This window comes from Phycisphaerales bacterium AB-hyl4 (assembly GCA_041821185.1).
GTDB lineage: Bacteria > Planctomycetota > Phycisphaerae > Phycisphaerales > Phycisphaeraceae > Natronomicrosphaera > Natronomicrosphaera hydrolytica.
In genome coordinates, this window is the sequence record JBGUBD010000005.1 from 115344 (window position 1) to 346029 (window position 230686).

Genomic DNA, 230686 nt, shown 5'->3' on the forward strand with positions numbered 1-230686 from the left:
TGCGGCCGGTGCGGGTGTATCGTCGCTTGCCGTTGGTTGCGCCGGAGGCGGACCGGTGGTTAACGGTGGACGGTGATGTGGAGGGGCCTGCGTTGTTGACGGCGCATGAGCATGGACAAGGGACGTTGATGTTGCTCGCGGCGGCGTTGGATAGTGAATGGACGAATTTGCCTGCGAAGCCGATGTTCGTGCCGTTGCTGCATGAGAGTTTGCGTGGTGTGCTGGGTGAGGCGCGGGGGCGGATCGTGCCGAACGTGGTGTCGGGCGATCGGCCGACGCTGGGCCCGGCGTGGCGCGGGGTGGAGCAGTTGACGCGAGCGCGGGCGTTCGGGCCGACGGCGTTGCCGGCGGTTGACGGTGCGGAGCCGACGCGGTTGGCGTTGCAGGCGGATGATGAGGCGGGGTTGTTGCTGCGTCGGTCGGCGGATCGGCCGGGCGTGTATGCGGCGCCGGCGGATGCGGCGGCGTTGAAGCTGGCGGTGAATGTGGATGCGTCGGCGGGCGATACGCAGGCGGTCAGTGAAGAGCAGTTGGCGCGCTGGTTGAGCGGGTTGGGCGCGTGGCAGTTTATTGATATGGATGATCCGGGCGCGGCGCTGCGGCGGGAGGCGCGGTCGTTGAACCTGGGCTGGCCGTTGTTGTGGGTGGTGTTGGCATTGTTACTGCTTGAGACGTTGTTGGCGCGGCGGTTCAGTCATGCGTATGCGGGGCCGAGGGGGACGTTGGCGGGCGGGTTGTCGCGGGTGATGCGGGTGGTGCGCCCGGTGGACGGTGGCGGGAATGGGGCGGTGAAGGGGGAGCGGAAACAGAAGCGGGAGCGGGACACAGTGGGGGTGAAGTGATTCATATGGGGAGACCCACGGATGCCATCCGTGGGCTTTGAGGTTGGGGTTGGGGTGCGTGTGATGGGTTTGATTTTGCGGTTGATGAAATGATGCTTGCGATGTTGAACATGACGTTTGCGGAGAGTGGTCGATCGCTGATGGATCGGCTGACGGGGGTGTCGCGCGTCAGTTGGGCGGATGAGCAGGCGGTGTTGGGGTGGCAGTATCCGTTGCCGGCGTGGGTGTGGGCGGTGATCGTGTTGTCGGCGTTGGTGTTTGCGTGCTGGAGTTACAGTCGGCTGCTCGGGCCGAGGCCGGCGCGGATGGCGTTGGGGGTGGTGCGGTCGTTGTTGATTGTGCTGGTGGCGGCGTTGTTGATCGGGCCGATGCTGGTTCGGCCGGACGAGCGGGTTGAGCCGGACACGTTGCTGGTGTTGCTGGATCGCAGTGCGTCGATGCAGATTCGCGACACGCCGGACGTGAGTAATGGGTCGCAATGGTTGTGTCGTGACATGGCGATGCGGCGGGCGCTGCATCGTCAGATGGATGTGTTCGGCGAACAGGGGCTGGCGCGTGAGCGGTCGTTGACGTGGCTGGGGTTTGGTGAAGAGACGTTTGCGTTTGAGCCTGCGTTGGATGAGCCGGACGAATGGCCGGAGGCGAATCGGCCGGGCACGAATATTCGTACCGCGATCGAGCAGGCGCTGGCGGCGGCGGGCGGGCGGCCGATCAGCGGCATTGTGATTTTCTCCGACGGGCGAAGCCCGCAGGCGACGGGCGCGGAGCTGGTGCATCGGCTTCAGCAGCAGGCGGTGAGCGTGTACAGCGTGCCGCTGGGCGCGGACCCGATGCCGACGGATCTTCGACTGGGGCGGATCGATCATCCGGACCAGGCGTTTGTGGATGACATCGTGCCGGTGACGGTGCGCGTTGAAAAGTTCGGCGGCGAAGGTGAGATCGACCCGTCGCGCGTGCGCGTGCGGTTGATCGACACGGCGACCGACGAAGTGATGGACGAGCGAACGCTGGAAGAAGGCGGGCTGGATCAGCCCGTGCGATTGCGCGCGGGTTCGGACACGCCGGGGCAGGCGCGGTGGCGGGTGGAGCTGGAGCATGATTCGCCGGACGCCGCCCCACCGCTGCTGGATCGTCGTCAGCGGCAGACGTTGTTGACGGTGGAGATACTCGATCGGCCGTTGCGTGTGTTGTATGTGGAAGGCTATCCGCGTTGGGAGTATCGCTACCTCGCGGCGATGCTGGTGCGGGAAGATTCGATCGAGTCGAGCATGTTGCTGCTGTCGGCGGACCGTGGGTTTGCGCAGGAAGGCGATCGGCCGATCACGCGGTTTCCGCAGGACCGCGAGGAGATGAGCGAGTTCGATGTGATTGTGTTGGGCGATGCTCCGCCGGACTATTTTTCGAGCGATCAGATCAACTTGATTCGCGATCATGTGTCGGAAGGCGGCGCGGGTTTGTTGTGGATTGGCGGCGAGCGGTTTACGCCGGTGGCGTATGAGCGGACGGCGTTGGCGGACTTGTTGCCGATGCAGCGGCCGGGCAACGTGACCGCCCTGCCGTCGCCGACGCAGGGTTTTGTGTTGATCCCGACGTTGCAGGCGCGGGCGCTGAATGTGCTCGAGTTGTCGGGGCCTGAGCTTGTGCAGAGTCGGATGCAGATCAGCGATGCAGCGGCGGATGAGCTTGATCGGTTGCTGTCGGACTTTCCCGACTGGCCGCGCGCGTTGCCGCCGTTGCGGTGGGGTCAGGAGATCCGCCCGTTGAAGCCGACGGCCGAGCGGTTGGCGGTGGCGTATGACCCGGAGGCGCAGACGAGCGACCCGCCCCCCCTGCTCGCGCGGCTGCGGTATGGCGCGGGGCAGTCGTTGTATGTGGCGACGGATGAGGTTTGGCGATGGCGATACGGGCGCGGCGAGCTTTACTTTGAGCAGTTCTGGATTCAACTGGTTCGCATGCTCGGCCGAGAGCGCGTGCAACAGACGGACGACCGGGCGCAGTTGACCGTGTCCAGCAGGCGTGCGCAGATCGATCAGAGCGTGGTGGTGGAGTTGCACCTGGACGACCCGGCGTTGCTGGAGCGTGAGCTGGCGACGGTGTCGGCGACGGTGAACGACCTGTCGGATGACGAGCGGGCGATCGATCAGCTCGAGCTTCGGCCGACGGGCAACGATGGGGCGGGCAGCGGCCGACGGACGTATCGCGCGAGCTGGCGACCGACGCGGGCCGGGCCGATGGAGCTGCGCGTGACCGATCCGGCGCTGGATGATCTGGAACTGGCGGCGGCGGTGGAGGTGATCGCGCCGGACGACGAGATGCGTCGGCCCGAGCCGAACCACGCGCGGCTGGCGTCGTTGTCGGAGCAGACCGGCGGCGAGGTGGTGCCGCTGGATGAGCTGGAGCGATTGACGGAGCTCGTGCCCAACCGTGCCCGGCGGACGGCGGAAGACGTTCGCGACCCGCTGTGGCATTCGCCGCTGGCGCTGGGACTGATCCTGCTGCTGCTGACGACGGAGTGGATTCTGCGGAAGGCGATCCGGTTGGTTTGAATCAGTTTCTAGTTTCTAGTTTGGCGTTTCTAGTTGAGGCGCGGGACCACTCATGAAGTGGGCGGGCCGAGAGCCAACTCGAAACTCGGAACTCGAAACTTCAACCCCCGATTGGCAGTTGCAGGTGAAACGTTGCCCCCTGGCCGGGGGGGCTGGTGACGTTGATCTTGCCGCCGGCGCGGGTGAGCAGGTCGCGGCAGATGCACAGGCCCAGGCCGGTGCCCTTTTGTGAGCCGGGCGCGGGCGTGTCGGTCAGTTCGTGGGTGACGAACGGTTCGAAGAGACGTTCGCGGATGGCGTCGGGGATGCCGGGGCCGGTGTCGGCGATGTCGAGCGCAACATGATCATTGTTCACTTGACCGGTGATGCGCAGGGCGCCGCCGCGGGTCATGGCTTTGCGTGCGTTGAGAACAAGGTTCAGCAGGACCTGCTGAAGGTCAAGCGGGTTGATGGCGACGGTGACGTCGGGGATGTCGAGGGTGAGGTTGATGCCGTCGCGTTTGGGGTCGCGGCCGAGGCAGGCGAGCGATTCGTCGACGACGGTGGGCAGGTTGGCCTGGGTCTGGTTGGGTTCGTCGCGGGCGAAGCCGAGCAGTGAGGAGGAGATGTGGGCGGCGCGTTCGGCTCCGCTGAGCGCTTTTTCGAGGGCCTTGCGGTTGAGCGCGGCGTCGTCGGGGTTGGCCAGGGCGAGCTGGGCGTAGCTGATCATCGGCGTGAGGATGTTGTTGTACTCGTGGGCGATGATCGTGGCGATGGTGCCCAGCGTGGCGAGCCGATGCGATTCGGTGAGGCCGGCGCGCACTTCCTGCAGCTGGGCTTCGAGGTGATCGAAGTGCGCCAACAGGCGATCGACCTGGGCGAGTTCGTCCGGATGCGGCGGTGCGGTGGTGGTAGACATAGCGGCTCCCTGTTAAGGGATATCGGCGGTTGTGACCCCCCTACTTGATGCGGCGGTGGCCGGCTTTGGTATGAACAGAGTTCATTTCGTGGTGATGCCGCCCTGCCTCCGTTTAATCTTCTTAAATACATGACGATAAAGGGCTTGTGTTTTACGAGCGGGTTGTATCTCGACAGGCTATGCGTATGTCGCGGCGTGTACGACCGATGATCGGTGTGGGTCCTTTCACTTCCCTTTCTCCTGCCTCACTCTCCTCCGGTTTTTAGGTGGTGGTCCATGTTGAGTGCTGTATACTTACGGCCGTGCTCGCGCAGTTCAGCACGGCTTAAAAGCCGTGGCACCCGATCAAGATGTTCACAGCGAACCCTTGAGCTCTTTTCCCCGCCGCTTGGACCAGAGTAAGTCCCGGACGTTCACCGGCATCGGGTTCCACGTGGAACATCGCTGGCGATGCGTTTCGAAATGTTGAGGGGTGAGGTGCAGGGATGTGTTGCATGGGTAGGGCTCTGGTTCCGCTGTTGTACGGGATCGCCTTGCCCTTTGAGGCTTGGGGACCGAGGCGCGCGTTGAGGGGCAGGTGTGAATGATTGGCGGCCCATATCCGGTGGTTTCAGACGATGGTGACATATCTGGTCAGAGTTATTTCTCATTCAGGGAGCGGGTGAGGCGATTAAGACTAACCAAAGGCTCGCGTGATACCGCCATGGCAGCTCTGTTCCACGTGGAACGTGTGGTTGGCGGTGCGGCGGGTAGGCGGTACACTGGCGCGGATACGGTGGTGTGGTGGTTCCCTTTTTGCTGTGAGAGGTTTCGTTTATGGCTACGAAGAAGCGTCCGTCGCGGTTGGGTCGCGGTTTGAGTTCGTTGATGGCCCAGCCGGTCGCGGTGAAGGAAGAGGCGAAAGGGACGGATACGGCCAGGGCGACCGCCCCACCGTCGTCGCCTGAGAAATCAACCCAAGCCAGTAAGACCACGTCCAGCAAGGCTGCGGTCGACGAGCCAACCGCGCCGGCGACGGCGGCGGATGGCCTGCATCGGCTGCCGATCAAGTCGATTCGGCCGAACCCGCATCAGCCTCGGCAGACGTTCGACGAAGGCGCATTGCAGCGACTGGCGGACTCGATCGCCCGCGAGGGCATCATGCAGCCGATCGTGGTTCGGCCGACTGAGAGCGAGAAGGGGGGCCAGCCTGCCTATGAACTGGTGGCAGGCGAACGACGCTGGCGGGCGGCCCAGCTTGCGAAGCTCGATGTCGTGCCGGCCATCGTCCGCGAACTCGACAACCGGCAGCTCGCGGAATGGGCGCTGATCGAAAACCTCCAGCGGGAAGATCTCAACCCGATCGAGCGTGCCCAGGCGTTTCAACGCCTGATCGACCAGTTCAGCCTTCGCCATGATGATGTGGCCCAGCGGGTGGGTGTGGAGCGGTCGACTGTATCTAACTCTTTGAGATTACTAAACTTAGATGATTATGTGCAGAAGCTGCTGCTCGCTCAGACCCTCTCGATGGGCCAGGCGCGGGCCATTGCCGGCTTATCGGACACTACGGCGCAGCGGCAGGTGGCTGAGCGTGCGGTGCGGCAGGGATTGTCGGTGCGGCAGGTGGAGCAGCTGGTGCGGAAGCTGGCGGAGACGGAAGCGGACGGTGGCGACACGGACCCGGGCGAGGCGTCGGCGGGCCAACGGCGGGTGCGGTCGGCGTACCTGGCGGACCTCGAACAGCAGTTGGCAGAGCAGCTGGAGACGCGCGTCCGCATTCGGCCCGGGCGGAAGAAGGGCAGCGGCACGCTGAGCGTCGAGTTCTACTCGCTTGAGCAGTTCGACGGCCTGATGGAACGGTTGGGTGTGCAGACGGAGTAGCGGTGGCGCGGCTGAGGCGTCACGACCGGGGGGCGGTTCGTCGTTACCATGGCGACATGTTTGGTAGCCATCTATCGATCGCAGGCGGTATGCATCATGCCCTGATCGAGGCGCAGCGCCTCGAGATGACGTGCGTGCAGGTTTTCACGAAAAATCAGCGGCAGTGGCGCGTGCCGCCCTTGCGTGATGAGCAGGTGTCGGCCTGGCGGGAGCACATGGCCAGTACGGGCATCACCAACGTCGTCAGCCATGACAGCTACCTGATCAACCTTGCGAGCCCGAAGCCGGAAGCGCGCGACAAGTCGATCGCGCTGTATCGCGACGAGATGCAGCGCTGCGATGCGCTCGCGATTCCGCATCTGGTGATGCACCCCGGTGCACATCTTGGCGAGGGCGAGTCGGCTGGGCTTCAGCGCGTGATCGATGCGTTTGATCAATTGCACGATGAGCTGCCCGACGCGTCGGTGATCACCTGCCTGGAGATCACCGCGGGGCAGGGCACGACGTTGGGCCATCGCCTGGAACACCTGCGGACGATCATTGACGGCGTGCAGGCGGGCGAGCGCCTGGGTGTCTGCCTCGATACCGCCCACCTCCTCGCGGCGGGGTATGACCTGACCACCACACGCGGCGCCAAGGCCGTGTTGCGCGAGGTGGATGACGTCGTCGGCCTCGATCGCGTACATGTGCTGCACTTGAACGACTCGAAGACGCCGCTGGGTAGCCGAGTGGATCGACATGAGCACATCGGGCACGGCCACATCGGGATCGACGGGTTCAAGGTGTTCGTCAACGAGCCGACGTTTCGCGACGTGCCCAAGATTCTGGAAACGGCTAAGGAAGATTCGCCCGACGGTCGGCCTTGGGATGTGGTGAATATGGAAACCTTGCTCGGCCTGGTGAGCAAGCGGCGGGCCCCTGCGCGAGCGAGGAGCCAGGGCCGACTCGCCTGATTGGGTCGTTCGATTTTTTACGCCAAGACGCCAAGACGCCAAGGCGCCAAGGACAGCAAATCGTCTTGCCACGAAGACACGAAGAGAACACGAAGAAAGGCAGAGTATTTTTTTTGGCAAGGCAGGGAAGCGTGCATCTGTTCCGAAACACCCGCCCCTCCCAGTCATCCCCCTTCCTTCTGATTCTTGCTCCCCCCTTCGTGCCTCCTTCATCCCCTTCGTGCCTTCGTGGCTTGCCTTTCTTTCTGGCGTCTTGGCGTCTTGGCGTAATAAGTGATTAGATGCGTTGGCTCTTAGCAAGAAGCAAAAAAGCTTGACCCGGGAGGGGGGGCGCTGGACAATAAGCGGTGCAGACGGTGACGCGTTTATTGTCAGAAAGGAGAGTTGCCCCGGCAAGCATAAGGCCCACATCTTTTGAGCCGCCGAGCGATGGCGACGGTATTTGATATTTCCTGTAATTCTTCGCTAATTTTTTTCTATATCCAATCTGCATCGCTCGACGGTTTTTTTATGCGCTGCGGGCGCGGCGCGGGTTCGCCCATCACATCACTGCGTTTCACGCAACGCATCGCGCGGGGCAATCGCATCTGCCCTGCGCGGGGCCCGCTTCGGTCAGCTTTGCGCGGAGTTGTTACAATTCGGCGACTATGGCTTCAGATGCGAAAAATAACGGTAATCCGGTCGAAAAAGTCACCATCATCGGCTCGGGTCCGGCCGGCTGGACCGCGGCGATTTACGCGGCGCGGGCCAACCTCGATCCGATCGTCTACGAGGGCAAGCCCAAGCAGGACCCGGACCTGATCCTGCCCGGCGGTCAGCTGATGCTGACGACCGAGGTGGAGAACTACCCCGGCTTTCCGGAGGGCATTCGCGGGCCGGAGATGATGGACGCGTTCAAGAAGCAGGCCCAGCGGTTCGACACGCGGATCGTGACGGAAGACATTGAGCGCTGCGACTTCGACAAACGGCCGTTCGAGCTGCACACCGCGGCCGGCGACGTGGTGCGCAGTCACACGGTGATCATCGCGACGGGCGCGACCGCCAACTGGCTGGGCCTGGAGAGCGAAGGTCGGCTCGCGCGATCGGGCGGCGGGGTGAGCGCGTGTGCGGTGTGCGACGGCGCGCTGCCGATCTTCCGCGATCAGCCGTTGGCGGTGATCGGCGGCGGGGACACGGCGATGGAAGAGGCCAGCTACCTGACCAAGTTCGCGAGCAAGGTGTACATCATCCACCGGCGAGCCGAGCTGCGGGCGAGCAAGGTGATGCAGAATCGCGTGCTCGACAATCCCAAAGCCGAGATGGTCTGGGATACGGTGGTGACGCATGTCAAAGGCGACGAACGCGTGACGGGCCTGGAGATGAAAAATCTCAAGACCGGCAAAGAGTCGACTCTGGATGTGAAAGGGCTGTTCCTCGCGATCGGCCACACGCCGGCGACGCAGTTTCTCGAGGGCTCGGGCATCGAGCTGGACGACCAGGGCTACGTCAAACTGAAGGACGGCTTCCGCTCGACGACAAACATCGATGGCGTGTTCGCGGCGGGCGACGTGGCGGACGCGACGTATCGGCAGGCGGTTACCGCGGCGGGCATGGGCTGCAAGGCCGCGATCGACGCGGAGCGCTGGTTGGCGGACAATGAGATCGAGTAACGCGAAGCGCCCTTTTGGCGCTCATTGTTTAGCCCACGCGCCCACGCGTGGGCGCGTGGGCTAAACGTAAACGTTCCGATCGTATTGGGTGTGCATAACTAAAAAGGCCGACCGCATGGCGTGCGGTCGGCCTTTTCTTTTTCAGCAAGCGATCAACATGATCATCTTGCGATCAGCTTGTTCAATGCTTGATTGTTGCCAAGCGTGTTGATCACGAATCAGTCGGTCCACTGTTGTTCCGGACCTGAGTAGGTCAGCCAGCCGCCGTTGTCCGCGGCGGTGCCGTCAACCGTGCCGACCGCGTTGGCGAACATATGCCAGGTATCCAGAGCGCCGCTGCCGTAGCGGGCGCGCTGGCGGTGGTCGGTTTCGAAGGCGACGCTGTTGTCGTTGCTCGCCATGCCGCCGCGCCAGTCGTTGCTGCCGGCGCGGGTGTGGACGCTGTAGATGCTCGTCGCCGAATGAGCCATGGCGCGGTCGCCCATAACGATGGCTTCGGTGTTGAGGGTTTCGCTCCATTCACGAACGCGTTGGCCGGGCCGCTTGACGCCGTCGGCGTTGCCGATCTGAAGCATGGCGTAGGAGTAGACGTCGGTGACGGCGCTGATGTTGGTCGGCTGGGTCACGACCTGGCTATTGCCTTGCCATTCCACCTTGTTGGTGTCGGCGGGGCTGATGATGTACTCGGGGGTGAAGAAGTTGCCGTTGAGCAGCACGGCGTACCGGCGGGCGGGATGTGAGCCGCGGAGCGCGCCGGCGCGGAAGGCGCCCGTGTCCGCGCCGTTGCCGGTGTCGCCAGCGATGTTCCCATCGCCGTCGAGGCCGGGGAAGTTGCTGCGGTTGCTCTGGGCGAACATGACCATGGCCTGGTGGATACCGCGGATCTGCGTGTTGCTCTGCATACGGCGGGCCGTGGCTCGGGCAGCGCCGAGTGCGGGCAGCAGGATACCGATGAGCAGGGCAATGATCGAAATAACTACGAGCAGTTCGATCAGGGTGAAGCCTTTACGGTTCGATTGCATGTTTCGATACTCCTGAAAAAATGATGCGAATAATGATGCCACGAGACACGAGTGGGATGGTGCAGGTCAACCAGTGGTCGGCTGCGCCTCGCAGTCTCGGCCGCGATCGCCCGGCAGACACCTGCCTGGCGCGATCGGCAGACGGTGCTCGGCACGATAAGCGAGGACGCACCCGCTTGGAGCCGACATACACACATCACACAAAGCACAACACGTGCTTAGCGAACGCAAATCAGATTGTCGTACTGGGGGGATCCACAACCGGCCGCGGGTTACGTACTGCGGGCGGGTTGGTTGGCGAGAGGGCGGCGGCGTTGCGACAGGCGGGTTCGGATAACCGAACGGGATGATACCTGTTGGATTTCGTTAATCAGGAAACAGCCTGACGCAGTGTGCCACAAACTCATGCCCACTCGACCGACGTTTGCCTCCAACGCCCGCGGGGAATGCGGGCGATGCGGATCACTGCTGATAGAAGTTCAGCAGACCCACGCATCTTAATATCGCCCTGACAGGTGTGTCAATAGGAATTTTTGTCGGAATTTTGCGCGGCAGGCCGGGGCGCTGCGCGGCTGGTGTCGGCCCGGCCCCGGCGGATCAGGGTTGGCGGATGGGGGCGGTCTGCTGGTCCTCGGCGGAGTGGAGGGCGGCGTCGAAGATGGCGTGGCTGATGGCGGCCTCTTCGGGTCGCACGCAGCCGGCGAAGCGGGTGGGGGTTTCGCCGGTGACCATTTCGTGGAGGTAGGCGGCCCACATCTGTTGCATCGCGTCGGTGAAGCCGAACTCGAAGATGCCGCCCGTGATGGTCGGGTAGGCCGTGTCGAAACCGGTCTGCACGTGTTGCCACGTTTGTTCGCCGCCGGTGTATTGCAGACGTTCGAGTTGTCTGGGGTTGCGGGTGTTGAAGCGGACGCAGCCTTGCGTGCCGAGCACTTCAACGTACCAACTGTTTTTCTCGCCCGGCGCGATGCGATGCGTGCGCAGTGTCCAGGGGAAGCGGTCGCGGGTGTCGGGCTGCTCGGCTTCGATGAGCAGGGTGGCGTTGTCCCAGGTTTCGCAAGGCACTTTCTTTGACGAGCCCTTGGCTTCGTAACGCTCGGTGACGAGGTTGTTGAGCACGGCTCGCACGTTCAGCGGCCGCCAACCTGCGCGCAATGGGACGTGACAGGCGTGCATGCCGAGATCGCCCATGACGCCATACGCGCCGTTGGTGGCGATCTGTCGTTTCCAGTTGATCGGCTTGTTCACGTCGAGGTCGGACGAATGCAGGAAGCCGGTCTGCACTTCGATGATGCGTCCGAGTTCGCCGCGGTCGGTCATGCCGCCGATCTGCTGCACTGCCGGGAAGAAGGGGAACTGCGACACGCAGCGGACGAAGACGTCGGGGTGTTGCGCGATGACGGCGTTGATGGCTTCGTTGGCCTTGCGGTCAATGCCGAAAGGCTTTTCGCCCATCAGGTGTTTGCCCGCTTTGATCGCGTCGATGTAGGCCTGTTCGTGCATGTCGTGCGGCAGGGCGATGTACACCGCGTCGACATCTTTGTTGGCCAGCAGCTCTTTGTAGTCATGCGTGACCTGTTTGATGGTGGGGAAATTTTCGGTGAACCAGGCGAACGGCTTGTCGGAGCGGTTGCAGATGGCAACCAGCTCCGGCCGAGCCGGTGCATCGATCAGGTGACACCAGCGCGCTGCGGCGCTGGCGAACTCTTTGCCCATCAAACCACAACCAATGATGCCGAATCGGATCGTTTTCATATCGCGTCTTTTTTGTCAGTCTAAATTGTTGGCGGCGCGGGCACCGCGTTGTCTTGCGTCGGGGAAGGCAGCGCGGGCCGTGAAGCCCGCGCTGCGAAGTGGAACTTTGGATCGGGGGTTGATCAGGCGTAACCGAGTTCGCGGGCGGTTTCGCCGATGGCTTCGTCGATCATGTCCAGGCCCTTGAGCAGCATCTTTTCGCTCATCACGATCGGCGGGCTCATGCGAAGAATGTGGCCGGCGGGAATCCAGGCGAGGCCTTGCGCGAACGCCTTCTGATAGACGAGCGTGCCTGCTTCGTCGAGCGGTTCCTTGGTGTCGCGATCTTTGACGAGTTCGATGCCCATGAGGCAGCCCTTGGCGCGCACGTCGCCGACGATTTTGTGCTCCTGCTTCATCTGTCGCATTCGCTTGAGCGCGACCTCGCCGAGGTGCAGCGCCCAGTCGTTGAGCTTTTCATCTTCGATGACTTGCGTGGACGCGAGGGCCGCGGCGCAGGCCATCGGGTTGCCGCCGTAGCTTGACGAGGCGCTGATGGACTCGAAGCTTTCCTTATACGGTTCGCGGACGGCGACGCAGGTCACGGGGAAGCCGTTGCCGAAGCCTTTGCCGATGGTCACGATGTCGGGGACGACGTCCCAGTGTTCCATGCAGAGCCATTTGCCGGTACGGCCCCAGCTGGCGAGCACTTCGTCGATCATCATGAGCAGGCCGCGGTCGTCGCAGAACTTTCGCAGCTTGGGGAAGAAGTCGTCTGGCGGCATGACCGAGCCGCCCCAGCCCTGGATGGGTTCGAGGCAGAAGCCGGCGACGTCGCCGACGGTGGCTTTGTCGAGGTACTGGTCGTAGAACTTGAGGTATTGATCGGTGTCGATGGTTCCGTCGTCTTTGGTCCAGATGGGTCGGTATTCGTCGGGACGGGGGACCATGTGGCTGCCCGGTGCGCGGACTCGGCCGTAGACCTGGCTGCGGATGTGTCCGAGGCTGACGCCGCCATAGGTCTTGCCGTGGTAGTCGTAGTAGCAGGAGACCATTTCGTTCTTGCCGCTGGCGGCGCGCATGACGCGGAGGCCGGCTTCGACGGCGGTCGTGCCGGAGTCGTAGAACTGGAAGCCGTTGAGGTCGCCGGGCAACACCTCGGCGAGCTTTTCGCAAAGCTCTGCCTTGATGGGGGTGGTGAAGTCGTGGGCGTTCATCAGCGTACTGGCATGCTTGGCGATGGCTTCGCTGATTTTCGGATGGCAGTGGCCCAGCGTGGTGACGTAGATGCCGCTGGAGAAGTCGATGTATTCGTTGCCGTCGACGTCGCGGAGGACACAGCCGTTGCCTGACTCGAAGGAGACGGGGAAGAGCTTGACTTGGCCGGAGAGCCCTTTGAAGTACTTGGTGCAGCGGTCGTGCCACTGCTTGCTCTTGGGGCCGGGGGGCGCGGTGACGACGTTGGGCAGTTTGCTCAGGTCGGCGTCGGCCCAGTTGAGTGTGGAGAACTCGGTTGCGGTCATGGTGGGTATCCTTTGCTTCGTTACTTTGTGGACTGAGTGTTTACTGAAGTTTCGTTTGGCTTGTTGTTGATTGAGGTCAGGGTTGGTGTGTCGGCGGTTGCAGGACGCGTACGCCGGCGTTGGTGAGGTTGTCACGTTGTTGGGTGTTGAGGTTGTTGTCGGTGATGAGGCCGGCCCAGTCGCGCAGGTGTGCGAAGCGCATGAGTTCCTGTCGGCCGACCTTGGTGTGGTCGGCGACGCTGTAGGCGGTTGCGGCGGCGGTGGCCATGCGTGCGAGCATGCCGCCGACGTCGGGCGAGACGTTGTAGACGTAGCCGGCGTCGTCGATGGCGTCGGCGCCGATGAAGGCGATGTCGGCGCGGAGGGTTTCGAGGTTTTGCAGGGTGATTGAGCCGACCATGTCGGGCGAGTCGTGTCGGAGCTGGCCGCCGAGGAGGATGGTGGTGATGTGTTCAGCGGCGAAGAGCTCGGAGGCGATGGGGAGGGAGGTGGTGATGACGGTGAACTGGCCGAGCGTTTTGAGTCGGCGTGCGATGGCGAGGGTGGTGGTGCTGGAGTCGAGGAGGACGGACTGGCCGGGCTGGATGAGGCCGACGGCGACGTCGGCGATGGCTTCCTTGGCCTGTGTCTGCTGCTGGGCGCGTTCGAGGAAGCGGAATTCGAAGGAGATCCGGGCAGCGGGGGCGGCTCCGCCGTGGGTGCGGAGGACGCGGCCGTCGTTGGCGAGGTCTTGCAGGTCGCGGCGGATGGTCATGCCGCTGACGGCGAAGGCCTCGGCGAGCTGCTCGACCGTCTGCTCGCCGGCGACCTCGAGCTTTTCGAGGATGCGGCTGCGGCGGAGGTCGGGGGAAAGGGTTGTCGCCACATGTTCATTCATGTTATTATATGTTTACTTTGAACATTGGCGGTTGTCAAGGGGATTCCGGGGTTCGCGGGGTGGGCAGGGCGGTTGTGGTGGGATGGCCGAAAGCGCGGGCCAAGGCCCGCGGCTAAATTGTGAAGCCTTGTTGTTGCAGTGATGGGGTGTTTGGGGGGGTGGTTTGGGGTGGTCTGGGATTGACCTTGAAATGGAAGGGATGTGACAGTGTCTACTGTACTGACGTTTGATCTGGGTACGACGCTGTTCAAGGCGTGTTTGTTTGATGATGCGGGTGAGATGCTGGCGCTGGCACGGGTGCCGACGCCGACGGACACACCGCGGCCGGGGTGGGCGCAGATTGAGCCGACGCGGTTTGAGGCGGTGTTGGCGGAGCTGTCGGCGACGCTGCGGGAGCAGGATGCGTCGGCGTTTTCGCGGCTGCGGGGGATTTCGTTTTCGACGCAGACGAACAGTGTGTTGTTGTTGGATGAGGCGGATCGGCCGGTGTCGCCGATTGTGTTGTGGTCGGATCGGCGGGCGAGTGAGTTGGCGGAGGCGGTGGGGGTGTTGGCGGATCAGCCGGGGTATGCAGAGGAGACGGGCGTGACGGGGGTGAGCCCCAACTTTGCGGTGGCGAAGCTGATGTGGTTGCAGCGGCATGAGCCGGAGGCGTGGGGGCGGGCGCGGAAGTGGCGGTTGATCGGCGATCAGTTGGCGTGGTGGCTGACGGGGCGGCATGTGACGGAGGCGGGGGCGGCGGGGTTGACGGGGCTGCTGGATGTGCACCAGTTGCGCTGGCGGGCGGGGGCGCTGGAGGCGGCGGGGTTGTCGGAGCTTGAGCCGCCGACGCCGATGTATGCGGGGGCGGATCTGGGTGTGGTGGATGCGCAGCGGGCTGCGGCGCTGGGGCTGCCGAGCGATTGTCGGGTGATGCTGGGTTGTCTGGATCAGTATGCAGGGGCGTTGGGTGCGGGCAATGTGGGGGTAGGGGGGTTGAGCGAAACGACGGGGACGGTGCTGGCGACGGTGAGCCTGGCGGAGTCGTTTGACGCGTCGCCGGGGGCTGGCGTGGTCCAGGGGCCGGCGTGGCGGGCGGGGTTGTGGTGGCGGATGTGCTTCGGGTCGGCGTCGGCGAACCTGTTTGAGGCGATGCGCAACGCGGAGGCGGACGACCCGACGTTTACGATGCTTGAGGCCGAGGCGGCGGCGGTGCCGGCGGGGGCGGATGGGCTTCGGCTTGATGTGGAGGAGTCGGCCCGGACGGGGACGCCGACGTTTGAGGGACTGGCGGCGCGGCATACGCGCGGGCATCGGGTGCGGGCGCTGTTTGAGGGGGTGGCGCGGGCGTTGTCGGGTCAGGTGGCGGCGCTGGAGGGCGGGCGTCGGCCGTTGTCGGTGCACTCGGTGGGCGGGGCGTCGCGGAGCCGGCTGTGGTTGCAGATCAAGGCGGATGCGCTGGGCGTGCCCATCATTACGATCGACACGCCTGAGCCGACGAGCCTGGGGGCGGCGGCGCTGGCGCTCGCGGGGCTGTCGGACGACTCGCTGGCGACGGTGGCACGGCGGGTGACGCATGTTCGCGAAGTGATCGAGCCGACTGCGCGGGCGGGGCGGTGATCGCAAGGTGGCATGACGTTACTGCCCCTGGTGAGGGGGATTCGTTTACGCTGACGGTCTCACATGGAGTCACGTGGGCTTTGGCGGCCTCGAGCCAGAGGGGAATGCGGATGCACGGTGCTTCGTGTTGATGGCGGGCTGACAAGCATGGCCATGGATAAGGGATTCGTCTGATGAGCAAGTCGAATGTGATCCGTCGCATCATCGTTCATGAAGTGAAGGTGCCTGCCAAGGAGGGTGCGGTCAATCATCCCAGTGTGGATCATCCGCTGCACAAGATCACCGTCGCCGGCCAGGCGGCGTGGTCGGTGCAGTTCGATGCGCTGAGCAAGGTTATGCTTGAGTTGGAGCTGGATAGCGGCATCGTCGGCCTGGGCGAATGCTATCGCGATCATGCCCCGGCGACAATCGACAACATCGCCCGCTCGCTGATCGGGCAGGACATCCTGACGCTGAATCGGCAGCAGTTGCCCATCGGCCACTGCCGGGAGTATGACGGCTTTGAGTGTGCGATCACCGATGCCTACGCGAAACTGCACGACCTGCGCGTGGCTGACCTGCTCGGCGGACCGGTGCGGGATCGCGTGAAGGTGGGTGCGTGGACGGGGCATCGCACGGTCGACGAGATGGGGCCGATGGCGCAGCGGTTCGCCAAGCAGGGCTTTGACAACTGGAAGCTCAAGTGCGGGCTGGACGATGACGTGGTGGGCTGGTGCGAGCGGGTGGCCGAGGCGTCGCCGGGCATGACGGTGACGCTGGACCCCAACGAGCGGTGGGAGCGAGCGGACGAAGCGCGGTCACGCATCGCCAGGCTCGCCGAGGTGGGCAACGTGCTTTGTCTGGAAGACCCGATTCCGCGCTGGATGCTGGCGGAGTATGCGGAGCTTCGAAAGTTGAGCCCGATCCGCATCGTGCTGCATGTGTCGCTGCCTTACATCGTGCATGGCCAGCGGGTGTCGGACGCCGTCCTCGCGCTGCAGCATCGCGCGGTGGATGGGTTCAACTTCAACGGCGGGCTGGCGGGCTTTGCGCAACTCGACCGCATCGCGGCGGCGGCGAACCTGCCCTGCTGGCATGGTTCGGAGGTGGACCTGGGCATCCTCGAAGCGATGTACGTGCACCAGGCCGCGGCGGCGGTGAGTTGCACCTGGCCCAGCGATATCTTCGGCCGTATGGTGCGGGAGCATGATTTACTCAAGCAGCCGCTGCGGATCGAGCCGCCGCACGTATATTTGCCCGAGGGGCCGGGGCTGGGCGTGGCGCTGGATGAAGACGCCGTCAAAGCGCATGCTTTGGATCGAAAGGTTTACGAATGAGCTCGCTGTTTCAGGCCAACCCGTTTCCGCAAGCCGACGTTGACCGCCACGCCATCTCGGAGATGCTCGTCAAGCGGCGGTGATGCCGTGCATATCAGCGCGGCCCGAGCGTTTCGGGCATCGACCAACTGGCGAACTCGCTGACGAAGGCAACCACATCCGCGGACACCGCTTCGAGCACCGATGCGCCTTTCGCTTCGCTGGCGGCAGTGGGCTGGCCCAGGCTGCCGGTGGCGGTCATACGGCTGAAGCGGCGGAAGAGGGTGACGCGCTTCTCACCTTTCAGCCAGGGGCTGTCGAGGATTGTCGGCGCATCGCTGGCCAGGTCCTGCTTCACCAGGTCCGGTCGCAGATGAAGCATGAGGCTTGTCTCATACTCGCAGGCATGTGTGATGCCGGGTGACTGCATGCCCAGCTTCGTCGCATCGGGCTTGCCGACGGACCACCACGACGCGAACGCGAGCAGCGCGTCGGCCGCCATCGGCTGAAGATCGGAGAGTTCGGTCAGGGCCTGCGCCACCGGCGTTTCGTTGCCGCCGTGGCCGTTGAGAAAGAACAGCCGACGGAAGCCGGCCTGCAGCACCGACGTAGCGAGGTCTTGGATGACCTGCGTGTAAAGCGTGGGCTTCAAGCTCAGCGTGCCGGCGAAGTCGAGGTGATGATGACTCGACCCCAGCCAGAGCGGCGGCAAAAAGATCGCCCGCTCACCCAGCGCCGCCTCGGCCCGCTCGGCGATGGCGGTCACCTGCACCGTGTCGGTGCATAGCGGCATGTGGTGGCCGTGCTGTTCGATCGAGCCCAGCGGAATCACCACCGGCGTCGCCTTGTCCATCGCCGCGATGCTGGGCCAGGTCTGTTCTTGCCATTTCATGGGTTCATCTCGCTTCGGTTGACTGCCCGCTTCGACCAATGGCAGCGTCTCTTGGGTATGGTGCAACTGCGGCATATCAATGCGAACCGAGTATTGCACGTCTGTGATGAACGCCCGCCGGACCGGCATCTTTCATCGGATTTCGTACTGTTGATTCTGTGTCGAACTTCCGATTCACGACAATAGCGTTAGTCGCAGGATCGTGTCGATCATCCGCTCCGCGTCATCCGACTTGGACAGGCAGGTTGCGGCACCGGCGTCGGCCATGGCGCGGGCAGCTTCTCCGCCCTCGCTCTGCATGGAAAGACCAATCACGAGGATATTCGGCCAACGGCGGTGTATTTCACGCGTGGCCTCGAACCCGTTCATGTGGGGCATGTTCACATCCATGAGCACAACGTCGGGCTGGAGTTGCTCCACCGCGGCGATCGCTTCAACGCCATCGTTGGCCTCCCCGACCACCGTGACGCGGGATGTCTGGTGAAGGATCGTGACGATGCCGTTGCGGACGAGCACGTGGTCGTCCACGACCAGCACGCGGATCACGCCCTCCGCCGGCTCCGCGCCGTCGGTGGGGGGCCGGCCTGGAGACTGCACCGCCTGAGCCGCCGGATCCTCCGTGGTCGCGGCGACGGGGACTTCGACATGAACCCGCGTCCCCTCGCCAGGCGCGGAATCAACCGACCAGTCCCCGCCCAGTGCTTCGATGCGGTCGCCTAACGCGAACACGCCGAAGTCGCTCCTGCCGGCCTGCAACGTCTTGGCATTGACGTCGAAGCCGACACCTTCGTCGCTCACTGTGACGTGCAGCCGGTCGTGATCGGGCCGAACCGTCACGGCCGCCTCATCGACCCCGGCGTGCTTGACGACGTTGAATAACATCTCGCGGATGCTTTCGAACAGCAGCGTCCTGGTTTCATTGGACAGCGCGGGCTCGGCATCGTCGGCGCTGATTTGCACCTTCAGGCTGTGTCGGTGTGACATTTGCTCGCTTAACCATTGCAGGGCCGGGGTCAGGCCCTTTTCGTACAACGCCTGCGGGACCACCTGCCGCACGAGGCTGCGCGTCGTCTCGATGGCTTCGTCAAGATGATGAAGTACCTGCTCCAGGGTCTGGGCGACCGCCTCATCCTGATTCTGACTGCGGGTCAGGCCGAGCTGCATCTTCATCCCCACGAGCAACTGCTGAAGATCGTCGTGCAGGATGGATGCCATCCGCTTGCGCTCCCGCTGCTCGGCTGTGGCCAACTCGCGAACCAGGTGCTGTAGTCGCGTGGTTTGCAGGCGGAGTTGGACCGTCCGCTCGTTTACCAGTCGCTCCAGCTCATCGCGGGAGCGCTCAAGGGCCTGCAGTTCCTGCTTGCGCTCGGTCACGTCCTCGATAGCGAGCAGAATGAGCTGAAGGTGGTCGATACGCCGTGCGTTCAGGAGCAGGGTTCGCGGGCCGAGTCCGGGGAAGTCGTGCTCCAGCTCGTAATCGTCCATCACTTCGTTCTTGGGCAGGATGTTCTCCAGCAGTTGGCGCAGCTCGGGGATGTCCCAGTGCCCCTCGTTGATCTCGTAGACCAACTGCCCTTGGAGCTCGTCCGATTCGACGGCGAACATCTGATCAAATGCGGCGTTGGTGTCCTTGACGCGCAGGTTCTTCCCGAGCACGAGCATCGGGTTGCGGACGGTGTTGATCACTTCTTCCGCCACATGCTTCGCTTTGTCGATCGCCTCCTCAATCTGTTTGCGCTCGGTGATGTCGATGAACGTGATCACCACACCCTCGATGCGATCATCGCTGGTGCGGTAGCATTGAAGCCGAGTCAGGTACCACCGGCCCTGCTCGGTAGCGAGCTCGCGCTCCACCGGCGTAAGCTGGTCGAGCACACTTTGAAAGTCCTCTTGAAGCTGATCGTAGCTCAGGTGGTGTGTCAGGTCGGTCAGCGAGCGCCCGCGATCGCTGTTGCGCATGCTGAACAGTTCGGCCATGCTGGGTGTAAATCGCCGGATGCGCATCTCCCGATCCAGGAAGACCGTGGCGATGTTCGTCGCGGTGAGCAGGTTGTGCAGGTCGCTGGTGAGGTGGTCGAGCTCTTCAACTTTCTGCCGGTTCTCCTCATTGAGTGTCGTGAGTTCCTCGTTCATGCTCTGCATCTCTTCCTTGGAGGTTTCCAGTTCCTCCATGGTCGAGCGCAGCTCTTCGTTCGTGCTCACCAGCTCCTCGTTGTAGGCCTGTAAACGCTCCTGGCTGGCGTCGTGCTCCTCGACCAGCGCCTGCATGCGTTGCTTGGTCTGGTCCAGTTCAGAGGCCAACTCCCGAGCGTTCGCGTCGGCCGGGGTGTTTGAGGCCTCGGCGGCCAGTGCGCCAGCGTTTTCCAGTTCATCAAAAATCACCAGAAAGAAGCCTGCCATCTGGGACTGATCGATTGGCTGAACACGCAGGACCACCTCACGTAATTCCGACGCGATCGACAACGTGACAGGCCGTGAACGATGACCGGCCTCCAGATCGCGCGCGGCATGCACAGCAGCGCGCAGTTCCAGCCGCAATGGTTCCGGCACGAGCCGATAGACGTTGTTGGTCGGCGGGCCGCCGGGCATCTGCATGTATCGCCCGGCCCGGGCGGAGTAGTGCACCACCTCGCCATCGGGGTTGATCAGAATGCTGGGCGGGGCGTATTGTTCGACGACCCTTTCGTGCATGGCCCCGTAGCTGGTGGCTGGCTTGGCTTGCGGTGGGGGCGCCTGCCCCGAGAGCGTGTGGCTCTGGGACGGCTGGAAGATGGACGGCGACGGTTTGTGGGCGGGGACGCTACGTCGGCGGTACAGACCGAACTTCTTGTTCTCGCAGATGAACAGATCGGTATCGATCGCCTCGGCCGTGCCCAGCAGCAGGTAGCCGTCTTCGTCCAGGGCATAGTGAAACAACGACGTCAGGTGTTTTTGAGCATCGCGTTGCAGATAGATGAGCACATTGCGGCAGCAGATAAGCTGGAGGTGGGAGAATGGCGGATCCTGCAGAATGTTGTGTGTGGCGAAAACGAGGCGCTCACGAACGTTCTTGTGGATTCGGTAGCTGCTGTTTTCCTTGTCGAAAAATCGGCTCAACCGCTCTGAGGAGACGTCGCCTTCGATCGAGTCGGGGTAGATGCCTTCCCTTGCCTTGCGCAGCGCCGGCTCGCACAGGTCGCTGGCGAACACCTGCAACTGCCTGGGCTTGACCTCTCGGCGAGCTTCTTCTTCCATCAAAAGCATCGCCAGCGAATAGGCTTCCTCGCCGGTGGCGCAGCCGACGGACCACGCCCGCACGCGGTCGGCCGGGCCCTTGTCCTTAAACAACTGGGGGATGACCTCAGCTTCCAGGCGTGCGAAGACTTCCGGATCACGGAAGAACTCGGTGACGGTGATCAGCAAATCCTCGAACAGCAGCCCCATTTCCTGTTCCTGCTCCTGCAGCAGGCGCAGGTAGTCGTCCAGGTGCTGCACGCGATGCAACTGCATGCGTCGGCGGATACGGCGGAGGATGGTCGACCGCTTGTAGTGCGCAAAGTCGTGCCCGGTGTGGGTACGAACATGGGCGAGGACATTTTGAAGCATCCTCTCGGCCTGCTCGGCGAGCAACGGATCATCGTCGGACATGGGGACCTGCGGCGACGCCTGCCCGATGTGGAGGATGTGGGCGAGAATCTCTTCGAGCGGGAGGATCAGGTCCGCCACGCCGGCGGCGATGGCGCTGCGGGGCATGGCGTCGTGTTCCGCTTCGTCAGGCGACTGGACGATGGTCAGCCCGCCGCGCTCGCGGATTCGCCGGAGCCCGGCCGTGCCGTCGGACCCCGTGCCGGTGAGCACCACGCCGACGGCCTGCTCCTGGTGCGCCTCGGCGAGCGAGCGGAAGAAGTGGTCGATGGGGGCGCGCTCCAGCCGCTTCGGTTCGAGATCGGACAGCCGCAGGTGCGTGTCGATCACGTCAATGTTGGCTCCGGGCGGAATGACGTAGACGTGGTTGGCTTCCAGCGACGTGTCGCCCGTGATCTGTTGGACGGGGATACGGCTATTGGCCTGAAGCAGCGGCGCGAGATGGCTTTCGTGATCCGCGGCGAGGTGAACCACCACCACGAAACAGGCGCCCGGCTGCTCGGGCATGGTGGCAAACAGTTGCTTAAGCGCCGTCAAGCCCCCGGCCGAGGCGCCAATACCCACCACCCGCATCGCTGGCGAAGGCTGGCTGGGGTCGACGGCCCCTTCGTCGGGCCGCCTCGAAGGCTCAGGCTCGGTACGCCGGGGACGTTCTTCCGCTGCGCTCATGCTCATAGGAACCATTCTATGAGCCAAACACATCGAACGCGTCGGGCATCTCTAAGATCACGTTCATCAGCCTGGTTGGCCCGGCTTCCTGAAACCCGCCGGAGGCAGCTCCAGCGGCGGCTGGTGACGCTTGGCGCGAATCCAGTTAGCGGCACGGAAGATCGGCCGACGACGGATCAACCAGCGCTCCAGATCGCGTTTGCGCGGAAAATCCAGCAGCATGATCGCCACAAAGATCGTCAACACCCCCTGGCCGGGCAACACCAGCATCGCCAGCCCCGCCAGCAGCAGCACCACACCCAGGCCGTTCTTGGCGACCACCAGCAGCAGGTGCAGCGCTGGCCGACGCGCCGGCCAGTCCCGCACCGGTCGGCGAGTGAAGTAGTCGGCGGGCAGGCGTGCAATCAGCAGCGGCATCGCGATCAACGTGGCGAAGAACATCGCTACGCTCACGGCGGTCAGCGACCAGAGCAGGGCCTCGTTCTCTTGCAGCCAGTTGAGCAGGGTGTGGTTCCTTCATTACCGGAGGTTGCCGCAGTGAGCCAAGACACCTGGCTCACCACACGAGCCGAAGCGTGCGTTCAGCAGAGCCGCATCCAGCGTACTGACATCGACGGCCTTCGCGCAGCGGCAAGTCACATCGAGCAAAAAAAATCTCGACGTTGAGCAGCACGACCACCGCACTTCTCGCCGGCCTGGCAGTCTTGGCGAGTATGCTGGGTCAAAAATGACGTGGCAAAAGTGCAAAACCCTCACCGACGGCTTCCACCTGAAAGACCAGCGCAGGACCGGCGAGCACATGCCCTTGGGCCAAGGCGACACCGACGTCCGCGCCATTCTTGAAGATGCTGCCACGGCTGGCTGGTCAGGTCCCTGCACACTCGAACCGCACCTCGCATACTCCAAAATGATGCTCGCCAACTATGCGGCCGGCACAATGGAGCGAACGCTGGCTGACATGTCCAAGGCGGACGCACTCCATGTTGCTGCGACCGAAGCACAGAAACTGCTCGACGAAATCGGGGTTGCAGTTCCGCAGCATTGCTGACAGGAGATCAAAGGTCAAACTCCGCTTCAAATGCTGTGCGGCTACGCGTTTCGTTGTTCGGCACGGGTGTTTGTCGCTGGGGATGGCTGCTGAACGATCCCGCTGCTACGATGGCGTTGCCGTACGCACAGCAACGGCTGGGCGCGTTCCTGTGGTCGAGTGATAGACGAGGTGATGAATGACGTGTGGGCTATCGTCGGCCGATCCGCTTCGCTCCGCGAGCTGGCTGTGGGCGGGTGGGGTAACTGAGCTGCGGAACAGTTATGCGCAGTTTCGTCGGGATTTTATACTGGACACTGTGCCGAGGCGAGCGCCTCTTCATATCACGGCGGACCAGCAGTACCGACTGTTTGTGAACGGCAAGTATGCGGGGCGCGGCCCGGCGCGAGGCTATCAGCGCTGTTGGCCTTACGATGTAATCGATATCGCGTCGCTGTTACGGATCGGTCACAACTGGCTGGCTGTTGAAGCCTACAACCCCGGGATCAGCACTTTCCAGTACCTGCATCAGGGCGTGGCGGGTTTTATCTGCGCGGCTCGTTGGGATGATCTGACGTTGGTCAGCGACGGCCAGTGGATTGGGCGCGTCGATCCGGCCCGGCGGTGGGACACGGTTCGTCTCAGCCAGCAACTGAATTACCAGGAGCACGTTGACCTGCACCGCGATGATCGACGGTGGATTACAGCGCGTTCGGCGCCGACGGATTGGACGCGGCCTGTCTCGGTGCGCCCGTTCGGTGCAATGCCATGGCACGACCTGGAGCCTCGCCGCATCCCGAATCTCGGCCACGAGCAGTTGCTCTACAACGCGGCGGTGGCAGAGAGTTGCGGCGTTTCGGGCGAAGCTTGGTCTGATTGGCGTGACATTCAAGCGGGCTGGCGTCTGGAACGACAAACAGCAAAGTGGGGCAAGGTCGCAAGCGCACGCTACGACCCACAAGATGGGGTGTTGCGCTTGCCGGGGAGCGGCGCGGGGAATTGGCATGCGGTGGTGCTCGATATGGGCCGGCCTGGGGTGGGAACGTTTGAGTTAGCCGTGGAAGCCGCTGCGGGAAGCGAGGTCGTTGATCTCTATGCGTGTGAATGGCTGGATGCTGATGGCGGGCCACATGTGCCGGGGCCAGGGACATGCTGCGAGGCAGCGATGGCTGGGCGCGTCAGGCTGAGGCGCGGAGCGAACGCGTTTGAAACATTTCAGTTGATCGGTCATCGCTTCCTGACCATGATCGTGCGCAATAGTGATAACGAACTGACATTGAGGATTCGGCTGCGTCACAGCGTGTACCCACTGCAGGAAGCCGGTGCGTTTGAAAGCAGCGATGCTGTCGTGAACGACATTTTTCGCATCTGCAAGGACACGCAGCGTGCGTGCATGCTGGATGCTTACGTCGATACGCCGTGGCGGGAACAAGCACAGTGGTGGGGGGATGCGCGAGTGCAAGCCTGGAATACGTTTCATCTCAGCGACGACGCGCGGCTTCTGGAACGGGGCATTCGGCAGATTGCCACGCAGCGTGTGCCGAACGGCCTGACGTACGGGCATGCGCCGACCATGGCGCACGGCTGTATCTTGCCGGACTTTTCGCTGATCTGGTGTCTGACGCTGTATGACCATTACTGGCAGACAGGACAGCCGAATTTATTTGCGGAACTTTGGCCGGAGGTGGAACGGGTACTGGCGTATTTCGACGATCCCGCTCACCAGGCGAATGGGTTGCTGAAGCACGACCCGCGCTACTGGTTGTTCTTGGACTGGTCGAACCTTCAAAAAGAGGGCGTGCCGACGCTGCTGAACCTGTGGTACATTTATACGTTGGCCCGGTTGGCGGAACTGGCGGAAGCCGTGGGAATGGGCGACGCACGGCAGGAACTGGACAATCGTCGTGAAGCCGTCACCGCGCTTGCCATGCATCACCTGTTCGACGAGCGAAGCGGGCTGTTCCGCGACGGTATTCTCCCGAACGGCGAACCGAGCGAGACCCATTCGATTCACAACCAGACGCTGGCGATCATGTCGGGGCTTGCAGCTGAATCGCATGCGACCATGTGGTCGCAGAGCCTGCTTCCCTATCTGCGAGGCGACGCGATCGAGGGAGCGTTGCCATCGAGTTATTGGGTGACATACATTTACCAGACAGCGAGGCAGGCGGGGGAGGACGCGGTGGTGCTGGATCATTTGATTCGTCACTGGCGGCCGATGATCCGGTTCGGTGGCTGCAGTGAATGGTTTGTGGTGGATGATACGACGCCGCAGCCGCCGACGACATACGACGGCACGTTCAGTCACGCGTGGGCGGCCCACCCGATCTATCACCTGATGGGTAGCTTGGGCGGGTTGGTGCAGACGCAGCCCGGCTGGCGTGCGGTGCGTTTTTCGCCCGCCTTCGTACAGGTCGATTGGTGTGCGATTCAGGTGCCGACGCCTCACGGGCTTATCCGCAGCGCTTGGCAATGCAACGATGACAGAATCACGGTTGAGTTAACGCTGCCGGACGGCGTTCGAGCTGACGTGGCGCTGCCGACGGTGGCCGAGGCGGGAGTGACAGGTACATGTCGCTGGAACGTGCCGGTGGGCGAACGGTGACGTCGCCAGCAGTGTGCTTGTACTTCACCGCGGTCACACAATAGACAGGTCCTTCATGGTGCGCAACGATGAACGGGTGGATTGCGAGTAGGGGCGCGGCCCCCTTATGCCGAAGGCCGCGCCTTATTTCTTGAGGAACAATTCGATCACGGGAACGCTCACATCGGGCTCGTGCTGGGGGAGGTTGAGCGTCAGGGTAGTTTGGTCGGCAGTGATCTGATTGCCATGCCATGCGTCGAGGCCGAGTTGAATCTCACTGGCGTCGTGGAGGAACTGAGCGTACTCGACCCGGCCGGCAAGGCCATCGAGGTGCAGGTGCTTGTAGGGCCAGGCGAGCAGGTGCTCGTACAATCGTTTTGTGCTGGGGTTGTACGTCAGTCGGCAGTCTTGAGCGGTGGGGATGGCCCCGCAACCTGCCCGAAGTGTGCCGGCAGCAAAACATGACCGAGCATACCGACGATCGGTGGCGCCATAGGGACGGCGGCGTGACCTTGTGTATATAACTCTCCATATCAAATACTTACGCTTAATCTAATCGACGATTTTGCGCTGAGTTTCACTGGCTCAACCCCCGCGACACTGGCCGCGAAAAAAAGCTTGCATGGCTGTAAGAATCAGGTATACTTCGGTAAACGGTAAACGGTAAATACCTCTTCGAGACCGAGCGCTCATGGCCGTAACAGTGACTGAAATTGCGAGAAAGGCTGGCGTCTCCAAAGGACTGGTCTCACGCGTGTTGCGGGACGATCAGTCATTGCGGATCACCGAATCCCGCCGCCAGCAGGTGCTTGCCGTCGCTAAAGGGTTGGGTGGTATCAAGCGAAATTCGTCCGGCCGCGTGATTGGCAAGCGACTGGCACGAAACATTGTGGTGCCCATCAACAAGACCAGCGTGATGCAGGAGTTGCTCGCCCACTGGGAAAACCAGGGCTTTAAAACCCTTAAATCCGTCCTGGGCGAACATGGCTTTCGCCTGAGCATTGACTTATATGAATCGGATTCTCCTGCGGCCCTGCAGGAGGAGTATCAGATTCTCAAGGGAACGTGCGATGGTCTGGTGTTGTTGGGCGGCATCGTCACGAAGCAGGTCGCGAACTTTGTCCTTGAGAACAAGATTCCTCACGTCAGCATTGATTCGGTCGGCCGGGTGCTTGGCGTCAACACGGTGCTCGAAGATGCGGTCGCCGGCTACTATCAGGCGGTGTCGCACTTGAGCGAACTGGGGCACACCCGCATCGGCTTCCTCGGGCGAACCGAGCAGGGTCATTACCCATCGTTTGCGGCGGCGATGGCGCATCACGGCCTGGATATCAACCCGGCCTGGCGCTGCCGAAGCCCGAGGACGTCCCAACCGATTCCCGACAAAGAAACCGGCTGGCGCGATGCCGCCCGCGAAGCGTTCGGTCAATGGCTCGACGACCACGGGCCTCAGGTTACCGCCATATGCTGCCACAACGACTACGGAGCGCTGGGCGCGTGCGATGCCATGGTCGAGCGAAATCTGGTGCCCGGCAAGGATCTCTCCATCGTAGGCTTCGGCGACTTCGAACGACCTGGTGCACCCCAAACGCAGGACTTTGAACTGACCACCATACATACGTCCCTGGCGGACCTCGGACGTTCCACCGCCGATTCGCTCATCAGTCAGATTCTCTACAAGAAAACTCAGGTCGTTCATCAGTTGATCCCCACTGAACTGATGATCCGCCATACCACGGGGGCGTGCCTGCGTCCTGATGCAAACGGTTAACTCTGGCCTGTTAGGCCGGCTCTGCTTGCTTGTTGTGTTTCATAAATCCTTATTACTCATTTCGTGCAGGAGAATTGTGATGAAAGTCAAGAATTTGATGTTGGGTTTGGGTGTTTCCAGTCTGCTTGTTTTGTCGGGCACTGCGGGAGCAGCCACGATGGTGGATGACTTCAGCAGTTACACCGACGGCAATCTCACCGGTCAAGGGGCGGCTGGCGGCGGATGGGCCGGCGCGTGGTACAAGTCCGGTTCGGCTGCGATCTCGACCACGGTCAACGCGACCGACGGCAACACCGGCGGCGGGCCGACCGGCGGAAGCACTGCCAACATCATTGAAAACACCCGTAACTTCGCCACCCCCCTGGCGGTCACCGACGGGGCCCCGACGATCTGGTTGTCCTTCGATATCCGTGTGAACTTCACCGGCGATTCACTGGGTAACTCGTCGAATACCGTCGAGCTGCTCGGAGCCGGCGCCTACGGTCGACTCAATGACCCCAGCGGCAACACCGAGTGGTCCGCCTACGTGCTGCCTTCCAGTCCGTTCTATGAATTCTCAGGCGTGGACATGCCCGACAACGTCTGGTCGACCGTGGTCGTCAAACTCACCCCGACCGGAAACGGTATCGCAGACTACAGCATGTGGGTCGATCCGAATCTGGCACTTACGGAAGACGACGTGCTCCAGGTTGCGCCCCTGCTGGACGGAACCATGAGCTTGGGCAACACGTCGATTGCCAGCCTGCAAATTCGCAGTGCGTTTTACGACAGCGGCAGTGCTGTGTCTTACGATAACCTTCGCGTCAGCACGGAATCCAGCCCGTTCATCCCCGAGCCGGCGAGCCTTATGTTGGTCGGCCTGGGTCTGCTGGGCGTGATGAGCCGTCGGTGTCGCGCGTAAACCCCTGCGAGAAGTCGGGTCAGGCCGATGCTTGTGATCGGCCCGACTTCTTTCATCATTAATTCGCCTCGTTCATTGCGCACTCACGTCTGACGTCCCTCGTTGTTCCATGAAGTGAGATTTGTAACTATGCAAACCAGTCATCCTCCTCATCGCGCGGGCTTTACCCTGATCGAACTGCTCGTGGTAATCAGCATCATTGCTCTACTGGTCGCCATTCTGTTGCCCGCACTCTCTGCAGCACGTGAATCTGCGCGGATGACCCAGTGTCGCACCAATCAGCGAAGTGTCGCGCAAGCCAACTTCATGTACGTCGGAGATTATCGAGGCTGGATGCCGCCGAATGAAACGGCCACGAACAATCCGGTTGCCGACGGTGTGCTCGACTGGCGTAACAAACTGGCGTACTACTTTGATGGCGTGGTGCGCGAGCCGGTCTCTCCGCCAGCCGAGGCGTTCAAGTGTCCGACCAAGGAATACTCGGACGCTTCAGCCGGCGTTGGCGCATACCCGGAATGGCCCGACGGTTATCGAGCTGGCACCGCAATCAATTTTTTCCTCTATCGGTTCAATAATCCCGCCCGATACGATGATGTGCTCTCGCCGTCCTCAACCTTCATGACGATGGATTCGCCGGATCATCTCATTCTGACCTTTTTCCCCACGGTACCGCCATTGGACACTTACGTCGGCTTTCACCATGGCGGCGCCGGCCAGACCCGAAGCTTTGGCGCATACACGATCAGATACGGTGGTTCCGCCATCGCCGGCTACCTCGACGGACACGCGGCGACGTTGCAAGCTGAAGACACCGGATCCACCTTCAGCGATCCATTCTGGTCCGATCCATTCGAGTAAATACACAGCGATAGCAGCTTGCAAAAAAGAAAATTTGATCGCCCATGCCTCATGGGTGGACGCTTTAACTACCACAGGATTGACATGATCAACATGATACAAAAGCAAGTGGCGGGCCTGGTCATGGTGATACTTTCGCTGAGTCTGCCGGTTTCGGCTCTCGCACAACACGCCGCAGCCGTGGCGTCCGTCCCCTTGGTCGAACGGGGGCCCACGATGGATGGCGGCACCGACGACGCGGTGTGGCGTACCATCTCGGAACAACATTCGCTGACAAACGCCGACGGTACACGGACGATCGACGCCGCCACGCGTTTTCGCGTCTGCACTGATGGTCAATGGCTCTACTTTCTTGTCGAAGCGGCACACCCCCGCCCCACAGAGCTTGACCGCACCAACCTCGGCCGCGATCGGATCACATGGGACGAAACGGTTGAAATTTTCATTGCTCCAGATCCGCAGGCACCGCGTTACTACCACTTCGCCCTCGCCCCTGGCGGGTCCAATTATGATGCGATCGAACAGGCCCCGGGCACTGACTGGGACTCGTCGTGGAAACATCATTCAACGATCACTGAAGATGGCTGGGTCGCTGCAATCGCGATTCCACTCAGGGAACTTGGGCTGGTGGAGGGCGTGAAGATCGGGGATCGTCTTGCGGTTAACGTTTGCCGCACCACCGAAGCCGCGAGCCGACACCAGAACTGGTCCCCCACTGGCGGAGTCTTCCATCAGAGGCAGGCCATGGGCGAATTCATCATCGGCTCCTATCAGGACGCGGCCATGGCAAATGCCCGTCAGTTGCGTGAGCAGATCAACACTGCCGCTGCCTCCGAGCGGATACAAAAAGACACCTCCGCCCAATCCGCATTGCGGGAACTGACCCGCACCTCCAATGAACTGCAAGCTGAAGCGGCACGCATACGCTCGGCCGAGCAATGGCGGGGGATGGAAAAACGCAGAAGCGATCTGCTGAATGAACTGCGAGCCGTGCTGTCGGGCAATAACCCCATGTTCATCTGGCAAGTCAATCCTTGGGATTTGCCGGCCATGGACGATTTGCCCGGCGCAGAAGTCGAACAAAACACCCATCTCACCGGCGAAGCCTTTCAGAAGGAACACCTGACACTGGCGTTCGGTGTGGCGAACCTGTCCAACGCGCCTGTACGGTTTCGCATCCTGCCCAGCGAATGGGCTCGGCTGGGGTCGACCGATCGCGCAGCAGCCGCGGATCATCTCACGGTTCGACGTGTGACCGAAGTGGCCATCAGCGGTGGCTCGATCCTCCGTGACGCGCTGCCTCAGCTTCGGATCGAAGATGAGGTGACGCTGCTGCCCGGAAGCCACGCGGTCATCTGGCTGACCGTGAACACCCGCGACATGACTGCGGGCGTGTGGCGGTCCAATCTGACCCTGGTGCCGTTGCTGGCTCCCGATATGCGGAAGGACGTTGCGCTACAAACGACAATCTACCCTGCAGCGTTGCCCGACGGGCCGCGTCCTTACTCAGCCAACTGGGCGTACTATGAAAATCCGCCCAGCAGCGTGAACCGCGAAGCGGCCTATCAAGACCAGCGTGAACACCATACCAACATCCACTACCTGCCCGGCTACGCCGCCTCCGGCCTCGGCAGCCTGTCATATGACGACCAGGGCAAGCCTCGCGATGATCCTGATTTTTCCATCCTTGATGAATGGATCGATCGATTCGGCGACCGCGGCCAGTTTTACATCTTCCGGATGGACTATCCACGGCTCCCTGCCGAAATGGGAGGCAAGGACAATCTGGACGACCCGCAGGCTCGCGAGAATTTTCGTTGGTGGGTCACCAAAGTGCGTGAACATTTTGAAAGCCGGGGTATGAGTGTGCGTGACTTTGCATGGTACGCTGCGGACGAGCCGGACCTCGAAGGAGCGCATCAGGTTCGCAAGTTTGGCACGCTCATGCAGTCGGCCGACCCGCAACAGCAGATCTATGTCACCGTGTATCAAGCCCAGCGCGTGGAATGGCTGGAGATCATGGCCCCTTACGTCAATGTCTGGACAATGAAGTTCAACATTTCCAAGGAGCAACGGGACTTCCTGCTCGCTCAGGATGCACGCTATTTCAGTTACAACGTCCTGCCCAACACCTCAAGCCCATACTTTTCCTACCGCCGCGAGGCGATGCTGGCGAAGGTGTACGACAGTGAAGGGATCGGATTCTGGAGTTACGAAGATACCGGCATTCCGCGTGACGGATCGACGAGCTGGATTCCCAAGAGCGCAACAAGTTATGCGGTGATCTACGAAGGGCAGGACGGCGTGGTGCCAAGTGTTCGCTGGGAAGCGTGGCGGCAGGGCATTCAGGACTTCCGTTATGTTGAATGGCTTGAAACACTGGTGGAGGCATCGTCCGACGCGACCCTTGCTTCGCAGGGACGTACACTTGCCGCGCAGACGCCGCAGCACATCCTCGACAGTCGCGACCGCACCACTGCCGACCGGAGCATGGCCGAGCTGCGCCGCATCATCACCCAACTACTTGTTGCCGACGGCAGCGTCGAACAGGAACAGGTCGATCGCCTCGTCCGCGCCTCCCCCCTCTGTCTTACTGGCAACGACACGCTGCAACTTTATGAAAACCTCGACAACGTCAGTCGCTATCGCTACAGCGTTGCCCCGTCAGACGACCCCGACCAGACGCGGCTGACCGATGGCAACATGCAGTATCCCAGCGGGTGGGTTCTTTTCAATGGAGCGCCTGAAACGTGGGCGGTAACGTTTGATCTTCAGCGGCCTTGGCAGTTGAGCCACTTGGATTTCTTGGCCGACGTAAACCCGTTTGTACCCAATGTTCGCCACTTTACGGTCTATCTCAGCGAGACGGGCCGCGAGGATGATTGGGTGAAAATCGATGAAGTCACGCTTCGGCATGAGCCTGGCACCGATGTTCTCCGTGCCGACGCCGGCCGCATGCGTAAAGACCATTTCATCGGCATGGAACTCGACGCCATGCGGGCACGCTACCTGCGGCTGGAAATGAAAACGCCGGGCTACGCGCGGCTGGGCGAAGTGCGAATTTATGGCTGGGCGGAAGAATAATCCGCTTCAGCCCGTGAGTAAATGCGTTGCGTTCCAGCTTTAACATGATGGCAACCCCGCACCATAAGAACCCGTACCACCCCATGATTCTGGCCAATGGGTCGGATGCGGTGCTGCTGAACTACACCGGCAGCATGGCGTCCGGATTGACCGGCCACGCGCATCTTGAACAGCATCAGGGAACCCTCTGCGGCTGGTACAAGCCCGCCCATGCCGGCTGCGTGACACCTCGCTATGTGCCACTACTTGTTGAGAGTGGCTACCAGATCATGCTCAACGGCGAAGTGTGTGATATCAGCGATTACGAACAGCAGTTTTTCCCCCAGCAGGCATTGCTGAAAACCCGGGCGACTGCACGCGGCGCCGTGGTGGAAATCGTCGCGTTTCTTACGCATGAGCATACGCTGGTCGAGCGTTACAAGATCATCAGCCTGCCGTCGGGCACGCGTGCTCAGTTGGCATTTTATGTTCGCAGCACTGCCGGGCACATGGGCGGATTGGTCGGCGTCCACCACACGCAACTCGAATATCATTCATCCACCCCAGACCAACTGGCTTTTGACTATCACGTCGATACGGTTCGCGGCGCAGGCGTGATGCAGGTCGATCGGCCGGCCGATGAGAACTACGACGCCTTTCCCGGCCTGCAATACAATCAGGTGAAAGTCGGTTTTACAGCCACCAAATACCTCACCCTTTTCGATACCAGCGACACCCGCAGTTACCGCAAGCAACTCAACGCTCAACGGGAATGTTGCCGGACGCTGCCCTATGCTCGCATCAAAAGGGCGCATCAAACCAACTGGCGAACCTACGCCGCCAAGAATTCATTGACTGTCCCCGATGCAACCGCGCAGTACCTCTATGACTACAGTATGTACTACCTTCGGGCGAATCAGTACGCCGCCACCGGTGCAATCTCCTGTGGTCCGCTTCCTCACCTATGGGCAGGTGGGGTGCATTGTCCATATGATGCGGCATTCGCTCAGCAAGCATTATTGCGTAATAACCGTCTTGAAGAAGGTCGGGCCCATGTCGCCTTTCATCGGCAGGGGCATGCGGCCGCAAGAAAGCTTGCACGATCCGCAGGAATCTCCGGTGCGATTTACTCCGGCTGGTCCGATTGTCGCGGCCAACATCTCGGTGTAGGGCATGGCCGCAACTGGCAGGACTATCTTTTGAAATACAAGCCGCTCATGCCGGCTTACCTCGTACTGGATGCCTATTGGCAGTGGGTGTTTGATCCGCAGGATGCCGATCATCGCCGCAACCTGCCGTACATGCGGGACATTCTTGCACTGGCAATCGAACGGTTCATCATTGAGCATGACGATCACGCCACCATGCGACCGTGCGCTCCCGGTAACGAATCAGAAATCGTTGTTGAAAACGACACGCTCAACGGCTTGGCCTACGCCCGTGCACTCGAAGGCTACGCGCAAATGTGTCAGGCGCTCGGCGACACATCCGCAGAACAACATGGTCGCCTCGCAGGCAAGCTTTTCAAGGGCATCGCGAAAAATACGGAGCAAGGCGTACTTCTGCCTTACCCGGACGCTCCCTACCTCACCGGATTGCAACTGGACTTCTACCTGCTGGGCCTGCCGGCCAAGGGAAGCCGCAAGAGTGTGCAGGCGGGACTCCGCGCGATGCGAACGTCGTGGGGGCTGGATTCGGATCAACCGTCGGAAGCCTACCGCGACTGGCCCTGGTTGAACTGCCGGGCGGGAATTGCGCTGGCTCATCTCAAGCAACCACGCCAGGCGTTCGAGTGGCTTCTACATGCCGGTAGCAAAGCTTCAAGTCTCGGCGCACTGCCAGAGAAGATCCGAATGGACGGCTACGCCATCGGCTACGGCTACGTCTCGCCACATGCGCTTTACGCTTGGATGATGTCCCACGCTTTCGCACACGACGGCCCTGACGATGAATTGGCGATCCTCTGGGGATTCGATGGCCGCTGGCGCGATATGAGCGTTGAAAACGTTCGCCTCGCGGCGGGGCTACTAATCAGTCTCAGTGTCGTCGCGGGTAAGGTCACTCGGGTCGAGATTGTGAACCGGTCCGCCCAACCCCTGCAACGCACTCTCAACCTGAACCCCGCCTACACAGGGATCAAGAACCGCGCGGTCACCATCCCGTCCCGCGACTCGATAATCGTTGAAAGTTGAAGCCTTATGTGGACACGGCGCATGAGCCTGTCAGAATACCGCACGTTTCTTCGTGACATGATGACGCTGCAATTGCGTTACGCCTGTTGCGTGATGCAACGCGAAAACATCTCACTGACCGAAGCTCTCTGCGATCATACAGAGCTTTACTCCTACTGCGACTTCTACAACCCATCTCTAGCGCCGATGGCTGATGAATGCTTTGTGCGCCTCGCCCATGAGTTGGATCAGCTTCGGCAGGAATCAGATGAAGCGACGTTCGCCGCGCATGCCTGGCGACAGATGGTCCCGCATCTTGAGCCACGTATCGAAAAGGATCTGGCAGCAGCTCAGACAGTGATCGCACAATCGTTTCATGGCTTTACCTATGAGTTGGTTCCGGAATACTTCGGGGCAGATAAACCACTGTATCTGACTCTGCACTTTCGCAATGACTTTGGTCCCGACTCGCCGTTTAATCATCGGCCGACGTTGATACGTGGGCTGATGAATCTACTGCAGGAGGTGCAGGCGAATCATCCCACGATTGATCAGGTGCAATGTGCGACGTGGATGAATCACTTGCATGCTTTCACCAGCCTCTTCCCCGCCGAGTGGACCGCACGCTCCAATGACTGCCCTTATGAACCCAATGCGGGCTGGTGGGGCCAGTTCATTGACCGCAGGGGACAGGTTCACCCACGCCGAGCGGCCATACTATTAAGTCGAGGAACGTTTCCATACACCAATCGGCATTGCCGATGTTCGCTGAACGCCTGGCGGGAGCACCTGGCGAACCTAGCGGTTTCATCGCCTGTCTCGAAGGTAAATGATGTTGAATAAACGGTGCATTGGATTGGTCGCGGTGATCACCTCCCCGCGTGCCGACGCAATGCCGGTGGCACAGCCTCGGCCTCAGACGGGCTGCCTGCCCGGCAGAGCCACCGTTCGCGACCATGGAATACAGGATGGCGATCATGACGCGTCGCTTCAACAAGGGCTGCAAACGTTGACATGGGACCTCGATGTACTGGAGGCGAACACGCCATGAGCGCCCCGATCTCACCAAACGACAAACGGACGCCGGGAACTCGGGTGCTGGTCTGCGGTGCATCGTCCGGCATCGGCAAGGCGACGGCGCACCGGTTTGCTGGGGAAGGTTGGCGCGTGTGCCTCCTCGCACGTAGACAGGCGCAACTCGAGCAACTGCGGGCGCAACTTCCGGGTGATGGGCACCTGGTGATCGCGGGGGACTACAGCGCACCGGCCACGGCAGCAGAGATCACACGCACCATCCGGCACGCGTGGGACGGGCTCGACGCGGTGGTCAACAGTGCCGGCGTCGTCGGACCGGCGCAGGCGGTGGACAGTGACATCGCTCAGTGGAGAAAGCCGTTCGACATCATGGTGAACGGCGCCACTTACCTGACGCGAGCCGTGGTGCCGTTGATGGCGGAAGGCGGACGGCTGGTGCATGTCACCTCGATCCACAGTCAACGGGCCGAGCGGCTGGCCAGCGCCTACGGCATGGCCAAGGCGGCGATTGAGCAGTATTGCCGCTCGCTGGCGCTCGAGCTGGCCGATAAGAGGATTCTCGTCAATGCGATTGCTCCCGGGTTTGTGCGTACCCCAATGAGCACGGTGGACGGAGTGAATGAACTGGAGACGGAATGGTTTCACGCTAACTACGTTCAAGGCGATCATCTGCCCCTGCGTCGTGCGGCCGAGCCGAAGGAGATCGCGGGGGTGGCTTACTTTTTGTGCGGGCCAGACGCGACATACATCACCGGCCAGGTGCTGGTGGTCGACGGGGGGTTGACGATTACGTTCTGACCACGGGGGATGAAAGATGAACCTTTATGAAGATTGAAGCGGTTGATTTATTTTACCTGGCGATGCCGACGATTCGTAACGTTGGCGATGGCAGTCAAGATGCCTTGCTGGTGCGGGTTGCAGCCGGGCCCTGGGTCGGGTGGGGGGAATGCGAGACATCGCCGCTGGTGTCGATTGCCAATTGGGTCTGCCCGATGTCGCATTCAGCGTGTCGACCTGTGCGTGACGCAGTGCTGGGCCAATCGCTTGAGACGCCGGCCGATATCGCCCGCATCAATCAGCATGTTCGCGACCTTGGTCTGGACATCGCCCAAACGGATCACACGCTTTCAGGCATCGACATTGCGCTGTGGGATTTGCTGGGCAAACAACGGGGCGAGCCAGTCTACCGTCTGCTCGGCGACAAACAGGCGTATCCCAAGACGCCTTATGCTTCGCAACTGTTCGGCGACGATGCCGGGCAGACCCTGGCCAAAGCCCGGGCAATGCGGGAGGAGGGGTATGCGGCGGTGAAGTTTGGATGGGGGCCGTTCGGCCGGGGGAGTGTGGCGGAGGATCGCGAGCACGTGGCTGCGGCGCGTGAAGGCTTGGGGCAAGAGGTTGGGTTGATGGTCGATGCGGGCACCGTGTGGGGGGAAGATGTGGCGCAGGCGGCCGCCCGGTTGGCAATGCTCGATGCGTTTGACGTCACCTGGCTGGAAGAGCCGTTCGTCAGCGGGGCGCTGGCGTCGTATCAAGCATTGGTGCAACACGGCAGCAGGGTGCGTATGGCGGCGGGAGAAGGGGCACACAATTTTCACATGGCCCGGCACCTGATCGACCACGGCGGGATCGGCTACGTTCAGATCGACACCGGCCGCATCGGCGGCATCACCCCCGCCCGTCGGGTGGCCGAGTATGCCGACGCCCGTGGCGTGACGTTTGTCAATCACACCTTCACAACGCACTTGGCGCTCTCCGCTTCGCTTCAGCCTTATGCGGGGATGCAAGCCCACACCTTTTGTGAGTATCCCGTCGAGGCCAGTGAATTGGCGCGACGGTTGACACGAACCGCCATGACTCGCGACGCCAACGGCCAACTGCACGTTCCCGACGCGCCCGGTCTCGGCATCGAACCGGACCTGGCCGTCATTAAGGCATATCTGGTTCCTGTAGAAATTCGAGTGGGAGGAGCCACCCTTTATCGCAGCAGCGAGCCATAAGCGGTCGAGCTAAAACGATCAATCAGATTGGCTTGATGCAGACGCCAACAGTGCTGGGGCATTCCCAATTGAACCTGCGTAAGCTTACTGTATCTGAGCAACGATCATGTCCAATAAGGCGACCGGTACATCCTCGACAAGGAGTCGAATGACGGCGACCCGCTGGACGAAAATGACAATCAGCGGGGCATATTGTTTGGTGTCTACGATGTGCTGGAACGGGTCGTTGGTGTCCGCTGACTCTGGCCGGGCGAATTGGGGATGGTCCTGCGATATCCTCGCATATTTCCTGGACTGATTATTTTTGGTGACCTGATGGTTATGCGTTTTCCGCATGAATGACCTGAATTCGGGTCAGAATTCGTCTGCCGGAACGGGTCAGGACATTTCAGCTTTCGAGGTTGGGCCATCTTCCGTACAGCGCCCATCCGACGGGCCAGTGAGTGACGCAGCAGGCGCGGAATTTCGCGATGGAGGCGGAGGATCAGGGCTTCGAGATTGGGCACCTGATCCATGACTGTGACACCAAGTACACGGAGCGATTCGACCGGGTGTTCGAGTCAGACGGTGTAGACGTGAGCCGGGTTGGACCGGCTCAGCCGAACATGGCCGCACCTGGCATTGGGCAATGCGCCGCCCATGAAACTGACGGCGGCCGATCAGCAAGGTGACGTGGCTTGTCGCGAACGGCTCGGCGGATTGCTGCGCCACTATCACCGGCAGGCCGCCTGAACGAAACGTCGCATTGAACGAAGACCGACCGCAGGATCGTCAGCGCCGGGTGGTGCTGAGCGCGATGCGTGCACCTGCCCCCAATGTTCACGATGCACATCCTCACCTACGTCAATTCACCATCACGTGATCTCGCTTCAGCGAATCGTTCTATCTGGCTGCCATCCCGCTAATTTCCTGAGTCAGAACTTGTGAACAGGGAGGGAAAATCGACACAATTTAGTTTTTCCATTTGACAAATTATACTTTCGTGGTAGTTTTAATGACAGACCTGAGGGACACATGACCCAACTTGCCAACATGCTTGAGAAGGAAGCGGTGACGCTCGTGCGGGTGCTCGAGCAGATTCGCCGGGAGGGCCCAATCTCGCAAGTGGAGATTGGTCAAAAGCTTGGGCTAGGTCGTGCGATCGTCAACGTTCACACGAAAAAGCTTTTGGCCGAGCGAGTCGTGGTGCCGACGGGCGAACGCGAGGCCGGCGGCATGGGCCGACCGCGTGTTCTGCTCGATCTTGCCCGTGAAGGCAAGGCGGTGTTGGGTATTGCTCTGGATTCGCCTGTTCTGAGCGGCGCGGTCATGGATTTTTCCAATCGCATTGTCGTTCGCCACGAGCGCGACGTCAGCGAGGTCAAGTCGCACGAAGAGCTGGCGGAGCATGTCGCGCAGCTCGTCCAGCAGTTGCAGGCCGACGCCAGGGCAAAGTCATTGGAACTTTACAGTGCCTGCTTCAGCGTGCCCGGGTTGTTGGAAGACGGAACAGGGCGGATTCTCAATTATGTCAACATGCCCGCCGCCAACGGGTTGGACGCCAAGCAGGTGCTCGGCCAATTGCTCGGTGTGCCGATTTACGTCGTGCCGTTGGCGTCGGCGATCTACTGGGGCGGCCTGGAGTCGGATCAGAGCGACCAGCAGATTTTCCAGGTGATCTGGGATCTGGGTGTGGGGCTGATGCCCGGCCGAGGTTACGAGGTCGGCTTCAAGGCATACGCCCGCAAGCCTGGCCAGGTCAACAACAACATACGTGACATCGGGCATGCCGTGCTCTGGCCGGGCGGTCGCCCGTGCTACTGCGGCCGGCGCGGCTGTCTGGAAGCCTACCTCGGCGGGCATGCCATCACCGATCGCTGGAACGAACGTCATCCCGAAGAGCGGATCACGTTTTCGCAACTGCTCGATCGAGCAAGCCGAAACGAGCCTGCTTACCTGAATCAGATCGCCCGCCAGGGCCGTCGGCTGGGCGAAGCGCTCGGATGGATTTTCGCCGTGCACCAACCGGGGCAGATCAAGCTCAGCGGCCAGATTCCCGACGCCGTGCCGGTGGCCCGCGATGCGTTCTGGGACGGCGTCTGCCGACGCATCGGCGAAGACCAGCCGCAGTCTACTTTCAGCTACGTCGGCGATACGCGCAGCATCGAACTGCTGGGCAGTTGTCGGCTCGCCCTGCATGTGCGGTTCAACAAGCCGCTGCTGGACATCGTCAGCGATGACGACGCCAGCGAAAGCACCGCCTCGACCATTGTTGTGGGGTGACGGCCCCCGTTTTAAGTCGTCTGACTTCTTCGCCACACCGGCATGAAGCGTTTAGAACCCTGACAGGAGGACACCTCATGTTCCGCAATGCAATTCTGACATTCGGTCTCGCAGCATCAGTCACCGCCGCGATTGCCACATCACCGACTCTGGCCGCGCCGAGCATTACCATCGACGGCCTCGCCGGCGCCGAGCACTGGACGTGGGTCGAAGCCGAGCACGCCATCGGCGGATCGGGCGGCACGGGGTTTTTCGATAGTTCGAGTTACTCCGGGTGGTTCGGAAATCCGAACTACTATGGACAAGGTGAAAGCCCGACCAACATGTTGCTGGGGATCACACTTCCCGCAGCGATGTCAAGCAACACCAACGTGTATCTGCGCGGCGCGGTCGAGCGCGCCACGAACGTTCAGATTCGCCTCGATGGCGACACAGTCACCACCGTATCCATGAACAATACGGCTGGTGGGTCTTCAGGGCAGAGCCGCAATACCATGCGATGGTTGGTGCACAATGACGGCAGTGCAACCGGCATCAATATCGGCGCCCAAGACCAGGGCCAGTACCAACTCGATGTGCGTCGCCCCAGCGGCTACGTTGCCGGTTGGCGATTCGACGGCGTGCTGATTTACGACGGCGATGCCGTGCTGAAAGTGACGGAACCGGTCGCGGGTGTCAGCGCGAACCGCCACTGGATGGGCAATCCCTCCTCGGTGAACAGCCCGGTGATTGCCAGCGAGCCGATCACACCTGACATCAACGTCACCGGCCTCGAAGCGGGCCATGAGGTGTTGTACCTGCTCAATGGCCAAGCCTACACGCCGGGGACGGAAATCGGCGTGGGCGACCACGAGCTGATGATCTTCGTGCGTGACGGCAGCAGCGTTAACAACGATCGCATCGCCATGAGTGGCGCGAACTTCACCATCGTGCCCGAGCCTGCGTCGCTGGGCCTGCTCGGCGCGGGTGCAATCCTGATTCTGGCGCGGCGTCGGCGTTTCGCATAAGTCGTCCACAATGCCGCATCGCACCGCATTCGGGCTGGTGCGTGGTCAAACACGCACCAGCCATTCCCCGGCGAACCGGGCGCCTCACTTGCAGTTAAAGGAGTCTGGCATGTCGCGTCCCATTCGTGGTTTCACCCTGATCGAGCTTCTCGTGGTAATCTCGATCATTGCGTTGCTCATCGCCATCCTGCTGCCGGCGTTGCAAAGTGCCCGCGCCACGGCGCGGAGCATCCAATGCGCGAATCACCTGCGGCAGATGCATCTTGGAGCGATGATCTACGCTGACGAAAACGATGATCACCTGATCCGCGGGGGCAGCACGGCGGGCAGCCCGTATTGGTGGTATCAGGTGTTGGCTCCCTACGTTGGAGTGTCACGCATGGATGCTGAAGGCATTCAGAACAGCGTGCTCCATTGTCCGGATAGGCCGATCAGCACTTCAACAAGCTCGGTGAATCAGGTCGCCTATGCACCGAGTACACAGGTGGTGGGAACCCGGGACCAGGCAAATCAGACCCAATGGCAATGGCGGCAGCGAGATCGCTACCTTCGCCCGAGCCATAAGGGCCTGTATGTCGATACGCAGAATGGAACCTATTTCTACAACTACAGCGAGTTCGAGAGCCGCGTCCGACTACGCCACCCGGGGGAATCGAAAAATATCGTATTCCTTGACGGCCATGTGGAAGCGGAAACGGAACTTCGATACGGCTACAGGTGGAACAGTACACCGTGACTCTGCATTGCGCGCAGCCAGTCAATAGTTCATTACGAAAGGCAACCATGAAGCTCTTTACAACGATGAGTCAGGCGATCGTATGCGCCACCCTGCTCGGCGGCGTTACAACCGGGGCATATAGCGAACAGTCTGAGTCGGCGGAAGCGACGGTGTATCACAGCGAAGTCATCGCCGACCGACTGCTCGATCGCGAATGGACCGAGGGCTGGGACCAGGGTGAGACGCGATACTCAGAAGCCGCGACGCGCGGCGGGCTGCTGCGGGTGTATCTCAGCGACTCGGTCGAATGGGACGAAGACTCGCTGCGCGTGAACGGCAGAACGCTTGCGGAATTGCGCGAGACGTTTGAAGTGCCTTGGCATCGGCGTGTCGTGCTGGATGAAACGCTCGGCGTGGCGAAGCTGGAGATTCGCTTTCACGACCTGGAAATGATCAACCGTAACGCGCTGGTCGTGGTGAACCATGAAGGCCAGCGATTCCGCCATCGCGTGAGCCCTCGCCGCCTGCCGGCGAGCCTCGGCTACGCCGCGGTGGACCGTGCTGCGGGCGAACTGGTGCTGTTCATCACGCGCCAGGAAAAGGCGGTCAGCGAACTGGAATACGTCCGCTTGAATCATCAGGCACTCACACCGGCCGACGAATCGCAGGCGATCCAATGGTATGGCAATGTGGGGCGAATTGTCGCTCCGCTCGATGACGTGCCGGGCCACGGCCGACCGCAGTTTGTCGAAGTCGGTCTGGCGGGCACGGGCGGGCGGGCGATCGCCCTGGCGGGCGACTTCCGCGTGCTCGATCGGCCGTTCTCGGTGGGCATGTACTTCGGCGACCTCGATGAACTGGCGGAACTGGGCTTCAACACTAAGCTCGACTACCACCCGCGTCTGACGGAAGATGCATTGAACGAATACTCGGATCGCGGCATGTATCTGCTCGGCCGCGTGTTTGGCAGCCGATATGCGGACACCGCCGAGCCGGAGGTGATCGCGGAACATCCCGCCATTTACGCGCTCTACGGCTTCGACGAGCCGGACGTGAAAGACTACCGCGTGGAAGATGTGCCGCTGCGGCGGCGCGTTGGCGTGACGGGGATGGAAGTGGAAGAGCAGCAGCGCCGCTTCCGTAGCGAGCAGCCGAATCACCTGACCTATGTGGTGGTCGACCACACATTCAAGCCCTTCAACTGGCATACCTACGGCCCGATCTCGGACATCATGGCGATCGACCCGTACCCGTTTGTGATGACGCAGGAAATCCGCGACGGCGACAACTTCAAGGAAGCGATCGGCGACGTGGCGCAGATCATGCGGCGGGCGTCGGAGCCGCGGCCGATGTTCGCCACGCTCGGGTTGCACTACTTCGAGGAACGCGGCGGCCGCATGCCCGATGAGCGCGAGTTGCGTTCGCAGTTGTACTGGGCGCTGGCGGAAGGCAGCAAGGGCGTCAACTATTATTCGTGGCACTTTCATCGTGGCGGCGGGCTGGGCGATTACCCGGAACTGCACCCTTACATGGCCGAGCTGAACGCGCTGTGCAATGAGCTTGGCGATCGGCTGCTCTACAGTCAGCCGTCCAACGGGGTGTATGAGGTCAGTGAAGGCGTTGATGCGCGGATTCTCGTTGGCCGGGATGGTTCGCTGCTGGTGTTCGCGATTGCTCGCGACGCGGCGGACGATCTGGAGGCGACGGAGGTGGTGGTGCGCATGCCTGCGATCGATGACGCGACCGTGGAAGTGGTGGATGGTGATGCGCAACTGAAGCATTCGCTTGACGGTGATCGGCTTCGGTTGAATGTTTCTGCCACTCGGCCGGGCGTGATTGTGCGGGTCGGGCCGTGAGGCGGGCCAAGGTACGTGATGCTGATTGACAACGAGCGACGCAGACACGTTGGAGGGATGAGTTGATGACCGCCTTTTTTCCGTTTGGTACGCAGTATCACCGTGCTCCGACGCCGTTGCCCGAGGAATGGGCGGGTGATTTGAAGCGCATTGCCGAGGCCGGCTATACGCATGTGCAGTACCGCCCGCAGTGGCGGTGGCATGAGTCGGTGCGCGGGCGATATGTGTTCGACGATCTCGATCGGCTGTTCGACCTGGCGTCGGAGAACGGCTTGCGCGTGGTGCTCAAGCCCATGCTGGAAACCGCGCCGGACTGGGTGTTTCAGGAACTCGGCGGCACGCGCATCGGCTTCCACGGCGTGCCGATCAGCCCGGTGGCGATCGGTGCGTTCTATGTGGGCGGCTGGCTGCCCTGCTTCGACAATCCGCAGGTCATGGCGGCGGCGAAAGCGTTTGTCGAGAAGCTCGTGCGACGCTATCGCGAACACCCGGCGTTGTGGTTTTACGATGCGTGGAACGAGCCGCGCAGTCGACCGCTCGGCCAGTGTCATTGCGAACATTCCCTGCGTTCGTACCAGGATTGGATGAGCGATCGGTTCGGGTCGATCGAGCAGATCAACGAGTACCTGGGCAAACGATGGACGTCGCTTCGCACGATTCGCCCGCCGGCGTCGGCTGGTGATTACGTGGAGATGTATTTCTGGCGTAAGTGGGCGGCGAGCGCGGTGGCGGAGCATGTGCAGGGGGTGGTCGAAACGATGCGTGAAGCCGACCCGGATCGAACCGTGCTTGCACACGCCGGGTTCTGCAGTGTGTTGCAGGACCCGGTGTGCGATGCCAACGACGATGTGCTTGTTGCATCCAAGGCGGACCGGTACGGCACGTCGTTCCCCGTGAACCTCTGGCCGAAGCAGCCGCTGCATCACACGCAGGCCGACCTGATCAGCGATTGGCTGCGCCGGGTCGCTCCGGACTACTGGTGTCACGAGTTCTACCCCAACGAGGCAAACTGGTGCGAGCCGCCGAACCCGCAGACGCTCGATCGGCTGGTCTGGATGGCGCTGGCGGGCGGCACGGCGGGCTTCACATTCTGGCAGTTCCGCTCGGAGCGTATCGGCAACGAAAGCAACGGCTGGGGCATGCGCGAGATCAACGGCGAGCCCACGGCCCGCAGCGAAGTGTGCGACCGCATCGCAGGCATTCTCCGCGACCATGGTGCCCTGCTTGTCGACTCGCATCGGCCGCCCGCGCCGGTCGCGCTGATGTACAGCCGCGATTCGGACGTGCTCGGCAGAGTAGAGGCGATGGCGCTTCGCGATCAGGATCCGAGCCTGGAGCGGTCTTCGGATGAGTACCGCTACAAGCAAGCATTGTTCCGCAGCCATTTTCTGTATCAGGCACTGGGTTATACGACGGACATGGTGACGCCGGGCGATGATCTGGTCGGGCGAGCGGTGGTGCATGTCTCAGCGATGGAGATGGTCGACCAGGCCACCGCTGATCGACTGATTCAATACGTCAAGGCGGGTGGAACGTTGATCATCGAGCATCCGTTTGCCTGTCGGGATGATCGCACGTGGGTGGCGCCAGAGCGGCCGACGCATGGTCTGGCCGAGCAACTGGGGTGGCGCGAGGCGGCGCGGGTGGCATTGGGGTCGAGCCGTCAGCCGGTGCGTTTCGCCAACGGCCGGACGATCGAAGCGGCGGGGCTGCGGGTGGACCTGGCGTTGACGGCCGGCGAGCCTGTTGCCGAGTGGTCGGACGGCGCTGTGGCGGCAGTGCGCCGTCGGCTGGGCGATGGCGTGGTGTACACGCTCGGCGTGAACCTTTCGCTCTCGGCAAGCGGGCAATGGGATGACGCGGCACTGGACGTGCTCAACGACCTGTTGCGTGAGGCCGGCGTTCAGCCTGAATACGAGGTCGATCGCGGTTTGCTCGTGCGACGACGGCAAGGCCCGGCCGGCGAGGTGTGGTTTGCCTTCAATGTCGGCGCCGAGCCGGCGGCGCTGACCCTGCCTGCCGAGCCTGTCGCCGTCTGGCACGAGACGGTAGCGGAGCGTTCAGGCAGGCAGGTGACGATCCCACCTGGTGCGACCTGGGTTGCGGCATTGCCGATCTGTCAAAGTCGGGACGCTGTTGATGGTCAGTTCAGGCCAGATGGCGTGGAACATGTGTCGACTGGCCCTTGATGATGGGATCGTTCTCCTCCAGCGTGGACAGGTGTTCGTTGGATGCCTGAAACACATCCAAGGTATGCCGTCATTGATCATTCAGCCAGAACACTTTCGGCGACAGCCCATGGGCCGAATGGATGGGTGGTGCACATGTGCTATTCGATGGTCAGCACCACTTTGCCGAGATTTTCATTGCGTTCAAGTATCGCGTGTGCCTGCTCCGCCTGAGTGATCGGCAAAGCTTTGTGAATGAGCAACTGAATCTGCCTGGATGAAAATGCCTGCCAGTATTGTTTTTCAAGGTCAGCCAGTATTTCCGCTTTCATCTGCGTTGTTCTGCTGCGCAGCGTACTGCCAATCAGCTTGATGCCGCGTCTGAAAAAAGAATTCATGTTGATGTCTGATGTCGATCCGCCGAGCGTGGCGATCACGATCCAACGGCATCCGGCTGCCACCGTTTCCAGGTAGCTGCCGAGGTCGGGGCCTGCAACGCAATCCATCGCAACGTTCACGGGATGACGTGCCAGCACTTCAGCAACGTTTTCCTTCCTGTGGTTAATCACGACATCAGCACCAAGACGGTTGACCAGCGCTGCCTTGTCATCCGAGCCGACGGTCGTGACGACTTTTGCACCGATCGCCTTGGCCAGTTGAATGGCCGCCACGCCCAATCCACTTGCGCCGGCTTGAATGAAAGCCGTATCACCGCTCTGCAAGCCACCTTCAATGCAAAGATTGAGATGTGATGTGGCGAACGCTTCCGGAATCGCGGCGGCCTCGACGAAAGACAGCCCCTCGGGAATGGGCAGAACCATATCTGCGGGCACTGCAACTTGCTCGGCGTATCCGCCGCCGCCAAGCAGGGCGCAGACCTTGTCGCCGACCTGCCATCGACTGTCGGCGGGGGCCTTGGATACCGTGCCCGCCACCTCCAGCCCCATCCAGTCCGGCCAGCCGGGGGGCGGGGGATAATGCCCGGCTCGCTGGAGCAGGTCAGCCCTGTTGAGCGCCGCCGCACGAACATCAATCAATATCTCGTCGTCCTTGATGACCGGGTCGGGCACTTCCACCCAACGCAGGCTGCGGTCCTCTGCGATCTTGATCACATGCATACTCGTCTACTCCAGATAATCGTCAATGCGCCATGGGATGATGCGGTACAGTTCCCGCAGATTGCCCAGCAACTGCTTGCGCAGGTTGGCCCGTTCGTGGTAGTCGTGATGTCCGAATACAAGCATGGAGCCCAGCAGCGGCGCGAGCGGTCGGACAATCTCGCCGTGCGGGCCTGTGCAGATGTATACGAAAGGAACCTTGAGCCTTTTTCGGAGTTCCACCGTGGTGCGAAGCATTTCCAAAGCGTGGTCGACAGTCGGACAGTCGGTAACGATTTTGACAATGTCCGCGCCCCGGGATTCCATTTCCGTCGCGAGCGAAACTGCCTGGGTGCAGTCAAGGTGTGTGTTAAGCGCATGTGCCGACATGAGCACCTGTGCGTCCAAGGCATGAACCTGCTTGATGATCTGCATCTGCTTGTCAATGCACTCAGGGCGCATGGATATTTCTTCGGGGTCTGCAGCCGCAAACGGCAATGTACATCCTGCCAAACTTTTCCGTGAGTCGAGGTCGAATGTGTCCGCGGGCAGGTCAATGCATTTTGCGCCCACGCGCGTCGCCTGCAGCAACATGTTCACACGCTCGTCATCCGACGGCCCGCCATCACAGCGATAGTTGATCGCCATCATCGGATACCTCGTTGCCGTGAAAATCTTCCTGAGTTCCTCCGGTTGGCGGTACGGCTGGTCGAGCAGTTGGAGGTGCAGAATAAACGCCCGCGCGCCATCTGACTCGCCGGATTTCATGTCAGCGATGGTTTCAGCTGTGGTTCGGTTACGCAGCGAGCCGACAAGCAGCGGGCGCGGCAGATCAGTGAAATGCAACGTCATGAAGCCACTCCTCGGGTGAAATCATCTCTCCCATTTGGTGTATCCCGAAGCGGCAAGGAGAACTTCCTGCACCAGTTCGTCGTGTTCGTATGAATAGGGATTTTTCATCTCACCCCGAATGATCCTGGCGAATTCAAGCAGCTGATTTTCGTAGCGATCTTGTGCAACACCGAAATCCACCATGTGCGTGCCGGCAGGATATTCCTGATTGCCTTCCAGCAGTGTCAGCCGCAGTTGAAGTGGCTGGCCGTCAAAGCGCTCCAGCGGACTCAGCTCGATCGTGCCATTTGTGCCGCAGATTTTAAGTGATCGCCGATTCAGGCCATCTACCTCCTTGCTGCACACGCGCAACGTGACCGTGGCATGCGGATATTCCAGCACGGTCAGGCAGTTGTTTTTGATGTTCTGGCTGTATCCCGGTGCGGACTTCAGAAAAGGCGTGACGTTATCTGGTCGGCCCATCATGGGGATGAGCGTATCGATCAGATGGCAACCAAGATTGAACATGATGCCGCCCGCGTAGCTGCCAAGGTAAATCTGGTAGGGCTCACCGCCATAGTTGTGACTCATGCTGGCTTGGATCTCAAAAATATCACCGAGCCAGTTGTGCTTTACCGCCTTTGTCGCAAATTGCATTGCAAGGTTGTTGCGGAACATGTATCCCATCTGCAGTGCAATATCATGCTTGCGGCAGCCATTGAGCAATTCGCGGAATGCCGCCAGATCCTCACCACCGGGCTTGTCCATATGCATCGGCAGATGGTGCTGCATGCAGCGCATGGCAGTCGGCACAAGGTCTTGGTTGGGAGTCTCAATGAACACTGCCTGAAGCCCCGGCATACTCAGCAGTTGCTTTTCCGTCACCCACGTCAGGCCTTCATACGGGCTGAGATCATCGCCGGCACGTCGGGAAGAAGAAGTCGCGCGATCATCGACAACGCCGACAATTTCAAACACATCAGACATGCGCTTGAGCGTTTGTATCTTGGCGGAAGCATGCTCGTGACAGATACCGATCTGTCCAACTCTAATTCTGTCCATGAGTGTTTACCTGGGCGTGCTCAGCCAATCCACGCGAACTGAGGATTCTGTTTTTTGACGATCTCAGATATTCGAACCACTTCCAGCGCGTCGTGACTGCTGACCGGGAACGGAACATCCTCACGAAGGGCGCGATACATGTGCCGGGCTATTTCAAGCTCCACCTGCACCCACATATTCGTGTCCGGCTCCACTTTTCGAGTCTCCTCAATCCACGGCAGATCCTGTTCAGGACTCTTCGGCTGGCCCGGCAAGGGGGTTGCGCGGGTGGCTGTCGCCGCTGGCCAGCGGAATTGCGGGTCAAGGTACCTGAGTCTGATCTCTTTCTGATCCTGCTCATAGGTCAGCGTGCCACGATCGCCATAAATGGTGCAATACGGACTCGCCATCGCCACCGAGTTGCTGATCTCCACCTCAGCAACCGTGTCATTCTCACCGATGAGTGTGATTTTGACGTGATCATCACCGTCGCCCGGCGTCAGAATGCGCCTCAAGTAACTATGCACATCCCTGACAGGTGAGCCCAGAAGCTGCAGTCCCTGATCAAGCAGGTGGGGCCCCCAGACGCTGAGTTGTCCGCCGCCACAGTCCAGCCGCATCTGCCAATCATTCCGGCGCATGAACACATGATGCTTGCAGAGTTTGATGACGTTGACATTTCCCAGTAATCCATCCGATATGATGGCCTGCGTATTTTCAAACGCAGGTTCAAAGCGGTGGTTGTGTCCAAAGTAAAGCCGATCCGGATACTGCTGGGCAAGTTTTTGCAGGAGCGCGTAATCTTCCGCGGTGACGCCAACAGGTTTCTCCAGCAGCACGGTTTTCCCGGCGGCCAAAGCTTGCTCTGCATTTCTGGCGTGATCGAGCGAAGGGGTTGCGATAATCGCCAGTTCCATTTCCGGATCTGCGAAAAATGACGCGAGATCCGTATATCCCTTGCCGCCAAGTTTCGCCGTCGTAGCGTTTACTCGCTCTGGATCGATGTCACATGCAGCAACCAGTTTGTAGTGGTCCTGATTCTGTGAGAAATGTCGGCAGTGCGACATTCCAATTCTGCCAATGCCACAGACGCCGAATTTGATTGCGCTCATGCTTTACCTCTGAATTTCTTCCAGTCAAAAACGATTCCCAAGGGCATCGTTTTGTTCTCCGCGAGTCGGGTGTAAACGTCCGTTGCATGCTCCGGCGAGACGATTTCCGAAATCAGTGGGCGCGTTTGCATCTTGCCCGCTGCAATCAGTTTGAGAAACGTGCGATGATCGTCCTGCTCAGTCCAGCGGCCCGGAGCGGACTCCGCTTTGGCTCGTGTGAAGGTGTGTGCGCCGATCAGCGAAATGCCTCGCCGATGAACGTACTTGTAAAAATCGATTGGCACATCCGACATGCGCGTACAGCCAAGAAGCGCAATCCGACCTTCCCATGCGATATATTCCAGCGCCTGCTGCAATGCGTCGGCTGAGCCCGTGACTTCAACAACCGTATTAGGCCCGTGGCCGCCCGTGGCCTGTTTGACCTTGTCAACAAACCCCGGCTCACTTGGAGAGAACGCGGCAGACGCCCCTAGTTTCAGGGCCAGTGCCCGACGGGCCGGGTCCGGGTCGGATACGACCACGGGAATCGCCCCGACAAGCGCGGCAAACTGCACTGCAAAGGCGCCCAGGATTCCCAGGCCGGCGATCATTGCCGATTCTCCCAGTTCTAACCTCAATTTGCGCACGCCCAGCAAAGGGAAACTGGCAATGTGCGCGAAGGCCGCATCCAGCAGATCGATGGCGTCATCTTCGATCTTCACAAGATCGCGAGCCTTCTTTATTGAGTGAGATCGATGCCCACCCCAGGCGACCACAACCCGGTCATCGACTTCCAGGGTTTCCACCTGCTCTCCCACCGCAATGACACGCCCCGCTGCCGAGTAACCGGGAACCCACGGGAATCCACGTTCATCGGTGGAGGTGTTTGGCAGCGCGACGAGGTTGGCGTACTCCGTGCCCGCACTAATGACAGAATAGTTGTTCTCAACCAAGACCTCGCCCGCCTTGGGCGGATGAATGTCCTGCTTCTTGAGAACCGCTTGACCTCTGGATTCAATGACGACGGCATGGCCAATCATCTACCTGCTCCTGAAACATTTGCATGCGATGCGTCAAAGTATCATAAAAAATGCTTCTAGCAACAGTTAAGCAGGAAAATGAAGATGAAAATGCGCCGCGTTTTCATGAGCCAAGGCGCTATTGTTGAAAATTTTCAAAGATGGGTTACTGTATTCCCGTGAGAATTCAAGATGTCGCAAAACTGGCTGGCGTTTCGCCGGCGACGGTGTCGCGCGTGTTCAGCCATCATCCCAATATCCGGGATGAGGTCCGCAGTCGGGTCGTGTCTGTGGCCAAAGCCCACGGCTACCAGCCGCGGCTATCCCCCAAGCAGCGCAATGTCGTGCTCATCCTCCCCAGCGATCAGATCTATCCCATTCGCAATTGCCTGGAAATGGTCATGCTGGCGTTGACCAGCGAACTGCCGCGCCGCGGCCTTCGCATCGAAGTATTGCCACACGATAACCTCGACAGGCTTGATAGCATCCAGTTCTGTGCAGCGGTCGCCATTGGCGCTGAGCCGAACGAGTTTGAAACGTGGCCAGGCCGCTTTTCCTTGCCTCTTGTGATGGTCGATCGACAAGCGCCCGCCGGATGCAGAAACGTCTATTGCGTACGCTCAGATGAAATGCAGGGGATGGACCTTGCCATCGAACATCTGCACCAACGAGGCTGTCGCAAGGTCGGCTCGATCATCTACGGCAAGCCCGGCGTCGGCAATACAGACGCCCGACGTCAGGGAATTATTCAGGCATTGGAAAAGCGAGACCTGCCTGCACACGACGCGTTGATACATCTCTCCGCCGACGACAACTATGTCGAGATCATCGGCAAACTGCTTCAGCAGGACATCGACGCATTGTTCTGCCCCGGCGGAAATGCAGGCATTGTCACCGCGTATGCGCTGTCGCTGTTCGGCAAACAGGTTCCGGAAGAAATCTCTGTGATAGCCTCGGAACACCTGCAGTTTTCACGATACGCCACGCCATCGCAGACGAGCATCATGCAGGATCACAAGGCCTTGGCGAAGACGGTTGCCAATATTATTGAATCACACCTGAATAACACCGTTTCCGACAGGGAATTTGTGTTGCCTTATCAGTTGATCGCCCGCGACAGCGTAAAGTATTGAAGCGAATCCATTTTTTTAGCCGCCGTCCCGCACGTTGCTTCTCGTCCTCCCTGCGCGTAACCCACCAAGCCGTTGACCCCGAACCGCCCACTTTGCAGCCACATCACCACTTCTCCACCGGGCACCGTTCGCTGGCCAAGCGGGTTTTGTGCCTGAGAATGTCGGGGTGGGTCCGCTTGAACTTGCGGAAGCTCTGCTGAATGCTGTCGGTAATGCTGTTGCTCGTCGCTCGGATGGAGTCCGAAAGAAGACGTTAGAGCATCGGTTATTCTGGATCAATATTGGGTCAAATTCGGGTCAGGATGTGGGACGGGGAAGTGGGTCAAATATGCGCTGCTGTAAAGCCTTTGTTTTCAAGCTTTAGAATGCACCTGGCACGATTCGAACGTGCAACCTTCGGTTCCGTAGACCGATGCGGTTGCGGGTTCGTAGCGGCCGCGCGGGAAGTTATCCACGGCTCAAGATTTTTTTCCACAAGCCAATGTGAGCGCTTGCAACCATACGTTGCCGTTGCCGCCCCAGAGCCGCATCGGTAAGGTAGGGCACCACACCTTTCGAAAGGGGGACACATTGCCAAAGTATCAAGTTCATGGCGCTCGCCGATCCAATGGCGACGAAGTTGAATACGTCGTCGAGCTGCCGAGCAGAGAAGCGGTTGAACTGGACGCCTCCAATCGCGGCCTGCTCGTCAGCAGCATCGAGCAATTGCCGGAAGTGGCCCAGGCCACGCCGGAATACAACAACATCAAGTGGGCGATGAGTGCCTTGTATGCAGCGGGGGTGATCAGTGGCCTCGCGGCGATCGCTTCCTTCGTTCAAGCCTGGGAGGCGAGCACAAGCACCGATCCAAGCCCGTTGAGTCATGTGGTGGTCAACGCCGCCATCGGCCGAGGGGTGGGCATGCTTATCGCAGCAATCCTGCTCGCGTCGTTCGGCGTGCTTCTGGGCGCGGTCCGCGACATCGCCCGCAACTCATGGAACTGATTTGTAAGCTTCTGCTGGCCGGATGCATGGTTTTGGCGCGTTTGTTCTTGGCGAGGGGGCAGCGAGTCGCTACATTGAACGTCGACGCTTGTGACGTCCGGGATTCAACTCTGCTTCCGAAAGGGGAACGCCATGTTTCGATTGTTGACCACTGCTCTGTTGTCGCTGTGCCTGCTTGCTTCGCCGGCTCTCGCCGAGGACGACGGTCCCGACATTCCCGACCTCTCGGAATTCGACCGCGACACGTTACAGACCGTCGCGGAGCAGCTCTACGTTCAGATTGCCAACTTGCAAGAGGAGCTCGCGGAGCTCCGCGAGGAGCTCGCCGCCGCTCAGGCGGGAGAAGATGGCGATGGCGGCGACGATGCCAGTTGGCGTGTGACGATCCTGGCCAACCAGCCCACCGACGTTTCCGAGTTGCGAAGGCAACTGGAAAACGAACGGGAGAAGCTTGCATCAGACAGCACGCTGGCAACGCGGCTGCGCGAGGCCGAGCGTCGCGTGGCGGACATGCAGGCGGCGAGAGAAAACTACATCGACAACCAAGGGCGGCGTCGAACCCGGGCCAAATACAGCGCCCGCGATATGCGTGATCCGCAAGCCCAGGTCCGCACCCTGCAACGGGAACAGCGAGCGGTCCAGGTGCAGATCCGCACGCTTGAGCGCGATATTGAGCAGGCTGGATCGATCCGCCGGATTTCGGCTCAGCTCGAAGATGGACGGGGCGTGACGATCATCGCCCGTGGTGCGTTTCTCGATCTTGGCACGAGTCTGCAGGTTGGCCAGGATTACATGATCACGGGCCGGGCTGCGCTGTCCGGCTCGTCGCCGAACATTCAACTGCTGTCGGCGGCACTCGCCGGCGACGAGGTCGCGACTACTGTGGCCCCTTGATAGTCGGGGTCTCTGGGTTCACAGATATTCAAACCCGCCTTCGACATCGAATTGCATCACGAAGGCGTTTCTTACCGATCCCCCAAAACCTGCTGCGATTACACATCCTGAACGGGATCGATCGTTACTGCTTGCATCTGGGATTACAGGGTCAGCAGGGAGGGTGTGACCGTCCACATCAAGGGAGATGTCATCAAAGCCCCCTTCGCCTAAATCCTGAAACCAGTATGTATGCTCATAGCCTGACCCCAAACCAAGAGGGGTCGCATCGAAATTCACATACGTAGCACTTGGCAGCCCTCGCACTTGCATTAAAAAGAATGCATGGCATCTTAATTCGTGAATCGGAGAGGATGGGTTGCTCTCCGCATCACATAAGAATGAAGCCGATGCCGCCGTCGCCACCCATTGGCTATTCCGATTGCGGCCAAGTTCCAGCCGTATTTGCTCAGAGCCGCTAAGGGAACCGATGGAGACAGGAGAAGCGCTACCCCACTCAGACTTTGCATCTGCCAGCAATGCGGAAAGGTCCGTGCTCGAACCGCCTCCTGTAACACTTTGCTCGTTCCTTAATTTCTCGCTGCTGACTGTCCAGAATGGCGCAAAGTCTGGAATCGTGTCAGGACGTATCCATTTAATTTGCTGTAAGAACACCTGCATTTCGTTGAACAGCCACGGGCCCAGGTAGTCTCCCACCTGGGCAATGCCATGCTCGGTGACAATATCCACAGCCGACCACTGATCATCAGAAACAACCCAACCACCGTCGTACTCAAATTTCGTTCTTGGCGGCAATCCGTTCCGTAGCGAAGATGTGCCATACGCTCTATCGCCTATCGCACCAGAGTCCCCCGGCCCAACCAGCTTCGGACGTTTTCGCGTAAAGCCTTCAGGGGGCAGCTCGGCTAATTCCCGCACACGCGTTAACGTCAATCGAACATCCGACTCGGACAGCTCATCTATTGGAGTTTGATCCAAAGCCATGGGGTTGGGGTAGGCGTCCCAGTCCCACCACGCGGACTCATTGACCATCAGTACACAGGCATTCTGTAGCTGAGCAATCCTTGTTGCGCTCAGACGATCCCCCTCTTCGAAAGGCGCTAAGAGGTCGGTCCGACGTAAGGCGCGACGTTCGTTGATCGCTTCGACAAACTGATTGAGGAAATCAGGCCTTGCGACGTCATATCCGTAATCTACCGGCAGATCAGTCCACCCCATCACTCGCCTCCTGGCCCTAAACGCATCCAGTCAGAATGCCAACCCGTTCCGTCGGATTGAAGCACTTGATATTGTGGGCCAGCCTCCGGCAGCGCGTCACCACCTCCGGCTACCCCCACAATCCACCATTCGGGGTCGTCGCCGTCGACCAACGTTCGTACCGCGAACACGATGTCATCCGTGTCTAAATCGCTGCTGCCCGGTTCGATTTCTTCGGCGGGGGAATAAAGGTCGTATTCATCCGTATCATTCGGATCGTCGCTCCACTCGCCATAGCCGGCGGCGGGCTTAGTATCGTTCTGCTTGCGACCCTTGTAGCGTACACGGTCACCGCCGGCATCCTCTTCGCCTGTCACCCGGAACGCCGCGAGGGGTGAGGGCGGAGCAGGGCTGAGATTGACGATCGCCCAACGTTCCTCACCCTCGTCTTCGATCCACAGCACCCGCGCCGAGCCATCTGGTTTATCAACCAGCGCCTCAACCGAAAGATCCTCAACGTCGACGTACTCCGGCGGATCATCGCCGGTCGCCACATGCACTCGGACGATCGTGACGCCGGCGACCACGGCCTGGGCGATGCCGCCGTCGACGGCCGGCTCCTGAAGCACCGCGAACCGGCCGACGTGATCCTCTTCGTCGGGGGCCAGGCCCACCATGGCGATCTGTTCGGCGAAGGCGTCGGCGAGTTCCTCCGGATCAATGATCGGGGCTTCGATACCCACGACGGCGAAGCGCGGCAGATCTTCGCCGGTCTGGTTGCGGACGAGCACTTGAGCGGGGGCGTCGGTCTGACCACCCGAGCCGCCGGCTGGGAAGTTGCGTCGATGCGCGTCGGCTGCGGCGGCGAACGCGTTATAGGCCCGTGCGGGAATGTTCAGCGGTTCGCCGCTGCGCACGCGTTTGAGTTCGTCGCCCATGATTCAGCTCGTTCCAATACCGAAGCCGGAATAGTTGGACGTTTCGTAGATCTGGTGCACGTATACGGCGATGGGTTTCCGGCCGATGCGGCCGAAGCCGTCAATCTCGGCCGGCTCGGTTCGGACGTCGATGTGTTCCCAACCCAGCGCATTGACGCCGGTGATGTCGCCGAACGATTTACCCGTCTGGTTCTTTCGCTTCGCCCAGCGGAACGCCAACTCCCAGTTGCCGTCGCCGCGCTGATTGCCCGAGACGCCGATCGCCAGCAGTGTGCCGGCGGGCTGACCGCGGAACGTCCCATTGTTGACCGTGCCCACTAGGTCCGCGAGGGTGTTCTTGTAGCTGTTGCTGATCTGCGCGTCAGTGAACGCGTGCGTTTCTGAGAACTCATAGGTGGGCACCATCATCTCCGTGCCCTGCACGCCCTGCGAGCTGGCGCCGATCAGTCCGCCGTTGTCACTGACGGACGCGCCGGCACCGTACGCGGCGACCACCGCGATGCCCTTGACGATGCGGACCTGCTGCACGGCGATCTCGAACGCGAAGCTGCTCTGGCCAGGCTGGAGCTGGCCGCCGAAGGTGCCCGTGGACGCGTGGCTGTAGCGGACGCGGCCTTCCCACCACAGATTGCCGACCTGTTTGACCCGGCTTGACGCCCTCGGCATGTTGTCATCGCCATAAGTGCCGGGCGATTCGGCCTGCAGCGCATCGAGCAGCTCGCCGTCGTCGTTCGAGCCGTACAGGTCGTAGATGAGCGTCACCGACGCCCCCTGGCCGGCGATGCGCTCGCGGGACTTGAACTTCTCTTTCACGATGATTTCGTGTTCGCTCATGCTACAATCGGTCCATGGAAATCGTCGTGGCCATCCTGCTGTTCATCGTCGTCGTCGGGGTCATCGGCGGCGGGTTCGAGATCTGCCGCGACGCGGTGTGCCCGCGTCGCCGTTGATCACGTAAAGATCGGGCCGGGCCGTTCGCGGAACAGCTCGACCAGCTCGCTCGTATGCTCGGCCGTCTCTTCGGCCGCGTCGGCCGCTCGTTTCTCCTCCCGCTTGTCATCGTCAACCTCGAACACGCCAGCGATCTGCCGAGTCAGGACGTCGGCGTCGAAGCCGCCGATCGACTCAGGACCGTCCATCGCCGCCTGGTCTTCGAACATCTGCCGGCGGAGCTCGAACTCCTCACGCACCAGGTCAAGGTTCTGCCCGGCGCGTTTCGCGTCGTCGATCGCCTGCCGCTCGCGCAGGTCCAGCAGGGATCGCTCCAGCTCGATGCCTTCCTTCGTCGACCGCAGTCGCAGTTCGTCGATCTGGCGCTGGCGCTGCCGATCGCCCTGGGCCCGCTGATCGGCGAAGCGGTTGCGGATCGCCTCCGTCTCGGCGGCGAGCGCCCGCTCCAGCTCGGCGGTTTCCATGCCGGCGGCGCGGGCTTCCTCGATCTGCCGCTGGTAGCGGGTTTCGACCAGGGCGAGCGCCCGCTGCTGCTCATCCTCGATCAACTGCAGCTCCAGGTCGTGGGCCTGCTCGGCCCAGCGCGTCTCCTGGTCGCGGCGCTGCCGGGCGTGATCGGTTCGAATGTTCTCAATCTCGAGCGACCGGGCCCGCTCCAGGTCGGTGATGTCGAGCCCCGCCTCCTCGGCCTCCTGCCGCTCGTGGTCGTAGCGTTCGTTGATCAGGGCGATCGCTCGTTCCTGCTCGTCCTCGATCTGCTGGAGCTTCAGCTGGTGCAGGCGGCGGGCGAACTGGCGTTCCTGCTCGGACGTGATGCGCCCGTCGAAGTCGTCGTCCATCCCCATCGCGCCGGCGCCGGTGATGAACGTGCCCGCCCGGGCAGCTTCGAGCTGCTGCTCGCGCTGGTCGAGCAGGCGCAGCAGGCGATGGACTTCGCTCTGGTCGCCCTCGGCCCGGGCCTCGGCGATTCGATCGTTGAGCTGGCCGATGTTGCGTTCCGCCTGGCCGATCGCCCGGTCGCGCAGTGCGTCGTTCATCCGGACGGCCGCTCGCTCCACGCCGCGAAGCTTGCGGGTGTTTTCATCGAGCTCGATGCCCAGGTCGCCGAAGTCCCGTTCCAGCTGCTTGATGACGCGCGAGGCCTGGGCCATCTGCTCGTCATCGAGCTCGACGCCGACCATGCGGCGCAGCTCTGACAAGCCACCTTCGGCCCGGGTCGTTTCGCGCCGCATCTCGGGCGTCATGTCGGCGACGTCGATTTCCGTTCTAAGCTGACGACTGGCGATCGTGATCGCCGTCAACGCCGCGGCGATCGCCAACAGGCCGGCGATGACCGGGTTGGCGGCCAGGGCCACCAGTGCCGCCTTCATCCCTTTCGTCGCGATGGTCGCAGCCTTCATGACCGTGATCATCGTGCCGACCGTGGCCGAGACCCCTCGCACGATTGCACCGAACGTCCACAGTGCGGCCCCCGTGGTGGTCACCACCGCGCCCACGGTGAAGACCGTGACGATGAGTTGCTGGTTGCGCTGCACGAAATCATTGACCGCCGTGACCGATTCCCGCACGTGGCCCACCAGCCGCATCAGCGTCGGCGCCAGCGACGCGCCGATTTCCATCGAGGTACGGCGCAGCGCGTGCGTCATCTCGTTCCAGCGATCGGTGAGGTCGGCCGCGGCCGTCGCCTCCTCCTCGCTCATGACGATGCCCAGCTCGCGAGCCTCCTGAATGTAGCGCTGAATCCCCTCGGCCCCCTGCTCGAACAGGGGAAGCATCTCGGCGAAGCCCCGGCCGAAGATCCGCTGCCCGATCGCCGCGCGTTGCGAGACGTCGTCGACGCGGCTGAGCCGGTCGGCGAAGAGCGCCATCTGTTCATCCGGCGTCATCTGTTTCAGCCGTCGCGCATCCAGGCCGAGCGCCCGCAACCCTTCCTGCGCCTCGCGCGATCCGTCTGCCGCGTCACCGATGGTGCGCGTCATCCGCAGCACGGCCCGCTCCAGCCCCTGGGCACTGCCGCCGGTCTGCTCGACGGCGAAGACCAGGCCCGTGAGCTGCTGCACGGCGATGCCGGTGCGGGCGCTCATCTTGTCCATCTCGTCGCCGGCCCGCATGAACACGCGGGTGGCGGCGAGCAGGGGTGCGGTGATCATCGCCCCGACGCGCAGCATGTTCCGGCCGATGTCCTGCACCTGGGCGCCGAACTGCCGCAGCCGTCCCTCGACAGACCGGAGCGTCTGCTGGAGCTGGCTGTCGTCGCCCCACAGCTCCACGTGGGCGCGACCGGCGCGAATGGATCCAGCCTGGGACATTCAGGACTCCACGAAACGGCGCTTCATCGGCCGCAGCGACTCGATTTCCAAGGCTTCTTCCTTGGGCGGCTTCTCGCCGGGGTCCGGGTGGAAATCGTCGGGCTTGTAGGGCTGCGACTTCTTCTTCGGATCCCGGTTGGCGTTGGCGAGCATCGCCAGGACCGCCGACGTGTGGTGCCATTGCTCGCGGCGGGTTTCGACCGCCGCCTCGAACAGCTCCGCGAGCGTCAGGCGGTCGGGGTCGACGCGGGCGATGGCGGCGAGCTTGCGGACGAGCTGCCATCGATCGAGGCGGTCTCGATCCGGCGGACCAGCGCCTCCGTCTGGATCTGGTCGATCCGCCGGCCCGCCGCCGCGTAGCCTTCGGCCACCAGGGCCTGCTGCTTCGCGATCGCCCGAACCAGATCGGCGCGGCCGGTTTTGTGGAAAAAATCAGAGAGCGTCTCCCAGAACGCCCGCCGCGCGTCGGCCACGGCATCGGGCGACAGCCCCGCGCCGAAGGCCTCGTCGCTGACGTTCTGATTGGTCGCCTGTTCCTGCACGACCAGGTAGAGGACGTCGACGAAGAGCATCACGTCCGTGTCCAGCCGCGTCATCAACGGCGGATCGCCCTCGGCCGGGTCGAGCAGGTTCAGATTCAGCACCTTGCGCACGCGCCGGGCGGTGCCGATGGTGATGTCGATCGCCCAGCGTCGCCCCTGGCTGTCTTCAAAACTTTGCATCGCGTTTCCTGGTTACGGGGTCCGGTCATCCGTGCAGACGCCGCGCCTACTTGCGAGGCGGCGTCGGGTTGTCGGCGGGCGGCTCGGCCGACCGGGTCACGGCGTTGCCCTCCATGTCGGGCACGTCGAAGCCGGTCTCGCGCAGCTGCTGGCGCCGGGCCTGGTAGATCTGCTTGAGATCCGCTGCCTGTTTGGCGCCCAGCGCTTCGTCGACGTTGGCGCGGCCGGCACGGGCGAGCAGCTTGTTGACCTTCAGGAGCGAGGCCTTTTCGCGTTCGATGAGCTTGCGCAGTTCGCGCCGGATCGAACGCGCCGCCACGACGGCGTCTTTCGTCGGCTCGTTTACGGGCTTGATCAGGTCCATGGGTTTGCCTTTCTCTGGGCAGGGGTGAATGACAGGGGGGCGAGGAAGAGCGCGGTCGCCTTATCAGGCGGCGGTCGCCTCTTCCCACTCCTCGAAGCGCGACATGGCACACGTGACGCTGTAGACGACGGTGCCCTCCAGTTCTTCCGATCGCGAGATGTCGGTGACCACCCAGTCGCCGACGGGGCCATCGCCGTCGCCAGAGGGACCATCGAGCACCTTCATGCCGATCGGCTCGGCGCTGAGGTACGCGTCGCGCAGCGTCTCGAAGAAGTCGTCGCCGGGCCGCGCTTCGAGGCTGAACTCGACGCCGGCTTCCTTGAGCGTCTGGGCGGTCGCCCGCCAGCCGCCGTTGTCGCGCGTGGTGGCGTCGGCCGTGGCGCTGCCGAGGTTGACGGTGACGTCCTTGACGTTGCCGGCTTCGGTGAGGCTGCCGACCGTCTCACCGTCCGTGTCGCCGTAGTGGAGCGTGGCCTTGCGGCCGAGCTTGAATCGAGGCATGGGAAGTCTCCTTGCATGGCCATGTGGCCGGGTTGTAAATCAGGCCGCCGCCCGAGAGGCAGCCATGCGCCAGAAATCAGGCAGACGCTGAAGGCCCTTCTGAAACGCCGGCCCCATGTAAGGGCGCGGGGCGATGGTGGAATGGCGCGTCCGCTGCGGCACGCCGCCGCTGAGCACCACGCGGCCAGGACTGAGGACACCGCTTTGCGCCGCCGCCCTTGCGGCCGCGACCGACGCCACCGCCCCCTTGCGTCGCAGATCACGCCGCCGCCACCGGCCCATGACGTAGATTTCGATTGTTCGGACCACGCCGCCATGCTCGAGCACCTCGGGCACCGTGCCCCGGATGGGGCGCATATCGCCATCGAAGAACACCTGGTTGGTCGACACGGGCCCAATCACCACGGAGCTGCGCTGCGGGTCCGCGGCGTACCAGATGCCTCGACGCAGGCTGCCTTCGTGCGAGCTGGGCGGCTGCCCGGGCTCGCTGATGCGATTGCGCTTGCGGATGCTGCGCCGGGCCGTCATGCGGACGAAGCCGCCGAACCGACCGAACACCCGATGGCGCGTGCGCTCCATCATCGCCAGCACGCGCGGGCGATCGAAGAACAGGCTCTTCGCCTGGTTGCGCGACATGCCGATGCCGATCTGCACAGTCAACTCCCGTGGGGTTGCCGGACGAGGCGGTAGGTCAGACTCAAAGCGGCGGTGAACGTGTGGCGTTCCCGCAGGTCGACGGGGTCGTAAAGCGGCTCGCTTATGGCCCCCATCCACTCAGCGTGCGGCAGGGCAGCGAGCTCCCGCCGGTTCAGGTATCCCTCGATCGCTTCGACCAGGGCGAGCAGCTCATCGATGCGTTGCGTGTTATCCGGCAGCACGCGTTGGCGAAGGCCAATATCCACCTGCACGTTCAACTCGTCGTCTTCGCGGCTGGAGCGGGCGATGTCCACGCCCCGCGCCACGACCATGACCTTGAGCTCGGTCAGCTGCGCCAGCTCGTGAATGGGCAGGTAGAGGCGCTGGGCCTGGAAGGGTTCACTGAACGAGCCGGCGTTCAACTCGGCGAGCACGGCCTCGGCGACGTCGGTGACGATCTTCATGACAGCCCTCCGACCGCTGCTTTCACCAGGACCACAACCGCGCTGCTGACCGCGGCCAGGGCGCTGCCGATGACGAGCACCACGACGCGGCGGGCGTCGCGGATCCAGTGTTCAATGAGGGCCAGCCGCGTCTTGATGCCGGGCTGGCCGTTGCCGTTAAGTGAATGCTCGATGCGTCGCATCGAGTCCTTGATCTGTCTCAGCTCGTAGCTGAGGTTGCTTTCGGGGTCGCTCATCATCACTCGACCTCCACCGTCTGCACGTGCTTCGTGTGGATCCGCAGCTGCGCCCGGGCCGCGTCCCGGTACCGCCAGGCGGTCTGGCCCGGGCCGGGTCGCATCACCTCGTAGACGCGGCGTTCGCCGCCGACCTGCTCTTCGATCTGGTCGCCTTCGCGCGGTTCGGCCGGTGCGAGGCCGGCGAGCTCCGCGGCGGGGATCAGGTAGTCGCGCGAGACGGTTTCACTATGGAAGCCGCTGGCCTCGACGACCTCGAAGCGGCTTTCGCCGATCAGGGCGTCCTCGATCGACACCGTGGTCGAGCCGCGGCGATACGTGATCACCCGGCCCGCCACCGAAGCGAGCGAGGCGTGAGCGGCGGCGATCGCGTTGTCGATCAGGTTGCCCATGAGCATGACCCGTGAAGGAAAAGCCCGGCGGACGGGGACAGGACCGTCCGCCGGGACGGCGGAGAGGTGACGTCAGGATCAGCTCGGCTCGACGACCGTGGCCTCCGTGGAGCTGATGCTCTCGACGGTGAGGATCGGGATGCCCTCGACCTCGGTCGGCCGCGGCGCCGGGGCGCCGGTGGCGTTGGTGGCCGTGCGCGATTCGCGGAGCTGACGCAGCGACCGTCGGTTCATGACGATCATCGTCGGCTGGCCCCAGCCGGGGAACCGTTCCAGGGCCTGGTAGATCAGATCGTCGGTGACCTTGTTGTCGCCGTCGTCGATGTTGGCGATGCGGGCGACGCTGCGCAGCCCGCCGACTTGCAGACCGGCCCAGCCCTCGATCGGCGTGTAGTAGCCACTGTACTTCTTGAGCGTCGTGCCCTCAGTGAGCTGCTGCACAACGGTTTCGCCGATGTCGATCTGGCCCTCACGGCCGGTGATCGCGACGACGTTGTCCATGTCCTCCGTGGCGCGGACGAGGTAGACCGAGCTCTTGTCTGCGGTGGCGCCCGCGCCGCCGACGTTGACGAACATCTGGTGGCCCCAGCCGATCTCGTCGGCCAGGCCGGTGAAGCCGTCGCCGTCGGCCTTGCCCGTGCCGTTGATCATCTGCTGCTCGGCCGCGAAGAACGCGGCGCGCAAGTGGCGAGCCGCTTCCCGGCCGACATACGCGTCGGGGCCAAGCCGATAGGCGTCGGCCAGGGCCTTGTCGACGGCGAAGCTGGCGTCGAGGATCTTCAGGTCGATCGACACGAGCTCGTCGGCGCTCTTGCCCTGTTCGCGGCCCTCGTTCACGTTGCGGAAGCCGACCACCGGGGCGCCGACTTCCTTCGTGTACTTGTGGGTCGTGCCGTTGCTGGCCTCGTCCGCCGGCAGGGCGGCGAGGAACGGGGCGCGGTTGAGCAGGTCGGTGATGTTGCGGTCGGCGAGGTTCTGATCGTTGATCTTGACCAGGTCGGCGAGCGTCAGGAATTCTGGCATGGTGGTTTCTCCAAACGGGGTCGCCGACGTGCGGCGCGGGTTCATGAAGGGGCGATGCGTCAGGCCGGTGCGTCAGACCTGTGCGAACGGTGGATCACTTGTTGCTGCGGCCGCTGATGCGGACGGCGCCGGTCAGGGCGGCGGCGGCGCTGCCCATGTGTCGGCCCATCTTCTGCCGGCGGGCGTCCTCCGGGCTGGACTCGGCCTGGAACACGACGGCTTCGTCACCGCCGCGATCGGTCTGGCCGAGGCGCTGACGCAGCTCGTCGCTGGCCTCGCGTTCCGCAGTCAGCTGCTGTTCGAGATTCTTCGCGTAGGCGGTGGACGCCTGGCCAAGCGTGAAGCCCTGCTCCTGGCACTGCTCGCGGAACTCGGCCGAGGCGTTGGGGAAGGCCTCCTTGAGCTGCGCGAGCGTGGCCGGTTCGGCCGAAGCGCCCCGGGAGGCGGCGGCTTCGGCGGCGTCGCCGCTGCCGGCAGCCTTGCCGGCGTCGGTGTTCGCGGCGTCCACGGTCGCCTCCGGGGAGGGCGCGGGGGTTGTCGCCGCGTCAGGCTTCGCAGCCGCGGGCGACGGGGCATCGGCATCAGCGTTGGGGGCGGGGGCAGGGGCGGGGCCGGGGGTCGGGGTCTGCTGTTGGGTCTCGGGCATGGCGCGGGTCTCCTGTGCGCGGTGGGAATGCCGGGCCGAGGCGCTGGGCGCTCCGCCTTCGGCAGAGAGTTGCATCAGCTCCGCGAGCGAATCGTCGAAGCTCTGGATGTTGTCGATGAGCTTCAGCTCCATCGCCTGGTCAGCGAGCCACACCTGGCCGGTCTCCACGGCGGCGAGCTGCTCGGCGGTGAGGCCGCGTCCCTCGACCACGGCGTCGCTGAAGCTGGTTTGCGTGCGGTCGACCAGGTCCTGGAAGTAAGCCCGCTGCTCGGGGGTGATCGGCGCGCCGGGCATGCCGGCGGCTTTGTACGGGCCAGTGGTGAAGGCCACCGCCTCAATGCCTTGACGTTCCGCGAGCTTCGAAACGTCGTACGTGGCCATGACCGTGCCGATGCTGCCGACGAGGGCGGTGCGGTCGTTGGCGTAGATCCGCGTCGCCTGGCTCGCGGCGTAGTACGCGGCCGAGGCGGCGAGGTCCTCGACGAAGGCGAAGACGGGCTTGCGCTCGGCGGCGAGGCGGATCTCGCGGGCCAGTTCGGGCGTGCCGGCGACGGAGCCGCCGGGCGATTCGAAGACGATCATGATGCCGCCGATTTCCGAGTCGCGGGACGCGGCCCGGATCTGGCGGCGCAGCTCCACCGTCGACGTGGCGTTGTCGAGGCTGGAGGCATGCTTCATCAGCGTGCCGCGGGCCTGCAGCACCACGACGCTCGGCCCTTCGCCCACCCCGTCGCTGCCGATGCTCTGGCGCGGCCCGCGAACAACCGCCATCGTCTGTCCCCGCCGCGCGCGGGGCTCGGCGAAGTGCCGGCCCCAGTCCATGTTCCGAGCGCGCTGGAACAGCGCCCAGAATCGCGACTCCTCCACAGCCCAGAGGCCGTAGTACTCATCCAGTCGCGCCTGCGGCGGCACATCGACGCCGCCGAGATCGACCCGGGGGGCCGGGCTGGCGCCGAGCGAATCGGTGACCGGGTGGTCGCTCATGAGTTCATTTGGCATCAGACCCCTCGCTTTCCTCATCGTTGCTGCCGACGGCGGGCGGCGGGTTGAACGCGGCGGCGCCCGGCAGCACCAGCGGCACACCGAGCTCCTTGGCGAACGCGAGCACCTTGGCGTTCGCCCGCAGGTTTTCGTAGATGTCGCCTGTGCCGCCGCCGGTCTCGCGGACGACGTGCTCGAACGTGTCGAAGCCCGCGGCGACGCTCATCGCGTGCCCGCGGGCCTCCTTGGCCGGATCCCACCAGGGGACGCCATCCGGCACCCATTGCCAGGTCACGTCGCGGCGATCCCAGCCACGCGGCAGGCGAAGGTCACCGTCCTGGATCGCCAGGCCGATGCGCCACTCGCTGATCCAGTCGAGCATCTCCTGCACGTCGCGGCGCTTGGCCTTGCAGGATTTCAAGTACTGCATCAGCCCGCCGCGGCTGCCGTAGAAGTTGGTGAAGCTCTCGTCGTAAAACGAAAACGGGATGTCCAGCGACTTCAGCGCGACGGCGATGCAGACCTGCATGAAGTGGCGGAACTGGTCCGAAGGTTGATTGCTTTCCAGGAACTTCGCATCGTCGCCGGGATCGAGGTTCAGCTGGATCGGTCCCTTGTCGAACGCCACGTCGTACTCGCTGGCCTCACCGTCCTCTTCCTCCTCCGCGTCCTTGGTCGTGATCGCCAGGGCGAACAGCTGGGAAACCTTCGCGCGAACGAGGGCATAGTCGATGCCGTCGTACGCGTCGCGGAACGTGTTCACACCAGCCGCGATCGGGCTCACACCGCGGACCTGGTCGAAGCGATCGAAGAAGGCATGCTGGTACACGTGCCGGGCCGGGAGAATCGTTCGGAACTCGAAGCCCGCGCCGTACCGGGCCCGGTTGCAGATCATGTAGGCCAACGCTTTGCCGGCCTGGTTGGTCCGCACGCCGTGCGTCCAGTCCATCGGATCCAGGTCGCGCGGCAGGTTGTGGCGGTCGAGTCGGCAGCGGTCGCCCTCGATCGCCTGCAGACGGCCGGTGGCCAGGCGATACACCAGCATGTCGCCGTCGATGCAGCGCCGACCCTCAGCCAGGCGGATCTGTCGATCGAGCCGGTGACGACCGGCCACGTCGCAGTTCTCCCGCTTCGACCATTCTTTGAGCCAGGCTTCCAGCTCGCGGTTGAAACCGTCGTCGGCCGTGGTGGCCTGGAACGTGTGACTCGCCACGTAGTCCAGGTGCTTGCGCACCATCCACGCGACGATGGCGAAGTTACGGTTGATGTCGCGGGTCGTGGCGGTGAGCCGCGATCGCTCTTTCGGCAGCAGTGTCTGATCTTCGCTGCGCAGCTTCGTACGCGGCGGCTTGCGGCGAGGCGTTTCGCGCGTGGCGTCATACCCCTCAGCCGAAGGGGCCGGGAGGTTTGTCACGCCAGCGGCTTCGCCGATGGGGGCGGTGGGTTGGACTTGCTGTTCAGCCATGCGCAGATGTCAAACCCTGCGAAGGTCGATCGTGCTGAAACGGCGGCGGCGACGCTCCTGGCGGGCCAGGCGTCGGCGCCAGTACTCGAGTTCGTCCATGGCCTGCTTGCGGTCGTAGCGGACGGTGGTGCCGTCGATGACCACCTGCCCCACACCCACACCCTGGGCGAGGAACTTTTCAAGGGTGTCAACCATGGAACGGGGACTGGCCATCACTTCCGGCCCGGGCGTCGCGTCAGTGCGCTTCGGCGTGGTGGTAGGTGCGAACGCGGACGCTGGCGCCGCAGCCGGTGCACCGCTGATCCGACCAGGTCACGCGGTCGTAGCGATCGCCGGCAGGCGTGCGGCCGACGAGGGCGCGGTCGGCGACGACGCGCAGCTCCGTCAGATCCGTCGCCTGACAGTGCGGGCAGCTCGCCGGCACCTGGGTGATGGCGGCGGACGAGGTCGGGCGTGGGGGCTGGGGGGATGCGGTTGCCTGGTTTCGCTTGCGCTTGGCCATGATGGACTCCGGGTCAGAGGTAGGAAACGCCGCGTCGTCGACGCGACTTCTTTTTCGGGGCGGGCTTGTGACCCACCGCCTCGATGCCGAGCATGCTCGCGCCGACGCAGCAGCCGACCAAGCCGTCGAGCAGGTCGTTGTCCTTGTTCGGCGGCTGCTTCCAGATCGTCAGCTGCGTGCCCTTGCTCTCAACCGGCACGGGCGATTCACTTAGCAGGTGATCGATCACCAGGCGATGCCGCTCCCGGCTGGCCTGGTAGAGCGTGATGCCGCCGACGTCGCCGCGCGGCACGCGGAGCCCATCGGCCACGGCCGTCTTCCAGCGGTTGGTGTCGTAGGTGACGAACCGCTTGGCGTGGTTTTTCGAGGGACGTTCACGCCAGTGGTGGCCGATGCGATCGCCGGGCTGTTTCTTCCAGTCGCCGATCGGCGCGTCGCCGGGGCCGAGGTACCGGCCGTGGCTGGGCGTGAGGATGCTGGCGTGGGGGCTCTGGCGGCAGAACTGGTAAATCAGCGTGGTCGCCTCGCCCCAGTTGGCGTCGACCAGGCATTTCTCGATCCGCAGCGGCTGCCCCGACTCGTTCTGCCACTCGCGCGCGAGCAGCTGCTCCGACAGGTTTTCCAGAGCGTGCAGGACCTGCGCCGGCCGACCGGCGCCGGGCTTGGCCCGGGCCAGCGTCTTCTTCGCGTCGGACTTCGTGAAGTAGGGCAGCCCCTGGTCCGGCCACGCCCCGTAGGCCATGACGTGGCCGGCGAAGCCGTCGCCGAATGCACAGACAATCCACCATAGCAGTTTGCTGCTCGGATCGATGAACGAGACAAGGCGGGTCAGCTCGTTCGGCGCGACGTCGCGCTTGACGCCGATAATCTTGGCGGCGATCGCGTCGGCGTCGAGCTTGTCCTCCGAGGCCTGCTCCAGGCTCATCGGTTGCTGCTGCTGCTCGGCCCAGAAGCTTCGCTCGTCATCGATCTTCAGGTTCATGAGGCTCTGCAGCGCGGCGACGTCGCCCTCCTTGACGTTCGCCGGCCAGACCACCTCAGCGCCGAGCTCGAGCTTTTCGCGATGCTCCAGATAGAAAGCATTTCCCGCGGCCCCGTCGTCGCCCTCGCGGTAACCCGCCGCCCGGACCTCGGCATACTCGGCCCACAGCTTGTCATCGCTGGGGAGCTTCGACAGCGCCTGCGTGCGCTGGCCGTTCCAGTGCGGATTGAGCTGGCGGTTGAGCACCTGGTCGGCCAGGTCGCCGGGCTGGATCACGGTGCACGGGAGAAATGCCGCGATGCGGCGCGTGGGCCCGGCGAGGCCGAGGATGGAGCCGTTGATGGTGCGCAGCCGCTTGGCCACCTGGCTGGGCGACTCGGCCGACTCGTCATCCTGCGGGTCGTCGACGACGGCCAGATCCGGCCGCAGCACTTGGCCATCGGGCGTCGTGTGGCGCATGCCTCGGATCGCGCCGGTGATGCCGCGCGACTCGATCACCGCGCCGCTGGCCGGCGAGCCGGCGATGGTGGGCAGGACGATGCGGCGTCCCTTCCAGCCGATGTGCGTACGCTTGCCCTGGCAGGTCTGGCCCTTGCCGCGCTGGACGATCCCTTCCAGGGCGCGGATCGGGAAGCAGACCTCGGGGAAGTCGGCCAGCAGCAGATCGTTGGTTTCCAGTTCGACCTTGATCTCTTCCAGGCGGAGGCGTGCCTCGTCGCCGGCGGCGCCGACGTAGACGGGAAAGCGGCGCAAGCCGTAGAGCACGGCGAACAGCACCGCCCACATGCACAGGCTCGTTTTGCCCCAGCCGCGCGGCATCGCCAGCGCGAACAGCCCGCCGCGCCGGACGACGGCCTCGCCCCGCTCCGCCGCCTGGTCGTGCGGATCCGCCCACGCCAGGCAGAAGACGTGCGGGGCGTAGGTCTGACAGAAGAGCTTGAAGTCACCGCCCGCGGCCTCGCGCCGCTTCGGATTCTCGATTGGTGGCAGCTCGCCGATGTCGCGGCCGGCGCGGGACTGCTCGGCCTGCCGGCCGGCCGACCGCTCGCGGTGGCGCTCGTAGCTCGAGTTCGTCGGCGGTGGCTCTGGCGGCGAATCGCTCGCCTTCTTCTTCGAGTTGGCTTTCTTACGCTTGGCCATGCATCGCTTCGTCTGCTGGCGATGCCCACTCGGCCGGCAGGCCGACGTACGTCGCGCCGTCGATCAAACGGACGTCGATGCGCTCGCTGCCATCGATCGGCGATCGGTAACGTCGGATCACCTCAACGCGTGCTGTGGTGGCATCCGGAAGTGTGAGTGTCTGGCTTCGCTGTTTCATGTGAGAGGCCCGTCACAAATCGACGCCGATCCCCACCCCCACGCAGGCGGCTGAGCCGGAGCCAGTCCAGAAATCCGACGAACATGCCGTAAGCGACAGCCAACGGCCAGACGTGGAGAGCGTGTTCCCCGCCACACCAGGCAGCTATTGCCAAGACGCACATCGTCGAACCGGCGACCCAGATGAAAGCAACCAACGGACAGACCCAGATCCATGAAGGTGCGAGGCGGAGACGCATCTCATCCTGTTGGTCCAGGCAAGCCGGCCGCCACCGGTAGCTCGCCAGCGTGAGGATGATCATGATCAAGAAGGCGATGAGCATCGGCATGGCGGATTTCCGTGGGGGGCGGCGCGAAAGAAAGTGTGTCGTGCAAACGTGCTGTTCCCTATGGGGTCGCCGGCCCCACCCCCGCCCGGTAGTACCTATTGGGATGGGATCGCCTCAGTTCACGTGGGCGTCGGTGACGTCGACGCTCAGCGCCACGCGGATCGGCGCGGGCTTGGGTTGCTTGGGCAGCTGGTTGACCAGCTCGTCCTCCAGCTGCTTCACGGCGAGCAGCAGCTCGGGGTTGGCGTCGGCCAAAGCCTTGGCGATGTCAGTGCGGCCTGCCTCGATGTGCTCCAGGGCGATCGCCCGCAGGTGCTGCACGGCCGCGGCCTGCGTCACGCCCATGCGTCGGAGCAGCTCGGCGATCACCGCCTTGCTCATGAGGTTGGCGGTGGGCCGGGCCATCTGCGATTCGCCGCGCTTGACGGTGCCGGCGATCGCGACTTGCGCGCGCACGTGGCTGACGCTTGAAGGGGGCACGGCCTCGGCCGCACACTTCGCGGCCTTGGGCTCAACGGCCTTGGCGATGGCGGTGACGATGCGGGGGTCCTGGATCACGGCGGGCTCCTGGGGTTTCACATTTAAGTGAAGGTCATTCGTCGTCGGCGTTGTCGATCGTGAAAGCAACGTCGCGTCGATCGACCACCTCGCCGCCGAACAGGCTGGCATGCACGCGGACGCTCAAGACGTGCTCGCCGTCGTCCAGATCCCGCGTGTCGAGCGTGAACTGTCGCTGACCGTCGACGTCGGGCACGCTGCCCGACCAGGTCGGCCCGCCGTCGTCGACGGGCGTGACGCTGGCCATGATCGGCCGGCTGGCGGGCACGTCGGCCCGCACGGTGACGGTCACCGCGCCGCTCACGACGTCGCCGATGGACAAGCCCTCGACCTGAAGGCCATCGGCCGGCAGCTGGGGTTCGGGGTCAGGGGCCGACGGATCCGCGTCTTCATCTTGTGGATCATCCGTTGACGGCGGCTCGTTTTGTGCCTCATCATCGGGCACTTCATGATCAGCAAGCCGCGCCGCCTCGGCCTGGTAGTCGGCGACCAGCCCGCGCGCCAGCACCAGCGCCCGGTGCACCGCCAGCGCCAACCGATGCAGCTCCACCTCGTCGTCCCCTTCGGCGTGATAGTGAGCGCTTCGCCGCTGGTCGATGTCGCGGATCACGTCCCGCAGTTCCGCCTGGGTCTGTTCGATCGGCCGGGGTCCCTCGGCCAGGCACGCGGACGCGAGCAGCAGGGCGACGGCGACGGTGAGCAGGTAACGGGGCGGCATCATGGGCGTCCTTCCTCAAGTCATCCGATCTGGCGACGCACGTGGCAGGGGGCGTCGATCACACTCGTGATCACCTGCGTGGCATCGCCGCTGATCTTCCAGTCCAGCTCCCACACGTTGCCGGTGCCGGCGTTGAGGCCGGCCGACTGCGCCTGGGTCATCTCGAACCCGGCAACGGCCTGCCCGGTTTCGGGATCGAACGTCGTGACGACGCCCTCTACACTCAAGGCTGCACCGACGCGCCCGCGCGCGGCGATGCGCAGCACCGGGACGGTGCCTTCAATCGGATCGGGCAGGCGCGGGTCGGTGATGTTGATGAGCAGCGCGTTGTCGATGGCGGCGAGATACGTCTCGCCCTGCACGAGGATCAGCGTCTGGCCATCGTCGGCGATGTGGCTGCCGGGTGAGACGGCGACGCCCGCGGCGGTGCGGATGGTCAGCAGCGCAAGCTGATCAAGCACCTGGTCACGCTGTCCGGCCGACCAGGGCGACTCGCTATCGGTGGTGGTGCCCGTCGCCTCAATCGTGCCAACAGGCGCATCATCCGCGAACACCGTGTATGCCTCGGCCCACGTCTCAAGCTCTGCGCTGATGTACTCCCCGTCTGCGGTGTGTACTAGTGGCACAACGTCGCCCTCGCCATCCAGCGGCGACGGCCGCGCCTCAACAGCAAGGTCGGGTCGCATCGCCTCATCTTGCCATCGGAGTCGGCGTGTCATTGCCCAAGCCTCCCGAGCCGATGCGGCCGAATGTCGTCTTGCAGGTCACTGTTGCGAGTCGCTGAAAGGATGTTGTAGGCCGAGTCCGCATCGACGACGTAGGGCAGCATCGGCTGCGCTGCCTGATCGCATCGCGCCTGCACATCGCCCGACGCGTCATCGACGGCGGCGGTGTTGATCCCATGCGCGGCGAGCCGGGCGCCGTGCGTAACCGCATCCGCCGCGCTGATTGTGTATGACCTGCCGGGCGGGAACACCTCATCACCTTCGACCATCGCAAACGCGCGATCCCTCGTCAGCCCTTCGTGTACCTTCGCGCGTCGGGCGTTGCCGGTCGCGGCTTGCGCGTCCCGCCAGTGATCCTTGTACCAACCCCACAGGAACCGCAAACACTCCAACTGTGCTTCGTACCGCACACGACGGTCGTAACCCTCGCTCCGATTCGTCTCGACGAGGATCGGTAAGGCGTGCTTAAGCCCCCAAGCATTGCGAGCATGGCGCGGGTTGGTGTTCGACGGCCACCAGTCCGCGTTGATCCCCAAGCTGTTCAGATGGTCGATCAGTTGCCCCGACACATCCTCGGCCAGACCCCGCAACGCTTCGTCGGCGTCTGGTATGTCGGCCCCTCTGATCTTTGCAACGTCCTCGCCGCCGCCAACGAACTCATGCAGATCGATTGCCATCAGTGGGCGCAGATCGCGCAACAACTCGCAGCTGTAGAAGATTTCAGGTTGATCGAGTTGGACCCATACACGGTTGAGATCGCGGTTGGAGTCGTCATTGCCTCGCGTGTCGTTGGCACGGCCATCGGGGTTGATCGTCGGCACAGCGATGATGTGATGAGTTCGGAGAAAATCAGCGTCTTGCGCGACCACTTCACGCAGCCAGGTAAACAGTGCTTCCCGGCCCGCAGGTTCATTTCCGTGGATACAGCCTGAAATGTAGATCGCCCGTCGCGACTCACCGAGCGTCGCCGCGGGGTTGCCGACGCGCAGTAGATTGATCGGCCGATCACCAAATGAGCGAGCCACATCCAGATCGTGCGCGATCAGTGGCGACCACGCCGCCAACTCGCCGAGGTATACATCCTCCTGCGCGAGCGGCGTCCAGTCGGGGTTGTCCGCTGGCAATGCGTCCTCAAATGGCGTCGTTGGTTCGCTCATGGCTCTCCGTGAAGGCTTTCACCGCATCGGCCGCGTCCTGCTCGTCGTCGTGGTAGCCCAAATCATGCAGGCCGTCGCAGCAGTTGCCGTACGTCGCGTGCCACATCTGTTTTCGACGCGACCAATCCACGCCGTCATGCTTGCTTTTGGGTTCGCGCATATCACTCGATCTCGTAGTAAGTCATCTGGTCGCCCTGCACGGCCTCCATGTCGGCGTTACTCAACACAGAACCGATCACAAACAACTCGCCGATCGGCCCGATGAACTGGCGGGTGATGCCGATCTCTCGACCGATATACACGTCGCTCGCGGCTGCATCGGCACTGTTGCCGCCATCGTGCCAGTTGGCGTCGGCTGCCACTTCAACGCCGTTGATCCATAGGGACGCTTCGCCAGCGATAAAGTCGATCCGCGCCGCAATCGCCACGTCTTCGCTCGTGTTGACCGCAGGACCAGTCAGAATCTGGAACGCGTCCGATCCGACCCGGCGGCCACCGACCTGCCAATCGCCGCCGTTGGTGCGCAGCGTGAAAAGCTGGTTGCCATCGCCGTCAACGCGCAGGATCGGACGACCTGCGCCGCTGGCGTCGGTAGAGCGGGCCACCGCGAAGACCGTGAAGCCTGCAAGGTCGCGTATGAGAGTCGGCGCATCCGCCTCCAGCCGCGTACTGGTCGTCGCTCCGAATCGAATCGCCTGACGACTGCCCAACTCAATTGCGGTGCCCGAATCGACCACGGCAGGCTGCTGCGCGTCAGTCGTCATCGCGGCTGTACGCCCGCCACCGCTCTGGTCATACAGTCGCCGGACCAGACCGTCATGGCTGCCGACGTGGGCAAGCAGGGCCGGTTGGTCAATACCGCCATTGTCAAAGCCGACGTCCGCCAGCGTGTTCGCGTCGCTCTCACGCACCTCCAAGACCAGCCCGTCATACGCGCCACGCAAGCGACGCGCCGATGACCACGCCGCACGAATGTCGGGTTCGGTCAGCAGGTCCAGCGCGCCTGCATCAAACGACGCGCCGACATGCTCAACCTCGATCCATACATCCACCCCATCGACAAACTCACCGGGGTTAGAGTCGCGCGGATCCACTGGCCCGCGCCAGGTGACCAGCCCGACGTTGGGGCGGGTGAACGTCCCAACGCCGTTGCGATAGCCGGGCGCCTGCGGGTCGTAGACCATGAAGCCAGCCAGGTTCGACAGCGCTACGAGTTGTTTGGCGTCGAATAAACTCATTTAATCACGTCCACCCTTCGACCTCGCATCCGGGAAACTCCAAAACGGCTCATCCCGCCAGGTCGAACTGGCGACGGCGGGCCTCGGCGAACGCGCGGATGGTGGCGAGATGGCAGCGCACGCGATGCAGGGTCAGGCCGGTGCGTTTCGCGGCGTCGCGCAGCGCCCGGCCTTCGAGGATGACGAGCCGGGCGACCTGGCGAACGTCCCGGGGCAGCAACTCCTGACCGGCGACGACGAAGCCGAACTCCGGATCGGCGATCCGGTTGAGCAGGCAGCGGACCTCGCGCTGCAGCGTGCGCGGCCGAACGTTCATCAGCCGGGCGACGTCGGTGATGCTCAGGCCGTGGCGGTAGATCTGCTCGAGCAGCACGCGCTCGCGATGCCCCATGTGCTGGGCCATCGCCAACACGTGTTCGGCGGCGGCGCGGCGTTCGAGCACGCGGCGGGCGGACGCCGCGTCGGCAAAGTCGATGGGTTTCGCGGAAGTGTCACGGTCGCGCATCAGCCCCCCTGGTTGGTTTTCGCTCGCTCGGTGTCGATCTTGCCTTCGGCGTGGATGTAGCCCGCGGCGGTGCCCAGGCTCAGCAGCAACGCCGTGGCCTGGGTGACGGCCTCGGTGATCACGTTTTCATGCTCGGGCCAGAACAGCACCGCCAGGGCGATCAGCTGCGCGGCGAGGGCGAGGATGAACTTGCGGCTGGTGAAACGGCTCATGCAAAGTTTTCCTGAAGGGCGGTCGTGTACTGGACGTTCACGCGGCCGAGGCTGAACTCCGGCGTGGGGTAAACGCTTCGAGCGACCTTCCGCGCGGCGTGCCTGCTGCTGGCCACGCGGACACGCCCGGCCGGGTCAACGTACTGACGCCCATGCACCAGCGTGCATTGGCCCGCGCGAAACAGCTGCCCGTTTGCGTCGCGCTTCAGAACGTCGACGTGGTAACGAATCGGCTGCGTCTTCAACGACATCCCCTCAAGTATGATTCAACGGGCTTGGCGCTGCCGGGCCTGCTCGGCCAGCTGGTCGACGCGGGCGTCCGACGCGTCGGCCCGGCGTTTGAGATGCTTCCACTGTTCGGGCGTGAGCTCCCCGTCCTGGGCGAGCAGCTCGACCTGACGCATGGCCAGTTCAAAAGCCCGGAGGGCGGCTTCGGCGATCGTCAGGGCTGTGATCGGGTTGATCTTCATGGGGGGCACTTCCGGAGGCGGCGTCTCGGCGTTGCAGCCACCGGCGGGCGGCGGCGATCGACTCGCGGGCGCGGGTCAGCGCTTCGTCGAACTCGTCCGGAGCGTCACTTTCGTGCGCGAGCCACGCCTGGGCCAGGGCCACGCGCGCCGCGACCAGGTAGGGGTGAATCGCCACCATGTCGGCATCCCCGAGCACGCCGCCTTCGTACAGATCACTGACGGCGTCGTTGATGCTGATCAACGCCTCGCGCTGCTGGGCCCAGCGGGTCTCGGGCGAGCCGGCACAGCCGACCCCTCCGAAGAGCATGGCCAGGCCCAGCAGCAGGATCAGCAAAAGGCCGTTGCTGCCGTGACGCAACAACAACGGCCGGGCAGTCCACGAGCAACGTGGCGCGGCGGTAATGGCTTGGTTGGCGGGAAGGTCCGATCGAGAGGGGTCATGTAACAACGCGGCGCTCCTCGGGAGGCACGCCGCGTTGCTCGTGGGCGAAATATACCACCCGAACACCCTAATAACAAGCATAACCCGATATTTAAGGCGGGTTTCTTGCTGTTTTACATCCGGTCCATTTCGGCCAGCGCCTGCTCCCAACGTTCCCGCGTCCAGCCGGGCCCGCCGGCCTGCACGATGCGAAACGCATCCGCGCCGGGGCCGCGGTCCCGGGCCAGCGCCAACGCCGCCCGCGCCAGCTTCGCATCGGCGCTGAGCGAAACCGTCGGCCGCGGCGGTGGATCGATCGGCTTGGCCGCCGGTGAGGTCCGGGCCGGTGCCCCATGCAGGTGCCGCTGGATCCGCCGCCGGGCCTCGTCCTCGTCCGCCTGGCTGATCCAGAGCCACCGCCGACGCTCCACCGTCGTGCGGAACAGCTTCGGCGGGAAGTCGCCCAGGCGAAGCGCCCGGACGGCCGCGGCGACGAACCGCAGGCGATCCGCGTCGCTGGAGCCGACCCAGCCCCGGCGAATGGCCTGCCGGTGCAATGCCAGCAGCCGGCCCGTGTCGGTCAGGTCGACGTCGCGGATGTCGCTGAGCCGCGGCTCGGCGGTCCGTCTCCCGCGGAGCGGGCGCGAAGCACCAGCGCCAGACTGGTTTTTACCAGCAAGGGGATGGGAGAGGGGATGGTGGTGTCCCACTTTGGGACTACCCCCGTCCCACTTTGAGACGGGGGTAGTCTCACTTTTCGCGCAAGGTGACGGGGGCGCCCCACTTCGGGTGTCGCCCCTGCGGGGGCGCTGCGGCGGATCTGGCGGGGCCGGCCTGCGGGCCGGGTCGCCGGGATCGTTCTGTGAACCGGGCCACAGCTGCGGCTGCGTCCCCGGCTCGATGATCTCCGGCTTGAGCGTGCCGTCTGCGGACGGCACCATGCGCTGCATCCTGCGGGCGCAGCGTCGATCGTCCAGGGCACTGCGGTGCCCCGGGATGGCGTAGATGTTGCCGAGGTTGCGATCGCCGAAGGCGCCGCCGCGCTTCAGCAGCACGACGTAGCCCAGGCGGGTCAGGCGCTCAAGGTGGCGCCAGAAGGTGGACCGGCCGACGCCAGCGGCTTCAACGAGCCGCTTGCCGCCGAACGCACCGAGCAGCGATCCGTCGGGGCCCGGGGCGTCGCACGCATCCGCGATCGCCTGCAGCGTCCCGCGGAACTGCGGACGCAGCCTGGCGAAGGCCTCGTCTTCGCGGATCCACGCCGGCAGGTGGTTATGCCAGGGGCGAGAGGAAGTTCCCGGAGTGAGGCTGGTGGTCTGCGCTGCTTCCATGCTTGCTGATCAATCGCGGGCAGTTCGAATCCAGTTCAAAAGACGCCAGCATTCGGATCGCGCACGCCGGCGGCGTCGAGTGTGCGGCGGAGGAAGAACACTTTCGTGTCGAGCTCATCGGCCCGACGTCGCATGGCGTCGACCTGGTGGGTCGACCAGCCGCCGGCCTCCGACTCAATAGCCCATCGGCGGAGGATGGCTGCTTCGGACGCCAACTCGTTTACGGCCGATCGGGCCGCGGCTTCGACCGCACGTTGCCTATTCATCAGCGCCGCTCCGGCTCGAGGTAATCGATGCCCAGGTACTCGAAGACCATCGCCTCCTCGGGCGTGGGCTCGGCGACGTGCCAGTAACCATCGATGATCGTCAGCTCGCCCCGCTCCTTGCTGTCGGGCGGGATCGGCTCGTCCGTGGCCAGCATCCGCCACATGCGACCCTCGGCGATGCGGCAGTCGTCGCGGAGCAAGCCGCCGTAACTGCGCCGTGTGACGCAGCGTCGGCCGAAGTCGGCCGGGCCGGTGCGGATCAGCAGCTGCACGCCCCACGTCGCCGGCGTGACGATGAACAGGTCGACGTTCACGCGGCGATCGCCGCTTCCGGGGTCGCGACCGGGCACGACGAAACGCTTGTATCGCGGGCCTTGTTTCTCCCCACGGAGCATTCGGCCGGCTTCGACCAGCTCGTCGAGCGACTGGTCGAGCAGCGACACGCCCGGCTGGCCGGGAAACAGGCCAGGTTGATGGATGGGGATCGCGACCAGCTCCAGGTCGCCGATCCACGCGGAGCGACGACGGATGGAGCCGGCGATCTCGATGCGGCGGCAGGCCGGGGCGAGCGTCTGGCGGATCTTCTCCGCCAGCGCGGACGCGGCGGTGTAACTGAGGCGGGATTGGCCGGGCAGGGTCTGACTCATGGCGCGGGCTCGCGAGTTAAAGGATGAGGCGCGCGGGGATGCCGGCGACGTCCACGGATGGCGGACGATGTTCCTGCAGCTCCCGCTCGAACTCGCTGGCATCGGCGTCCTTGTGCACGGCGATGCGCGTAACGTAGGCGTGTACGGCGATGCCGCTTTCCGTATGGCCTTCCCAGATGCGGGCAGGCACGCCGTTGATGTTGACGATCTTCTCCGTCGATTCGAGCTGGACTTTCATGGCGCGGGTTGCTCCTGGCTGTCGTTCGCAAACTCGGGATGCTGATCCTTCATGTGGCGATGCAGGTTTTCGAAGCTGCGGTTGCAGCACGGGCACACGCCGCTGGCCACGCGTTTCTTCACGCGGGTGAGATGACCACGCGTCGCGCGCAGGCGGTTGGTTGTGTGCTCGACCTCGCCTTCGAGGTGTTCGATCCGCCGGGTCTTCGTGTTGAGTTGGCGCTTGAGGCGATCGGCCTCGGTTTCAGTGAAGCTCAGCGAATGGCCGTTGGGGCAGTACCAGCTGCCTCCCTGCTCGCGTCGGCTCTCGAAGAAGCGGACCGGCCCGGCGTACTGGATCCCACAACTCGGGCAGCAGCGCGCCTCCATTTCAATGTTTTCCGCGATTTGCATCTGCGTCCTCTCTTTCAGGAAGCTGGGAAACGAAGCCGCCCACGATTAAGAAGGCGACGAAGAGCACGATCAGGATGGGCAGGAACAGTTCCCACCAGATGGCCATGGCGATGACCGCGCAAAGGTGATAGAAGTTCACGCGCTGATTGAACAGGCAAAGCATGATCGCAGCCATGACGCCCACCATGATGGGCCCGCCGAATAACTCGAGGTTCGTCATGGCTCGCCCGCTCCTGTTTCACGCACCGGGCGTACGTTGTGTTGTTCCGCCACCGTCCGAACCATCGAGCCTTTGCCTTCCAACAGGCCACGGCTGAACTCGGCCTGATGCTGCGGGGACAGGTGTTCGGCCGCGCCGCGAACGATACTGAGCAGGTTCGCGTGCAGCTCGCCGTAGATCCGACCCATCTCGCGCGGCGTGCACTTGGCGCGGCAGGCGAACCCGGTCCGCCGACCGGTTTCTGTCGGGATCACCTGAATCACCAGGATCGGTTCGACTTCAGCCATCACGATCACCGCCTTCCTCGCCGCGAGCCTTCAGCACGTCCGCCAGGCGTTGCTTGCAGGCGGCGTCGAGTGTGGCTTCGTAGTCGGTGCCCCCGCCGAGCGTGAGTGTCGCGTCCTTGCCGTCGGGAATCAGATCGTGCAGCAGCCGCAGCGTGCGGACGTCCTCCTTGCCCGTGAGCTTGTCGGCCGCGATGCGTTGGCAGAGCTTCTGCGTCTCCGCCCGGGCCTTCCGCTCTTCGGGTGAGACGTACACCTCGATCTCGATCGTCTGCGTCCCGCCGCCGGACGCATCGTCATCGTCGGCCGCGTCCGCTTCGGCGATTGTCATCGTCCGCCGGGATCTGGATCCCCCGGATGACGACGCCGACCGCGGCGGCTTGTGCTCGGCGTCGCGACCCCGCTCGTCGAAGAAATCCCAGTAGTACTGCCCCGACTGCGCATCCTTGCAGGCTCGCACCGCCTGCACGTCCAGGGCCGACTCCCCGTAGCGCTTTGCGATCGAGCGGAAGCCGCCGAGTTGCCAGTCGTGCAGCTTGCACGTGAGCTTCGGCCGGCCGACGTCGTCACCCTTGGGCGAGCCGAGCACGGCCTCCGCAACATCGTCGTAGTAGCACACGCCGCCGGTGGCCGAGAGCACCTGCAGGTGTTCGAGTTCGTGATCAACCAGCGCCCGCTGCTCGGTGGCGTCGAGGTCTTCCCACACGCGTTCATCGAACGTGATCAACGCGTCAGGGTTGCCGAGCACGCGCTGTTTCAGCGGCAGCACCTTGACGACGGCCGCAGCCGGATAGCCACCCCACTTCACCGCCGGCTGCGGCTCGGCCTCGGTATCGCTGCTCCACCGGGCCATGAGCGTGCCGACGCGGACGCCGGCGTGCACGAGGCACGGGTGATGCGCGTGCATCACTTCCTGCACGATGCGCGTGACCTCGGGCCCGCCTTTGTCATAGCCGATCGGCATGATCAGTCTCCTTGGAAGGTGAAACGGGATGCAGTCGATCGGCCACGACGGCCAGCGCCCGGGCCAGATCGCCGACACTGAATCGACCCACCGTCGCGGCGTCGACCACGCAGCCCACCCAGCCGCTGCGCAGCGCTGCCGCGTCGGCGGCGGTGAAGATCTCGACCAGCTCGTCCATGTCGTACGGGCCGGCGTTGATCAGTTCGATCCCCGCCCGCGGGTACCCGCGTGTCCGCGTCGGATCCTTCGAGCCGGCCACTCGCGGCCGAGCCCGATCGTGTTTGCCTTGCATGCGTGCCACCCCTCATCACCTGGCTGCTTTCTTTTTGGAGGGCGCCTTCTTCGCGGCGGCGCGCTGCTTCGGCGTCGCGGCCGCTGCGGCCTTCTTCGTGTTGCGCTTCGCTTTCTTCCGGGCGGTCTTCTTCGCCGGGGTCTTCGGCTTCGCCTCGGCTTTGGCCTTGAACGTCTCCCAGTCCGGCGGATCCGGCAGCTTCGGCTCGACGCGCAACGCGCCGGCCAGGGCGCGGAGTGCGGGCACGTTGCCGCAGTTCATCAGGTTGCCGCTCATGTGCCAGCTGTTGAGGTTGCACGTCGGCAGCTTTGCGAGCACGCGCAGTTCGGTCAGCCGTGAGAACCATTCGGCGTCGGGGTTCATCGCAATGGTTGCCGCGGCGATCACCAGCTTCGTCTGCTTGTTCAGCGGCTTTGTCGGCTTGGGTGCCGTCGGCGATCCATGGCCATGCGGGGCCGCGTAGCCGGTGTCGGTTCGCGGCAGGCCTTCCCAGGCCTTCGTCGCGATGACCAGGCGGACGACGATCTCCGCCATCGTGTCCTGCTCAGCTCGCTTCGCGATCGCAGTCGTGGCTTTGGTTTCCCAGCCGCGAACCTTCTGGCCGTACTGCTCGATGGCCTTCTGCAAGGGCGTGAGCTTCTGCTTGCTGCTGCTGCGACGGGGCGGTCGTTGGATCACCACCCGGCTGCGCACCTGCGGCGCGATGCCGGCGGCGTCGATGCTCCCCGTTTCGATGCCCTCGGCCTGCATCGCATCGAACACCTGTTTAACCTCCGCCTTACCGACCTTGTCGACCTTGAGCTTGACCAGGCGATCGGCCGCGGCGTCGGCGAGGTTTCGCGCGGCTTTATCCTTTGCCGCGAAACATTGGCGGTCGGTGCAATGGCCGGTGAACTCATCGCCGAACAGGTCGGGCTGGCTGCTGGTGTTGCTGGGGCAGCTTCGGCAAGGGCGTTTGCCGGCGAAGTCCACGTCCAGACGCCACGGCACCTTGCCCAGGTCATTCAGCTCCACCTGCACTTCACGGCGGACCGCCTCGACAGTGGGGATGCGGGGCTCGGTGCCTTGCCAGTCCGGTTCGGTGAGGCCCTCGACGATGTCGTTCTGGGACTGGCGATCGCGGATCTTCACCAGCTCACGCAGGTGGCCGAGGCCGAGCAGGCCGGCGTATGCCGCCGCTTTCGCTTTCTCGCCGAGGCCCTGGGCCAGGTGCAGGCGATCGCGGACGAACTCGACCGTGACGCCGAGCTGCTTCGCCACCGCCTTCGCGTCGCCGCCGATCGAGTCGACGGCCTGCTCGACGGCCGTGACCTGCTCCATCGGGTTCAGGTCCTCGCGGTGCAGGTTCTCGATCGCCCGCTCGAGCAGCACGTCGCGGTCACTCATGGCCGGGGCGATCTCGGCGCGGATGGTCTCCCAGCCGAGCTGTTTCGCGGCGGCGAGGCGGCGGTGGCCATAGACCAGGCAGTAAGTTTCCTTCTTGCCGATCGACTTCACTTCGCAGACCAGCACGGGCTGGAGCAGGCCGCGCTCGCCCATCGATGCGGCCAGCGCGTCGAGTTTCACCTGGCTGTGCAGCGCGGCGTGGCGATGGTTGTCGATGTGGTGCTTGATGGCGTCGATGCGCACCTCCTCGATCGACCCGCCGTGCGTCCGGGCGGCGACGATGTTCTGGCCGTTGACGCGTTGCCCGTCGCGGAGGCGTTTGGGTTTGGCGGTGGCGGTGCTCATGGTTGTCCTCTCTTAACGCATGGGCCCGAGGGTTCGCGCCGCTGAACTGACGGCGGTTCGACGCGGGCGAGCTGGCGTTCAGTTCCAGCCTCCCCGCGCCACCCGGGCCCTACTCCCAAGGGTTTGAAGGCGAGCGAAGCCCAGCGCGTAGCTTCGCCCGCGAGTCGGGTGATGGGCGCCGGGAACGTCCCGGCAAGGCTGGTTGCGAAACCCTCGTGTTCATTCCCATCACCTGAATGCCGTCGGGCCCTCGCGTGGGGCGCCCGACGGCGGAGCGTGTTTACGCCGCGTCGCGATCGGCCGGCTGCTCCCGCCGATCGGTGCCCAACCGTTTGAGCCACGCCCGGTACCAGCCGGACCACCACCAGTCGGCAGCCCGTGTTTCAGGGGAATGCTGTTCGTCGGGCGTGGCGCGGCCGACGTCGAACGCGCGTCGGCGTGCCCTTGCGAGTCGGCCCACGATGTGCACGGGGATGCGCTTCATGGTGTTACTCCCTTCGGAAGGTGAAAGCCGGGGGCGGTGTTGCATGGGCGGGAACATCCCGCCCCACTGGCCGTGTCATTCAGGCAGCGCCGCCCCCGGTTAAACCGTCGCCGCTGCTTTCGAAGCGGCGACGGACGCATCAGTGATCGGGTCTCGCGTGGAGCCCGTGCGTGGTCAGAGCCCGCCCATGAGCCAGGCCGCGACGCGAAAGCCGACGGCGAGGCCGATGCCGATGTTCATCGCCAGGCCGGTGGCCATGAGTCCGATGAACATCGCGTCGCCGAAGCGGCGCGGATCCAGCGGCCGTCTGATTGGTTGTTGAAAGCCGGGGAAGACCGCGGCGGGCCGGGGCGGTGCGTCGTTCGTGTCGATGGTCGTGCGTCGGATCATGGAAACCTCCCTCAAGGTTGGTGGATGGATGGCAAGGATCAGGCGACCTGGTCGATCGACCCTTCGCGGTTCCAGTGCGACCGGCGGGTCTGTCCGATCCGGGCCAGCAGGTCGCGTTCGAAGGCATCGCGGTGGGTGACCGGGTTGCGCCAGATCGTCTGCAAGCCGATGGCGATGATGCCGATGTTGTGGCTGTCGACTTCCGGCAGCTGAATCTCGACGTCGGCCCGGCCGGTGGCAGGATCGAGCACCGCCACGCCACGCTCGCGACCAGGGACCTGGACGCCGGACCGAATGAACGGATGCAGGGCGAAGCCGGCGGCTTCTAACTGGTCCGCCAGGCTGCTGAGCAGCGCCCGGACCTGTTCGAGCACGCGTTGCTCGGCGCGGCGCGTCGCCTCCGCTTCGCGTCGCCGGTGTTCGGCTTCCTCGGCTTCGCGTTCGCGTTCGACCTGGTCGATGGCCACGTTGATGCGCCCTTCGAGTTGGGCCCGGGGGCTGAGACTGTCGGCGGTGACGGGCTTCGAGTGCTGTGCGTTGATCATGAGGATCTCCCTGGAACAGGTGACTTGATGAAAAAACCCAGCCGCCACCCACGCGGCGCGTGGGTGGCAAGCTGGGCCTTCCGGGGGCAATGAATGAAAACCACCGGCGTGGCGGAATGGAACGCCACGCCGGCGGTGAGGACAAACAAAACAGCCGCCGACGCATGGAGCGCCGACGACTGCTTCCGGGGGTAAGTGAAAAACCGCGACGAGAGGCATGGAGCCTTCCCGCCGCGGCTTCCGGGGGCAGCGTAGAAATGCGACGCGCGACAGCTGGACGTGCCGCGCGTCGCGGGGGAGTGGAGGCTGGAGAGACCGCCGACGGTCAGCCGATCTGACGCAGCAGCGCCAGCGCGTCGGCCATGTCGGGATCGATGTAGATCTCCGTCGTCTTGAGCGTGCCGTGTCCAAGCAGCTTCTGCGCGGCGAGCTCGCCGGCCCGGCCGTGTTCGCGGGCCATCATCGTCGCGAAGTTGTGGCGCAGCTGCCCCGGCGTGAAGCGTTGCTGCTTTCGCCAGGTGAGCAGCTCGGCCCAGCGTTTCACACCCAGTCGCTTGCGCCACTCGGCGCGGCGTTCCCAACGCATCATCTTCTTGCGGCCGGTGGCGAGCACCTGCCGCCGCGCCAGCTTCGCCGGCGGTTGATGCATCGCATCGCAGGCCCGTTCGACCTGGTCGCGATAGAGTTCGCCGCTCGTCCATCGCCACAGCGTGTCGGGCGCTGCCATCCCGGGCAACGTCGATGCATCGATCCGCCGGATCCAGTCCTTGACGATGCGCTGCGCAATCGGCCCGAGGAAGATCTGCCGGAGCTTGCCGTGATGTTGTGTCTTGTGCTCCGCCGGCTGATAGATCATCCAGTCGTCCAGCTCGTGCAGCTCCGAGCGTCGCATCTCCGCCAGCTCGCTCGTCCGCATGCCGGTATGCAGGTGCAGGTCGATCATCGTCGCCAGTTCGAACGCCTCGGCCGTGGCCTGCTCCGCCAGGTGCGCTTGCAGCCCGGTGAGCAGGTGCTCCGGTGCGGAGCTGACCGGCTTGCGATCGGGCGCGGTCGTGCGTCCCTGTTTCAGCGGCTCGACCAGCTTCAGGTCGGCCACCGTCTCGGCCGACAACCAGCGGCGCGGCGGCTTCGCCGCCCAGGCGAAGATGCGGCGGATCCGATGCAGCCGCTTGTTGATTTCCTTGCGAGCCAGGCCGCTCGCTTCCATCCAGTCGCGGCAGACGTAGAGCAGCTCGGCGCAGAAGTCCGCCGGCTGCAGCTCCGCGATCTGCGGTGGTCGCTCGGTCTCCGGCAGCTGGCCCGACTCGACCAGCGCCAACGTCTCCGGATCCGTCGAGGCCAGCCGCAGCGACTTCGCCGCCTGGCGTTGCTGATCCGCTTCGCGGGTCGATCGACGTCCCCCGTCGCGGGTTTCCTTCTGGTAGTACTCGTCCGCTTCGGCGAAGTAGCGGTCGAGCATCGCGTCGATGGTGGGTGGCGCCTGGGTCCGTCGTTGCCATCGGCGCGGTGCAGGTTGGGCAGGGATGCTGCTCAAGATCGGTCACTCCCCCCGGGGTGGTCGCCCCGGTGTTCGGTTGGGCCTCCGATGCTCGTGTTGTCCGTTCGTCCGTGTACATCCCTGAATCGGCTCAAAAAGTCCGCACGCACAGCCGCCTAACAGAAGCCAGGCCTCTCGCGAGGATGAGGGGTGGCGACCGTGCGTACGGAACCTTGGCGACTTGCGTCGCGTCGGCGTTGGGTTGTGTGTCAGGTTGCGGGTGATGGTCCGCGCCCTGACTTCTGTTGGAAACCAGCATGCGCGAAGATTTCGCCCGGGTCAACTGAAAAGTTGGCGACGGGAGGCCTGCGAGGGGTTTTCCACAAACCGTCAATCGGGGATTGTTAGGAAGTCGCAGCCGGGGCGGGGCCGGGTCGGGCGATGAGGGGAACGCGAACGCGCAACCGTCGGTCTCCTGAACCGAAGGGTTCAGATTCGCGCGCAGCAAAAAGGCCCGCGAGCCATCACGCACGCGGGCCTAAGTCGTTTCATCGTCACAGATTCAGGCAACAGAAGTCAGGGACAGATACGCCCGATCTGCGACGAGTCGCGGCCCATATGTCCGCGAATGCACCTGGCACGATTCGAACGTGCAACCTTCGGTTCCGTAGACCGATGCTCTATCCAATTGAGCTACAGGTGCGTCGGCAAAACGGTGCTTGCCATCAAGCCTGAATAGGATAGCGTTGCTCGCCACGCGGGGCAAACGAGGGGCGGGGGGGCATAGCGGCTGGAGTGGGCTCCCTTGGGGCGGTCAGGCTTGGGGTTGGGGGCGGAGGGTGGCGGTCATTTCGTGGGCTTCGCTGGGGGCGAGGGTGATGGCGTTGTCTGCGACGTTGCCGGACTCGATGCAGACGAAGCCGGGCCAGTCGTCGTCGCCGAGGTCGGGGAGTTTGAGCGACTTGTCGGTCCAGGGGTTCCAGACGATGGTGCTGTTGGCGTTGTGCTTTTCGATGACGATGTTTCGTTTGTAGCCGGGGTCGTGGAGCGTGCAGTGGCCGGGGTGGTTGATGTAGACGCGATCGGTTTCGCCTTCGAAGCGGAGGGGCGGGTTGGCCTGGGTGAGGCGTTCGGCGTTGCGGGTTTTGTCGATGTAGCTGAGGCCGGCGAGGCCGGTGATTTCGATGTCGTGGATTTTGCTGATGGTGAAGTAGGTGTGCAATGCCTGCTCGAACTGGGCGGGCTGGTTGGTGGTGTTTTCCGTGCGGAGCTGCATTTGCAGCTCCTGGCCGACGGTGATGGTGAAGGTGAGGCGGAAGGGGGCGATGTCGCGGGTGAGTGTGAGTTGGACGCGTTGGTCGGGAAGTTTGGTGGCTTGGGTGAGTTGCCAGGCGGCGAGGCGGGCTTGGCCGTGCGGTGGTGCGGTGGGGTCGTGCTGGTTCGGGCCGAACCATGGGAAGCAGATGGGGATGCCGCCGCGGATGGGCTTGTCGGGGTGGATGTTGGATTTCGGGCTCATGAACAGGACGGGCTTATCGCCGGTGGGCTGGTACTCGGCGATGTGAGCGCCGTGGAGGTAGATGACGGCGGTGGCGGCGTCGGCGGTGATGACAGCGCGGGGCATGCCCTGGCCGGGGTCTTCGAAGCGGAGGGTTTCGGGGATGCCGAACTGTTCGTTTAACGATTGGGCGGTGGCGTTTTTTGTCATGGATTGATTGTAACGGGGGTGGGGAGTGGGAGACGCCCCCGGCGTGACGCCGGGGGCTTCGAAGCCGGGGGGGAGGCGGCGGGTTTGGGGAAATGGGTAATGCAGCTTCGGGCCGGCGTTGCTACATTGGTGTCACGGCTGTGTACGAATTGAAATGTCCATCTTGCGGCCAGGTGTTGCGTGCAGCGTTCGTGCGAGCGGGGGCGGTGACGGATTGTGCGCGCTGTGCCCATCGGTATCGGATCAAGGATTCGCAGATCGCGCGGAAGGTGTTGGCCACGCCGGGCGGGGGCGAAGCGGGGGGCGGTCAGGGCACGCTGCTGCCGGGGGCGAAGGAGCTGGCGTCGATGGCGGGCGCGCGGCTGCGGGTGGACGATGATGGGAACGTGATCGGCTTGTCGGGGCTGTCGGAGATGATGCGTCACGAGGGGGTGGGCACGCCTCGTCGTCGCTCTGCAGACGACGCACCGCCGCCGCCTGGTCGACCTGCTCGGACGCCGCTGCCGACGGCGACGACTCGACTGACGGGTCCGCGGTCGCTTTACATGATTGCGTGCACGCTTTGCCTGGGGCTGGTGGTGGTGGGGGTGGCGTTGTGGCATGCGAGCTCGGTGGCGCCCGGGCGCGCGGGGGCCGGGGCGGGGCAGGCGGACTTGCCGATGATCATGGCGGTTCGGCTGTCGCATGAGCCTTGGGAGCGGCCTGGCGAGCCCTATGACCGGTCGCAGCAGGCCGGCCGAGCTGCGGACGGCGTGCGATTGATTGATACGAATCTGGGGATGCCGATCAACGGTCAGCCGATGCTCAGTGCGTCGGTGGTGACCTCGCGGCCGGACGTTGTGTCGCGGGCGCGGGTGCATGTGTCGTTGATCGATCAGACGGGGATGGAGGTCGCACGGACGCGGGCGGACGTGGCGATGATCGCGCGTGATCAGCGGTATCGGCTGCTGCTGCCCGTGCCGACGGACCTGACGCAGTCGTGGCTGGATTTGCGTGTGTCGTCGCGGGTGGAAGTGCTCGATTCGGTTGAAGACGGCAGGCTGATGGAAGGCGCGGTGGCGATGCCGATGACCAACGCGTCGGTGCGTGGGCTTCGGCTGCTGGCGGCGAACACGGAAACGGTGTCGATGCGACGGACGCTGTTTCTGATCACCGCGATGGACGAAGGGGGGTATCCGATCATGCGTTGGCGGGCGATGTGGAATCGGCCATCCGCGCCGGATCAGCCGATTGAATGTCAGATCATCATCCCGACGCTGCCCGACACGCCGGTGGATCGTTGGGACGTGCAGATGGTGGGTCAGCCGATGCGGCCTGAGCGTGACGCCGAGCATGAGGCCGCCGAGGGGTCGGAGCCTTGATTCGACAACGCGGTTTCGCGCTTGCGACATTCCGCCGTCATGCTTTCGCCGCGTTTGTCGAGTATGCGGGCCGAACGCGCGGGCCAAGGCCCGCGGCTAAATGGGGTCGCCGGATTGGAACCGGGTTGTCGTGTTAGAGATGGGCTACACTTGTCGGTCGCCATATTGGGCGTGAGCGGTGCGTAGCGGGTATAACCTGCGGGGCCCGCAGGCCATGGCAAGGGGGCGATAGCGCACACTGTTTTATGATGATGAAAGCTCCCGCGAGGGAGCACGAACCCGCTGGCGCGTTCGTCTGTCGCTGTCTCGGCGACGTTCGGGGCACGACCGGCCGCGACCGACCTGCCCATGTTTTTTCCCATCCGCACCGATCGCCGACTCAAGCGTACGCCGTGGGTGAACTACACCCTCATCGCGGTGAACGTGTTGATCTTCGTCGGCGGGTTTCAGCAGATGGGGCAGTTCTGGCTTTGGCCCGGCGAGCCGCGCCTCTGGCAGTTCATCACCTACCAGTTTTTGCACGTGAACCTGTGGCACCTGCTGGGGAACATGGTGTTTTTGTGGGTGTTCGGCAACTCGGTGGAGGATCGGCTCGGCCGAGTGGGGTACCTGTGCTTTTACCTGGCGGGCGGCGTAATGGCGGGGCTGGGGCATGCCTGGACCGAGCCGGCGCCGGTGCTGGGGGCGTCGGGCGCGGTGGCGGCGGTGACGGGGGCGTACCTTGTGTTGTTCCCGCTGACGAATGTGACGATCGTCTTTTGGATGATCATCATTTATGCCTTTGAAGTGTCGGGCATGGTGCTGATTCTGTTCCGCGTGATCACGGACGTGGTGTTTTACTTTCTGGACTTCGGCAACGTGGCGTATGTGTCGCACTTGGCGGGCTATGCGTTCGGGTTTGTGGTGGCGTTGGGGCTGCTGGTGGGGCGGGTCGTGCCGCGCGAGCCTTACGACCTGCTGTCGTTCATCGAGCAGCGGCGTCGACGGTCGGAGTTTCGTCGGCTGACGCGGAGCGGGTATCAGCCCTGGGAGGGAGCCAGCGGCGGCGAGGGCGATCGCGCGGACGCGGCGCTGACGCCCGAAGCAAAGGCGAACCAGCAGCAGATCTTCGAGCTTCGCCGGGATGTGACGCAGGCGCTGGCGGTGCATGATCTGCCGGAGGCGGCCCGGCTGTACCGCGATCTGCTCGGCATCGAATCGCATCAGGTGCTCAACGAGCAGCCGCAGCTTGACGTCGCCAATCAGCTCATGGCCGAGGGCCGTTACGCCACCGCCGCCGCCGCTTATGAGCTGTTTCTCAAGCATTACCCGGGCTACAGCCATCGCGAGCAGATTCAGTTGATTTTGGGGCTGATCTATGCCCGCTATCTGCACCAGCCCGACCGCGCTCGCGAGTTGCTGTCTACCGCGGCCCGTCGGCTCAGCGGCAGCGACCAGCAGCTCGCCCGGCAGGTGCTCGATGAGGTTGAATGATGCGGGTTGTCCCGGGGGCTTTCTCACTCCTGCCAGCCAAACTTTTGACGCCGAACCCACCCTGCCAGCCGATACAATGAGGGACATGGTGCGCGTTCGCCCTGTCCTGAAGTTGTTGTTTGTTTTTACGGGCGGGTTCGAGGGATGCGGCTGGACCAGCTTATCGCCGACTTGACGGTGCGCGTTGCTCGGGGCGACGCGCGGCGCGACGTCCGCGACCTGACCGACGACTCTCGACAGGCGTCGCCTGACTGTTTGTTCATCGCGCGGACGGGTGCGGACGCGGACGGCCGATCGTTTATCCTCGACGCGATCGCCCGCGGCGCGACCGCCGTCCTCGCCGAGTCGCCGCTGCCCGATGACCTGCCCGAGCATGTCACCCTGCTGAGCGCCGATCAGGTCGATCAACGGCTGGCCGGCCTCCTCGCCAGCCGACTGTTCGGCCAGCCACACGAGAAGCTGCGCCTGATCGGCATCACGGGCACGAACGGGAAGACGACGACCGCCTGGATCGTCCGCCATCTGCTCGAATCCGCCGGCCTGCGATGCGGACTCATCGGCACGGTCGCGGTCGACGTGGGCGAAGTTTCGCGTTCCGAGTTTCGAGTTTCGAGTTCAGATGACGCTCCAGCCACGACGACGGCCGCGCCCCCCAACTCGAAACTCAAAACTCCAAACTCGGAACTTCCCCAAAACACCACCCCCGGTGCGATTGAGTTTGTTCGTCTGCTGTCGCGGATGGTGGCAAACGGTTGCCAGGCTGCCGTGGCGGAGGTGTCTTCGCATGCGCTGCATCAGGGCCGGGCCGACGCGCTGCGGTTTGATGCGGTGGTGTTCACCAACCTCTCGGGCGATCACCTGGACTATCACCAGACGATGGCAGCGTACGCCGAGGCGAAGGCTCACTTGTTCACGTTGCTCAAGCCGATCGGCAGAGCGATTGTGAACGCGGACGATCAATATGCCGAGGCGATGCTGGCAGCAGCGCCCGAGGGCGCTCGCGTGGTGCGTTGCAGTCGGCTGGAAACGGGGTCAGCCGGCGACAGTGCCGACATCGTGTCGGATGTGCAGCGCGTCGGCGCGACGGTGTTGCACGCCTCGGCCGAGGGCAGCGATGCACGCTTCGACGGGCCCTGGGGTTCGATGCAGGTGATGCTCCCGCTGGTGGGTCCGCACAACGTGATGAACACGTTGCAAGCCATCGCCGCCGCCCACGCGGTCTGCGATCTCGGCAGCACGCTTCGCCAGGCACTGACCACCTGCCCGCCCGTGCCGGGTCGGCTTGAGAAAGTTCCGAGTTCCGAGTTTCGAGTTTCGAGTTCAGATGATGCACCCGTATCGACCACGGGTACGCCTCCCAACTCGAAACTTCCCACCGTTCTCGTCGATTATGCTCACACGCACGACGCGCTGGACAACGTGTTGCGTGCGCTGCGGCCGTTGACGAAGGGTCGGCTGATCGTGCTCTTCGGCTGCGGCGGAGATCGCGATCGCACGAAGCGGCCGAAGATGGCGCGGGTTGCGCAGCAGTGGGCCGACGTGATTTTCGTCACGTCTGACAACCCGCGCACGGAAGATCCGCAAAGTATCATCGACGACATCACCGAAGGCTTTACCTCTTCCCCCGAGGCAGCGCGGCTTAAGCCGCGATGCCCTGCCCCCGAAACCACACCCGCAAGCATTCCCACAATCCACATCGAGCCCGACCGCGCTCGCGCGATCCGCGCTGCGATCGACGCCGGCGGTGCGGATGACACGGTCTTGCTTGCGGGCAAGGGCCATGAGGATTACCAGATCCTCGGCAAGGACAAACATCATTTTGACGATCGCGAACACGCCGCGGCTGCGCTGGCGCGGTGGCGGTCTGATCGATCGTCGCCCGCGAGTGTTGTTGAAACGTCAACGCCGCCTTGCCAATCGTGATCCGCATGCACACGCCCGCCACCATTCCGCCGCAGCCGCCGTCATCTGATCACGAATCGGACGATGCGCTGGGTATGGCGCGACGTTTCTGGACGCCGCGCCACATCGCCGAGGTGACGGGGGGGCGATGGCTGCGTAAGCCGAGCGATCTCGATCGGCCGTTGGCGGGCTTGTCGATCGACACGCGCACGATCGGTGCGGACGAGGTTTTCCTTGCCATCGTCGGCCCACGGTTCGACGGCCATAACTTCCTCCCCGCCGCCGCCGCCGCGGGGGCTGCGATGGCGATTGTTGAGGAAGTTTCGAGCTCTGATGATGTTGCCGACTCTAAACTTCCCTTACTTCACGTGGACAGCGCGGTTGAGGCGTTGCATCGTCTTGCAGGCGCGTGGCGGGACGTGCTCGCCGCGGCGGGCTGTCGTGTGATCGCGGTCGTCGGCTCGAACGGCAAGACCACGACGCGACATCTGGTGCACACGGCGTTAAATAAGAGCGTGGTTTCTGGTTCCAAGGCAGACGATCAGTCGTCACAACGAGAAACCAGAGACCAGAAAGCAGAAACCGCTGCGCAGCGGCTCGAAGGCACGCAATCGCCGCGCAGTTTCAACAACCATCTGGGGGTGCCGTTGACGCTGCTGGCGGCGCGGGCGGAGCATGATTTTGTGGTCGCGGAGATCGGGACGAATCACCCCGGCGAGATCGCGGCGCTGGCGTCGATCGCTCGGCCGAGCGCGGCGGTGATCACCAGCGTCGGCCGAGAGCATATGGAACACTTCGGCACGCTCGAAGCGGTCGCCCGCGAAGAGGCGGCCGTGCTCGACCACCTCGTCGAGCAGGGGCTCGCCGTGATTGAGGCCGAAGCGATGCAGCGGATCGCTGGCGTTCGCGCGATGCCCGAACATGTGCATGTCGTCCGCTTTGGCGAAGGCGATGACGCGGACGTTCGCTATGAAAACCTGAGCGAAACGCCCGTCGGGCTGCGGTTTGATGTGGTGGGCGATGCGGTGTCGGCGTCGAATCAAACATCAAAGGTCGGCCGGGAGGCGATGACGCTTCCGTTGCTCGGCAGGCATAACGCGAGCAACGCGCTGGCGGCCGTGGTGGTGGGGCGATGGATGGGTGTATCGCTTGATGAGTTGGCGAAGCAGCTTGCGGGCACGTCAGCAGTGCCGGGTCGGCTGGAAGTGCGTCGCGTCGGCCTGCCGACCGCAGCGGTGCTCGTGTTGCACGACGCGTACAACGCCAATCCCGATTCGATGCAAGCCGCGATTCGGACATTGGTCAACGTCCAGGCGACGACTGCCGACACAAACCAGAAACCAAAAACCAAAAACGAGAAACCAAAGGCCGCTGCCCCTCGTCGTATCGCGATTCTGGGTGACATGGCTGAGCTTGGTAAGCATGGCCCGGACGCGCATCGTCAACTGGGGGAGGAACTGGTCAAGCAGGGCGACGCGATCGATCTGGTGTTGCTCGTCGGGCAACTGACGTTGTTCACCGCGGAGGCGTTGTCACGCCGATGGCCTAACGAGCGCGTGCACGTGCTCGGCCCGCTGAACGACGCGGCGGCGCAGCGCATCGCGGACATGCTCAAGCCTGGCGATATCGTGCTGCTCAAAGCGTCGCGCAGCGTAGCGCTCGAACGCGTGCTGCCTGCGATTGAACAGCGGTTTGCAACATGATGCTATTCGTGGCCGATTGCTCGCGCGACGTCGTCGTGGGGGATGGGCTTTCGATTACGATGACGAGAACGAGAACGATACTGTTTTTTGATGATTAATTTCTGAACTCATGCTTTACCTGCTTGTCGATCGCTTTCGTGACTGGATTGAACAGACGCCGCTGCTCAGTGGGCTGCGTGTGTTTCAGTTCGTGGAATTTCGCGCGATCATGGCGGTCATCATCGCGTTCGGCATTGTCGTGCTGCTGGGCAATCGCACGATCCGTTGGCTGCTGACGCAAAAGATCGGCGACAACCCTGAGTTCTATCACAAAGACCTCAACCAGATCATGCGCCAAAAGGCGAACACGCCCACGATGGGCGGCATTCTCATCGCTGGTGCGATCTTCGGGACGACGCTGCTGCTGGCGAACCTTGCGAGCTTTTACGTGGCGATGGCGATGATCTGCCTGGTCTGGCTGTTCCTGATGGGGCTGGTGGATGACTGGCTGAAGCTGACGAGCGCCCGCCGCAAGCCCGGCTCGCGCGAGGGGCTGTATTCGGGCGAGAAGCTGCTGCTGCAGATCGGCCTGGCGGTGGTGCTGGGTTTGTTCACGCATCATCACGGCGGGCAGAAGTTTGAGATCGACGAACGGCCGATGGTCGCGGCGATCGCGAGCGATGACGCGGACGCGATCGCATATCAGCGCGAACAGCAGCAGCGCGATCTTCGGGAAATTCAAGCGATGAGTCGCAGTCTGAACCTGCCGTTCCTCAAGTCGTGGGTGCAGGAGGATGATCGCTGGGTGCCCGCGCCGACGCTGATCGAGCTGGGCGTGTGGAGCTTCGTGCTGCTTACGATTCTTGTCGTGGCGGGCTCGTCGAATGCGGTGAACCTGACCGATGGGATGGACGGCCTGGCGAGCGGGATCATGGTGATTGTCGCGGTGGCGTTCATGATTCTTGCGCTGATCGCCGGCCTGGGCGATGGCTCGCTGGCGAAGTGGCTGCTCGTGCCTTACATCCCGCTGACCGATGAGTTGGCGGTGGTCGCCGGGGCGATGGTCGGGGCGTGCCTGGGCTTTTTATGGTTCAACTGTTCGCCCGCGCAGGTGTTCATGGGCGATACGGGTTCGCTGCCGTTGGGCGGGCTGATTGGCTTCATCGCGATCGCGATTCGGCAGGAGTTTCTGCTGCTGATCATCGGCGGCGTGTTCGTGATGGTCGCGGTGAGCGTGATCCTACAGGTCGGCTACTTCAAGATCTCCGGCGGCAAGCGCATCTTCCGCTGTGCGCCGATCCACCATCACTTCCACCTCGGCGGCTGGACGGAGCAGCAGGTGGTCGTCCGCTTCTGGCTGATGACGGCGCTGCTGGCGGCGATCGCACTGGCGACGATCAAGCTGCGGTGAAGGTTGAAGGCGACCCACGGATGCCATCCGTGGGCTTTGGCGATTCGCGGTGTGAGGATGGGATGGCCTTATCGGCCGCGGCGGGGGGCGCGGTTCTGGTCGCCGCCGTTGCCGCCTGCACCTTCCTGGAAGATCTGGTTCATGTCCTGTGCGGCGGCGAGCACGAGCTCGTTTCGGCCGGTGTCGAGTCGATAGACCAGAAGCATGGCGGAGGAGTTTTCGAGGACGAAGAGGGCTTCCTCTTCGGTGCGTGCGCGGGCAGTGAGGAGGGTGAAGTTTTCGCGGGCGATGACCTGTCCGCCATAGGCCTGGCTGGTGAGGCCGGCGTCGTGGCGGTCGCCGAGCTGGACGACGAGCAGGCCGGCGAGGAGGAAGGCGGAGGCGACGAGGCTGAAGCAGGCGAGTTGGATGCGTGTCATCGGAGGATCTCCGGTTGAAAGTCGGTGGTGGCGGGGCGCGGGTGTGGCGATGGGCTCAGCGGCCGTTCATGACGTCGCGGAGGTCATCGCTGACGCGTCGGCCGTCGATGAAGTTCAGGTCGCCGGTGCGGGAGTCGAAGCGGGCGACGACCATCTGCGAGCTTTGCATTTCGATGATGTAGACGGCGGCCTGGGGCCCGCGGGCCTGCACTTCGCCGGCGATCATGAGGAACTGGCGCGGCCCGGCGAACTGGGCTTCCGCCTGGCTGGGCGAGAACGCCGTGACGACCAGCGCCGCCAGCAGCACGGCATTGATCAGGATCAGCGAGGCCAGAGAGCGTTGGTTCATCGGTGTTACTCCGCAAACGGAAGGTGGACGGCGGGGCGAACAGCAGTATGCCCGCCGGTTGGTTCGGTGTGGATCAGTCCTGATGCGTTCGCCGAGAGCTTAGAAAGCTCACGCTGCCGGCGAGCAGGCAGAGCAGCAGCGACAACACCAGCGGAACCCACTGCTGCGTTTCCGGCGCGGGCGAGACATCGTCTTGCGCCAGGGCCGGGGCGGCTGTGACAGCGAACAGCATCGGAACGGCGAAAAGGAGACGCTTGAGCATGCCTGAATCATAAGCTGCGCAGCAGCGAGTGTAAATGGCCAGACGGCGGGGGGTGGGGGGGGGAAGAAGGGTTTCTGGTTTGTGGTTTCTCGTTTCTGGTTGGTGATTTGTGGTTTTTGGTTGGTGGTGTGTGGTTGGTTGGGGGGGCGGGCAAGGGGAAATTGAATCGTGGAAATCGGCGATTCGGCTTCACTCGGTGCTACGATTCGGGGGAAGGGAGTATGTCATGGCATTTGGTGAGAAAGCCGGCTCGTTCTGGTCGGCGACGAAAGAGGTGTTCGGGCGATTTACGAGCGATCAGCCATTCCAACTCGCGGCGGCGCTGTCGTTTTACCTGCTGCTGTCACTCGCGCCGCTGCTGCTGGTGGTGGTGGGTGTGGCGGGGCTGGTGCTCGGCGAGCAGGCGGCGCGAGGAGAGCTGGTCGAGCAGATTGAAGGCACGGTCGGCACGGAAGGGGCCGAGGCGGTGCAGACCGTGCTTGCCCATGCCGAGCAGATCGGCGGCGGGGCGGTGTCGCTGACGATCGGGCTGGTGACGTTGCTGGTCGGGGCGACCACGGTGTTTGCGCAATTGCAGAACTCGTTGAACCAGATCTGGCGGGTGCAGCCGAGCCCGAAAAAGAGCAACGCGGTGTGGACGTTTATCCGTACACGGCTGCTGGCGCTGGGGGTGGTGGTGATGATCGGTATTTTGCTGCTGGCGTCGCTGATCACGTCGAGCGTGCTGGCAGGGATGCAGGAACAGGTGGATGCCTGGCTGCCGGGGCTGGGGGTAACGTCGCGGGTGTTGGATCTGGTGTTCACGCTGGTGGTGATGACGGTATTGATCGCACTGGTGTTCAAGTTTCTGCCGGACGTGAAGATCGCCTGGCGGGACGTGTGGGTGGGGGCGGCGGTGACGGGTGTGCTGTTCGGGATTGGTAAATTCGCGATTGGCGCGTACCTGGGGCAGGCGGGGATCGGGTCGGCGTACGGGGCGGCGGGATCGCTGGTGGTGCTGCTGGTGTGGGTGTACTACTCGGCGTTAATCCTGTTTTTCGGGGCGGAAATCACGCACGTGTACGCCCGGCGGGTGGGCGCGAACATTCAGCCGGCGGATTATGCGGAGCGGACGGATCGGGCGCCCGGCGAGCCGAGCGGTGAGCGGCGGGGCGATGATGAGAGCGAACCTCGGGCGGCGGCGTGAGGGGTGAGATGGATTACGCATCGAACCTGAGCTGTGTGTATGGGGATGACGCCCACGGATTGAATCCGTGGGCGTCGCTCAAGCGCACGTGAGAGTTATACGGTTTCGAGTTATTCCCAGCGCGTTTTCCCACTCCCTCTCCCTCCCAGGGAGAGGGCTGGGGTGAGGGTGAAACGGCTGCGAAGTTGAGGCCTATCAGCATGCTGTGTCGCGGATGGTGCGGGGGCTTCCGACCCTCACCCTGACCCTCTCCCTGGAAGGGAGAGGGAACCGGACGCGCTGGGATTAACTTCAAGCCGTATTAGGTTCAATTTGTGGGAGGCATGAGGCACTCGGTGACTCATGCGTGGGAGTCGGAGTTGTGGCAGTAGGTTTCGTAATTGGCGTAGATGAGGCCTGCGGCGGTGAGGAGGCAGAGCGTGCCCGCGGCGACGCCGAGCGTCAGAGCGTGGAGGTCGCCGAGCGCGACGTACTGCCGCATCGCAAACAGCGAAACGGCGAAGAGACTGGCAAGCATGATCGCGACGACGAAGCGGGGCGTGCGGACTTGCGGCGGGGTGGGCATAAGCAGTGACTCGTCAATCCTGTGACCGGGGCGAAGACTAACGTATTTTACCCCGCCGACTCGGGGCTGCCCAGTGATTCGGGCAGGGTTTGTACGAACCCGCGGATCTCGTCCCGCACCCGGCGGTCGTGGGGCATGGCCTGCCCACGGCCTGCCCGTCGTCCGCAGCGCGGACGGTGATGATGTTGTCGGAGCTGAATCCGCCCTAACTCATTGTTTTGTCATGGCTCCTCGTGTTCGTCAGATGGCGAAAGATCAGCTGATCTGCGGTTCGTTCTCAAATTCGCGGTTGTGGAGCCGGGCAGGGCTTCAGTCGGCGGGGTGACTGACCGATATTTGCTTCGTCTGCTCGGCGTCAGGGCCAATGCGCTCGACGTGGAACCGAGGCGATGTCGCTTCGGGGGGACTGAGGTCGCCCATGCTGTGGCGGCAGTTTGTTTTGCCAAAAGTGGTGTAATTGTCCATGGCAGCCTCCGAATCCTGCATTGATACGCTGCGACTAAGTTCCAGCAAGCGTCACGATCTACTGACCCGGCTGGAGCGGCGCGCCGACGACCAGGCATACATGGACCTGCGCGGTGATCGGCGGGTGGCGTTCAACGACAGCGCGGGCCTGGTGCTGAAGGTGTTTCATCCCGGCGGCTCGAACGCCAACTACCTCGTTCGGCCGCGCAATCTCAGCGCGTCGGGCATCGCTTTTCTGCACGGGCACTATCTGCATCCGGACAGCGAATGCGAGATCAGGCTCAAGTCCGTCGCTGGCAAGCATCACGTCGTGTATGGCAAGGTCATGTGGTGTCGTCACATCGACCTGAGTGTGCACGAAGTCGGCCTGCAGTTTGAATCGCCCATCGTGCTTGACGACTTCGTCGCAAGCCTCGTCCGCGCGCCGGGGGAAGCAGATGAAGCCAGCCACGAGTTGCCCCAGCTCGACGGCCGACTGTTTTATGTCGAAGACTCGCTGGACGACCGCGACCTGCTGAGCTTTTACATGAGCCAGCTTGGGGTCACGCTCGACACGGAGGCCGACGCGGACAGCGCCCTGGCCCGCATGAAGGCGAGCCCGCCCGACCTGGTGCTCGCCAACGTCTGCCTGCCGGGGATGCATGGGCTGGAACTGGCGCGGACGCTTCGGGCGCAGGGCTACGATCGGCCGATCGTGCTGTTGACGGCGAACCCGAAGCAGCCTGACGACGCGGAGGCCCTCGCGGCCGGTGCGTCGGCGGTGCTGCACAAGCCTTACACGTTCGAACAACTGTTGGCGACGTTGCGCGAGCATCTGCCTCAGCCTGTTGAGGTTGAGGCGGAACCGGTCGAGCCGGTGCTCAGCGAGCATTGGGGCAACCGTCGAATGCGGCCGTTGATTTTGAATTTTGTCAGTCGGCTGAGCGATCAACTGGCCCGCCTGCGTGAGCTGGTGGATAGCCGTGAAAATCTTGCGGTGCTTGAGAAGCATTGCCTGGACCTGCGCGGCTCGGCGGGCGGCTACGGCTATCCGCAGATCAGCGAAGCGGCCGAGCGGTTGCATCAGCATTGCGTCGACGGCGCCTCGCCCGAGGTGCTCAAACAGGCGTTGGTTCAACTCGAACGGCTGTGCAACTCGGCGAGCGATACCGCAGCGCGGACTCCGGTGCAGGAATAAGCCCGAGCGTGACCCTGTCCCTTGCGCAGCCAAAGTCGCTCGGCGTCGCACCGCCCGAGCCCAGACGCTCTCAAGCTGCATTTTCACTGCCCGGCTTGCTCATTTCAGCGACGATCGTAGACTGTCACTCTGTGAAACTATCCATGTGTCGCTTGTCGCCGAGGTGAGGTATCAGCCGGCGCGGCAGACACACGGGAACCGTCAGCCGTGGCTCGGCCTGCCCCTTCCAACTCAACCGCCGTCCCGTCAGCGAAGCTCAGTACGCGCGATGATGCCTCCACCGGAAGGCTGATTCTCCGCATGCTCACGCTCACGTGGCGATTCCGCTGGGGCGCGATCAAGCTGGTCATTTTTCAGGCGTTCATGCTCGCGATGGCCCTGTCGGGCCTCGGGCTCGTGGGCCTGGGCGTCGACGTTCTCCGCGACACGGAACTCGTCCGCCAGGCGTTGCCCAGTGATGAAATCAAAGAGCCGCGCTGGCCCTTCGGCTTCGAACCGCCCCCGGAGTGGACCACCTTCGGCGTCATCAGCGCTATTGCCGGGCTGATCTTCGTGATCGCCTTGATGCGGTTCGCCCTCGACCGTGTCACCACCGTCGCCAAGGCAAGGCTGGTGCAGGACATTGTCGTCTACTTGCGGACCCACGTTTACGACAAACTGCAACGGCTGAGCTTCCGCTTCTTCGATGCGAACGAGTCGGGCTCGATCATCAACCGCGTCACCGGCGACGTGCAGGCCGTTCGCCGATTCGTCGACGGCGTCATGGTCGAAGTGCTCATGCTCGTGCTGTCGTTGACGTTTTTCCTGACGTACATGCTCAGCATCCACACGACGCTGACGCTCGCCTGCCTCGCGACCACGCCGTTGCTGTGGGTGCTCACCGCGATGTTCTCCCGCATCGTCAAGCCAGCCTATCGGCTGAACCGCGAGCTGTACGACACCACCATTCGCGTGCTCGCGGAAAACGTCCAGGCGGTGCACGTCGTCAAAGGCTTCTCCCGGCAGAAGCAGGAGACGGCCAAGTTCGCCGCGGCCAACCATGCTGTCCGCGATCAGAAACAGTGGATCTTCTGGCGCGTCGCGACCTTCGGCCCGCTGATCAGCTTTGTCCCGCAGATCAACCTCGCGGTGCTCTTGGTCTTCGGCGGGTACATCTACATAAACGATCCCGAGTTCACGCTCGGCATGATCGTGGTCTTTTCCGGCCTGCTGCAGCAGTTTTCCACGCAGGTGGGCAACATTGCACAGATCGCCAACAGCGTGCAGCAAAGCCTCACCGGTGCCCAGCGCGTGTTCGAAGTGCTCGACGCGCCGGTAGAGATCACCAGCCCGGCAGACCCCGTTCCGCTGGGCCGGGCGGCGGGCGCGGTGCGGTTTGAGAACGTCAGCTTCAGCTACGGCGAGCACAGCAACGGCGAAGCCGAGCTGCAGGACATCAGCTTCGATGTTCAGCCGGGCCAGAGCGTCGCCGTCGTCGGTGCGACCGGTGCGGGCAAGACGTCGCTGTTGAGTCTGATCCCGCGCTTTTACGATCCGCAGCACGGCCGAGTGCTCGTCGACGGTGTGGACGTTCGCGAGTATGAGATCGACGACTTGCGACGCAACATTGGTCTCGTGTTCCAGGAAAGCTTCCTCTTTTCCAACACGGTTGCGGCGAACATCGCGTTCGGGCATCCGACCGCGACGCGCGAGCAGATCGAGCAGGCGGCGAAGATCGCGCAGGCGCACGACTTTGTCATGGAACTGCCCAAGGGTTACGACACGGTGCTGGGTGAGCGGGCGTCCAACCTCTCGGGTGGCCAGCAGCAGCGGCTCGCGATCGCCCGCGCGATTCTGCTCGAGCCGCCGATTCTGTTGCTCGACGATCCGACGGCCGCGATCGATCCGCAGACCGAGCACGAAATCCTCGCCGCGATGAACAACGCCATGCAGGGCCGAACCACCTTCGTCGTGGCGCACCGGTTGAGCACGCTTCGCCGGGCCGACCTTGTCATCGTGCTCGAGCGCGGGCGCATCGTTCAGACGGGCACGCATGAGGAGTTGATGAACAGCCGGGGCCACTACCGCAAGGCTGCGCGGTTGCAGATTCCCGACGACGAATCCCGGCGGCTGCTTGGCATGCCTGAGGCCGAGGCCGAGACGGAGGCGGACCGGATATGAGCGCCAACGACGCCAAGGCTTCCCATTCGAATACGGCCAAGACGCTGACGCATCGCGAGCTTGATGCGCGTGACGAGCCCAACCAGCGTCCGCTGAGCATGGCGATCATTCTTCGGTTGCTCAGTTTCACGCGGCCTTACGCGTGGCAGCGGAACACGTTGATCGGCATCGTGCTGCTGCGGGCCGTGCAGGTGCCGTTGCTCGCGTGGGCGGTGGCGGCGATCATCAACAGCCTCATCGCCCGCCGGGACTGGGACGGGCTGCTCTGGGGCACGGCCGGCTTCGTCGCGCTGGCGGTGTTCGCCGAGGTCACCATGCACTTTCGGCAGCGCTATGCGCTGGAACTGGGTGAGAAAGTCATTCACGACCTTCGCCAGCTCATGTTCGAGCATCTGCAGCGCATGCCGATGCGCTTTTTCAATATCACCAAGCTCGGCCGCGTCATCTCTCGCTTCGTCTCCGACGCGGAGGCACTTCGCTCCGGCGTGCAGGATGTGCTGTTCGTGAGTCTCGTCGGCGGCGGGCGGATGGTCGTCGCCGCGGCGATCATGCTCTGGTACGACCCGGTGCTGTTCGGCGTGGTCGCGGCGATGGCGCCCGTGCTGCACATGATCAACCGCTACTTCCGCTCGAAGCTGAGCCTGGCGTATCGACAGGTGCAGGAGTCGATGAGCCGTGTGACCGCGACGCTTGCCGAGTCGGTGTCGGGCATCCGCGTGACGCAGGGGTTCGTTCGGCAGGACGTCAACGCCGAGTTGTTTAACGACCTGATCGAAGACCACAGCGAATACAACATGCGCGCCGCAAAGCTGACGGGCGTGTTCCTGCCGTTGATCGAACTCAACAGCCAGTTTTTCATCTCCGTGCTGCTGCTGCTGGCCGGCTACCAGGTTGTGAACAACGTGCTCTGGGTGCACGAAGACCCGGTCTCGCAGGTTGAAGCGCTGGTCGTATTCTTCTTCATGGTGCCGCAGTTCTTCGGCCCGCTGTCAGCATTGGCCCGGCAGTACAACCAGGCGCTGACCGCCATGGCCGGCGCGGAGCGCGTCTTCAGCCTGCTTGACCACGAGCCCGAACCGCTCGACCCGCCCGACGCCGTCGATGTGGACGAAATCGAAGGCCGGGTCGAGTTCGACGAGGTCGGCTTCGAGTATCAGCCGGGCAAGCCCGTGCTTCACGACATCAACTTCACTGCCGAGCCGGGCCAGACCATCGCGCTCGTCGGCCACACGGGCAGCGGTAAGTCGACGATCATCAACCTCATCTCCAAGTTCTACCTGCCCACCGCGGGTCAGATCCGCATTGACGATCTCGACCTTGTGAAAATCTCCGCTGACTCCATGGCCAAGCAGCTGGGCATCGTGCTCCAGCAGAACTTTCTGTTTACCGGCACGGTCATGGACAACATCCGCGTGGGCAAGCCGGACGCGACCGAGGAAGATGTCTACGAGGCGGCCGCGAAGCTCGATTGCCTCGACCTGTTCGAAGCGATGCCCGAAGGCTTCAACACCAACGTCGGCGAGCGCGGCGGCAACCTGTCGCTTGGCCAACGGCAGTTGGTCTGCTTCACCCGCGCGATGCTCGCCGACCCGCGCATCATGATCCTCGACGAAGCGACCAGCAGCGTCGACACGATGACCGAGGCCCGCATTCAAAAGGCCCTCTCGCTGCTGTTGACCAACCGCACGAGCTTTGTCGTCGCGCATCGCTTGAGCACGATCCGCCATGCGGACATGGTTCTCGTCCTCGACGGCGGGCGCATCATCGAACGCGGTACGCACAACGAGTTGCTCGCCACGGCCGGCGTCTACGCCAACCTCTACCGCCAGTTCATCCATGCCAGCGAAGCGTGAGCAACGTTGTCGCAGGTCTGGCCGGGCAAGCCGAAATCATCATTGGCGGGTTTACGCCGTGCCGCCCGCGCGGTAGCGGGACGCGACGGCGTGGCGTGCGGGTTCGGTGAGTCTTTTTTCACAACAGGCTTGAATGGTCTGACGCGCGCGTCGGCCCATCTCGTGCAGGCCGAGGTCGATGGTCGCCAGCGGCAGCGTCCAGCCGCCTTCGTCGAGCACGGGGCCGGCGCCGACGATGGCGAGATCGTCGGGCACGCGCAGGCCGGCGGCGTGGGCTGTAAGCAGGCCGCCACGCGCCATGAAGTCGGAAGCGAAAAGGATCGCGTCGGGTTGAGGATCGAGCGCGAGCAGTTCGCGTGTGGCGTGAGCGCCGTCCTGTTCGCTGTAGCCGGCGCGGACGATGCGGGCTGGGTCGATCGGCAGGTCGTGGGCGCGCAGGGCGGCACGGTACGCGTCGATCCATCGGCCGGTGCTGAAGCGTTCGGGGCCCGGCGTGACGAGGGCGATACGCTCACGGCCGACGGCGACGAGGTGGCTGACCGCTTCGACGACGCCGCTGCCATAGTCAGGCATGATGCAATGGCTGAACCCGTCGGCCAGATCGCTGAACAGCAGCACGGTCGGCAGGGCCTGCCGTTGGCAGAGCGCGAGCAGGGCGAGGTTCACCGGCGACATCATGATCAGGCCGTCGAGCTCCGCGAGCGGCGGCACGTGGGCGAGCGAACCGCGATGCTGCTCTTCGTGGGGCATGTCGAACAGCCGCATGGCGACATCGCAGCCATCGTCGCGCACGCCGGCGAGCATGGGGCGGAAGTAGGGGTAGCCGTGGGCGAGGTCGGCGAAGGCGACGCCGAGCGTGAGCGCCGCGCGTTCGCTGCGGGCGGGACCGTCGGCGTCGGGGTCGCAGATGACCGTGCCGCTGCCCGGGCGGGCCTGGATGAGTCCCTCGCTGGCCAATTGCTGTAACGCACGGCGGACGGTGACTTCGCCGACCTGCCACAACTCGCTGAGCGTTCGCTGCGGCGGCAGGCTGTCGCCGGGCTTCAGCCCGCCCGTCTGCACCTGCTCGCGGACGAGGCCGGCGATCTGGTGGTAGAGGTGCGGGCCGTGCTCCCGGTCGAGCCGGGTGCCGACGAGCCGAACGGCCTCGGTCGATTGCGATGTAGTAACTGCCATATTGCAATGTTCCAATGTTGTGATACGATCGTCAAGTCGCCATCCGGCATCGGGGGGCCAAGTGGCCGTCGGCCGTGCACAAGCAACCTTGCGATGGACCTTTGCCCATGAGCGAACCACGACGCATCGAGAATGTCAATCAACTGGAAGACGCCCTCTCCGCGCCGACACCGGCGATCAGCGAGCTGGCGGGCCGACTCGACGGCGACCTGATCGTGCTCGGCGTCGCGGGGAAGATGGGCCCGACGCTGGCGCGGATGGCTCGGCGGGCGATGGACGAAGCGGGCGCGAAGGGGCGGGTCATCGGCGTCTCGCGGTTCAGTCAGCCGAGCGATCGGCAAAAGCTGGCAGACTGGAACATCGAGACGATCGCGGGCGACCTGCTCGACCCGGCGTTTGTCGCGTCGCTGCCAAAGGCGAAGCATGTCGTGTTCATGGCGGGCATGAAGTTCGGCGCGACGGGCAATGAAAGCCTCACCTGGGCGATGAACACGCTATTGCCCGCTAACGTTTGTCAGCATTACAAGGATAGTCATATTGCCGCTTTTTCCACCGGCAACGTTTATGGCATGTCGCCGATTGCACTCGGCGGGTCGGTGGAGACGGACGCGCCCGATCCGCAGGGCGAGTACGCCATGAGCTGCCTCGGACGAGAGCGGACGTTCGAGCATTACAGTCGGTCGCAGGGCACGAAGGTGTCGCTGCTGCGATTGAACTATGCCTGCGAGCTGCGCTACGGCGTGCTGGTGGACCTGGCTCAGAAAATCTGCCAGGGGCAGCCGATTGATGTGTCGATGGGTGTGGCGAATGTTATCTGGCAGCGCGACGCGAACGCGTATGCACTGGCGAGCCTGGCACACGCCGACAGCCCTGCGTTTGCGTTGAACATTGCCGGGCCGGAGCAGCTTTCCGTGCGTCGCGTTTGCCAACAGTTGGCCGATCGCATGGGGAAGGAAGTCACCTTCACCGGCGAGGAAGCGAACGAAGCGATCCTCAGCAATGGGCAGAAGGGGCATCGCCTGTTCGGTTATCCGACCACGACGATCAATGAATTGATTGACCATGTCGCCTGCTGGGTCAAGCAGGGCGGCGAGCTGCTGGGCAAGCCAACCAAATTCGAGGTGCGCGATGGCAAGTTCTAAGGCGGACGGTTTCGAAGCGATCCGGGCGACGCTGCAGCGCGGCGTGGCGATTCCCGCTCACCCGCTTGCGCTCAACGCGCAGCGGAAGCTTGACGAGCGTCGGCAGCGGGCGTTGTCGCGGTATTACATCGCCGCCGGCTCGGGCGGGCTGGCGGTGGGGGTGCATACAACGCAGTTTGAAATTCGCGAGTCGAAGTACGGGCTGTTCGAGCCGGTGCTGACGCTGGCGAAGGAAGAGATGGATCGCGCGGACGTTGGCCGGGCCGAGCCGTTGGTTCGCGTTGGTGGTATTGCCGGGCCGACGAAGCAGGCGGTGGCCGAGGCGGGGCTGCTGCGCGAGCTTGGGTATCACGCGGGGCTGCTGTCGCTGGCGGCGATGAAGTCGGCGGATGATGATGAGCTGATCGCGCATTGCCAAGCGGTGAGCGAAGTGATTCCGGTGGTGGGCTTTTACCTGCAGTCGGCGGTGGGGGGTCGGCCGTTGCCGTTCGCGTTCTGGCGTCGGTTGGCGGAACTGCCGAACGTGGTGGCGATCAAGATCGCGCCTTTCAATCGGTATCAGACGCTGGACGTCGTGCGAGCCGTGGCCGAGTCGGGGCGGGATGATCTGACGCTTTACACGGGCAACGATGACAACATCGTGCTCGATCTGCTCACGCCGCACCGGTTTTGTGTGGACGGCCAGGTGGTCGAACGGCGGATCGTCGGCGGGCTGCTGGGGCATTGGTCGGTGTGGACGCAGAAAGCGGCGGAACTGCTGACGCGTTGCCAGCATGTGGTGGCCAATGGCGGGCAGGTTGATGCGGACATGCTCGCGTTGGCGATCGAGGTGACGGACAGCAATGCGGCGTTTTTCGACGCCGCCAACGGCTTCGCCGGCTGCATCGCGGGCCTGCACGAAGTGCTCCGTCGGCAGGGCCTGCTCGAAGGCATCTGGTGTCTGAACCCGGACGAAACGCTCGGCCGAGGGCAGCTGGCGGAGATCGATCGCGTGTATGCCGCTTACCCGCATTTGAATGATGACGCGTTCGTCGCTGAACATCGCGACGCCTGGCTGGCCGGGTAAGCAATGTCCAGCCGAAGCTGCGGTATCCCCGGCCGGTGGTAGGCAAGAGGCGTCGATCTCGCTAGAATCTGCAGCAGCGATTTCCGCTGGCTTGCGTGGGTCATCCCCCGGGACAGGCGGACTCGCTGAATCGGCCGCGTGCCCGAGTGGACCAAGGGGACGGATTGCAAATGGCCCCCTTACCCCTTCCTTCCGTATCCCTATACATCATTTCTAGCCTAAAACACGGGACTTGCTAGGCTGTCCGTATTCCCCGTGCTACACTGTAAATCATCCGAAATCCTTGCACGCCGTAGCACCGGCGTAGCACGACGATGGTTTGTAGCACGAGGGACACCATGAGCACCACGAAGACCCGCAAGAGCAAGGCCGAGCGAATCCCGTTCACCAAAGCCCGGCTGCAAGCCGTGACCGTGCCGGATGGCAAAGATCGGGTGTACGTCTACGATGAGGTCGTGCGTGGGCTGGCGTTCTGCCTGACCGCCGCCGGCACAGCCAACTACTACGCCTATGGCCGGTCGAAGGGAAAGCCTAAGCGTGACCGTCTGGGGTCGTTCACGTCGATGACCGTGGACAAGGCCCGTGAGGCAGCGCGGGAGAGCCTGCTCGCCATGCACCGGGGCATTGACCCCGTGGAGCAGCGGCGGCAGGAACGGCAGCAGGCCGAAACAGAGAAGGCCGAGCGGGTGACGTTCGCCGACCTGTTTGCCCACTACCTTGAACATCACGCCAAGCCTCACAAGCGGACGTGGCGAGAGGATGAAGCCAAGTTCAACCGCGATCTAAAGCCCCTGCACAACCGGCCCATCCACGACATCACCCGCGCCGAGATCGTCAAGCTGCACACCGACATCGGAAAGCGGGCGAAGGGGCAGGCCAATCGTGTGCTGGCCCTGATTTCCAAGGTTCTGAACCACGGGAAAGAGCACTTCAAGCTTGGCGAGAATGTCGCCACCGGGATTAAGAAGTATCAGGACCAGCAACGCGAACGCCCCCTCGCGCCGGAGGAATTGCCCCGATTCTTCAAGGCGCTGGATGAGCACCCGTCGCCCATGTTCGCCGACTTCTTTCGGCTGTGCCTGTTCACGGGCCAGCGGTGCGGCAACATTCAACGGATGCGGTTCGAGCAGATCGACGAAACGCGCGGCATCTGGATGATCCCCGGCGAGGAGTTCAAAAACGGCCGCGCCCAAAGCGTGAACCTGACCGCCGAGGCGATGGCCGTGATTGAACGCAGACGGGCAGCAACCAGCGGCACGGGCTATGTCTTCCCGAGCACCCGGAGCAGCGACACGGGCCACGTCAAGCACCCGTACACAGCCTGGCAGACGCTACTAGACCTGGCCGGCATCCGCGATCTGCGAATCCATGATTTGCGTCACACGATGGGGTCATGGCTGGCGAGCACTGGGGCGGGCGGGCGCGTCGTCGGCGGCGCGTTGGGGCATCGGTCGGCAGCGGCACGACAGCGATATGAGCACCTACTCACGGGCGGGGGCATGAACCCAGTACGTGACGCCTTCAACAAGGCGACGGCGGCGATGATGGCAGCGAGCAAGGCAGACAACGCGGAGCAGCAGACGGACGAACAGAGCAGCGAGTAACATTAACCTTGTCGGGCATCGGGATTGATCCCCCGATGAACGGCCGAGGCGGCGGCGCAGGTTCCTACTTTCCCGTGACCGTCGCCCCGGCTGGCCCGACCTTTCGAAAGTAGGACAACCATGTCTAACGCATCAAACGAAAACCAGTCTTCAAGTGGATTGCCACAGACAGAGTTGGGCAATCTTGCCGCATGGTTGTATTTAGCCCGCGAAGGCCTACTAACAATTGAAACACTGGCCGATTCCGCCAAGTACGGGGACCAACCAGAAACCTATACCCGTTGGGCGAAGAATGTTGTCGACGCGCTCGATTTGGCAACGCTTCATGTCATGCCGTATCCCGAGAGCATTAAAGACGCCGTGTTTATCATCGTCGCGGGCATGAAGCGATTACTTCAAGATGTCGCAAAGGGAACGGGCGGCGAGTGGGACAACGGTGTCGAGGGATTGACCGTTTCTTTTTACAAGGGTCGTTTCCAAGATGCTGGCGATCGGTATGGGGATGCAATTCTCGACATGGTGAATCGCATAGAAGGGCACGACCTACGGCATGGCAAGCCACAATCGCCGCTGGATGCTCGCGGAACGTTCGAGATTGGCGAGCTTGCGGAGATGGCACGGGCATACATGGCAGACTCGGCGACGAAAGCACCATCGCACAGTGGGGCAGACTGGACGGTGACGAGGATCGCCGAGTTCGTAGGCGTAGACACGAAGACGATTCAACGCGCAATGAGTGCTGCCGACCCGGTTGTCCCGCCGGGGAAAAAGGGCTTGCCGCGATCCCTGAATGCGCATGAGATCGGCCGTACCGCCCGCGCCCGTGCTCGCGTACGCGGGTGGAGCAATGCGGACAGTTACGCGGACGAGCGAACGAAATGGACGAAGCTACTACAGATGATCGGCGACCCCGGCATCGAGGTAACACTACCCCCACCTAAAGCGGGCCGGCGTGCCGGATAGTTGGGCGTTTCAAACGGTCAACTAAACGGACAGTTAACCAAGTAAACGCCCAAGTGCAGTATTGCAAGGGGTTTACGCTTCTCCGCATATCATCGGCGGGCTATCTTCGCAGCAGGTCAACCACACCCTGCTACGGAGATAACCGCCATGACCGCGACCGCCCCAACCCTTCCCGACCTGCTCACCCCTGAAGAAACGGCGCGATTGCTGCGCCTCAGCACTAAGAGCCTGGCGAACGACCGCTGTAACGGCCGTGGCTTGGCTTATGTCAAGTTGCGCGGCCGCATCCGCTATCGCCGCGCCGACGTGATGCAGTTCATCGAATCCGCCACCGTTCGCCACGGCGACGGGGAAGCAGCCTGAACACCACATCGGCGCATGCCACACCGACCCAGCTTTTGCGGGCAGGTCGATGGGGCATGTCCAAAAGGAATACCACCATGATCGTCAACACAGGCACGAATCACAAGCCCCTTCCGCCCGGCTGGGAGTATTGCGAGCTTCGCGGCGGACCAGCTAACCGCCAACTAGTCGAGCTTCACCGACTGCACACAGAGCACGTTGTCCACGTCGGCACCGTCGCCCACCGCTACCTGAGAGTGGGCCGCGATTCCGTGTTGTGGCATGAGAGCGTGATTGCTGGCGCGTTCAACGGCAGCGGAAAGGTGATGCGATGAGCACGACAACGCCCCCACCACCGCCCAAGGGATGGCGCACCATCACCCTCGTCGGCGGAGCATACGCCGGCCGGAAGATGAACGCCCACGAACGCGAAAACATCATCAAGCTGTCAGACGGAGCGGACCTGCACTGCTACTACCGCGCAGCGAACAACACGCCGCACTTCCTGCACGAATCGGCGCTGGGAGGTGAAGACGAATGAACAACTTCACACCCGTTACGAACGACAAGAGCGGCGAATCCTACGCGTTCAGGCGCGGCGTGCTCGCGGGCATCGACACAACCCTGCTCCACATCGCCAAGGGCGCGACCGCTGAACAACTGCAATCCTGGCGTGCCGAGTGCGAAGCGTGGGCAGACGGTGGGGGTTGGCCGTCACCCCCGCCGGCACTGGCGGACGTTGAAGGGGGTGAAGTTTGAAAGACCCCATCACCGTTACTGATGCGTTACTCGACCGGATTCACCTGCTGCCGGATGACCTGATCAAGCTTGATCAATGGGGGCTAGGCAGGAATGAAGATGGTCGAAAGATTCCATGCCAGTCACGACCGCCTTACCGCCGCGCCAAGGTCAACGCCCCTGACGAGTGGGGCACATTCTCCGAAGCCGTCGACGCGTTCGCCGACCGACTCGGCTACGCAGATCAATTCCACTGGCTCGCCTTCCTGTTTACGGCAGACGATCCATTCATCGGCATCGACTTGGACGATTGCGTCGTGGGCGACGTGATTCATCCCGAAGCCCGAAAGCTAATCGACGCGCTGGGGGGATATTCGGAGGTTTCGCCCAGTGGTACGGGCATCAAGGCGTGGGTGACGGGCAAGCTGCCGATTCCAGACGGAAAGACCGGCGAAACGTGCGTCGGCCCGTGGGGTGGAAAACTCGAGATTTACCGCGAGCGCCGATGGTTCGCCGTTACCGGATGGAGGCTCGATCAATGAGCACACCCGACCCCTTACCCGCTGACCTGCTCGCCATCCCGGCGCGAAGCGATGAGCCGATCCCGAATCGGCAAGAGGTCATCGACGATATGTTCAACAAGTATTTTACGGGAGCGAAGCGGGACGACGCCCCAGTCGGCGACCAAACGGCAAAACGTGGGCATATCCGTTTCGTCGGCGATCCCGACGATGATCGGCGTATCGCACTGCAATGTCTTGATCGGCTCGGCGCTGACGATGCAGACGATTACGACCGATGGCTCAACGTGGGCATGGCCCTACACAGCATCGGCCCTGACCTGCTCGACGCGTGGGATACGTGGAGCCGTCAATCGCCCAAGTATCAGCCGGGGCAATGTGAGGCGAAGTGGCAGAGCTTCAACGGTGAAGGCAACGGCCAAGCGGTGACGCTGGGCACGCTGCGACATATGGCGGGCATGGTCGGCAACGGATCGCGGGAAGTTCCAAAGCGTCGAACATCGAAACCGGCGTCGGCAGAATCCAACGGCGAAGCCCACGGCGACCAACCCGAAGCCAACCGCCCGATTCTGCTGCTGCCAAGCCCTGAAACCGAGATCCGCGAATCAGCCGGCATGATCGGCGAACGGATGGGCGAGACGGAACATTACAGCCGATTCGGACAACTGGCCCGCGTGCGCGAACGCGTGGTCGAGGTCATCGAATCAGCCAAGGCGTGCTCGCTATTCGAGGAAGTGGGCGACTTGCGCGTCCGCAGCGTCATTAAGGTTCCTCAAGAGGACGGCAGTGTCACGCTACAAACGAAGCTGACCCCGAAACGCTGCTCACAAGAGAACGCGACCAAGATTCTCGCGGCGGATGCGTTTTTCGATGCGATCCCGCCCATCAACGCACTGTCACACTGCCCGGTTCTACTGCCCGACTGTCGCATCGCGGCGGGGTATGACCGCGAATCGGGCATCTATGCGATGGGCAAGGCGGGCGATGACGTGTCGGTCGATAGGGCCGTGCGTGACCTGCTCGCCCTGTTCTGCGACTACCGATTCACCACTGAGCCGGATAAATCCCGAGCCGTGGCAGGGATGCTCACGCCCGCGCTGGTGCTCGGCGATCTGCTGGACGGGGCACGATGCCCGGCCATCGGAACGGAAGCCGATCAATCACAGTCGGGCAAGGGGTACATGCTCCGCGTGTTCGCGGCCATCTACAACACCCATCCGCAGACCATCACCCAGCGTGCCGGCGGCGTCGGAGGCATCGAGGAAGCCGTAGGCGGTGCGTTGATCGGCGGTGCTCCGTTCGTGAGCTTCGACAACCTGCGCGGGAAACTCGACTCCCCGTTCATCGAGGCCGCGCTTACTGAATCGCAGATTGAGGCTCGCGTCGCATACAAGCGAGGCGTTGTAGCTGATCCCAGCCGTACCGTGTTCGCGTGGACATCGAACAAGGCGGAATTGACGCTAGACCTTGCCAACCGCAGCAGCATCATCCGCATCGAGAAACGCCCGGAGGGTGAACGGTTCAGGGATTGGCCTGACGGCCCCGACCTACTGACACACGTTCAACGTCATCAACCGCACTACCTGGCGTGTGTTCATGCTGTGATCCGCGAATGGCTGCGACAGGGACGGCCAAGCGGACCAGACCCACGGCGGCACGACTTCCACCGCTGGGCGGGGGCGGTGATCTGGATGACCACCAAGCTATTCAAACTGCCCGATCCGCTGGATGGACATAGAGCGGTTCAGCGTCGCACGGCGAATCAATCCGAAAACTGGCTCCGCGACGTGGCGATTGTCGTGAAGCAGGCCGAGCAACTCGGCCGCCAACTGCAAGCCCACGACCTTATCGACCTGCTCGAAGATTCCGACGTGCCATTACCGGGCATGAAGGAGGCAGACGACCTGAGCGACGAGCACGTCCGCCACAAGGTTTTGTTGTCAGTCGGGCGACGGATGGGGAAATACTTCCGCAAGGGCGACACTGCCACCGTCGACAACTTCACCATCACCCGGCGGCGTGTCTACTCCGACACCAGCTTTAAAGAGGTATCCGTTTATGTATTCGATGCGTGATTCTGCCATACCTGCCTATATGCCAATAGGGTCGAAACTTTTCCCATTTAGATCAAAAACAAATGACGAAAGTTCCGGGGCTATTGGCATATTGGCAGCCATTGGCAGAAACGCCAGAAACGCGGTTTTGAGAAAGGCGACAACACCATGACCAAACAATCACCCATCCGACCTACGACCGTGGAGCGATGGCACATGCTTGCCCGCGACATTGAGCAGACCGCCAAGGCAATCGAAGCCGGCACCATGACCAGCGACGACGCCGAGGAACGCATCGGCCGATTGTGCTCGCGTGAGGCGCTGGCGTTACGTGCTAAGTCGATGACCGACCGCAGGCCCGAGTATCGAATGGTGCAGCCGCGAGGTACTGGCTTTTGAGGGGATTGGATTTTCAGCCCACAGGGAACTACCGACATGCAAGGCACACTAGATAGATCGAATAGCGGCGGGTCCTGTCGAAGCATCGGAACGAGCGGCGAGGGACAAGAGAACGGCAGGGTTAGCGCAGTGAGTTTATTTCACGGCAGGATCGACGCTGAGGGCATTACGACGATGAACACGGCCCGATACACGCCGGGGCATAGAACGCCGCAGACGGGACGCAGGGCAAAAGGAAAGGGAGTTAGGGGTCGTGCCTGTTCACTATTAGGTCGCCGCTCGGCGCTGGCACAGGGAACCTACACCCCCCCCATTAGTTTCCCCGTCGAGGGGGATCGGGTTCTCAACCAAAGGGAACAGCCGATCTCATAAGTACTGTCAATAAAACAATCGCAGCGAGATGATACACGATGAAGCGCCAACCACTACCCGCCATATTAACCGCCCGGCCCGTCTGCCCCGCGTGTGGATATGCAAAACGACACGTCACGAAGACGCGTTCGCTTACGCCCAACTTCACCACCCGCTACTGCAAATGCGCTCGCCCGTCGTGTGCTACGCGGTGGGTGGAACATGAAACGGCGGCGAAAATGGATGTATTGTCCGCGTGATGGACAAGTGGTTGATTAACACATTGCAAGTATGCAAATCCGGGGTAGCATTCAAATATCGAATATCGCAACCCCAAACCGCAAAGGATTCACGATATGCAAACGAAGTCGAACGACAACGCCGGCTTTCTATACAAGCTGAGCAAGATCGAAGGCGACCACCTGACCGGCGCGGAAGCCGCGAAGCTGCTCGGCATGACGCAAGTGGAGCTATTGGGCCTGGCGAAGCTGTCGACGCCACCGAAGCCGCGCGAGGTCGGCGTGGTGCAGCGGTACCACAAGGCCGACCTTCGCCGCTGGGCACTGGCCGGTTTCCCGGTCGATGGCAAAGCCGGTGCATACGGTGCGCAGCGGTCGGCGAAGATCGCCAAGGCCGCGAACGCGTACGGCATCACAATGCCTGCCGACCGTGAAAAGCTGGTCGAAACCTTCCAGCGTGACGGCACCACCACCCGCGAGGAAGCGGAACGCAAGGCTAACGCCGTTGTCGCCAAGCGCGTCGCGTCGAAACGATAACCAACCACCCCCAACCCCGAGGAACTCGATATGCAGGCAATCAACTGGCATCAACTGGACACCATCGTCGTCGAGGAATGGTTTTCCAAGCCCACCGTCAAAGCGGTAAATGAACTCAACGCCCGCATCACCGACATGCAGACCGCCCGCGCCTCGCTTGAGCAGGATGCGGTCAGCATGTCGCAAGCCGACGTGTCCGCATTGTCGCCCGACGACTTGTATCGGCAGGACTTCGCGCAACGCCGTTTTACGCTCTTACAAGAAGAGATCCGCGTACGGGAGGATGTGAACGCCGTGCTCCCGATGATCCGCAGCGACCGCTACGCCATTCGAGACAAGTACCGCGAACAATTGGCGGAGGCCCGCGAGTGGGTGAAGGGCGAGCTTGTCAAACTCGGCTGGCTGGACCTTGACAAGAACGTCCCCCACCCGTCGAAGATCACCCCCGCCTTTACTGAAAGCCATCCCACGGTTGTGGAACTGCGCAACACCGTAAAGTCGCTGGAAAGCGACGACGCAATGCGGCTGGCCCGAAACAAGAACACGGAGGCCGTCGAAGCGATCAAGCGGCAATTGGCTGGATCGCGCGATCGGCTCGTCACGGTTTAGCTTTGTGCTCATGCCCCCGGTGTAGGGGGTTTGGTTTCCGCCGTCGGCGTGGTCAACGTCGCGCCGACGGTTTCCACCCGGTCATGTGTTCGACCGGATGGAGGTTGGCCCCCCGGCCATTGAAAAGTGGTCGGCGGGGTTTCAAGATTCGCCGTCATTCATTGTGCCCCCGGCCCGTTTTCGTAGGCGGGCTGGGGGTTTCCAGAACTCACGCACCACGAAAGGTTCAACCGTGAAGCACAGTAAAAGCGACCTTGCCACCATGAACGCAGCCACCATCAACGGCATCGCCCGGCGCGTCAACGTGTCGGCGGCAACCCTACTGATTCGCTTGGCGAGCATGAGCGATGCCGAGCTACGGCAGATCGTCAACGGCACCGCGTCTATTCCGCCCGCAGAGCGTCGCATGGTGACGAAGCCCGGCGAAACCTTCAACGTCGCTTGAGGCCCAACCATGCACGCATCACAAGGCAGACTATACGCGCTGTCAGCCCGCACGCTGAACAAGCTTTACCAGATCGTCCGCGACTACGAGCGGGGTCTGTTGAAGAATCGCCCGCAGATTCCCAGCGGTGGGGGTAAGCGCCCCTCCCCCCTTGTAGCGTTCAGGGTGACGGGGAGTAATGATGTCGGCGGAAATCGTGTGACGTACGACGCGAAGCGGCAAGCATCTAGAAAGGAATCGGCCAGCTACGAAGGCTGGATCGACTCGACGACCGACACTGACACTTACACGCTGTTCTCGCCTGACGAAGAAACTGATCCTGGGGGTAGCGGCCACCAAGAAGACGACATCGTATTCGCGGTTCGTGTGGGGGTGGACGGGGGTGGCGCGGAGTGGTGGATTGTGGGTGGCGTGGGTGCGGAGGGAACCGCTGACGACCCGTACGATTTAACGTATACCGGCAACCACGGTGAGGAAGCTAAAAGCGACAGTGGTTGGGACCGCAGCAGCCAAGGTGAAAATGACGGCGTAATCATCACCGTGTCCACTGGCGGCGCGTATTACAGTGCGGGCGACGAGAGGCTTTACGGTTTTGTGCGCGACTTCACCTATGACTCATCGGGTCGGCTGAAATTGATTAGTGACGAGCGGCGTGTCGAGATAGCTAACCCGGCGATATGTGGAGAGGATGCATAATGGGTGCAGGCAGTTTGAGAAAACTACCGAGTGGAGATCTAGCGAAAACGGGAAGTGGTGATCTGGCGAAATGCCCTGGGTGTCCATGCCCGCCCACCGTTTGGCCCCCTGATGGCACGGATGGTTTAAAGGCTGAGTATGAAGTGATTGGCGGGCCGGTGACTGTAGGTGACGGGGGGACATATACCTTCCCGACAGGGTGCAATGTCGGCCAAGACACGAATATCGACACGTCCGACACTTACCCATTGTGGAATAAGCGTTTTTTAGCCACGTCAACCGGCTGTAGGTGGGATGGTGATTTCCCCGGCGGCACCGGCCGATTTCGATGGGAGGACCGCACGATTTGGCGCAACCATCGATTCGACAACAATGTAAGGACAAGAATAGTCAGGAGTTTAACCCAGTGGCGCATTATACTTGTGCCATTTAGTACCGGGCGGGTTGTTATGTATGAAAAGCCATGCCAAGGCCCTCCGACAGGAGTCTACACCCGTCGATGCCCTGAAACGCAACCCGAAACGCTTGAGATTGTGGAGGTGGTTTAAGGATGAAACGGGTCGCCGTCTATTACAGCAAATACCCACATCTCGCAGACCGCGTCAGGATGCACGCCGATCCGATCGCATCGAACAGTGAGAGGGCAATCATCGACCGTGATTTGTGGCTGGCGATCCGTGACGGCAAGCCCTACACACGCCCCGTCGAGGTCATCCCTGCCGACTTTGATATCGAGAAGGAACGTCGCAGGCTGACACAAGGCGGATGCTGCGGAGAGCCGAGCAGAGGTTAGCGTGACTCACCCCGGAACGCGACGCCGATTTACTGGCCCTGCTGCTCGCCGAGGGCGTGCGGTGGGCGTCGGCATGGGCGCGGGGGTGATCGCCGATGGGGGCGATTTGGCAGGCAACCTGTTTATGGTCAATGGTTTAGGGGTGATCGGCATGGGTGCGAGGGGGGAAGGCGTGAGCGGGCGTCTGTGGGCTTGCCTGTTGACGCGGCTGGGCAAGATGGTCAAGATGGAGGGCGTATCAAAAAAGCGGGGCCGGCGAGGTGCGCTAACACCTGCCGACCCCTGACCATCAACGCGGTGGAGCGCGTCAATGGCTAAGCCCCATGATAGTAACGCATCGACGTATCGCCATCCGGCAGCAACGCCGGACGTTTTCGCGCGCGCTCCATACGCATCACCCCCAACGCCGGATACCGGCAGGGAGCGCAGCTATGTCAGCAGTGGAGCACCTTCTTTTAGACCGATTCGTCAACCGACCACCACACCCGGACTTGGCCGAACCTTGGCGGCGGTTCATCATCGACCACACCCCGGCAGAGCAGGCGACGGAGTTGCCCCCGCGTCCATATCGGGGGCGTGGACGACCGGCACGGCCGAAGCCAATGCCGACGGCGCAAACACGAACAACCGACGCCAACCCCGGCCAACTCCGTCAAGCGATTCACGGGCGCATCGTGCGGCTGCTGTCTTTCTGCCGTGACATGGATCACGGAGGTATCGACCAGCGGGAGGCGCGGCTTGCCTACGGGCTGAGCGAGCGCCAGTTCTTCCGCGACCTTGCGACGATCCGCGCCGCCGGCGTGCCAGTGGTGAGACAGGGTAAGGTTTACGTCATTGATCGGGGCGAGCCGTTGCCGGTGGTGAAGCCCGCGCCCGTGGTGGAAACGAAGCCCGAGCCGGTGACGACCGAGCCGAAGCGGAAGCCCGGCAGGCCCGTGGCGGGTACTTCATCCATCGACCTTAACGTGCTCCACATGCTGCCCTGCCTGCCCGCGTCCGCGTTGGCATCGGACATTGCCGTAGACCTTGGCATCACCGTGGAGCAGGTGATAGACGCCGTGGAGCGATTGGGCGAGCATCAAATCATCGAGATGGCCGGCAGTGACAGCGACCCGGAGCTAGGGCTGTGGAAAGAATCGTACCGTGACGTGGTGGAAGCGCAGATGGTCGGGGGTGCAGCATGAGCACCAACCGCGACCACCGCGTCTACAACCTTGTGAATGTGTTCGTCATGCTGGAACCCGCCGACTACCTGCCTCCGCGCTTGCCCGATGAAGTGACGGACGAGCTTAAAGGGGCGTGGTTCCGCTACGCCGATCTATGGTCGTCCCTGCGGGCGGCGGATGGCGTGGAGCCGAACGAGGACACGCTCGGGCAACTGTGGAGCCTCTACCTTGAGCTTCGAGCGATGGGGGTGGAGTTCGACCCGCTGTTCTGCAAGGCGCTGGACGAGATCGGCACGCTGGCCGTGAACGTGGACACTGACCGCGAGCCGGAAGACTGGCGCGACGAGGCAGCGTGACCCGCCCGACAACCGAAGCCCACAACGCCCGTCGTCGTGCCACTGGTGCGGCGGCGGGTTTTTGATTGGTCAAAGTAGGGACCGCTTCCCAATCCGACGCCACGCAAGCCCCCCTAGTTGACCAGACGCTACACACGGAACGGTTAAAGAATGAGGTCTATGATGACCGATCAAGTGAGTGATACAATGTGTCATCGGACCATTGACAGGAGCTTTTAAGTCCCTATGATTCACCGGTAAACATGAGCCACCCCCGCGTCATCGGCGCGGGCTGCGAAGCCGCCCGAAAAGGCGGCTTCTGCTTTTACTGGGGCCGCATCCTTTGACCACGTACGTCTACATCGACGGGTTCAACTTCTATTACGGGGCCATCCGCAGCACGCGAACGCACTGGCTGAACCTTAACAAGTTCGTCGCGCGCCTCAATGGTGGCGCGGTTGACAAGATCAAGTTTTGCACAGCGATGGTGTCGGACACGTCGAACGACTCGCAGAAGTCGGTGCGTCAGCAGACGTACCACCAGGCTCTCACGTCACTGCCTAACGTTGAAATTATCCTCGGCCACTTCCGCACGCATGGCGTGGCTAAGCCGGTGCATCAGTGCGGTAATAGCCCGCTTTGTTTTGTTCAGGTCAGCATCCGAGAGGAAAAGGGTTCAGACGTAAACCTTGCCTCGCACCTGATCCACGACGCCCATCTTGGAATGTTCGATAAAGCCATCGTCATATCGGGGGATTCAGACTTAGCCGAGCCGGTGCGGATCGTGGCGCATGAACTTCACAAGCGCGTCATCGTGTTCAATCCCCGACAAGTCGGATCGCGCGAGTTGCAGGCGGCGGCAACGCAATACCGGACCATTCGCCCAAACGTGCTGGGTCAATGTCAGTTTCCGCAAGAGGTGCAGTTGCCGGACGCCACGACGGTGCATTGCCCACGCGAGTGGATACCCGGTTATCCACGCCAGCAACTACAACCAAGGGTTCGGGTGGCTTGCGATGATTGCCAAGTGACGATCCGAACGCATCGACGGCCGGTGGGGTCATAGGAAACGCGTTGAAGGGTCAAGGCCGATGGCGAGTGCGCGGCGGGTGTAGCACGACGCCGCCCCCCGTGCTACACTTTGGGGCGTGCTACGGGGACGAATCGAAGTTTTTTTCACCGCGTAGCACCGGCGTAGCACGAAGCGAAAACGGGCCGAAAGCTGGACGCCCCGAAACGCTCGTAACTACCTGAAAATACTAAGGTTGGCCGCGTGCCCGAGTGGACCAAGGGGACGGATTGCAAATCCGTTTGCGTAAGCAGTCGTGGGTTCGAATCCCACCGCGGCCTTTTTCAATGTCAGACGATGACACGGCTTGGCGAGCCGTGCCAAAGCCCAGTGATTTTCGGGGTTTACGAGCCTCGCCCCTCTCCCCTTCCACCGCTTTCCCGATACTGCCGACGATGTCAGGCGATGACGCGCTTTGGCGTGTTATTGGCTTTGGCGCGCTGCGCCTTTTCGCGCCCGCTCCTCAGCGTCAGCGGCATGTGGTGTCGGTGCCGGTTCCCCACCCTGTCGGGCATGTCGATGTTCGCTTTAACGGACACCGCGCAAGGTATTGACGAATCCATCAATTTGATGTATATACATCAAATTGATGGATTCGGATTCACTTTGTCTGATTGACAGTGTCGTTTCTTTCTCTTCTGCTCCCATTCTGTGGAGCCTGCACGGATGATTGCCATGCATGACACTCGCACCAGCATCCCGATGTTCGCCGCGTTTTTGCTGCTTCTGTTTGCTGTGGGCGCATCGGCGTCGGCCGAGGCGTTGTTCGACAGCAGGTTTACGGACGAGGACGAGACGGCGGCGTGGCTCGGCGAGGCTGAGTCGTGGAATGTTGTCCGTCGACAGGGCGTGCCGGCGCTTGAAAGCGGAGGGCCCGGGGCCGCCATCGGCCGTGCGTTGTCGGCGCGGGAAGGTGAGCCGACGCACATCGTTGTGGAATATGGCTGGCGGGCCGGCCGGGGGCGCGGTCTGCTGGAAGCCCGTTTGACTAATGCGGATAGCGACGACGAAGTCGTCATCGTGTTGAGGCAGGCGGACGGTGAGAAGTACGAGGTCTACTGGCATGCGGGCGATGAAGATGAAGGCGAGTCGCTCGGCAGTCTGGCGGACGACACGCTGGACGCGGGCGTGCAAAGCGGGGGCGTTGCGTTGACGCCGGCGGTGGTTCACTTCGAGTTGGATGGCGATCAACTCAGGATTGCCCGCTTCGGTGGCGACACGACCGAGGTGCAGTTGCCGCGAGCGTTTCAGCCCGCACACCTGACGCTGCGCGATGCGTCGCCCGGCAAGGAACAGGCCCGGCTCGCCCGTGTGCGAGCTTTTATCGGGGCGGTCGATCCGACGTCGGACGTGGTTGAGTTCCGCATGCCGTTCGGCGCATCGTTTGTCGAAGATCGCGAAGCGCCAATCGTTCGGCTTCGCGGTACATGGTTCAGCGGTGAGGCGCGCACCGCCAACGTGCAGCTCACCGCGGAAGACTACGTGGAGCCTGACCCCTCGGCTGCCCGTCAGTTCAGTTACGAGGTGCAGATGCGGCCGGGCGAGCAGGTTGAGTTGGCGATCGAGGATTTTCTTGGCCTCACGCCGGGCTTGTATCGTCTGCACGGTGAGATCGCGATCGAAGATCGCACACTGCCGATCGACGCGCGGTTTGCCGTGTTGTCCAAAGACCTGGCCGACCGCCCGCAGGAGGAGATTCCGCAGTGGGTCGGCGTTGTGCCGTTTATCAACGTGCTCGAACGGACGGTCTATCCTGAGTCGTTCGAGTACATGGAAAAGTTGGGCGTACGGCATGTGCGCTGGCTGCCGGGGTGGGGTCGGCTTGAACCGGAGAAGGGCCAGTACGAATGGGGCGAGAGCGATCAGTTCATGGACCTGGTCGCAGAACACCAGATGGAAGCGATGTTCTGCCTCAGCTACTACGGCGGGGACTGGACACACGACGTAACCGATGGACAGCTTGCTCACACCCACGAGGGCAGGACGATGTGGGTCGAACGCTTCGCAGTGCCTACCATCGAACGCTACGGCGATCGTGTGAAACTATGGCAGATCTGGAACGAGCCCGATGCGTTCTGGAATGAAGACCCGGACAAGGCCTACGGCTTTGCGTCTGCGTTCGGCACGCCGGCCAACTACTACGACCTGGTCAAGCGCACACATGAAGCAGCGCATCAACTCGGTCACGATGACATTCGCATCCTCGCGTCACTATCCAGCGGTAATTACCAATCGAACATCCGATTGCTGTTCGAGTTCGGCCTGGGCGAACACTTCGACGGCCTGATCCTGCATACGTACGGCCATCATGTCCGACACTTCCGTGTCGCGGGACGCCTGCTGGCCGAACTGGGCCACGACACCCCTGCCCTCGGCTCGGGCGAAATCGGCCTGCCTCGCGGCAACGACTGGGACGGCGCCATGCGACAGGCCCGCGTGGTCACGCAGGTCATGAGCTCAAGCATCACCATCCCCAATCTCCAGAACGTGCACTGGTTCGTCCTTCACGACACGGTCGCCGGCGGCAACTTCGGCCTCATCAACCAGGATCTTCAGCCTCATCCCTCGGCGCTGGCGTACTACACCATTGCCCGGCTGATGTCCGGCGCGGTGGATGGCGAGATCGAAGAGCGCGGCGCGTTGACGCTTTACCGTGTCGAACGAAGTGGTCGATCGCCTTTGCTGACGGTGACCAATCAGGCGGCCCCGACGTTGGTGACGTTTGAAGTCAACGATGGCCAGCAGCCCGTGGTGTGGGATCTGATGGGGCGAAGCAGTGAGCCGGAGGTGACCGAGGGGCGGTTTACGGTTGACCTGACCCATGGTCTGATGATCGAAGGCGATGTGACGGCGGCGTCGTCCGTTGAGCCGGCGACGACCGTGGAATTTGATGATAAGGGTCGGCCAACGGTGAACGTGGCGGTCGGTCGGCCGGCGGATGGCGCGGAGGCGGTGGTGGGGCTTCGCGTGCCGGAGCTGGATTTTGAAGCGAGTCAATCGGTAGGCGACACGGGCGACGTGTCGTTCACCTTGCCGAGCGTGCTTGAGCCCAACCGTCAGTACGACGCGGAGATCACGGTCACGATGGCGGGCAGCGAGATGCGGCAGCCGACCAAACTTGAAGCGACGCCCGTCTATCAGGTGACGCCGGAGCAGGCCGCATCACCCACGCCGCCGGACCATTTGCCGGGCATCGAACTCAGCGGCGAAGAGGCGTTTCGGCTGATGGCTGCTCACCGCACGTATCACGGCCCGGAGGACAGCTCGGCGATGATCTATCTCGGCTGGACGCTTGAAGAACTGGTGCTGTGGATCGAGCAGACCGATGACATTCACGTGCCGATCCCCGCTCAGGCGCCCAACCCGTTCGGCTACGACAGCGGTCACTGGGCGTTCCAGCCTGAAGGTCGGCTCGCACCGGGCGAGTCGTTTATCGAGATCACCTTCGGGCTGCGCGACGATGGCGAACAGTGGGCACGCGTCATGGGCCAGCCCCATTACAGCCCGAAACTTCAGGCCGAGCGTTCCGGTACAACCACCCGTTACCACGTGACGATCCCCGCAGCGCAGCTTGGCATCGTGCCTGGTCACGGCGTGTCGATCGGTACAGCCGTGATCATCAATGACAATGATGGCGAAGGCCGTAAGGGTTGGCTGTTCTGGGGCGAAGGGGTGCACAATCAGAAGAACCCCGCGCAGTATCGCCGTGTCATTCTCACCGAAGGTAGTCCGGAAGAGCACGGCCAATAGTCGTTACGAGTGCAAGCACCATGTGTCGCATCGCATCGCGGCGATGGAAGCACGTGTTGTGAGGTGTCATGTCATGCATCGCTCTGCGCACAGTATCGTTCGCGATGGTGTAAGGCAGACGACCCGATTGAAATGAACGGCAACTGTGGTCGCGGGCCGACCTGAAGCCGACGAAGAAGCAACGAGTACGAGTAAACAGATGAGCCAGATCGACGCCCCACCGAAGCAGCAGAACGGTTCCACCACCAGCGTTCATTACCTCTCCGGAACGCACTGGGATCGTGAGTGGTATCGGCCGTTGCAGGAGTTTCGCCTGTTGCTGGTGCAACTGGTGGACGAGTTGCTGGACCTGATGGAAAGCAATCCGGCGTTTAAATACTTTCATCTCGACGGGCAGACCTGCGTGTTGCAGGATTACATCGAGATTCGACCCGAGAACCGCGATCGGCTGGCGGCGTTGATTCGCGAAGGCCGTATCCTCGTCGGCCCGTGGTTTACGATGCCGGACCTGTTCTGCGTAGGCGAGGAAGCACTGGTGCGCAATCTGTTGCTTGGACGACGCGTCGCGCGCGAGTGGGGCGTGGAGCCGATGCCGGTGGGGTTTACCTGCGACATGTTCGGGCATCCATCGCAGATGCCGCAGCTATTTGCCGGCTTTGATATGCGGCACTGCGTGGTTGGCCGTGGCACGAACGAGCACACGACGCCGATGTTTTTCCAGTGGGAATCGCCGGACGGCTCGCAGGTGTTCAGCTTCAAATTGCAGGACGCGATGGGCTATGGCGCTTTCGCCGTGCCGCGGGCGGTGCTGGAGAAGCCGACGGCCGTACTGGATGAGTTGCCCGAGTTCACCCGGGCGATGGAGCAGGCGGGCGACGACGATAAAAAGCGAACGGCGGTGAGGGAAAAGTGGTTTCGCGAGCGGCTGGCGCATTACGTCAACCACGAACTTGAGCGCAGCAATGGCAAGACGATTGCGCTGATGGACTGGATGGATCACATCATGCCCGCGAGTGATGTCAAACGCTATCTGCGGTTGATTCATGAAACGCGAGATGACGTCCAGGCTGAACATTCCACGCTGCCCACGTTCCTCGCGGACGCGGAGCGGACGGCTCACGACGTGCCCGTGCGATCGGGCGAGTTGCGTGAGCCCAGCCGTGATGCGAACGGCGGCTATCTCTGGCTGATCCCCAACTGCGTGTCGTCGCGCGTGCGGTTGAAGCAGGCCAACGACGCGTGTCAGAATCTGCTGGAGAAGTGGGTCGAGCCGATGCTGGCGATAGTGAAGCTGCGGGGCACGGAATTCGCGCCGCGACTGTTGCGTACTGCCTGGGAGCATGTGCTGCTCAACCATGCCCATGACAGCATCTGCGGCTGTTCGATCGACCAGGTGCATCGGGATATGATGTATCGCTACGATCAGGCACGCATCCTCGCGGAACAGTTACGCGCCCAGGCGGTGGGCGTGCTGACGCAAGGTTGCCGTGAGCTGGGGCGGACGCCCGACGAGTTCACGTTAACGCTGGTCAATCCGCTGCCCCAGGCGCGTCGCGAAGTGGTGGTGTTTGATGTGGACTTTCCGCTGGATTATCCGGAGCAATTTACGGAAGGGTTCCGGTCGCAGCCGATCAAGTCGTTCACGCTGGAGGATGCCAGCGGGACGGCCGTGCCTTATCAGCGGCTGTCGATGATTCCGCAACTTGGCGAACGTTCGCGTCATGCTCTGCCATGTTTCCAAAGTGAGGGCAAGCTGACGCGTTACACCGTGGCGGCGGAGGTGGACCTGCCGGCCATGGGCTTTACCAATCTGCGTGTCGTGCCATCAAAGCGGCCGGTGCGTCGCATGGGCTCGCTACGCACGGCGCCGAGCCGCGCGGAGAACGAGCATCTCATCGTCGAGATCGCGCCGAACGGCACGCTCACGCTTATCGACAAGCAGACCGACCAGACGTATACCGACCTTTTGGGTTTTGATGATCGCAGTGAGATCGGCGATGGCTGGTTTCATGGGCATGCCCTCAATGATGAGCAAGCCCTGTCGCATGCCTGCTCGGCCCAAGTCAGTGTGGTGCATGAAGGGCCGGATGTGGTGAGCTTTCAAGTCGCGTTGACAATGCAGCTGCCTGCCCGTTACGACTGGCATGAACAGCGGCCGGTGGACGAACGGGTCTCGCTTGGCCTGAGCCATGTCATCACGCTGCGCCGCGGCGCGAAGCTGGTGGAAGTGGCGACGACCATTGACAACACGGCTGAAGATCATCGCCTGCAACTGCTGCTGCCAACGGACGCGCGTGAGGCCACGACGTATGTCGCGCATCATCCTTACGACGTGGTGGAGCGATCGATTGCGCTTGATAGTGAGACAGTCGATTGGCGTGAAGCGGAGATTGCGGAGAAGCCGTTTCTCGGATTGCAGGCGGTGGGCGCCGGTCAACGCGGGTTGGCATTGCTCAGCGCCGCGGGGTTGCACGAAGGCGGCGTGCGTGACGATGCACGGCGGACCATGCAGGTGACGCTGCTGCGTTCGTTCCGGCGGACTGTCGGCACGGAAGGCGAGCAGGATGGGTTGGAATCGGGGCGAACGGAGCATCGTTACGCGTTGATGCCGTTCGCCGGTCAACTGCCTGCCGTGGACGCCTTGCAGGCACTCGCCTCATTGCAGGCGGGCATCTTCACGCGGCAAAGCGGCAAACGAGCGTCAGGCTTTCCGCCTCTGGCAGGCGAGGCCGACCCGCGTCAGTCGTTCATGACCCATTCGGGCGAACTCGTCGTGTCGGCGATCAAGTCGGCCGAGCAGGGTGACGAACTGGTGGTTCGGTTGTGGAACCCCGGCGCTGAATCGGCCGAGGGCACATTGACCTTTGCCGACGAGGTGAAGGCCGCGCGGCGACTCAAGCTGCACGAAGAGGTTGATGACGACGCGCCATCACCTCAGATACGGGAGCGTTCTGTGCGCGTGAGCGTTGCACCACACAAGATCGCCACGGTCGGCGTCAGTCTGTAACGATCGCGATGACGTTTCCAACCGCGTCAGCGCCTGGGGTGAAGCGACGGAGCGACGACGATGGCACGAAGCATCATCCTGGGCCTGTTGTTGGGCCTGCTCGTCGCGGCGAGTGTTTACTACAACGATTACGTGATTCAGCAGACGCCGCTGCTCGGCAGTTTCCTGCCGATGGGCATCTTCGGCGTGATAGTGGCCATTCTTTTGTTGTGGAATCCGCTGGTGTCTCGCCTCTCGGCGTTGCAGGTCGGGCCGCTGGCCGTGCCGGTCATCCTGGCGCTGTCACTTGCGGCGAGCGGGTGGGCGGGGGCGAGTTTCTTTCGCTTCTTCCCAACGGTGGTCGGCACGCCGGGCTATTGGTATCAGGTGAATCCGGGTTGGCAGAGCAACCAACTGCTTGCCTATGTACCGGGCGGCTCGCCGGAAATCGCACCGGGACATCTGCCCGAGCCTGGCGCACTGGCGCGACGCATCGTGGCCGATCGAGAAGCGCCGACGCTGGCAGGCGCGGTCTGGCGTCACAGCAGCACGGCCGGCCGACAGGTCATCGATCGCGCGGCTGAGCAGTCGACGGTTGATCCGGGCCTTGCGTATGACTTGGCGCGGACGATGAACGACGCGCTGCGGCAGCCGAGCTTTGCGACACGTGAAACGAACGCGATTGATGCGGACGCGTTCGATGCACAGCAGCGGCTGCGCTTGACTCGACACGCATTGGTGGCCGAGCTGCCCGACCTCGTCCTGCCTGCACCGCGCGGCCAGGGGCTGCTGCTAAGCGGCGGGCAACCAGGTGAAGCGGTCGAGCAATTCATTGTCGGGCACGGCGGCGAGCTGGGGGCGACGTGGCGGGCGATGCCGTGGGCGAACTGGCAACCGGTGCTGCAATTCTGGGGAGGATTGGTCGTTCTGCTGGGCTTGTGCACGCTTTGCCTGGCGTTGATTGTGCACCCACAATGGTCGCGGCAAGAGTTGCTGCCCTATCCCATTGCGCAATTCATGGATCACCTGATCACCCGAGCGCCGGGCGAGGTCGTGCCGACTGTCATGCGCGTCCGCGGATTCTGGTTTGCCATGGTGGCAGTGATGGGAGTTCATCTGATGCACGGTCTGCATGCCTGGTATGAAACAGGCCTGCATATTCCGCTGCAGTTCGAGTTCGATCCGCTGCGCGAGTTGTTTGACAATGCCAGTCGAACGTCTTTTTCCGGCGCGGTCTTTTCGCCAACGCTCTACCTGAGCATGGCCGCTTTTGCGTTCTTTCTGCCAGCGAAGGTTTCGTTCAGTATCGGCATCGCGCCGCTGGTCTGGATGATGTTCGGCGCGGCGATGCTGGCCAAAGGGGTCACGCTCGGGTTTAATCGCTTTGAGCCTGAGCCGGGCACGCTGCTGCGTCTGGGCGCTTACCTGGGCATGGCGATCATGATCGGCTACACCGGCCGCCGGTACTATGCGGCGGTGGTTCGGGCCGGCTGCGGCTTGCCGACGGCGGGGGCGGATCGTGTGCCAGGCACGTCGGTCTGGGCGGCGCGGGGGCTGGCGGTGCTGTTACCGTTGAGTGTGTGGTGGTTGACCACGGCTGGGATGGACTGGCTGCTCGCATTGCTGCTCGTGGTTGTGTGTCTGCTGGTCTGGCTTGTCGTATCGCGCGTGGTCTGTGAGACGGGCGTGTTGATGGTCACCGGCCCGTTGCTGCCGGTGGCGGTATTGACGGGACTGCTGGGGCATGAAGCGATCGGCCCCACGCAGTTGATCCTTATCATGGTCGTGGGCTTGCTGCTTGTCGGCGATCCACGCGACGCCGCGATGCCGCTACTTATGCACGGCCTGCACCTGCTGGACCGGCGCCGCAGCATGCCGCTGTCACTGGCGAGATTGAGCCCCTGGCTGATTGTGGCCATCGTGGCGGGAATCGGCGTGGCCGGGGCCGCGACGCTCGTCATGCAACATGCTCACGGGCTCAGCGCTCTGCCACATGAACACGTCCGGGCCGTTGCGCCGCAGGCATCATTTCGCGCACTTGAACGGGCTGTCGCGGACATGCGCGTCAACGACACGCTCGCCGAGTCGCTTCAATTGCACGGCTGGTCGCGCATCATGTCAATGTCCCCCGCCCCGGGTTTCCTGCTGTGGATCACACTTGGCGCTGGATTGGTTGGTGCAACCGCATTGGCACGGCTGCGCCTGCCATGGTGGCCGCTGCATCCGGCGATATTCATCATCATCGGCACACAAGCCAGCGCGCTCGTCGGCTTCTCGTTCCTCATCGGCTGGCTTGCCAAGGTCGCTGTGGTCGGCACGGGTGGCGCAAGCGGCTATGAAGCTGCCCGGCCCGTCGCGGTTGGCGTCATCAGCGGCGAGTTGCTCGCAGGGCTCGCCTGGATCATCGCCGGTACGGGCTACTATGCATGGTCCGGTCAGACGCCGCCGAGTTACAACATTTTCGGCACATGAGACATAAGCCAAGTATCTTGCACGAGGGTTTGGCGCACCTCCAATAGTGTCCTCACTCGATTTCGCTAAATGACTTCAAGCTGATCGCGTTCCGGCAGCGTCGGAAACGGGGCGGTGGGCAGCGTCTGATACCAATACGCGACGGACGCGATATCGTCCTGCAAGGGCAGGTAACGTTTGTCGCTGCGCCAACCGAGGGCTTGGATCGTTACCGCCAGGTCGCGCTTGAAGCGGATCGGGTCGGGGATATGCCAGCGATAAAGCCCGAAGCGCTGCTGTGCCTGGTACAGGCCGTCTGGCCGAAAGACCTGCGGCATGCCGGCGTAGGCGGTGTTGTACTCTTCGTAAGCTTTTGTTTGCTTGTTTTCAAAATTGTACGAACCGCAGAAGTAATCTTCCGTGCCCGTGCCGCAGATGGTGGGGTAGGCGTCGCCGCCGCGCTCGGCGGGCTGTTTGCCTTCGGGCCAGTCGCCATCAAGGTAGAACTTGATTTCGCCCTCACCCCACCAGCGGTTGTTGTTCACGCCCCAGGCCATGTACGTGCCGGCGTAGTGCCCCTTCCCTTGAACGCCGTCGAGGATGGTGTAGATCTCCTTGTACGGCAGCGGATTGACTCGGCGGAATTGCGCGTGAAAGTAAGCGGCGTCATCAGGCACGGTGTTGAGCGCGTAGTCGATCTGGTAGTAGACCACCATCGGCTCTTCGGCGATGTTCTCCAGCGTCATACGGCAGCGCTGACGGAACGGCATCGGCCAGTAGCAGTTGAACGCGCTACCGGGGTTGACGCACACAGCCTGCGAGTTGACCGGCCGATAGTTCAGCAAATCCCCCCAGCCCGACGCGAAAAAGTCACCGACCGGGCATTCCACACTCGGCTGGTCCTGGTCGTCCCAATACATTCGCAGGATGCTGAATCGCCACGGACCGGTTGGCGTCATCCAGATGTGCTGGATCGCGCCGGGGCCTTCGATGTCGGCCAGCGTGAGCGTCGCACCGGGCTCAATGGTCACGCAAGGCGAAACCTTCCAGCCCTGGCCAAGCTCGCGCGAAGGCACCGTGCCGTTGCCTTGCGTGGCCATGCCGGCCTTGCCTTTTTCGCCGGTAAAATTCTCGGGGCTGATCGAACGAGACTCGGCCTCGCTGAGCCGGTGCAGGTTGGCGAGGTCGACTGTCAATCCGTCGAAGTTATTCATGCTGAGTCGGACTCCTGGGTATTCACGCGACGAAACACATCATTGCCAGACGCGCGCTTCGCGATCCTGCCATGCCGCGGTCAATCCTAACCGGTCGAGCCACTGCTCACCGGGCAGAAACGGATCGTCTGCCTGCTGGAGCAACGCTGCCAGTCGAAGTGACAGTCGACGCTGCAAGTCACGGACCGTCGGATCGCCAACCAGATTGCGCATCTGATAAGGGTCTTCAATGTCGCTGAACAACAGCCACGCCTTACCCGGCTCTGTTTCAACATAGGTGTGCGTATGGGTTCGCAAGCCGCGCCATTCGGGCATTTGCTGGTCACGCGCTTCATCGGTCGCAAAAGGGTTTGCGAGCAGCACCGCATCGACTTCGTCCGCGTGGCGTTCATCACGCAGCACATCACTTCGATCCCGCCAATGCATCGCGTCGGGCGGCTCAACACCAAGCAGGCCCAGCAGCGTCGGCGTCAGGTCCATCAGCCCCACAAGCGCATCGCAGGTTTCCCCCGCTGGCAAAGATGGGCCGCGAAGGACCAGCGGCACGTGTACGCTTTCGGCATAAGGCGACTGCTTTTTCATCCAGCCATGGGACCAGAGCATGTCGCCGTGATCGCTGGTGAACACGACGAGCGTATTCTCCGCCATGCCCAGTTGGTTCAACGTGCTCAGCAAACGGTCGAGTTGTTCATCCAGGGCTGTTGTTGCTGCGTAGTAGTCGGCAATCGTTCGCCGACATTCGAGGCCGTTGGCGAGAGCGTTCTCGGTCGCTGGTTGTACGTTCGGCCGAAGCGGCAGACGCGCCGGATCATACAAATCACGATACTGCTCGGGCACTTGCGGGTACGGATCGTGTGGCGGGCCCCAGGAAACAACAAGGCCGAATGGCTGGTTCATCTCACGATGCGATTGCAGAAACTCGATCGCCAGCTCCGTCTGGACGATCGGCTCATAACCTTCCGCATCAATGCGCTGCGGCGTGTCGCGGTAGTAGTACGGACGAAAGTAATCGTGAGCGCAGTTGCACACCGCCCAGTAGTCATCAAAGCCCAGCCGTCTCGGGCCCGGCGGGGTGTACTTGCTGCGCGGCACGCCGTCGAGATGCCACTTACCAACATATCCCGTGCGATAGCCTGCATCTCGCAGGGTGGTCCCCAGAGTTGGCAAGTCGGTTCGAATCGCCAGGTCGTTGGCGATGACCCCGTGGCGAGATGCGTCCACGGCTGTGAGCATCGACGCACGCATCGGTCCGCAACAGGGGTAGTTGGCGAAACAATGTTGCGCCCGGACACCCTGCCGCGCCAGAGCGTCTATCGTCGGCGTACGAACGACCTCGTTGCCGTAGCAGCCCACCGCGTCGGCGCGCAGTTGATCTGCAAAGACCAATAGCAGGTTGGGGCGATCATCGGCCACGCTCAGGCAGATCCCTGTTTGCGAAATATGTCTTTAGGCGAAAGGTCATCCGGCGCGTTCGCGATCGCCCCGGCAGGCAACGGCACGTCACCGGCCAGCAACGGATCGTCGGTGTCGCGCATCCACTGCGACAGCCGCTGATCCAACTGCTCGCGCACTGTCGCATGCGCCGGCTGCTCGGCCAGGTTCTCCCGCTCCGAAGGATCAAGCCAAAGGTCATACAACGCCAGTCCGGGCGCTTCGCGTTCGAAATAGCCCGCCTTCAGCCAAAGGTCCTTGCTCGGTCCATCGTCAACGTTGCTTGGCAGCGGACGTCGACGCGAGCCGAAGCGACGCACCAGTTTCCAGCGATCGGTGCGCACCGCCCGCTGCGGTTCATACCCGGCGTGATAAGTCACTTCCGCGAACACGGCGTCGTTTACCTGCTCGGCTCGCCCGTCGAGTACCGGTTTGAGGCTGCGCCCCTGCAACCACGTCGGCGGTTCGAGGTTCAGCAGATCGCACAGCGTTGGGAACAGATCGATTTGCGAGGTGAGCGTGTCGAGGGTGCGCCCGCCGCGCAACGTCTCGCCGGGGCCGCGCAACATGAGCATGACTTCCATGCCCGCATCGCTACAGCAACACTTCTGGCGCGGGAAGCTGATGCCGTGGTCGGTCGTGCAGATCACCAGCGTATTGTCCGCCAGTCCACTCGCTTCCAGCGCTTCAAGCACCGTTCCCACGCCGCGGTCCATGCGACGGGCGGCGGTCGCGAAGCGTGCGGAATCCAGCCGCGTTGGCGGCGTGTCCGGCATGCCGAAAGGCGGCCGCTGACGCTCCGGTCGGTCGGCAGGGTCCAGTTCGTCAGCAGCGGGAAAGCGACCGCGATGCGTTTCGACAAAGCCGCAGTCCAGAAAGAATGGTTCGCGCGGACCGGCGTTTAAAAACGCGGCCGCCGCCGGCGCGACGTATTCAGCCTCGGCCCCTTTGGTGGGCAGCACACGGCCGTACCCAATTTCCTCCGGCTCGGTCGCCACGTGGTTCACGCCCACCAGCGTCGTGTCGTAGCCGTTGTTCCCGAGAAAGTGGGCCAGATGCCGTTCCGGATCATGCAGCCGAAATCCGCGATGGTGCAACCCGAGCATGCCCGTGCAGTGGGCCCATTGTCCTGTTAGCAGTGCCGCTCGACTTGGCGAACAGGTAGGCGCCGCGCAGTAGGCCTGCCGAAACAACACACCTTCATCCGCCAGTCGGCTGAGGTGCGGCGTGTGCACCGCGTAGCCATACGGCCCGATGCGTCGTCCCGTGTCGTGCGAATGCATGTAAATGACATTCACAATGCGATCTCCTTTACCGTCACGCCACCCAGATCGCCGAAGCCGACCACCCAGTAGTCCTGCGTCCACCGCGGCGGCGGATCGCCCGCCCGCGACCAGCGCGCGACTGCTTCCGCCACACTCGTATCATCGCTCGGCTGGTAGTCCGGCTCAAACAACGGCGGCGAAACCACGGGCATCTCACCTTCCGGATGATGGTGCGGCCCCAGTAGATTGCGCAGCGTCCCGTACAAAGTCAGGGATAGCTTGCCGCCTTCCGCGGGAAGCTCCAACTCGTACGGCGGAGCGACCAGGTGGCCGATCGATCGGTCGTCCCATACAACTTCGACCACAGCCGCCGACAGACGCTCCACCTTTAACAGCCTCGGCCGACGCGATGGAGGCAGGCTCGTCGTCAATCGAAGATTGCCTGCATAAAACGGTAGTCCCGCGTCAGTCACATCGCCATAAGCCGGCTCACGCGGATCGGTCACTTGAATCGACGTACGATCCAGGCGACGCTGCATCACCGGCGGCAAGCCAAACGCCTGCCAGTGTGGGCATGGTGCCACGGCGGGCTGCTCGACTGTGATCGCATCAACACTGAAGTCACCGATCAGCATGACCGCTTCGGCCTCCGTTCCATAGCGACGGACGGTGTCGTGGATGCTCGTGCGGTCGCCATGATGAAATTCAGCGCAGTGCAACTCGATCATATTGTTACCGTCGCGCACCATGCCCGTCACGTCGATGGGCATCCAGCGGGCGTCCCGCCATGCAGGCAATCCCGCGTAGGTGACGCATCGGCCATTCATGCGAATCACCCATCGCTCGGGGTACTCCACCACCAGCCGAACGCTGCGGTTGGCCGACAGCCCCGCCGCCTTAAAGCGATACCGCAAGGTCAGCGGGCCGTCGTATCGCATCGCGTTGAGCCGACGCTGCACCGCCAGCACCGGCACGGCGTTCGTCGACCACGGGCCATCGCCTTCGCGAAACCAGGCGGTGTCCAGCGGGAGCGTGTTGTCATCCAGCCGTTCGATGCGCCAACTCGATGACGGGATTGTGTGCTCCGTCGACTGGGCAGGGTCAATACCGCGCGGACGTGCAGGCATCGGAACCAGTGGTTTTTCACTGAGCTCAAGCAGATGGCCTTGCGCCGGTGCAAAAGGCAACGTGACCTGCAGGCGATTGCCGCGCCACTGCTGCGTCGGCGAGGATGTCTTGCCGCGTAAGGGGTCGATCATCCGCGCTGAACGCCACCGACCCGGGAAGGTCAGCGTCGCGCTGCCGCCTTGCGTGCGGTGCAGGTTCACGACGAAAGCGAGTCGCCGTCCATCTTCAAGATCGCGCACATGCGCGAGCGTCCGCCGGGCAACCTCGGTGGGCAGACCTTCTAGGTGTACCGCCATACCGCGCGCGGTCTGCATATGCTTCGGCAACTCGTCGACGGACACCATCGGCACGTCGTCGAGCACCTCACTCGGCTGCTTGCTGGGCTCACCTTCAACGTACGCCGGCGGCTCGGCGGTCCGCCAGATCAAGCCGCCGGCTTCGCGAAACCGGGCGAGCAACGCGAGTGTGCTCTGGCGGATCGTCTGCATCGCCGGCACGACGACGTGCGGATAATGCATCTGCCCCACACGCAGCACGGTTTGCCCGTCGGCATCCGTTGTCACGCTCGCATCGTCGGCCAGCAGATCTTCATCGCCCAGATCGATTCCGACCTGGACGCCCAGCAGTTTCCAGAGCAGCGTCTTGAAGTGCTCATCAAATGACTCAATCGCCGACCGTGACGCTGCGGTGGTCGGGTTGAAGTCGGTGGTATTCTCGTCCTTCGTATCCGCCGGGGCGGCATCGGCCTGCCACAGTGTCCACGCCGACTCCGCTGGATGGAGCACGAGCGCGTCAGCCACAAATCGCCCGGCCGCCATCTGGCCACACAACTGGCCCAGCGCCCCGTCGAGCACTGCGTTCTTCGGCCACCACGGCTGTTGGTAGAACAGGTTGGGCGGATGGTCGCGCTTGCGACAGCCCGCCATCGTGTACAACGCCAGATGCGGGTTAAGCAGGTTCGCCCCCAACGCGATCTGCTGTGCCGCGATCCACCAGCGATCTTCAAAACTCACGTTCTGCCCGCTCACACCATACAACTCGGTGAGCATCTGTCGTCGGCCGCACTGGTTGACCACGCTGCGACATTGTAGCGGCGTCAGCACTTCGTCCACCTGCCTCGCCAGGTGATCGATGCCGGGGATGTGCTGATGGCGATAGTTGGGCATCACCTTCACGCCCCAGAGTTGCTGCTCATACAGCGATCCCTCGGCCATGAAGTGTCCAGTCAACGACAACCCGCGACGCTCGCAGAACTGCCCCAGCCGTTGGCTGAAATGACGCTCGAACAGGTCATTCGCCGTGCGGTAATACTGCCAGCGGAAGCGCGCCGCACCTGGCGCATCAGTGAACAGCAGATACAACTGGTCAACCAATGCCTTGCCATGCATCTGCCGAAAACGCTCCGGCAGATCCGCTGACCACGGCACTGCCCCGCGCGGCAAGCCAAAGCGGAAAATCGCCGAGGGCTCATCCGTAAACTGGGCCGTTACCAGCCCCCCGTAATCGTCGGCATAGCGCTCCGCATAAGTCTCGTAAGCATCGGCCAGGAACTGCGCGGTTCCCGCCTCGCTCATCAGGTCTGTATAGCACGTGCCGTTAAACCACGGGTTGCCCAGCGGCGCGACCCATTCGTACACCGTCACGCCGCCACCGGACGTCAATCGTCGCGCTCGCGGTGGTGCCGGCTCGCCCGACAGCCGGGCCAGAAGCACCTTCATCCGGCACGCCTCACCCGCCAGCGGCGTGCTGCCGCCGCTGAATCCGCTCGGCCACTGGTCTTCGTCGTACAACCAGACCTTGAGCCCAAGCTCACGACAACGCCGGACAACGGCGTCCACTGCGGAAAACCACTCGTCGCCAAGGTACGGCGTGGTCAGGCCCACACGCGCATGCACAAAACCGCCACCCCATCCACCTTCTGCGATGTGAGACAACTGCCGTTGCAACTGCTCGGCAGACATCTGTTCATTCCAACTCCAGAACGGGACCGGCTTGATCACCCCAGCCTCGGGATGACCAGACGCCGCTTCCACATGATCTGGCTTGCGCACAGATCGCGACGTGTCGGACGCAAATGATAGTGGGGTGTTTGGCGGAACCATCAAATTCAACTGCTGCATCTACACACGTTCTGCTCTATAAAAATGCCCAGCGATAGTCTCCCATCGCCGGGCAACGGGGGCAGCGATGTTGCCAGTGTTATCCTGCTACGAATGATCGTTCACGCCGACGCAGCAGCATCAGCCCCGCAGCGCCACCGAGCAACGCCAGCGAGCCCGGCTCGGGGATGAACGCCAGGTTCAGGTCATTGCCATCCATCTGCACCACGAACGATCCGCCGTTCAGGTCGACGCCGAAGTTATCGGTGTTGACCGCAAACATTGCGGCATCAAAGCCGTCAATGCCTTCGCTTGCTGAGGCGATGGTGAACAGTTGGCCATAGTCCGTATTGTCGAAGTTCGCGCCATCGCCGAGCAGTTCGATGGTGAACACGTCGCCGGGCTCGTCGCCGGCGAGGATCTCCAGCAGGCCGGTGATGTTGATCAGGTCCCAGCCGAGGCCGGCGGACGAAGCGGCGTCGGCGAGGTTGACGCGATAACGACCCGATCCAGCGAGGAAGGAACTGTCGCCCGATGCATTCAGCGTCGCAACGGTCGTATCGCTGCCGGGCGAGACCACGCCGCCGCCCATTTGCAACCCGCCGATTGCGCCCGCGCCGGTGAGCACGGCGCTGCCGCCGACGACGGAAACGTCGCTCACCAGCGAGCCATGGTTAATCAATCGGCCGTTGGCAATGAAGGTTCCGCCGGTGAAGGTGTTGTCCGCGGTGAGCACCATGTCGCCGGCGACGTTCTTGCTCAACCCGCCGTCGCCGCTGATCACGCCGTCAATCGTCAGCGTCGTCCCATCAGACACGCCGAAGGCTTTCGTTCCGCCCAGCAGCGAGATGTCACCGGTCAGCGTCATATCCGGCCCGCCGGCTTGCGTGAAGGTAATCGCGCCGCCGCCGCCGAGTTCCATGTTGTTGGACAGCGACATGGCCGAGCCGGTGTTCGAGAGGATGCGGATGTTGTTGCCGCTGGTGTGGCGAATGGTCGCCGAGCCCAGCGCCGTCTCACTGCCGAGGTACGTATCGCCGTTGGCGATATCGTAAATGTTGGCCATGTCCGGGCTGCTGGCGTTGAACGTGATCGAGCCCGGGCCGGCTCTGCGGATGTTGAAGGCGTTGGAGGTGATCTCGTCATTAAAGATCAACTCGCTGCCTGGCCGTACGTCGAAGATCTTGAAAGGGTCCGTGCTGCTTGCCGTTGCCCTCGCCGTGAGATGGACGGGCACGTTAATCGTGGCGGATACGGGGACCGCGTTAACACCACCCGTGCCGACGAGCAGTGTCTGGCCGTTTCCCGCGCCACGCAACGAGAGGATGTTGTCGTCGGCGCTGTTGATGGTGAAGTCGTAATTGTAAAACTGAATGCGCTCGATGTTGTACGCCTGGTCCATCTCGGTATCGAGCTGCGCGTCCGAACTGCCGAGTTCCCAGATCGCGCCGTCACCGCCGGTGTAGGGATTGCCGGGGTTTTCCGACCAGTTGTCGTCGTCGGACCAGAGGTTTGTCTCGCCGCCGCCGTTCCAGGTGCGCTGTTGGCCCTGTGCGACGTCGACCACGCCACCTGTTGCGAGCATGGCAGCGAACAGCCAGGACGTCATTCGCAAGGTGTTGGTTCGTGTTGCTTCCATTGGTGTTCTTTCCTTCCAATTATGATGATGCCAGAGAGTTGGGGACAGAGGATGAATGGTTTAACGCGGCAGCAGCCGCAGTGATGGATTGGTGCTTAGCCGTTCGTACATGTCACCGAATCCGGCCTGCCTGCCTTCTTCTGCGCGGATGGAACTCGCGTGACCGTCCGCGAAGCCGATGTTGGCGGAGTCGTTGTGGCGATAGCGCACACCTGGATCGCCGTCGATGCCCTGGCCGATCTGGATCGCCTGCGAAATTTCCGCGTTCCCTTGAAACTCGACGAACATCAGCACGTGGCTTGGCGAGTGCTCGATTTGGTCGAAGTTGCGTGCAATATGCTCAAGAAAGTTGCCAGCCGGCCGAAGTGCCGTGCCATTGGGACGGGCATCAGGCCGCGACGTCGTGTACTGATTGACGGCGTAACTTTGAAACGGGTGTGCGGCCGGTAGACTCACTTGTTCGTCTCGATTCATCGTTGGGCAGCGAAAGACGCCGGTTTGCATCCACTCGATCGTTTCAGGCCCAGGCGTCGGCCGCTCTTGCCCGACATACGCCGCCATCTGGAACGGATGGAAATCGGCCGTCCAGTGACCAAAGTGATGGCCGTACACGAAGTAGCCTTCATCCTGGGTGTACATGACGTGCCCGATCAATTGCTGACGAAGGTTGGAACTGCATTGCATGGCCCGGGCGGTTTCGCGTGCCGCGCCCAGGGCAGGCAGCAGAATACTGATCAGCAACGCAATAATGCTAATAACAACCAAAAGCTCAATCAGCGTAAAGCCTTTTGTTCCCAGTTTGGCATTTCGAGCGTAAGGAGTGCGAACGCACGCGACAGATCGAGAAGTAGTTTTCATGGCCAAATGCCTTTATACAGAATGTCGATCGCAACAAAAGTGAAAGCGAGAACACGAATCGGAACGATCTAAGACGATGGCTGACGCAACCGCTGACTGGATTCACCAATAAATAGCGGCACGCGCGGCGGCTGAACGAGCAATGGTCCCTTCCAGTCCCGAGCACCGTTTTGCACCCAGTCCAGACACACGTCCAGGTAGGGGGTCGGGTCCGGATCCTGAATCGAGGTCAACGACGGCACGAGATACGGCGCTTCACCCGCTCCGTCGTCACTGGCACAGACAGCGAGATCACGGCCCGCTTCAAGACCACGTTCATGCAATGCACGGTAAACGCCCTTGGCTGCGGCGGACGTACAGCACAACAATCCGTCGGCCTGGAACCCACCGCCGTCGAGCGTCTCCAACGTGACCTGATACGCCTTTTCCATCGGAGAGCCGCCCATCGCGACCGGCTGGTCGATCAGCACACCGCCGCGTTGGTCGCCCGCCCAATTGCGCCAGACCTTGATGCGCAGATCGGTCACGTCATTGTGCGGCTGCGTGTTCAAGCAGGCTATGCGTTCATGGCCTTGCTCGGCCATATGCTCCAGCAGCTTTTCGGTCATCTGCGGCGAAGCGAGCCAGACACTTGGAAAACCGTGTTTTGACTGATCGCTGTCGAGAAAAATCGCGGACCCACGCGAACGCTCGATCGTCCGCAGCAGGTGATCACTCGGATCACAGCCCGGCAGACCAAAGAAGATCACATCGAAACTCTCCAGCGTCGCAGTCACGGCCGGATCGTCGAGGTGAACATAACTGACCGGCCGAAACAAGCCTTCACGCTTTTCGACGACGCGGCTGAGGGCCTGCTGCCACCGCCACGTATAGGGCGACGGATACGCAACGGTCAGCAACGCAACGTGCAGGCCGGTGTGGCGGGTTCCTTTTTCCTTCGGCTTTCCGTCGGTTCGGGTCTTTCCATCCTTTTGCCGCCCGCCGGTCGCGATAGTCGCGGCGGCAGCGGGCCTGCCATTGGGCTGACGAACGAGCAAGCCAGTCTTGATCAGTTGCGCCACCGCCTTGCGGGCCGTGCGCGTGTCGACTTCGAATTCAGCAGACAACTGCCGATCCGTGGGAAAGTCCTTCAGCAGGTAATCCCCGTGGCGTAGCCGCTGTTCGAGCAGATTTGAAACTTTGAGGTACTTGGCCATGACCAGTTCCCAACAGAATCACCAAACTCCATCAATTTGACACAATACATCAAAATGATGGATATTTGCAAGCGGAATCTTTACACTCAGGGTCGATTTTTTTTCGAGACATCGAAGGAGCTTGGCCGATGCGAATTCTGTATGTCGATATCGACTCTCTAAAACCTTCCCATTTAGGATGTTACGGCTATAGTCGGCCAACCTCACCGACCATGGATGCCTTGGCGGCGCGAGGGGTCCGCTTCAATCACTGCTACGCCGCGGACAGCCCGTGCGTCCCGAGTCGGGCGGCCATGTGGAGCGGTCGGCCGGGCATCCGCAATGGCGTGGTTACCCACGAAAACACCCCGGCCGGCTGCGCTTTCCGGTACGCCGTTCCTGACCGTCACGGGCAGTGTCCGACGTTGGCCCATCATCTGGCCGACGCGGGGCTGCAGACCGTCAGTTTTACCAGCTTTGCCGACCGGCACTTGCAGGGCTGGTTCAACTTCGGGTTTCGAGAATTTCACGTGCCGTCGCTCAAAGGCGGGAATGAAGACGGGCCGGAAGTCAACGCCGCGGTGTTGCCCTGGCTGCGCGATCATGCTCGCGAGGACAACTGGTTTGTCCACCTGACCTATTGGGATCCGCATACGCTCTACACCGAACCGATGGATCAGTTCGAAGCGATGGCCAGGCATCCCGCGGCCGCCTGGCCCGACGAACAAACGATCGAGCGTCAGCAGCGCGACACCGGCATTCGGACGGCGAGCACGCTCTGGGGCGACAACCCGCACGATGGGTTCGGCCGAAGCCGCGTGCCCACCATGCCGGACAACATTCGCAATCGCAGTGACTTCGAGCATCTGATCAACGGCTACGACGGCGGCATCCGTCACGCGGACGATCAACTGGCCGAGTTGGTCGCGGAACTCGATCGGCAAGGGGTGCTCGAAGAGACCGCCATCATCATCAGCGCCGACCACGGCGAAGCGTTCGGCGAACTGGGGCAGTACATGGAGCATGGCAGCGCTTCGCCGGCCACGCATCACATCCCACTGATCGTCGTCTGGCCCGGCATTACCGACGCGGCGGCAGGCACGGCCCGCGACGAAATGCTATTGAACACGGACTTCGCTCCCACGCTTGCCGAGTTGCTCGAACTGGATGTGCCCGAAGGTTGGTGCGGGCGCAGTTTCGCGCCAGCGTTGCAGGGCCAGGCGATGCACCTTGACGAACCGCTCGTCTGGACGCACGGCCTGCACACGCGCCAACGGGCTGTCTTCGATGGCCGATACCTGTTCATTCGCACGTATCACCCGAGCTGGTACGCCTATCCGCCGCGCATGCTGTTCGATCTGGAGCAAGACCCACATCAACAGCACGACCTGGCCGACGAATTGCCCGATCGTGTGTCGGCGATGGGAGCACAACTCACCGCGTGGGAGCAGGCCCACGTCGACGCGACGGGTCAGCCGGACCCGATGCGACTGGCTCAACATCAGCCGCCAGCCGCCGCGGGGCTGCCCGACTATCTCGAACGACTCGAAAAACTGGGACGAGCCGAGGACGCCAAAGCCATCCGAGAGCGACTGGCCCGCGTGCCGACCCATTACGCGCCGCCCGCGCTGGAGCCGAAGTCATCATCGCAGTGACCAACAACAGGCCGTAAATCGGCCGACCTCTTTACCTCGGCCGATGCGGCCGTCCTGCACATCCATGGAGGAATCATGTTGAGCCCCTTTTTCAAGTCAGCTCGTATGTTTCAACACGCGGTGCTCGCAGGCGCCATCGTCCTCGCCGCGCTCACCAGCGCTGCCCACGGCGTCAGCAGCAGCAGCAACGGCCTGATCGACGTCAACATCACCGAACTGCTCGGCATCGATCTCTTTCACAACGCGGGCTACACCGGCGAACGGGCGGTGGTCGGTGTGATTGAGTCGGGCCATCTCTGGAGCGACCACCAGACGCTTCGGCATGTGGACACGTTTATCCAGTCGCCGCAGGCGCGTTTCGGTTCGACGCAACTGGGCGACGTCAACCGCCACGCCACGTTTGTCGCCGGCTTAATCGGTGGCCGACCGGCCGACGCCGCCGTGTACAAGACCGGCTTCGCGCCCGGCGCGGAGATGTGGTCTGGCGCGATCGCCACCCAATGGTTCAACACGCCTTCGGTGCAGGACAGTTTTACCTTCGCTGACCATCATGCGCTGGTCTACCCGTTTTTGACCATGATGCGCACCGGCGTTGAGAACCGGCGGGCGGACGTGATCAATTTTTCCGTGGGCCTGGGGGCAGGCAGTGCGGCGGCCGACATTTCCGCACGCGTGATCGACTCGCTGACTTACGAGAACCGGCAGAGCGTCATCGTGTCGGCGGGCAATAGCGGGCCTTCGTCCGGCTCGGTCAATCGGCCAGCCGACGCGTACAACGTGATTACTGTCGGCGCCCTGGCACGCGGCACGGCCACGCCTTACGCGAACGTCGCAGGATTCAGCAGTCGTGGCCCGGGCAACTTCTACAACCCCGTGACCGGCGAAACCGTGCCGAATGCACGGGCGCTGGTGGACATCGTCGCGCCGGGGCAGAACCTGATCGCGCCGTTCTACGGCGGCACGACCGGGCAGAACACCGGCGGCACGGATATCTCCAACGGCCGCGGGGACCGCTACGCCGGCTATAACCCGCCGAACGGCCCGAACGTCGGCGGCCCCGTCAGCGGCACGAGCTTCTCCGCACCGTTGGTCAGCGGGACGGCTGCGCTGCTCGCCGACGTGGGTCACGACCGCTATCCCAGTCATGGCACGGACGGTCGCGTCATCAAGGCTGTGCTGCTGACCAGTGCCCAGAAACCCGGGCCGTGGAGCAATGGCCAGACGGTCGACGCGGATGGCGTCGTCCGCACCACGCAGGCGTTGGATTACACCTTCGGTGCAGGCCGACTCGACGCCGGCGCGGCGTTCACCCTTTACACCACCGGCACGACCGACCTGCCCGGCCACGACGGCGGCCTTGTCGCCGAACTCGGATGGGACTTCGGCATGGTCGGCGAAAACACCCCCACCGATTACCTGATCGACGTGCCGCTGGCTGCGGGCAGCACGTTTACTGCCACGCTCACATGGTTTGCCGAGCGCACGTTCGAAAACCTCGCTTGGAACGGCGTCACCACCGTCAGCGATAATCGACTCGACAATCTCGATCTGCAATTGTGGCAACTCACCGGTCCGGACTCGGCCGAGGCCGTGCTGATCGCCGAGTCGGTCAGCGAGTACAACACGGTCGAGCATTTTTCAATTTTGATCCCCGAAGCAGGCGAGTACATGCTTCGCGTCCTCTGGGAAAATAAGTGGTACGACCGTTTGGGCGGTGCGAATGTTCAAGAATACGCCCTGGCGTGGCACGGCATCGCAGTGCCCGAGCCTGGCACACTGGTGATCGTGCTTGCGTTGAGTGTGACGATGCTGCGTTCGCACCGGGGACGGCGCGTCGCATGAGCGGCGGCCGGCAGCCCTCGCTGTCGGTTGGCTACTTATTCAAACGGGATTTGATACATCTTATATTTTAGCGCGTGACATGGCGGGGCGCGCGGAGTAAGCTGAACCAGTCGGGCGGGGGCAATTCTTTTTTTTGGGCGATGATGGAGCGTTCGTCGGATCACAGCAAACCTGTGGAGTCGCGCTCATGGCCGGGGAAGCGAATCATGTGCAGGCGGAGGGGACGATCGATCAATCTGTCCGACGGTTCGTGCGTCAGGCGACGTGGGCGCTGGCGCTGCGCCGGGCGGTGATGTGGTCGGCAGGCTGGCTGGTGGCGTGGGGGGTGCTGGTGCTCGTGCTGCGCGTGACGGGGGATGTGTCGTTGCGGTGGCTGCTGGCGGGCGGGCTGGGGCTGCCGATGGTGCTGATGCTGGCGGGTTGGCGGGCGTGGCGGGCTCGGCCTGAAGCGGCGACGGTGCGGGCAATGCTCGACAGTCGGCTGCAATGCGGGGGGCTGTTGATGGTGCAGGATGAAACGGGGATCGACGCGTGGCGGGCGCGGTTGCCGGGGCAGGCGGCGATGCGCGTGCGCTGGCGCGGTGGGCGATCGCTGGCGGCGATGGGGGTGGCGGGGGCGTTTGTGGTGGCGGCGTTTGTCGTGCCGGAGCATGTGACGCAGATCGCGCGGGCGCAGCCGCTGGACGTGTCGGGGCCGACGGGTCGGCTGGCGGAGCAGTTGGAGGTGCTGGCGGAAGAGGCGTTGATCGAGCCGGAGGATGCGTCGTCGCTGGCGGAGCGACTGGATCGGCTGGCGGCGGAGGCGAGCGGCGATGATCCGGTGCGGACGTGGGAGGCGTTGGACCATTTGCGTGAAAGGCTTGAACAGGCCGCAGCCGAGGCGGGCGAGGCGGCGGTACAGGAGACGGCGGCACTGACGGCGGCGCAGGTGCTCGCCGAGGCGCTGGCGGAAGATGGCGATCTGCTGTCGGCCGAGCAGCAGGCCGAGGCGATGCAGGCGCTGGCGGACATGACGGCGCGGGCCATGGCGGAGCGCGGCGCGTTGAGCGACCAGTTGGGCGCGTCATTGGCCGAGGCGATCAACAGCGGGTCGCTGAGCGAGGAGCAACTGGCGGCGCTGGCGGAGGCGTTGCGGGATCGGAAGATGGACATCGCAGAGATGATGGACCGTCTGGCTGAATGCGATCTGGCGGATGAGCGGATGCTGACGGCTTGCCGACTGGCCGGCGAAGGCGAGAGCGGCGGGATGTGTGAGATGCTGGCAGGGCTGGACGGCGAGATGTCGATCGAAGACGCGGTGGCGATGTGGTGCCAGGGCGGTGGTTGGGGCATCAGTCAGAACGGCGGGCTGACGCCGATGACGTGGCATGACCAGCCGGGCACGGAGGAGGGGGCGGGGTTTGAAGCGATGGCGTTGCCGACGGCCGACGCGTCGGCGTTGCGCGACAGCCTGCTGGTGGGGCTCAGTGCGACGGCGCCGGAGGTTGATGAGCTGGCCGAGGCGTCGGTGGGCGGCGCGTTGCGCGATGCGCCGGCTGACGGGGGCGCTGCTGCGACGCAACGCCTGCTGCCACGCCATCGCGAGACGGCGCAGCGGTATTTCGATCGTGACGAGTCGAGGTGAGGTCGCGGCGGTGGCGGGCATTGCCTCGGCTGCGGTTGGATGGACGAACGGAAAACTGGCGAACGAAAAAATACAGCCGACGGCGCATCAATCAATTGATGAGGCAGATTGATGAGGCGGGTCGGTGAACGTCGGCTGGAGTGATGCATGGAGCAGGAAACAAGGTCGCCCGCGTTGTTGACGCCGGAGGAAATCGAGCCCGCGGCGGGGCTTGCCGGGCAGGTGCTCGATGAGTTGGACCGCCTGTTGCTGGGCCAGTCGTCGCTGCATCGCATGGTGCTCATCGGCGTATTGAGTCGCGGTCATATTCTGTTCGAAGGGTTGCCCGGCGTGGGGAAGACGGCGCTGATTAAAGCGCTGGCAGACATTTTGAACCTGTCGTTTTCGCGTGTGCAGTTTACGCCCGATCTGATGCCGGGCGATATTGTGGGCACGTCGATTCTTCAGGAGAACGAGCAGGGCAAGCGCGAGATGGTTTTCGAGCGTGGGCCGGTGTTCACGAACATTCTGTTGGCGGACGAAATCAACCGGGCGTCGCCGAAGACGCAGTCGGCGTTGCTGGAAGCGATGCAGGAGCAACGGGTGACGACGCTGGGGGCGACGCGCGAACTGCCTTCGCCGTTTTTCGTGCTCGCGTCGCAGAACCCGATCGAGCTTGAGGGCACGTATCCGTTGCCCGAGGCGCAGGTGGACCGGTTTCTGTTCAAGCTGCGTGTGTCGGGTGTGAAGGCCGAGGTGTTGGAGCAGATTGTCGATACGCGTCGTCGCGGCGAGCCGCCGGGCGTACGGTGGCGGCTGCCGGCGGGTGGGATGGATGTGCTCACGCGGGCGATGGAGCGGATCGTGCTGCCGCGGCCGGTCGCGCGATATGTGGCCCGGCTGGTGGCGGCGACGCATCCGGATAACGCAGGGGCGGGGGAAGGGGTGACGCGGTATGTGAGCTATGGCGCGTCGCCGCGTGCGGCGATTGCGATGGCGGAGGCCGGCCGAGCGGCGGCGCTGCTCAGCGGTCGGCCGACGGTGGGGTTTGAAGATATCAAGGCGGTTGCCCCCGCAGTGCTGAACCATCGCATATTGCTGAACTACCAGGCGCGGTTCGACAAGGTCGACAGCTTCGATGTAGTCGAGCAGTTGCTCGCGGCGGTGAACGACGTGGGCCTTGATCTGCCTGAAGACCTGGCGGTGGAAGTTCGCGCGACGTGATCGTGTTTCGGTGCAGAGGCCTTCGCGCGGGGCGGGTGCGTTGCGCGGGCGTGGCCTCGGCTGTTCGCTTATTGGCCCGAAGGGGGACGTCATGCAAGCGTATCGCATCGTGATCATCATGCTGCTTGGTTTGCTCGCGGCGCTGCCGCGGCCCGCCGATGCTCAGACCTTTGGCGACATCAACGTCAATGCGATCAGCACCTCTACTGGCGCGAGCACGGGCGGTTATGTCGAGCACCGTTTTATCATCACCAATCGCTCGGCCGAGCATGATCGCCATGTGGCGATCACCATGCCTGCGACCACGTGGGGCGGGGGCGCGGGGCATTACCTCCGCGGCTTACGTCGGGCCGTCATCGTGCCTGCCGACTCGACCGTGGAGTTGCCGATTCTTCAGCCGCCGTTGCCGTTGAACGGCGACGGTGCACGCATCGTGATTGATGGTCAGACGCAGCGCGGGCAGGTGGGCATCAGCGGCGGCAGACATGGTCACACGATGGACAGCTGGTACCGGGGTATCGGCGATGACGTGGCGGTGCTCGCGAGCCCATCGATCACCGGCGAACTGCGCGATCGGCTGGAAGCCATCGTGCAAGCGGAAACCGCGACGAGCACGCGGTATGGCAGCAGAGGGATGCGCGAGTTGCACCGGGCCAACCGGCCGCCGCGTCAGTGGAGCGACAACTGGTTGGCGTATTCCGCTTATGCCGGGCTGGTGCTGCGGTCTGAAGAGCTTGACGAAATGCCGCGCGCGGCGCGCGAGGCAATGTGGCAGTATGTCACCGCCGGGGGCACGCTGCTGGTGCTCGGCGACGCTCGGCCTGTGCCCGAGCCTTGGCAGCAGCGGCACGAGCGCGTCCTGTTCGCGGGCGAGGCGACCGACCGTTACGCCGTGGGGTTCGGCCAATGCTGGTTCATGCCCGCGGACCGAATTGATGCGACTCGCAGGAACGCGGACGCGACGAATGAACTGGCGCGTTACTGGGCATCGACCGCTCAGGTGATCAACCGTTACGAGTCGGTCGAGCAGGCGAATCGGCGGTTTTCGATTGTGGAACATTTGACCGTGCCGGTGCGCGGGCTGTTGGCGTTGATGCTGGTGTTTACGCTCGTGATCGGGCCGACCAATCTGGTGGTCGTGTCGAAGTTGAATCGGCGGATATGGATGTTGTGGACCGTGCCGGTGATCGCGATGCTGTTCGCGGGGGCGGTGTTCGGGTATGCGACGTTTGCCGAGGGCTGGCAGGCCGACCGCCGGTTGACGGGGCTGACGTTGCTTGATGAAACCAACCGCCGGGCGACCACGCTCGGCTGGGCGGCGTACTACTCGCCGCTCACGCCCGGCGACGGGTTGCGGTTCAGTCATGAAACCGAAGTCACGCCACAAGTACGGCTCGAAGGCTGGTCGAGCGATGGCTCGGTCCGCTTTGTCGACTGGACGCATGATCAGCATTTGTCCGGCGGCTGGATCTCGGCGCGCGTGCCGGCCCACTTTTCACTACGCAAAAGCGAAACACGGCGCGAACGACTGACGCTCGACCGTAACGAAGCAGGTCAGGTGACGGTGACCAATGCACTCGGGGCGGACATCATCGACGTCTATATCGCTGACCGCGAGGGCAGAGTGCATCACGTTCGTCATGTGCCAGCGGGCGGCCGAGCGACGCTGGCTTCACTGGAGCAGTACGGCAATAACGAGGCCGACCTTCGCGAGATGTTTGAAAACGACTGGCCGCGCATGATCGAGCGCATGGCAGACGAATCCGACAGGTACCGTGGGCCGGCGTTGGCGGACTATCTACGGCCGAATACTTACCTCGCGGTGGTGGAGGGTTCGCCGTTTCTTGAACCGGGGTTGGCCAGCGCCCGGCCGCGGCCGAGCCAGTCGGTGGTGTATGGCATTCTCGCGGAGGGTTTTCATGGAGATTGAAGTTCATCAGCTCAAGCGTCACTTCGGCAAGACGAAGGCCGTCGACGACGTGACGTTCGGCTTCGCTTCCGGGCAGATCTACGGCTTCGTCGGGCCCAACGGTGCGGGCAAGACGACGACGATGCGCATCATGGCAACGCTTGACGAGCCGACATCGGGCGATGTTCGTTTTGATGGGGTGTCCGTTGTGGAAGAGCCCGAGCGCGCCCGCCGACAGATCGGCTACATGCCGGACACGCTGCCGGCGCATCGCGATATGTGCGTGCACGAATACCTCGACCTGTTCGCCCGTGCGTACGGCCTGCCCCGGCAGCAACGCCGAAGCACGATCGCCCAGATCGAGCAGTTCACCAACCTTACCGGTATCCGAGAAAAGCTGTTGCGCGCCTTGTCCAAGGGCATGAAGCAGCGTGTGAGCTTGGCTCGCGCGCTGGTGCATGATCCGCCTTTGCTGATTATGGATGAGCCGGCGGCGGGGCTGGACCCGCGCGCTCGTGTTGAGCTGCGCGAGTTGATCAAGGCGCTGGCTGACCAGGGCAAGGCTGTGCTGATCAGCTCGCATATTCTCGCGGAGCTGACGGAGATCTGCGACGGCGCGGTCATCATCGAGCAGGGCCGGCTGCTGCGTGCGGGCACGCTGGAGGCGATCGAGCGCGGCGACGGCGAGGTCGCCAACCGCCGCGCGATTGCGCTTCGGCCACACGGTTCGGTCGAGGCGCTGTACAAGGCGATGCTGGAGATGCCCAAGGTCACCGACGCGCGCGTGGTGGGCGATCATGTTGAGGCCGACGTCGAAGGTGATGAAGACGACTGCTGCGACCTTCTCGCCGAGCTGCTTCGCAGAGAGTTTCGCATACTTGAGTTCAAGCAGGTCCGGCAGGGCCTCGAGCAATTGTTCATGAGCCTTACCGAGGGGAAAGTCCAGTGACCGCTATCCACGCCATTGCCCACTGGTTTGACGATCGCCTGAACCCCGTGCTTGTGAAAGAGCTGCGGCAGGCGGTGCGTTCGTGGTTCGTGATTATCGTGCTGATGCTTTTTCTGTTGCTGATGCTGGTAACGTTGACGATCTACCTGCTCGCGACGGACGACCTTGGAGGCAGCTTTGATGATGGGCAGCCGATCTTCATGATTCTTCAAGGCATGTTGCTGGGGACGTGCCTTTTGTTTGTGCCGATCTATGTAGGCGTTCGCCTCGCGGCGGAGCGGGCGGATCAGAATGTTGACTTGCTTTACATCACGACGCTTCGGCCGATGTCGATCGCGTGGGGGAAGGTCGTTTGCGGGCTGACGATCACGCTGTTGATCTACAGCGTTTGTGCGCCGTTTCTCATGCTTACCTATCTGCTGCGCGGGATCGACCTGCCGACGATCTTTCTTGCGTTGGGCATCAATCTGCTGCCGATGCTTGCGGTGTTGAGCCTGGCGATTTTGATCGCGGCGCTGCCGGTGAGCGTGGTGATGAAGGTGATTCTTGCGGTGCTGCTGGCGGTGGGCACGGTGAGTGTGTACACGATCACGATGACGATGGTGTCGACGCTGGTGTTCTTCGGTATTGGCGGGCGGATGGGTTCGTGGGAGTTCTGGGGCCCGGCGCTTGCTGGTGTGCTGCTTGTGGTCGGCGCGGCGGGGTTGTTTTTCATGCTTGCGGTGGCGGCGCTGTCGCCGCCGGCGTCGAACCGGGCGTTGGGCGTGCGGGTTTACATTACGGCGCTGGTGGTTGTGACCGGGGCTGTGGCGACGGCGCTTCATATCGTGTTGGCGGACGACTGGCCGTTCGCGAGTTGGTATGTGTGTGCGGTGATGCTTGCGGCGATGAGTCTGGTCGGGTCGGCGTGCGAGCGTGACACGCCGGGCGCGCGGATTCAGCGGACGATTCCCCGGTGGCGATTGTTTCGGCCGATGGCGTTTGTGTTGTACAGCGGCGCGTCGGGCGGTGTGTTGTGGTCCGTGCTGCTGGCGATGGCGGTCTTCGCGGCGGGGTGGGGTAATTACGCGTGGGTGAGCACGATGCGGATCATGCCCGTGGAGGACGCCGTGCTGCACAACATGCAGGGGATATGGCTTTACGTGGCGGCGTATACGTTCACAGCGATATTGATTCACCGTTACCTGATGCCGCGGTTCAAGTCGACGATGACGGCGGCGCTGGCGATGTTGTTGATGGCGATCGGGACGGTGGGGCCGATGATCGTGGCATTTTTCATTTGGCCGACGTCGTGGCATGAGACGGAGCGGGGGTGGTGGCTGACGAGTGTCGTGTCGCCGGTGGTGCACAGTGGGCGTGACTTCATGTCTTCGATCTATTTGTTCGTGGGCCTGTGGCTGGGGATGGCGGCGGCGCTCGCGGTGCCGTGGTGGGTGCGTGGCGTGCGGCAGTTTACGCCGACGTCGTATGGCGCGGCGCGGTTGGCGGGGTCGGTTGAGGAGGTCGCGGTGACTGCGCCAGCGGCGTCCGCCGTGGTGGTTGAGTCGTCGTCGACGATGGCGGCAGGCGAGGGTGCGGCGGATGGATGAGCAGGCGATTCGTGTGGCGTTGGACGTTGGCGAGCGGATGGGGGCGCGGTACGCGCTGCTGCCGCCGCGGCGGACGGTGGCGGGGCCGGGGGGCGAGCAACTTGCGCATCGCGCGGGCAGCAGTGTCGAGTTTATGGAGCATCGCGATTACCGGGCGGGCGATGATATTCGCCGTATCGACTGGGCGGCTTACGCGCGGACGGATCGGTTGACGGTCAAGCAGTATCGCGACGAGGTGAGCCCGCATGTGGATGTGGTGATCGACGGTTCGCGATCGATGGCGCTGCCCGACAGCGCGAAGGGCGAGGCAACGGTGGGCGTCGCGGCGGCGGTGGCGTCGGCGGCGGCGAGCAGCCGATTTACGCATCACGCGTGGCTGGCGGGCGAGGCGGTATTGCCGGTGGGTCAGGGTCGGGATCGGCCGACGGCCTGGATGGGGCTTGGGTTTGATGGTGAGCGGAGCGTGGGCGAGCAGCTCGCGGCGGCGCCGGTGCGGTTTCGGCCGCATGCGTTGCGCGTGCTGGTCAGTGATCTGCTCTGGCCGGACGAGCCGACGGTGGTGTTGCATCGGTTGGCGGACGGGGCGGCGGGCGTGGTGGTGGTGCAGGTGCTCGCGGCGGCGGACGTCGAGCCGCCGGGGCATGGCAACCTTCGTCTGCTCGATGCCGAGACGGGCCAGCATCGCGAGATGTTTATTGATGACACGGCCAGGCAGCGCTACGTGCGCAGGCTTGAGCGTCACCAGTCGCAATGGGCGGCCGCTTGCCGAGGCGTGGGCGCGGTGTTGGTGACTTTGGTGGCGGAACGGCTGGTGCAGCGATGGGACTTGAGCGAACTGGTACGCGAGCAGGTATTGCGCGTGTTGTGATGGATTGACGTTGTAGCGGAGGGTGAGCCGACTGAATTATGCCTGTATTTGTTTTGCCTTTGGCGCTGCTTGGGTTGACGGCGCTGCCTGCGTTGGCGGCGATCTATTGGCTGCGCAATCGGCATCGGCGGCAGGTCGTGTCGAGCCTGCTGCTGTGGGTGGATGAGCGTCAGCCGCGCGAGGGCGGCGTGCGTGTGCGGAAGGCGCAGACGTCGTTGTTGTTTTTGCTGGAGCTGATCGCGCTGCTGCTGCTGGCGACGGCGGCGGCGGACCCGCGAGTGTTGTGGTCGGAGCAGCCCACGGTGTATGTGGTGGTGCTGGATGATGCGTTTTCGATGCAGGCAGGTGAGGGGGATGACACGGCGAGGGCGCGAGCGGTGGCGGCGCTGCGCGACGAGTTGAGGGGGCAGCGGTTTGCGGTGCGGTTCGTGCTCGCGGGCGAGCGGGCGCAGCTGCTCGGTGAGCCGGTGGAGCGCTGGCCGGATGCGGCGCGGGTGCTGGAGGGTTGGCGATGCGAGTCGCCACGTTCGTCGTTGCCGACGGCGGTGGCGATGGCGCGGGAGATTGGCGGCGCGGAGGCGCGTGTGATCGTGCTGACCGATCGCGAGCCGACGCGGGGGATGGAGGCGGGGCGACTGCTCTGGTGGGCGTTTGGCGCGTCGCGGGCGAATGTGGCATTCGTCAACGCGGTGCGCAGTGTGGCGGACGGCGCGGGTGATCGGGCGATGCTGGAGATCGCCAACTTGTCGGACGAGGCGGCGCGGCCGACGTTGAGCGTGAACGGCGCGTCGCAGCAGTTGACGTTGGCAACGGGCGAGCGACGTCGGCTGTGGTTTGATCTGCCGGCGGACACGGGGCCGTTGATTGCCGAGTTGTCGGATGATGCGCTGGCGTTTGATAATCGGGTGGTGTTGCAGCCGGCGCGAGCGCCGCGGGTGTCGGTGGCGTTGGCGATTGCGGACGAGCGGTCGCGTGAGATGTGGCGGCAGGCGCTGGCTGCGACCGGCCGGGCGCGGCTGGTGTCGGGGCCAGCGGATGTGTTGATTACCGATGCGGCGGCGGCATTGCCGAGCGTTGCGGCCGGGACGTGGACGTTGCGGCTGCGTCATGTGGACGAGCCTGCGGCGTTGACTGGGCCTTACATCATCGATCAAGGTCATCCGCTGAACACGGGGCTGTCGCTGGCGGGGGTGGTGTGGGCGGGCGGGCGCGAGGTGGAGATGCCGGGCATGCCGCTGATCAGCGCGGGCGAAGCGGTGTTGTTGAGTCATGTTCGTCGCGGGGCAGGTGCGGATGTGCTGCACATGCAATGGCGGCCGGACCTTTCGACGCTGCCGCGGATGCTGACGTTTCCCGCGCTGGTGTGGAACCTGCTCGACTGGCGGGCAGATCATTTGCCGGGCCCGAGTGAGACGAACCTGCGGCTGGGCATGATGTCGCGGATTGTTGCGCCGCCTGGGGTTGATGCGGTGGAACTGATCAGCCCGACGGACGAGCGGCATCGGCTGACGTTGATGGATGCGGTGGCGACGTGGGAAGCGACGCGCGTGGGTGAGTGGCAGGTGCGTGTGGGTGAGGAGGCGTACGCGGTGGCCGTGAACGCACTGGAAGCGGGCACGTCGGACTTGCGCGGCGCGACCTCGGGGCGATGGGGTGATCGGCTGGACGAGCGTTCGTTGACGGAGCGGTACCAGGCGGTGAGTTGGGTGTTGCTGTTGGTCGTGTTGGGCGCGTTGACGTTGCATGGCTACTTCGTTTGGCGTGGGGGGAGTGGCAGCGCATGAGTTTTGATTCGCCGATCTGGTTGTTGATGCTCGCGCCGATGGCGCTCGCGTGGTGGTTGTGGCGGGGGCCGACGGCGACTGTGCATGGGTTGCGTGGGGTGTTGTTGTTGCTGGTGGTGGTGGCGATGGCGGGGCCGACGCTGCGGCTGCCGGACCGGTCGGGGACGGTGGTGGTGGTGGCCGACCGGAGCGCGTCGATGCCGGCGGAGGCGGAGGCGCGGCAGCGTGAGTTGATCGACATGCTTGTGCGTGAGATGGGGCAGCGCGATCGCTTGGCGGTGGTGTCGTTCGGCCGGCGGGTGGCGGTGGAGCGTCAGCCGGAGGTGGGGCGGTTTGGCGGGTTTGTGCAGTCGGTGGATGTGGATGGCTCGGATCTGGGAGCAGCGCTTGAGCGTGCGGCGGGGCTTGTGCCGAGCGACGGCGGCGGTCGCGTGCTCGTGCTCAGCGATGGGTTGTGGACGGGGCGGAACCCGATGCTCGAAGCGGGGCGAGCGTCGGCTCGGGGGTTGGCGATTGATTATCGATTGCTTACGCGGTCGCGGGCGAATGATGTGGCGGTGCAGCGGTTTGAAGTGCCGCATCGCGTAAGCGAAGGCGAAGCGTTTTTGATGCACGCGTGGGTGCAGACGCCGGTGGCGCAGCCGGTGGCGTATGAGCTGCGACGTGGCGATCGTGTGCTCGCGCGAGGCGAGCGCGAGATGACGATGGGGGTGAGTCGGTTGACGTTTCGCGATCACGCGGCGTCGGCGGGTGTGCGGCGGTACACGTTGCATGTGACCGGCGCGGCGGACGACCCGGTGCCGGAGAACAATACGGCCGAGGCGCTGGTGGATGTGGAAGGCCGTCGGCCGATGCTGGTGGTGACGGAGTCGGCCGAGCCGAGGCTGGCGGGCTTGCTGGAAGCGGGCGGGCTGGCGGTGGACGTTCGGCCGCCCGGCGCCGTGGATTGGTCGTTGGCGGGGCTGTCGGGGTATGCCGGCGTGTTGCTGGAGAACGTGCCGGCCGATCGCGTGGGCGCACGGGCGATGGAGCGTCTGGCTGTGTGGGTGAATGAGGCGGGCGGCGGGCTGATGCTTACAGGCGGGCGGCGATCGTTCGGGCCTGGCGGCTACTTCGAGTCGCCGCTGGACCCGCTGCTGCCCGTGTCGATGGAACTTCGGCAGGAGCATCGCAAGCTGACGCTGGCGGTGCTGGTGACGCTGGACCGCTCGGGCAGCATGAATATGCCGGTGGCCGGCGGGCGAACGAAGATGGAGCTTGCGAATCTGGGCACGGCCAAGACGCTGGACATGCTTTCGCCGATGGATGAGTTCGGCGTGCTGGCGGTGGACACGCGGCCGCACGTGATCGTGCCCATGCAGCGCGTGCCGGATGAACCGAGCGCGATGCGCAATCGCGTGCTGCGCATGGCGTCGATGGGGGGTGGCATTTACATCGAAGAGGCGCTGCTCGCATCGGAGCGCATGCTCGATGAGGCGACTGCGGCCACGCGCCACCTGATTCTCTTTTCCGATGCGCAGGACTCGGTTCAGGAGGGCCGGTACCGCGAGATACTTCGTGATTTTGAGCGGAAGAACATCACGGTGAGCGTGATCGGCCTCGGCTCGGAGCGCGATATTCATGCGGAACTGCTTCGCGACATTGCGGCGCGCGGCAACGGGCGCATTTATTTCACCGACGACGCGAACCGGCTGCCCGAGCTGTTTGCGCAGGATATGGTCATGGTCGCGCGCAGTACGTTTGTGGATGAGCCGACGCCGATCCGCGCTACGGCCGGCCTTGTATCGCTGCTGGGGCGATCGCTGCCTGATCCGCCGGCGGTGGGCGGCTACAACCTGACTTACCTTCGGCCGGGCGCGACGTTGGCGATGCACAGTGTTGACGAATACGAAGCGCCGGTTGTTGCGGGCTGGCAGGCCGGGCTCGGCCGAGCGGTGGTTTATACGGGCGAAGCGGATGGCCAATTCACCGGGCCGATCGCGCAGTGGCCGCAGGTGGGCGAGTTGCTCACCAGCCTCGCGCGGTGGACGGTTGGCGAGGACGATGACACGCCGACGGAGATCGTAATTACGCAACGGCTCGATCGCGGCACGCAGATCATCGAGTTGCACGTTGACGCGCAATGGGCGGCTACAGAGTTAACGCAACTGCCCACCGTCACCACGTTGCGCGACAGCGAGCAAGGCGAGCCGCGACGGGAGCAGACGCCGATGCACTGGGTTGCCGCCGACCGCCTTGTCGCCGAAGTGCCTCTGCACGGCCAGGAGTCCGCGCTCTCGATCGTCCACCTGCCGGGCCACGGCCAACACCGCCTCGCGCCCGTGCGACTGCCATACTCGCCGGAGTTTGCACCGGTAAGCGAAAGCGGCGCACGTACGCTTGCCCAGCTCGCTCGCGCGACCGGCGGACAGGAACGAATCAGCGTCGCGGGCATGTGGGGCGACCTGCCGCGCCTGCCACAGCGGTTACCTGTTGGCCATTGGTTGCTGATCGCCGCGATCGTGGTGCTGCTAGCCGAGGTGTTGGAACGTCGTACGGGGTTGCTTGGGCGAATGGTGCGCTTACCGCGAGTCGTGTGGTGGCGTACGCCTCGACCTGCCGGCAATGGGGAAGTTCAGGTTAGTGATGACGACAGGGTGCCGCGCACGGCTCATCCGGCGACGTCGGCGTCAGCGGATGCGACGTCGCCCAAGCCTGTCGAGCCCCCGGCTGCCACACCTGCCGGCGCGCTCGCGAACGCGATGGCGCAGGCACAGCGTCGCGCGGCACATCGTCACGATCGCACTTAACGAAACAATGTGGTTTTTCGCCTACAACATTCAGCCGACGATGGTGAAGGCGAGCTAAGTGGAGCCATCATGAGCCAGGACGACGACTTGTCGGCCGACGATGGCTCACTAACGCAACCCCTTGTTACACAGTGGAAAACGCCTCAAATCAAGGGCGTTGAAGTGAATGCCGGTGGAGAGACTCGAACTCTCACGGGTTTTACCCCATCGGATTTTGAATCCGACGCGTCTGCCAATTCCGCCACACCGGCGTTGGGTGTCGTCATGGAATGACATATCTTGGCGTGCACTGCTAAAGGTGTCAATTGCCAGCAGTTTACGTCGTCAATTCTTGCTTGTGCCAATGTTTTCGAGGGGCAGGCGTCGATTTGCCCGGACGAATCGGCGGACTTGCTCGATCCGTTTGGACGATAAGCCGATAAAGGGATTGACGCCGCCGGGTGGGAGCTTTATCGTGCAAAATCGCATGGGGAAATTCCCTACTGTTCTTGTCGTATTTTTGCTGAGCGGTTCGGTCGCTTTTGCGGGCGTGGCGCCAGGGGTGGCGGTCCCGGAGGAGCGTCGGCAGGTGACGCCGACGACGCTTGAGCCGTTGGCGGCGCATTTCGGTGACGAGCCGCGTGCCTATCGTTCGCCACACTTCGTGCTGCTGTATGACGTTGAGCCGTGGCAGGCGCGGATGCATGTGTTGTTGCTTGAGCGGACGCACGCTCAGTTTTATGAGGTGTTCGGGCAGGGCGACTTTGCGTTGCGGCCCTTGGGCGAACGGCTGGTGTGTCTGCTGTTTGCCGAGCAGGCTGATTTTGTGGATTACGGGCGGGCAGCGGACGGAATGGACCTTTCGTGGACGGGCGGCTACTACTCGGCGCGGACGAATCGCGTGGCGTTGTTTCAACGGGGTTGGCCGGAGCAGCAGCCGGATGTGGTGGACGCCGAGCCGGCGATGGCGCTGGTCGACCGCGAGCGTGAGGCCGATCAGCCGACGCTTCGGTTCAGCGCACTCGAGCCGGCGGCGAGCGATCATCGAGCCGACGGGCTGGCGAGCACGGTGCATGAAGCGGCGCATCAGCTGGCGTTCAACAGCGGGTTGCAGTCGCGTGGCGTGATGTATCCGCTGTGGGTGTCGGAAGGCCTGGCGATCAGTTTCGAGACGCAGAACCCCAGCAAGGCATTCGGGCCGGCGTACATCAACGAGCCGCGGCGGGCGGATCTTCGCGTTGCGCGCGAGGCGGGACGTTTGATGGAGTTGGAGCAGTTTGTCAGCCTGGTTCGGCCGCCGGTGGATGATGCGGCGATGGTTCGCGCGGTGTATGCCCAGGCTTGGGCGTTGTTTCATCATCTGTACAACCACGAGCCGAAGGCGTTGCGCGGTTATCTTGGTCGACTGGCAGACCTGCCGCCCGGCCGACGTAGCGCCCACGTGCTGCGGCGGGAGTTTGTCAGCGCGTTCGGCCCGCTGGAGCAGTTCGGCGATGCATGGCAGGCTCACCTGGTCGCGTTGACTGCTGAGTGATGTGCTTTGGGCGCCCTGCCGCATTGGGCCGGGCACCCACGGATGCAATCCGTGGGCTTTGGGGGGTTGACTGGAGTTCCCAATCGTAAACAACCGCGGCCGGGGTGATGCCCAGGCCGCGGTTGCGTTGTGTGTGAACGGTTATTTTCGTTCGACCGATCAGGCCGCGTTCAGCCGACGTCGGCGGATGCGGTGGATGGCACCCAGTGCACCGAACAGGGCCATGCCACCCCACGCGGCGGCGGGCACGGGGACCACGGCACCGGTGGGCATGATCTGAGCGTAGAGGTCGTGCTTTTTGGTCCACAGCTTCTTGGTTGTGAAGCTGTTGTAGAAGTTTTCGCCATCATTGCTGAACCCGAGCAGGTCGAGCTGGTATTCGTAGTTGCCGGCCCAGAACGTGGTGGACGCGGCGCTGCCGAGGTCCAGTTCGAGGCTGTCGGAGAGGACCCGGAGGGTCACGTCCATGTCGAACGCGAGCGTCTGGTTGCCGAGGCCGCTGGGGTCGCTGAAGCTCAGTTCGGTGGTGATGGGCAGGTGGTAGTTGCCGGGAAAGAACAGGTTGTTCATGCTGTGGTTAGTGTGCCGAACGCGTGAGATTTTGAACGGCTGACTGGCGGAGACGTTGTTGAAGTTCTGGTTTTGGAGCGAGATGGTGCTCTTGCCCCATGAGAACGGGCTGTCGCCGCCGACCTGGATCGAGCTTGATCCGTTGGCGTCAAAGGTTGACACGGCCTGGCCGCTGAACTGCGAGCTGGCCATGGCGGGCGCGGCGGGCATGGCGACGGCGGCGAGGCCGACGATGAGCGTCGCGGTGCAAAGGCTTCGCAAGGGACGGGTAGAAATTGCGTTCATGATTCTTGGCTCCTGCACTTTGTGCTTTTTTTGTGGCTTATCCCCCCGGCCACACCCGGGCCGCCGATCGATCGGCGGATGAAAGTTAGACTTCAAAGCTACACCCGGGCCGCGGGCGGGCCACCGTTTCTTGTCATGCAATGAAGATTTGTGGGGGTGGGGGGCAGCCTGTGCGGGCTAGGGATTTCGAGTAAACTCGGCAGCCCGATTGCGGCCGGCACGCGCTGGCCGCCATGCCTTGCAGGGAGCTGATCTTGCGCTCGAAGCGTTTCTTTTGTCAGACAGGGTTGTGTTGCCTCGCGGCCATTTGGCTGTCGATGGTATGCGTGAATTCCGCCGCCGGGCAGGTGGACGCCGCCGGTCGGCCGATCGCGGAGATCGAGGTAGTCGGTCTGGAGCAGGTGGCCGAGCAGCTCGTGCGCAACCAGATCCGCTCGGAGGTCGGTGAGCCTTACGACCCGCGAACGGTCGAGCAGGACATCGTGCGTATCAATCATCTCGGGCGGTTCAGCACCGTGCGGTCGCAGATCGAGCCGACGGACGAAAACACGATCGTGCTGCGTTACGTGCTGGAGGAGCATCCGCTGCTGCAGGCGGTGCAGGTGGTGGGCAACCGCGCGTTGAACGACCAGGAACTGCTCAGGCTCGTTCGGCTACAGCGGGGCGATCCGATTGATCCGTTCCTGATCGACCGCGGTCGGCAGCGGATCATGGAAGAGTATGAAGACGCGGGCTACTACGCCGCGGAAGTGGAAGTCGACGAGGAACTGCTCGGCGAAGAGCGTGCGCTGGTCTTCCGCGTACGCGAGGGGCCGCGCGTTCGGCTGCGTCGGCTGGGCTTTGAGGGGAATGAGGCGTACCCCACGCGGCAGCTTCGCAATGAAATCGAAACGCAGACCTGGCTGCCGATCTTTCGGCGGGGCGAGCTGAACCGCGAGCAACTCGACCTCGATGCGTCGCGCGTTCGCGAGTTTTACCAGCAGCGTGGCTATCTCGATGCACAGGTCGGCAGGCGGATCGCCATCTCGCCGGACCAGCGCGACGCACGCGTGCACTTTCTTGTTGAAGAAGGCCCGCGCTACATCGTTGAAAACATCCGCGTGCAGGGCAACGAGCTGTTCCCCGATGAGCAGATCGTTCGCAACATGACGCTGGAGCGCGGCAGCGTCTACTCGGCCGAGCAGGCGACGCAGTCGCGGCGGGCCCTTGAAGACCTCTATGGCAGGCTGGGTTTCATCGAGACGGACATCGCCATCACCCGCCTGTTTCACGAGGACGAACCGAGGGTCGACCTGCTGGTGGAGATCGACGAAGGCCTGCCCGCGATGGTGGGTCGGCTGACGCTTCGCGGCAATGAAGTGACGAAGGACAATGTGGCGCTTCGACAGGTGCGTGGCATGCGTCCCGGTCGGCCGTTCGACCGTTCGGGTGTGCAGGAGACGGAGCGTCGGCTGCGCCGGAGCTCGCTGTTCGCCGGCGGCACGGTGACCGTGCTGGGCGATCCTGGCGACGAGATGCGCGACGTGCTGATTGAAGTGCAGGAGCAGCAGACCGGCTCGCTGAACATCGGCGCGGGTGTCAGCTCGGACCTGGGCCTGATCGGTGCGATTGACCTGACGCAGCGCAACTTTGACATCGCCAACCCGCCGACGACGTTTGACGAGTTTATCTCCGGCCGGGCGTTTCGCGGGGCGGGTCAGTACTTCCAGATTTCGCTTCAACCGGGCAGTCAGGCGAGCCAGTATTCGGTGAGCTTCCGCGAGCCGTACCTGATGGAAAGCGACTTTTTCCTCGACACGAACGTGTTCTACTTTTCGCGTCGGCGGATCGATTATGACGAACGGCGCGTCGGCGGATCGCTCGGGCTCGGCAGGCGGTTCGGTGATATCTGGTCTGGCTCGGTGCGGGCACGTGGGCAGGAAGTTCGGATCAACGACATCGAGCCCGACGCGCCCACGGCCGTCTTCGGCGTCGAAGGGTATAGCGCCCTGACTGCGTTGGGCCTGTCGCTGGATCGTGACACGACCGACAGCGTCTTTTACCCGACCAGCGGCAGCCTGATCGAGCTCGGCGTTGAACGGGTGGGGGCGCTGGGTGGTGACTTTAATTTCACGCGCGCCACTGCGAGCTGGCGGCAGTTTTTCACTATCGACGAAGACTTCTTCGGCCGACGCAGCGTGCTGAGTGTGCGGGCGGAGACGGGCTACATCTTCGACGAAGATCGTGCTCCGGTGTTTGAGACGTTTTACGCGGGTGGGCATCGCACGTTCCGCGGCTTTGATTTCCGCGGCGTCGGGCCGCGCGGCATTCGAGCCGACACGGGCGACCCCTCGCGGCGCGCGGTCGGCGGCGAGTTCATGTTCCTCACCGGCGCACAGTACCAGTTCCCGCTGCTGGGCACGCCTGCACCGGGTGAGCACATCGGCACGCTGTCGGGCGTGGTGTTCACGGACATGGGCACGGTCCGCGACAGCCCGGGCTTCGGCGAGTGGCGAGCGTCGGTGGGTGCGGGCATCCGCATCATGGTGCCGTTTGTGGGGCAAGCGCCGTTCGCGATCGACTTCGCCTACCCGGTGATGCGCGAGCCTGGCGATCAACGGCAGATCATCAGCTTCGACATCTCGCTGCCGTTGCAGTAAGTCGCTTTGTATTCGCTTGAGCGGCTTTGATGGTAGAGCGGGTTGCCACGAAGACACGAAGATCACGAAGAGGGCACGAAGGAGAAAGTTTTCTTTTGATTTTCTTCGTGTTGCCTTCGTGACCTTCGTGTCTTCGTGGTGATTGCATTTCCACGCGTCGGCTGACGTTTTATTTTTCATCCCGCCTTGCGAAGCGTTATTCTGTTGAGATGCTCGAACTCACCCGCACGGTACGGTTTTGCCTGGATGAGGCGGCGGACCCATCGATCTGGGCCAGCGCGAAAGACAACACGTATTCGGCCTGGCCGGCGATGCGCGGGCTGGGGCGGTATTACGAGATCAGCGTGACCTGTCGCGGCGAGGCCGACCCGCAGACCGGCTACTTTCTGAACATCAAGCACATCGACGAAGCGGTGCGCGAATATGCGTTGCCCGACCTGGCGGGGCTGCTGACCGGTCCGACGCCGGCGTCGGCGATCCCGATGGGCGAGCTGATGCAGCGGATGGTCAACCAGCTTTACGAGCCGTTGCGCGACACGGTCGCCGAGCTGACGTTGCACCTGACGCCGCGCTACGCTTTATCGATCCGGAGTGATGATATGGAACATGTGATTGTGCGTCAGCAGTACGAATTTTCCGCGGCACATCGGCTGCACGTGCCCGAACTGAGCGATGCAGAAAATCGCGAGGTGTTCGGCAAGTGCAACAACCCCGCGGGCCACGGCCACAACTATCGGCTGGAGGTCGCGGTGCGAGCGCCGATCGACCCCGGCGGCCGCGTGCTCGATGTCGACGAACTCGACCAGACAGTCGCTCGGCATGTCATCGACAAGCTGGACCACAAGCACTTGAACCACGACGTGCCCGCGTTTAAGGACCTCAACCCGTCGGTGGAACATATCTCGCAGGTGATCTGGCAGATGCTCGCGTCGGCGGTGGGCCCACTCGGGCCGGCGGAGGGGGCCGTGGTGCTTGAGGAAGTGCGCGTGTGGGAGACGGAGAAGACGGTGTGCACGTATCGCGGGCCGGGCGACGGAATTTCTAATTGCTGATTTCTCATCGCTGATTGCGTCGGCGTGGGGGGCCCAATTAGCGATCAGCAATTAGAAATTAGAAATTCCCCTCGATCCGGGGCTTCGGCGCTGCGCTTCTCAGCCCTCGGCTTGGGGGAGTCCTCACATCCGCGATCCCACATCCCACATTCATCTGGAGGTGGCTACAATCGGGGCATGTTGCCGGAAGATGGGGTACGACTGATCTGGCTTGGGGTGCTGGTGTTGGCGTTGGGCGTCATCGGCATGGGGGTGATTCTCGCGCTGCTGTCGTCGTGGCGGAACCAGGGGCGACGGGAGAAGCTGCTGGAGCAGGGACGACAATTGCGGGCGAGCCAGCCGCACAACCGCGCCCGACGTGAGGCGGCGGAGGCGTCGGCGGACGCGTGGGCCGAGTCGGGGCGTCGGCATCAGGACGACGATGACCCCGGCGATGACATTGATATGCCAGCCGAGGGGGACGACGACGATGACCGGCCACAACGGTGAGGGGTCAACGACTTCGATGACAGGGCGCGTGGCGCTGGTCACGGGCGGGGCGAAGCGCGTCGGCCGAGCGGTCGCGCTGCGGCTGGCCGAGTGCGGGATGGATGTGGCGATCACCTATCGTTCGAGTAGCGACGCGGCGGCGGAGGTGGTGAATGAGATTCGCGCGATGGGTCGGCAAGCGGTGGCAATCCGGGCCGACCTCGAACAGCGCGACGTCGGCGAGCAGGTCTATAAGCAGTTCGAGCGACATTTCGATCGGTTAGATGCACTGATCAACAATGCGGCGATCTTCTGGCCCTGCCGACTGTGGCAGGTGGACGCGGACGACTACGACCGCTTCCAGGCGGTCAACGCGCGCGGGCCGCTGCTGCTGATGCGGGCGTTTGCATCAATGCTGGCGGACAACTGGGACGAGGACGACCCGGCCACGACCGGGCGCGTGGTGAACTTCGTCGACATTCACGTCATGGGCGAGCCGATGCCCGGCTATATCGCCTACTCCGCGTCGAAGGCGGCGCTGCTTGAGATCACCACCAGCGCTGCGGTGGAGTTGGCTCCGCGGGTGACGGTGAACGCGATCGCGCCGGGCGTGGTGGCGTGGGCGGAAGAGTTTGATGAGAAGCAGCGGCAGCAGTACCTCGCGCGTGTGCCGCTTGGTCGGGCTGGCACGCCGGCGGACGCGGCGGAGGCGGTGCGGTTTCTCGTGTGTGATGCGCATTACTGCACGGGGCAGGTAATCCGCATCGACGGCGGTCGGCTGCTCAAGTGAGCAGGGGCGTACCTTATCGGCCCCTCGCGTGGCGCTAATGGTCGGGCAATCCCTTGACCGATACCAGTGGGGATCGATAAACCGCATCGTCAGAGGGGTTACTCGTCGCCATGCCCGCACCGGCCACCAATCCGTACCTGCGAACGAAGATCATGACCGCGTCGCCCGAGCAGCTTCGGCTGATGCTCTACGACGGAGCAATCAAGTTCTGTCGCCAGGGCCGTGACGCCATCGGCCGACAGGATTTTGAAGGCAGCTACACCGCCCTCAGCCGGGCGCAGAAGATCGTGCTCGAACTGTCGAGCAGCCTCAAGCACGACGCGGACCCGGAGCTTTGCAAACGGCTGGCAGCGCTGTACACCTACATCTACCGTCGGCTGGTCGACGCGAACACGACGCGCGACCTTGATGCGATCGACGAGGCGATCCGCCTGATCGAGTATGAGCGGGAGACGTGGCAGATGGTGATCCGCAAGGCCGCAGTGGGCGACGACACCCCCACGCCACCGTCCGTCAACCCTTACGCCGCCGGCACGGGTGATGGCGTCCTCGGGCGGTTGTCGCATAGCGCGTGAGTCAGTTTCGAGTTTCTGGTTTTGAGTTTTGAGTTGGGGACCATCGGTTTGTCTCGCATTGAGAGGCTGTGGGCGGACCGCGCGTCAACGCGAAACTGGAAACTCGGAACTCGAAACTTCAACCTTCGCTGGCATTCCCGCCTTCACTGCGATACAACAGTGCGGCTATGTCCACTGCTGAAGTAACGTCAATCCGCCCGCGCATCCTCACCGGCGATACGCCCACCGGCCGACTGCACCTCGGCCACTGGGTCGGGTCGGTCGAACATCGCGTGCAGGCGCAGTACGAGTACGACTGCTTTTTCATCATCGCCAACGTTCACGCCCTGACCACGCGGGCGGAAGAGTCGGCGGCCGTGCGGGAGGACGTGTTCCAGATCACCATGGACTACCTCGCCGCCGGCATCGACCCGCAGCAGTCGGTGATCTTCCTGCAAAGCGAAGTGCCCGCCATTGCCGAGCTGACCTGGTACTTTGCGATGCTCCTGCCGTTCAATCGGCTGATGCGAAACCCGACGCTCAAGACTGAAATCGAGCTGAAGGGCCTGGGCGATCATTACAGCTTCGGGTTCCCGATGTACGCGGTGGGTCAGGTCGCGGACATCCTCGCGTTCCGCGCCAACGCCGTGCCGGTCGGCGAAGATCAGATTCCGCACATCGAGATGACGCGCGAAGTCGCCCGACGGTTCAACATCGTCTACGCAGGCGTCAACCCGCAGGCGGGCGACGAGGCCCACGCGGAACAGGGCGTGTTCCCGATCCCCGAAGCGAAGATGGGGCGTGTCTCGCGGCTGTCGGGGATTGATGGCAAGGCGAAGATGAGCAAGTCGCTGAACAATGCGATCTTTTTAAGTGACACGCCCAAGCAGGTGAAGAAAAAGTGTGGCCGCATTTTTACGGGTCGCATGGCCGCCGACTCGCCTGGCGTGATCGAGGGCAACCCGCTGTGGGAATACCACGACACGTTCAACCCCGACAAGGCCGAGGTCGAGGACATGAAGGCCCGCTACCGTGAAGGGAAGGTCGGCGACGGCGAGTGTAAAATGCGGTTGGCCGACGTGATCAACGAACTGCTCGAGCCGATGCGTCAGCGGCGTGCCGAGTTTGAGGCCGACCCTGACAAGGTGCTCGACGTTCTGCGTGACGGCACGCGTCGGGCCAACGTCGTGGCGGAGCAGACGCTGGCGGCGGCGAAGGCGGCGATGAAGTTTGACTTTCTGGACCGTAAGCTGGAATTCTGAAACAACGTGCCCCGGCCCGCGCTTGCGCGGCCCGGCGGGATGGAGACACGATGATGCGACAGTTGCGAAGCATGGCGAGTGTGTGCTTGTTGATGGCGATGACGCTGGCGGTCGGCTGCGCGACGCCGATGACGTCGGAACTGCCAGGCGAAAACGTGACGTATACGCGCCAGGCCACGCAGGGCGACGTGCGAGCGGATGTGGATAGTGTCATCGAAGCCGCCGAGTCGGTCATGGCGTTGATGCAGATGGACATCGGCGAAGTGGAGCTGCGCGAAGGGGCCCACGTATTGCCTGGGCGAACGTCGACCGGCCGAATGGTTCGCATCACGGTCTTTCCTTACGAAGACGAGCAGACGAGTCAGCTGCGCGTCCGCATCGGTTCGTTCGGTGATCAGCAGCTGAGCAACGAGCTTTATCGTCGCATTGTGAATCGGCTGGAGTGAGTGGGGCAGCGCTTAGCGCGGTTCAATCCGAGTGCCGCGTTTAGCCCCGCCGCCGATGGCGGGGCATCCCCGGCAGCGCCCCCGCGTTGGCGCGGGGGCTAAACAGGGCGCTTCGCGCCGAACGAAACGAACGAAGGCTTTGATGGTACGCCATGAGCGATCCAGCTCCCCTGCGACCGAAACATATCGATCTGAAGAAGGACACTGCGCTGACCCTGCACTGGTCTGACGGGCGGGTGTCGGTGTATCCGATCGACTACCTTCGGCGAATGTCGCCCTCGGCCGACGCGAGGGAGTTGCGCGAAGAGATGCGCAAGAATCCGCTGGCGGTGCTGCCGACCTCGGCCGGCGGTACGGGCGGGCCGCTGATCGCGGAGGGTGTCGAGCTGGTGGGCAACTACGCGCTGCGCGTGCGTTTTTCTGATGGCCACGATACGGGCATTTATTCGTGGCAATACCTGCGTGAGATCGACCCCGATCAACCGGAGCCGGGCGATGATTGATCCGGCGACGCTGCGCACGGATGCGGGCGATCCGCTGCCGTTGGACGTGCCTCGGCCGTTCGTGCAGCTGGTGACGGTGACGGACGCCGACTGCGATCGTCAGCGACATGTGAACAACGCGGTCTATCCGCGCTGGATGGACGACGCGGCGTACGCGCATTCGTGCGCGGTGGGATACGACTGGGCGCGCTATCAGGAAATGGGCGCGAGCTTTGTGGTGCGTCGGCATGAGATCGACTACCTCGGCGAAGCGCTCGCGGGCGATCGGCTGGTGGTGGCGACGTGGCCGAAGGCGATGGCGAAGTTCAACGCGGAGCGTCGACATCAGGTGTTGCGGTTGAGCGACGGCGTGGTGATGGTGCGGGCGATGACGCGATGGGTTTTCATGGACATCGCCCGCCGTCGTCCCCGCCGAATCCCTGCGGAGATGATTGAGGCCTTTCAGCAGTCAGTCGACACGGGGTCGGATCACATCTGAATTTGTAGAGCGTCACCGCCATCCGGGCCGATTTATTAGCAACATTTGGTTTATTAGCGCGGTGTTTACGCGTAACTAACCATCGGCTCATACGGGGCACGTATTCTGCCGCGCATCTTTTTCAGGTGTGCCGGGGGATGTGTTCTGTATGAATCGTGAAGCAGTGTTTCTGTCCAAACCCTTTAGGAGTCCGATTGATGAGAAGCAAACAAGCAGGGATGGTATCGCTGGGCGCGCTGGCGCTTGGCCTGATTGGGCCGGTGTCGGCGTTGGCCGACGATCAGCTCCGCGCGGAGCTGGCCGAGCTGCGGGCGGAAGTCGCCGAGCTGCGCAACGATCTGCCGGCGTCACAGCGGCAGGACAACGCCTTCCCCCTCACGGCCGGGCATGATGGCAGCTTCTTCCTCGCCAGCGAGGACAACAAGTTTCGCATGAACATCGGCGGGCAGGTTCAGCTTCGTTACTACCTGAACCTCCGCAACGATCCCGACGAAGGCTACGACTCGACCAGCAGCTTTCAGCACCGCCGCACGCGGTTGACCTTCTCCGGCCATGTGGGCGACCCGCGTTTCACCTATCGCGTGCAGACCGAGGTCCGCCGACAGGACGGCCGGGGCGCGATCGCCGACCTGTACGTCGGCTACAAGATCAATGATCAACTGTCGCTTCAGGTCGGTCGCATGAAAGCGCCGTTCTGGAAGGAAGACCTGCACAGCTCCGGCCGACAGCTTGCGGTCGAACGCTCGTATGTGAACAACCTCTTCGCGCAAGGCCGATCGACCGGCATCCAGCTCGCCTATCGACCGATGGATGATCTTCGCGTCAATGGTATGGTGCACAACGGCTTCGACGCGGGGCTGAGCGACTTCAACACGGGTGTCGACGGCAACGCGGCGCGCATCGCCCTCACCGGCCGAGCCGAGTACAAAATCATGGGCGACTGGGGCCAGTACCGCCACTTCGCCGGCTACACCGATGACCCGATGGGCCTGTTCATCGGTGGTGCCGCGCACTGGGAACAGAATCGCACGACCCAGTGGGACGACGAAAAAGACTTCTTCTCATGGACCGCCGACGCGTCCTGGTACATGGAAAACCTCTCCGTCTTCGCCGCCGTCGTCGGCCGACATGCGACGCGCACCGAAAACGACGCGCCCAAGTTCGACGACTACGGCTTTCTCGCGCAAGCCGGCTACACGATCAACGACACGTTCCAGCCGTTTGTCCGCTATGAGCACATCCGGCCCGACAACGACCGCAACGCGCACAACGTTGACCTGGTCACCGCGGGCCTGAACTGGTTCATCCGCGGCCACAACGCCAAGCTCACCACCGACGTCGTCTGGGCACTTGACTCGCTCAGCGGCTTCGCAGGCGGCAGCGGCGGCCTTGGCCTGCTCACTGACGCGCCCGGCGAAAAGAACCAGGTCGTCTGGCGGACACAGTTCCAGTTGCTCTTCTAATTCAGCATCACGCGTCTCATGCCACGCAGAGGGCGGCCCGTGACCAGCTTCACGGGACGCCCTTTTTTTGCGCCCAACCCGGCCAGGGGGGCGCGGGGGTTGACCGTGGCAGCTAACTCGCTAACATCTGCTTATCCGGATGTTAGGATGAATACTATGCATATACGTGACATTTTTGCCGCTACGCCGACGACCTTCTCGTTTGAGTTCTTTCCGCCGAAGACGCCCGAGACAGCCGAGCGGTTGTACGAGTCGATTACCGAGCTGGAGGCCCTCAAGCCTGCTTTTGTCTCCGTCACCTACGGGGCCGGCGGCGGTACGCGCGAGCTGACCCACGAGTTGGTCGCCCGCGTGAAGAAGACCACCAGCCTCGACCCCGTGCCGCACCTGACCTGCGTCTGCCATCAGGAAGATGACATTCGCGAGATTCTCGAGCGGTACGCTGACGAGGGCATCGGCAACATTCTCGCGCTTGGCGGCGACCCGCCGCGCGACAAGGCCGACTGGGACCGCAGCCAGGACCACTTTCACCACGCCGCGGACCTGGTCGCGTTCATCCGCAAGTTCAACGAGTCGGGCAAGCACACCGACCCGCGCGGCTTCGGCATTGGCGTGGCAGGCTTCCCCGAAGGCCACCCCGCCACGCCCAACCGCCTCGACGAGATGGACCATCTCAAGGCCAAGGTCGACGCGGGGGCGGACTACATCTGCACGCAGCTTTTCTTCGACAACCGCGACTTTTACGACTTCCGCGAGCGTTGCGAACTGGCGGGCATTCACGTGCCCATCATCGCGGGCATCATGCCCATCACCAGCGCGAAGGGCATGCGCCGGATGGGCGACCTCGCTGCGGGCTCGCGCTTCCCCGCACCCCTGTTGCGGGCGATCAACCGCGCGACCTCGCAAGGCAGCGACACGGAGATCGCCGAGGCGGTCAAACGCGTTGGCGTGCACTGGGCGACCGAGCAATGCCGTGACCTGATCGACAACCAGGTGCGCGGCATTCACTTTTACACGCTCAACAAGTCCGACGCGACGCGGCAGATCTACCAGAACCTCGGCGTGCCGGACAGCGAAGCGCTCGCCAACGGCTAAGCGACTTGCCATACGCACACGACCAACGTAAAGCCCACGGATTCAATCCGTGGGCTTCGTTACTATGTGCTCATGCCTCAAGTATCTGATTGGTTTGGACCTGCCACGACCACCGCGCCGCCGCGCGTCTGGCTGCTTGCCGAGTTGGGCGTGAACCATGACGGTTCGGTCGATCGCGCGCTCGAGCTGACGCGGGCCGCGAAGTCGGCGGGCGCGGATGCGATCAAGCTTCAACGTTTTGAGCCGGACCGTTTGCTGTCGAATCAGGCGTTGCTCGCCGACTATCAGACGGGGAAGGCGGACGATGCGGCGGCGCTGTTGCGCTCGCTGGTGCTGAGCGTGGACGAGATGCGGATCATCCGCGACGCGGCGCGGGCAGCGGGGCTGAAGTTTGTCGTCACGCCGTTCAGCCTCGCAGACGTGGCGGACCTGGCATCGCTGGAGGTCGACGCGGTCAAGATTGCATCGCCCGACGCGGTGAACCTGCCGCTGCTGCGCGAGTCGGCCAACCTCGGCGTGCCGATGCTCGTCTCGACCGGGACATGTGAGCTGGCGGAGCTGACCGCGACGGTCGAGTTGCTGCGAACGCACTCGGCAGGCGGCTGCATCATGCAATGCGTCTCCAGCTATCCGACGCCCACCGACGCCGCGGCGCTCGGCGGTATTGCCGCGCTGGCGACGCAGTTCGGCGATATACCGGTCGGCTATTCCGACCATACGCCGGACACGCATACCGGTGCTCTCGCCGTCGCCAGCGGTGCGGTCGTGCTGGAGAAGCATGTCACGTACGACCGCGCTGCCGTGGGCCCGGATCATGCGGTGAGTCTTGAGCCTGACACGTTCGCCGAGTATGTCCGCCTCGCTCGGCAGGCGGCGACCATGACGGGCCCGCGCTGCAAGGCCGTACTTTCCATTGAGAACGACGTTCGGCAGGTGTCTCGACAGAGTCTGTGCGCCACGCGCGACCTGCCGGCCGATCATGTGCTTACGCGCGAGGATCTCACCATCAAGCGTCCCGGTACGGGCCTGCCCGCCGCGGTGCTGATGGAGACGATCGGCCGACGGTTGGCCCGCCCCGTGCGAGCGAACGACCTGCTGCTGGCAGACGATCTGGCGTAGGCCCCCCGCGTGGGCGGGGGGGCTAAACAGGGTGCTTAAGGGCGTGGCGTGGGGTGTCAGGCGAGCTGTTTGCAGACCGCGTCGAAGATGGTTTCGGCTTCGCTCATGCGACCGGCGCCCATGGTTCGGCAGGCCTGCCAGCCGGTGTCGGGGCCGACCGTCTGCCAGCCGAGCAGATCGCGCAGTGTGGCGAGGTTCCGTTGAGTGATCGGGCTTTCCCACATCTGGGCGTTCATGGCCGGGGCAAGCAGCACGGGCGTCTCGCGCGGCAGCGCGGCGGCGACGAGACAGACCACGTCGTTCGCGAGGCCGGCGGCGAGCTTCGCGATCAGGTCCGCTGAGGCGGGCGCAATGACGAGCAGCTCACACGAGCGGGCGACGCCGACGTGTTGCGAGTCGGGCATGTCATCGCTTTGCCAGATGCTCGTGAGCACCGGCTTGCCGGACAGCGACTGGAAGGTCAAGGGGGTGACGAAGCGGGTCGCCGCGTCGGTCATGAGCACGCGCACGTCGGCACCGGCCTGGGCGAGTCGGCTGACGAGGGTGGCCGACTTGTAGCAGGCGATCCCGCCGGAGAGCGCGACGGCGATGCGGCGGTCGGCCAGCGGGGTGGGCGCGGCGGCATCGTTCGCCGGCGGCGAGCCGGGCTGCCGACGGTCAGGTTCGGATGGGCCGGCGGGCATGCGCGAGGCCTCCGCAGTGGTCTGGTATGTGCAAAGGGGCGATTCGAAGGGGCGTTACTTCGCTTCGTCGGCGTCGCCGTCTTCTTCCGGCGCGAGTTCGAGGCTGATCTTGCCTTCGACGATTTCCTGCACGGCGATCTCGAAGTCGTTGCGGCCGGCACGCTCGACCAGCGGGCGGGCGCCGTCCATCAACTCGCGGATGCGGTGCTGCACCAGAGCGGTAAATTTGAATCGGCCACCCATGGCGTTGACAACTTTATCGTCTTTAAGCGCTTCAATCATCGGAATCGTCTCTCCGGTGGGGGGCCCGGGGGCCGGGTTCGTGCCGACGCCGGGGGGTTTACGGCGAATTGGGTAGTATAACCGTCGCCATGACAATGGACAAGCCGACGATTTCGTTCATCATTCCGGCCCACAACGAGCAGGCCTTGCTCGGCGAGGCGATCGCGTCGATCCACGAGGCGGCGGCGGCGCTCGATGAGCCTTACGAGGTCATCGTCGTCGACGACGACAGCACGGACGCCACCGCAGCGGTCGCCCGCGAGCAGGGGGCGGCTGTCGTGTCGGTGCAGTTGCGCCACATCGCAGCGGTCCGCAACGCCGGGGCGGCCGCGGCGGCGGGCGACTGGCTGGTGTTTCTCGACGCGGACACTCGGCTGGATCGGGCGGTGATGGAGGCGTTTCGCGAGGCCCGCGCCGCCGGGGCGGTTGCAGGGGGGGCGGTGGTGCGGTTCGACGTGGACATGCCCTGGGGCGTTCGGATGGGGCTGGGCTGGTGGAACCTGACCTCGCGGGTGATGCGCTGGGCGGCGGGCTGCTTCGTCTTCGCGACGCGCGAGGCGTTCGACGCGGCAGGCGGGTTCGACGAGCGGTTTTACGCGTCGGAAGAGATTCACCTTTCGGGGGCGCTCAAGCGGCAGGGGCGGATGGTGATCCTCAGCTCGCCGGTGACGACGTCTTCGCGCAAGTTTGAGACGTGGTCGCTGTGGTCGTACATCAAGCTTGCGATGCTGTCGGTGCTGACGTTCGGATATGTGCTGAAGAAGCGCGACCGCTTGCAGCAGTGGTACGGTCGGCAGCGCGAGCAGTAGGCGCGATCGGAACGGGGCGCATCGCGTGGTATCGGCGATCGGGCGGGTCCACTGAAGTTACACGTTCAAGGCAGCGCGGCGAGTCGGCCGATGGATCGGGAGCCGAATGGCATCGGCCATGTGACATATTCCGATCAGCGAGGAGGCGCTGACCCACGACTCAGCCTGCGACGTCTGCATGGAGGTAGACCCGCGGCGGCAGGAGTATCCCGCGCGATGAGCAAGCAGCAGATGATTGAGGCGATCCGGGAGCGTAATCGCTCGGTGTCCAGCGAATACCTGGTGAAATTTGATGAGCGGGCGTTGCAGAACTATCTGCGTCGGCTGACGGACGTGCTGGGCCATCGCGGCAGGGAAAGCCGCTGGGTCCGCGAAGGCGGCGACCGGGCGGTCGTGACGCGAACAGCAGTCTGAGCGGCCACGCGACGATCGTGGGCCGTGAGGTGGGCCATGGTGGGACGGCCTCGAATCTTCAACGATTCGAGGCCGTTTCGTTTTGGGGGTTTCCGGTTGTCGATTCTTGCGACAACGCGATAAACCGAAAGCGCGGGCCAAGGCCCGCGGCTAAATGTGAAGCCGTCCGAAGCAACCTGCACCGAGGCGAACGGCGTAATTTTATGACGGGCCGTGCGTGTCGGCGGAGGCGGGGATGCGTTCGGGGTTGGCGGGTAACGTCAAGGTGAACGTGGTGCCCTGGCCGAGCTGCGTGTCGACGGTGACGGTGCCGCCATGCTCTTCGACGATTTTCTTGATTACGACCAGGCCCAGACCCGTGCCGCGCATGCCCTTGGTTGAGTGGAACGGCTCGAACAGTCGGCTGACCGTGCCCTGGCTCATGCCTTCGCCGTTGTCCGAGACGACAAGGCGAACCTGCTCGTGCTCTTCGTCATACTCGCCGCGCACGCTGACCACACCGGAGTCGGGCTCGACGGCGTCGAGTGCGTTGTTCAGCAGATTCAGCACGGCCTGGTGCACGCCGCTGGGGTCGGCGGGCACGGGGGGCATGTCGGGCGCCATATCGCTGATCAGCGCGACTTTTTTGTTTTCGTACTGTTTCTGGACGAGGGTCATCGCTTCGGTGAGCACGGCTTCGAGGTTGACCATCTCTAACTCGGGCTTTCGCTGCTTGGAGAACGCGAGCATGTTCATGGTCAGTTCGTAGATGCGTTCAAGGTTTCGAGCGACGATCTCCCAGCCGTTCTTGACGAGGTTCATGTTGGCCTTGCGCAGGCCGAGCTCGACGACATCCGCGCCGCCGCGGAGGCCTTGCAGGATGTTTTTGATCGAGTGGCTAAGCGAGGCGACGGTCTGGCCGACGGCGGCGAGACGTTCGGCTTTGAGGCGGGCGGCGTAGTGGTTGAGGTTCGCCAGCGCGAGGCCGGTCTGCACGCCGATGGCGGTGAGGAGGGTGAGTTGATCTTCGGTGTAGGTGTAGTTGGCGATCTGGCTGTCGAGTTGGATGACGCCGTAGAGCCGGTCTTTGAATTTGATGGGCACGCACATGGCTGAGCGGATGCCGAGGTTCTGCACGCTGTCGCCGGTGGCGAAGCGTTCGTCGTTCATGGCGTTGGAGCTGAGCACGCCGACGTTTTTGCGGGTGACGTAGCGGACGATGGTTTTGCTGATGGCGATCGAGTCGGTCGAGCCAGCCTTGTCGGGGTTGGCGCGGTGGCGGACGACGACGGGGGTGGGCTCGGCGTCGGGGTGGTCGGCGAGGAGGATGAAGCCGCGGTCGGCCTGGAAGTACTCGAAGATGAGGTTCATCACCCGTTCGAGCAGGTCCTGCTGGTCGGTCACGGAGCCGATGAGCGCGGTCAGCTCGTAGATGACCTTGAGCTGGAACACGGCCGCCTGCGATGGTTCGGGCACGGCCATGATCATCGAGTCGTCGTTGCTCGCGACGGTGTGTTCGACGTTGACGCCAATTTCGCCCTTTTCCGCCATGCGGAGGGAGGTGGCGGCTTCGGAGCGGATCATGTCCTGGCCGTAGACGAGCAGGGTCATGCCGGTGCGGATCTGGTCGCCGGGGCGGAGTTCGCGGCGGTTGCGAACGCGGACGCCGTTGACGAACGTGCCGTTGGAGGAGTTGAGGTCGCGGATGAACCACTTGCCGTCGTCGGGCGTGAGCTCGGCGTGTCGGCGGGAGATGGTCTGATCGGTAAGCGGCAGCGACTCACTCGATCGGCCGATCATCTGCGGCTCGTAGTCGGGCAGTTCAAAGCGTCGGCCCTTGTCGGGCCCTTGAATGGCAGTCAATACGAGCACGTTCAATCACTCCGTCGTGTTAGCCGTCATCCTGGCCGAGGCGTTGCTTCCATTGCTTGAGCTGCTGCTCGAAGCCGCTGAGTCCGCCGTTGCCTGATGAGCGATAGCGCTTGACCACGTTGGCAGCGCCGAGCCATTGATACACATCCTGGTCGACGACGGTTCGTTCGCCACACGCGTCGTTGAACTGTTCGAGCGAAAGTTTCGCGAGCTGGCCGAGGCCTTGGGCTTCGCAGGTCTGCACCAGCTTGCCGACGACCTGGTGGGCGGTGCGGAAGGGCACGCCTTTGGTGACGAGGTAGTCGGCGAGCGAGGTGGCGTCGAGGTAGCCGCGGTTGAGGCCGGCGGCGATGGCCTTTTCGTTGAACTTCGCGGTGGCGACGATGCCCGCAGCGATGTCGAGGCAGTCACAACACGAATCATAGGCAGCGAAGAGGTAGCGTTTGTCTTCCTGGAGATCGCGGTTGTAGCCGATGGTGATGCCCTTGGTCATCGTGAGCAGGGCGACGAGCTGGCCGGTGATGCCGCCGCTGCGTCCGCGGAGCAGTTCGAGCATGTCGGGGTTTTGTTTTTGCGGCATCATCGACGAGCCGGTGGTGTATCGGCCGTCGAGTGTGACGAAGCCGAACTCGGTCGTGCAGTAGAGGATCCACTGCTCGGCCCATCGGCTGAGGGTGTTGGACGCCATCGTCAGCGCATAAGCAAGGTCGATGGCGGCATCGCGCGAGGCGGTGGCGTCGAGGCTGTTGTCGCTCGGCGGGCCGACGTTGAGCGCTGCGGCGGTGTGCTCGCGATCGAGCGGAAGCGAGCTGCCGGCGATCGCGCCCGAGCCGAGCGGGTTGCGGCGGTTGATGTTGACCAGCGCGCGAAGGCGACGGTTGCACCGTTCGAACGCGCTAGCCCATGCGAGCAACTCGCCGCCGACGACGATCGGCTGAGCGCGTTGCAGGTGTGTGTACGAGGGCATGACAAACCGACCGTCGCGCTCGGCGAGGGTGACGAAGGCGCTGTTGAGCGTGTTGAACTTCGCGGTGAGCGCGTCGGCGGCCTCTTCGACCCACAGCAGCAGGTCTAGGGCGATCTGGTCGTTGCGGCTGCGGCCGGTGTGCAGCTTACGACCGGCGTCGCCGACCTTGGCGATCAGCGCTGCCTCGACGCACATGTGTACGTCTTCGAGCGACTCGTCCCAGCCGGGCCAAGCGTCGCCTTGCTCGGTGATTTCGCGTTCGATGTCGGTGAGGCCTTGCTCGATCTGCTTCAGTTCATCGTCGCTGATCAGGTCGACGTGGCGAAGCATGCGGGCGTGGGCGAGCGAGCCTCGGATGTCGTGCTTGTAAAGGCGGCGGTCGTAGTCGAGCGACGCGACGAAGCGGGTGGCGAGCGGGTCGGCGGCGGAGCCTTCGCCGGCTTTGGCGTGCTCCCATGGCTTGGCGGCGGTGGGGTTGCTCATGGCGAGCAGTATAAGGCAGCGGGGGCGGACAAGCTTGTCCGATAATGGTTTGCTCGCGATGTTGATTGTTGGCTTGCGGCAGTGTTAGCCGATGAATGGCTTGGTAATAACACGAACGCGATGCCAGCAACCTGGGGTCCAACGTATGAATCGCAAGCACGTCATTGCCGACCGATGGTCGAGGCATGGCGCTTTTTCCTGTCGTAGCGGTTAATCGAGCTTCGCAAAAAGCCGATGAATCGCTTGTCGAATGCAACTACGTATTCGGCGAGGAGTACAGGAGAAAGGTAACCAATCATGCCAAGACAGAAAGATATCCTTACAACCGGCGAAGTCGCTAAAGTCTGCAACGTCGCGCCGCGAACCGTTAGTAAATGGTTCGACTCCGGCCAACTGCGCGGCTACCGCATTCCCGGTTCCAAAGACCGACGCATCCCGGTCAGCTCACTGATCCGCTTCATGAAAGCGCATCAGATTCCGCTCGACGGTTTGCAGTCCGGTAACACGCGTGTACTCATCGTTGATGGCGAATCGGAAATCGTCGACGTGCTCAAGAAAGTGCTCGGCGAGCAGGCGAACTATGAAGTCCGCACCGCCCACACCGGCTTCGCCGCCGGTCTTGAGTGTGAGAAGTACCGCCCGCACGTGATCCTCGTCGACATGCACCTGGCCGACGTTCGCGGTCAGGATGTGCTCAAGCTCGTCCGCGGCACCGACGACCTGCAGTTGACTAAGGTCATCGCCATGTCGGGCAAGCTCACCGACGGCCAGTCGCAACACCTGATCCAGGAAGGCTTCGACGGCTACCTTCGAAAGCCCTTCCACGTGCGCCAGGTGATCGAAGCCATCGAAGAAGCTACCGCGATCGTTTACTGATCAGGCCGGTGGAAACCGACATCCTCACGAAGCCCAGGCATAGCCATGCCTGGGCTTTATTTATGCGCACACGTAGAGAGGAGTAACCGACGGCACAATAAAGATCTTTTGGTCATCAATACTATTGACAAAAAGGTCTTGAATAGTAGCATATAGAGGCGCAAGGCAAGATCTTCGGGGTAATGAGTCCAATGATGGCGCATGATGCCGACCGGGTCATGCTGACATCATCACCTTGCGGCGGAGGTCGGCCATGCTCGCATTATCGCAAACCGTGGGATACGCACTGTTGGCGCTGGTCTGTCTTGAGCCGCCCAAGGGTGCGTGGCGGGGCGGGGTGCAGATCGCCAAGGCCACCGGCGTACCCAAGCCTTACCTTTCCAAGATTCTCCACACGCTTGGTCGGGCGGGCATGATCCGCACGAAGCGCGGGCTCGGCGGTGGGTTCACCCTTGCGCGGCCGGCCGAGGCGATCAGCGTCATGGACGTGGTCGAAGCGCTCGACGGCCGACCGTGGCAGTCGCGTTGCCTGCTGGGACTGAGCGACTGCTCTGACGAGCGGGCGTGCCCGGCGCATGCGATGTGGCGCGAGCAGCGGGCCGTCATTGAGCAGCATTTGCGCAGCCTTACCCTGGCTGAGATCGCCCGCTTCGAGCATGGTGCACGCGGCTGGCTGACGAGCCAAGGCGTCGGCCGATCGGCCTTCGAACCGCAGGGCGATGGCTCGGGCGACCCCAACAGCGACGGCGTGTCGGCGGGGAAATCTTCTTCCGCCGCTGATTGACGCCGCCGACTCGTCAACAATCCCCCTGGCCGAGCGTACAATCGCTGACCAAGCGCCGCGCGGTCTTCCTCGCTGGATCAACTTGAAAGACCAGCAACATGCCCATCCCGCCGACCCAACTCGACCCCGCCCATGATTTGCTGAAAAGCGACGCGCCGCCATTGCAGGCCATCTTTCAACCGAGTACCGTCGCGGTCATCGGCGCCAGCGAAACCGCGGGCAGCGTCGGGCGAACGCTTCAGTGGAACCTGATGACCAATCCGTTCGGCGGCACGGTCTTTCCGGTTAATCCCAAGCGTGACAGCATCATGGGCATCAAGGCGTATGCCGCCATCGGCGATGTGCCCGCGGCGGTGGACCTGGCGCTGATCGCCACGCCAGCCGAGACCGTGCCGGGCCTGGTACAGGCGTGTGTGGATGCGGGGGTGAAGGCGGCGATCATCATCTCGGCTGGCTTTCGAGAAGTCGGCGAGGCCGGCGCGGCGCTGGAGCAGGAGATTCTCGCGATTGCTGCCGGGCGGATGCGGATCGTCGGGCCCAACTGTCTGGGGGTGATGAATCCGTACACCGGGCTTAACGCCACCTTCGCCGCCGACGCCGCCCAGCCGGGCCGAGTGGCATTTATCAGTCAGAGCGGTGCGCTGTGCACGGCTGTGCTCGACTGGGCCCGCCGCGAGGGTGTGGGTTTTTCGACCTTCGCGAGCATCGGCTCGATGCTCGACGTCGGGTGGGGCGATCTGATCGACCACCTCGGCGACGATCCGCACACCAAGAGCATCCTGCTTTACATGGAGTCGATCGGCGATGCGCGCAAGTTTCTCTCCGCGGCGCGCGAGGTGGCGTTGACCAAGCCGATCATCGTTATCAAGGCAGGGCGATCAGATGCCGCTGCTGCTGCCGCGGCGTCACATACCGGCACACTTGCCGGCTCGGACGATGTGCTCGACGCGGCGTTTCGTCGTACGGGCGTGCTGCGTGTCGATCGCTTGAGCGATCTGTTTCACATGGCGGAGGTGCTCGCCAAGCAGCCGCGGCCGGCGGGCAATCGGCTGACCATTCTCGCCAACGCCGGCGGGCCTGGCGTGCTCGCGACTGACGCATTGGTCGCCGGCGGCGGCCAGCTCGCCATGCTCAGCGACGAGACGCAGCAGCAGCTGCAGGCCATGCTCCCGCCGCACGCGAGCACGAGCAACCCTGTCGACATCCTCGGCGACGCCGACGCCGAGCGTTATGCCCGCGCGTTTGAGGTTGTCGCCGCCGACCCGGGCAGCGATGGCCTGCTGGTGATCCTCACGCCACAGGCGATGACGGACCCGACGCGTACCGCCGAGCGGCTGAAGACGGTGGCCAGGCCGGGCAATAAGCCGGTGATCATGAGTTGGATGGGCGCGGGCATGGTCGAGGCCGGCCGGGAGATTCTCAACCGGGCCGACGTGCCCACCTTTGATTTTCCCGACCAGGCAGCTCGCGTTTTCAACTATATGTGGCGGTACAGCTACAACCTCAACGGGCTTTACGAGACGCCGACGTTGACGGACGACATTTCCCCGGCCGACGACGCGGACCGTCAGCAGCGAGCCGACCGCATCATCCGCGAAGCCCGCGAGGCCGGGCAGACCATTCTTACCGAGCTCGCGTCGAAGCAGCTTTTGTCGGTGTACGACATCCCCGTGCTGGAAACACATCACGCCGAGTCGGCCGACGCGGCAGTCGCGCACGCCGCATCGCTTGGCTACCCGGTGGCGTTGAAGCTGCACTCGCATACGTTGACGCACAAAAGCGACGTTGGCGGTGTGAAGCTGAGCCTGCCTGATGCCGACGCGGTCCGCGAAGCGTTTGACGCGATTCGTGACGCGGTGGCTGAAAAGGCGGGGGCTGAGCATTTTCAAGGCGTCACCGTGCAGCCGATGGTGGCAGGGCATGCGTATGAGTTGATCGTGGGTTCGAGTCTCGATGCGCAGTTCGGGCCTGTGATTCTGTTCGGCCTGGGGGGTGAGTTGGTGGAGCTGTTTCGTGATCGGGCGCTTGCCTTGCCGCCGCTGAACCAGACGCTAGCCCGGCGGATGATGGAGCAGACGAAGATATACACGGCTTTGCGTGGCGTGCGCGGCCGCAAGGCGGTGGATCTAGCGGCGCTGGAGCAGTTGCTCGTGCGGTTCAGCCGGTTTGTGGTGGAGCAGCCGTGGGTGAAGGAGATCGACATTAACCCGCTGCGCGTGTCGGCGGAGGGGATGGTGGCGTTGGATGCGCGGGTCGTGCTGCACACGGCGGAGATGGACGAGGCGGCGCTGCCTCGGCCGGTGGTTCGGCCATACCCGGTGCAGTATGTCGAGCGCTGGCAGGCGGCGGACGGCACATCGTTGACGTTGCGGCCGATTCGTCCGGAAGACGAACCTTTGATGGTACGTTTCCATGAGACGCTGTCGGAGCATACTGTTTACATGCGCTATTTCCATCCGATCCACCTCTCGCAGCGTGTGTCGCACGATCGGCTGTCGCGGCTGTGTTACGTGGACTATGACCGGCAGATCGCGATGGTCGCCGAGCGTCGCGATGCCGACACGGGCGAGCGGCAGTTGCTCGGCGTCGGCCGACTGACCCGCCTGCCGGGGACGAATCGGGCGGAGTACGCCGTGCTGGTGTCCGATGCGTTCCAGCATCAAGGGCTGGGCACGGAGTTGCTGCGTCGGCTGGTGGAGATCGCGCGGGCCGAGGGCGTGGCTGTGCTTGAGGCGGACATCCTGCCATACAACCATGCGATGCAGAAGGTGAGCAAGCGTTTGGGCTTTACGCTCAACCGATCTGACGAGGATCACACGATCAAAGCGACCCTGGACTTCCGCCGTTCGGCCGAGGGGGTGTTGCCTTTTGGCGATAATCGCCGATGATGCCAAGGGCAGGCCGAGTCCTGTTCGTAGCGGAACGTCAATGTTGAAGGAGTCTGAGATGATCACGAATAAAGCCACCCTCACCGATCGCAGCGTTGCCAAGCCCCCGGCTGCGGCGAATCACTACGTACTTGAATGGATCGAAGAGCAGGTCGAGCAATGCCAGCCGGACCGGGTCGTCTGGTGCGATGGCAGCGACGCCGAGCGCGAGCGTCTGCTCGCCCAGGGGGTGGAGGAAGGCGTGTTCATTCGCCTGAACCAGGAAAAACTGCCCGGCTGCTACTACCACCGCTCCAATTCCAACGACGTCGCGCGGACGGAGCATCTGACGTTCATCTGCACGCCGCACGACGACATGTCGGGGCCGACCAACAACTGGATGGACGACAAAGACGCGTACGCCAAGCTCGGCAAGCTGTTCGCCGGCTGCATGAAAGGACGCACGATGTACGTCGTGCCCTTCGTCATGGGGCCCATCGGTTCGCCGCTGGCGAAGGTCGGCGTGCAGTTGACCGACTCGCTCTACGTCGCGGTGAACATGGGCATCATGACCCGCATGGGCGACGTCGCCTGGAAAGAACTTGGCGAAAGCGACGAGTTCACCCGGTGTCTGCACTCGATCGGCGAGCTCGATCCCGAACGCCGATACATCTGCCACTTCCCGCTGGACAACACCATCTGGAGCTTCGGCTCAGGCTACGGCGGCAACGCGCTGCTGGGCAAGAAATGCCTCTCGCTTCGCATCGCCAGCTTCCTTGGCATGCAGCAGGGCTGGATGGCGGAGCACATGATGCTCATGGGCATCGAAACGCCCAGTGGCGAGAAGACCTACATCACCGGAGCGTTCCCCAGCGCGTGTGGCAAGACAAACTTCGCCATGCTCGTACCGCCTAAGAAGTATCGCGACGAAGGCTGGAAGATCACCACCGTCGGCGACGACATCGTCTGGATGTGGGTCGATGAAAAGAGCGGCAGGCTGCGAGCCATCAACCCCGAAACCGGCTACTTCGGCGTCGCGCCCGGCACGAACGACAAGTCCAACCCCAACGCCATGGCGTCGATCTCGAAGAACACCATCTACACCAACGTCGCCCTGCTGCCCGACGGCGATGTGTGGTGGGAAGGCAAGACGAAGCAGCCGCCCGCCGAGGCCATCGACTGGAAGGGCGACCCCTGGACGCCCGACAAGGGGACGCCCGCTGCGCATCCCAACAGCCGATTCACCGCGCCGATGGAAAACAACCCCGTGCTCGACCCGAAGGTGCACGACCCCAACGGCGTGGAAGTTTCGGGCATCCTCTTCGGCGGCCGACGCAGCAACGTCATCCCGCTTGTCTATCAGGCGTTTAACTGGATTCACGGCGTGTATATCGGCGCGACGCTCGGCTCGGAAACCACCGCCGCCGCGACCGGGAAAACCGGCGTCGTGCGACGCGATCCGATGGCCATGCTGCCGTTCATTGGCTACAACGCCTGCGACTATCTGCGGCATTGGTTCCGAATGCGAAAACAGATGAAAGACTGCCCGCGTATGTTCGCTGTCAATTGGTTCCGCAAAGATGAGGATGGCAATTTCATCTGGCCGGGCTTCAGTGAAAACATGCGCGTGCTCAAGTGGGTTGTCGACCGATGCCGCGGCCGGGCGTATGCCATCGAATCGCCGCTGGGCTGGACGCCACGCCTCGATGACTTCGACCTCGAAGGCTTGGATGACTTCACACCCGAAGACTTCAAACGGCTGCAATCACCGAACCCGGAAGACGTCAAGCGCGAAATGCTGTCACAGGAAGAACTGTTCCTCAAACTCGCGGGCGACCTGCCAAAGGAAATTGTCTTCCAGCGCGAACTTTTGATCAGTCGGCTGTGAGCAATGTTTTAGGATTTAAAATTCCCTGCCGTCGCGTTTGCGCGTGACGGCAGGCTTACCTGCCCCGAACCCTCGCTTTATCTGACAAAACAATGGCATGAGGGGACCGCCAGCGCCGTCAACCCACCGGCCGCAACGGGTCAGTCCACCGCAATACGCAAGTGATTCGGAGAAAGCGAGACGAGTATGGATGAGCCGACCCAACACCCTCCCGCCCCGGCTCCCGCGACCACAACGCCCTGGCATACGCGCGAACCCGACGAAGTCTTCAACAAACTCGACACGCGACCGGAAGGCCTCACCGCCGAAGAAGCCAGTCGCCGCCTCGAAAAGCATGGCCCCAACCGCCTCAAACCGCCACACCAACGCACCGCGCTCCAACGCTTTCTCACACAGTTTCACAACGTGCTGATTTACGTCCTGATCGTTGCGGGCGTGGTGACGACCATCCTCGCGCTGTTCGGCGATCGCGGCCACTTCGTCGACGCGGGTGTGATCTTCGCCGTCGTCATCATCAACGCCATCATCGGTTTCGTCCAGGAAGGCAAGGCCGAGCGCGCCCTCGACGCCATCCGCCACATGCTCAGCCCCGAGGCCACCGTCCTCCGCGACGGCGAACGCCACACCATCCCCGCCGAGCAGATCGTGCCCGGCGATATCGTTGCGCTGTCCAGCGGCGACAAAGTGCCCGCCGACCTTCGCCTGTTCCGCACACGCGATCTGCGCATTGATGAAGCGGTGCTCACCGGCGAATCCGTGCCGGTCGATAAAACCACCGACACCGCCGAGCCCGAGGCAGCGGTGGGCGATCGGCCGGGCATGGCCTTCTCCAGTGCACTGGTCACCTCTGGGCAGGGGCTCGGCATTGTCGTCGGCACGAGCGAAGACACGGAGATCGGCCGCATCAGCGAACTGCTCAGCGAAGTGCAGACGCTTACCACCCCGCTGCTGGAACAGATCCGAACGTTCGGCCACGTGCTCACCGGCATCATCCTCGCGCTCGCCGCGTTCACCTTCGCCTTCGGTGCGTTCTACTGGAACGAGCCGTGGTCGGACATGTTCCTCGCCGCCGTCGGCCTCGCCGTCGCCGCGATTCCCGAAGGCCTGCCCGCCATCCTCACCATCACGCTCGCAATCGGCGTGCAGCGCATGGCCAGACGCAACGCCATCATCCGCCACCTGCCCGCCGTCGATACGCTTGGCTCGATCACCGTCATCTGTTCCGACAAGACGGGCACGCTCACCCGCAATGAAATGACCGTGCAGACCATCGCCGCCGCCGACCAACGCTACCGCGTCACCGGCGTCGGCTACGCGCCCGACGGCGGCTTCCAACTCGAAGCCAGCGACGACAACAACACGCTCGATAACCTCGACGACAACCACCACCACCTCACCCAGCTGCTCCGCGCAGGCCTGCTGTGCAACGACGCTCGACTGCTCCACGAAGACAGTCAGTGGCATATGCAAGGCGACCCCACCGAAGGCGCGCTGCTCACCGCCGCCGCCAAAGCCCAACTCGACCGCGATGCCCTGCGCAAGCAACTGCCGCGCACCGACGCCATCCCCTTCGAGTCAGAACACAAGTTCATGGCTACCCTTCACCACGACCACGAAGGCCACGGCCTCATCTACCTCAAAGGCGCCCCCGAAGTCGTCCTCCAACGATGCTCACACCTCGCCCCCCAAAGCAGCCCATCTTCAGATGCACTACCTACTACCGACGACCTTCAACCGCTCGATCGCGAGGCCTGGCATGAAACCGTGAAGGGGATCGCGGGTAAGGGGCAGCGATTGCTCGCACTCGCCTACAAGCCCACCACGACAGACCATCATCAACTTAAGTTCAATGATGTTGAAAGCGACATGATCCTGCTCGGCGTGGTCGGCATCATCGACCCGCCGCGCGACGAAGCCATCGCCGCGATTCACGACTGCAAGCAGGCCGGCATTCGCGTAAAGATGATCACCGGCGACCACGCGCTCACCGCCAAAGTCATCGGCAAAGCATTGGGCATCGGCGACGGCGAACGCGCCCTGACCGGCGCCGAACTCGACCGCATGTCCGAAGATGAACTCAAGCAGGCCGCGAACGATGTCGACGTGTTCGCCCGCGTCAGCCCCGAGCATAAACTCCGCCTCGTCGAAGCGGTGCAAAGCCATCGGCAGATAGTCGCCATGACCGGCGATGGGGTGAACGACGCGCCCGCGCTCAAGCGCGCCGACGTCGGCGTCGCCATGGGCATCAAAGGCACGGAAGTCTCTAAAGAAGCGAGCGACATGGTGCTCGCCGACGACAACTTTGCTTCCATCGCCAGCGCGGTTGAAGAGGGACGCACGGTCTATGACAACATCCGCAAGGCGATCCTCTTCCTCCTGCCGACCAACGGCGGACAGTCGCTGGTGATCATCGCGGCGGTGATGCTCGGCTTTGCGCTGCCCATCACGCCGGTGCAGATTCTGTGGGTCAACATGGTCGTCGCCGTCACGTTGGGCCTGGCGTTGGCGTTCGAACCCAGCGAAGCGAACGTGATGCGCCGCCCGCCGCGCAAGCCCCGCGAAGCGCTGTTGTCACTGTATTTTCTCTGGCGAATCGCGATTGTTTCGCTGCTGCTCTGGGGGGTGACGTTCGGCCTGTTCATGGTCATGCGTGAGGTCTTCAACGCCGAGCTTCCGCTGGCCCGTACGGTCGCGGTCAATGCGCTGGTGGTCAGCTCGGTGTTCTACCTGTTCAACGCTCGTTACATCACCGCGCCGTCGTTCAACCGCGAGGGCATCTTCGGCAGCAGATGGGTCTGGCTCGCGGTCGTGCTCGTGCTGACGCTTCAGATGCTTTACACCTACCTGCCGATCGCTGAGCGGTTGTTTGACACCGTTCCGTTGAACGTGTGGCATTGGCTGATGATTCTGCCCGCCGGCGTGGCGATTTTTGCCATCGTGGAACTGGAAAAGAAAGTCGCACGAAATTGGCACAGTTAAGCTGCCTGCGAAATGGATGTCGCGTCCCGCTGCCGACCGCATCCGAAACAAATAGCCTGCCTGAAATCCCCGCAACACGCCTACCCGAGTCCCACCCATGCACACCCTCGCCCCCGACCGCATCGAATGGAAACGACCGGCCATCATCGTTGGCACGATTGTGCTCGCGACGATTGTCTACCTGCTCATGCCGGCGGATATGAACGAGCTGGCAAAGCGTGCGGTGGCGATCTTCATCATCGCCGCGGTGTTCTGGGCGACCGAGGTCATCCCGCTTTACGCGACCTCGCTTTGCCTGGTCGGGTTGCAGGTGCTCCTGCTCGCGCACCATGGCGGCCTCGCGCCCGCGGACGTCGGGCCCGATGGCGGCAACCTTCAATTCACCGTTTTCTTCACGCCGTTCGCTTCACCGGTGATCATCCTCTTCCTCGGCGGGTTTCTGCTTTCCTCGGCCGTGACCAAGCACGCGCTCGACCGAGCGATCGCCGCGAAAGTGCTCGACCCGTTCACACGCAACCCGCTGCTGCTGATCTACGGCGTCATGCTCATCACCGCCTTCTTCTCCATGTGGATGAGCAACACCGCCACTACCGCGATGATGCTCGCCATCGTCGCGCCGCTGCTGAAAAACCTCAGCGACGATGGCAAGTTCCATCTCGCGGTCATTCTCGCCGTGCCCATGGGCGCAAACATCGGCGGCATCGGCACGCCCATCGGCACGCCGCCGAACGCGGTTGCCCTCGCGGCCCTGCGGCAGGGCGGCTTCGACGTCGGCTTTCTCGACTGGATGCTCGTGTTCGTGCCGCTGGCGGTGCTGCTGATGGCCGTCGCCGGCGTGCTGCTGTACTTCATGCTCCCGCCGGGCAAGGCGCTGTCGATCCCCCGCCTCAAGCACACCGAACCGATCTCCACGCGAGGCAAGATCACGCTCGCCATCCTCGTCCTCACCATCTGCCTCTGGCTCACCGGCTCGTGGCATGGCATTGACGACGCGGTCATCGCCCTCATCGCCGCTGCCCTGCTCACCGGCTTGCAGATGCTCGACCGTCGCGACGTCGACACGATCGACTGGAACATCCTCATCCTCATGTGGGGCGGCCTCGCGCTGGGCAACGCGATGAGCCAGACCGGACTGGTCGCCTACCTCATGGATCTGCCCATCGCCCAGACGACGGGCTTCCTGCTTGCCCTTACCGTCGTGCTGCTGGCGTACGGCCTGTCAACATTCATGTCCAACACCGCCGCGGCAAACCTCATCATCCCCATGGCGCTCGCGTTCCCCGCGCCGGAAAACGTGCAATTGATCATCCTCACCGCGCTGGCGTGCTCGTTTGCGATGGCGCTGCCGATCTCCACGCCGCCGAACGCGATGGCCTTCGCCACCGGCAGGCTGCCCGCCGCCACATTGCTGCGCGTGGGCGGGCTGATCTCCGCGATCGCCATCGGCGTCCTGCTGATGGGCTACCAAGTCATGCTGCCGCTGATCCTGAATCTGTGATGCAATTCGCCGCGCGGTCGATGGACACATATGGCGCAAACCCCCCGCATCTGCGGGGGGCTATTTCACAAGCGCGCGGCACCTCTTTATACGGATCGGACATGAATCTCGGGTGCGATGGAAGCCCACGGCGTCACGCCGTGGGCTTCAGCCTCCTGCACAGAGCCCGAGTTTGATGGGTAATCCGTATGACCTCATGCGCAATAGCCCCCCTCGGAAGCGGGGGAGGTTGCGCTCGTAATGAACTGCCGCGGGCCTCGCGGTCGATCGGACAAGCATAAAAAAACGGCCGACCCGTGAGGGCCGGCCGTTTTGATTGAAAACAATCTGTTGCTTCTCACCCGAACTTAGTTGTCGGGATCGTAAGCGGTTTCCTCGTCGATGTAGACCATGTGGGCGACAGCCGTACCGCCGTCAACATCATCATCTTCTTCAAAGATGTTGTCCGTACCGCCATCGTTGTCAGCATTCAACGGGCCCGAGCCGAAGCGAGTGCGAAGCACGTGAGTGGTTTCAAAGCTGACGCTGTTGTCGTTGCGGGCCACGCCGCCGCGCCAGTCGCCACTGCCGTCACGAGTGTGCACACTGTAGATGTCGTTGCCGGGACCACCCTTGGCACGATCGCTCACGGCGACGGCTTCGGTGTTCAGCGTTTCCGACCATTCACGCGAGCGCTGAGGCGACTCACCATCACGGATGTCGAGCATCGCGTAGGAGTAGTTGTCGATTCCGACGTTGTTGTCGGTGTCATCGCCATCCGCTTCGTCCTTGCCGGTGTCGGAAGGGCTGATGATGTATTCCGGCGTGAAGAAGTTGCCGTTGAGCAGGATGGCAAACCGGGTGGCGGGGTGATCGCCATCCTCGTTAGCCCGGAAGTCACCAGTGGTGACGCCGTTGCCTGTGTCAAGGATACCGGTCTGGCCGCTGAGGCCCGGGAAGTTGCTGCGGTTGCTCTGGGCGAACATCACCATGGCCTGGTGGATGCCGCGGATCTGCGTGTTGCTCTGCATTCGGCGGGCCGTGGCTCGGGCAGCGCCGAGGGCGGGCAGCAGAATACCGATGAGCAGCGCGATGATCGAAATCACCACGAGAAGCTCAATTAGAGTGAAACCTTTGTTCGTACGCATGTGAAACGCTCCTGAAAAAGAAAATAGAGAACAAGACCAAGGGGAACATTTTGATGTGTCTTCAGATTGTTCAAACGAAACGGGCATTGATTGGCAACGGTCCGGCGCGCCATTCGCCGGTCGTTTGTGCAGACGGTGATAAGGAATCTTTGCCAATCGACACAACGCCTTTTTGCTGAAAAACCTGACACACACCACAAGAAGGCGAACCATTCGCCCTATAAAACACTAGATTATTTCAGTGAACATGCCGTGCCATCCGATGGGGTTCGAGATCCATGGAAGCCAACATGTTTCGGGCCAAGCGCGGCGAACCTTGGAGGGGCGAGGTTGCCGAGTCCCAGATGAGTCTGAAGCGGGACTCGTTCGCGAGGGCGTGACCCTTCTTGCCTGCCCGGAAGGGTGGCTGGGAAAAGCCGACTGATTGCATTTTCGTGTATCTCAATAGCGTTGAGTATCGTAACGCGATCGACGGAACGATGTCAAGCTGTAGAAGCGCGGCCGATTGTGCCGTTTGGATGAGCGTCGCGGGTCGTGTATGCAGAAGATGTTGATGCTAATGGTTTTGCGCGATTTAGCAGGGTCTGGTGCGATGGCGTTGGGGGGCAAAGATTCTTTTCAACATGTCGTTGAGCGCGGGGAAACCCGTCGACGAGCCGTGCGCTTCTCGGGCGGAAAGTGGTTACGAGGGCAACACGGGTTCTCATTTAGCCGCGGGCCTTGGCCCGCGCTTTCGGCCCGCAGGGCCGAAGAAGGCGGTGCAAGCACCGCCGCTAGATATTCCAAATGTTAAAGCCGCGTTGTCGTTCTACGCGTCGGTGTTGCCTTGGTCATCGGTGCCGACATTCTCGCTGCCGACGTCTTCGCTGCCGGCTTCGTCGGCGTTGTCTTCCGCGACGCAGGCGAGTGCGACGAGGCGGTCGCCCTGCTGGACGTTGATGACTTTGACGCCCTGCGTGCCTCGGCCGGTGCGTCGGACGGGGGCGGCGTTGATGCGGACGATCATGCCCTGGTAGGTGATGAGCATGAGGCTGGCCTCGTCGGAGACGGTGAGCAGGCCGACGACCTGTCCGTTGCGCGTGTTGACGGTGATGTCGCGTCGACCCTTGCCGCCCCGGCTTTGCGGTCGCGACCCGGTTTCGGACTGGACGAGGTACTCGCTGGTGGGCGTTCGCTTGCCGTAGCCGTTTTCAGTGACGGTGAGCAGGTCGGTTTCTTCGCCTTCTGCGATGCGGACCAGGCCGACCACTTTGTCATGCCCAGCGAGGTCGATGCCCTTGACGCCTGTGGCGGTGCGTCCCATGACGCGGACGTCGTCTTCCTGGAAGCGGATGGCCATGCCCAACGTCGTGCCGAGCAGGACGTGGTCGCTGCCGGTGGTCCAGAGCACGCCGACGAGCTGGTCGTTTTCGCGGAGGTTGATGGCGATCAGGCCCGACGCGTTGACGTTGCGATAATCCTTCAGCGCGGTGCGCTTGACCAGGCCGTTGATCGTGGCGAACAGCAGGTAGACTTCGCCCTTCTCAAAGTCAGAGATGGGCATGAACGTGCAGATGCGCTCGTTCGGCTGAAGGTTGATCAGGTTGACAATGTTGCGCCCGCGACTGGTGCGCGGCGCTTCGGGGATCTCGAACACCTTGATCTTGAACACTCGGCCGGTGTCGGTGAAACACAAAAGGTCATCATGCGTACTGGCGACGAAGACCTGCTCGGTGAAGTCTTCGTCGCGCGTGCTTGCGCCGATCACGCCGCGACCGCCTCGGCCCTGCACGCGATATTCATCGACGGGCAGCCGCTTCACATAGCCGGCGTGCGTGATGGTGACGACGACCTGCTCGACAGGCGTCAGCGCGCCAAGGTCAAGCGCGCCGGCCTCGGCGTCGGCGATCTCGGTCTTACGCGGGTCGGCGTACTTGCCGCGGATCTCGGCGATCTCTTCCTTAATGATGTCCAGCACACGCTGCGGGTCGGCGAGAATGCCTTCGTATTCCTCAATCTGAGCGACAAGCTTGGCGTAGTTGGCGACCAGCGTTTCGATTTCCAAGCCGACCAGTTGGATGAGTTGCAGTCGGCCGATGGCTTCGGCTTGCACGCGCGTGAGGCGGACGTCGTTCTCATCCGCCATCGCTTTAAGGCGTTCCGGAATCTGCGGCGCGTACGGATGCTCCGGCGCGATGCGGAAGCCACGCTGCATCAGCTTTTCGATCGCCTCGTCGCGCGTTCGGCTACTGCGGATCAGGCGAATTACTTCGTCAATATCACACACCGCGAAGATCAGGCCTTCAATGCGGTGCGCTTCCTGCTGCGCTTGCTTGAGGCGGAACTGCGTGCGTCGGCGGACGACTTCCTGACGGTGGTTGATGTACTCCTGGATCAGGTCTTTCAGGCCCAACGTTCGCGGTTGGCCGTGCACCAGGGCGATGTTGATGATGCTGAACGTGCCCTGCAGCGGGGTCATCTGGTAGAGCTGGTTTTCGACGACCTGCGGGTCGGCGCCGCGTTTGAGTTCGATGACGACGCGCATGCCCACTCGGCCGGACGATTCATCGACGATGTTTGAGATGTCGGTGAGCTTGTCGGCTTTTCGGAGTTGGACGATCTTGTCGACGATGCCGTCGTTCTTGGAGGTCTGGTAGGGGATCTGCTTGACGACGAGTTGGTTCTTGCCGGAGCGGGTCTGCTCGTGTTCGATGCGGGCGCGGACGGTGACGCGGCCGCGTCCGTTGGCGTAGGCCTCGGCGATGCCGCGTCGGCCCATGACGATGCCGCCGGTGGGGAAGTCGGGGCCGGGCACGATATTCAGCAGTTCGCGCAGCTCGATCTGAGGGTTGTCGATGGTGGCGACGATGGCGTCGCAGATTTCGCCGAGGTTGTGCGGCGGCATCGAGCAGGCCATGCCCACCGCGATGCCGGTCGAGCCGTTGACCAGCAGGTTCGGCAGCTTGGCGGGGAGGACGGTGGGCTCGTCGACGGTTTCGTCGAAGTTGGGAATCCAGTTGACGGTTTCAAGCTTGAGGTCTTCGAGCATCTCCACGGCGTGGCGATGCATACGCGCCTCGGTGTAACGCATGGCGGCCGGCGGATCGGGGTCGATCGAGCCGAAGTTGCCCTGCTTGTCGATCAGCAGGTAGCGCGTTTTCCAGTCTTGAGCCATGTTGACCAGGGTGGGGTAGATGGCCTGGTCGCCGTGGGGGTGATACTTCTTCATGGTCTCGCCGACGATGCCGGCGCACTTGGAGTGCTTTCGGCCGGGCGAGAGATTCAGGTCGTTCATCGCGACAAGGATTCGCCGCTGCGAGGGCTTCAGGCCGTCGCGGACGTCGGGCAGCGCTCGGTCGACAATGGTGGACATCGCATAGGTGAGGTAGCTGTTGGACAGCTCTTCCTCAATGGCGAGGTCGACGGTCTGGCCCAGGGCGGCGGTTTCGGGCTGGTCCGATTCCGGGGAAGGGGGGGTCTGCTCGTCGCTCATATCACGGTGCACTCGTCGAGAGAAGTCGTCGGGGCGGAAACAAGCATTATAGCGGTTTTTACCGGCTCGGTCCGGTAGCGGGCCGGGCCTTGCAGGGCGATCGCACCTGATTTAACCGCTCGATTTTCAACGCCAAGACGCCAAGACGCCAAGGACAGCAAGTCGTTCTTGCCACGAAGACACGAAGGCACGAAGAAAACACGAAGAAAGGCAGAGAATTATTTTTTGGCAAGGCAGGGAAGCGTGCATCTGTTCCGAAACACCTGCCCCTCCCGTAATTCCCCCCCTTCCTTCTAATTCTTCTTCCCCCTTCTTCCCCCTTCGTGCCCCCTTCATCCCCTTCGTGCCTTCGTGGCTTGCCTTTCTTTCTGGCGTCTTGGCGTAATGAGCGATTAGCTGCGTTGGTCCTGCGGGGCCTTGCACCGCCCGGTCGCGGGTATCGGGCCAATGCCGAATGTCGAGCCGGGTAAGCTACGGATCTTCTACGTATGAAAACACTTATAAATAAAAATCGACTTCCCTCGCTGGGCGACGACACCTAAGCTTGCGCGGATGAGTCAGGCAAGCTGCCGTTGCGGGGTCGGTCCCGTTTGGGTGGGCATGCCGAAGTCGAGTCGTTACGCCAATCTCAAAGCACGGAGGCAGAAGGCCATGGCTGAGCAACCGCGTCATCGTGAACCAAGTCATCAGGAATCCACACCGCAGAACCCCGGACGGGGCGAGCCGTACGAAGTGCGCGAACCGGAACGCGGGACGCACCCCGGCGGCCGGGAAGCCTACGCCTCCGGGCAGCCGGGCTATCGGGAGGGCTACCGCGAGTATGAGCATCGCGGCGGCGGCCGACCGAATGAGCCGCGCCACGACACCGGCGAATCGGAGGCCCCGTTCCGCCACATCGGCCGACGGGTGAGTTGGGGGGCGATCTTCGCGGGCGTATTCGTTGCGTTGTCCGTGCAACTGCTGTTGAGCGTGCTGGGCATCGGCATCGGCGCAGCGGCGTTCGACCCGACCGGCGCTGCGGACCCGACGGCGTGGACCGTCGGGGCGGCAGTGTGGTGGGTCATCACGGGGCTGATCGCGCTGTTCATCGGCGGCTGGGTGGCAGGCCACCTCGCTACCAACCCCGACCGCCGCGATGGGGCGATCCATGGCGTGGTCACGTGGTCGCTGGCGACACTGATCGGCGTCTGGATGCTGACGACGACGCTCGGAACGATGACCGCTGGCGCGTGGACCGTCGTCGCCGAGGGCCAGCAACTGCAAATGCCCGCTGGCATCGAAGAGCAGATCGATCCGCAGCAACAGGAACAGCAGCCGCAGCAACAGCAGGATGCCATGCAGGACCCGCAGGAGATGTTGGACCAGGCTGGCGAGGCGGTTGCCCATGCAGGCATCTGGACGTTCGTAGCCATGGTCCTCGGCGCAGCTGCGGCGGGGCTCGGCGGATTCCTCGCGACACCACGCAATGCACCGAGTGAGATGAGCCGACGTGATATCGATCGACGCTGACGCGATTCGCAAGTCGGCCCACCCGGGCGGCAGCAACACACCGTTAGCCCCACCCGTGGCAATTTATGCGACGGGTGGGCTTTTTATTTAGAGACGGGAGCGGGGGAGGTTTATGGTTTCTCGTTTCTGGTTGGGGGGAGGGAGTATCCAAGCCGGGCCCTGAGCGAGTCGCGAGCGAAGGGCCGGATCCGTTGGAATTTCTAATCGCTAATTGCTGATTGCTACGTGCATTGGCGGCGTTGCTTTCCGCTCGCGCAAAAAAAACGCCGCCGGCATGGTGCCGGCGGCGTGTGGGGGATCAGGTTGTCGTGCCGTTTAGAAGCGGCTTCGGCGGTCGTAGGACGCCGGGTCGTCCAGCAGGCCGGGGTAGAGGTTTTCCTCTTCTTCGTGCTGGATGATGATCGACGGCTTAACGAGGATCAGCAAGGTTCGTTCATCCTTGACCGTGCTGGTGTTGGTGAACAGCCGGTTGATGAAAGGCACCTTGGAAAGCACGGGGACGCCAGCTTCGATTTCGATCTCGTCGACGAGTCGCTGACCACCGAGCAGAAGCGTGCCGCCGTCGGGAACGCTGACGGTGGCGGCGACTTCGGTGATCTGAAGCGTCGGTGCTTCGAGGGTCGCGGAGATTGGAATCGCGACCTCGTTATCGCCCGGGCCGGGGATGGTGACGACAGCGTTCTGGGTGATTTGCCGGATGGCGTCCAACTGTGCGAGGCTGGGCTGGAGCGTCATTGTGACGTACCGGCGGTCAGCGGAGACGGTGCCCTGAACCTGTAGCACGACACCGGAGTTGACGACGGACAGTTCCTGGTTGAAGCCCGCTGCGTCGGGGATGGGCTCAAGGTCGCTGATGAAGGCGAACTGCTGAGCGACGACGACGAAGGCGGTCTGGCCGTTGAAGAAGGTCACGCGTGGGGCCGTGAGCGAAACGGATCGCTGGCTGGCTTGGGTTGCGTGGACCAGGAGGTTGACTTCCAGGTCGTCGAGGTAGCTGACGCCGAGGTCAAGCGATCGGCCGGTGCGGTTGAAGCCGTCCGGTCCGAAGCCGGTGGGGCGACCGATGCTCGTGCCCGGCTGGAATCGCCCGGGCGTGCGGTCGGTCTGCGGGTTGTTGGTGATGCTGGCCGAGTCCTGTCCGAACCGGATCGGACCGAAGTTTCCGCCGGGGCTGTCGATCTGGAAGTCGAAGTCGACGCCGATGTTTTCCAGGAAGTTCTGGTCGACGAGGAGGAATCGGGCTTCGACGGAGATCTGGATGGCCCGCGTTTCGCGGAGCTGGCTGAGCAGGTCGATGACGCTGCGGTGGTTGTCGGCTGTGGAACGGATGATGAGGTTGCCGTTGTACTCCCGCATGCTGGAGACATCGCCGCCGAACTCATCCCAGTCGTCGATGCGGCCGACAGTGCTGCGGACGAGGTCTTCGATTTCCTCGATCATTTCCGCGCGGGTGCGGAAATCAGGGTCTTCGTCCGAACCGGTGTCGCCGAACAGCCCGCCGCGGCCACCGCCGCCGCCGCCGCCGCCGCGACCACCACCGCCACCGCCGCCGCGACCGCCACGGCCACCGCCGACGTGGTCGGAGTCAAGGGCGCTTTCGAGGTCGAATCGCGGAGCGTTGTCGAAGTTGGGCACCTGCACGAGCAGGTCGCGGATGTCGTAAACGCGGGTGTCAGTCGTACGGCGAAGGTCGGCTTCCGTGGAAACGTGCACGATGCCGTCGATCACCGAAAATTGAACGGGCTCGAAATCGCTGGACGCCTGGGCAAGTACGAGGTTCAGCGCCCGCTCGGCAGGCACGTTGCTCAGTTGAAGGCTCACGGGCGTGTCCTGATCGACACCCGCCATCTCCAACGCGCCCCAGTTGACGAAGAAGTTCTGCTCCGTGGCGTCACGGAAGTAGTCGATCACGTTGACCAGACGGTTGGCTTCGAAGTTCACCGGCAGCGGCTCACGCAGCGCCGCACGCGTGGCACGGTTGGCTTCGGTTTCGCCCATCGAGTCGTCCATATCCGCCAGACGACGTACGGTCAGTTCCGGCCAGTCGTGCGGATAGGTCACCAGGTCGGTGTAAGGCTGCGTAGCTTCAATGTTCAGAGCACGCTGCTGGGCGATGCGGCGGTCGCGGTCCTGACGCTGCTCACGGAAGTTCACGAGCACCTGGCCGTCTTCAATGCCCATCTTCATCGCTTGTGCCGCGACGTTCATCGGGTCGATCGCCAAAGCGCGATCCACCAGCTCCAACGCCCGGTCGTAACGCATTTCAAGACGCATTTCCATCGCACGCGTCAGCAACTCGTTGATCTGCTCGCGACGCTCACGCTCGGCAGTGACGCGGGCGTCACGGCGGTCACGCTCTTCCTGCTGAAGGGCCACCCACTGTCGGCGGGCCTCTTCCTCGTCACGCTGTTCGTTGATGGTGATGGCAAGCTGCTCGGCGGAGTCACGCAGGTCGCGATACTGGGCCGGGGGCAGGAACCGCTGCTCGCGGTCGAGGGTGACGCGGGCACGATCGACCGCGTCGCGGGCGGCGGTGTAGTTGCCGCCTTCCAGTCGATTGCGGGCCGTATTCAGGCTCGATCGCACGTCGGCGACCGCCTGCTGCGCCCGCAGGTCGCGGTCCATTCGCTCACGGCTGATCAGGTCATCCGGTGCCAGCGCCTGCTGCCGACGGGCACGCAGAGCTCGCAGTCGATCGACCGTTTCTTCATGGTTGGGGTCCAGCTCGCGGGCCGCTTCATATCGGCGGATCGCCAGCTCGATGTTGCCCTCTTCCTCGGCGATGCGGGCCTCGGCGAGGAATTCCTGATGACGCAGCGAGCGGGCCCGCTGGAACAGGTCGTCCCGAGCCGCCGGTTCCCCATTGGCAGCTTCTTCCGCCCCAGCCTCAGCCACGGCGACTTCGGTGATCTCTTCGGCGACCTCGTCCGCAGGCTCCTCCGCCGGGGCTTCCACGACCGCGGCGACGGCTTCTCGCTCATCCTCTTCCGCAGCCACTTCGACGGCTTCCGTCTCGGCGACTTCTTCTTGCTCGGCAGGTCGGCTGGCTTCGTGCTGACGCTGGGCAAGGGCGAGCTGGCGCTCGACCCGCTGCTGGTCAAACCAGCCCAGGCTCACGCCGCTGGCCTGCACACGTTCGAGGCGTTCGATGGCCTCGGCGTGATCGCCACGCTCCAAGGCTTGGTTCGCGAGGTCAATTTGTTCGCGGGTGATCGTCAGCTCGCGGTTGGCCTGGCGACGCAACTGGGCGAGGCTGGCGCTGGCCTGGCCTCGCTCGCTGTCGCTGGCTTGCTCGTCCGCGATGACCTGGCGGTAGAGCTGCGAGGCGGCGTCAGGATCTTCCGAGGCCATCTGGTCCGCCTGGCTGAGCAGCTCTTCGGGGGAGAGGGCGATCCATTCGACCTCCTCTTCCGCCTCGGCGTCGCCGTTGGCTTCGACCGCGTCGGCGGTCTGGCGGTCGATCTCCTGCAGCGTGCGGAACAGCCGAACACGCTGGTTCGGCGGCAGCTGCATGTGGTCGACCCGTCGCAGCGACTGACGCGCCGCTTCAAGGTCTCCCTGTTCGAATTGCTCCATGCCCTGTGCGAAGAGCTCACCGGCATTGGCCTGCGAGTTCTCGGCCAGAGCGGCGCTTGACGCCACCCCGACAATCAGACTGAAGCAGACCGTGACGACAGTTAGCAACTGACGGGTAAGCAATGCAGGGCCTCCACTAACAATGGTCATGACCGGGCAGCATGTCGAGCGCGTCCAGCGGGTCGATCGTGCGTGAGCATCGGGCCGGCTTTTCTTGCGGCAAGGGGAACTATTGCGAGCCAGCTTGAGAATACAGCCGAACCGCCATTTGCCCACAGTCGAGAAGTCTAAAGACTGTATTGGCAAGCTGCAAGTGAGACCCCGGGTCGACGCCCGGGGATTCACCGGGTTCGGGCCGGGCCGCTGCTCGCGTGGATTGAATTTTCAAGTCGGGCCGGACCGGTTGACACGCCGGGCCACGAAGCTCATGGCTCGAAAGGAAAATGCTCAGGTAGGACCGTCATCGGCGTGCTCAGCGTAAAGCCGATCCCGTCGTCAAAATGCACCTGCACGAACGCCGCAAGCCAACCCTCGTCCGGAGCGGTGAGCGTCACCTCGGCCTGCTTGCCCGCGGTCTCGATCGTTTGCGACTGCCAGTGGGCCTGCCGATAGTCACGGTTCGGCGAGTGCGCCTCCCACAGCGTCACGCGCGTCGCCGACTCGTCCCAGCGGACGTGCAGGGTGATCGACTCGTCGTCGGCAGCGGGCTCACGCGTCAGCTCGACCGTCGGCATCGCCCGCTCGGTGAACACCCGCTCGGCAAACGCCAGCAGCGTCGCCCCCGCCTGCTGCCCCGCGCCGTGCCCGGCGTTGGGTACGTACGCCAGATGGGTTGGCCCCGCCAGTTCGTCGACGTACAGATTCGCCGCGTCCACCGTCCAGTACGGGTCGTTCGTGCCGAGCACGATCAGCTTCGGCAGCGTCAGCTCGTCGCGGTAGGCAAACGGGTCGACGATGTCCACCAGCGATCGGCCGGGCTCGGTGTCCAACGCATCAATCAGGCCCCGTTCCGTGTAATCGCGGATCATCGGGCTCGTGCTGCCATACGTCGCCTGCTGCTGGTGGATTTGTGGCGAGAAATTCAGCACGTCGATCACCATCGGCGCGATCGCCTGTACGCGATCGTCGACCGCCGCGGTCAGCCAACTCGTCCACCCCCGCTTCGACGCGCCGGTGAGCACATATGCCTCAATCGCCAGGTCGTGTTCGTGGACAAGCACCTGCTCGAACGTGTCCATCGCCCGCACCGCCGACTTGACCATCGGCAGCAGCAGCGGCCAGTCGCTCCCGCCGTCGAAATCGTCCCCGGCACCATTTTCAACATCGCCCCCGCCGCCGGCAACTCGTTCGCCAAGCAGATATTGCTGGAACGTGTGGGCGATCGCCGCATCTTCGTACATGCCGTCGAACAGCGGTTGATTGGGCACTTGCTGGAGCATCGCCACCGGCACGCCCAGTCGATTGGCCGCCGTCACCGCCATGGCTGCCTGCTGGCCCTGGGGCGGCTCGCTGTTGGACGCCCCGCCGCCGATCATCAGCACCGCCTTGCCCGCGTGTTCGATGTTGTCGGGCACGATAATCGTCATCCAATGCTGCCACGCCTTGTCGCGCCACGTCTGCGACTGCATCCGCACGTCATGCCGACTGGCGTTGCCGAGTTGCTGCGTCTGCACCAGTTCGTAGCTGTACGTGTCGTCCGTCCGTTCGACGTAATCGCGCAACGCTGTCTCGGTCGCCGCCGCCTGCTCGACCGCCAGCGCCAGACCCGTACTCGCCGCCAGCACCATCATCACAACAAGTCGGTACCACATCCGTCGGCTCCTCAGCATGCCCCCGAATTCTCCGGCCACAACCCGGGCCGACCACCACGTCCGCCCAGGCAGGCCCTTAGTCGAATGTTACGCACGCCATCGGCAGCAGTTCGCCCACCCTTGGCTTTCACCACCGCCGCGATTCGGCTATGGTTACCAAATCGACAGGAGCCCAACCGATGAGCCAACCCAGCGACGTTTTCACACCCGGCCAACGCGTCGAAGTGACCCAACAGATTCCCCAGCGCGACGAAGTCTGGACCAACAAGTCCCAGGGCGTCGTCGTTCGCTATGACCAACGAAAAACCGGCTCGTGGTACGCCCACTCCAAAGATGACCGCCTCTGGCTCGACCGGCTCGTCATCCGCAAAGACGACGGGGAGTTGGTGACCTTCAACCTCGACAACTACACCCACGTCGAGATCATGAACAACGACGCCGCGGCCGACCAAACCCCGGTATCACCATGAACCTCCGTACCCAAATGCCACTCGGCGTCACGGCTGTCATGCTCCCCGAACTTGATTTCGATGAGCAGGTCGCCCTCTGCAAGCAACTGAACATCACGCACTACGTCTACCGCCCCCGCGTCGTGCCCGACAACCAGAAAAACGACGCCTACACCAACTGGGGCAACCACAAGTTCGACCTCACGCCCGACAAGCTCGTCGAGCAGGGGGCCGAGCTTCGCAAAAAGCTGCAAGCCGCCGGGTTGCAAGGCTACTGCACCGTCGCTCGGCTGAATGCCGACGAGACGGACGACATGCTCACCGTGCACCTGCGCGGCGCCGCCGCCGGCGGCTGCCAGAGCATCCGCATTGGCCCGCCCGCGTACCCCAGCGACAAGCTGTTCGACTTCCCGGCGTACCTTGAGCAGGCAATTGGCCACTATCGCCGCTGCTGCGACCTCGCCGAGCCGTATGGCTTGAAGGTTGTGATCGAGATGCACGCCGGCAACAGTGCCGCGTCGCCGGGCCTGGCACGCCACATCGTCGAGTCGTTCGACCCCTCCGAACTGGGCGTCATCCTCGACCTGCCCAACTTCGTGCGCGAAGGTTTCGTGCAGCCGACGCTGACGGTCTCTGTGCTGGGCAAGTGGGTCGACCACGTCCACCTCGGCGGCAATCGGCAGGTCGCCGGCGAATATGACGAGCTTGGCTTCCGCAAGCCCGGCACGCAGATGTGCCCGCTCACCGAGACAGGCCTCTACGTGCCCGCATGGATCGACGCCATCGCGCAACTCGAACGCGAAGTGCCGTTGATCATCGAAGACTACACCCCGGCCCTCCCAGGCGCCCTGCGCCTGCGCAACACTGCCGACGCCATCACGCGACTGCTCGACAGTAAGTCCGCTTAACCCACTCGAAAAAGAGATGCCCCCCCGAATCCCACGAATTCAATCCGTGGGATTCATTTTGCGCCGCGCAGGATGGGAACGGTGTTGGTGCAGCGCATGTGGCCGGGTAAGATGGGTGCCAGATCATCTTTCTCTTCAACGACTGGGGATGCTTAACATGAAACGACTCACCTGGATCGGTTTGGCAGGCTTGCTGTGTGTGGCCCTGACTGTGCCCGTTATCTCGGCGGCGAACCTTCGCGAGCAGGATCAGCTTCGGCTGACCGAGGTCAAGGAACGCCATGCCACTGAACTTGAGCGGGCGGCGCAGAGCTATTACGCCCAGGTGCAGCGCGCCAACCGGACGCTGGAGACCAACTATCAGCGGATGATCGAATCCTACGATCGGCGGGGCGACAGCGAGACCGTCGAAGCGCTCCAGGCCGAGCTGGCCGAGCTGCTCGCCAGCGCCAGCGAGCCGCCCGCCGGCCCCGAGCCGGAGGCCAACCGCGAGCCGGGCCACGTGCGGTTGATCCAGTCCATCGGCCCACGGCTGGTCGACGCGGGGAACAACTTCGGCCAGACCGAGTCGCTCGCCAGCAAGGACTACGTGTTGCTCTACTTCTCCGCCGGCTGGTGCCCTCCCTGCCGAGCGTTTACGCCCAGCCTCGTCGATTTCCGCAACCGACACGCCGAGCGAGGCAACTTCGAGGTCGTCTTCGTCAGCTCGGATCGCTCGCCGAACGACATGTTCAAGTACATGGGCGACTACAACATCAACTTCCCCGCCGTGCCGTTCAACCGCATCGAGGCCAGCCGACTGCGGAACACCTACGGCGGCCGGGGCATCCCCAACCTCGTCATTGTCGACCGGGAAGGCGAAGTCGTCTCCGGTAGCTATGTGGATGGCCAGTACGTCGGGCCACGCAAAGTGCTGGCGGACATGGAGCAGTTGCTCCGCTGATCACATGGCGGGTGCTACGGGGTTTAACAATGCAAAGCCCACGGATGGCCATCCGTGGGCTTTATTTTGCGCTGTCGCTGGTCTGGTCGGCGAGGTCGTTGGTGGGCGGCTGGGTGGGTTGCTCGTTGGTGAGCGTGGGGTGGTTGATCTGGTCGAACTGGTTGATGCGGTCGATGAGTTGGCGGAGGTGGCCGTAGTCTCGGCGGGTGGACTGAAAGTAGAGTCGGGTCAGGTCGAGGTGGTCTTCTTCCACGTCGAGGGCGCTGCCCTGTTCGATGCGGCCGGCGGCGAGGAGGATGGCGAACTCGGCGTTGAGCTTTTCGATTTGTCCGTCGGTGAGCGGGCGCATGATCCGCAGCACGAGCAGGTCCTGCACGAACCGCTGCGAGTGATAGTTGCGATAGAACTGCGTGACGTACTGGCAGGCCTCGGCGGGGTCGTCGGTGACGAGGTAAAAGCTGAGGTCCTGCTCGCTGATCATGCCGTTGGCGAGCAGTTGGCGTCGGACATACTGGTCCCATTCTTTCCAGTACGTGCCGCCGGGCTTATCGATCATGACGATGGGCAGGACGGGGGCCTTGCCCGTCTGGATGAGGGTGAGTGCTTCGAAGCCTTCATCGTGCGTGCCGAAGCCGCCCGGGAACAGGGCGATGGCGTGGCTATGCCACATGAACATGAGTTTGCGTGTGAAGAAGTAGCGGAAGGTGATGAGCTTGGGGTCGCCGACGATGTAGTCGTTGGCGTTGGTTTCGAAGGGTAGTCGGATGGCGACGCCGAAGGAGGCCTCGCGGCCCGCCCCGCCGTGGCCGGCGCGCATGATGCCGTCGCCGGCACCGGTGATGACCATCCAGCCGGCGCCGGCCATCTGGCGGGAGTATTCGACGGCCGCCTGGTAGCAGGGGTCGTCTTCCTTCGTGCGGGCCGAGCCGAACACGGAGACCTTTCGCTCGTCGCGATACGTGCGGAAGACCTTCATCGCGTAGCGGAGCTCTTTGAACGATCGGCTGACGAGCTTGATTTCGCCAAGGTCCGCGCCGTCGCGCTGGAGTTTGATGACGGTGTGCATCAGCTCGCGGATGCGCATGCCGGCTTCGGTGGTCGGGTCGCCGCCGGTGTCGCGGATGAGCTGGTCAAGCTCGGCGAGCGGGTCGTTTCCAGATGAACGAGGTGCGTTGGTGGGTGTGTTACTCATGGTTAAAACGGGGTCGGTGACGCATCATAGCCGGGCGCATAGCGACAAATCAGCTTTGTTCGTCGGTTGAGGAGGAACGCGGGCGGAAGGCGACCTCCGGCTCGTGTTCGGAGTGCGCTCGGCCGTCGCCGCTGCGGATGCGCAGTTTCACGAGCACCCAGCGCCGGCTTATCCGCCAGGGGGTGGCGATCTGCCGCCAGAAGCGGATCCACCAGGGGCGCAGCGCGTCGAGGTTGCGCATGTCTTCGGGCAGCTGATCGGGGCGATGGTGGATGCGGTGCTTGAGCAGGTGGTAGTGGTCGCTGCGCTGGAGCATGCGGAGGATCAGCCGAGCGAGCGGGTTGTTGCCGGGGAAGCGGTGGGGCAGTGCGTAGTGGATCTGGTAGTCGATGAGGTTGGGCTTGCCGTCGTGGCCGACGATGATGTTTTCGCGTTTGTTGAGGTCAACGTGGGCGACACCGCGGGCGTGCACCTGCTCGAGCATCTGGACGAGCGTGGGGAAGAAAGCATCGTCGACGCGCTGGTGCTCAGCGAGGGGGTGGCCCTCAATGAAGTGGTGGGCGGTGACGTAGGGGGCGGGCTGGCCGTCGATCTCGACGGGGCCGGCGGAGCGGGGGATGCCTTCAATGCCCTGCAAGCGTTCGAGCACGCGCGTCTCGCGTCGCGCGAGCCGACGCCCGAGCCACTGCATCGGCACACCGAGCGCGGGGGCGGCGCGGTTGAACTTGGCGATCACCTTGCCCGCGGGCCCTTCGTAGAGGGCTGTACCCGCGAAGGTGTCATGCTTGAACACCGTGATACGCTGGTATGGCTCGCCGGCGAGTGTAATGACCGTGGGCGGCTCGGCGTCGCCCAAGGCGCGCAGCGAGCCCGGTCGGGCGCGAACCGTTTTGTCGGAGGTTTGTGTAGTCACGTCGTTGGCCGATAACTTACCAAAACCAGCAAGCGATCGGGGCGCGGTATAGCCGACCGCGATTCGCGTCAGCCCGTCGCGGGCGTGCGGTGGGCGATTCCGATAAAGCGAACAGCCGATTCTGGACGATATGAGGGACAGACACGTATCCGGAGACGGTGCGCGCCGTTTGCGTTGGCCAATCGGCTTGAGTGATCAGTGTTCACATGGAAGAGTCGCCCCCCCAACCTGCTCGTCGACGTGGCGGTGATCGGCCCGAGCCGAACTGGTCGCAGGTCTGGCAGTTGCCTTTGCTGCTGCTGGGCGCGGGGCTGTTCGTACTGGGCATCTGGCTGGTCATTCCCGATAAAGAGGCGTTCGACCATCAGGCCGAGCTGGACGAGGCGCAGAAGTTTCTCACCGCGAACAACCTCGAGTCGGCCGAGAAGCAGCTCCGCTGGGTGGAAGAGCATCTGGCGGAGGCGGATCGCGATGCACAAGCGCGGTTCTGGCATTACTGGGGCGACCTTCGCTACCTCGACATGCACGACCGCTACGACCGCCCGGCCGACACGCCCACCTGGCGGCAGACCAACGAAACGATTCTCCGCGCGTACGAGCGGACTGAGGAGTACGGACGCGAGCTCGATGGCGAATCGTTGCGGCGGTACGCCGAGACGCTGGTCATGCTCGGCCGAGAGCAGGACGCGCTGAAAATCGTCGACCGCATCGACCGTCACCAGGCCCGGCAGCGCTACCGCATCGTTCGGCAACTCATCGAACGCCATCGCGAGACCGCCCGGCAATCGGACCCGGCATATCTCGCGCCGCTGATGGACCGGTTTGAGGATGAGATTCGACACGAAGCCGACGACGAGCGTAAGCGGGCGCAGGAGATCTGGATCAGCCGTGTGCGGGCCGAGATCCGCATGGAGGCGGAAGACTACGACGGCGTGGTGACGTTCCTGCTGCGGCGCATCCAACGGCTCGACCGCGACCCGTCGCAGACCGAACAGCTCGCTCCGCTTCGGGTGGTGCTCGCCCAGGCGTACCACGCGCTGGGCCGATACGGGCAGGCCGAGCAGTATTTCAATCTCGCACAGCAGCAGCTTCCCGCACACGACCCGCTACAGGCGGAGGTGCTGGTGGGCATGGGACAACTGACGCTCGCCGACGGCCCGCGCGACGGCCGACGGGACGAAGGCCACCGCCACGTCGAGCAGGCCCACGAATATTTCAGTGCCGCGACGACGCAGTTCCCCACCGCGCCGGCGTACATTGATGCCCTCATCGGCCAGGCCGACTGCGAAGCGCGCATGGAGGCGTACGCGGACGCGGTCGACCACTTCCGCCTCGCGGTGGAGCAGTTGCACCGCACGACGCCGAGTTGGGACAGTCGACGGCTGGAGGTTGTCGAAGTGGTACGGTCGCATATTGATCGTCTCACGGAACAGCAGCGATACGAGCAGTCGCTGGATTTTCTTACGCTGCTGGTCCCGCTGCACGAGCGTGAGATGCCTGCCGACCTGCTGCTGGACTTTGCATTGACGCACGAGCACCTGGCCGAGCAGCGTCACGCCGAGGCCCAGCCGCGCGACGACGACGGCCAGCGGCGGCGGGGCATGACCGTCGAAGCCCGCCGACTGGCCAACCAGGAAGCGGCGACGCACTTCACCCACGCCGCGAACTATTATCTCCGCCACGCCCGGTCGGTGACCATTACCGACGACTACAGTCACGGACAAAGCCTCTGGCGGGCCGCGCAGAACTTCGATCGCGCCCAGCAATGGGGCGAAGCCATCAACACCTACGCCGAGTTCATCCAGACCCGCCAGCAGGACCCGCTGCGCCTACGGGCGATCAATCATCTTGGCAAGGCCTACCTCGCCGACGGGCAGTACAGCCCCGCGATCGACCTGTTTCTCGAACTGATCAACGATCACCCGCGCAGCCCTGAAGCGTACGACAGCCTTGTTCCGCTGGCCCGGTCGTACATCGGCGCTCAGCAGCACGACGCCGCCGAGCGAACGCTGCTCACTGTGGTCACCGATCACGAAGCGATCAGCCCGGAGACGAACGAGTATCGTCACGCGCTGATCGAGTTGGGGCGACTTTACTACCGCATGGGCGCGGACGACGGCGATCATTACATCGCCGCGATCGAACGCCTCGAAGAAGCCGTGGAACGCTACGGCCATACGGATCACAGCCCGACGCTCCGCTACCTGCTCGCGGATGCGTATCGCAAGTCGATCGAGCGTCTGGAAGAAGAGATTCAGTCGCGTCAGGTCCAGCGCGATCGCGTCGACCTTCAGCATGAGCGCGATCGTCGTCTGCAAGCCGCTCAGAAGTTCTACAACCAGGTCATCACCGAGTTGGAAGATCGGCCGGAGGGCACGCTGACCGCGTCCGAACGGCTGTACCTGCGAAATGCCTACTTCTATCAGGCCGACTGTGCTTACGACCGCGAACAATATGAGGCGGCGATCAGCCTGTACGACGCCGCTGCCCGCCGATGGGAGGAGCACCCGGCGTCGCTGATGGCGCTGGTGCAGATCGTCAACGCCCACTGCGAACTGGGCCAGTTCCAGGAAGCCCGCGTTGCGAACGAGCGGGCGCGGGCGCAGCTCGATCGGATTCCCGATGATGCGTTCGACGACCCGACACTGCCGATGAGCAGGCAACATTGGGAAGACTGGCTGCGCTGGACCAGCGAAGTCAACCTGTCGCAGGCGACGCGGTGAAACGCTGGATTGCCTGTCCGATCACACCCCTGCGCGCCGTTTCATTTAATCGTGGTGATCACATCGCACTCGTGCGGCGCATCGCGATGTGACCTGCGTTCAGCAGGGTTTCGAAAATTCTTGTTCAACCTTTTCACGGTCATCTGCCGATACTGCCCTACAGCAGCGTTATCGCGTGTGGGCAGGATGCCCCGCGCCGCCGCGTCACAGGCCACGAGCAGAGAGGTCAGGATGACCCAGCCGAGCCCGATTGCCGACATGTCTATTGCGCCGCTGGTGGAAAAACTCACCCAGCAGCGCGATCATTATGCACAACTCAAACAACTGGCTGACCGTCAGGCGGCGCTGATCGCAGAGGGCGAAACCGAGCAGTTGCTCGGCGTGCTTGCTCAACGGCAGCAGCTTGTTGATGAGTTGGGGCGACTCAGTGAAGAGATCGCGCCTTATCGCGAGCGATGGGCGCAGCTCAGCGCATCGCTGGGCGATGGTGATCGGCAGCGCGTCAACGCGTTGATCGAGTCGGTGGAGGGGTTGATCGAACAGATCATTGAGCAGGACGATCGCGATCGCCAGCAGCTTCAGACCGCTCGCGAACAGGTGGGCAATCAGGTAAAGCAGGTGCATCACGCCGGCCGTGCGGTGAACGCATACCGGGCGGCGCCGGTGGCTGGGCCGGGCGCGCGGTTCACTGATCGAAGGGGGTAGTTGTCAGGATGACCGGTTCGACGAACAATTCGCTGCTCGCGGGGGTTGCTGGCGGGCGGATGGAAGATCTCGCGGAGATCATCCAGGCCTACAACACCGTTACCGACAAGCTTCAGCACAGCCACGAACGGTTGCAATCGGAAGTGCTGCGCCTTCGCAGAGAGCTGGCGAGCACGAACGCACAGTTGCAGCGATCCAAACGGCTATCAGCGTTGGGTGAGATGGCGGCGGGGATCGCGCATGAGATCCGCAATCCGCTGGCGGCCATTCAGCTTTACGCGACGATGGTGATTGATGACCTCGATGTGGAAGGCGAGCTTCGGCCGGACGTGGCGGCGGAAAACGCGCACAAGATCGCCTCGGCGGTGCGGGGGCTCAACGGTATTGTGATGGACGTGCTCAGTTTCGCACGCGAGATTCAGCCGCGGCCGGCGCGATTGCGCGTCAGCGAGGTGTTTGAGCGCGTGATCGATGCACATCGGCCGGCGATCGAGGCGGGCGGCGTCGCGGTGACGTGTGGCGATGATGCGGACGAGCCGATCGAGCTTGACGCGGACCCCGAACTACTGCATCAGGCGCTGCTGAACCTGGTGCGCAACGCGGTGGATGCGATGGCGGACCGCGAGCCTAGGGTGCTGACGCTTGATGCAAGCGAAGACGAGGCGGGCGTGGTGCTCACCGTTCGCGACACGGGGCCGGGCATTGATCGTGACGATATTGACCGCATTTTCAACCCGTTTTTTACCACGCGTAATACGGGGACTGGACTGGGGTTGGCGATCGTGCACCGCATTGTCGACGCGCACGCGGGTTCGATTGCGGTGCATAACGATGAGGTTAATGGGGGCGGTGCTGTCTTTCAGTTGACGTTACCCGCCGAGGCCGAGGCTGCTGCGAGCGGTCCGCCGACGGCGGCGAGGGAGGATGCCGCGTGAGTCAGCGTGTACGCAAAGTGCTCGTCGTGGACGACAAGCAGATGATGCGCGACAGCGTCGGCGCGACGCTGCAACGCGCCGGCTATGCCGTGGTTGTGGCGAACGATGGCAAGATGGCGATGGACATGGTCGCCCGCCATCGCCCGCACGCGGTCGTCACCGATCTGAAAATGCCGGAGATGGACGGCCTGGAACTGCTCCGCCAACTCAAACAGGCGGATGATCAACTGCCTGTTGTGTTGATGACGGCGTATGGGTCGATCAATGACGCGGTGTCGGCGATGAAACACGGCGCGTTCGACTTTATTCAGAAGCCGTTCGAAGGCGATCAACTCGTGCTCGTCATGCGTCGCGCGGTGGAGCATCGGCAGCTGGTGCAGGAAAACGCAGCGCTGAAAAGCGAAGCCGAGAGTCACGCCGAGCTGCCATCGCTGGTCGGCCGATCGTCTGCGATGCGTCATGTGGCGCAGCAGATCCACCAGCTTGCCAACTCGCATGGCACGGTGCTGATCGCTGGCGAATCGGGCACGGGTAAGGAAGTGGTCGCCCGCACGCTGCACGCCCACAGCCCCCGGCGGAACAACGTGATGCTCTGCCTCAACTGCGCCGCCTTGTCGAGCAGCCTGCTGGAAAGCGAGCTGTTCGGGCATGAGAAAGGCGCGTTCACCGGGGCGGACCAGTTGCGCAAGGGTCGGTTTGAACTGGCAGACGGCGGCACGCTGCTGCTGGATGAGATCAGCGAGATCGCGCCGGAAATACAAGCGAAGCTGCTTCGCGTGTTGCAGGAAGGGCAGTTTGAGCGTGTGGGTTCGAGCATGACGATGAACGTGGACGTTCGCGTGATTGCGACGACGAACCGCGACCTTCGCCAGTCGATAGCGGAGGGTACGTTTCGGCAGGACCTTTACTATCGCTTGAACGTGCTGCCGCTGCACCTGCCTGCATTGCGCGAGCGAACGGACGATGTGCCGTTGCTGGCGGAGCATTTTTTGAGCAAGGTCGCGCTGCGTGAAGGGCGCGAGGCGAAGCGGTTTGATGATGAAGCGGTGGGGTTGTTGCAGCAGTATCACTGGCCGGGCAATGTGCGCGAGTTGCAGAACATCTGCGAGCGTGCGAGCGTGCTCAGCCGGGGGCCGGTGATTGAAGGAAGCCTGATCCAGCCTTGGCTGATGATGGCGACGCCCGCGCCGGTCGCGCCGCCGCAGTCGCAACCACACTCGCCGCCGCAATCGCAGGTGTATGCGAATGCCCAGCCGACCGCGTCGTCGGTGGCGGTGCCGGGCACGGCGGTGTCCACGGTCCGGAAGCTGGAAGACCTCGAACGTGAGCAAATCATCCGCACGCTGGGCCACTTCAACGGTAACCGCCAGCGGACGGCCGAGGCGTTGGGCATCGGGCTGCGAACGCTTGGACTGAAGCTGAAAAAGTGGAAGGAGCAGAACCTTGTCGCATCGACGATGTAATGCTTCACGAATTGCGGGGCGGGTGGTTCACGCGAGGCAGTGCAGCTTAAGCTGCACTGCCGACCGACGCGCAGATGATGCGCTTGACGCGCAAAACATGCGCGGCCCAGGGCGATCGCAACGCGTGGGATTGCATTGGAACACGCCTGGACGGGTGTGGTCCGCCGCTTGCTACCAGTTGCTTGTTCGCTCGGCGGAGCCGGGCGCGGAAAGCGAGGGTTGTCAACGATGATCGAAGGCCTGTTTGATCGCGGAGCCATGCAGTCTGTCGAGCGCCTGGTGCAATTCACCGGCGAACGGCATCGGATGCTGACGGACAACATCGCAAACCTGTCGACGCCGAACTTTCGCCCGCGCGACGTGGACCCGGGCGAGTTTCGCAGTGCGCTGCGACAGGCCCAGGACCAGCGGCGAGACAGCAAGACTCCCAACGCCGGCCGACTGGAGATGCGAAACACGCGCAACATGACCTTCCAGCGCGATGGCATCGACACGCGGCCGCGAGCGATGAACCGCAACATCCTGTTTCACGATCGCAATAACCGCGACCTGGAACGCACGATGCAGGACCTGGCGGAGAATACGCTGGCGCATAACGTGGGGATCGAACTGCTGAAGAACGAATTCGACATGCTAAAGATCGCGATACGCGAGCGCATGTGATTGAGGTGAGGTGACCCTTTGGGTCGCCCGCTAAACGTGAGGGATTGACGGCATGTTTGGATCACTTGATGTATCAACCTCGGCGATGGTTGCCCAGCGTACGCGCCTGGAGGTGATCTCATCCAACCTTGCCAACGCGAACTCGATTTATGACGCGGATGGCAACTACTCGCCGTTCCGTCGACGGATGGCGATCTTTGCGGAAGGCGATCCGTCGACCGGCCGAGCCGAGGGTGTGCACGTGCGCGACATCAAGCTTGATGATTCGCCGTTTCGTAAACAGTTCGAGCCGGACCACCCCCACGCGGACGACGCCGGTTACGTGTACTATCCGAACGTGGACCCGACGATGGAGCGGGTGAACGCATTGGAAGCGAGTCGTGCGTATGAAGCCAACGTGACCGCGGCGGAGGCGACGAAAGCGATGATGCAGTCGAGCTTGCGTTTGCTTGCGTGATGAGGGAGCGGGGTTTTCGGGGCGATCCGGGGCTTCGCGAGGCTCAGCCCTCGGCTTTGGGTGGTTGTGTTGATTTTTGATGGAAACGTATGATGGCCGACCCACTAGGTCTGATTTCGAGTAACCCTGGCGCAGGCGGTGTGAGCCGAAGCGGTCCGTCTGCGCCGAAGGGGCCGACGGCGAGCGATGGTGCGTCGCCTGAGTTTAAAGACGTGATGATGAAGCACATCGAGCAGGTCAATCGGCTGCAGCAGGATGCGGACACAGCCATTGAAGACCTGGTCTCGGGGCGTCGGGATGACATGGACGCGGTGCTGATGGCGAAGCAGAAGGCGGACGTTGCGTTCCAGATGTTGTTGCAGGTACGCAACAAGATGATGGATGCGTATGAAGAAGTGAAGCAGATTCGGGTTTGATTTTCGTTTCGAGTTTCAAGTTTCGAGTTTTGAGTTGGTATACGGTTGCCAACGGTGTAACTCGAAACTCGAAACAAGGAACTTGAAACTCAGAACTACCCAAGGCATGGAGGCCGAGCGGTGGAGTTTTTCAAGCGATACTGGGCACAGACGCGCGTCTACCTGGAGGGGTTGACGTTCGCAGAGAAGGCGCTCGTGGGAGCGTTGGTGGTTGTGTTGTTGATGGCGGGGGGGTGGTTGCTTTCGTGGGCGGGTTCGCCGCAGATGGTGCCCATCAGCGCGTTTGCGGGCGTGCAGAACGAAGAGGTCATTTCACGACTGCAAGGCTATCGCATCGAAGCTCGCCGGGAGGGTGGGCAGGTGCTCGTGCCTTCGGACAAGTATGAAGAAGCGTTGATGTTGCTGGCTCAGCATGACCTGATGAGCGCGGACACTTCGCAGGCGTTTAACGAACTGATCGAACGACAGAGCCCGTGGCAGACGGATCGGCAGAACCAGCAGGCGTATCTGCTGGCGAAGCAGCGTGTGCTTGCGCAGATCGTGTCGAAGATGCGCGGCGTGCAGCGGGCGGACGTGATTCTTTCCGAGCCGCAGAACCAGGGGTTCGGGCGAACGCATGAAAGGCCAAGCGCATCGGTGAGCGTCTGGATGCGCGGGAGCAATCGGGTTGATGATGCGATGGTGGATTCGATCGCACGACTGGTGGCGGGGTCGGTGGCGGAGATGCGGCCGCAGAATGTTTCGATCACGGACGCGAACCACGGCCGAACGCGCACGGTTCGCGATGCCGACGACATGCTGCCGACCGATACGCTGGAGTTGGTGCATAAGCTTGAGGAGTATCACCGTCAGAAGATTGACGGCGTGCTGGGCTACATTCGCGGGGTGATTGTGGCGGTGAACGTGCAGGTGGACCCAATTGCGCGGATGGTGCAGGAGGAGTTCAACTATGAAGACAACGAGCCGTTGGAAAGCGAAGAGATCGAGGAGATGATCAGCCGAGACATGGCGCGTGGCGGGGAGCCTGGCGCGCGGTCGAACACGGGGCTGAACATCGCTGGCAGCGATGGCACGGAGCGGACGGAAGAGCATACACGGACGCGGACGACGTTCCGCGAGAAGCCGATGGTCTTGCGAAGCCAGAGCACGCGGGCGGGGCATCAAGTGCAGCGGATCAACGTGTCGATCAACGTGCCGCGTCGGTATTTCGTGAACATTTACAAGGCAAACAACCCTGACGCCGACCCGCCGGACGACGCGACGTTGCAGGAGATGATGGAAGATCACCTGCAGCGGATTCAGTCGCAGGTTGAGCCGTTGATGATGGCGGAGCTGGAAGGCGTGGTTCGGGCGCACATGATTCCGGACGACTCGCTGATGCCGACGACGGCGGGGATGCAGGCGACCGGCGGGCTGGAGGGCCTGCTGGTGGGCGGTTGGGCGCGGCCGGTGGGCGTGACACTGCTGGCGTTGATGGCGTTGGGACTGATGTTGATGATGGTGCGTAAGGCGACGCAGGACGATGCGCTGCCGAGCGTGGAAGAGCTTGCGGGCGTGCCGCCGGAGCTGCCTGTCGATGAAGAGTTCATTGGTGAGGTGGACTCTGGCGATGCGGGGCTTGCGGGCGTTGAGGTGAACGAAGATGACATGAACAGTCGACGGATCGCCGAGCAGATCAGTGAGATGATCAAGGGTAATCCGAACGAAGCGGGTACGTTGATCGGGCGCTGGGTACGGCGGGGGGATTGATGGGAAAGCGGCTGGTTACTGACGTAGCCTGCCTGTTCGGAGCAGATGAATCGGCATCGATGACTGATGCATAGAACGACTGATTATGGCCCGTAACGATTACAACCTTGAGCCGGTGTCCGAGATGCCTGGCGTGCGCAAGGCGGCGATCCTGCTGCTGACGTTGGACCAGCAAGCGTCGACGACGCTGCTGAAACAATTGCCCGGGCCGGCGGTGGAGGAAGTGACGCGGGAACTGGCGAGCCTGGGCGAAATTCCTACACGTACGCGCAACGTAATTCTTAAAGAGTTTTACGACCTCGCAGTCGCGCAGACGTGGGCAAGCGAAGGCGGGCTAGATTATGCGCGAACGCTGTTGCAGGAATCGCTGGACCCGAAGGAGGCGGACCGGATCCTGCAGCAGATCAGTACGCAGGTTCGGCGGACGCCTTTCGCGTTTCTGCAAAAGGCGGAGTCGACGAACCTGCTGACATTTATTCAGGATGAGCACCCGCAGACGATTGCGCTGATCGTCAGCCATCTACCGCATCACAAGGCAAGCGAGATCCTCGGCGGGCTGCCGACGCCCAAGCAGATCGAGGTGGTCAAACGCGTCGCCAATATGGAGCAGACCAACCCGGAGGTCATCAGCGAAGTCGAGAAGGGGCTGGAAGCGCGGCTGGCGAATATGCTCAACCAGAGCTTTGAGAAGATCGGCGGCGTGAACACCGTGGCCGAGATGCTCAACCTTGTCGATCGCACGACGGAAAAGAGCATCATGGAAGGTCTGGAAGCGGAAGATCCGGACCTTGTAGAAGAGATCCGCAGACTGATGTTCGTCTTCGAAGACATTCTCCTGGTCAACGACAAGGGTATTCAGTCGGTGCTCAAGGAAGTGGACAACGACGAACTGGCGCTGGCGCTCAAGACGGCCAGCGAAGAGCTCAAGAACAAGGTGTTCACGAACATGTCCGAGCGTGCGGCGAAGCTGATCCAGGAAGACATGGAATACATGGGCCCGGTCCGCGTCAGCGACGTGGAAGGAGCGCAGCAGCGGATCGTGGACATCGTGCGTCGGTTGGAGGACGCAGGCGAGATCATCATCGCCGGCCGAGGCGGCGACAAGGAAATGATCGTGTGATTGCCGACGTCCGCTGACGTTGTGGACGGGTGAAGCAGTATGCCAGTGATCAAGTCTGACAACGCCACGCCGCTGTTGAAAGAGGCCATCGTGCTGGACCTGGGCGACATCGGTCGGCAGGCGGCGAAACTGCGCGCGGCGGCAGAGCAGCGGGCAATGCAGACGCTGACCAACGCGGAGCGGAAGGCCAAGCAACTCATTGACGGTGCTGCGGAAAAGGGGCATGCGCAAGGGTTTGCGGAAGGGCGCGAGCAGGGGTTGGCTGAAGGTCGCGAGCAGGGCCGAGCGGAGGCGTTGGCCCAGTCGACGGAGCAGTTGAAGCAGTTGCAGGCCGGGTGGACGCAGGCGCTCGCGGGGTGGGAAGAGCATTGCGTGCAGATGGACCGGGACAGTCGACAGGCGGTGCTGGCGTTTGCGCTGCGCGTGGCGGAGAAGCTGGTGCATCGCGTTGTGGAGGTAGACGAAGAGGTGGTGGTGAAGCAGCTGGCGAAGGCGCTGACGTATGTGTTGCATGCCAACGAGGTGACGGTGACGGTGCATCCGGACGATCGGCCGACGCTTGAAGCGGCGGTGCCGAAGTTGCTGTCCACGTTTGATCAACTGGAACACATCAAGCTGGTGGATGACGAAGCGGTCGGCCGAGGCGGGTGTGTCGTGCGCGGCGGGCAAGGCCGAGTCGATGCAACGATCGATACGCAACTGCAACGCGTGGTGGACGCGATACTGCCAGGGGGCGGGGGGTAGGGTGGTTTCGGGTTTGTGGTTTGCGGTTTGTGGTTTGGGGTTGGGATAAGGGAGTGGGCCCACGGATTCGCGGCGCTATATCCGTGGGCTTTGTTGGAGTGGCATGTCATTCGCTGAGTGAATGTTGAATGAGCCTACTTGCGGAACAATTCGAGGTTCTCGAACAGACGACCGCGCCGGAATTGCGCGGTACGGTGTCGGAAGTGCGCGGTCTTGCGCTGCGCGTGGCGGGCTTGCCGGTGCCGATCGGCGCGATGGTGCGGATTGACCCACGCTCGGCTCGGATGAATGAGGCGTCGGAGAAGAGCGACGGCTTGCCGGGCGAGGTGGTGGGGTTTGATCGTGAGTATGCGATTGTGATGCCGTTAGGCGCGGTGGCGGGCGTTCGGCCGGGCGATGATGTGGTGGCGGTGCAACATGCACAGCAGGTTCGCGTGGGCGAGTCGCTGCTGGGGCGGGTGCTGGATGGCTTTGGTCGGCCGATTGATGGGGGCGGGCCGTTGCTGGACACGGCACCGCGGCCGCTGCACCCTTCGCCGGTGGACCCGATGGATCGGCCGGTGATCGAGCAGCCGTTGGCGACGGGTGTGCGAGCGGTGGATGCGATGATCAGCCTCGGGCGGGGGCAGCGGTTGGGTGTGTTCGCAGCGCCGGGCGTGGGCAAGTCGACGTTGCTAGGCGGAATTGCCAAGCATACAGCGGCGGATGTGAGTGTGATCGCGTTGGTGGGCGAACGCGGCCGCGAGGTGCGCGACTTTATCGACAACGTGCTCGGGCCGGAAGGCTTGAAGCGAAGCGTGGTGGTGTGCGCGACCAGCGATGAGCCGGCGCTGCTGCGGCTGCGGGCGGCGATGGTGGCGACGAGCGTGGCAGAGTACTTCCGCGATCAGGGCAAAGACGTGCTGCTGGTGATGGACTCGGTGACGCGCTTTTGCCAGGCACAACGCCAGATTGGACTTGCGGCGGGCGAGCCGCCGGCGACGCGCGGCTATCCGCCGAGCGTGTTCAGCATGTTGCCCACGCTGTTAGAGCGGTCGGGCAGCACGAATGCGGGGTCGATTACGGGGCTGTACGCCGTGCTTGTGGAAGGCGACGACATGGACGAGCCGATCGCGGACGCGTGCCGCGGTGTGCTCGACGGCCATGTGTTGTTGTCGCGGCAGTTGGCGGAGCAGGGGCATTACCCGGCGATCGACGTGCTGGGTTCGATCAGTCGTGTGGCAAACGACGTGACGAGCAAGGAACATCAGGCGGCGCGGCGCGAGGTGCTCAAGCTTGTCAGTTCGTATCGACAGGTGGAAGAGCTGTTGAACATTGGTGCGTATGCGCAGGGCAGCAATGCGGACTTCGATCTGGCGATCGCGTGCAAGCCGGCAATCGACCAGCTGTTGCAGCAGGGCGGCAGTGAAGTGCGCGGCCGGGCCGACTTTCAAACAACGCAAGCCCAGTTGTTCGCATTGACGCAACAGATTCAGCAGCAGCGTAAACAGTTGAACCAGGCACCGCAGCAACGTCGCCCGGTGCAGGGCCCGCGTGGATGAGTACGAAATATTATTAAACGGCTGATCGAGGATGCGATCGGCCGCATTGGAGGACGCCAAGGATGGCAGGATTCCGATTTAAATTTGAAAACGTGCTTGAACACCGGCGGACGATCGAAGATCAGGCGCAGCGCGAGTTGGCCAGGCATTTGCGGGCACGCATGATTCTTCAAGGCCAGCTTGAGCAGATGCAGACAACAATCCGTCAGTCTAAAACCGACCTTGCTGATGCGCTGGTGGGGCGGGTGGACCTTGATCGTGTTTCGAGCTTTGCGCAGTTCAGCGGGCATAGCTCGGTGCGGGCGCGGCAGATTGTGGAGCATCTCGCAAAGATGGAAAAGCAGATCACCGCGGCGCGCGAGCGACTGCTGGACGCGACGCGACAGCGGAAGGCGATGGAACTGCTGCGCGATCGACATGAACGCGACTGGAAGCGCGAACACAAACGGCGTGAAGCGATTCTGATGGATGAACTGGCGACGCAGCAGTATCTGCGCACGACAATGATCGGAGGGCGGCTGTGATTCGTGCGATTCTCATGTCCGCTTTGCTGCTGATCGTGCTGCACCTGTTCGCCGGCGCGGGATTTGTCGGCTGGCTATACCACACCGATCGGCTGAATCGCGATCGACTTGAGCGCGTGGTGGAGATGTTTGAGCTGACGATTGACGAAGAGCAGGCACAGCTGGCAGACGCGGATCGGCTGGCGCGGGAGACGCGTCGGCAAGCGGAGCAGATTGCCCGGCTGGAAGCGGTTGCCGATGGGCCGCGAACATTGCAGGACCGGCTGGCGACGGAGCGTGAGTCGGATGAAGTGTCGCAGCAACGGCTCGAACGGTTGCAGCGCGAGACGGACGACCTGCGCAGGCAGATCGCCCGGGCGCAGACGCAGATTACGCGCGACCGCGAAGAGCTGGACGCGAAACGGGCCGCGTTTGAGGAAGCGGTGGAGCGTCAACGGCGGCTGCAGGAGGACGATGATTTTCAGCAGACCGTGCAGATGTATGAACAGCTTCGGCCGGGACAGGCGAAGCAGATGTTTCAAGAGCTGATGAACCAGGGCAAGACGGACCAGGTTGTGGAATATCTCGCTGCGATGCAGCTTCGTCGGGCGAGCCGAGTGGTGTCGGAGTTTAAGGAAGGCGACGAGGTTGTGATGGCAGCGGAGTTGTTGGAGTCGTTGCGTGAGCGTGGGGTGAACCTGACGTCCGGCCGGGGTGGGGAGGATCGGTCTTGAGTTTGATGCAGTTATTCAATCTTGTGCCGACGAACGCGGACGCGGGCCGAGCGATGCCGAAACCGGGCGGGCGTGAAGCGCCGCCGGAGGTTCGTTTCGACCAGACGTTGGAGCAATCGCAGCGGCAACACAAGCGCACGTCCAGCCACTCGGACGATGGTAGGCAGGTTGATCGGCATGAAGTGGCGCGGCGTGATACGGCTGGGGCGAATGGCGACCGCCGGGCGACGCGTGAGACCGACGATGCGAAGCAGTCGGCCGATCGTGAGCGGAGCACCCGTGCCGAGGGGCGCGAGGTTATGCGGGGGCGCGACGACGAGCCGACGACGAGCGAACGACAAGCGTTGTCCGATGTGGACGGTGTGAAGCGGGAGATCGGCGATGAGCCGAGCGATATGGATGAGGCGCTGGCGGAACTGAGGGCGACGCTACGGGCGTTGATGAATCAAAACGAGACGGATGACGATGTGATGATGGATGACGCTTCGCTGGAGGCGCTTGACGCGCTGGTCGCGGCGTTGATGGAGACATCGTCGAAAGATGAGCTCAAGGCGCTGCTGAGCAAGGGCAGCGGCGCGGGTGATGAGCTGGCGCGGATGATGCGGCAGTTGACGATGCAAGGCGAGAAATCGTCGCAGACGGTTGATCCGCTCGCAGCGTTGATGACGATGCCGTTGACGTCGGGTAAGTCAACGGGGCAAAGCGCTCGGCCGAGCGTGTTCGAATCGAGCGAGGCGAGCCATGCGTTGGCCTCTGGCGATGGGGAAGCGTCGAACGGCAAGGTCGTCAAGCTCGGCCAGATGGTTGGCCAGGCGATGCCAGCGCTCGCGGCGATGTTGCAGGGCACGGGCAAGCAGGGGGCGGGGTCGGCTGGTGACATGCAGGCGTTGTTCGCGCAATTGGTTAACGCGGCGTCGGCGGGCAAGAGCGGGCAAGGCGGCGGCGAGTTGTTGACGACGTTGATGCAGGCGGGCCCGCAAAGCGGATCGCTCAATGGGCAGGCGTTGAATGCACAGCTTGGCACCGCAGCGCCGGGGCAGGGGGCAGCGGATGATGTGGATGCGCAAACGAACGCATCACGGCTGACGCGGGCGATGCACAGCGCGGTGAATCAGGGTGGGGGCACGTTGACACTTCGCATGACGCCGCCGGAGATGGGCACGGTGCGGATTCAGTTGAGCGTGCAGGCGGGCACGGTGAACGCGGCGTTGCACGCGGAGAACGAGTCGGCCCGCACGTTGTTGAGCCAGCAGTTGTCGCAGTTGCGTCAGTCGCTGGAAAGTCAGGGCTTGCATGTCGAGCGGTTGAGCGTGCAGTCGATGACCGGGAGCAACTCGACCAATTCGGCGCAACAGGGGCAGGCGGATGGTTCGCCCGACGATGGCCGCAGTCGAGATGAGTATCGCGGGTCCGGTCAGCAACAGGGCGGGCAGCGCGACGGCGATGCACAACAGCAGTCCGCGTCTGGCGGATTTGAGCAGGCGTTGGAAGAAGTCGACATGGTGTCGCCGACTGATTGACCAGATTGACAGCGGACGCCTACGGCGTGAAGCCGTGGGCTTCGAATACAGAACATAAACCCGTCAGGGAGTGACGAGTGATGATGGATGCATTGACAGAGATGGGCGCGAACCAGGCAAGCCAGGCGAAGGCGGGCGGCAAAAACCAGTTCGCCGAGCTGAGCAGCGAAGAGTTCATCAAGAATCTCGTGACGGAGTTGACGACACAAGACCCGTTCGAGCCGAACGATTCGGCGCAGATTCTCGAACAGCTGTCGAGTCTGCGCAACATCGAAAGCCAGATGAATTTGCAGGATCAGCTTAAAAACCTGGTGTTGCAGAACCAGGTCAGCCAGGCGAGCGGGCTGATTGGCAAGATGGTTCGCGGCATGACGGATGAGAACAACCGCGTTGAAGGCGTGGTGACGTCGGTTCGCATTGCGGACGGCAAGGCGATGCTTGAGCTGGACACGGGCCAGCGCGTGCCGATGTCGCGCGTTGAAACGATTGCGAACAAGCAAGGCGAGGCCGCGTCGGCCGAGTCGTTCGGGCAGTTGGTTTAAGAGGTTTGTCAGACGATGGTCGACAGCAGTCAACTGTTGCGCATGCTCGAGCCGACGGTTCGTCCGGTGCCCACGCCGGAGGGGCGTGCCGCGTCGTCGGGGAACGTGCCGATCGAGCAGCGGTCGTTCGAGTCGTTGCTGGCCGAGGCGACCTCGGGTGAAGCGGGCGACATTGATGAGGCGGGTGCTGCGACGGACGCGCCGGCGGGCGGGTCTGCGAACCTGCTCGGGCCGTTGTCGCAAGTCGGGGCAATTGAAAACGCATCGCTGCGGGCGCTGGTCGAACGCGGCGAGGGATGAACGGTTACGTCAGACGAAGAAACACACAGCCTGAAAAGGCCTGCCACGCTCCGGTGTAGGAGCGACAGATAAGGATTACGCCATGGGCTTGACCACCGCGCTTTACACGGGTCGCACGGGTCTGACCGCCAACTCGACGATGTTGTCGGTCACCGGTAACAACATTGCCAACGTCAACACGACGGCTTTCAAAGCCAGCCGAGCCGAGTTCGAGACGTTGATCTCGCAAACACTGTCGTCCGGTTCGCCGCCCACCGGCGACCGCGGCGGGTCGAACCCGGCGCAGGTGGGGCTGGGTGTTCGGCTGGCCAACAGTCGCGACTTCTCCAACGGCGCGCTTCAGCCTACCGGCCAGAGCACGGACATGGCCATCGAAGGCAACGGGTTTTTCGTTGTCAACGCCGGCGGCGAGATGCGATACACCCGCGCGGGCAACTTCACGCTCGACCGCGATTTCAACCTCGTCAACCCCAACGGCGCACTCGTGCAAGGCTACGGCGTCGATGACAACTTCAACATTCAGGAAGGCGAACTGGGTAACGTCAACATCCCCATCGGTGCGATGACGCTGGCCGAGGCGACGAAGACCGCCCGCTTCTCCGGCAACCTCAACGCCGGCGGCGACGTTGCCACGCAAGGCGCGATCATCAACACGCAGACGATCTTCGCCGACGCGACCGCCACAACGTTTGCCGACGACACGACCGCGCTCAACCAGTTGTTTGATGCGGACGGCAATGCGATGTTCGCCGACGGCGATCTCATCCAGTTCACCGGCGTGAGCAAGGGCGGCAAGACCATGCCCGATCGCACGTTCGAGGTCGGCAACAACGGCCAGCACAACGCCGACGCCACCGGCCAGTCGCTCGGCGACCTGATGACCTTCATCCAGAGCGTGCTGGGCATCGACACGGATGTGTCCGGCGGCGTGAGCATCACCGACGGCGTGCTCAGCATCGAAGGCAATGGCGGTACCGCCAACGACCTGGACTTCGAGCCCGCCGGCTTCATCGTCAACGCCGGCACGCCCGGCGCGAACGCTCCGCTGACGTTCAACAAAGCCCAGGCCGCCGACGGCGAGTCCACGCGCACGACCTTCGTCGCCTACGACAGCCTTGGCAATGAGATGACCATCGACGTGACCATGGTGCTCGAAGAGAAAAACAACGGCGGCACGGAATGGCGCTACTACGCCCAGTCGTCCGACCATACGGACCTGGACCGCAACATCGGTTCGGGCATCATGAACTTCAACACCAAGGGCAGGCTTCAGGACGTTTCGAACAATAACATCCTCATCGGCCGCGACGGTACGGGCGCCGGCACGCCGCAGCAGATCGAACTGCTGTTCAATGGCGGCAGCGAGTCGATCTCCGCGCTGGCGGATAAGGGGAGCCAACTTTCGCCGATCGCGCAGGACGGCTCACCGCTGGGCACGTTGGCCGACTTTTCGCTCGGCAACGACGGCACGATTCAGGGTGTTTTCTCCAACGGCCTGATGCGCGACCTCGGCCGATTGCCGGTGGCCATGTTCGTCAACAACGAGGGTTTGGAGGAAGCCGGCGGCAACCTGTTCAAGCAGACCGCCAACTCCGGGCAGGCGAGCCTGGTCAACGCCGGCACGGGCGGCGCGGGCCGAACCATCGGCGCGGCGCTGGAGCAGTCCAACGTCGACCTCGCTGACGAATTCATCAACCTCATCAGCGCCACCACCGGCTTCAGCGCAAGCTCGCGTGTTTTGACCACCAGTGACCGACTGTTGCAGGAACTGATGACGATCGTCCGATAATTTGAAAGTTACCCTACTTCGAGGCAGCGAGGCCAAACAGGCCTCGCTGCCTTCTTTGAGTTTGAACCATGATCACCGTGACCCGATTCAATGGCAAGCGACTCGTCGTCAACGCGGAGTTGATCCGCACCATTGAGGCCAACCCGGACACGACGATCACGCTGATCAACGGCGATCACATTCTCGTTCGCGAGTCGATGGACGAGGTGGTGAACCTCGCGATCGAGTACGGCCGAACGCTGCGAAAACTGTTGCCGCCGGATTGAACAAACACGCGATCCGGGGTTCACAGTGCTTTCCCCGAACCGCACATCCGGAACAGGACTCAACATCCCCCCGCCAACGGGCCGATAAACAATGATGAACGGATGCACGCCGCACTGAGGGACGGAAAGACGCGATGGATCTCGGGATCCTCTTTGGTTTCATCGGGACATGGGTGTTGATCGCCTGGGCCATTCTGGTCGGCGGCGATGTCCGTCCGTTCATCAATCCTCAGAGTATGATCCTGGTCATTGGTGCTTCGTGCACCGTCATCTTCTTCGCCATCCCCGCCCGCAACATCAAGGGGCTGGTCGGCGTGCTGAAAAAGGCGTTCTTTCACAGCTCGAAGCCCATCGAGCAGCTTATCGACGATCTGGTTTCCTACGCCGAGGTCGCCCGCCGGGATGGCATTCTCTCGCTGGAGAACACGACCAAGGATATTGATGATCCGTTTATTGTTCGCGGCATTCAGATGGCGGTCGACGGCACGGACCCGGAACTGATCGAGCAGATCATGGAAGCCGAGCTTGAGAACCTCATTGAACGCCACGACGTCGGCCGGGGCATGCTCGACGCGCTGGGCAAGTATGCCCCGGCATTCGGCATGATCGGAACGCTGATCGGCCTGGTGATCATGCTCGCCAACCTCGACGACCCCTCGGCCATCGGCCCGGGCATGGCGGTCGCCATTCTCACCACGCTGTACGGTGCGGTGATCGCCAACGCGATCGCGTTGCCGCTGAGCGACCGCCTTTCCCGCCGATCCAGCGAAGAGGTGCTGTACAAGACGATCATCATCAAGGGTGTGATGGCGATTCAAAGCGGTGACAACCCGCGAATCGTTGAACAGAAGCTCCGCACGTTCCTTCCGCCGTCGGCTCGAAGCGAAACCGACGAAGAAGAACGCGACGCGGCGTAGGGATAAGCCATGACAAGATGACAGGGTGAAAAGGTGACCGAAGCGATGTCACCCCCTCACCCCCTCGCCTTGTCACCTTGTCATCCGAAACCATGGCCAAGCGCAAGAAAAAACAGGAAGAAGGCGCGCCGCTGTGGGTTTTGACCTACGGCGACATGATGTCCCTGTTGCTGGTCTTCTTCATCATGCTGGTCGCCCTGTCGGAAATCCCCGAGCAGGATCGCTTCAAATCCATCATGGAAGAGATCAAGCAGGCGTTCGGCATGCACGGCGGCGGCGGTAAACTGCCCACCGACGAAGACCCCGAACTCTCGCTGATACAGATACTTGAGCAGGTTCAGCTACAGCAGCAACGCGAGCCCGAACGCTCCAACGTCGACGACCCGGGCATCGACGGCCGGGACACCCAGGTGACGCAGGTCCGAGAAGGTCTGCGATTTCTTGTCGGCGGACATGTCACGTTCGAGCCCGGATCGGCCGATCTAACAGATATGGCCCGGCGTCAACTGCGCCAGGTCGCCGACCTGACGCGCGGCTACGAGAACATCATCGAGCTGCGCGGACACGCCGCCGCCAGCGAGCGAGAGCTCGTCGGCAGACCGGGTGACACGTTCGGCGACCTCTGGCTGCTCAGTTACGCGCGGGCCCACGCGGTGATGCAGTATCTCACCAGCGACGAGGTCGGCATCCGGTGGGACCGCATCCGCCTGATCGGGAACGCCGACCGCGAGCCGCTGGTTCAGCGCCGCTACGCAGGGCATCAGACCCAGCCCAACCGCCGGGTCGAAGTGCTTGTCACTGAATCACTTGTCGCCGAGTTCACGGAACCGAGCTCGGCCAACTAGCATGGACGCCGGCCGCGACCGCTTGTGATCGAAAGACAGACCCGCCATGCCGGAGACTGAAGCCAAAACCGAAGAATCGCCCAAGGGCGGCTTTTCACTCAAGACGGTGCTCGTGCTCGTCGCCATCCTCGCGCTGGAAGCCGCTGCCATCTCGGCGGTGTTCCTGCTCAGTGGTGGGCCGGAAGACGCCCGCGCCGCCGGTGCCGCGGAGGACGAGGCCGCCCTCGCCGAGCAGCCCGTCGAGGTGCTCGTCATCGCGGACAAATTCCAGAACACCCGCACGGGACGGTCGTACCTTTACGACACGGAAGTTTACATCGTCACGCAGCGCCGCTGGCGTGGCTCGGTCGAGCAGCGGATTGACTCGATGGAGGCGCAGCTCACCAGCGACGTGGCGACCATCTTCCGCCGTGCCGAGCCGGCTCATCTGCTTGAACCGGAGCTGGCCACACTCACCCGCCAGCTCGAAGCGGCGATGAACCGTCGGCTGGGCAAGGACGAAGAAGGCGAACCGCTGGTGCAGGAAGTGCTTATCCGCAAACTCATGCGCTTCCGCGGGGATCTCTAATGTCTCCCTCGCCGGGAGTGAAATCGAAGTCTGTTACACTGCCTGCCAACCTTTAACGCAATACGCACGCGAGGACGATCATGGCCGATCAACCCCAGGGCAAGGACACGCCCGACCAGCCCGACACGTCACAACCGGCACAGTCGGTACAGCCGGGCGCCGATGCCAACGCGAACGACGACGCATCGGTCGACGAAGCGCTCGAAGCGGCCAGCGCTTCGCTGGATGAGCTGAAGCAGACGGTTGAGGCGTCTGCGGGCGCGCAGGACCCTGCAGATGAAGCTGCCGAGGCGGGCGATGAGCCTTCGGGCACGAGCCTCGACCTGCTTGGCGACGTCGATCTGGATGTGATGATCGAGCTTGGCCGAACGGAGATGCTCGTTGAAGACGTGCTGAAGTTGCAGGCCGGCAGCGTGGTGGAACTGGACAAGCTCGCGGGCGATCCGGTGGACGTATACGTCAACGGCCGACTGGTCGCGCGTGGCGAGGTACTGGTGCTCAACGACAATTTTTGTATTCGCATCAGCGAAGTGCTCGCCGACCTTGAGCAGGAAGCCGAGGCCGCGGTCGAAGCGCAGCAGGCCGGTGCTACGTCGGACGCGAGTTAGGTTGCGTCCGGTTTTACCCGCGCATTCGCGCGCTGAACATCGTTCTATTGTTTTCTGAATAACAAATTACAGTTCCACCCCCGCTTCGCGCCGATAGTGACGACAGCGCGGCAATTGTTGCGCGGTCCCGTCGCGAGCGGAGCTCGTGCGATGGGGGGGAATTGAGTTGGAACACCGACGCAGGATGCGTCGGTAGAAGTCACCGGCCATGGAGGGCCGAACGGTGCACGCGTGGAACTACAGCCTCGCTTTGGCCGTCGCGCTGTTGATCAGCAGCGCGGCCGTGTTGGCCGATGCGCCGGCCCGGCCCGCCTCGGCCAACGATGGCGCGGCCATGTCCGTCGACGCCGACACGCAAGCCGACACCAACACACGCGATGACAACGCCGACAACGCGGCCCCTGCCCGCCGCGACCTTTCCGATCTGGCGCGATCCCTCGCCGAGCGACGTAACACTGCCTCAACCGATGATCGCGACGCCGACGACCGCGCCGCCCCCGCCCGGCAGTCGATTCTTGCGCCGACGGACAATGACGAATCGTCCGACACTGCCGACGCCGCCGCAGCCTCGCGCGAGGACGAAAGCCTCGGCACGCCGAGCACGCGCACCAGCGAAGGCGGTTCGAGCGGCGTCTTCAGCGGTACGGGGTCGGCAACGCTCAACACGCTCACCGCGCTGGGCATTGTCATCGGCCTGATCCTCTTCCTCCGCTGGGCGTGGACCAAGCTCTCCGGCCAACCCACCGTCCGACCCAGCCCCGTCATCGAAGTGCTCGCACGCACGCCCGTCGCACCACGCAACCACATCCTCATTGTCCGTATCGGCAACCGCGTGCTCATCGTCGGCGACTCCGCCAACGGCCTGCGAACCCTCGCCAACGTTGACGACCCCGAAGAGATCGCCGACCTGCTCACGGCCGTCACCGCCTCGCGGGAAACCTCTGTCACCAAAGGCTTCAGCCAACTGCTCGGCCGATTCCACGGCGACTACGACGCCCCCACAGCCGATGCCGACGGCGTCGGCTCGCCCACCGACTTCCGCTTCGACGACGAAGGCGGCGACCGCAGCGAACACCTCGTCGACCGCGCCCGCGACTCGGTCAGCAGCCTCATGTCCCGCCTGCGCGTCATGTCGGGGAAAGGGGGCGACTCGTGAAACCGTTTCGCCTTTCGAGCTTCGAGTTTCGCGTCGGCTTTATGCTGGTGATGCTGCTTTGCATGTTGGCCTTGCCAACCGTGGCGATCGCGCAAGACGGGGGCGATGGCAATCTCGATCCGTTCAACCCGCTGTCCATCCTCGAAAACGCATCGCGGGCGCTGCCCATCGACGGCGGCGAAGCTGGTGCCGACGGCGAAGGCGGCACGACCCTCTCCGCCACGCTCTCGATCATGCTGCTGCTGTCGGTGCTCTCGCTTGCGCCGGCCATCCTCGTGATGTGCACCAGCTTCACGCGCATCGTCGTCGTGCTCGCCCTGCTCCGCCAGGCCATCGGCACGCAGGCGCTGCCGCCGTCGCAGGTGATCGTCGGCCTGTCGCTGTTCATGACCTTCCTCGTCATGGCGCCGACGTTCGAACGCATCAACACCAACGCGCTTCAGCCGTTGCAGAACAACGAGATCGGCGAGATGGAAGCGTGGGAGGCCGCCAAGCAGCCGGTGCGCGATTTCATGTTCGACCAGATCGAATATGCGGGCAACTGGGACAATCTTTACATGATCCTCAACTACCGGGGCATCGACACCTCCGAGCCGGAGAACCTGCGGCGGGCGGATGTGGACATGCTCTCGCTGATCCCCGCATTCGTGCTCAGCGAGTTGAAGGTCGCGTTCCTCATCGGCTTTCGTCTTTACCTGCCGTTTCTGATTATCGACATGGTGGTCGCGAGCGTGCTGATTTCGATGGGCATGCTGATGCTGCCGCCGATTCTCATCAGCCTGCCGTTCAAGCTGCTGCTGTTTGTGCTCGTGGACGGGTGGATGCTCGTCGCGGGCAACCTGCTCAACAGTTTCGCGGTGCCGGGGGTGACGTAGCTTTGCGTAAGAGGAATATGCGATGAACGTGGACCAGGCCAGTGACATGTTGCGCGAAGCGTTGGGGCTGATGCTGATGCTCAGCTTTCCGATCCTCGCGGCGGCGCTGATGATCGGCCTGACGGTCAGCATCGCGCAAGCGGTCACGCAGGTGCAGGAACAGACGCTCAGCTTCGTGCCCAAAATCGTGGGCATGGTCATCGTCGCGATCCTGATGATGCCCTGGATGATGCTGCAGATACTCAACTTCGCGGAACGGATGTTCGCGGGGTATTGAAGGAGGGAAGGGTGACAAGGTGACAGGATGGCAAGGTGACAAGGTGATCGGCAGATGCGTCACCCCCTCACCCCACTCACCCCCTCACCATGTCACCTTGTCAAACCATGGAGGACCAACTGATTGATCGCCGACTTGCGACCTCTGCTCGATCATCTGCCTGCGTGGTTGCTGGTGCTGTTTCGGCTCACCGGCATCTTTCTGCTTGCGCCGGTGCTCGGCAGCCCCGCGATTCTGCGGCAGGTCAAGGTCTTCCTTGTGCTCGGCCTGTCACTATGCGTCTACCCGATGCTGCTCGATCCCAGCCGACCGTCGGCGGCGTTGATCTCACCGTTGATCGGAACGGAGCCGGCGTTGCTCGGCCTCGTGGCGGCGATCGGACTGGAACTGGCCATCGGCCTGGCGATCGGCTACTGCGCGAGCCTGCCGTTGATCGCCATGCAGATCGGCGGACAGCTCATCGATCAGCAGGTCTTCCCCGGCTCGGCGGGCGTGTTCAACCCCGACCTCAACGAACAATCCACCATCATGGGCGAAATGCTGTTCCTCACAGCCCTGGCGGTGTTCGTCATCCTCGGCGGCATTCAGGCCATGCTCGCAGCGCTCATCGGCAGCTTCGACCACATCCCGCCCGGCGGCTTCACCGACTTCGACTCACTGCTCCAACTGATCATCGGCATGCTCGCCTCGGCGTTCGAAATCGGCCTGCGCATCGCAGCGCCGCTGCTCGTGCTGATCTTCCTCGAAACGCTGGCCATGGGCTTTATCGCCCGCACCGTGCCGGGCATCAACATCCTGAGCATCGGCTTTGCCATCCGCACCATCGCCGGCGGCACGGTGCTGGTCATGGGCGTCGGCATCATGATCGGCATCTATGTCGACGGCTTGCAGGACATGATGCGACGACTGCTCGGCGTCTTCGCCTGGTGAACCACTCGAAACTCGAAACTCGAAACCAGAAACCTTTTTAACGATCGATGGCTGAAAACAACACCGCTGCTGAAAAAACCGAGCCACCTACGCCGCGCAAGCGGGAGGAGGCCCGCCGCGAAGGGAACGTGCCCAAGAGCACGGACCTCAACGCGGCCTGCGCGCTGCTTGCAGCCACGGTGCTCATTTATTTGCTCGGCCAGCGCGTGTTCGGCGGACTCAAAGTCTCACTCGAAGTGCTCCTCTCCGGCTCACACGCGAGCAATCCCACTCGGCCGGAGGACCTGGGCGCACTGGGCTCGTTCGTATTGCACATTCTCGCGTCGGCGGTGTTGCCGTTGATGATCGCCATCGGCGCGATCGTGTTGATGGTGGCGGTCGGTCAGGTAGGTTTTCTCGTGACGGTCAAGCCGATCACGCCGAAGCTCAGCAAGCTTTCGCCGATGCGGGGGATCAAGAATCTGACAAACGCCCGCGCCGCGATGCGCTTTGTGATGAGCCTGGGCAAGCTGATCGCCATTGCCGCGGTCGCGATGTTTCTGATCTACAACGACCTGCCGAAGATCCTCATCCTGCCCGAACTGTCAGCCGGCCAGGCCTTCGCTGCGGCCACGCAGATGACGTTTCTGCTGTCGATCAAGCTGGCGGTGCTGCTGATCATCCTTGCGATTCTCGACTTCTCGTTTCAACGCTTTCAGCACGAGCGCGAACTGCGTATGAGCAAGCAGGAAGTCAAAGAAGAGATGAAGCGTATGGAAGGCGACCCGCTCATGAAGCAGCGTCGCTCGCGCGTCGCCCGCCAGCTTGCCATGCAGCGCACCGCGCAGCAAGTGCCCCAGGCCGACGTGATCGTGACCAACCCGACGCATTTGGCGATCGCCTTGAAATATGACGCCGAGAGCATGCGTGCGCCGAAAGTCGTCGCAAAGGGGGCTGATTTCCTTGCGATGCGTATTCGTCAGATCGGCTCGCTGCATGGCATTCCGATCATCGAACGCAAGCCGCTCGCGCGAGCGCTGTACAGCAGCGTCGACGTGGGGCAGGAAGTCCCGCCAGAGCACTACACCGCCGTGGCGGAAATCATGGCTTACGTCTATCGACTGAGCGGGCGCAAGAGCGCGTGAACGGACGGGAAAGCCACGAAGACACGAAGGGGATGAAGGAGTCACGAAGTGAAAAAGAAAATAAATATTGGCAGCGATAATTCAGTTGTAACAACTGTTCCTCTGCCTTTCTTCGTGTTTTCTTCGCCCCCTTCGTGTCTTCGTGGCTAACCCGATCGACAAGCACCAACCATGGCCAAGCAACCCGCCAACCCGATGAACATTGCCGGCGCTGCCGCGTTCGTGCAGCGGCATCAGTCGCTGATCGTGCCGGTGCTGTTCATTGCGATGCTGGCGGTCATTGTCGTGCCCTTGCCGACGATCGCGCTGGACCTGTTGATCACCGCCAACCTCGCGCTGGCGGCGTTGATTCTCATGACCACGCTGTTCGTCCGCAGCCCGCTCGATTTTTCCGGCTTCCCGTCGCTGCTGCTGGGCACAGCCATGTTTCGGCTTGTCTTGAACATCGCCAGCACGCGTTTGATTCTGTCGATGGCGGCCGACACGCCGGAGGAAGCGACCGCGGTGGCCGGCCGGGTCATTCAAGCGTTCGCTGAGTTCGTCACGGGCGGCGGCGTCGGGGCGGGGCCGACGGCGGTGGTGGTCGGCGTGATTCTCTTCGTGATTCTCATCATCGTGCAATTCGTGGTCATCACCAAAGGTGCGACACGCATCAGTGAAGTGGCCGCCCGCTTCCAGCTCGACGGCATGCCGGGCAAGCAGATGGCCATCGACGCGGACCTCAACGCCGGCCTGATCGATGAGAAGCAGGCCAAGTCCCGCCGAAAGCAGATCACCGACGAGTCCGACTTTTATGGCCGAATGGACGGTGCCGCCAAGTTCGTTCGCGGCGACGCGATCGCGGGCATCATCATCACCGTCATCAACATCGTCGCCGGCTTCACCATCGGCATCGCCATCAAGGGCTGGAGCTTTGGCGATTCGCTTCAGATCTTTACGTTGCTGACCATCGGCGACGGCCTGGTCTCGCAGCTGCCCGCGTTGGTGATCTCACTGTCCGCGGGCCTGATCGTAACGCGGTCCAGCAGCGATCAGGACATGGGCACGGAGCTGACGCAGCAGCTCACCAGCCGACACGCGGCGCTGGGCATCACCGCTGGTTTCCTCGTACTGATGGCGTTCACGGGCATGCCGATGCTGCCGATGTTGCTCGCGGCGGGCAGCGTGGGTGGGCTCGGGTTCATGCTGCATCGGGCAGGCCAGCGACAGCAGGTCGCTGACACCGAGGCCGAGCACGCCAAGACTCAGCGTCCGGAAAAGCCGCCGGTCGAGCAGTCGCTGCACGTCGACACGTTGGAGCTGGAAGTTGGCTACGGGCTGGTCCGTCTCGTGGACGCGTCGCAAGGCGGCGATTTGCTTGAGCGCATCGACATGATCCGCCGACAGCTTGCCGGCGAGCTGGGCTTCGTCATGCCGCCGGTGCGTATTCGCGACAACATGCAGCTTACGCCGAGCGACTATCACATCAAACTGCGGGGCAACTCGATCGCCAACGGGCAGGTGTACCCCGGCCAGTTCCTCGCGATGGACAGCGGCCTGGCGAGTGAGCCGCTGCCGGGCACGCGAACGCGTGAGCCGGCGTTCGGCCTGGATGCGACGTGGATCGAGTCCGGCCAGAAGCAGCGGGCCGAGGCGCTCAACTACACGGTCGTCGACGCGACCAGCGTGCTGGCAACCCATCTGACCGAAACCGTCAAGGGCCATGCCCACGAACTGCTCTCGCGCGAAGAGACGAACAACCTTATCACGCAGTTGCGCGAGAAAGCGCCGAAGCTGGTGGACGAAGTGCTCGGCCCGGCCGCCGCGGGCGCGAACGACGCGACGCCGACCGTCAAGTCCGCCGAGTTGCAGAAAGTGCTCCAGAACCTGCTTCGCGAGCGCGTGCCGGTTCGCGATCTGGAGACGATTCTCGAAACGCTTGGCGATTGGGCACCGCGAACCAAAGACCTCGAAGTGCTTACCGAGTATGTGCGCAACGCCTTACGTCGGACGATCTGCAACCAGTATGTCGTCACGGAAAGCAATCACGATGCACAGACCGGCCTGGACGATGGCGTGCCGGTGACGAAGCTGTATTGTGTGAGCCTCGACCCGGCGTTGGAAGATCGGATCAACGGCTACATCGAGCGATCGACCGAAGGCACGAGCATGACGATGCCGCCGGCGGTGGCGAACCGCATCACCACGGCGATGATTCAGGAGTTGCAGCGCTTGTTGCAGGGGGGGCACAACCCGGTCGTGCTCGCGTCGCCGCAGGTTCGCGCGTCCGTGCGGCGGCTGATCGAGCCTCATCTGCCCAACGCAGCGGTGCTGGGCTACAACGAAGTGAGCAAGGGTGTGGAGGTGGAATCGTTGGGTCTTGTGCAGGTGAGTAATGAACGGCGTGAAGAGATGGCCGGAAGCGTGTAAGTTATGCGAGCAACTCACGTCGCCTGAAGGCGACAGACGACAGGCAGTGATATGTCAGCGAGCCATGGACGGCGAGCTTACGACAAGGGGCAGGAGCGTTGAACCTTAGAACATTCACCGCCAGGACAATGGCCGAGGCACTTGTGCATGTGCGTCGCACGATGGGCGCGGACGCGGTCATTCTGCACACGCGCAGCTACAAGCGCGGCGGCATCCTGGGCATTGGTGCGAAGGCGGTGGTGGAAGTCACCGCTGCGGACGGCCGCGAGGTCGGTCGCAAGAAACGCTCACAAGCGGTGCGCGATCGCCAGGAGCAATTGGCGGCCCTGGTGGCGCGGCGGAAAGGGTCGGATGCAAGCCCACGCGTGGCCGCTGAGCGGCTTAAGTCGCTCAGCCGAGTGTCGGAGCGTGCGTCGGAGCAACGCACGCCAGAGCCGGTGCGCGAGCCCGAGCAGCCGGCGATGGCGGGGGACCTGATTCGGCGGACGTATGCCGCGGCGCGGGCGGAGTTTGAACAATCGCAGACACCCGTGCAGCCGGCGGTGCAGGCGAGCGTAGCGACGCTCACGCCCGAGCCGACGTACAGCAACGACCAGCTTGCCGACGAGATGCGGGCGATCAAGCGCATGGTCGCGCAGATGATGACCAGCAAGAAGCAGCGGCAGGTCAGCAGCGATCGGCCGGACGTGCCGGACAAGCTGTTCGACCAGTATCTCGCGCTGCTTGAGCAGGAAGTGACGGAGGAACTGGCGGAGGAAATCGTCGATCAGGTGCGCGGGCAGTTGAGTGACGATGACCTCGATGACGAGCAGGCCTGCCGTAAGGCGGTGATGGAAGCGGTCGCGGGCATCCTGCCCACCGGCGCGATGTCGAAAGAGCAGTCGGCGACGCCCGACGACGGCCGACCGCGCACGATCGCGCTCGTCGGGCCAACCGGTGTGGGCAAGACAACGACGATCGCCAAGCTCGCAGCGACGTTCAAGCTCAAGCAGAAGAAAAAGGTGGGGCTGATCACGCTGGACACGTACCGCATCGCGGCGGTGGACCAGCTGCGCACGTATGCGGGCATCATCGGCGTGCCGCTGCGTGTGGCGATGAGCCCGGACGAACTGGAGAAGGCGATCGACGGCTATCGCGACTGCGACGTCG

The 230686-nt window shown here is 63.1% G+C and carries 203 protein-coding genes and 3 tRNA genes (2 of these 206 only partly in view); 122 read left to right on the forward strand and 84 right to left on the reverse strand.

The annotated features are described in order from the left end of the window. Window positions 1–842 carry the end of a BatA domain-containing protein gene (locus ACERK3_09170; GenBank protein MFA9478464.1) on the forward strand. Its footprint begins 1570 nt before the window's first position, so the window shows 842 of its 2412 coding nt (coding positions 1571–2412); its start codon lies beyond the left edge, outside the window; it ends in the stop codon at window positions 840–842. 101 nt (window positions 843–943) lie between these two features. Then, the gene (locus tag ACERK3_09175; GenBank protein ID MFA9478465.1) at window positions 944–3388 is read left to right on the forward strand and encodes a hypothetical protein; all 2445 of its coding nucleotides are present in this window, start codon (window positions 944–946) and stop codon (window positions 3386–3388) included. 100 nt (window positions 3389–3488) lie between these two features. Here ACERK3_09175 and ACERK3_09180 read toward each other — a convergent pair whose 3' ends face one another. Continuing rightward, window positions 3489–4286: a sensor histidine kinase gene (locus ACERK3_09180; GenBank protein MFA9478466.1), complete on the reverse strand. Its 798-nt coding sequence runs from the start codon at window positions 4284–4286 to the stop codon at window positions 3489–3491. A gap of 816 nt (window positions 4287–5102) precedes the next feature. On the opposite strand from ACERK3_09180, the gene ACERK3_09185 reads away from it, so the two are divergent. The 3 genes from ACERK3_09185 to trxB all read left to right on the forward strand — a co-directional run bounded on the left by ACERK3_09185 (window position 5103) and on the right by trxB (window position 8748). Continuing rightward, on the forward strand, window positions 5103–6146 hold the full coding sequence (locus ACERK3_09185; GenBank protein MFA9478467.1) for a ParB/RepB/Spo0J family partition protein: 1044 nt from the start codon (window positions 5103–5105) through the stop codon (window positions 6144–6146). Between the two features lie 56 nt (window positions 6147–6202). Beyond that, window positions 6203–7099, forward strand: a complete 897-nt coding sequence (locus tag ACERK3_09190; GenBank protein ID MFA9478468.1) for a deoxyribonuclease IV — start codon at window positions 6203–6205, stop codon at window positions 7097–7099. Between the two features lie 647 nt (window positions 7100–7746). After that, window positions 7747–8748: a thioredoxin-disulfide reductase gene (trxB, locus tag ACERK3_09195; GenBank protein ID MFA9478469.1), complete on the forward strand. Its 1002-nt coding sequence runs from the start codon at window positions 7747–7749 to the stop codon at window positions 8746–8748. A gap of 218 nt (window positions 8749–8966) precedes the next feature. On the opposite strand, the gene ACERK3_09200 is transcribed toward trxB, so the two are convergent. The 4 genes from ACERK3_09200 to ACERK3_09215 form a co-directional block, all read right to left on the reverse strand. Next, window positions 8967–9770 (reverse strand): type II secretion system protein, encoded by an 804-nt coding sequence (locus ACERK3_09200; GenBank protein ID MFA9478470.1) that lies wholly within the window; start codon window positions 9768–9770, stop codon window positions 8967–8969. Window positions 9771–10367: 597 nt separating this feature from the next. After that, entirely contained in the window at window positions 10368–11525 is a 1158-nt protein-coding gene (locus ACERK3_09205; protein ID MFA9478471.1) for a Gfo/Idh/MocA family protein, read from the reverse strand. 122 nt (window positions 11526–11647) lie between these two features. Further along, the gene (locus ACERK3_09210) at window positions 11648–13027 is read right to left on the reverse strand and encodes an aspartate aminotransferase family protein (protein ID MFA9478472.1); all 1380 of its coding nucleotides are present in this window, start codon (window positions 13025–13027) and stop codon (window positions 11648–11650) included. A gap of 76 nt (window positions 13028–13103) precedes the next feature. Next, entirely contained in the window at window positions 13104–13904 is an 801-nt protein-coding gene (locus ACERK3_09215; protein MFA9478473.1) for a DeoR/GlpR family DNA-binding transcription regulator, read from the reverse strand. Between the two features lie 201 nt (window positions 13905–14105). Here ACERK3_09215 and ACERK3_09220 point away from each other — a divergent pair, with 201 nt between their 5' ends. Continuing rightward, complete coding sequence (locus tag ACERK3_09220) at window positions 14106–15503, forward strand: L-fuculokinase (GenBank protein ID MFA9478474.1); 1398 nt, start codon at window positions 14106–14108, stop codon at window positions 15501–15503. A gap of 173 nt (window positions 15504–15676) precedes the next feature. Beyond that, the gene (locus ACERK3_09225; GenBank protein ID MFA9478475.1) at window positions 15677–16819 is read left to right on the forward strand and encodes a mandelate racemase/muconate lactonizing enzyme family protein; all 1143 of its coding nucleotides are present in this window, start codon (window positions 15677–15679) and stop codon (window positions 16817–16819) included. Window positions 16820–16913: 94 nt separating this feature from the next. Here the strand turns inward: ACERK3_09225 and ACERK3_09230 are convergent, their stop codons facing one another. The 3 genes from ACERK3_09230 to ACERK3_09240 form a co-directional block, all read right to left on the reverse strand. Beyond that, the gene (locus tag ACERK3_09230; GenBank protein ID MFA9478476.1) at window positions 16914–17690 is read right to left on the reverse strand and encodes a creatininase family protein; all 777 of its coding nucleotides are present in this window, start codon (window positions 17688–17690) and stop codon (window positions 16914–16916) included. Window positions 17691–17864: 174 nt separating this feature from the next. Continuing rightward, window positions 17865–21989 carry a chemotaxis protein CheB gene (locus ACERK3_09235; protein ID MFA9478477.1) on the reverse strand — a complete coding sequence of 1375 codons (4125 nt, stop codon included), beginning with the start codon at window positions 21987–21989 and terminating at the stop codon, window positions 17865–17867. A 60-nt stretch (window positions 21990–22049) separates the two neighbouring features. Beyond that, window positions 22050–22424: a PGPGW domain-containing protein gene (locus ACERK3_09240; protein ID MFA9478478.1), complete on the reverse strand. Its 375-nt coding sequence runs from the start codon at window positions 22422–22424 to the stop codon at window positions 22050–22052. 286 nt (window positions 22425–22710) lie between these two features. Between ACERK3_09240 and ACERK3_09245 the strand changes: the two genes are divergently transcribed. Both ACERK3_09245 and ACERK3_09250 read left to right on the forward strand, forming a co-directional pair. Then, on the forward strand, window positions 22711–23031 hold the full coding sequence (locus ACERK3_09245; GenBank protein MFA9478479.1) for a hypothetical protein: 321 nt from the start codon (window positions 22711–22713) through the stop codon (window positions 23029–23031). A 352-nt stretch (window positions 23032–23383) separates the two neighbouring features. Further along, window positions 23384–25615 carry an alpha-L-rhamnosidase C-terminal domain-containing protein gene (locus tag ACERK3_09250; protein MFA9478480.1) on the forward strand — a complete coding sequence of 744 codons (2232 nt, stop codon included), beginning with the start codon at window positions 23384–23386 and terminating at the stop codon, window positions 25613–25615. A gap of 123 nt (window positions 25616–25738) precedes the next feature. On the opposite strand, the gene ACERK3_09255 is transcribed toward ACERK3_09250, so the two are convergent. Beyond that, the gene (locus tag ACERK3_09255) at window positions 25739–25966 is read right to left on the reverse strand and encodes a hypothetical protein (GenBank protein MFA9478481.1); all 228 of its coding nucleotides are present in this window, start codon (window positions 25964–25966) and stop codon (window positions 25739–25741) included. Window positions 25967–26285: 319 nt separating this feature from the next. Here ACERK3_09255 and ACERK3_09260 point away from each other — a divergent pair, with 319 nt between their 5' ends. The 13 genes from ACERK3_09260 (at window position 26286) to ACERK3_09320 (ending at window position 45425) form a co-directional block, all read left to right on the forward strand. Further along, entirely contained in the window at window positions 26286–27365 is a 1080-nt protein-coding gene (locus ACERK3_09260; protein MFA9478482.1) for a LacI family DNA-binding transcriptional regulator, read from the forward strand. 79 nt (window positions 27366–27444) lie between these two features. Then, window positions 27445–28266, forward strand: coding sequence for a PEP-CTERM sorting domain-containing protein (locus tag ACERK3_09265; GenBank protein MFA9478483.1), 822 nt, complete (start codon window positions 27445–27447; stop codon window positions 28264–28266). 129 nt (window positions 28267–28395) lie between these two features. Further along, window positions 28396–29124 (forward strand): type II secretion system protein, encoded by a 729-nt coding sequence (locus tag ACERK3_09270; GenBank protein ID MFA9478484.1) that lies wholly within the window; start codon window positions 28396–28398, stop codon window positions 29122–29124. A gap of 93 nt (window positions 29125–29217) precedes the next feature. Continuing rightward, window positions 29218–32208, forward strand: a complete 2991-nt coding sequence (locus ACERK3_09275) for a sugar-binding protein (protein ID MFA9478485.1) — start codon at window positions 29218–29220, stop codon at window positions 32206–32208. 44 nt (window positions 32209–32252) lie between these two features. Then, complete coding sequence (locus ACERK3_09280; protein ID MFA9478486.1) at window positions 32253–34379, forward strand: hypothetical protein; 2127 nt, start codon at window positions 32253–32255, stop codon at window positions 34377–34379. 21 nt (window positions 34380–34400) lie between these two features. Continuing rightward, window positions 34401–35201, forward strand: coding sequence for a hypothetical protein (locus tag ACERK3_09285; protein MFA9478487.1), 801 nt, complete (start codon window positions 34401–34403; stop codon window positions 35199–35201). A gap of 204 nt (window positions 35202–35405) precedes the next feature. Next, a complete protein-coding gene (locus ACERK3_09290; protein MFA9478488.1) occupies window positions 35406–36191 on the forward strand; it encodes an SDR family NAD(P)-dependent oxidoreductase in 786 nt (261 codons plus the stop codon). 26 nt (window positions 36192–36217) lie between these two features. Then, complete coding sequence (locus ACERK3_09295) at window positions 36218–37393, forward strand: mandelate racemase/muconate lactonizing enzyme family protein (GenBank protein ID MFA9478489.1); 1176 nt, start codon at window positions 36218–36220, stop codon at window positions 37391–37393. Between the two features lie 1014 nt (window positions 37394–38407). After that, window positions 38408–39655 (forward strand): ROK family protein, encoded by a 1248-nt coding sequence (locus ACERK3_09300; protein MFA9478490.1) that lies wholly within the window; start codon window positions 38408–38410, stop codon window positions 39653–39655. After that, complete coding sequence (locus ACERK3_09305) at window positions 39652–40662, forward strand: PEP-CTERM sorting domain-containing protein (GenBank protein MFA9478491.1); 1011 nt, start codon at window positions 39652–39654, stop codon at window positions 40660–40662. Before ACERK3_09300 ends, ACERK3_09305 begins: the two co-directional genes overlap by 4 nt. A 109-nt stretch (window positions 40663–40771) precedes the next feature. Further along, complete coding sequence (locus tag ACERK3_09310; protein ID MFA9478492.1) at window positions 40772–41398, forward strand: type II secretion system protein; 627 nt, start codon at window positions 40772–40774, stop codon at window positions 41396–41398. Between the two features lie 47 nt (window positions 41399–41445). Beyond that, the gene (locus tag ACERK3_09315; protein ID MFA9478493.1) at window positions 41446–43236 is read left to right on the forward strand and encodes a hypothetical protein; all 1791 of its coding nucleotides are present in this window, start codon (window positions 41446–41448) and stop codon (window positions 43234–43236) included. A gap of 65 nt (window positions 43237–43301) precedes the next feature. Next, a complete protein-coding gene (locus ACERK3_09320) occupies window positions 43302–45425 on the forward strand; it encodes a beta-galactosidase (GenBank protein MFA9478494.1) in 2124 nt (707 codons plus the stop codon). Window positions 45426–45565: 140 nt separating this feature from the next. Here the strand turns inward: ACERK3_09320 and ACERK3_09325 are convergent, their stop codons facing one another. Genes ACERK3_09325 through ACERK3_09345 form a run of 5 tightly spaced genes read right to left on the reverse strand, consistent with a single transcriptional unit; the run spans window position 45566 to window position 50504 of the window. Next, on the reverse strand, window positions 45566–46522 hold the full coding sequence (locus tag ACERK3_09325) for an NAD(P)H-quinone oxidoreductase (protein ID MFA9478495.1): 957 nt from the start codon (window positions 46520–46522) through the stop codon (window positions 45566–45568). A 6-nt stretch (window positions 46523–46528) separates the two neighbouring features. After that, entirely contained in the window at window positions 46529–47353 is an 825-nt protein-coding gene (locus ACERK3_09330; protein MFA9478496.1) for a type I 3-dehydroquinate dehydratase, read from the reverse strand. 21 nt (window positions 47354–47374) lie between these two features. Further along, window positions 47375–48394, reverse strand: a complete 1020-nt coding sequence (locus tag ACERK3_09335) for a Gfo/Idh/MocA family protein (protein ID MFA9478497.1) — start codon at window positions 48392–48394, stop codon at window positions 47375–47377. Between the two features lie 20 nt (window positions 48395–48414). Next, the gene (locus ACERK3_09340; GenBank protein ID MFA9478498.1) at window positions 48415–49485 is read right to left on the reverse strand and encodes a Gfo/Idh/MocA family protein; all 1071 of its coding nucleotides are present in this window, start codon (window positions 49483–49485) and stop codon (window positions 48415–48417) included. Further along, window positions 49482–50504, reverse strand: a complete 1023-nt coding sequence (locus ACERK3_09345; GenBank protein ID MFA9478499.1) for a zinc-binding alcohol dehydrogenase — start codon at window positions 50502–50504, stop codon at window positions 49482–49484. The genes ACERK3_09340 and ACERK3_09345 overlap by 4 nt, the downstream gene beginning before the upstream one ends. 140 nt (window positions 50505–50644) lie before the next feature. Between ACERK3_09345 and ACERK3_09350 the strand changes: the two genes are divergently transcribed. The 3 genes from ACERK3_09350 (at window position 50645) to ACERK3_09360 (ending at window position 53494) form a co-directional block, all read left to right on the forward strand. After that, the gene (locus tag ACERK3_09350) at window positions 50645–51616 is read left to right on the forward strand and encodes a LacI family DNA-binding transcriptional regulator (protein ID MFA9478500.1); all 972 of its coding nucleotides are present in this window, start codon (window positions 50645–50647) and stop codon (window positions 51614–51616) included. A gap of 570 nt (window positions 51617–52186) precedes the next feature. After that, window positions 52187–52600: a hypothetical protein gene (locus ACERK3_09355; GenBank protein ID MFA9478501.1), complete on the forward strand. Its 414-nt coding sequence runs from the start codon at window positions 52187–52189 to the stop codon at window positions 52598–52600. Window positions 52601–52732: 132 nt separating this feature from the next. Continuing rightward, window positions 52733–53494: a hypothetical protein gene (locus ACERK3_09360; protein MFA9478502.1), complete on the forward strand. Its 762-nt coding sequence runs from the start codon at window positions 52733–52735 to the stop codon at window positions 53492–53494. An 18-nt stretch (window positions 53495–53512) separates the two neighbouring features. Here ACERK3_09360 and ACERK3_09365 read toward each other — a convergent pair whose 3' ends face one another. The 46 genes from ACERK3_09365 to ACERK3_09590 form a co-directional block, all read right to left on the reverse strand. After that, window positions 53513–54712 carry a hypothetical protein gene (locus ACERK3_09365; GenBank protein ID MFA9478503.1) on the reverse strand — a complete coding sequence of 400 codons (1200 nt, stop codon included), beginning with the start codon at window positions 54710–54712 and terminating at the stop codon, window positions 53513–53515. Further along, window positions 54712–55629, reverse strand: a complete 918-nt coding sequence (locus ACERK3_09370) for a hypothetical protein (GenBank protein ID MFA9478504.1) — start codon at window positions 55627–55629, stop codon at window positions 54712–54714. Before ACERK3_09370 ends, ACERK3_09365 begins: the two co-directional genes overlap by 1 nt. A 3-nt stretch (window positions 55630–55632) precedes the next feature. Next, window positions 55633–56463, reverse strand: coding sequence for a hypothetical protein (locus ACERK3_09375; protein ID MFA9478505.1), 831 nt, complete (start codon window positions 56461–56463; stop codon window positions 55633–55635). A 116-nt stretch (window positions 56464–56579) separates the two neighbouring features. Next, a complete protein-coding gene (locus ACERK3_09380; protein ID MFA9478506.1) occupies window positions 56580–58889 on the reverse strand; it encodes a phage tail tape measure protein in 2310 nt (769 codons plus the stop codon). Then, on the reverse strand, window positions 58890–59042 hold the full coding sequence (locus ACERK3_09385; protein MFA9478507.1) for a hypothetical protein: 153 nt from the start codon (window positions 59040–59042) through the stop codon (window positions 58890–58892). 74 nt (window positions 59043–59116) lie between these two features. Next, window positions 59117–59611 carry a hypothetical protein gene (locus ACERK3_09390; protein MFA9478508.1) on the reverse strand — a complete coding sequence of 165 codons (495 nt, stop codon included), beginning with the start codon at window positions 59609–59611 and terminating at the stop codon, window positions 59117–59119. 46 nt (window positions 59612–59657) lie between these two features. Beyond that, window positions 59658–59975 (reverse strand): hypothetical protein, encoded by a 318-nt coding sequence (locus tag ACERK3_09395; protein MFA9478509.1) that lies wholly within the window; start codon window positions 59973–59975, stop codon window positions 59658–59660. 63 nt (window positions 59976–60038) lie between these two features. Next, window positions 60039–60476: a phage tail tube protein gene (locus tag ACERK3_09400; GenBank protein ID MFA9478510.1), complete on the reverse strand. Its 438-nt coding sequence runs from the start codon at window positions 60474–60476 to the stop codon at window positions 60039–60041. A 39-nt stretch (window positions 60477–60515) separates the two neighbouring features. Next, a complete protein-coding gene (locus ACERK3_09405) occupies window positions 60516–61130 on the reverse strand; it encodes a hypothetical protein (protein MFA9478511.1) in 615 nt (204 codons plus the stop codon). A gap of 2 nt (window positions 61131–61132) precedes the next feature. Beyond that, window positions 61133–61576: a hypothetical protein gene (locus ACERK3_09410; GenBank protein ID MFA9478512.1), complete on the reverse strand. Its 444-nt coding sequence runs from the start codon at window positions 61574–61576 to the stop codon at window positions 61133–61135. Beyond that, the gene (locus ACERK3_09415; GenBank protein MFA9478513.1) at window positions 61573–61815 is read right to left on the reverse strand and encodes a hypothetical protein; all 243 of its coding nucleotides are present in this window, start codon (window positions 61813–61815) and stop codon (window positions 61573–61575) included. The genes ACERK3_09410 and ACERK3_09415 overlap by 4 nt, the downstream gene beginning before the upstream one ends. After that, complete coding sequence (locus ACERK3_09420; GenBank protein ID MFA9478514.1) at window positions 61815–62204, reverse strand: hypothetical protein; 390 nt, start codon at window positions 62202–62204, stop codon at window positions 61815–61817. The genes ACERK3_09415 and ACERK3_09420 overlap by 1 nt, the downstream gene beginning before the upstream one ends. A 78-nt stretch (window positions 62205–62282) precedes the next feature. Further along, window positions 62283–63227 carry a major capsid protein gene (locus tag ACERK3_09425; protein MFA9478515.1) on the reverse strand — a complete coding sequence of 315 codons (945 nt, stop codon included), beginning with the start codon at window positions 63225–63227 and terminating at the stop codon, window positions 62283–62285. Between the two features lie 94 nt (window positions 63228–63321). Then, on the reverse strand, window positions 63322–64872 hold the full coding sequence (gene sppA / locus ACERK3_09430; protein ID MFA9478516.1) for a signal peptide peptidase SppA: 1551 nt from the start codon (window positions 64870–64872) through the stop codon (window positions 63322–63324). Next, window positions 64862–66319: a phage portal protein gene (locus ACERK3_09435; GenBank protein ID MFA9478517.1), complete on the reverse strand. Its 1458-nt coding sequence runs from the start codon at window positions 66317–66319 to the stop codon at window positions 64862–64864. The genes sppA and ACERK3_09435 overlap by 11 nt, the downstream gene beginning before the upstream one ends. Before the next feature lie 9 nt (window positions 66320–66328). Further along, entirely contained in the window at window positions 66329–66514 is a 186-nt protein-coding gene (locus tag ACERK3_09440; GenBank protein MFA9478518.1) for a hypothetical protein, read from the reverse strand. A gap of 40 nt (window positions 66515–66554) precedes the next feature. Further along, window positions 66555–66821, reverse strand: coding sequence for a hypothetical protein (locus tag ACERK3_09445; protein MFA9478519.1), 267 nt, complete (start codon window positions 66819–66821; stop codon window positions 66555–66557). 13 nt (window positions 66822–66834) lie between these two features. After that, window positions 66835–68943, reverse strand: coding sequence for a terminase gpA endonuclease subunit (locus tag ACERK3_09450; protein MFA9478520.1), 2109 nt, complete (start codon window positions 68941–68943; stop codon window positions 66835–66837). Continuing rightward, entirely contained in the window at window positions 68930–69121 is a 192-nt protein-coding gene (locus ACERK3_09455; protein MFA9478521.1) for a hypothetical protein, read from the reverse strand. Before ACERK3_09455 ends, ACERK3_09450 begins: the two co-directional genes overlap by 14 nt. Before the next feature lie 442 nt (window positions 69122–69563). Beyond that, entirely contained in the window at window positions 69564–70007 is a 444-nt protein-coding gene (locus tag ACERK3_09460) for a hypothetical protein (GenBank protein MFA9478522.1), read from the reverse strand. A gap of 34 nt (window positions 70008–70041) precedes the next feature. Next, window positions 70042–70728, reverse strand: a complete 687-nt coding sequence (locus ACERK3_09465; protein MFA9478523.1) for a hypothetical protein — start codon at window positions 70726–70728, stop codon at window positions 70042–70044. Window positions 70729–70745: 17 nt separating this feature from the next. Beyond that, on the reverse strand, window positions 70746–71444 hold the full coding sequence (locus tag ACERK3_09470) for a hypothetical protein (GenBank protein ID MFA9478524.1): 699 nt from the start codon (window positions 71442–71444) through the stop codon (window positions 70746–70748). After that, window positions 71441–72607 (reverse strand): M14 family zinc carboxypeptidase, encoded by a 1167-nt coding sequence (locus tag ACERK3_09475; protein ID MFA9478525.1) that lies wholly within the window; start codon window positions 72605–72607, stop codon window positions 71441–71443. Before ACERK3_09475 ends, ACERK3_09470 begins: the two co-directional genes overlap by 4 nt. Further along, window positions 72582–72767: a hypothetical protein gene (locus ACERK3_09480; GenBank protein MFA9478526.1), complete on the reverse strand. Its 186-nt coding sequence runs from the start codon at window positions 72765–72767 to the stop codon at window positions 72582–72584. The genes ACERK3_09475 and ACERK3_09480 overlap by 26 nt, the downstream gene beginning before the upstream one ends. 1 nt (window position 72768) lies before the next feature. Next, complete coding sequence (locus tag ACERK3_09485; protein MFA9478527.1) at window positions 72769–73845, reverse strand: LamG-like jellyroll fold domain-containing protein; 1077 nt, start codon at window positions 73843–73845, stop codon at window positions 72769–72771. A 49-nt stretch (window positions 73846–73894) separates the two neighbouring features. Next, a complete protein-coding gene (locus ACERK3_09490; GenBank protein ID MFA9478528.1) occupies window positions 73895–74350 on the reverse strand; it encodes a helix-turn-helix domain-containing protein in 456 nt (151 codons plus the stop codon). Continuing rightward, the gene (locus ACERK3_09495) at window positions 74350–74562 is read right to left on the reverse strand and encodes a hypothetical protein (GenBank protein ID MFA9478529.1); all 213 of its coding nucleotides are present in this window, start codon (window positions 74560–74562) and stop codon (window positions 74350–74352) included. The genes ACERK3_09490 and ACERK3_09495 overlap by 1 nt, the downstream gene beginning before the upstream one ends. Then, on the reverse strand, window positions 74559–74813 hold the full coding sequence (locus ACERK3_09500; GenBank protein MFA9478530.1) for a hypothetical protein: 255 nt from the start codon (window positions 74811–74813) through the stop codon (window positions 74559–74561). The genes ACERK3_09495 and ACERK3_09500 overlap by 4 nt, the downstream gene beginning before the upstream one ends. 15 nt (window positions 74814–74828) lie before the next feature. Then, window positions 74829–75032 carry a hypothetical protein gene (locus ACERK3_09505; protein MFA9478531.1) on the reverse strand — a complete coding sequence of 68 codons (204 nt, stop codon included), beginning with the start codon at window positions 75030–75032 and terminating at the stop codon, window positions 74829–74831. After that, window positions 74974–75480, reverse strand: coding sequence for a hypothetical protein (locus ACERK3_09510; protein MFA9478532.1), 507 nt, complete (start codon window positions 75478–75480; stop codon window positions 74974–74976). The genes ACERK3_09505 and ACERK3_09510 overlap by 59 nt, the downstream gene beginning before the upstream one ends. A gap of 107 nt (window positions 75481–75587) precedes the next feature. Further along, complete coding sequence (locus tag ACERK3_09515; GenBank protein ID MFA9478533.1) at window positions 75588–76784, reverse strand: hypothetical protein; 1197 nt, start codon at window positions 76782–76784, stop codon at window positions 75588–75590. 35 nt (window positions 76785–76819) lie between these two features. Continuing rightward, on the reverse strand, window positions 76820–77050 hold the full coding sequence (locus ACERK3_09520) for a hypothetical protein (GenBank protein ID MFA9478534.1): 231 nt from the start codon (window positions 77048–77050) through the stop codon (window positions 76820–76822). Next, complete coding sequence (locus ACERK3_09525; protein ID MFA9478535.1) at window positions 77050–77697, reverse strand: hypothetical protein; 648 nt, start codon at window positions 77695–77697, stop codon at window positions 77050–77052. Before ACERK3_09525 ends, ACERK3_09520 begins: the two co-directional genes overlap by 1 nt. Window positions 77698–77713: 16 nt before the next feature. Further along, window positions 77714–77935 (reverse strand): hypothetical protein, encoded by a 222-nt coding sequence (locus tag ACERK3_09530; GenBank protein MFA9478536.1) that lies wholly within the window; start codon window positions 77933–77935, stop codon window positions 77714–77716. Continuing rightward, window positions 77932–78327 carry a hypothetical protein gene (locus ACERK3_09535; GenBank protein MFA9478537.1) on the reverse strand — a complete coding sequence of 132 codons (396 nt, stop codon included), beginning with the start codon at window positions 78325–78327 and terminating at the stop codon, window positions 77932–77934. The genes ACERK3_09530 and ACERK3_09535 overlap by 4 nt, the downstream gene beginning before the upstream one ends. Continuing rightward, window positions 78305–78547 (reverse strand): hypothetical protein, encoded by a 243-nt coding sequence (locus tag ACERK3_09540; protein ID MFA9478538.1) that lies wholly within the window; start codon window positions 78545–78547, stop codon window positions 78305–78307. The genes ACERK3_09535 and ACERK3_09540 overlap by 23 nt, the downstream gene beginning before the upstream one ends. Then, window positions 78544–78834 carry a hypothetical protein gene (locus ACERK3_09545; GenBank protein MFA9478539.1) on the reverse strand — a complete coding sequence of 97 codons (291 nt, stop codon included), beginning with the start codon at window positions 78832–78834 and terminating at the stop codon, window positions 78544–78546. The genes ACERK3_09540 and ACERK3_09545 overlap by 4 nt, the downstream gene beginning before the upstream one ends. Next, entirely contained in the window at window positions 78827–79795 is a 969-nt protein-coding gene (locus ACERK3_09550; GenBank protein ID MFA9478540.1) for a putative metallopeptidase, read from the reverse strand. Before ACERK3_09550 ends, ACERK3_09545 begins: the two co-directional genes overlap by 8 nt. Then, window positions 79779–80087, reverse strand: a complete 309-nt coding sequence (locus ACERK3_09555) for a hypothetical protein (protein MFA9478541.1) — start codon at window positions 80085–80087, stop codon at window positions 79779–79781. Before ACERK3_09555 ends, ACERK3_09550 begins: the two co-directional genes overlap by 17 nt. A 15-nt stretch (window positions 80088–80102) precedes the next feature. Beyond that, the gene (locus ACERK3_09560) at window positions 80103–81818 is read right to left on the reverse strand and encodes a ParB/RepB/Spo0J family partition protein (GenBank protein ID MFA9478542.1); all 1716 of its coding nucleotides are present in this window, start codon (window positions 81816–81818) and stop codon (window positions 80103–80105) included. Window positions 81819–82098: 280 nt separating this feature from the next. Next, the gene (locus ACERK3_09565; protein ID MFA9478543.1) at window positions 82099–82302 is read right to left on the reverse strand and encodes a hypothetical protein; all 204 of its coding nucleotides are present in this window, start codon (window positions 82300–82302) and stop codon (window positions 82099–82101) included. Between the two features lie 174 nt (window positions 82303–82476). Then, window positions 82477–82692: a hypothetical protein gene (locus ACERK3_09570; GenBank protein ID MFA9478544.1), complete on the reverse strand. Its 216-nt coding sequence runs from the start codon at window positions 82690–82692 to the stop codon at window positions 82477–82479. Window positions 82693–82730: 38 nt separating this feature from the next. After that, entirely contained in the window at window positions 82731–83237 is a 507-nt protein-coding gene (locus tag ACERK3_09575) for a hypothetical protein (GenBank protein MFA9478545.1), read from the reverse strand. Between the two features lie 325 nt (window positions 83238–83562). After that, window positions 83563–84771 (reverse strand): tyrosine-type recombinase/integrase, encoded by a 1209-nt coding sequence (locus ACERK3_09580; protein MFA9478546.1) that lies wholly within the window; start codon window positions 84769–84771, stop codon window positions 83563–83565. 572 nt (window positions 84772–85343) lie between these two features. Next, a tRNA-Arg gene (locus tag ACERK3_09585) sits at window positions 85344–85417 on the reverse strand. Between the two features lie 111 nt (window positions 85418–85528). After that, window positions 85529–86422 carry a D-hexose-6-phosphate mutarotase gene (locus tag ACERK3_09590; GenBank protein MFA9478547.1) on the reverse strand — a complete coding sequence of 298 codons (894 nt, stop codon included), beginning with the start codon at window positions 86420–86422 and terminating at the stop codon, window positions 85529–85531. Between the two features lie 149 nt (window positions 86423–86571). On the opposite strand from ACERK3_09590, the gene ACERK3_09595 reads away from it, so the two are divergent. From ACERK3_09595 to mraY, 5 genes are all read left to right on the forward strand, one after another. Continuing rightward, the gene (locus tag ACERK3_09595) at window positions 86572–87783 is read left to right on the forward strand and encodes a hypothetical protein (GenBank protein MFA9478548.1); all 1212 of its coding nucleotides are present in this window, start codon (window positions 86572–86574) and stop codon (window positions 87781–87783) included. A gap of 348 nt (window positions 87784–88131) precedes the next feature. Beyond that, window positions 88132–89256, forward strand: a complete 1125-nt coding sequence (locus ACERK3_09600; protein MFA9478549.1) for a rhomboid family intramembrane serine protease — start codon at window positions 88132–88134, stop codon at window positions 89254–89256. Between the two features lie 144 nt (window positions 89257–89400). Continuing rightward, window positions 89401–91179: a Mur ligase family protein gene (locus tag ACERK3_09605; GenBank protein MFA9478550.1), complete on the forward strand. Its 1779-nt coding sequence runs from the start codon at window positions 89401–89403 to the stop codon at window positions 91177–91179. Window positions 91180–91184: 5 nt separating this feature from the next. Beyond that, on the forward strand, window positions 91185–92861 hold the full coding sequence (murF, locus tag ACERK3_09610) for a UDP-N-acetylmuramoyl-tripeptide--D-alanyl-D-alanine ligase (GenBank protein MFA9478551.1): 1677 nt from the start codon (window positions 91185–91187) through the stop codon (window positions 92859–92861). A 109-nt stretch (window positions 92862–92970) separates the two neighbouring features. Then, complete coding sequence (mraY, locus tag ACERK3_09615; protein ID MFA9478552.1) at window positions 92971–94251, forward strand: phospho-N-acetylmuramoyl-pentapeptide-transferase; 1281 nt, start codon at window positions 92971–92973, stop codon at window positions 94249–94251. A 68-nt stretch (window positions 94252–94319) separates the two neighbouring features. Here the strand turns inward: mraY and ACERK3_09620 are convergent, their stop codons facing one another. From ACERK3_09620 to ACERK3_09630, 3 genes are all read right to left on the reverse strand, one after another. Beyond that, on the reverse strand, window positions 94320–94670 hold the full coding sequence (locus ACERK3_09620) for a hypothetical protein (GenBank protein ID MFA9478553.1): 351 nt from the start codon (window positions 94668–94670) through the stop codon (window positions 94320–94322). A 55-nt stretch (window positions 94671–94725) separates the two neighbouring features. Then, window positions 94726–95019 (reverse strand): hypothetical protein, encoded by a 294-nt coding sequence (locus ACERK3_09625; protein MFA9478554.1) that lies wholly within the window; start codon window positions 95017–95019, stop codon window positions 94726–94728. A 73-nt stretch (window positions 95020–95092) separates the two neighbouring features. Next, complete coding sequence (locus ACERK3_09630; protein MFA9478555.1) at window positions 95093–95281, reverse strand: hypothetical protein; 189 nt, start codon at window positions 95279–95281, stop codon at window positions 95093–95095. Between the two features lie 226 nt (window positions 95282–95507). On the opposite strand from ACERK3_09630, the gene ACERK3_09635 reads away from it, so the two are divergent. After that, window positions 95508–96467 carry a YihY/virulence factor BrkB family protein gene (locus ACERK3_09635; GenBank protein ID MFA9478556.1) on the forward strand — a complete coding sequence of 320 codons (960 nt, stop codon included), beginning with the start codon at window positions 95508–95510 and terminating at the stop codon, window positions 96465–96467. Window positions 96468–96807: 340 nt separating this feature from the next. On the opposite strand, the gene ACERK3_09640 is transcribed toward ACERK3_09635, so the two are convergent. After that, the gene (locus ACERK3_09640) at window positions 96808–97032 is read right to left on the reverse strand and encodes a hypothetical protein (GenBank protein ID MFA9478557.1); all 225 of its coding nucleotides are present in this window, start codon (window positions 97030–97032) and stop codon (window positions 96808–96810) included. 463 nt (window positions 97033–97495) lie between these two features. Between ACERK3_09640 and ACERK3_09645 the strand changes: the two genes are divergently transcribed. The 3 genes from ACERK3_09645 to ACERK3_09655 all read left to right on the forward strand — a co-directional run bounded on the left by ACERK3_09645 (window position 97496) and on the right by ACERK3_09655 (window position 102687). After that, a complete protein-coding gene (locus ACERK3_09645) occupies window positions 97496–98674 on the forward strand; it encodes a response regulator (GenBank protein ID MFA9478558.1) in 1179 nt (392 codons plus the stop codon). Window positions 98675–98881: 207 nt separating this feature from the next. Then, the gene (locus tag ACERK3_09650; GenBank protein ID MFA9478559.1) at window positions 98882–100834 is read left to right on the forward strand and encodes an ABC transporter ATP-binding protein; all 1953 of its coding nucleotides are present in this window, start codon (window positions 98882–98884) and stop codon (window positions 100832–100834) included. After that, window positions 100831–102687 (forward strand): ABC transporter ATP-binding protein, encoded by a 1857-nt coding sequence (locus ACERK3_09655; protein MFA9478560.1) that lies wholly within the window; start codon window positions 100831–100833, stop codon window positions 102685–102687. Before ACERK3_09650 ends, ACERK3_09655 begins: the two co-directional genes overlap by 4 nt. Window positions 102688–102738: 51 nt before the next feature. Here the strand turns inward: ACERK3_09655 and ACERK3_09660 are convergent, their stop codons facing one another. After that, the gene (locus ACERK3_09660; GenBank protein MFA9478561.1) at window positions 102739–103863 is read right to left on the reverse strand and encodes a GntR family transcriptional regulator; all 1125 of its coding nucleotides are present in this window, start codon (window positions 103861–103863) and stop codon (window positions 102739–102741) included. Between the two features lie 107 nt (window positions 103864–103970). On the opposite strand from ACERK3_09660, the gene ACERK3_09665 reads away from it, so the two are divergent. The 24 genes from ACERK3_09665 to ACERK3_09780 all read left to right on the forward strand — a co-directional run bounded on the left by ACERK3_09665 (window position 103971) and on the right by ACERK3_09780 (window position 128140). After that, entirely contained in the window at window positions 103971–105005 is a 1035-nt protein-coding gene (locus ACERK3_09665; GenBank protein ID MFA9478562.1) for an NAD-dependent epimerase/dehydratase family protein, read from the forward strand. Next, a complete protein-coding gene (locus tag ACERK3_09670) occupies window positions 104992–106071 on the forward strand; it encodes a dihydrodipicolinate synthase family protein (protein ID MFA9478563.1) in 1080 nt (359 codons plus the stop codon). Before ACERK3_09665 ends, ACERK3_09670 begins: the two co-directional genes overlap by 14 nt. A 338-nt stretch (window positions 106072–106409) precedes the next feature. Further along, window positions 106410–107675 (forward strand): tyrosine-type recombinase/integrase, encoded by a 1266-nt coding sequence (locus ACERK3_09675; GenBank protein ID MFA9478564.1) that lies wholly within the window; start codon window positions 106410–106412, stop codon window positions 107673–107675. 120 nt (window positions 107676–107795) lie between these two features. Beyond that, window positions 107796–108638: a hypothetical protein gene (locus tag ACERK3_09680; GenBank protein MFA9478565.1), complete on the forward strand. Its 843-nt coding sequence runs from the start codon at window positions 107796–107798 to the stop codon at window positions 108636–108638. A gap of 147 nt (window positions 108639–108785) precedes the next feature. Beyond that, window positions 108786–109001: a helix-turn-helix domain-containing protein gene (locus ACERK3_09685; protein ID MFA9478566.1), complete on the forward strand. Its 216-nt coding sequence runs from the start codon at window positions 108786–108788 to the stop codon at window positions 108999–109001. 77 nt (window positions 109002–109078) lie between these two features. Further along, window positions 109079–109315 carry a hypothetical protein gene (locus ACERK3_09690; protein ID MFA9478567.1) on the forward strand — a complete coding sequence of 79 codons (237 nt, stop codon included), beginning with the start codon at window positions 109079–109081 and terminating at the stop codon, window positions 109313–109315. Then, window positions 109312–109521, forward strand: coding sequence for a hypothetical protein (locus ACERK3_09695; GenBank protein ID MFA9478568.1), 210 nt, complete (start codon window positions 109312–109314; stop codon window positions 109519–109521). Before ACERK3_09690 ends, ACERK3_09695 begins: the two co-directional genes overlap by 4 nt. Next, entirely contained in the window at window positions 109518–109739 is a 222-nt protein-coding gene (locus tag ACERK3_09700) for a hypothetical protein (protein ID MFA9478569.1), read from the forward strand. Before ACERK3_09695 ends, ACERK3_09700 begins: the two co-directional genes overlap by 4 nt. Beyond that, window positions 109736–110260: a hypothetical protein gene (locus ACERK3_09705; protein ID MFA9478570.1), complete on the forward strand. Its 525-nt coding sequence runs from the start codon at window positions 109736–109738 to the stop codon at window positions 110258–110260. The genes ACERK3_09700 and ACERK3_09705 overlap by 4 nt, the downstream gene beginning before the upstream one ends. Continuing rightward, on the forward strand, window positions 110257–112314 hold the full coding sequence (locus ACERK3_09710) for a PriCT-2 domain-containing protein (protein ID MFA9478571.1): 2058 nt from the start codon (window positions 110257–110259) through the stop codon (window positions 112312–112314). The genes ACERK3_09705 and ACERK3_09710 overlap by 4 nt, the downstream gene beginning before the upstream one ends. Before the next feature lie 147 nt (window positions 112315–112461). After that, entirely contained in the window at window positions 112462–112692 is a 231-nt protein-coding gene (locus tag ACERK3_09715) for a hypothetical protein (protein ID MFA9478572.1), read from the forward strand. 707 nt (window positions 112693–113399) lie between these two features. Next, window positions 113400–113819 (forward strand): hypothetical protein, encoded by a 420-nt coding sequence (locus ACERK3_09720; GenBank protein ID MFA9478573.1) that lies wholly within the window; start codon window positions 113400–113402, stop codon window positions 113817–113819. 30 nt (window positions 113820–113849) lie between these two features. Then, window positions 113850–114428, forward strand: coding sequence for a hypothetical protein (locus ACERK3_09725; GenBank protein ID MFA9478574.1), 579 nt, complete (start codon window positions 113850–113852; stop codon window positions 114426–114428). A gap of 262 nt (window positions 114429–114690) precedes the next feature. Continuing rightward, the gene (locus tag ACERK3_09730; GenBank protein MFA9478575.1) at window positions 114691–114873 is read left to right on the forward strand and encodes a hypothetical protein; all 183 of its coding nucleotides are present in this window, start codon (window positions 114691–114693) and stop codon (window positions 114871–114873) included. A gap of 9 nt (window positions 114874–114882) precedes the next feature. Next, window positions 114883–115569, forward strand: a complete 687-nt coding sequence (locus ACERK3_09735) for a hypothetical protein (protein MFA9478576.1) — start codon at window positions 114883–114885, stop codon at window positions 115567–115569. Window positions 115570–116119: 550 nt separating this feature from the next. Then, on the forward strand, window positions 116120–116362 hold the full coding sequence (locus ACERK3_09740) for a hypothetical protein (GenBank protein MFA9478577.1): 243 nt from the start codon (window positions 116120–116122) through the stop codon (window positions 116360–116362). 602 nt (window positions 116363–116964) lie between these two features. After that, on the forward strand, window positions 116965–117546 hold the full coding sequence (locus tag ACERK3_09745; protein MFA9478578.1) for a hypothetical protein: 582 nt from the start codon (window positions 116965–116967) through the stop codon (window positions 117544–117546). Then, window positions 117543–117884: a hypothetical protein gene (locus tag ACERK3_09750; GenBank protein MFA9478579.1), complete on the forward strand. Its 342-nt coding sequence runs from the start codon at window positions 117543–117545 to the stop codon at window positions 117882–117884. The genes ACERK3_09745 and ACERK3_09750 overlap by 4 nt, the downstream gene beginning before the upstream one ends. A gap of 322 nt (window positions 117885–118206) precedes the next feature. After that, on the forward strand, window positions 118207–118929 hold the full coding sequence (locus ACERK3_09755; protein ID MFA9478580.1) for an NYN domain-containing protein: 723 nt from the start codon (window positions 118207–118209) through the stop codon (window positions 118927–118929). Window positions 118930–119130: 201 nt separating this feature from the next. Next, window positions 119131–119213: transfer RNA gene (locus ACERK3_09760), tRNA-Cys, on the forward strand. Between the two features lie 124 nt (window positions 119214–119337). After that, window positions 119338–119550, forward strand: coding sequence for a hypothetical protein (locus tag ACERK3_09765; protein MFA9478581.1), 213 nt, complete (start codon window positions 119338–119340; stop codon window positions 119548–119550). 57 nt (window positions 119551–119607) lie between these two features. Further along, complete coding sequence (locus ACERK3_09770; GenBank protein MFA9478582.1) at window positions 119608–122682, forward strand: beta-galactosidase; 3075 nt, start codon at window positions 119608–119610, stop codon at window positions 122680–122682. A gap of 199 nt (window positions 122683–122881) precedes the next feature. Next, on the forward strand, window positions 122882–125689 hold the full coding sequence (locus tag ACERK3_09775; GenBank protein MFA9478583.1) for a glycoside hydrolase family 38 C-terminal domain-containing protein: 2808 nt from the start codon (window positions 122882–122884) through the stop codon (window positions 125687–125689). Between the two features lie 60 nt (window positions 125690–125749). Continuing rightward, complete coding sequence (locus ACERK3_09780) at window positions 125750–128140, forward strand: DUF6785 family protein (protein MFA9478584.1); 2391 nt, start codon at window positions 125750–125752, stop codon at window positions 128138–128140. Window positions 128141–128205: 65 nt separating this feature from the next. Here ACERK3_09780 and ACERK3_09785 read toward each other — a convergent pair whose 3' ends face one another. The 7 genes from ACERK3_09785 to ACERK3_09815 form a co-directional block, all read right to left on the reverse strand. Next, complete coding sequence (locus ACERK3_09785; protein MFA9478585.1) at window positions 128206–129333, reverse strand: glycoside hydrolase family 172 protein; 1128 nt, start codon at window positions 129331–129333, stop codon at window positions 128206–128208. 39 nt (window positions 129334–129372) lie between these two features. After that, the gene (locus tag ACERK3_09790) at window positions 129373–130746 is read right to left on the reverse strand and encodes a sulfatase (GenBank protein ID MFA9478586.1); all 1374 of its coding nucleotides are present in this window, start codon (window positions 130744–130746) and stop codon (window positions 129373–129375) included. Between the two features lie 2 nt (window positions 130747–130748). Further along, window positions 130749–132062, reverse strand: a complete 1314-nt coding sequence (locus ACERK3_09795; protein MFA9478587.1) for a sulfatase — start codon at window positions 132060–132062, stop codon at window positions 130749–130751. Next, window positions 132059–135157, reverse strand: a complete 3099-nt coding sequence (locus tag ACERK3_09800) for a hypothetical protein (protein MFA9478588.1) — start codon at window positions 135155–135157, stop codon at window positions 132059–132061. The genes ACERK3_09795 and ACERK3_09800 overlap by 4 nt, the downstream gene beginning before the upstream one ends. Before the next feature lie 199 nt (window positions 135158–135356). Next, window positions 135357–136895 carry a PEP-CTERM sorting domain-containing protein gene (locus tag ACERK3_09805; protein MFA9478589.1) on the reverse strand — a complete coding sequence of 513 codons (1539 nt, stop codon included), beginning with the start codon at window positions 136893–136895 and terminating at the stop codon, window positions 135357–135359. 60 nt (window positions 136896–136955) lie between these two features. Continuing rightward, window positions 136956–137753 carry a prepilin-type N-terminal cleavage/methylation domain-containing protein gene (locus ACERK3_09810; GenBank protein MFA9478590.1) on the reverse strand — a complete coding sequence of 266 codons (798 nt, stop codon included), beginning with the start codon at window positions 137751–137753 and terminating at the stop codon, window positions 136956–136958. 68 nt (window positions 137754–137821) lie between these two features. Next, window positions 137822–138949 carry a substrate-binding domain-containing protein gene (locus ACERK3_09815; protein ID MFA9478591.1) on the reverse strand — a complete coding sequence of 376 codons (1128 nt, stop codon included), beginning with the start codon at window positions 138947–138949 and terminating at the stop codon, window positions 137822–137824. A 128-nt stretch (window positions 138950–139077) separates the two neighbouring features. Between ACERK3_09815 and ACERK3_09820 the strand changes: the two genes are divergently transcribed. From ACERK3_09820 to ACERK3_09865, 10 genes are all read left to right on the forward strand, one after another. After that, window positions 139078–140583, forward strand: a complete 1506-nt coding sequence (locus ACERK3_09820; protein ID MFA9478592.1) for a sulfatase — start codon at window positions 139078–139080, stop codon at window positions 140581–140583. 105 nt (window positions 140584–140688) lie between these two features. Further along, window positions 140689–142425, forward strand: coding sequence for a S8 family serine peptidase (locus ACERK3_09825; protein MFA9478593.1), 1737 nt, complete (start codon window positions 140689–140691; stop codon window positions 142423–142425). A gap of 187 nt (window positions 142426–142612) precedes the next feature. Continuing rightward, window positions 142613–144049, forward strand: coding sequence for a hypothetical protein (locus tag ACERK3_09830; GenBank protein ID MFA9478594.1), 1437 nt, complete (start codon window positions 142613–142615; stop codon window positions 144047–144049). 147 nt (window positions 144050–144196) lie between these two features. Further along, on the forward strand, window positions 144197–145252 hold the full coding sequence (locus ACERK3_09835; protein ID MFA9478595.1) for an AAA family ATPase: 1056 nt from the start codon (window positions 144197–144199) through the stop codon (window positions 145250–145252). A gap of 91 nt (window positions 145253–145343) precedes the next feature. Further along, window positions 145344–147182, forward strand: a complete 1839-nt coding sequence (locus ACERK3_09840) for a hypothetical protein (GenBank protein MFA9478596.1) — start codon at window positions 145344–145346, stop codon at window positions 147180–147182. Further along, window positions 147172–148110: an ABC transporter ATP-binding protein gene (locus ACERK3_09845; protein MFA9478597.1), complete on the forward strand. Its 939-nt coding sequence runs from the start codon at window positions 147172–147174 to the stop codon at window positions 148108–148110. The genes ACERK3_09840 and ACERK3_09845 overlap by 11 nt, the downstream gene beginning before the upstream one ends. Further along, a complete protein-coding gene (locus tag ACERK3_09850) occupies window positions 148107–149699 on the forward strand; it encodes a hypothetical protein (protein ID MFA9478598.1) in 1593 nt (530 codons plus the stop codon). The genes ACERK3_09845 and ACERK3_09850 overlap by 4 nt, the downstream gene beginning before the upstream one ends. Further along, the gene (locus ACERK3_09855; GenBank protein MFA9478599.1) at window positions 149692–150567 is read left to right on the forward strand and encodes a DUF58 domain-containing protein; all 876 of its coding nucleotides are present in this window, start codon (window positions 149692–149694) and stop codon (window positions 150565–150567) included. The genes ACERK3_09850 and ACERK3_09855 overlap by 8 nt, the downstream gene beginning before the upstream one ends. Before the next feature lie 38 nt (window positions 150568–150605). After that, window positions 150606–152351 carry a BatA domain-containing protein gene (locus tag ACERK3_09860; protein ID MFA9478600.1) on the forward strand — a complete coding sequence of 582 codons (1746 nt, stop codon included), beginning with the start codon at window positions 150606–150608 and terminating at the stop codon, window positions 152349–152351. Continuing rightward, on the forward strand, window positions 152348–155140 hold the full coding sequence (locus tag ACERK3_09865; GenBank protein ID MFA9478601.1) for a VWA domain-containing protein: 2793 nt from the start codon (window positions 152348–152350) through the stop codon (window positions 155138–155140). Before ACERK3_09860 ends, ACERK3_09865 begins: the two co-directional genes overlap by 4 nt. Window positions 155141–155307: 167 nt before the next feature. Here the strand turns inward: ACERK3_09865 and ACERK3_09870 are convergent. Further along, window positions 155308–155391, reverse strand: a tRNA-Leu gene (locus ACERK3_09870). A 290-nt stretch (window positions 155392–155681) separates the two neighbouring features. Here ACERK3_09870 and ACERK3_09875 point away from each other — a divergent pair. Beyond that, window positions 155682–156653 carry a DUF1570 domain-containing protein gene (locus ACERK3_09875; protein ID MFA9478602.1) on the forward strand — a complete coding sequence of 324 codons (972 nt, stop codon included), beginning with the start codon at window positions 155682–155684 and terminating at the stop codon, window positions 156651–156653. A 159-nt stretch (window positions 156654–156812) separates the two neighbouring features. Here ACERK3_09875 and ACERK3_09880 read toward each other — a convergent pair whose 3' ends face one another. After that, the gene (locus ACERK3_09880; protein ID MFA9478603.1) at window positions 156813–157508 is read right to left on the reverse strand and encodes a choice-of-anchor K domain-containing protein; all 696 of its coding nucleotides are present in this window, start codon (window positions 157506–157508) and stop codon (window positions 156813–156815) included. Between the two features lie 326 nt (window positions 157509–157834). Here ACERK3_09880 and ACERK3_09885 point away from each other — a divergent pair, with 326 nt between their 5' ends. From ACERK3_09885 to ACERK3_09940, 12 genes are all read left to right on the forward strand, one after another. Continuing rightward, on the forward strand, window positions 157835–160147 hold the full coding sequence (locus tag ACERK3_09885; GenBank protein ID MFA9478604.1) for an outer membrane protein assembly factor: 2313 nt from the start codon (window positions 157835–157837) through the stop codon (window positions 160145–160147). A 209-nt stretch (window positions 160148–160356) separates the two neighbouring features. Continuing rightward, window positions 160357–161199 (forward strand): 6-carboxytetrahydropterin synthase, encoded by an 843-nt coding sequence (locus ACERK3_09890; GenBank protein MFA9478605.1) that lies wholly within the window; start codon window positions 160357–160359, stop codon window positions 161197–161199. A gap of 177 nt (window positions 161200–161376) precedes the next feature. Further along, a complete protein-coding gene (locus ACERK3_09895) occupies window positions 161377–161688 on the forward strand; it encodes a hypothetical protein (GenBank protein ID MFA9478606.1) in 312 nt (103 codons plus the stop codon). A 28-nt stretch (window positions 161689–161716) separates the two neighbouring features. After that, window positions 161717–162457: an SDR family oxidoreductase gene (locus tag ACERK3_09900; protein ID MFA9478607.1), complete on the forward strand. Its 741-nt coding sequence runs from the start codon at window positions 161717–161719 to the stop codon at window positions 162455–162457. A 110-nt stretch (window positions 162458–162567) separates the two neighbouring features. After that, window positions 162568–163032 (forward strand): flagellar export chaperone FliS, encoded by a 465-nt coding sequence (fliS, locus tag ACERK3_09905; GenBank protein MFA9478608.1) that lies wholly within the window; start codon window positions 162568–162570, stop codon window positions 163030–163032. A gap of 167 nt (window positions 163033–163199) precedes the next feature. Next, on the forward strand, window positions 163200–164273 hold the full coding sequence (trpS, locus tag ACERK3_09910) for a tryptophan--tRNA ligase (GenBank protein ID MFA9478609.1): 1074 nt from the start codon (window positions 163200–163202) through the stop codon (window positions 164271–164273). A gap of 50 nt (window positions 164274–164323) precedes the next feature. Continuing rightward, complete coding sequence (locus ACERK3_09915; GenBank protein MFA9478610.1) at window positions 164324–164719, forward strand: DUF3568 family protein; 396 nt, start codon at window positions 164324–164326, stop codon at window positions 164717–164719. A gap of 152 nt (window positions 164720–164871) precedes the next feature. Then, complete coding sequence (locus ACERK3_09920) at window positions 164872–165222, forward strand: gamma-butyrobetaine hydroxylase-like domain-containing protein (protein MFA9478611.1); 351 nt, start codon at window positions 164872–164874, stop codon at window positions 165220–165222. Further along, a complete protein-coding gene (locus tag ACERK3_09925) occupies window positions 165215–165700 on the forward strand; it encodes an acyl-CoA thioesterase (protein ID MFA9478612.1) in 486 nt (161 codons plus the stop codon). Before ACERK3_09920 ends, ACERK3_09925 begins: the two co-directional genes overlap by 8 nt. Before the next feature lie 197 nt (window positions 165701–165897). After that, window positions 165898–167163, forward strand: a complete 1266-nt coding sequence (locus ACERK3_09930; GenBank protein ID MFA9478613.1) for a porin — start codon at window positions 165898–165900, stop codon at window positions 167161–167163. A 156-nt stretch (window positions 167164–167319) separates the two neighbouring features. Continuing rightward, complete coding sequence (gene metF, locus ACERK3_09935; GenBank protein MFA9478614.1) at window positions 167320–168258, forward strand: methylenetetrahydrofolate reductase [NAD(P)H]; 939 nt, start codon at window positions 167320–167322, stop codon at window positions 168256–168258. Between the two features lie 72 nt (window positions 168259–168330). Beyond that, a complete protein-coding gene (locus tag ACERK3_09940) occupies window positions 168331–169377 on the forward strand; it encodes an N-acetylneuraminate synthase family protein (protein ID MFA9478615.1) in 1047 nt (348 codons plus the stop codon). Window positions 169378–169433: 56 nt separating this feature from the next. Here the strand turns inward: ACERK3_09940 and ACERK3_09945 are convergent, their stop codons facing one another. Both ACERK3_09945 and ACERK3_09950 read right to left on the reverse strand, forming a co-directional pair. Next, window positions 169434–170060: a flavoprotein gene (locus ACERK3_09945; GenBank protein MFA9478616.1), complete on the reverse strand. Its 627-nt coding sequence runs from the start codon at window positions 170058–170060 to the stop codon at window positions 169434–169436. A gap of 54 nt (window positions 170061–170114) precedes the next feature. Beyond that, window positions 170115–170342 carry a DNA-directed RNA polymerase subunit omega gene (locus ACERK3_09950; GenBank protein MFA9478617.1) on the reverse strand — a complete coding sequence of 76 codons (228 nt, stop codon included), beginning with the start codon at window positions 170340–170342 and terminating at the stop codon, window positions 170115–170117. Window positions 170343–170431: 89 nt separating this feature from the next. Here ACERK3_09950 and ACERK3_09955 point away from each other — a divergent pair, with 89 nt between their 5' ends. Then, window positions 170432–171151 (forward strand): glycosyltransferase, encoded by a 720-nt coding sequence (locus ACERK3_09955; protein MFA9478618.1) that lies wholly within the window; start codon window positions 170432–170434, stop codon window positions 171149–171151. Between the two features lie 216 nt (window positions 171152–171367). After that, the gene (locus ACERK3_09960; GenBank protein ID MFA9478619.1) at window positions 171368–171565 is read left to right on the forward strand and encodes a hypothetical protein; all 198 of its coding nucleotides are present in this window, start codon (window positions 171368–171370) and stop codon (window positions 171563–171565) included. Window positions 171566–171766: 201 nt separating this feature from the next. Here ACERK3_09960 and ACERK3_09965 read toward each other — a convergent pair whose 3' ends face one another. Together ACERK3_09965 and argH are read right to left on the reverse strand one after the other, a co-directional pair. Continuing rightward, window positions 171767–173416: an ATP-binding protein gene (locus ACERK3_09965; protein ID MFA9478620.1), complete on the reverse strand. Its 1650-nt coding sequence runs from the start codon at window positions 173414–173416 to the stop codon at window positions 171767–171769. Window positions 173417–173435: 19 nt separating this feature from the next. Further along, window positions 173436–174866, reverse strand: coding sequence for an argininosuccinate lyase (gene argH, locus ACERK3_09970; GenBank protein MFA9478621.1), 1431 nt, complete (start codon window positions 174864–174866; stop codon window positions 173436–173438). A gap of 297 nt (window positions 174867–175163) precedes the next feature. Here argH and ACERK3_09975 point away from each other — a divergent pair, with 297 nt between their 5' ends. From ACERK3_09975 to ACERK3_10000, 6 genes are all read left to right on the forward strand, one after another. After that, window positions 175164–175742, forward strand: a complete 579-nt coding sequence (locus tag ACERK3_09975; protein ID MFA9478622.1) for a response regulator — start codon at window positions 175164–175166, stop codon at window positions 175740–175742. Between the two features lie 253 nt (window positions 175743–175995). Next, the gene (locus ACERK3_09980) at window positions 175996–176526 is read left to right on the forward strand and encodes an Rrf2 family transcriptional regulator (protein ID MFA9478623.1); all 531 of its coding nucleotides are present in this window, start codon (window positions 175996–175998) and stop codon (window positions 176524–176526) included. A gap of 98 nt (window positions 176527–176624) precedes the next feature. Then, a complete protein-coding gene (locus tag ACERK3_09985; protein ID MFA9478624.1) occupies window positions 176625–179414 on the forward strand; it encodes a bifunctional acetate--CoA ligase family protein/GNAT family N-acetyltransferase in 2790 nt (929 codons plus the stop codon). Between the two features lie 58 nt (window positions 179415–179472). Then, entirely contained in the window at window positions 179473–181281 is a 1809-nt protein-coding gene (locus ACERK3_09990) for a phosphoenolpyruvate carboxykinase (GTP) (protein MFA9478625.1), read from the forward strand. Window positions 181282–181467: 186 nt separating this feature from the next. Next, complete coding sequence (locus ACERK3_09995) at window positions 181468–184260, forward strand: cation-transporting P-type ATPase (protein ID MFA9478626.1); 2793 nt, start codon at window positions 181468–181470, stop codon at window positions 184258–184260. A 97-nt stretch (window positions 184261–184357) separates the two neighbouring features. Further along, complete coding sequence (locus ACERK3_10000; GenBank protein ID MFA9478627.1) at window positions 184358–185758, forward strand: DASS family sodium-coupled anion symporter; 1401 nt, start codon at window positions 184358–184360, stop codon at window positions 185756–185758. 347 nt (window positions 185759–186105) lie between these two features. On the opposite strand, the gene ACERK3_10005 is transcribed toward ACERK3_10000, so the two are convergent. Together ACERK3_10005 and gyrA are read right to left on the reverse strand one after the other, a co-directional pair. Further along, a complete protein-coding gene (locus ACERK3_10005; GenBank protein ID MFA9478628.1) occupies window positions 186106–186885 on the reverse strand; it encodes a type II secretion system protein in 780 nt (259 codons plus the stop codon). A gap of 808 nt (window positions 186886–187693) precedes the next feature. Continuing rightward, a complete protein-coding gene (gyrA, locus tag ACERK3_10010; GenBank protein ID MFA9478629.1) occupies window positions 187694–190357 on the reverse strand; it encodes a DNA gyrase subunit A in 2664 nt (887 codons plus the stop codon). Window positions 190358–191008: 651 nt separating this feature from the next. On the opposite strand from gyrA, the gene ACERK3_10015 reads away from it, so the two are divergent. Beyond that, window positions 191009–191866, forward strand: a complete 858-nt coding sequence (locus tag ACERK3_10015) for a hypothetical protein (GenBank protein ID MFA9478630.1) — start codon at window positions 191009–191011, stop codon at window positions 191864–191866. A gap of 315 nt (window positions 191867–192181) precedes the next feature. Here ACERK3_10015 and ACERK3_10020 read toward each other — a convergent pair whose 3' ends face one another. Then, window positions 192182–195442, reverse strand: coding sequence for a hypothetical protein (locus ACERK3_10020; GenBank protein MFA9478631.1), 3261 nt, complete (start codon window positions 195440–195442; stop codon window positions 192182–192184). 425 nt (window positions 195443–195867) lie between these two features. Continuing rightward, a complete protein-coding gene (locus tag ACERK3_10025) occupies window positions 195868–197253 on the reverse strand; it encodes a PhoPQ-activated pathogenicity-related family protein (protein MFA9478632.1) in 1386 nt (461 codons plus the stop codon). Window positions 197254–197432: 179 nt separating this feature from the next. Between ACERK3_10025 and ACERK3_10030 the strand changes: the two genes are divergently transcribed. The 3 genes from ACERK3_10030 to ACERK3_10040 all read left to right on the forward strand — a co-directional run bounded on the left by ACERK3_10030 (window position 197433) and on the right by ACERK3_10040 (window position 199553). Beyond that, the gene (locus ACERK3_10030) at window positions 197433–197723 is read left to right on the forward strand and encodes a hypothetical protein (GenBank protein ID MFA9478633.1); all 291 of its coding nucleotides are present in this window, start codon (window positions 197433–197435) and stop codon (window positions 197721–197723) included. Continuing rightward, window positions 197720–198610 (forward strand): sugar phosphate isomerase/epimerase family protein, encoded by an 891-nt coding sequence (locus ACERK3_10035; GenBank protein ID MFA9478634.1) that lies wholly within the window; start codon window positions 197720–197722, stop codon window positions 198608–198610. Before ACERK3_10030 ends, ACERK3_10035 begins: the two co-directional genes overlap by 4 nt. A 157-nt stretch (window positions 198611–198767) precedes the next feature. Further along, on the forward strand, window positions 198768–199553 hold the full coding sequence (locus tag ACERK3_10040; GenBank protein ID MFA9478635.1) for a thioredoxin-like domain-containing protein: 786 nt from the start codon (window positions 198768–198770) through the stop codon (window positions 199551–199553). A 61-nt stretch (window positions 199554–199614) separates the two neighbouring features. Here ACERK3_10040 and ACERK3_10045 read toward each other — a convergent pair whose 3' ends face one another. After that, window positions 199615–200745 (reverse strand): LOG family protein, encoded by a 1131-nt coding sequence (locus ACERK3_10045; protein ID MFA9478636.1) that lies wholly within the window; start codon window positions 200743–200745, stop codon window positions 199615–199617. Window positions 200746–200794: 49 nt separating this feature from the next. Beyond that, the gene (locus tag ACERK3_10050; GenBank protein MFA9478637.1) at window positions 200795–201658 is read right to left on the reverse strand and encodes a hypothetical protein; all 864 of its coding nucleotides are present in this window, start codon (window positions 201656–201658) and stop codon (window positions 200795–200797) included. Between the two features lie 206 nt (window positions 201659–201864). Between ACERK3_10050 and ACERK3_10055 the strand changes: the two genes are divergently transcribed. The 29 genes from ACERK3_10055 to flhF all read left to right on the forward strand — a co-directional run. Then, window positions 201865–204381: a tol-pal system YbgF family protein gene (locus ACERK3_10055; protein ID MFA9478638.1), complete on the forward strand. Its 2517-nt coding sequence runs from the start codon at window positions 201865–201867 to the stop codon at window positions 204379–204381. A gap of 231 nt (window positions 204382–204612) precedes the next feature. Then, complete coding sequence (gene flgN, locus ACERK3_10060) at window positions 204613–205086, forward strand: flagellar export chaperone FlgN (protein ID MFA9478639.1); 474 nt, start codon at window positions 204613–204615, stop codon at window positions 205084–205086. Window positions 205087–205094: 8 nt separating this feature from the next. Further along, on the forward strand, window positions 205095–206021 hold the full coding sequence (locus ACERK3_10065; protein ID MFA9478640.1) for a sensor histidine kinase: 927 nt from the start codon (window positions 205095–205097) through the stop codon (window positions 206019–206021). Next, window positions 206018–207484, forward strand: a complete 1467-nt coding sequence (locus ACERK3_10070; protein MFA9478641.1) for a sigma-54-dependent transcriptional regulator — start codon at window positions 206018–206020, stop codon at window positions 207482–207484. Before ACERK3_10065 ends, ACERK3_10070 begins: the two co-directional genes overlap by 4 nt. Before the next feature lie 228 nt (window positions 207485–207712). Beyond that, window positions 207713–208147 carry a flagellar basal body rod protein FlgB gene (gene flgB / locus ACERK3_10075; protein ID MFA9478642.1) on the forward strand — a complete coding sequence of 145 codons (435 nt, stop codon included), beginning with the start codon at window positions 207713–207715 and terminating at the stop codon, window positions 208145–208147. Between the two features lie 52 nt (window positions 208148–208199). After that, a complete protein-coding gene (flgC, locus tag ACERK3_10080) occupies window positions 208200–208604 on the forward strand; it encodes a flagellar basal body rod protein FlgC (protein MFA9478643.1) in 405 nt (134 codons plus the stop codon). Window positions 208605–208696: 92 nt separating this feature from the next. After that, window positions 208697–209020, forward strand: coding sequence for a flagellar hook-basal body complex protein FliE (gene fliE, locus ACERK3_10085; GenBank protein ID MFA9478644.1), 324 nt, complete (start codon window positions 208697–208699; stop codon window positions 209018–209020). A gap of 120 nt (window positions 209021–209140) precedes the next feature. Further along, the gene (locus tag ACERK3_10090) at window positions 209141–210769 is read left to right on the forward strand and encodes a hypothetical protein (GenBank protein ID MFA9478645.1); all 1629 of its coding nucleotides are present in this window, start codon (window positions 209141–209143) and stop codon (window positions 210767–210769) included. Window positions 210770–210854: 85 nt separating this feature from the next. After that, window positions 210855–211889 (forward strand): flagellar motor switch protein FliG, encoded by a 1035-nt coding sequence (fliG, locus tag ACERK3_10095; GenBank protein ID MFA9478646.1) that lies wholly within the window; start codon window positions 210855–210857, stop codon window positions 211887–211889. Between the two features lie 39 nt (window positions 211890–211928). Beyond that, window positions 211929–212633, forward strand: a complete 705-nt coding sequence (locus ACERK3_10100) for a FliH/SctL family protein (protein ID MFA9478647.1) — start codon at window positions 211929–211931, stop codon at window positions 212631–212633. Window positions 212634–212761: 128 nt separating this feature from the next. Next, window positions 212762–214174: a FliI/YscN family ATPase gene (locus tag ACERK3_10105; GenBank protein ID MFA9478648.1), complete on the forward strand. Its 1413-nt coding sequence runs from the start codon at window positions 212762–212764 to the stop codon at window positions 214172–214174. Between the two features lie 62 nt (window positions 214175–214236). Continuing rightward, the gene (gene fliJ / locus ACERK3_10110) at window positions 214237–214698 is read left to right on the forward strand and encodes a flagellar export protein FliJ (protein ID MFA9478649.1); all 462 of its coding nucleotides are present in this window, start codon (window positions 214237–214239) and stop codon (window positions 214696–214698) included. Beyond that, window positions 214695–215411: a hypothetical protein gene (locus tag ACERK3_10115; protein ID MFA9478650.1), complete on the forward strand. Its 717-nt coding sequence runs from the start codon at window positions 214695–214697 to the stop codon at window positions 215409–215411. The genes fliJ and ACERK3_10115 overlap by 4 nt, the downstream gene beginning before the upstream one ends. Before the next feature lie 5 nt (window positions 215412–215416). After that, window positions 215417–216931, forward strand: a complete 1515-nt coding sequence (locus tag ACERK3_10120; GenBank protein ID MFA9478651.1) for a flagellar hook-length control protein FliK — start codon at window positions 215417–215419, stop codon at window positions 216929–216931. 80 nt (window positions 216932–217011) lie between these two features. Next, window positions 217012–217473, forward strand: coding sequence for a flagellar hook capping FlgD N-terminal domain-containing protein (locus tag ACERK3_10125; protein ID MFA9478652.1), 462 nt, complete (start codon window positions 217012–217014; stop codon window positions 217471–217473). A 15-nt stretch (window positions 217474–217488) separates the two neighbouring features. Further along, entirely contained in the window at window positions 217489–217773 is a 285-nt protein-coding gene (locus ACERK3_10130) for a hypothetical protein (protein ID MFA9478653.1), read from the forward strand. Window positions 217774–217855: 82 nt separating this feature from the next. After that, on the forward strand, window positions 217856–219562 hold the full coding sequence (locus ACERK3_10135) for a flagellar hook protein FlgE (protein MFA9478654.1): 1707 nt from the start codon (window positions 217856–217858) through the stop codon (window positions 219560–219562). Window positions 219563–219630: 68 nt separating this feature from the next. Then, window positions 219631–219828 carry a flagellar FlbD family protein gene (locus ACERK3_10140; GenBank protein MFA9478655.1) on the forward strand — a complete coding sequence of 66 codons (198 nt, stop codon included), beginning with the start codon at window positions 219631–219633 and terminating at the stop codon, window positions 219826–219828. A gap of 134 nt (window positions 219829–219962) precedes the next feature. Next, on the forward strand, window positions 219963–220745 hold the full coding sequence (locus ACERK3_10145) for a motility protein A (GenBank protein ID MFA9478656.1): 783 nt from the start codon (window positions 219963–219965) through the stop codon (window positions 220743–220745). Between the two features lie 92 nt (window positions 220746–220837). Continuing rightward, the gene (locus tag ACERK3_10150) at window positions 220838–221590 is read left to right on the forward strand and encodes a flagellar motor protein MotB (GenBank protein MFA9478657.1); all 753 of its coding nucleotides are present in this window, start codon (window positions 220838–220840) and stop codon (window positions 221588–221590) included. A 46-nt stretch (window positions 221591–221636) separates the two neighbouring features. Beyond that, the gene (locus ACERK3_10155; protein MFA9478658.1) at window positions 221637–222158 is read left to right on the forward strand and encodes a hypothetical protein; all 522 of its coding nucleotides are present in this window, start codon (window positions 221637–221639) and stop codon (window positions 222156–222158) included. An 80-nt stretch (window positions 222159–222238) separates the two neighbouring features. Next, window positions 222239–222766: a flagellar motor switch protein FliN gene (gene fliN / locus ACERK3_10160; protein ID MFA9478659.1), complete on the forward strand. Its 528-nt coding sequence runs from the start codon at window positions 222239–222241 to the stop codon at window positions 222764–222766. 208 nt (window positions 222767–222974) lie between these two features. Next, complete coding sequence (locus ACERK3_10165) at window positions 222975–223922, forward strand: FliO/MopB family protein (GenBank protein ID MFA9478660.1); 948 nt, start codon at window positions 222975–222977, stop codon at window positions 223920–223922. After that, window positions 223919–224797, forward strand: a complete 879-nt coding sequence (gene fliP / locus ACERK3_10170) for a flagellar type III secretion system pore protein FliP (GenBank protein MFA9478661.1) — start codon at window positions 223919–223921, stop codon at window positions 224795–224797. Before ACERK3_10165 ends, fliP begins: the two co-directional genes overlap by 4 nt. A gap of 22 nt (window positions 224798–224819) precedes the next feature. Beyond that, the gene (gene fliQ / locus ACERK3_10175; protein MFA9478662.1) at window positions 224820–225074 is read left to right on the forward strand and encodes a flagellar biosynthesis protein FliQ; all 255 of its coding nucleotides are present in this window, start codon (window positions 224820–224822) and stop codon (window positions 225072–225074) included. 135 nt (window positions 225075–225209) lie between these two features. Then, the gene (locus ACERK3_10180; protein MFA9478663.1) at window positions 225210–226004 is read left to right on the forward strand and encodes a flagellar biosynthetic protein FliR; all 795 of its coding nucleotides are present in this window, start codon (window positions 225210–225212) and stop codon (window positions 226002–226004) included. 47 nt (window positions 226005–226051) lie between these two features. Beyond that, window positions 226052–227128, forward strand: coding sequence for a flagellar biosynthesis protein FlhB (flhB, locus tag ACERK3_10185; GenBank protein MFA9478664.1), 1077 nt, complete (start codon window positions 226052–226054; stop codon window positions 227126–227128). A gap of 171 nt (window positions 227129–227299) precedes the next feature. Then, entirely contained in the window at window positions 227300–229537 is a 2238-nt protein-coding gene (gene flhA, locus ACERK3_10190; GenBank protein MFA9478665.1) for a flagellar biosynthesis protein FlhA, read from the forward strand. A 98-nt stretch (window positions 229538–229635) separates the two neighbouring features. Next, a protein-coding gene (gene flhF / locus ACERK3_10195) for a flagellar biosynthesis protein FlhF (GenBank protein MFA9478666.1) crosses the window boundary here: on the forward strand, window positions 229636–230686 show its 5' portion. 356 nt of this gene lie beyond the right edge of the window; only the first 1051 of its 1407 coding nucleotides appear in the window; it begins with the start codon at window positions 229636–229638; its stop codon lies beyond the right edge, outside the window.

Bases quoted from the DNA above. Each gene is read 5' to 3' on its own strand.
- ACERK3_09175 (MFA9478465.1), top strand. From the start codon at position 944: ATGTTGAACATGACGTTTGCGGAGAGTGGTCGATCGCTGATGGATCGG.
- ACERK3_09180 (MFA9478466.1), bottom strand. From the start codon at position 4,286: ATGTCTACCACCACCGCACCGCCGCATCCGGACGAACTCGCCCAGGTC.
- ACERK3_09185 (MFA9478467.1), top strand. From the start codon at position 5,103: ATGGCTACGAAGAAGCGTCCGTCGCGGTTGGGTCGCGGTTTGAGTTCG.
- ACERK3_09190 (MFA9478468.1), top strand. From the start codon at position 6,203: ATGTTTGGTAGCCATCTATCGATCGCAGGCGGTATGCATCATGCCCTG.
- trxB (MFA9478469.1), top strand. From the start codon at position 7,747: ATGGCTTCAGATGCGAAAAATAACGGTAATCCGGTCGAAAAAGTCACC.
- ACERK3_09200 (MFA9478470.1), bottom strand. From the start codon at position 9,770: ATGCAATCGAACCGTAAAGGCTTCACCCTGATCGAACTGCTCGTAGTT.
- ACERK3_09205 (MFA9478471.1), bottom strand. From the start codon at position 11,525: ATGAAAACGATCCGATTCGGCATCATTGGTTGTGGTTTGATGGGCAAA.
- ACERK3_09210 (MFA9478472.1), bottom strand. From the start codon at position 13,027: ATGACCGCAACCGAGTTCTCCACACTCAACTGGGCCGACGCCGACCTG.
- ACERK3_09215 (MFA9478473.1), bottom strand. From the start codon at position 13,904: ATGAATGAACATGTGGCGACAACCCTTTCCCCCGACCTCCGCCGCAGC.
- ACERK3_09225 (MFA9478475.1), top strand. From the start codon at position 15,677: ATGAGCAAGTCGAATGTGATCCGTCGCATCATCGTTCATGAAGTGAAG.
- ACERK3_09230 (MFA9478476.1), bottom strand. From the start codon at position 17,690: ATGAAATGGCAAGAACAGACCTGGCCCAGCATCGCGGCGATGGACAAG.
- ACERK3_09235 (MFA9478477.1), bottom strand. From the start codon at position 21,989: ATGAGCATGAGCGCAGCGGAAGAACGTCCCCGGCGTACCGAGCCTGAG.
- ACERK3_09240 (MFA9478478.1), bottom strand. From the start codon at position 22,424: ATGTTCTTCGCCACGTTGATCGCGATGCCGCTGCTGATTGCACGCCTG.
- ACERK3_09245 (MFA9478479.1), top strand. From the start codon at position 22,711: ATGACGTGGCAAAAGTGCAAAACCCTCACCGACGGCTTCCACCTGAAA.
- ACERK3_09260 (MFA9478482.1), top strand. From the start codon at position 26,286: ATGGCCGTAACAGTGACTGAAATTGCGAGAAAGGCTGGCGTCTCCAAA.
- ACERK3_09265 (MFA9478483.1), top strand. From the start codon at position 27,445: ATGAAAGTCAAGAATTTGATGTTGGGTTTGGGTGTTTCCAGTCTGCTT.
- ACERK3_09270 (MFA9478484.1), top strand. From the start codon at position 28,396: ATGCAAACCAGTCATCCTCCTCATCGCGCGGGCTTTACCCTGATCGAA.
- ACERK3_09275 (MFA9478485.1), top strand. From the start codon at position 29,218: ATGATACAAAAGCAAGTGGCGGGCCTGGTCATGGTGATACTTTCGCTG.
- ACERK3_09280 (MFA9478486.1), top strand. From the start codon at position 32,253: ATGATGGCAACCCCGCACCATAAGAACCCGTACCACCCCATGATTCTG.
- ACERK3_09285 (MFA9478487.1), top strand. From the start codon at position 34,401: ATGAGCCTGTCAGAATACCGCACGTTTCTTCGTGACATGATGACGCTG.
- ACERK3_09290 (MFA9478488.1), top strand. From the start codon at position 35,406: ATGAGCGCCCCGATCTCACCAAACGACAAACGGACGCCGGGAACTCGG.
- ACERK3_09295 (MFA9478489.1), top strand. From the start codon at position 36,218: ATGAAGATTGAAGCGGTTGATTTATTTTACCTGGCGATGCCGACGATT.
- ACERK3_09300 (MFA9478490.1), top strand. From the start codon at position 38,408: ATGACCCAACTTGCCAACATGCTTGAGAAGGAAGCGGTGACGCTCGTG.
- ACERK3_09310 (MFA9478492.1), top strand. From the start codon at position 40,772: ATGTCGCGTCCCATTCGTGGTTTCACCCTGATCGAGCTTCTCGTGGTA.
- ACERK3_09315 (MFA9478493.1), top strand. From the start codon at position 41,446: ATGAAGCTCTTTACAACGATGAGTCAGGCGATCGTATGCGCCACCCTG.
- ACERK3_09320 (MFA9478494.1), top strand. From the start codon at position 43,302: ATGACCGCCTTTTTTCCGTTTGGTACGCAGTATCACCGTGCTCCGACG.
- ACERK3_09325 (MFA9478495.1), bottom strand. From the start codon at position 46,522: ATGCATGTGATCAAGATCGCAGAGGACCGCAGCCTGCGTTGGGTGGAA.
- ACERK3_09330 (MFA9478496.1), bottom strand. From the start codon at position 47,353: ATGACGTTGCATTTCACTGATCTGCCGCGCCCGCTGCTTGTCGGCTCG.
- ACERK3_09335 (MFA9478497.1), bottom strand. From the start codon at position 48,394: ATGGACAGAATTAGAGTTGGACAGATCGGTATCTGTCACGAGCATGCT.
- ACERK3_09340 (MFA9478498.1), bottom strand. From the start codon at position 49,485: ATGAGCGCAATCAAATTCGGCGTCTGTGGCATTGGCAGAATTGGAATG.
- ACERK3_09345 (MFA9478499.1), bottom strand. From the start codon at position 50,504: ATGATTGGCCATGCCGTCGTCATTGAATCCAGAGGTCAAGCGGTTCTC.
- ACERK3_09350 (MFA9478500.1), top strand. From the start codon at position 50,645: ATGGGTTACTGTATTCCCGTGAGAATTCAAGATGTCGCAAAACTGGCT.
- ACERK3_09360 (MFA9478502.1), top strand. From the start codon at position 52,733: ATGTTTCGATTGTTGACCACTGCTCTGTTGTCGCTGTGCCTGCTTGCT.
- ACERK3_09365 (MFA9478503.1), bottom strand. From the start codon at position 54,712: ATGGGGTGGACTGATCTGCCGGTAGATTACGGATATGACGTCGCAAGG.
- ACERK3_09370 (MFA9478504.1), bottom strand. From the start codon at position 55,629: ATGGGCGACGAACTCAAACGCGTGCGCAGCGGCGAACCGCTGAACATT.
- ACERK3_09375 (MFA9478505.1), bottom strand. From the start codon at position 56,463: ATGAGCGAACACGAAATCATCGTGAAAGAGAAGTTCAAGTCCCGCGAG.
- ACERK3_09380 (MFA9478506.1), bottom strand. From the start codon at position 58,889: ATGTCCCAGGCTGGATCCATTCGCGCCGGTCGCGCCCACGTGGAGCTG.
- ACERK3_09385 (MFA9478507.1), bottom strand. From the start codon at position 59,042: ATGCTCGCCAACGCCAACCGGGATCCGAAGAAGAAGTCGCAGCCCTAC.
- ACERK3_09390 (MFA9478508.1), bottom strand. From the start codon at position 59,611: ATGCAAAGTTTTGAAGACAGCCAGGGGCGACGCTGGGCGATCGACATC.
- ACERK3_09395 (MFA9478509.1), bottom strand. From the start codon at position 59,975: ATGGACCTGATCAAGCCCGTAAACGAGCCGACGAAAGACGCCGTCGTG.
- ACERK3_09400 (MFA9478510.1), bottom strand. From the start codon at position 60,476: ATGCCTCGATTCAAGCTCGGCCGCAAGGCCACGCTCCACTACGGCGAC.
- ACERK3_09410 (MFA9478512.1), bottom strand. From the start codon at position 61,576: ATGAAGATCGTCACCGACGTCGCCGAGGCCGTGCTCGCCGAGTTGAAC.
- ACERK3_09415 (MFA9478513.1), bottom strand. From the start codon at position 61,815: ATGATGAGCGACCCCGAAAGCAACCTCAGCTACGAGCTGAGACAGATC.
- ACERK3_09420 (MFA9478514.1), bottom strand. From the start codon at position 62,204: ATGGGCAACCTGATCGACAACGCGATCGCCGCCGCTCACGCCTCGCTC.
- ACERK3_09425 (MFA9478515.1), bottom strand. From the start codon at position 63,227: ATGCCAGAATTCCTGACGCTCGCCGACCTGGTCAAGATCAACGATCAG.
- sppA (MFA9478516.1), bottom strand. From the start codon at position 64,872: ATGCCAAATGAACTCATGAGCGACCACCCGGTCACCGATTCGCTCGGC.
- ACERK3_09435 (MFA9478517.1), bottom strand. From the start codon at position 66,319: ATGGCTGAACAGCAAGTCCAACCCACCGCCCCCATCGGCGAAGCCGCT.
- ACERK3_09440 (MFA9478518.1), bottom strand. From the start codon at position 66,514: ATGGTTGACACCCTTGAAAAGTTCCTCGCCCAGGGTGTGGGTGTGGGG.
- ACERK3_09445 (MFA9478519.1), bottom strand. From the start codon at position 66,821: ATGGCCAAGCGCAAGCGAAACCAGGCAACCGCATCCCCCCAGCCCCCA.
- ACERK3_09450 (MFA9478520.1), bottom strand. From the start codon at position 68,943: ATGGCCAAGCGTAAGAAAGCCAACTCGAAGAAGAAGGCGAGCGATTCG.
- ACERK3_09455 (MFA9478521.1), bottom strand. From the start codon at position 69,121: ATGAAACAGCGAAGCCAGACACTCACACTTCCGGATGCCACCACAGCA.
- ACERK3_09465 (MFA9478523.1), bottom strand. From the start codon at position 70,728: ATGATGCCGCCCCGTTACCTGCTCACCGTCGCCGTCGCCCTGCTGCTC.
- ACERK3_09470 (MFA9478524.1), bottom strand. From the start codon at position 71,444: ATGACACGCCGACTCCGATGGCAAGATGAGGCGATGCGACCCGACCTT.
- ACERK3_09475 (MFA9478525.1), bottom strand. From the start codon at position 72,607: ATGAGCGAACCAACGACGCCATTTGAGGACGCATTGCCAGCGGACAAC.
- ACERK3_09480 (MFA9478526.1), bottom strand. From the start codon at position 72,767: ATGCGCGAACCCAAAAGCAAGCATGACGGCGTGGATTGGTCGCGTCGA.
- ACERK3_09485 (MFA9478527.1), bottom strand. From the start codon at position 73,845: ATGAGTTTATTCGACGCCAAACAACTCGTAGCGCTGTCGAACCTGGCT.
- ACERK3_09490 (MFA9478528.1), bottom strand. From the start codon at position 74,350: ATGCGCGACCGTGACACTTCCGCGAAACCCATCGACTTTGCCGACGCG.
- ACERK3_09495 (MFA9478529.1), bottom strand. From the start codon at position 74,562: ATGAGCCGTTTCACCAGCCGCAAGTTCATCCTCGCCCTCGCCGCGCAG.
- ACERK3_09500 (MFA9478530.1), bottom strand. From the start codon at position 74,813: ATGTCGTTGAAGACGCAGCCGATTCGTTACCACGTCGACGTTCTGAAG.
- ACERK3_09505 (MFA9478531.1), bottom strand. From the start codon at position 75,032: ATGAAGATCAACCCGATCACAGCCCTGACGATCGCCGAAGCCGCCCTC.
- ACERK3_09515 (MFA9478533.1), bottom strand. From the start codon at position 76,784: ATGGAAGCAGCGCAGACCACCAGCCTCACTCCGGGAACTTCCTCTCGC.
- ACERK3_09520 (MFA9478534.1), bottom strand. From the start codon at position 77,050: ATGAATAGGCAACGTGCGGTCGAAGCCGCGGCCCGATCGGCCGTAAAC.
- ACERK3_09525 (MFA9478535.1), bottom strand. From the start codon at position 77,697: ATGAGTCAGACCCTGCCCGGCCAATCCCGCCTCAGTTACACCGCCGCG.
- ACERK3_09530 (MFA9478536.1), bottom strand. From the start codon at position 77,935: ATGAAAGTCCAGCTCGAATCGACGGAGAAGATCGTCAACATCAACGGC.
- ACERK3_09535 (MFA9478537.1), bottom strand. From the start codon at position 78,327: ATGCAAATCGCGGAAAACATTGAAATGGAGGCGCGCTGCTGCCCGAGT.
- ACERK3_09540 (MFA9478538.1), bottom strand. From the start codon at position 78,547: ATGACGAACCTCGAGTTATTCGGCGGGCCCATCATGGTGGGCGTCATG.
- ACERK3_09545 (MFA9478539.1), bottom strand. From the start codon at position 78,834: ATGGCTGAAGTCGAACCGATCCTGGTGATTCAGGTGATCCCGACAGAA.
- ACERK3_09550 (MFA9478540.1), bottom strand. From the start codon at position 79,795: ATGCCGATCGGCTATGACAAAGGCGGGCCCGAGGTCACGCGCATCGTG.
- ACERK3_09555 (MFA9478541.1), bottom strand. From the start codon at position 80,087: ATGCAAGGCAAACACGATCGGGCTCGGCCGCGAGTGGCCGGCTCGAAG.
- ACERK3_09560 (MFA9478542.1), bottom strand. From the start codon at position 81,818: ATGAGCACCGCCACCGCCAAACCCAAACGCCTCCGCGACGGGCAACGC.
- ACERK3_09565 (MFA9478543.1), bottom strand. From the start codon at position 82,302: ATGAAGCGCATCCCCGTGCACATCGTGGGCCGACTCGCAAGGGCACGC.
- ACERK3_09570 (MFA9478544.1), bottom strand. From the start codon at position 82,692: ATGATCCGACGCACGACCATCGACACGAACGACGCACCGCCCCGGCCC.
- ACERK3_09575 (MFA9478545.1), bottom strand. From the start codon at position 83,237: ATGATCAACGCACAGCACTCGAAGCCCGTCACCGCCGACAGTCTCAGC.
- ACERK3_09590 (MFA9478547.1), bottom strand. From the start codon at position 86,422: ATGACAAAAAACGCCACCGCCCAATCGTTAAACGAACAGTTCGGCATC.
- ACERK3_09600 (MFA9478549.1), top strand. From the start codon at position 88,132: ATGTTTTTTCCCATCCGCACCGATCGCCGACTCAAGCGTACGCCGTGG.
- ACERK3_09605 (MFA9478550.1), top strand. From the start codon at position 89,401: ATGCGGCTGGACCAGCTTATCGCCGACTTGACGGTGCGCGTTGCTCGG.
- murF (MFA9478551.1), top strand. From the start codon at position 91,185: ATGCACACGCCCGCCACCATTCCGCCGCAGCCGCCGTCATCTGATCAC.
- mraY (MFA9478552.1), top strand. From the start codon at position 92,971: ATGCTTTACCTGCTTGTCGATCGCTTTCGTGACTGGATTGAACAGACG.
- ACERK3_09620 (MFA9478553.1), bottom strand. From the start codon at position 94,670: ATGACACGCATCCAACTCGCCTGCTTCAGCCTCGTCGCCTCCGCCTTC.
- ACERK3_09625 (MFA9478554.1), bottom strand. From the start codon at position 95,019: ATGAACCAACGCTCTCTGGCCTCGCTGATCCTGATCAATGCCGTGCTG.
- ACERK3_09630 (MFA9478555.1), bottom strand. From the start codon at position 95,281: ATGCTCAAGCGTCTCCTTTTCGCCGTTCCGATGCTGTTCGCTGTCACA.
- ACERK3_09635 (MFA9478556.1), top strand. From the start codon at position 95,508: ATGGCATTTGGTGAGAAAGCCGGCTCGTTCTGGTCGGCGACGAAAGAG.
- ACERK3_09640 (MFA9478557.1), bottom strand. From the start codon at position 97,032: ATGCCCACCCCGCCGCAAGTCCGCACGCCCCGCTTCGTCGTCGCGATC.
- ACERK3_09645 (MFA9478558.1), top strand. From the start codon at position 97,496: ATGGCAGCCTCCGAATCCTGCATTGATACGCTGCGACTAAGTTCCAGC.
- ACERK3_09655 (MFA9478560.1), top strand. From the start codon at position 100,831: ATGAGCGCCAACGACGCCAAGGCTTCCCATTCGAATACGGCCAAGACG.
- ACERK3_09660 (MFA9478561.1), bottom strand. From the start codon at position 103,863: ATGGCAGTTACTACATCGCAATCGACCGAGGCCGTTCGGCTCGTCGGC.
- ACERK3_09665 (MFA9478562.1), top strand. From the start codon at position 103,971: ATGAGCGAACCACGACGCATCGAGAATGTCAATCAACTGGAAGACGCC.
- ACERK3_09670 (MFA9478563.1), top strand. From the start codon at position 104,992: ATGGCAAGTTCTAAGGCGGACGGTTTCGAAGCGATCCGGGCGACGCTG.
- ACERK3_09675 (MFA9478564.1), top strand. From the start codon at position 106,410: ATGAGCACCACGAAGACCCGCAAGAGCAAGGCCGAGCGAATCCCGTTC.
- ACERK3_09680 (MFA9478565.1), top strand. From the start codon at position 107,796: ATGTCTAACGCATCAAACGAAAACCAGTCTTCAAGTGGATTGCCACAG.
- ACERK3_09685 (MFA9478566.1), top strand. From the start codon at position 108,786: ATGACCGCGACCGCCCCAACCCTTCCCGACCTGCTCACCCCTGAAGAA.
- ACERK3_09690 (MFA9478567.1), top strand. From the start codon at position 109,079: ATGATCGTCAACACAGGCACGAATCACAAGCCCCTTCCGCCCGGCTGG.
- ACERK3_09695 (MFA9478568.1), top strand. From the start codon at position 109,312: ATGAGCACGACAACGCCCCCACCACCGCCCAAGGGATGGCGCACCATC.
- ACERK3_09700 (MFA9478569.1), top strand. From the start codon at position 109,518: ATGAACAACTTCACACCCGTTACGAACGACAAGAGCGGCGAATCCTAC.
- ACERK3_09710 (MFA9478571.1), top strand. From the start codon at position 110,257: ATGAGCACACCCGACCCCTTACCCGCTGACCTGCTCGCCATCCCGGCG.
- ACERK3_09715 (MFA9478572.1), top strand. From the start codon at position 112,462: ATGACCAAACAATCACCCATCCGACCTACGACCGTGGAGCGATGGCAC.
- ACERK3_09720 (MFA9478573.1), top strand. From the start codon at position 113,400: ATGCAAACGAAGTCGAACGACAACGCCGGCTTTCTATACAAGCTGAGC.
- ACERK3_09725 (MFA9478574.1), top strand. From the start codon at position 113,850: ATGCAGGCAATCAACTGGCATCAACTGGACACCATCGTCGTCGAGGAA.
- ACERK3_09730 (MFA9478575.1), top strand. From the start codon at position 114,691: ATGAACGCAGCCACCATCAACGGCATCGCCCGGCGCGTCAACGTGTCG.
- ACERK3_09735 (MFA9478576.1), top strand. From the start codon at position 114,883: ATGCACGCATCACAAGGCAGACTATACGCGCTGTCAGCCCGCACGCTG.
- ACERK3_09740 (MFA9478577.1), top strand. From the start codon at position 116,120: ATGAAACGGGTCGCCGTCTATTACAGCAAATACCCACATCTCGCAGAC.
- ACERK3_09745 (MFA9478578.1), top strand. From the start codon at position 116,965: ATGCCGACGGCGCAAACACGAACAACCGACGCCAACCCCGGCCAACTC.
- ACERK3_09750 (MFA9478579.1), top strand. From the start codon at position 117,543: ATGAGCACCAACCGCGACCACCGCGTCTACAACCTTGTGAATGTGTTC.
- ACERK3_09765 (MFA9478581.1), top strand. From the start codon at position 119,338: ATGACGCGCTTTGGCGTGTTATTGGCTTTGGCGCGCTGCGCCTTTTCG.
- ACERK3_09770 (MFA9478582.1), top strand. From the start codon at position 119,608: ATGCATGACACTCGCACCAGCATCCCGATGTTCGCCGCGTTTTTGCTG.
- ACERK3_09775 (MFA9478583.1), top strand. From the start codon at position 122,882: ATGAGCCAGATCGACGCCCCACCGAAGCAGCAGAACGGTTCCACCACC.
- ACERK3_09780 (MFA9478584.1), top strand. From the start codon at position 125,750: ATGGCACGAAGCATCATCCTGGGCCTGTTGTTGGGCCTGCTCGTCGCG.
- ACERK3_09785 (MFA9478585.1), bottom strand. From the start codon at position 129,333: ATGAATAACTTCGACGGATTGACAGTCGACCTCGCCAACCTGCACCGG.
- ACERK3_09805 (MFA9478589.1), bottom strand. From the start codon at position 136,895: ATGGAAGCAACACGAACCAACACCTTGCGAATGACGTCCTGGCTGTTC.
- ACERK3_09810 (MFA9478590.1), bottom strand. From the start codon at position 137,753: ATGAAAACTACTTCTCGATCTGTCGCGTGCGTTCGCACTCCTTACGCT.
- ACERK3_09815 (MFA9478591.1), bottom strand. From the start codon at position 138,949: ATGGCCAAGTACCTCAAAGTTTCAAATCTGCTCGAACAGCGGCTACGC.
- ACERK3_09820 (MFA9478592.1), top strand. From the start codon at position 139,078: ATGCGAATTCTGTATGTCGATATCGACTCTCTAAAACCTTCCCATTTA.
- ACERK3_09825 (MFA9478593.1), top strand. From the start codon at position 140,689: ATGTTTCAACACGCGGTGCTCGCAGGCGCCATCGTCCTCGCCGCGCTC.
- ACERK3_09830 (MFA9478594.1), top strand. From the start codon at position 142,613: ATGGCCGGGGAAGCGAATCATGTGCAGGCGGAGGGGACGATCGATCAA.
- ACERK3_09835 (MFA9478595.1), top strand. From the start codon at position 144,197: ATGGAGCAGGAAACAAGGTCGCCCGCGTTGTTGACGCCGGAGGAAATC.
- ACERK3_09840 (MFA9478596.1), top strand. From the start codon at position 145,344: ATGCAAGCGTATCGCATCGTGATCATCATGCTGCTTGGTTTGCTCGCG.
- ACERK3_09845 (MFA9478597.1), top strand. From the start codon at position 147,172: ATGGAGATTGAAGTTCATCAGCTCAAGCGTCACTTCGGCAAGACGAAG.
- ACERK3_09855 (MFA9478599.1), top strand. From the start codon at position 149,692: ATGGATGAGCAGGCGATTCGTGTGGCGTTGGACGTTGGCGAGCGGATG.
- ACERK3_09860 (MFA9478600.1), top strand. From the start codon at position 150,606: ATGCCTGTATTTGTTTTGCCTTTGGCGCTGCTTGGGTTGACGGCGCTG.
- ACERK3_09865 (MFA9478601.1), top strand. From the start codon at position 152,348: ATGAGTTTTGATTCGCCGATCTGGTTGTTGATGCTCGCGCCGATGGCG.
- ACERK3_09880 (MFA9478603.1), bottom strand. From the start codon at position 157,508: ATGAACGCAATTTCTACCCGTCCCTTGCGAAGCCTTTGCACCGCGACG.
- ACERK3_09890 (MFA9478605.1), top strand. From the start codon at position 160,357: ATGCTCGAACTCACCCGCACGGTACGGTTTTGCCTGGATGAGGCGGCG.
- ACERK3_09895 (MFA9478606.1), top strand. From the start codon at position 161,377: ATGTTGCCGGAAGATGGGGTACGACTGATCTGGCTTGGGGTGCTGGTG.
- fliS (MFA9478608.1), top strand. From the start codon at position 162,568: ATGCCCGCACCGGCCACCAATCCGTACCTGCGAACGAAGATCATGACC.
- trpS (MFA9478609.1), top strand. From the start codon at position 163,200: ATGTCCACTGCTGAAGTAACGTCAATCCGCCCGCGCATCCTCACCGGC.
- ACERK3_09915 (MFA9478610.1), top strand. From the start codon at position 164,324: ATGATGCGACAGTTGCGAAGCATGGCGAGTGTGTGCTTGTTGATGGCG.
- ACERK3_09920 (MFA9478611.1), top strand. From the start codon at position 164,872: ATGAGCGATCCAGCTCCCCTGCGACCGAAACATATCGATCTGAAGAAG.
- ACERK3_09925 (MFA9478612.1), top strand. From the start codon at position 165,215: ATGATTGATCCGGCGACGCTGCGCACGGATGCGGGCGATCCGCTGCCG.
- ACERK3_09930 (MFA9478613.1), top strand. From the start codon at position 165,898: ATGAGAAGCAAACAAGCAGGGATGGTATCGCTGGGCGCGCTGGCGCTT.
- metF (MFA9478614.1), top strand. From the start codon at position 167,320: ATGCATATACGTGACATTTTTGCCGCTACGCCGACGACCTTCTCGTTT.
- ACERK3_09940 (MFA9478615.1), top strand. From the start codon at position 168,331: ATGCCTCAAGTATCTGATTGGTTTGGACCTGCCACGACCACCGCGCCG.
- ACERK3_09945 (MFA9478616.1), bottom strand. From the start codon at position 170,060: ATGCCCGCCGGCCCATCCGAACCTGACCGTCGGCAGCCCGGCTCGCCG.
- ACERK3_09950 (MFA9478617.1), bottom strand. From the start codon at position 170,342: ATGATTGAAGCGCTTAAAGACGATAAAGTTGTCAACGCCATGGGTGGC.
- ACERK3_09955 (MFA9478618.1), top strand. From the start codon at position 170,432: ATGACAATGGACAAGCCGACGATTTCGTTCATCATTCCGGCCCACAAC.
- ACERK3_09960 (MFA9478619.1), top strand. From the start codon at position 171,368: ATGAGCAAGCAGCAGATGATTGAGGCGATCCGGGAGCGTAATCGCTCG.
- argH (MFA9478621.1), bottom strand. From the start codon at position 174,866: ATGAGCAACCCCACCGCCGCCAAGCCATGGGAGCACGCCAAAGCCGGC.
- ACERK3_09975 (MFA9478622.1), top strand. From the start codon at position 175,164: ATGCCAAGACAGAAAGATATCCTTACAACCGGCGAAGTCGCTAAAGTC.
- ACERK3_09980 (MFA9478623.1), top strand. From the start codon at position 175,996: ATGCTCGCATTATCGCAAACCGTGGGATACGCACTGTTGGCGCTGGTC.
- ACERK3_09985 (MFA9478624.1), top strand. From the start codon at position 176,625: ATGCCCATCCCGCCGACCCAACTCGACCCCGCCCATGATTTGCTGAAA.
- ACERK3_09990 (MFA9478625.1), top strand. From the start codon at position 179,473: ATGATCACGAATAAAGCCACCCTCACCGATCGCAGCGTTGCCAAGCCC.
- ACERK3_09995 (MFA9478626.1), top strand. From the start codon at position 181,468: ATGGATGAGCCGACCCAACACCCTCCCGCCCCGGCTCCCGCGACCACA.
- ACERK3_10000 (MFA9478627.1), top strand. From the start codon at position 184,358: ATGCACACCCTCGCCCCCGACCGCATCGAATGGAAACGACCGGCCATC.
- ACERK3_10005 (MFA9478628.1), bottom strand. From the start codon at position 186,885: ATGCGTACGAACAAAGGTTTCACTCTAATTGAGCTTCTCGTGGTGATT.
- gyrA (MFA9478629.1), bottom strand. From the start codon at position 190,357: ATGAGCGACGAGCAGACCCCCCCTTCCCCGGAATCGGACCAGCCCGAA.
- ACERK3_10015 (MFA9478630.1), top strand. From the start codon at position 191,009: ATGGCTGAGCAACCGCGTCATCGTGAACCAAGTCATCAGGAATCCACA.
- ACERK3_10020 (MFA9478631.1), bottom strand. From the start codon at position 195,442: ATGGAGCAATTCGAACAGGGAGACCTTGAAGCGGCGCGTCAGTCGCTG.
- ACERK3_10025 (MFA9478632.1), bottom strand. From the start codon at position 197,253: ATGTGGTACCGACTTGTTGTGATGATGGTGCTGGCGGCGAGTACGGGT.
- ACERK3_10030 (MFA9478633.1), top strand. From the start codon at position 197,433: ATGAGCCAACCCAGCGACGTTTTCACACCCGGCCAACGCGTCGAAGTG.
- ACERK3_10035 (MFA9478634.1), top strand. From the start codon at position 197,720: ATGAACCTCCGTACCCAAATGCCACTCGGCGTCACGGCTGTCATGCTC.
- ACERK3_10040 (MFA9478635.1), top strand. From the start codon at position 198,768: ATGAAACGACTCACCTGGATCGGTTTGGCAGGCTTGCTGTGTGTGGCC.
- ACERK3_10045 (MFA9478636.1), bottom strand. From the start codon at position 200,745: ATGAGTAACACACCCACCAACGCACCTCGTTCATCTGGAAACGACCCG.
- ACERK3_10055 (MFA9478638.1), top strand. From the start codon at position 201,865: ATGGAAGAGTCGCCCCCCCAACCTGCTCGTCGACGTGGCGGTGATCGG.
- flgN (MFA9478639.1), top strand. From the start codon at position 204,613: ATGACCCAGCCGAGCCCGATTGCCGACATGTCTATTGCGCCGCTGGTG.
- ACERK3_10065 (MFA9478640.1), top strand. From the start codon at position 205,095: ATGACCGGTTCGACGAACAATTCGCTGCTCGCGGGGGTTGCTGGCGGG.
- flgB (MFA9478642.1), top strand. From the start codon at position 207,713: ATGATCGAAGGCCTGTTTGATCGCGGAGCCATGCAGTCTGTCGAGCGC.
- flgC (MFA9478643.1), top strand. From the start codon at position 208,200: ATGTTTGGATCACTTGATGTATCAACCTCGGCGATGGTTGCCCAGCGT.
- fliE (MFA9478644.1), top strand. From the start codon at position 208,697: ATGGCCGACCCACTAGGTCTGATTTCGAGTAACCCTGGCGCAGGCGGT.
- fliG (MFA9478646.1), top strand. From the start codon at position 210,855: ATGGCCCGTAACGATTACAACCTTGAGCCGGTGTCCGAGATGCCTGGC.
- ACERK3_10100 (MFA9478647.1), top strand. From the start codon at position 211,929: ATGCCAGTGATCAAGTCTGACAACGCCACGCCGCTGTTGAAAGAGGCC.
- ACERK3_10105 (MFA9478648.1), top strand. From the start codon at position 212,762: ATGAGCCTACTTGCGGAACAATTCGAGGTTCTCGAACAGACGACCGCG.
- fliJ (MFA9478649.1), top strand. From the start codon at position 214,237: ATGGCAGGATTCCGATTTAAATTTGAAAACGTGCTTGAACACCGGCGG.
- ACERK3_10120 (MFA9478651.1), top strand. From the start codon at position 215,417: ATGCAGTTATTCAATCTTGTGCCGACGAACGCGGACGCGGGCCGAGCG.
- ACERK3_10125 (MFA9478652.1), top strand. From the start codon at position 217,012: ATGATGGATGCATTGACAGAGATGGGCGCGAACCAGGCAAGCCAGGCG.
- ACERK3_10130 (MFA9478653.1), top strand. From the start codon at position 217,489: ATGGTCGACAGCAGTCAACTGTTGCGCATGCTCGAGCCGACGGTTCGT.
- ACERK3_10135 (MFA9478654.1), top strand. From the start codon at position 217,856: ATGGGCTTGACCACCGCGCTTTACACGGGTCGCACGGGTCTGACCGCC.
- ACERK3_10140 (MFA9478655.1), top strand. From the start codon at position 219,631: ATGATCACCGTGACCCGATTCAATGGCAAGCGACTCGTCGTCAACGCG.
- ACERK3_10145 (MFA9478656.1), top strand. From the start codon at position 219,963: ATGGATCTCGGGATCCTCTTTGGTTTCATCGGGACATGGGTGTTGATC.
- ACERK3_10150 (MFA9478657.1), top strand. From the start codon at position 220,838: ATGGCCAAGCGCAAGAAAAAACAGGAAGAAGGCGCGCCGCTGTGGGTT.
- ACERK3_10155 (MFA9478658.1), top strand. From the start codon at position 221,637: ATGCCGGAGACTGAAGCCAAAACCGAAGAATCGCCCAAGGGCGGCTTT.
- fliN (MFA9478659.1), top strand. From the start codon at position 222,239: ATGGCCGATCAACCCCAGGGCAAGGACACGCCCGACCAGCCCGACACG.
- ACERK3_10165 (MFA9478660.1), top strand. From the start codon at position 222,975: ATGGAGGGCCGAACGGTGCACGCGTGGAACTACAGCCTCGCTTTGGCC.
- fliQ (MFA9478662.1), top strand. From the start codon at position 224,820: ATGAACGTGGACCAGGCCAGTGACATGTTGCGCGAAGCGTTGGGGCTG.
- flhB (MFA9478664.1), top strand. From the start codon at position 226,052: ATGGCTGAAAACAACACCGCTGCTGAAAAAACCGAGCCACCTACGCCG.
- flhA (MFA9478665.1), top strand. From the start codon at position 227,300: ATGGCCAAGCAACCCGCCAACCCGATGAACATTGCCGGCGCTGCCGCG.